The sequence below is a fragment of the Roseinatronobacter monicus genome (genome assembly GCF_006716865.1).
Taxonomy (GTDB): domain Bacteria; phylum Pseudomonadota; class Alphaproteobacteria; order Rhodobacterales; family Rhodobacteraceae; genus Roseinatronobacter; species Roseinatronobacter monicus.
In genome coordinates this window covers 135,344-366,029 of sequence record NZ_VFPT01000001.1, presented here as the reverse complement: position 1 = coordinate 366,029, position 230,686 = coordinate 135,344, and the positions used below count along the sequence as shown (strand labels likewise).

Sequence of the window (230,686 nt, the reverse complement as noted above, 5' to 3'; positions counted from 1 at the left end):
GCGATCTGGCCGCGCTCTTTGCACGGCCTCTGCGCCGCCATGCAGCCCTGAAACGGCAGCACCCGAACCGGCTGGAGGCAGCGGAATGACCCAAGCCCATTTTCTTGCCAAAAATACTCAACTCGCAACGGTGCATGTATGAAACTCGCTGTCTGGACATATGAAGGCCCGCCCCATGTTGGTGCCATGCGTGTTGCGACGGCCATGAACGGGCTGCACATGGTGCTGCATGCGCCGCAGGGCGACACCTATGCCGATCTTCTCTTCACCATGATCGAGCGGCGCAATCATCGCCCCCCTGTCAGCTACACCACGTTTCAGGCCCGCGATCTGGGTGCTGATACATCCGGTCTGTTCACATCGGCCTGTCACGACGCCTTTAACCGCTTTCAGCCGCAAGCGCTGATGGTCGCGGCATCGTGCACAGCAGAGCTCATTCAGGACGATCCCGGTGGTCTGGCCGAAACAATGGGCCTGTCTGTGCCGGTCATCGCGCTGGAACTGCCCAGCTATCAGCGCAAGGAAAATTTCGGCTGTGACGAGGCGTTCTTGCAACTGTGCCGCACATTGGCCAAACCCATGGCCCGCACAGAGCGCGTGACCTGCAATATTATCGGCCCCACCGCCCTTGGCTTTCGCCACCGCGATGATCTGGCCGAGATCACCGCCCTTTTGTCCGAAATGGGGATCGAGGTGAATGTCGCGGCCCCAATGGGCGCGTCACCGGCAGATATCACCCGCATGGGGGCCGCGCATTTCAATGTGCTGCTCTATCCTGAAACTGCCGAATCCGCTGCACGCTGGTGCGAGAAGGAACTCGGCCAGCCCTTTACAAAAACCATTCCCATCGGCGCCAATGCCACCCGCGCCTTTATCGCGGAAGTGCGCGCCCTGTCCGGCAGCACAATCCCTGTCGACGAGACCCGCATGCGCCAGCCCTGGTGGGCGGCATCCGTCGACAGCACCTATCTGACCGGCAAGCGCGTGTTCCTGTTCGGCGATGGCACGCATGTCATGGCCGCCGCCCGCGTGGCCCGCGACGAGATGGGCTTCGAGGTCTGCGGCATGGGGTGCTACAACCGCGAACAGGCCCGCCCCTTGCGCGCATTGGCAAAGGAATTCGGGCTAGAGGCGTTGATCACTGACGACTACCTCGAGGTTGAGGCCGCCATCGAAGAGGCCGCGCCCGAAATGATCCTTGGCACCCAGATGGAACGCCATATCGGCAAACGCCTTGGTATTCCCTGCGCCGTCATATCCGCCCCCGTCCATGTGCAGGACTTCCCCGCGCGCTATTCCCCCCAGATGGGGTTCGAGGGTGCGAATGTCCTGTTCGACACATGGGTGCATCCGCTGGTCATGGGGCTGGAAGAGCATCTTTTGCACATGTTCCGCGACGACTTTGAATTTCACGACGATGCAGGCCCTTCGCATCATGGTGGCCATGCGCCCCGCAATGATCCGGGTGCAGCCGCCGCGCATGCGGCCGCGGATGAAGGGGGCTCGATGCCCCCGCCATCCACCCCCCCTTCGCCCCTCGACGCACCCGCGCTGCCCGACAACATCATCTGGCTGACCTGTGCAGAACGCGAATTGAAGAAGATCCCCTTCTTCGTGCGCGGCAAGGCGCGGCGCAACACCGAGAAATTCGCCATTGAGAAGGGCATCTCTGAAATCACAGTCGACACTCTATACGAGGCGAAGGCACATTATGCTCGATAGTCGCGCCCTCCCGTCCGAACCCTACCGCTTTGTGGTGGTGACGCTCGACGCCCATGCCGCCGGACCGGCAGAGCGCGTGTTGCCCCGCCTGCGCGAGGACTTTCCGGGCCTTGAGGTTTCGATCCACGCCGCCGCCGAATGGGCCGAGAACCCCGCCGCACTGGCCGAAGCCAAGGCCGCGATCAACGCTGCCGATATCGTTGTCGCCAATCTTTTGTTCATCGAAGAACATGTCAGCGCCTGCCTGCCAGAGTTGCAGGCGGCCAGCGACCGCTGTGATGCCTTTGTCGGTGTGATTGCCGACCCGCAGATCGTGAAGCTGACAAAAATGGGCGATCTGGACATGTCCAAGCCCGCCACGGGCATCGCCAAGATCATGAAGAAGCTGCGCGGGGGGGGCGACAAGTCCAAGCCCGCCTCAGGTGAAAAGCAGATGAGCCTGCTGCGCCGCCTGCCAAAAATCCTGCGTTTCATTCCCGGCAAGGCGCAAGACCTGCGCGCATGGTTTCTGTCCATGCAATACTGGCTTGGCGGCTCGGATGACAATATCGAAGCGATGATGCGCTTTCTCATCTCGCGCTACGCCCAGCGCCCCGAATGGCGCGAGATCAAGGCCGCCGCGCCGATTGATTACCCCGATGTCGGCCTCTACCACCCCGATCTGGCCGACCGTATCACAACCGATCTGGCCGATCTGCCCCGCCCCGCGAATGCCAAGGGCACAATCGGCCTGTTGCTGATGCGGTCTTATATTCTGGCCTCTGACACGGCGCATTACGATGCTGTCATTCGTGCGCTCGAAGCGCAGGGACTGGCCGTGATCCCCGCTTTTGCCGGGGGCTTGGATGGTCGCCCTGCAATTTCCGCCTATCACACGGGCAAGATCGACACATTGCTGTCGCTGACCGGCTTCAGCCTTGTGGGCGGGCCCGCCTATAATGACAGCCCCGCTGCGGTCGAAGTTCTGAGCGCGCTGAATGTGCCTTATCTGGTCGCCCATCCACTTGAATTCCAGACTTTGGGCCAATGGGCAAAATCAGGCGGCGGGCTTGGTCCGGTAGAAACCACCATGCTGATCGCGTTGCCCGAAATTGACGGCGCCACCTGCCCGACAGCCTTTGCGGGCCGTCACGGGGTTGATGGCTGTCAGGGCTGCCCCGGTGGCTGTATGCCGATGGACGATGCCAATGCCAAGGCGATGGCGCCCTGCCCCGAGCGCATTCTGGCGCTGGCCGACAAATCCGCGCGCATGGTGCGCCTGCGCCGCGCCGATGTGGCCCAGCGCAAGGTCGCCATCGTGCTTTATGGCTTTCCGCCCAATGCCGGCGCGGTTGGCACAGCCGCCTATCTGTCCGTGTTTGAAAGCCTGTATAACACCCTGCACGCCATGGCCCGTGACGGCTATGCGCTGACCCCGCCCGAAAGCGTGGACAGCTTGCGCGCGATGGTGCTGGAAGGAAATGCCCGCACCTATGGCATGCCTGCCAATGTCGCTGCCCATGTCAGCGCCGACCGGATCGTGACCGGCACGCCGTGGCTGTCCGAGATCGAAGACGTCTGGGGTCCGGCACCGGGGCGCGCGCAATCTGACGGGCGCGGGGTTTTCGTGCTGGGCGCAGAATTCGGCAATGTCTTTGTCGGCATTCAGCCCACTTTCGGCTATGAAGGCGACCCGATGCGTCTATTGTTCGAGAAGGGCTTTGCGCCGACCCATGCCTTCACCACCTTCTACCGCTGGATGCGCGAAGAATTTGCCGCCGATGCTGTGCTGCATTTCGGCATGCATGGCGCGCTGGAATTCATGCCGGGCAAGCAGGCGGGCGTCAGCCGCACTTGCTGGCCAGACAGGCTGATCGGCAATCTGCCGAATATCTACCTTTATGCCGCGAATAACCCGTCCGAGGCGTCCTTGGCCAAGCGCCGCTCCAATGCGGTCACAATCACACACCTAACCCCGCCTGTGGCGCAAGCGGGCCTGTACCGGGGCCTGCAAGAGTTAAAAGACAGCCTGCAACGCTGGCGCAGGGTCGATGCCGCGACCGAAGATCAGGCGGATCTGGAAGCCCTGATCGCCGAACAGGCGGCAGCGCTTGATCTGTCGGGCGAACCCGCAGGGCTGTGGCTGAAACTGCTGGAAGTGGAAGATGCGCTGATCCCTGAAGGGCTGCACATCATGGGCAAGCCGATGGATGCGGCAGCCCGCAAGCATCTGCTGGCGCAGGTCGATGTCGATGATGTCACCCGCGCGCGGATGGACCGCGATCTTCAGGGCGACCATGAAATGCGCGGGCTGCTGCGCGCCCTTGGGGCCGAATATATCGCCCCTGTTCCGGGCGGCGATCTGATCCGTTCGCCCGAGATTGTGCCGACTGGCCGCAATATTCACGCCTTTGACCCGTTCCGCATGCCCACAGCCTTTGCGCTGCGCGAAGGCGCGGTGCAGGCGCAAAAACTGCTGGACGCGCACCCGACGCTGCCGCGCACAGTGGCGATGGTGCTGTGGGGGTCGGACAATATCAAATCCGATGGCGGACCTATGGCGCAGGCGCTGGCGCTGATGGGCGCAAAGCCCCGGTTTGATGCTTACGGACGTCTGTCCGGCGCGGACCTGATCCCGCTATCCGAACTGGGCCGCCCGCGTATTGATGTGGTGATGACGCTGTCAGGCATTTTCCGCGACCTGCTGCCGCTGCAAACCCGCCTGCTGGCCGAAGCCGCCCTGAAAGCCGCACTGGCGCAAGAGCCAGAGGCGCAGAATTTCATCCGCGCCCACGCACTTGCCGCAGCGCGCGATCTGGGTGTGTCGCTGGAAGTTGCCGCCCTGCGCGTCTTCTCGAATGCCGAAGGGGCTTATGGGTCCAATGTGAACCAGTTGGTCGACAGCTCCACCTTTGGCGACGAGGACGAGCTGGCCGATGCCTATCAGGCGCGCAAGGGATTTGCCTATGGTGTGAATGGCGCGCCCGTCGCGCAGCCGGACTTGCTGAAAGCGACCCTGAAAACGGTTGATCTGGCGTACCAGAACCTTGAATCGGTCGAGTTGGGTGTGACCACTGTAGACCATTACTTCGACACGCTGGGCGGCATTGCGCGGGCGGTGAAACGCGCGCGGGGCGGGGCGGATACCCCTGTCTATATCGGCGATCAGACACGCGGCAGCGGCAAGGTGCGCAGCCTGCGCGACCAGATCGCGCTGGAGACACGCTCGCGGGCGCTGAACCCGAAATTCTACGAAGCACTTCTGGTCCATAAGGGCGAAGGCGTGCGTCAGATCGAGGCCCATGTGACCAACACGATGGGCTGGTCGGCAACAACCGGCACGGTCGAGCCATGGGTCTATCAACGCCTGTCAGAAACATTCGTGCTGGACGAGGCCATGCGCCGCCGTCTGGCCGAATTGAACCCACAAGCCAGCGCAAGACTGGCCGGTCGCCTGATCGAGGCGTCCGAGCGGAACTACTGGCAGCCGGACGCTGCCACATTATCCGCCCTGCAGGATGCTGCAGACGAGATTGAAGACCGTGTTGAAGGGATTGCCGCCGAATGAGCACGCCCGCAGCGACCATGATGCTTCGGACCGGCGGGGGCCAGCCCCCCGCACCCCCCGGAGTATTTTTCGCAAGAAAATGAAGGGAATAAAGAGATGAGCCCAAGAGATGATATCCCCGAGCTGAAAGGCCGTGATGGCGAAGGATCGGTGCAGGTGCATCTGGACCCGGCCACCAAGATCGACAGCGCGATGGTGTTTTCGATCTATGGCAAGGGCGGGATTGGCAAATCGACCACCAGCTCTAACCTGTCGGCGGCCTTTGCAGCGATGGGCAAGCGGGTGTTGCAGATCGGCTGCGACCCCAAGCATGACAGCACATTCACCCTGACCGGCCAGTTACAGCCCACGGTGATCGACATTCTGAAGGAAGTTGATTTCCACGCGGAAGAGTTGCGGCCCGAAGATTATGTCACCGAAGGCTGGGGCGGCGTGAAATGTGTGGAGGCGGGCGGCCCACCTGCGGGCACGGGTTGCGGCGGCTATGTCGTGGGCCAGACTGTGAAACTGCTCAAGCAGCATCATATGCTGGATGACACGGATGTGGTGATTTTCGATGTGCTGGGCGATGTGGTCTGCGGTGGGTTCGCAGCCCCCTTGCAGCATGCCGACAAGGCCGTGATCGTGACGGCAAATGATTTTGACAGCATCTATGCTATGAACCGCATTATTGCCGCCGTGCAGGCGAAATCCGCCAATTACAAAGTGCGGCTGGCGGGTTGCATCGCCAACCGGTCGAAAGACACCGATGAGGTGGACCGCTTTTGCGACCGCGTGGGCTTCAAGCGTATTGGCCACATGCCCGATATCGACGCGATCCGGCGGTCGCGCCTGAAAAAAAAGACGCTGTTCGAAATGGATGCCGATGAAGACGTGCTCGAATGCCGCAAAATCTATATGCAACTGGCAGCATTGCTACATGGCAACCTGGAACCGATGAACCCAGAATCCCTGCCCGACCGCGATATATTCGAGTTTCTGGGGTTTGATTGATGCGCGATCTGTCTCCTTCCACCAGCTATGAGGGCACCCGCGCCCGTGTTGCCGGCTATTTCGATGGCACGGCGACGCGGGTCTGGGAGCGCCTGACCTCGGATGCGCCTGTCTCGCGCATTCGCCAGACGGTGCGTGCAGGGCGCGACACGATGCGCGCGCTGATGCTGGCGCAGTTGCCGCATGATCTGCGCGGGGTGCGCGTGCTGGATGCGGGCTGCGGGACAGGGGCCATGAGCGTGGAGCTGGCGGCACGCGGGGCGCATGTGGTGGCCATCGACATCTCGCCCAAGCTGGTCGAGATTGCGCGCGCGCGCTTGCCGCAAGGGCTGGCAGGACATGTGGAGTTTCGCGCAGGCGACATGCTGGCGCCGGGTCTGGGCCGGTTTGACCATGTCATCGCGATGGACAGCCTGATCTATTACACGCAACCCGATCTGGAAGCTGCCCTTGACGGGCTGGCTGCGCAGGCGGGCCAGATCGTCTTTACGGTTGCGCCGCGCACGGCGCTGCTGATGGGCATGTGGCACGCGGGCCGGGTTTTCCCGCGCGCGGACCGTTCGCCCACCATGATCCCCCATGATTACCGCCGCCTGAATGTGGCGGGGCTGTCGCGCGTCGGCCGGGTCTCGCGGGGTTTTTATATTTCTGAATGCCTGAAGGTGACGGGATGATCATTCCAAAAGCCATGTTCCAGAAAATCGGCACCAACTGGCTGCCTTTCGCGGACGCGGCCTCGGAAGGGTTGCCGCTGCGCCAGATCCTGCGCCTGAGCCTGTTTCAGGTCAGTGTCGGCATGGCGACTGTGCTGCTGTTGGGCACATTGAACCGCGTGATGATCGTGGAATTGTCGCTGGCCGCCAGCATCGTGGCCTTTATGATTGCGTTGCCGGTGCTGCTGGCCCCGTTCCGCGCGCTGCTGGGGTTCAAATCGGACAATCACCGCTCGGCCATTGGCTGGAAGCGGGTGCCATATCTGTGGTTCGGGTCGCTCTGGCAATTTGGCGGGCTGGCGATCATGCCGTTTGCGCTGCTGGTGCTGACTGGTGATGTTGTCCATGATGTACGCTTCGCAGGCGAGGTGATTGCAGCGATTGCCTTTCTGATGACCGGTTTCGGAATGCATATGACGCAGACGGCGGGCATTGCGCTGGCTGCGGACCGTGCCGATGACGCGACCCGCCCGCGTGTGGTGGCGCTGCTTTATGTCACCTTCCTTGCAGGCATGGCGATTTCCGCGCTGATCGTGGGCTATTTGTTGCGCGATTTCAGTGATCTGCGCCTGATCCAGGTGGTGCAGGGCTGCGCGGTGGTCACATTGGTGCTGAATATCATCGCGCTGTGGAAGCAGGAAAAAATCAAGCCCATGACCCGCGCCGAGCGCGAGGCCCCGCGCCCCGCCTTCCGCGATGCGTGGCGCGACTATATCAAGGGCGGGCAGGCCGGGCGGTTGCTGGCCGTTGTCTTTGTCGGCGGGCTGGCCTTCAATATGCAAGATGTGCTGCTGGAACCGTATGGCGGCGAAATCCTTGGCCTGTCCGTGGCGGCGACAACCACGCTGACAGCGGTCTGGGCTGTCGGCGCGCTGCTGGGGTTCTGGCTGGCGGCACGCTGGCTGGCGGGCGGGATGGACCAGTTCCGCATGGCGGCGCGGGGCATTCTGGTTGGCATATTCGCCTTCGCGGCGGTCATCTTCGCAGGCCCGCTTCAATCGACACCGCTGTTTTACGCAGGCGCATTTGGCATCGGGCTGGGCTTGGGGCTGTTTGCCGTCGCCACGCTGACCGCTGCAATGGAGATGCCCCGGCGCGGAATTGTCGGCGGCGGGCTGGCACTTGGGGCATGGGGTGCGGCGCAGGCGACTGCTGCCGGGCTGGCCGTGGCCCTTGGCGGCGGCATCCGCGATACAGTCCAGACGCTGGCCAATAACGGGCATCTCGGCGCTGGCCTGATGACCCCCGATATTGGCTATTCTGTCGTTTATCACCTTGAGATCGGGCTTTTGTTCCTGACCCTCATCATTCTGGGCCCATTGGTGCGGACCCGTATTCTTGACACATCCCAACCACGCAACCAACGCATCGGCCTTGCCGATTTCCCGACCTGACATCACGGAGGACTACACATGGATACCCCCTATGGATGGCTATTTTTCGGCAATTTCGATCTTGCCCTGATTTCGCTTTATCTTTTCTGGATCTTCTTCGCAGGGCTGATCTATTACATCCAGCGCGAGAATATGCGCGAAGGTTACCCGCTGGAAAACGATGACGGCACCCATGCCAATTCGTTGCTGTCTGTGCCAGAGCCAAAGACCTTCATCCTTCCGCATGGGCGCGGCGAGTTCAAAGCCCCTGATTTCGAGCGGGAAAAGCGGGAACTGGCGCTGGCCCCGACCGAAGGTGGCGGCGGCTTTCCGTTCGCGCCAACAGGTGATCCGATGAAAGACGGTGTTGGCCCTGCATCCTGGGCCGCGCGCCGTGACGAGCCGGAGCTGGATGGGCACGCCCACCCGAAATTGCAGCCTATGGCGAAAGTTGGCGATTTCGCGGTTGCTGCCGGGCGCGACCCGCGCGGTCTGCCGGTTGTTGGCAATGACCAGAAACCCGCAGGCAAGATCACCGATATGTGGGTCGATGTGCCCGAGCAACTGGTGCGCTATCTTGAGGCAACGCTGGAGGATGGCACCAAGCGTCTGGTGCCCATGACCATGGTGCGGATCAAATCCAACATGGTCTATGTCAACTCGATTGACTCGGCCTCATTTGTGGATGCGCCGGTCATCGCCTCGGACGGCCAGATCACCAAGCTGGAAGAAGACAAAGTGTCTGGCTTCTATGCAGGCGGCTATCTGTACCGCAGCGAAAACCGCGTCACTCCGATGAGCAAGTTGCGCATTCTGTCCGATATGCTTGGCAAACCTGCCTAAGCGACTTTCGACCCAAAAAAGATAAAGGAACCGGCCCATGTCGCATGATGATTTCGCCTTTGAACCTGTAAACGGGTTGCCCGAACGGCCCCCCGAGCATGAGCATATTCTGTGGCAGGGCCGGCCTGATACTTGGGCCTTGGCGCGCGAAGCCTATAAAATCAACTGGATCAGCGCGTATTTCGTGGTGATCGTCGGCTGGCGTGCCTCGGTCGGTGCGCTGGAAGCGGGCGCTGCGGGGGCGTTTGCCTTTGGCCTGCCTTACGCGCTGTTGTGGGGGGCTGCGGTCGCGGTCATCCTGTTGCTTGCCTATGCGCAGGCCCGCGCTACCGTCTACACCATCACAACTGCACGGGTGGCCATGCGCATTGGTGCCGCACTGAATGTCACGCTGAACCTGCCCTTCCGCCAGATCGCAAATGCGGAACTGGCGCTTGGCAAGAAGGGCACAGGCACGATTGCGCTGGAAACACTGGGCGAGACGAAATTCTCCTATCTCATCCTGTGGCCGCATTGCCGCCCCGGCCATGTGCGGATCACAAAGCCTGCGCTGCGCTGCATCCCGGATGCGGCCAACATTGCCGGGCTGCTTGCCGAAGCGGCGGAAACCCGCGTCGCGCAGCCTGTCCTTGAACGCAAAACACCAGCGCCCGCAGGCGATCTGGTCGCAGCCGAGTGAGGGAAGCCATGACCACCGACCCCAACCCCCAAAAGCCCTTCACGCCGAAATTCAAGCGCGAAGACGCCAATGACATGATCCCCATCGGGCTGGTGCGTGGCATGTTCGCGCTGGCGCTCGCCTCGCTGGGGCTGGCGGCCTATGCCAGCGTCACCGACCGCGAGAGGGCGGCAATTCCGGCCCCTGCCCCGGTTGTGCAAACATGGACCATCAGTCTGGTTGGCAATGATGCGCAGGCCGTGACGGTGCTGGATGCCAATGGCGAAATGCTGGCCGATATGGCGCATGGCGGCTTTGTCACAGTCATTCAGAATGGTTTGATGACCATGCGCCGCCGCCACGGGATTGACCCCGCCCTGCCGTTGCAGATTGTGCAGTTTGAAAACGGGCGGCTGGCCGCCATTGACCCGCTGACTGACTACCGCGTCGAGCTGACCCAGTTTGGCCGCGACAACCAGGCCGCATTCGAACGGCTGCTGAATATCCAATAAGACGACCATAAAAAACCAAGGGAAAAACCAATGTCACTCTTCTCAAGAAAGATCGAACACGTCCCCTGCACTGTCGAAGTCTCGCACCGTTTCGAGGCCCTTCATGCACATGTCAAATTCAACGACGGCTCTGTCATTCATCCCGGCGACGAGGTGCTTGTTCAAGGCCCGCCTGTGCTGGCCGCATGGGGCGAGTTGATTGTCGAGGACCGCATCGCCACCATCACCCGCGCCAATGCGCTGGAGCGGATGTGGACACGGCTGACAGGTGATTTCGAATTCATGGAACTCTGTGAATTCTCTTTCTCAGAGGAGATAAGCGTATGAATGTTCATGCCACAACCCATGACGAACTTGCCGCAGAAATGGGCGACCGTTTCGACACTGACGCCATGGCGCAGGAATCCACCCTGCTGAACCCGCGTTTCTACACCACCGATTTCGACGAGATGGACCGCATCGATGTGACGCCTGTGCGCGAAGAGTGGGACAAGCTGATCGGCCAGATGAAATCCGACCCCAACAAGGGCCATTTCAAGAAAACCGCCGATTGGGACAAGGTCGATTGGGACAATATGGAGCCCAAGCTGAAACGCGAGTTGATCGACTTTCTTGTCTCAAGCTGCACCGCAGAATTCTCGGGCTGCGTGCTGTATAAGGAAATGAAGCGTCGAGGCAACAATCCTGACATCTGCGAACTGTTCAACTACATGGCCCGCGATGAAGCGCGCCATGCCGGTTTCATCAATGACGCCCTGCGCGAGGCAGGTGTTGCGGTGAATCTGGGCTTTCTGACCAAGGCCAAGAAATACACCTATTTCCGGCCCAAATTCATCTATTACGCGACCTATCTGTCCGAGAAGATCGGCTATGCGCGCTACATCACCATCTACCGCCATCTGGAGGAGAACCCGGAGAAGCGCTTCCACCCCATTTTCAAGTGGTTCAAGGAATGGTGCAATGACGAGTTCAGCCATGGCGAGGCATTCGCACTGTTGATGCGCACGGACCCCAAGCTGACCAATGGCTTTGTCAACAAGCTGTGGATCAGGTTCTTTCTAACGGCTGTGTTTGCCACGATGTATGTGCGCGACCATGCACGCCCTGAATTTCACAAGGCGCTGGGGGTCGATATCGACTGGTACGATCAGGAAGTGTTCCGCAAGACCGGCGAGATTGCTAAACAGGTTTTCCCGATGGAGCTGGACATCGACCACCCCGCATGGATGCCGACGCTGAAGAAGATCGAGCGCGCGTTCCGCAAGATGGAAGTGGCTGAAAAGCAAGGCGGCATTGGGGGTAAACTGTCGAAATGGGCGGCGATGACCTCGGCAGGACTGGGCTTTGCGCGGCTGTATGTCATGCCCGTCAAGAAATCGACGCCACCCGCCAATGTGCGGCTGGAACCGGCCTATTAAGTAACTGCGGTGTCGGGCAAAGTCCGGCACCCATTAGCCATACGGAGATGCCATGTTTGAAACCCCCTGGATAGCTGCACTTGCTGCGCTGTTTCTGTGGTGGTTTGCCACGGGCATTCTGCTGTGGCGGGTTCATGCGGCAGACCGTGGCGGGCCGGGCCAGCATATCTGGTCGGTGCTGCTGTCGCTGCCACTGTTCGTGGCAGGGGCGCTGGGGGTGAATGCAACGCTGATGGATGCCAGCCCGCAAGGGGTCTGGTTTGCCTTTTTGTCGGCGCTGGCATTGTGGGGCTGGGTTGAACTTGCGTTTCTGTCTGGTGTCATTACGGGCCCTAATACCAAACCCTGCCCTGCCGGTCTGGACCCCGCCGCGCGCTTCTGGTCGGCATTCCGCACGGTGGCATGGCATGAATTTGTGCTGGCAGGCGTTGTCATCTTGCTGATCCTGTCAGCATGGGGGGCCGAGAATGCCTTTGCGCTGTGGACATTCCTTGTGCTGTTTGCCGCCCGGATTTCGGCCAAGCTGAACCTGTTTCTGGGTGTGCCGCGCATCAACACTGATTTTCTGCCCAAGCCGCTGGCGCATCTGTCCAGCTATTTTCGGCAAGGGCCGGTCAGCGGCTTCTTTCCGTTTTCGGTCACGCTGCTGGCCTTGGCAGTTGGCTGCTTTCTCGAACGCCTCTGGCGCGCGCATCACGTCGCCGATCAGGGCGCAATCATCGGCTTCACGCTTCTGTCTATGCTGACGGCGCTGGCGCTGCTGGAACATTGGTTCATGGTCTGGCGGGTGCGTGATGACAAACTCTGGCGCTGGATGATCCCAGCCCCCACAAACACCAAACGAAAAACATGACCGAGGGGACCCCCAATGGATTTTGACACCCATTTCACCGCCGCGCTGGACGCGCTGAAAACCGAAGGCAATTACCGGATTTTTGCCGAAGTTGAACGCCAATGCGGCAGTTTCCCCAAGGTCAAGCGCTTCAATGGCGAGGATGTTCAGGAAGTGACTGTCTGGTGCTCGAATGATTATCTGGGCATGGGCCATCACCCCCATGTCGTCAACAGCATGGTCGAGGCTGTTCAGGCTTGCGGGACGGGCGCGGGCGGCACGCGCAACATTTCGGGCAATAACCACCTGCACCGTTTGCTGGAAGATGAACTGGCTGATCTGCATGGCAAGGACGCGGCACTGCTGTTCACATCGGGCTATGTCTCGAACTGGGCGGCCTTGTCGACGCTGGGCGCAAAAATCCCCAATGCTGTGATCCTGTCGGATGAGAAAAACCATGCCAGCATGATCGAGGGCATCCGCCATTCGCGCGCCGACAAGGTTTTGTGGAAACACAACGACTGGCGCGATCTGGACCGCAAACTTAAGGCCGTGGGCGACAGGCCCAAGATCGTGGCCTTTGAAAGTGTATATTCTATGGATGGCGACATCGCCCCCATGCGCGAGATTGTCGAAGTGGCCGAGGCGCATGGCGCCATGACCTATCTGGACGAAGTGCATGCCGTGGGCATGTATGGCCCACGCGGCGGCGGCATTTCCGAAGAACGCGGGCTTGCCGACCGGATCACCTTGATCGAGGGCACATTGGGCAAGGCCTATGGCGTTGTTGGCGGCTATATTACCGGATCAACCGCGCTGTGCGATTTCATCCGCTCTTTCGCATCTGGCTTTATCTTCACAACTGCGCTGCCTCCGGCCGTGGCCGCGGCGGCAACTGCCTCGATCCAGCACCTCAAGACATCGCAGACCGAGCGGGCTGCGCAACGCGAACGCGTGGCACGGCTGCGCGCGCGGCTGGATGCGCAAGGTATCCCGCATATCGCCAATGACAGCCATATCATCCCTGTCATGATCGGCGATCCGGTCAAGTGCCGGATGCTGTCAGACATCCTGATGGATGACTGGGGAATTTACGTGCAACCGATCAATTACCCCACCGTTCCCAAGGGCACCGAGCGGTTGCGCATCACCCCCGGCCCGCTGCATTCGGACGCGGATATTGACCATCTTGTGATGGCGCTCACCTCGCTCTGGAAGCAATGCGCAATTGCGCATGCCGTGGCATAATGCCAGCTTGACACAATTGAAAATCACAACAGATGTACCGTTCTGGACATCAATGGGAGGCCAAAAAACATGAAACTCACAACCAGCGCCGCACTCAGCGCGCTTGCACTTTCCTTCACCGCGCTACCGGCATTTGCTGGCGATATTGACGCAGGCGAAAACGCGTTTCAAAGCCAGTGCCAGAACTGCCACAACGTCACCAATGAAGATGGCGATGTGCTGGCCGGGCGGCCAAATGTCCGCACTGGCCCGAACCTCTACGGGGTGATTGGGCGCGAGCCGGGCGCGGTGGATGGGTTCCGCTACGGCGCTTCGCTGGTTGAAGTTGGCGAAAGCGGCGTTGTCTGGGACGAAGAGGAGATGGTTGCCTATCTGCTCGATCCGACCAGCTATCTGCGCGAAGCACTGGATGATCGCCGCGCCCGCAGCCAGATGTCATTCCGCGTGCGTGACGAAGACACCGCGCGCGACATCATCGCGTTTCTGGCGCAATTCGGGGCTGTCGAAGAGGACGAAGAGGCCACCGAAGAAGAAAGCTGATCGAGAAGACCTAAACTTGCAGGGGGCGATGCAACATCCCCCCTGCACGCACCCAATCCGAACGCCCCATCCCGGTGCACCTTGCCGCGTTGGGGCGTTTTCACGTTTCGGCCCCTGACACTGTGCGCCAGTCCAGCCCGGTCACAGCCTGACAGCCCGGTTATGATACTTGCCCTCTCGGGGGCAAAATGTCACTGAGTGTTGCCTGCACAGCACGGAGTGACCGCCATGACACAACCCCCTGTCCGCTACAACCGCGACACAGACATCGCGCTGATCTGTATCGAGAACCCGCCCGTCAATGCCATCGGCCAAGCCGTGCGTGCAGGGCTGATGGACTGTCTGGACCGTTTCGCCGATGATGCGGCAGCGCGGATCGCTGTGATCTATTGCGCGGGTCGCACATTTGTCGCCGGGGCAGATATTAAGGAATTTGGAAAACCACCCAGCGCCCCGTTCCTGCCCGATGTGATCGGCAAAATTGAAGCGCTTGAAAAGCCCGTCCTCTGCGTGATGCATGGCACGGCACTTGGTGGCGGTCTGGAACTGGCACTGGGGGCGCATTACCGGCTTGGCCTGCCGGGGTTGCGGGTCGGGTTGCCGGAAACCAGCCTTGGCATTCTGCCCGGTGCCGGGGGCACACAACGCCTGCCCCGCCTCGTTGGGATGGACGCCGCGCTCGACATCATCACATCCGCCCGCCACCTGCCCGCGCAAGAAGCGCTGGATTTGGGCATTCTTGATGAACTCGCCCCGGTCGGCGCCGATCCCGCCGCAGCCGGGCGGGTCATGGCGCAAGCCTTGCTGGATCGCGGTGCAGGCCCGCGCAGGGTCTGTGACCCGCCTGCCCCCCGGATCGGGGCCGATCAACTGGCGGATATCCGCGCCAGAACACAGGCCCGGTATAAGGGCCAGATCGCACAGCTGACCGCGATTGACGCCGCGGTCGAAGGGGCGGCCATGCCGTTTCATGACGGCATGCGCCATGAACGCGCGCTGTTCACCAAGCTGATGCAATCGCCGCAACGCGCAGCGCTCATTCATGCGTTCCTTGCGGAACGCAAAGTGGTGCAACTGCCCGAACTGGCGGGTGTTCGGGCGCGCGACTTCGGGCAGATCGGCGTTGTTGGCGGCGGGCGCATGGGCAGCGGAATTGCGGTTGCAAGTTTGCTGGCGGGGCTGGATGTCACGATGATTGAGCGCGATGCGCAATCGGCCATGCTCGCGCGCGAGAATGTGGCGCAGACGCTGGGCGAAAGCGTGAAACGCGGCAAGCTGACGGACGAGGCCCGCACGCATATTCTGGCGCAACAGTTTCGTGCCGCTGAAAGCTATTCAGCGCTGGCATCATGTGATCTGATCATAGAGGCCGTGTTTGAAGACATGGATATCAAGCGCGACGTGTTCACCCAGCTTGACCGTCATTGCAAATCCGGGGCCATACTGGCAACGAATACCTCCTATCTGGACATCCCACAGATTGCCGCGATGACCGCGCGGCCCGCCGATGTGCTGGGTCTGCATTTCTTCTCGCCCGCCCATATCATGCGGCTTTTGGAAATTGTTGTGCCCGAGACGACCGCCCCTGACGTGGTGGCAACGGGCTTTGCCTTTGGCAAGAAACTGGGCAAGGTCAGTGTGCGCGCAGGGGTCTGTGACGGGTTTATCGGCAACCGCATCTTGCAGGTTTACCGCGCGGCCTCGGATCATATGGTTCTGGCCGGTGCCAGCCCTTACGAGGTTGACCGCGCTGTCACGGAATTCGGCTTTCCGATGGGCCCCTATGCAGTGCAAGATCTGGCAGGGTTGGATATCGGCTTCATGACCCGCCAGCGCAAAGCCGCCAGCCGCGACCCGCGCGAGTTTGTGGCGCGTTGGGCCGATGTGATGCATGCGCGCGGCTGGCATGGCCGCAAGACAGGCCAAGGCTATTACACCTATGACACAGACAGCCCCAAAGGCCGCCCCGCTGCCGATGTCGAAGCGATCATCGCCGCAGAGCGCCTTGAACACGGGATCACACCGCGTGCCTTCAGCGCGGATGAAATCATCGCGCGCTATATGGCAGCGATGGTAAACGAAGCGGCCCGTGTCGTGGGCGAGGGCATCGCCGCGCGGCCGCTGGATGTGGATGTCACCTTGCTGCACGGCTATGGCTTTCCGCGCTGGCGCGGCGGGGCGATGCATTGGGCGGATACGCAGGGCCTAAGGGAACTGCTGGCCCAGATCGAAACCTATGCGGGCGAAGCCCCCTACTTTTGGCAAGAGGCCCCATTGCTGCGGCAACTGGCGCAGGAGAACCGCAGCTTCGCAGACCTGAATACCTGAGCAGGCAGCCACAAAACGGCGCGCTATTCCGCCGCCACCCGCCGCGGCTTGAGCAACGGGGCCAGATAGCGCCCTGTATAGCTGGCCTCGACCTGTGCCACCTTTTCGGGCGTTCCGGTCGCCACGATCTTGCCACCACCATCGCCCCCCTCAGGGCCAATATCGATGATCCAGTCGGCAGTCTTCACCACATCAAGGTTATGCTCGATCACCACGACAGTATTGCCCTGTTCCACCAGTTCATGCAGCACTTCCAACAGCTTGCGCACATCCTCGAAATGCAAGCCCGTGGTCGGCTCGTCCAGAATATACAGCGTGCGGCCCGTCGAGCGGCGCGCCAGTTCCTTCGACAGTTTCACGCGCTGCGCCTCGCCCCCTGACAGGGTTGTCGCCTGCTGGCCCACCTTGATATAGCCCAAGCCCACGCGCACCAGCGCATCCATCTTCTCGCGGATGCTCGGCACCGCCTGAAAGAAGCTCTGCGCCTCCTCAACGGTCATATCCAGCACATCAGCGATGGACTTGCCCTTGAACAACACTTCCAGCGTTTCGCGGTTATAGCGCTTGCCCTTGCAGGTTTCACACGTGACATAAACGTCCGGAAGGAAGTTCATCTCGATCTTCAGCACCCCGTCGCCCTGACAGGCCTCGCAGCGCCCGCCCTTGACGTTGAAGGAAAACCGCCCCGGCTTGTAGCCGCGCGCCTTCGATTCCGGCAGCCCCGCGAACCAGTCGCGGATCGGCCCGAATGCGCCAGTATAGGTTGCGGGGTTGGAACGCGGCGTGCGCCCGATGGGGCGCTGGTCAATATCGATCACCTTGTCCAGATGCTCCAACCCTTTGATCGTCTCGCAGGGTGCCGGCGTCTGGCGCGCGCCGTTCAGGCGCATGCTGGCAGTCTTGAACAGGGTTTCAATCGTCAGGGTCGATTTGCCCCCACCCGAAACCCCCGTCACACAGACAAATTTGCCCAGCGGGAACTCTGCCGTCACATCGTGCAGGTTGTTGCCGCTGGCTTTTACCACGGTCAGTTTCTTGCCATTGCCCTTGCGCCGGGTTTTGGGCACCGCAATCTCGCGCGTGCCACTCAGATATTGGCCGGTCAGGCTGGCCGGGTCCGCCATAATCTCAGCGGGCGTGCCCTGCGCCACGATCTGCCCACCATGCACCCCTGCACCCGGTCCGATATCCAGCACAAAATCGGCGGTGCGGATCGCTTCCTCGTCATGCTCGACCACGATCACCGTGTTGCCCTGATCGCGCAAATTGCGCAGCGTGATCAACAACCGGTCATTGTCGCGCTGGTGCAGCCCGATGGACGGCTCATCCAGCACATACAGCACCCCGGTCAGACCGCTGCCGATCTGGCTGGCCAGCCGGATACGCTGGCTCTCGCCGCCCGACAATGTGCCCGCATGACGGCCCAATGTCAGGTAATCCAGCCCCACATTCACCAAAAACCCCACCCTTTCGCGGATTTCCTTCAAAATGGCGCGCGCAATCTCGTTCTTTTGCTTGGTCAGGCTCTCCGGTACACCCTCAACCCAGACCAAAGCCTCGCGGATCGACATTTCGGTCACTTGCCCGACATGCAGCCCGCCAATCTTGACCGCAAGCGCTTCTGGCCGCAGACGATGCCCTTCACAGACACCGCAATGTCGCTGGTTCTGATAGCGCTCGAACTCCTCACGAATCCAGGCGCTGTCGGTTTCGCGGTAGCGGCGTTCCATATTCGGGATCACCCCCTCGAACGCGCGCGTGACGTTGTAAACACGCCCCCCTTCGTCATAGCGGAACGGCAACTCTTCGCCATTCGACCCATAGAGCAAGACTTGTTGCACATGCGCAGGCAGGTCTTTCCAAGATGCCTTGGCGTCGAATTCATAATGCTTGGCCAGCGATTCGATTGTTTGCAGGAAATAGGGCGATTTGCCCTTGCGCCATGGCGCAATCGCGCCATCCGCCAGCCGCAGCGCATGGTCCGGCACAACCAGCCGCTCGTCAAAGAACAACTCGACCCCCAGCCCGTCGCAAGCCGGGCAGGCACCCGAAGGCGCGTTGAACGAAAACAGGCGCGGCTCGATCTCGGAGATGGTAAACCCCGAAACAGGACAGGCGAATTTCTCGCTAAATGTAAGGCGCGCGCCCTCGTCCTTTGCTTCCTCCAGCACCGCAATGCCATCGGCCAGATCCAGCGCTGTGCGCAGACTGTCCGCCAGCCGCGTCTCAATGCCTTCGCGCACCACAATCCGGTCCACCACCACATCAATGTCATGGCGGAATTTCTTGTCCAGTGTGGGCGGCTCGTCCAGCTCATAGAACTGCCCGTCCACCTTGACCCGCTGGAACCCCTGCTTGCGCAGTTCCAGAAATTCCTTGCGGTATTCGCCCTTGCGGTCGCGCACGATGGGGGCCAGCAGATAGGCGCGGCTCCCCTCTTCCATCGCCATGATCCGGTCGACCATATCCTGCACTTGCTGCGCCTCGATCGGCTGGCCAGTGGCTGGGCTATAGGGTGTGCCTGCGCGCGCAAACAGCAGGCGCATGTAATCGTAAATTTCCGTCACTGTGCCGACAGTGGATCGCGGGTTCTTGCTGGTCGTCTTCTGCTCAATCGAAATCGCAGGCGACAAGCCCGAGATATGGTCCATATCGGGCTTTTGCATCATATCCAGAAACTGGCGTGCATAGGCACTCAGCGATTCGACATAGCGCCGCTGCCCTTCGGCATAGATCGTATCGAACGCCAACGAAGATTTCCCCGACCCTGACAGCCCGGTGATGACCACCAGCTTGTCGCGCGGCAGCTTCACGTCGATATTCTTCAGGTTATGCTCGCGCGCGCCGCGCACTTCGATGTATTTCTGCTCAGCCATCCGGACCCCCAAGGCTTATCTGGCGCAACATAGACCTCCATACGCGAGTCTCCAAGCAAAATGAAGGAACATTTAACGAACAAAACGCTTTCGTCATTTTCTTGCCAAAAATACTCAAAATGCGGAACGCCCTGCCGACAGGCAGGGCGTGACACATAGACTTGCGGCGCAGCCGCCCAATTTGGTCAGACGTCAGAAATGGATCGCGCGGCCATATGCATCAAGCACCGATTCATGCATCATCTCGCTCAATGTCGGGTGCGGGAAAACGGTGTTCATCAGATCTTCTTCCGTTGTCTCCAACTGGCGCCCCACGACATAGCCCTGTATCAACTCGGTCACTTCCGCGCCCACCATATGCGCGCCCAGCATCTCGCCAGTTTTCGCGTCAAAGACGGTTTTGATCATGCCCTCCGGTTCGCCCAGCGCAATCGCCTTACCATTGCCGATGAACGGAAAACGCCCCACTTTCACGCTGTAACCTGCCTCTTTCGCCTTGGCTTCGGTCAACCCGACCGAGGCCACTTGCGGGTGGCAATAGGTGCAGCCGGCAATATTTGCCGGGTCCACCGCATGCGGGTGCCCGCCCGCGATCAACTCGGCCACCATCACGCCCTCATGGCTGGCTTTATGCGCGAGCCATGGGCCGTTGGTTGCGTCGCCGATAACGAACAGCCCGTCCACCCCCGTGCGGCAATACTCATCGGTCACAACGAAAGAGCGGTCAATTTTCGCGCCCAGTTCTTCCAGCCCAAGCCCTTCGGTATTGGCCACAATGCCGACAGCCGAAATAACAGTGTCGAAGTCATGCTGTTCAATTTTGCCGCCGCGCTCAATATGCGCGGTCACTTTGGGGGCGGCGCGGTCCAGCTTTTTGACCATGGATTTCTCCATGATCTTCATGCCCTGCTTTTCAAATTGCTTCTTGGCAAAGGCACTGATTTCCGCATCTTCCACGGGCAAAATCCGGTCCAGCACTTCCACCACGGTCACATCCGCGCCCAGCGTGTTGAAGAAACTGGCAAATTCAATGCCAATCGCGCCTGATCCGATGACCAGAAGTTTTTTCGGCATCCGCTTGGGTTGCAGCGCGTGGCGGTAGGTCCAGACCAGATCGCCATCCGCTTCCAGCCCCGGCAATTCGCGCGCCCGCGCGCCGGTGGCCAGAACGATATTGGCCGCGCTCAACTCTTCCGTGCCCTTATCCGTGGTGACTGTGACCTTGCCTTTGCCTGCAAGCTTGGCGCTGCCCATCACCACTGTGATCTTGTTTTTCTTCATCAGGTGGCCAATGCCACCCGAAAGCTGGCCTGCCACCTTGCGCGACCGCTTGACGACCGCGTCCAGGTCAAACCCGATCTTGTCGGCCGTCAGCCCGAATTCCTTGGCGCGGTGCATCAGATGGAACACTTCGGCCGAGCGCAGCAATGCCTTGGTCGGGATACAGCCCCAGTTCAGGCATATGCCGCCCAGATTCTCACGTTCAACAATCGCAACCGATTTGCCAAGCTGGGCTGCGCGGATGGCGGCGACATAGCCCCCCGGCCCTGCCCCGATTACAACAAGGTCAAACGTTTTGGCAGCCATGCGATATCCTCCCGTCGCGTCGTGCTGAAATATAGTTTGGTATTAAACTATTTCTCGCATCCCCGCAACGCAGAGTATGAAAGCCCGCCATGCAGAATTTGCATGGCGGAGAGCGGTCCCACTCAGGCCGCTTCCTGCAATTCCTGCAATGCTGTCATATATCCGCCGTCGTCGAGGAACGACTTTTCGGCAGCTGTTGTGTAGCGGCCAAGCGCATCATTACGATACGGAAACCGCCCAAACTTGCGGATCACAGCGCGATGTGCGCGCGCATGCAGCAAGTTATCCGAACCCGTCTTGGGCATGTGCAACAGGAACATGCGCACGGCGCGGTCCTGATCCATCTGGCTTTCGGAATGCATCAGCGGCAGATAGAAGAATTGGCGCTGCGGCTCTGGTGTCTGGCAATCAAAGCCCAGATGACACCCGCGCGCCGCCACCCGCCGCGCCAGATCGTCCGTGGCAAAAGCGCGTGCATCGCCGCGGAACATGTTGCGCGGGAACTGGTCTGTTACGATGATGAACGCCAATGCGCCCCGCGCGCAGGAGGTCCAGCGTTCCAGCCGCCCCTCGCGCGCCTTTTGCCACAACGGCTCAAACCGCTCGCGGATGCGCGCGTCAAGCGCATCATCCATGGCATACCACCCCTTTGGCCCAACCTCATCCACCCAGAACGAGATCACTTCATCGACCGTTGACATATCCTGCACCCGAAATTGTTTCATCTGGTAAAGCGTGCCAGTCTTTGGCGATACACACAAGTTTTTAGCGGTATCAGCGCTTTAAACGGGCGAATCCATGCCTAATTGCAACGGCTTCAGGTGGTTTCGGCCTGTTGTTCGGTCATTTCACTATAGACAACGTCAACTGTGGCGGCGGAAACGACGGGCGAGACGGCAGCATAGGGGCCACTTTCTTCTATTGATTTCGATGGTCGCTGTGTCATGCGCCAGACCGCATAAAGCGACAGCGCAAGAAGCAAAAGGACAATGAACAGAAAGAAACCCGACGGCCCGATCATGTTCATCAGCCAACCAATCGACAGCGGCCCGACGATCGCCCCCATGCCATTGACGAACAACAACCCGCCAGAGGCGGCGGCCATCTGGTCATGCTCCAGATAGTCATTGGTGTAAGCGACCAGCAGCGAATAAAGCGGGTTTGAAATACCACCGAGAACCAGGCCGACCCCCACCAGCCAGAAAAAGCTCAGATCAAACAGCACGGGCAGAATGCCCGCGACCACCCCCATTGAGGCGACTGTGATCAACAATTTGCGCCGATCCATCCGGTCTGACAGCCAACCAATGGGGTATTGGAAGAAAAGCCCCCCCACATAAATTGCGCCAGTGAAGATAGAGATTTCCAGAATGCTCAACCCCGCTTCTGATCCCCAGACTGCGGTCATGGCCAACATTGCCGCAAATACACCCCCCATCAGGAAAATGCCGACAACCCCCAAGGGCGACACATCGTAAAGTTCCTTGATCGACATTGATCTGGTGGTGCCAAAGGTCGGCGCCGGGCTGACCGACAACAGAATCGGCGCAAAGGCCAACGACACCAGAACCGACGGGATGATGAACAGCAAAAACCCTGCCGGGTCGGCAAAGTTAATCAGCGCCTGCGCCGCGATAATCCCGATCATCTGCACGATCATGTAAAGCGACAGGGCCTGGCCCCGGTTTTCATTGCTGGCGGTGTTGTTCAGCCAGCTTTCCGCCGTGACATAGACGCCCGAGAAACAGAATCCGATCAGCACACGCAGCAGCGCCCAGACGATCCAGTCCGGGATCGCGGCATACAAGATCAGCACAGCAGAAATCAGCGACCCGAGTGCTGCGAACACCCGCACATGCCCGACCCTGCGAATCATTTCCGGTGCCATACGCGACCCGAACAGGAAGCCCGCAAAATAGGCCGACATGACGACCGACATCTGCAAGGTCGAGAACCCCTCGATCGCGCCCCTGATCCCCAACAGCGTGCCCTGCACGCCATTGCCGACCATCAGGAACATCATGCCCAGCAACAACGCCCATGATGCAGTGAAAACCTTGAACATGTCGTGTCCTGTAAATGGAGAGGATGGGGTGCGCGCAGTCTAGCGCAGACTGGTTGCGAAGATATGACGAAAGCGACTCGTTTGCGTCGCGCTCAGGGTAAGAGCAGCGATGAATCGCCATAAGAGAAGAAGCGGTATCGTTCGGCGATGGCATGGGCGTAAATCGCCATGACCCGATCACGCCCCATAAGCGCCGAGACAAGCATCATCAAGGTGGATTTCGGCAAATGAAAATTCGTCATCAATCCGTCCGCAAGCTGAAAGGAAAAGCCGGGTGTGATGAAGATATCGGTCTTGCCGGCCCAAGCACCAATCTGGCCGGGGCCAGTGGCTGCCGTTTCAATCAGTCGCAACGCTGTGGTGCCAACAGGAATGATCCGGCCGCCCGCCTTGCGGGCGGCCATGATCTGATCTGCCGCTTTATCTGTCACCTGCCCCCATTCGGCATGCATCTTGTGATCGCGGACATCATCGACCTTGACCGGCAGAAAGGTGCCCGCGCCGACATGCAAGGTCACTTCGCAAAACCCCACACCCATGTTGCGCAGGTGCGCCATCAGCCCGGCATCGAAATGCAACGATGCCGTTGGCGCGGCAACAGCCCCCGGTATGCGCGCGAAAACGGTTTGGTAATCGTCGCGGTCCTGCGCATCGGCGGCGCGGCGTCCCGCGATATACGGGGGCAAGGGCATCTGTCCGGCACTGTCGAGCGCAGCATCGAAAGCGTCGCCTTCCAGATTGAAGCGCAGCACAACATCTTCGGGGTTGCGCGCGACCACTTCGGCGCGCAGCGTATCACTAAAGACAATCTCTTCGCCAAGGGCCAGTTTGCGCAAGGGTTTGGCCAAGGCGCGCCAGCTTCCATCGGGTTGCGGCTCTATCAAAGTGATCTCGATTCGGGCACTGACCGGGCCTTGCGCGCTGTCGCGGTGGCGCTGCCCGGTCAAGCGGGCCGGAATGACCTTGGTGGTGTTGATGACCAGCAGATCACCGGGGCGCAGGATTTCCGGCAGATCGGCGACATGCCGGTCCTCGATCATGTCCCCGCGCGCCAGCAACATACGCGCCGCCTGGCGCGGGCGCACAGGGCGCGTCGCAATCAGGTCTTCCGGCAGGTCAAAATCAAAATCCGACAGCTTCATCGGTGGCACCCTTCGTGCGAATCTCTGGCAGCCCCTTTAACTTGGCCGTCAACTCGCTACAACAGACGCAACGCACTCGTGACACGGAGATGACTATGGCACAGACCGGCGATATGGCCCCCGATTTCACCCTGCCGCGCGATGGCCGTGGCGAGGTGACTCTCTCAGCGCTCAAACCTTCCAAGGTGGTGCTGTATTTCTACCCGCGCGACGACACACCGGGGTGCACCACTGAAGCACTGGAATTCACCGCACTGATTGCCGAGTTCGAGGCGGCTGGCGCCAAGGTCATCGGCATTTCCAAGGATACCGTGGCCAAGCATGACAAGTTCATCACCAAGCATGATCTGGGCGTGATCCTTGCGTCGGATGCAGACAGCGATGTGTGCGAACGCTACGGCGTCTGGGTCGAGAAGAACATGTATGGCAAAACCTCGATGGGGATCGAGCGCGCAAGCTTTCTGATTGATGGCGAGGGGCGCGTGGCGCAGGTCTGGCGCAAGGTAAAAGCCGCCGGTCACGCCGCCGAAGTGCTGGACGCTGCGCGCGCGCTATGACCCAAAGCCTGCGCGACATGGCTGTCGCGGTGCTGAACACCGCAGACGGGCGCGAGAAAACAGCCCTGTCGCGCAGGTATGCGGCCACGTGGTTTGCCGCGCGCAAGGCCGGTGCCCCCCTGCCCATCGGGCGCGGCACCCCGCCAGACCGGCCCGCGCGCCCTGCGCGCCCCGAATTGCTGGACCCGCGCGATGTGCCCCGCCGCCGCCCCGGCAGCTCGCAAGGGCGCATCGCCATTTTGCACGCGATTGCACATATCGAACTTAACGCGGTGGATTTGCATTGGGATCTGATCGCACGCTTTCACGATGTCGATATGCCGCTGGGCTTCTTTGATGACTGGGTGAAAGCGGCGGATGAGGAATCTAAACACTTCAATCTGATCTGCGATTGTCTGGAAGCGATGGGCAGCCATTATGGCGACATGCCCGCACATGCCGGAATGTGGCGCGCGGCAGAAGATACGGCAGGTGATATTCTAGGCAGGCTGGCCGTCGTGCCGATGGTGCTGGAAGCACGCGGCCTTGATGTCACGCCCGGCATGATCAAGATTTTCCAACAAGCCCGCGAAGAGGCAACCGTTGCGGCGTTGGAAGTCATCTATGCCGAAGAAGTCGGCCATGTGGCCTATGGGTCCAAATGGTTCAATTTCCTATGTGGGCGGCAGGGGTTGGACCCGCAACCTGTGTTTCTAGATTTGGTCAGGCGTTATTTCCACAGCCCGCTGAAGCCCCCATTCAATGAAGAAAAGCGCGCGCAAGCGGGGTTGCCGCCAGATTTTTACTGGCCTCTGACAGAGCCAGCGTGACCCGAACTTGCCCCTGATGCGGCACAGCGCACAGGGTAAGGTGTTAAGAAATATGCATATGGTTCCCAAAACCACGTTAATTTCGCCTGCTATCGGCAAGAAATTGCTGATATTGCCCTTGATCCGCTGTGTAACACCGCAACAGTGAATTAACGGATTGCTCCGTTGGCCCCGGACACGTAACAGAACCTTGGGTGTTTGCGGTAATGCGTAGGCTTGTTCTGTGTGGTGTAAGTGTTGTATCGCCAGTCGCACCCCAAGACCAGAAACAGCGGATAACAGGACGATTGCTTTGAAACGACTACTCGTTCGCGTGAATCAGCGACTGGAGCGCCACTTTCCCGAACAGCGCCTCTTCTTGCGGTCAAACAACACCACACGGTTCGTGCGTCTGCGCCCGGCCTCTCAGGCGGTGGGGGTTGCGTCGGTCGCGGTCTTTTTCGCATGGGGCGTGATCGCAACATCAATCTTGTTGATGGATGTCATCGGATCGGGAACGCTGCGCGACCAAGCGTTGCGAGAGCAGGCCAATTACGAACAACGCCTGAACCAGCTTGCCACAGAGCGCGACGCCCGCGCCCGCGAGACTGAAACAGCCCAAGCAAGATTTTCCGAGGCAATGGAACGCATGTCAGAGATGCAGATGCAATTGCTGACCTCCGAAGAGCGCAGGCTGGAACTGGAAACCGGGATTGACGCAATCCACAGCACCATTGGCCGCGTCACCCGCGAACGCGACGAAGCCCGCGCCCGCCTGACCGAAGTGACCCGCACACTTGAAGAAGAAACCGGGTCAACCCGCACCGCCGCCGACCGCAGCCGCGACAATGAACAGATGCTCGACTACCTGCTGGCCGCGATGGACCGCGCATCACATACCACCCATGACCTGAATGTCAGCGCCGAACAGGCGCAGAATCAGGCCCGCCATCTGGCAATGGAGAATGAGTTGCTGAAAGATCGCAACCATATGATCTTCAGCCAACTGGAAGAAGCGCTGGACGCAGTGGTCGCGCCGCTGGAACGTGTGTTCAACAGTGCCGGTGTATCACCCGACCAGATTCGCAGATTGGTGCGCCAAGGCGCGTCATCGCAAACCGCATCCTTGCGCCCCATCGCAATTTCGACCTCTGGCACATTCGGGATCAACCAAGATGTGTCGCGCGCCAATGCGATTCTGGACCGCATGGCAGATGTGAATGCCTATCGTCAGGGCATCGACCGCTTGCCGGTTGCACGGCCGGTCAGTGCCGGATCAGTGCGCCAGACATCCGGCTTCGGGATGCGCCGCCACCCGCTGACAGGGCGCAACACAATGCATAACGGCCTTGATTGGGCAGGGTCGCGCAACACACCCATTCTGGCTTCGGCGGATGGTGTGGTCAAAACTGCGGAACGGCAGCGCGGTTATGGCAATCTGGTTATCATCCAGCATGATTTTGGTATTGAGACATATTACGCTCATTTGAACTCGATGGACGTTCGGGCCGGACAAAGGGTCTCGCGCGGGCAGCGTATTGGTGGTATGGGCACTACGGGTGCGTCGACCGGTGTGCACCTGCACTACGAGGTGCGCGTCAATGGTCGGCCAGTGAATCCGATTACCTACATAAGGGCTGGACAACATGTTTTCTAAGAGTCGTATCAATGAACCCGGCCCCAAGGCCGAAGCAGAGCAAGCGCCTGCAAGATCCCCCGAAGCAACGCCTTCGTTTCTGCGTCAGAACAGCGCAGAATCAGCGCCCAGCCATGTCACAAAATCCAAGCCTGCCGCATCGGTCATGGCGTCAGATCTGACGATTACCGGCAATCTGAAGACAACCGGCGATGTGGTCATTGAGGGTATCGTCGATGGCGATATTCGTGCGCATCTGCTGACCGTCGGCGAAACGGCAACGATTCGCGGCGAGATTGTGGCCGATGACATTGTCATCAACGGTCGCGTCATTGGCCGCGTGCGTGGGCTGAAAGTGCGCCTGACCTCTTCTGCGCAGGTCGAGGGCGACATCATCCACAAGACAATCGCCATCGAATCCGGCGCGCATTTTGAAGGTTCGGTTCAGCGTCAGGATGACCCGCTGCAAACCAGCCGCGCCGCATCTGCGCCCGCCGCAGCGCCCGCAGCACCTGCAAAGGAAGCCGAGGCGAAGCCCGCGCAAAACTATCAGCAGCAGCGCCCCGAGGCATCGGATGCCGTGCGCAAAGCCGCCGAAGCAAAGAAATCCGCACAATCCTGAGCGTTCTCAGTCACGACGCCGAAAGAGCCGCGCCTTAGGGTGCGGCTTTTTGCTTTCACACGGGCACGAAGCGCGAAAGCGCAAAAGACAACGCCCCGGCCAATTATGACCGGGGCGTATCGAAGGTGACTTATGCGAGGACTGTCAGCCGATTAGGGCGTTCAGGCTTGCTGAGGGGCGCATCACGGCGGCGGTTTTCTTTGCATCGCCGTGGTAATAGCCGCCCAGATCAACAGCAGCGCCGCGCCCTGCCATCAGTTCTTGTGTGATCGCAGCTTCGCCATCGGCCAGCGCCTTGGCAATCGGGGCAAAATGGGCGGCAAGCGACGCATCTGCGTCTTGAGCGGCCAACGCTTCGGCCCAGTAGCGCGCAAACCAGTAATGGCTGTCACGGTTGTCAGGCTGGCCTACCTTGCGACCGGGCGAGCGGTCGTGATCGAGAATGCCTTGCGTCGCCACCTCAACTGCATCGCCCAGAACGCGCGCTTTGTCATTGCCACGCGCATCGGCCAGAAACTTGAAGCTTTCGCCCAGCGCGCAGAATTCACCCAGACTGTCCCAGCGCAGATGGTTTTCTTCCATCAATTGCTGCACATGCTTGGGGGCAGACCCGCCCGCACCGGTTTCAAACAACCCGCCGCCCTGCATCAGCTTGACGATGGACAGCATCTTGGCGCTGGTCGCCAGTTCCAGAATCGGGAACAGGTCGGTCAGATAGTCGCGCAGCACATTGCCGGTGATGGCAATGGTGTTTTCGCCCTTGGTGATCGTCTCCAGGCTGGCGCGGGTGGCGTCGCGTGGGGACATGATCTCGAACTTGTCGGCCACGCCTTTGGCTTCCAGCAGGGGTTTCACATAAGCGATCAGCTCTGCGTCATGGGCGCGCGCGGCATCCAGCCAGAAAATAGAGCGATAGCCGGTTGCTTTCTGGCGCTCGATGGCAAGCGTGACCCAATCCTCGATCGGCGCTTTGCGCACGCTGGCCGCGCGCCAGATGTCGCCCGCCTCGACGCTATGTTCATGCAGCACTGTGCCATCATCCAGCACCATGCGCACTGTGCCCGAATGCGGGATTTCAAATGTGGTGGGGTGGCTGCCGTATTCTTCAGCCTTTTGCGCCATCAGGCCAAGGTTCTGCACTGTGCCAGCGGTTGCAGGGTCCAGCGCGCCATTGGCTTTGAAGAACTTGATCGTCTCGTCATAGACGGGCGCATAAGAGTTGTCAGGGATGACACAATTGGTGTCATGCTCTGCCCCATCCGGCCCCCAGCCCTTGCCACCGCCACGGATCAGCGCAGGCATAGAGGCGTCGATAATCACATCCGAGGGCACGTGCAGATTGGTGATGCCCTTGTCGGAATTGACCATATACATAGGTGGACGCTCGGCGGTGACGCGCGCAATTGCGGCCATGATCGCAGGGCTGTCTTTGACGCGGGCCAGCAAGTCGCCCATGCCGGAATTGGGGTTCACGCCAAGGGCGGCCATTTCTTCGCCAAACTCGTCGAATACGGGTTTTAGCCAGACCTTGACCGCATGGCCAAAGATGATCGGGTCCGAGACCTTCATCATCGTGGCTTTCAGATGCAGTGAAAACAGTGTGCCTTCATCCTTGGTCGCCTGAATTTCCTGCTCCAGAAATGCGCCCAGCGCTTTGGCCGACATAAAGGTTGCATCCACAACCGTGCCTGCCGGGTAAGAAACGCCAGTCTTCAACACGGATTCGGACCCGTCCGCGCCTTGCAACACGATCTTTGCTGTGGCCGCCTTGCCCAAAGTGGCCGATGTCTCGTTCGAGAAGAAATCCCCCCCCGACATGGCCGCGACGCGGGTTTTGCTGTCAGGGCCCCATTTGCCCATGCGGTGCGGGTTTGCCTGTGCATAGCGCTTGACCGGTGCCGCAGCGCGACGATCGGAATTGCCTTCGCGCAGAACCGGGTTCACGGCAGAGCCTTTGATCGCATCAAACCGCGCGCGAATGGATTTTTCTTCATCGCTTTGCGGGTTTTCGGGGTAGTCCGGCAGCGCGTAGCCTTGCGCCTGCAACTCCTTGAGCGCCGCGACCAGTTGCGGCATAGAAGCCGAAATATTGGGCAGCTTGATGACATTGGCTTGCGGTGTCTTCACCAGCTCGCCCAGTTCGGCCAGATCATCATTCTGGCGCTGATCTTCGCGCAGATATTCGGGAAAAGATGAAATGATCCGCCCCGCCAACGAGATATCGCGCGTGCCGACAGTAACGCCTGCCGCCGTGGCGAATTTCTGAATGATCGGCAGAAACGAGGCTGAGGCAAGCTCGGGGGCTTCGTCAACCTTGGTGTAAATGATATCCGGAATGGTTTTGTCTGTCATGAGAGATGCCCTTTTTCAGCTATGCGCAGCATAGGCATATTTTCGGCCAAGGTAAACAGTGCACAATGGTATACAATGAAAAAATCTGCTTTCGTGCAGCGGCGGGTTTGTGGACATTTCGTTTCTGGTGCAAAGCCGCGCAGCGTCGGGCCGCGGTGCGGCGATCCGCGATTGCAGCTAGAGCACTTTATGCCAGCCAAATCCGAGCAAGATCAGAGCGTTGTGCTGGTGGCAGCCAAATCGCCGTGCCAGTGGGCGGCCCGGCGATGCGCGGCGGGCGGACGCCCTTGATTCCGCGCTTGGGGACAGTCCGCAATGGGGCTCGAAACCGCTACGGCATATCCTGCGCGAAAGGATAAAGACGGTGGCGCGGCAGTGAGCATCATGTCTCAATGCCGCGCCGGGGGTGTTAGAGGCTGGCGTCCAGTGCTGCCAGAATCGCATCGCCCATCTCGCTGGTCGATACAGGTGTTCCGTCATCTGGCCCCATCAGGTCAGCCGTGCGCACGCCATCGGCAAGCACGCGCTCGATCGCGGCTTCCAGACGCGCCGCCTCTTGCCCGTGATCGAAGCTGTAGCGCAGCGCCATCGCAAAGCTGAGGATACAGGCAATCGGGTTCGCCTTGCCCTGCCCTGCAATATCGGGTGCAGAACCGTGCACGGGTTCATAAAGCGCTTTCGGGCGGCCATTGGCCATAGGCGCACCGAGGCTGGCAGAGGGCAGCATGCCAAGCGAGCCAGTCAGCATGGCGGCCAGATCGGACAGCAGATCGCCAAACAGGTTGTCAGTCACGATGACGTCAAACTGCTTGGGCCAGCGGGTCAGTTGCATGGCCCCTGCATCCGCATACATGTGGCTTAGCTCAACCTCGGGGTATTCGCGGCCAATCTCGGTCACAACCTCGCGCCATAGAATGCCCGATTCCATGACATTGGCTTTTTCCATCGAACACAGCTTCTTGCCGCGCCGCATCGCCAGTTCAAACGCCGATTTCGCCACGCGCGCAATTTCGGATTCGGTGTAGCGTTGGGTATTGATGCCCACGCGCTCGTTGCCTTCTTCGAAAATTCCGCGCGGCTCTCCGAAATAGACGCCAGAGGTCAACTCGCGCACGATCATGATATCAAGGCCCGCGACCACGTCCTTTTTCAACGACGAGAAATCGGCCAGCGCATCGAAACACTGCGCAGGGCGCAGGTTCGAGAACAGGTCCATTTCCTTGCGCAGGCGCAGCAATCCGCGCTCTGGCTTCACGCTGAAATCGAGCGCGTCGTATTTCGGGCCGCCGACCGCCCCCAGAAGAACCGCATCAGCGGCATGTGCGCGCGCCATTGTGTCATCATGCAAAGGGGTGCCATGGGCATCATAGGCCACGCCCCCCACCAGATCTTCGCTGACATCAAAGGCAAGGCCGCGCTTTGTGCCGAACCAGTCGATAATCTTGCGCACTTCGGCCATAACCTCGGGGCCGATACCGTCGCCGGGCAGAATGAGCAGGGAAGGGTTGGTCATCAGATATCCTCTCGATTGTCGCATCACTGGCTAGAGACAGATCACAGGGGCGTCAAGGGACCGCGCATTGGCTTTGGTGTCTGCGCACCGCTGTGATATAATGTTTGTCCGATAATCAGAGGAGATCACGATATGACCAGACATCTGATCGACACCGCGCGGACATCGCTGAACACGCGTCTGAAGCAGTTTATCCAGATTGCGCGCAACTCGGCACCGCATGGCAGCACAAAAACCCTGATCGCCAGAATGCGCGCACACCCGGATCAGCGGCTTAGCGCCTATACCCGCATTGCCAGAGGGCGCAAAGCCTGACGCCCCTGCCTGCTGCGCCCCCGTCTGCGGCCAAGCCCCTGCGTCAGTGGTGGGATTTGCACAAGCTGTCGATTGCTTTCAGCTGCTCAAGCACGCCCGCCATCTGATCCAGTGGCACCATATTCGGTCCATCGGACGGGGCGCGGTCCGGGTCTTCATGCGTTTCAATGAACAGCCCCGCACAGCCCACAGCCAATGCGGCGCGGGCAAGCGGGGCCACAAATTCGCGCTGCCCCCCCGAACTGGTGCCCTGCCCGCCGGGTTGCTGCACGGAATGGGTGGCGTCAAATATGACCGGATAGCCCGTCTGCGCCATAATCGGCAGACCGCGCATGTCTGACACAAGCGTATTATAGCCAAAGGACGTGCCGCGTTCGCACAGCATGATGCGATCATTGCCAGTCGAGGCCACTTTGGCCGCTACATGCACCATGTCCCAAGGGGCCAGAAACTGCCCCTTCTTGATATTGATGACCCGCCCTGTTGCACCTGCGGCCAGCAAAAGATCGGTCTGGCGGCACAGAAAGGCCGGGATTTGCAGCACATCACATATTTCAGCAGCGGGCGCGCAATGGGCGGGCTCATGCACATCTGTCAGCACGGGGCAGCCAAATTCGGCGCGGATCTGGCCCAGAACTTCCAGCCCTTTATCCATGCCAAGCCCGCGCTTGCCCGACAGGCTGGAGCGGTTGGCCTTGTCATAGCTGGCCTTGAAAATGAACGGGATGCCAAGGCGCGCGCATGTCTCGGCAAGGCTGCCTGCGATATGGCGCGCATGTTCCAGCGATTCCATCTGACACGGCCCTGATATCAGCGCAAAGGGCAGCGCATTGCCAATCTCGACCTGTCCGATGCGAAGTGTCATGCGATCCCCTCTCGCTTCAAAACCGCCTCGATCCGGGCGACATCTTCGGGGTTGTTCAACTCCCAGAACTCGCGCCCGTGCCCATCAACCTCGACACAGGTGACAGGCAGGCCATGATAGAGAAAGCGCAACTGCTCCAGCCCTTCGAGATTTTCCAGATCACAGGCACCGGCCTGCATATACGCGGCCAGCGCCTTGGGGGTATAGGCATAGACGCCGACATGGTGAAAGGCGGGCACCTGCTCTGCGCCCGAATAGATGCGCCCAGTATAGGGCAGCACCTCTTTCGAGAAATACATCGCGCGGCCCTGCGCTGTCATCACGGCAGTCGTACCGCCCACACGCCCCGCGTGGCGATCTTCCACAAACCGCGCATGTGTTTTCGCTGTCAGGCGCAGCACGGGGGTTGCCACATCAGCACCGGCTGCGATGGCGTCAATCAAGGCCGTTACAAACCAGTTTGGGGTCAGTGGCGCGTCGCCTTGCAGGTTCACCACCACTTGCGGCGCAAATCCCAGCCGCGACACCGCATCAGCACAGCGCTCAGTGCCATTGGCGCAGGCGCTGTCGGTCATGACCACATCCGCACCAAAATCGCAGGCCGCATCGGCAATGCGCTCATCATCGGTGGCCACATAAACCGCATCGCCCCCCTCGACGGCCTTGGCCGCATTCCAGCTTCGCGCGATCAGGCTGCGGATTTCACCTGTGGCCCCGCGCAATCCGACAAGCGGCTTGCCCGGATATCGGCTGGACGCATAGCGCGCCGGAATGATGATTATTCTCTCGGGGGTCATTCAGATCACTCCTGCCCGCAGGCAATCATGCAGCCGGATCATGCCCTGCACCCGCTGCGCCTCGTCAACCACGCAGAGCGCGGTGATCTTGTTGCCATCCATGATGCGCACCGCCTCGGACACAAGCGCGTCCGGGGCAATGGTTTTGGGGTTGCGCGTGGCCACATCGCCTGCGCGCCGCGCCATTAGCCCGTCCATGTTGCGCCGCAAATCGCCGTCGGTGATGATCCCGCTCAGGATGCGGTCGCGCGCAACAATGGCCACGCCGTAACCTGTGCCTGTCATGCGCATCAGCACCGAGGACATCGGCTCATCTTCGGTCACAAGGGGCAAGCCATCGCCCTTATACATCAACTCGCCAACCCGCTGGAATTGCGCGCCCAGCTTGCCGCCCGGATGAAACAGATGAAAGCTCTCTGGCTCGAACCCGCGTTGTTTCATCACGGCCACAGCCAGCGCATCGCCCAGCGCAAGGCTCAGCGTGGTCGAGGTGGTGGGTGCAAGACCTATGGCACAGACTTCGGGCACATCGGGCAGGATCAGCGCCACGTCGGATTTTTGCGCAAGCGTGCTGTCAGCGTTTCCAGTGATCGAGATCAACTGAATACCAAAGCGCCGTGTGTAGGAAATCAGGTCGCTCAGCTCTGTCGTCTCGCCGGATTTGGACAGCAGCAGGCAAGCGTCATCGCCCACGATCATGCCCATGTCGCCATGACTGGCCTCGGCGGCATGGACGAAATAAGACGGCGTTCCGGTAGAGGCGAAGGTCGCCGCGATCTTGCGCCCGACATGGCCGGATTTCCCGATCCCTGCCACCACAAGCCGCCCTTTGGTTTCAAGAATTGTCAGCACAGCATCCGCAAAACGCGTGTCCAACGCATCGGCCATCGTGCGCAATGCATCCGCTTCGGCGCAAAGCACCGTCTTGCCATCGGCAATAGTCTTGCCTTGCGTCGCGCTGGGTTTGGCTTGCGGTATCACGGTGAAAGGGTCCTTTCGCGACCAGTTCGCGTCAGTGCCAGCTACGGGAACACCATGCCGAAAGTCAACATTGCACGCATCGACGCGCGCAGGAAAAGGGCGGCAGCGGCTTGCGATCCCCTGAATATGCGATGGCCCTATTCCGCCGGAGTGAGCACCTTGAAGGGCCGGACTGGCCGGAACGTGCGGTTTTTGAAAACGCGCACGCCCCACACATAGCTGAGCACGAACAAGGCCCCGAACATCGCCCATGCCGCCAGCGCCAGATACGGCGCATCATACAGCATGACAGCGGCGACAACCGGCATGGCCGCGAATGGCAGGATGACAAGACCGGTCAGTGAATTCATCGCCCGTGCAGACAACCTGTTGCCCCCGAATTGTGACAGCAACCGATAGGTGAACTGATGAAAATGCATCCGGTCAGGCGCATCCACCGGTTTGCCCTGATACCACCGCCGATGCATCGCCAGCAATGTATCGGCAGCAGGCCAGAAGAACATCAGCGACAGCCCCATCATCGTTGCCTGTGGCACGTGCATGGCCAGCAAGATCGACAGCCACACAAGAATATGGCCAATCCCATACGCGCCAGCATCCCCAAGAAAGATGCGCCCCAAGGGCCAGTTGAACAGGATGAACCCCAAAAGCGCCGGGATCAGGGCGAAACTGAACAGCGCCAGCGTATCTTGCCCGTTTTCGCGCGCGATCCACCACAGGCCGGTTGCAATCACAATCCCCAAGCCCGCGGTCAGCCCGTTCACACCATCAATCAGATTGAAACCATGGCAGATGCCGGTGCACCACAGCATTGTCACCGGAATTGCCACCAGCGCCAGTCGCAAGACGTAATCCAACGCGGCAACGCCGGTCGCCGCCACCCAGACATTCAGCATGAAGATCATGAACAGGCACGAAGAAGCTGCGGCCAGAAGCCGTCCGCGCGGCGCAACACGGTAGCCCAGATCCTCGGCCAGTCCGGCCAAGACCACAGGCACAAGCGAGATGGCGAACATACCGAAGATCCGGCTTAGGGACTGCGGGATGATCAACATCGCCAGCGCTGCTGCCAGTATGATGCCCACACCCCCCAGCCGTGGCGTGATATCACAATGCAGCGCTTGTCGCGCGCCGATATCATCCCGCGATCTGAGCAAAGGCATATACAGGTTTCGCGCCACGACCAGAACGCCACAAATGCTAAAAGACACCAAAAATATAAGAATGAATTTGGTAAAATCTATCAAAGCTACACCTGCGTCAAAATGATACTAATCTAAAATGATCGCCCGATAAGCGGCGCAAAAATTAATATTAGTTAACAAAAGGTAAGGTTAAGTATATAATGTCTTGATTGTATCGCGCCCATTCTGACATAACTACATAAAAATAGTTTTTTATACCCGCCTTACGCGAAAACCCGAAAATTGTCGTGTGAGATGACACGGAAGTTGTCGGAGATGGTGTCGCGGAAGCTCCGCCATTCGTTGGGGAGGGTTTTTCGAAAAAATGCGAGTATCGCATCGGCAAATTGCTTTTGCGTGGGATAATACTGATTGTGTGTGACACAGCGGTGCATGACGGCCCACAATCGTTCAATCGGGTTGAGATGTGGGCAATATGGCGGCAATGGGATCAAGTGGATGCGGCAGTCCGGCCTTGCAAGGAAGTCTCGCACCTCTTGCCCTTTATGATACGCCGCGTTGTCCCAGATCACGTGGATGAGGCGCTTGTAAGGGTTGGATGCCTCGATTTTGGCCAAGAGCTGGACAGCGCTGATCCCGTCTACCGTAATCGGCTCGACAAACGACAAATCGAATGTTTCCAAGTTCAGTGCACCATGGATGTTCACACGCCCACGCCCTGCTGTGGTCTGCACGGCAGGATTTGTCCCGGCCTTCACCCAACCATAAGCCGGTTTCGTCTGATACTCCGGATGCACGGCATCTGCGAAATAGACAGCTTCATCAGCCCCCAACTCGTTCAGCAAGCGCTGATACATCTCGATGAAGGCGGCTTGTGCTGCGGCAGGCGCAACGCGCGGAAGTCCCTTCGGCTTGCGATACTCAAACCCCAGACGCGTCAGAAGCTTGATGCAGCCAGAATGGGAATACTCCAAGCCATACGTCGCGGAGATATGGGCCCGGACCTCGGTCGTCGAACGACAAAAACGATCCTCCAGCCACGCGCTGAGTTCGGCCTCCTGAGCCGAGGTCATCCGGGATTGACCGCCCTTCCATCCATCAGTGGATAGGAGGTCCCAGCCCCCTTCGCGGTAAGCCTTGTACCAAAGACGAACCGTATCATCGTCAAGGTAAAGAAATTCGGCGATCAGTTGGCAGGATTTGCCCTCATCCAGCAGCAAAATCGCATTGGCGCGACGCGCAACACCGTGATCCTCGCGATGGCGTCGCACACAGGACATCAGCTCAGCACGTTCTGAAGATGTCAGGAATTTCGGCTCAATACGCATGAACCCATCAGAATCCAATCAAACCGAACCGTCAAGCAAAACTCGGGTTCCACAGGACTCGGAGTATAGGAAAATTTTATGCATTTTATCGCAGGTTTGTTAAATGAATTGCCCGTCACGGCAGGCCCATGCCCTCACATCGCGCCTCCGCTTCGGGCATTTTTCACGTTAACATTTATTAATAAATTCAATCCGTCACGGATATGTCTGCCGGTTATATCCGATTTTCCGCGTCGTCAGCGCTCGGTAAGAACTTGCCTGTACTGACATAGAAACGGCACGCGCGCGCCTACGCACTCAGTTCGCTGCGCGCACAAACATAGGTTGATCTCTGGCATAGGTTTGCTGGCGCGCCCCGGCGCGTGGCGAAAGTATTAACAGAGTGAATCTGAATTTGTGCAGCAATATTGCGGTGCAATAGTTTGCAGTGGCAGAACCAGCGGATTATCGAAGCCGTTTGAACAGCAGCATATCCTCATAGAACCCTTCCATCCGGTCCAGCCTTTGACGGGTTTCTTCCCAGTTCTTTTCCTGAATGGCAGAGAGCAGCGCTTCAACCAAACCAACCAGCGGAACAATCGTGTCCCATGCCGAGGGCACTTCGACATGGCTGGTCAGGATATGCTGCGCCATCCCAGCACAGGGCGACACCCAACGGTCTGTCACCAGCACAATCTCGACCCCTTGGGCATGTGCCAGTTCGGCGAATTGCTGCATCATTGGCTCGTAGCGGCGAATATCAAACACCACAAGCACATCGCGCTCTGACATTTCCAGCAGGGCCGGGGGCCATGTGTTGGGCAAGCTGGACAGCAATGTCACATCACTGCGCATCACATGCAGCGCAGTTGCGAAATATTCGGCAACCGAACGGGTAAGACGTCCGCCCATCAGATGCACAGGGCGCGATTTATCGGCCAGTATTCCCGATACAGTATCGAACACATGCAAATCCTGCTGGCTGAGGGTCTGGCTGAGATTGTCTATCACGCTGGCCGCAAAGCGGTTCAGCGGGTGATCGCGCTGTGAGATATCGGCCCATTTCTCGTGCTTGGCGATCGGAGAGGCCAGACGCTCGCCCATTTCCTCGTGCAGTTTTGCGCGAAATTCCGGATAGCCCGAATACCCCAACTTGCGCACAAGGCGCACGACAGTCGGGCCGGAAACACCTGCGGCCTGCGCGATTTCAGACACGGACCCCAAAACAGTACGCGGAAAATTACTCAGCATATAGCTGGTCAGTTGCCGCTCGGCGCGGGTCATGGCTGACATGGCCGCGCGCAGGCGATCTTCCATTGTCTGGTATTGGATCACCGCACATCTCCTGCTGCTGATGCCTGAAAAATTATCATCCAGTTTGTAATGATTGTTTCAAAAAAGAAAGAGAAGAAACAAGCTTGACATAAAAACCAGACTCAGTGCAGCCTGTGACACGGCGCTTTCGGCGGACCAAGGGTGCAAACCATGACACGGCAGGACGAAACATCAAGTTGGGCAGGCATGGTCCTTGGCTGGGATGTGTCCGGCGCAATTGCGCAAGACACAGCAGCGCCCGGTTTAATCCTGATTTGTGAACATGCCTCTAACCGGGTTGTGCCCCCTTGGGACATTGCGGGCGTCGAGTTGATGAACTCGCATGCCGCCAGCGACCCCGGTGCGCTGGGGTTGGCGCTGGCGCTGGGGCCGCAACTGGCCCGCAGTTGTGGCGGGGCCGAGGTGATCCATGCCCCCCTCTCGCGCTTGATTTATGACCTGAACCGCAGCCCCGACCGGCCCGAAGCCTGTCCTGTGCAATCGGAAATCCATCACATAGCGATGAATGAAGGACTTAGCACCTCCGAGCGCCTTGCGCGGATGCAAGCCTTATACCTTCCCTTTCATGATCTGGTGCGTGCCCGTGTGGCGCGGGCGCTCGCACTTGGGCAACGGCCTGTGATCCTGACCATCCATTCCTTTTCGCCAAGCTGGCACGGTGTGCCGCGCAGGGTCGAATTTGGCGTCATCCATGACGATCTGCCCGCCCTTGCCTGCCAGATCGTGGTCGAGGCGGCGGGGCTTGGCCTGCGCACAGAGCTGAATGCGCCCTATTCTGCGGCGGATCATGTGACCCACACCTTGCGACTGCATGCCCTGCCCTACGGGCTGGAGAATGCGATGCTGGAATTGCGCAATGACCTGATCGCCACGCCAGAGGCGCAAAAGGCCATCGCGTCGCGGCTGGCCCCTGTTTTGTCACGCGCGATCGCGCGGGTCTCGGAGGTGACATGCCCCGCGCTTTGATCGCCTTTGTTCATCTGGTCGAGGCCCTGAATTACCGCATCGGGCGACTGGCCATGTGGGGGCTGTTCGTGCTGATGGGGGTGCTGGCTTGGGGTGCGGTGGCGCGCGCCGGTTTCAGCCCGCAAATCTGGACAGACGAGATGGCGCAATTTCTGCTGTTGGGCTATTTCATGTTGGGCGGGGCCTATGCGCTGCAAATGGGGTCTGCTGTGCGGATGGACCTGCTCTATTCGCGCTGGTCCGACCGCACCAAGGCGGCGGTTGATGCCATGACCATTTTCACGCTTCTGATCTATCTGGGCGTCCTGCTGTGGGGCGGGATTGAAAGCACGCAATACGCGCTGGAATACGGCGAGCGGCGGCGTGGCATGTGGCGGCCCTACATGGCCCCAATCAAAATTATCATGTGCATTGGCATCGTGCTGATGATCCTGCAATGCACGGCGTTTCTGATCCGCGACATAGCAAAATTGCGGGGCGTCGAGATCAAGGAGCGCCACGCCTGATGTCCTATGAAATGATCGCAGCGCTGATGTTCGGCTCGATGTTGATGGTCATGTTGACCGGCCAGCGCATGTTTGGCGTGATCGGCTTTGTCGCTGTGGTGGCGGCAATCGGACTGTGGGGGGATCGGGGCGGGCATGATCTGGCCTTCGCCCAGACGATCAAGCTGATGAACTGGTTTCCCCTGATGACGCTGCCGATGTTCATTTTCATGGGCTATGTGCTGTCGGAAAGCAAACTGGCGGATGATCTGTACCGCATGTTTCATGTCTGGTTCGGCCCGGTGCCCGGCGGGCTGGCGATTGGCACGATCCTGTTGATGGTGCTGATTTCGGCGATGAACGGACTGTCTGTTGCAGGCATGGCGATTGGGGCGACGATTGCACTGCCCGAATTGTTGAAACGCAATTACAACAAACTGATGGTGACGGGCGTCATTCAGGCGGGGTCGTCGCTTGGAATTTTGGTGCCGCCTTCGGTGGTGCTGGTGCTTTATGCCATGATCGCGCGCCAGCCGGTGACGCATTTATGGGCGGCAGGGCTGTTGCCGGGGCTAATGCTGGCGGGCTTGTTCATCCTCTATATCTGGCTGCGCTGCCGGATGAACCCCGACCTTGGCCCGGTGATTGACCCTGATGAGCTGGCGCAAGTGACCAAGCGCGAAAAGTACCTGCTGCTGCTGTCGGGCCTGATGCCCTTGGGGATTTTCGCGGTCATGATGGTGCCCTTCGTGCTGGGCTACACACGGCTGGTGGAAAGCTCGGTCGTGGGGGCGTTGGCCGCACTGGCGGTCAGCGTGTTGAAAGGCCGCATGACATGGGCGATTCTTGAGGTCTGCACCAAGAAAACATTGGCGATTTCGTGCATGTTCCTGTGGATCATTCTGGCCGCACTGGCCTTTGGGGCCGTTTTCGATGGCTTACGCGCCGTCGATTTCGTACGCGCGCTGTTCATGGACAACCTTGGACTGGGGCGCTGGGAAATCCTGATCCTGATGCAGATTTCCTTTATCCTGATGGGCATGTTTCTGGATGACACCGCGATGCTGGTGATCGTCGCACCGCTTTATGTGCCGATTGTGCGTATGCTGGAATTCGATCTGATCTGGTATGGTGTGCTTTATACAATCACGTGTCAGATCGCCTATATGACGCCGCCCTTCGGCTATAACCTGTTTCTTATGCGCGCCATGGCCCCGAATGAGGTGTCCTTGGGCGATATCTACCGCTCGATCATTCCCTTTGTCGGGGTGATGATACTGGGGTTAAGCCTGATTATGGTCTTTCCCCAGATCGCACTCTGGCTACCGGGCGTGCTGTTCCCCTGAACCAAAAATAGGCGCGAGCCAACGTGCCGCCTCTCACTCTCAACCCCAACCGGAAGGACAAGACCATGACCACGACAAGACGGAAGTTCCTGACCACTGGCGCGCTGGGTGGCGCGGCGGCCCTTGCCGCCCCCGCCGTCAAGGCACAATCGCCGATCCGCTGGCGGCTGCAAACCTATGCGGGTGCGGCCCTTGGCGCACAGGTGGCCAAACCTGCCATTGACATGTTCAACGCCATCGCAGGCGATGAAATGCAGATTGACCTGTATTATGCTGACCAGCTTGTCCCCACGGAAGAGCTGTTTCAGGCCATGCAGCGCGGCACCATCGACGCGGTGCAATCGGATGACGACTCCATGGCTTCGCCGACCGAAGTCACAGTATTTGGCGGCTATTTCCCCTTTGCCAGCCGCTACAGCCTTGATGTGCCCGCGTTGTTCAATGACTGGGGCCTGAATGAAATCTGGGCCGAGGAATATGAGAAAGTCGGGATCAAGCATATCTCGGCAGGGTCATGGGACCCGTGCCATTTCATCACATCCTCGCCCATCACCTCGCTGGCTGATCTTGAGGGCAAGCGGGTGTTCACCTTCCCGACCGCAGGCCGCTTCTTGTCGCAATTCGGGGTCGTGCCGGTGACTGTGCCGTGGGAAGACGTGGAAATCGCGCTGCAAACCCGCGAGATCGACGGGGTTGCATGGTGCGGGATCACCGAAGCCTATGAGGTGGGCTGGGCCGATATTTGCAGCCATTTCCTGACCAACAACATCTCGGGGGCGTGGATCGGGCATTTCTTTGCCAATATGGACCGCTGGAATGAGTTGCCCGAGCATCTGCAAAAGCTGCTGGCCACATGTTTCGAGCAATCACATTACTATCGCCAGCACTGGTATTGGGCGGGCGAGGCGCGCCTGCGCACCGAAGGTGACAAGCTGGAGCTGACCTCGATCCCGGATGCGGAATGGGGCACAGTTGAAGGGGCGGCACGCGAGTTCTGGGAAGAGATCGCCGCAGAATCCGAAACCAAGGCAAAGGTGGTGGATATCTTCCGCAACTATAACGCAGCGATGGATATGGCCGGACGGCCCTATCGGTACTCTTGACGCAAAAGGCCGGGGGGCTGTCTGCCCCCCGGACCCCCCGAGAGTATTTTTCGCAAGAAAATGAGCATGATGCGCGCGAGGCGTAGCGGAGGATGGCAATGCCGGGACAGATGAGTTTGGACGAGTTGCGCGTGGCGTTTGACGCAGGCGAGATTGATACGGTTCTGGTCGCTGCACCTGATATGCAGGGGCGGCTGATGGGCAAGCGGTTTCATGCCGCGCATTTCCTCGAGTCCGGGTATAACGAGACGCATTGCTGCAACTACCTGCTGGCCACAGATATGGAGATGCTGACGGTTGAAGGCTATGCCTCGACCAGTTGGGCCAAAGGGTATGGCGATTATACCATGAAGCCAGACCTTGCCACATTGCGCCGCGTGCCGTGGTTGCCGGGCACTGCGTTGGTTCTGTGCGATCTGCTGGATCATCACACGCATGAAGAGGTCGCAGTGTCCCCGCGTGCGATCCTGAAGCGTCAGGTCGCGCGGGCGCGCGAGATGGGCTATGCGGCGATGGCGGCGACAGAGTTGGAATTTTATATTTTCGAGCAAAGCTATGACGCGCTGCGCGATGGTGGCACCGATCATCTGACCCCGATTTCAAGCTATAATGAGGATTACCACCTGTTCCAGACCTCAAAAGAGGAGCCGTTGATGCGAAGCTTGCGCAACGGGCTATATGGCGCGGGGATTCCGGTTGAAAACTCCAAGGGGGAGGCAGAGGCCGGGCAGGCAGAGATCAACATTCGCTATGCCGAGATGCTGACCACTGCCGATTACCATGTGATGACCAAGCAGGCGACTAAGGAAATTGCGCATGGGTTGGGCAAATCCGTAACCTTTATGGCGAAATATGATCACAGGCGGGCGGGGTCGTCCAGCCATGTGCATCAGTCACTCTGGAGTCTGGACGGGGTGCCCGCCTTTCTGGACCGGGACGCGGAATATGGCATGTCGGCAGTGATGCGGCAGTATATGGCGGGGCAACTGGCCCATGCGGGCGAATTGACCGCGCTGCTGGCCCCCAATGTGAACAGCTACAAGCGGTTTTGCGTGGGCATGTTCGCGCCGACCAAGGCGGTCTGGTCGCTGGACAACCGCACAGCGGGGTTCCGGGTGTGCGGGGATGGCACAAAGGCCGTGCGGGTGGAGTGCCGAATCGGCGGGGCGGATCTAAACCCGTATCTGGCCTGCGCAGGCCTGCTGGCGGCAGGATTGGCGGGCCTTGAGCAGGGGCTGGAACTGGAGCCGGAGATGCGCGGCGACAGCTACCAGAACCGGGGCGCGCGGGAAATTCCGAAGACTTTGCGCCATGCCGCCGATTTGCTGGAAGGGTCTGCCATGTTGCGCGCGGCCTTTGGCGACGAGGTGGTGGAGCATTACACCCATGCTGCACGCTGGGAGATTGAGGAGCATGACCGCGTTGTGACCGATTGGGAACGCAAGCGGTTGCTGGAGCGGGGCTAGGGGGCGCTGCCCCCTCTTGGCCTATGGCCAATTCACCCCCGGAGTATTTGGCGCAAGAAAATGTCTATGACTGAGGAGACGAAATGTCGATGATCAAGCTGGTTTCACCGGTGGACGGGTCTGTCTATGCCGCACGTGACGCAATGCCCCTTGCGACGGCGACGGGTCTGGTTTCGCGCGCGCGGGCTGCACAAGGCGCATGGGCCGCACGCCCGCTGGAGGAGCGCATTGCGACCGTAATGGCAGGCATTGATGCGCTGGAGGCGATGGCGGATGAAATTGTGCCGGAGCTGGCCTGGCAGATGGGCCGCCCGGTGCGCTATGGCGGCGAATTCGGCGGGGTGCGCGAACGTGCAGCCTATATGGCCGGGATTGCACCGCAAGCGCTGGCAGATGAGGTGGTCGAGGAGAGCGCGGGCTTCACACGGCTGTTGGCGCGCGAGGCCCAAGGGTTGGTGTTTGTGATTGCACCGTGGAATTACCCGTTTCTGACGGCTGTGAACACCGTGGTTCCGGCGCTGATCGCGGGCAATGCGGTGGTGCTGAAACATGCAACCCAGACGCTGCTGGCCGGCGAGCGGTTGGCGCAGGCCTTTCACAAGGCGGGCGTGCCGGAAGAGGTGTTCCAGAATATCGTGCTGGATCATGCCACCACCGAGGCTCTGATCGCCGCGCGGTCGTTTGATTTCGTGAATTTCACCGGCTCGGTGGGTGGCGGGCGCGCGATTGAGCGTGCGGCGGCGGGCACATTCACAGGCACAGGGCTGGAACTGGGCGGCAAAGACCCCGGCTATCTGCGTGCAGATGGGGATCTGGATGCGGCGGTCGAGGGGCTGATGGATGGCGCGATGTTCAATTCGGGCCAGTGCTGCTGCGGGATTGAACGGATTTATGTGCATGAAAATCTGTATGACGCATTTGTAGACAAAGCCGTGGCATGGGTGCGCCGCCAGCGCCTTGGCAATCCGCTGGAGGAGGCGACGACCATGGGGCCGATGGCGCATGCGCGCTTTGCCGCTATTGTGCGCGGCCAAATCGCGGATGCTGTGGCCGCAGGGGCAAAGGCACTGATTGATGTGGCGGAGTTTCCGGCGGATGATGGCGGGGCCTATCTGGCGCCGCAAGTGCTGGTCGATGTGACCCATGACATGCGCGTCATGCGCGAAGAAAGCTTTGGCCCGGTGGTCGGGATCATGCCGGTCAAGGATGATGCCGAGGCCATCCGCCTGATGAATGACAGCGATTTTGGGCTGACTGCCTCGATCTGGACAGCGGATGCGCAGGCCGCACGCCGCATCGGGGCGCAGGTGCAGACCGGCACGATCCTGATGAACCGCTGCGATTATCTGGACCCGGCGCTGTGCTGGACAGGCTGCAAGGATACCGGGCGCGGAACGGCCCTGTCTGCCCTTGGCTATCATGCGCTGACGCGCGTCAAATCCTACCATCTGAAGAAGGCGTGATTCATGGGACTGACTGCGAATTGGAGTTATCCGACCACGATCAAGTTCGGGGCGGGGCGGATTTCGGAACTGGCCGCACAGTGCAAGGCGGTGGGTATATCCGCGCCTTTGCTGGTGACAGACCGCGCGCTGGCCAGCCTTCCGATCACGGCGCAAGCGCTGGATGTGCTGGAAGGCGCGGGCCTGGGGCGGGCGATCTTTTCAGGCGTGGATGCCAACCCGACTGAGGCCAATATGCATGCGGGGCTGGAGATGTACCGCGCAGGCGGGCATGACGGGGTGGTGGCTTTTGGCGGCGGCTCGGCGCTGGATCTGGGCAAGATGATCGCGCTGATGGTGGACCAGCCGGTCAGCGTCTGGGATCTGGAGGATGTGGGCGATTGGTGGACCCGCGCCAACCCCGACACGATTGCGCCGATCATCGCGGTGCCAACCACGGCTGGCACCGGCTCGGAAGTGGGGCGCGCGGGTGTGCTGACGGACAGTGCCACGCACCGCAAGAAGATCATCTTTCACCCCAAGCTGATGCCTGTGGTCACGATTTGTGACCCTGAGCTGACCATCGGCATGCCTGCCTTCATCACGGCGGGCACGGGCATGGATGCGCTGGCCCATTGTCTGGAGGCCTATTGCAGCCCGCATTACCACCCGATGAGTCACGGCATTGCGCTGGAAGGGATGCGGCTGGTGCTGGAGAATTTGCCGCGCGTCTATGACACGCCCGATGATCTGGAGGCGCGCGCCAATATGATGTCGGCCGCTGCGATGGGGGCCGTCGCGTTCCAGAAAGGGCTGGGCGCGATTCACGCATTGAGCCATCCGATTGGTGCGGTTTATAACACCCATCACGGCACAACCAATGCCGTCGTCATGCCAATGGTGCTGGAGTTCAACCGACCCGCGATCGAAGACCGGATGGCACGTGCTGCGGCCTATCTGGGGATCGCAGGCGGGTTTGACGGGTTCTATGCGCAGGTGATGGCATTGCGCGCGCGGTTTGCGGTCCCGGCCAATCTGACGTCCCTCGGGGTCGAGAGCGGGCAGTTGGACAGCCTGACCGAGATGGCATTGCTGGACCCGTCCTGCGGGGGCAACCCGGTGGCGCTGACGCGCGAGAACACGCGGGCCTTGTTTGAAGCCTGTATGTGAGGGGTTTTTCTCACATCCTCTGATCCCGCAGCAGACAGGCCTGAAACCAGATCGGTTTCAGGCCTGTCGTTATTTGTGGGCCGAACAGACGCAAGCCTCAGGAGCTTGTGATATCCGGTGGCCTGCCGACCTTGACGCCCGAAATATTCTCGGCCAGCAGCGCCTTGAGCAAGGCAAACAGCATCGCAAAGACAAGGATGAAGATTGGCAGTCCGACGACTGTAATCACCTGTTGCAAGGCCACCAGACCTGCCTCACCGGCCAGCACGATCAGCATGGCGGCAACCGCCCCTTCCGACACGCCCCAGAACACCCTTTGGCGCACGGGGCCGGGTTCTGTGTCGCCCGTGCACAGCATATCCACGACCAAAGACGCGGAATCCGATGATGTGGCAAAGAAGATCGCGACAATCACCACCGCCAGACCCTGTATCAGCTGGGTCGCTGGGTAATTCTCGAAAAACGCGAACATCGCGAATTCGGGGCCACGGCCCACCGCTTCGGCAATCTGGCCCGCATTCGCGCCCAAGGCGTCGCGCGCGGCAGTTCCGATGCCGTCAATTTCCATCGCGGACCAGCCGAAGATTGCGAACCAGACCAGCGTGAACAGGGACGGTGCCAGCAGCACGCCAAGGACGAATTCACGAATGGTGCGCCCCTTGGAAATGCGGGCTACGAAAATGCCGATGAAGGGTGACCACGTCACAGTCCATGCCCAGTAGAAGACCGTCCAGCCGCCCTGCCAGCCCCAGCCATCATCATTGGTATAGCTGGCCATCATGTCATTCCAGAACGCCATCGGAAAGATATTCGAGGCATAGATGCCCACTGTCTCGATGATCCCGCGCAGCAGGAAGACCGTTGACCCGGTGATAAGTACGAACAGCATCAGGCCGGTTGCCATGCCAATATTGATATTGGACAAAAATTTGACGCCCTTATCCAGCCCCACCACGATGGATGTGGTCGCAACTGCCGTCAGCACGATGATGATGATGACCTTGCTGGTGACGCTGTCAGGCACGCCCATCAACTCTGTCAGGCCTGCATTGATCTGGCTGGTGCCAAGCCCGATGGACACGGCCACACCAAACAGCGTGCCCAGAATTGCGGCAATGTCGATGGCCTTGCCTATGGGGCCGTGGATGCCTTCTTTCAGGAACGGGTAGAACACCGAACTGACCCGGACAGGAAGGTCATAGCGATAGATGAAATAGGCGAAGGCCAGACCGGGCAATGTGAAGATTGTCCAAGTGTGCAGCCCAAGGTGATAGAGCGAAAACCCCATCGCCTCGCGCGCGGCCTCAACGGAATGGGGCTCTGTTTCTGCATAGGGTGGGGATGAGAAATGCAGGATCGGTTCCGCCACACCCCAGAACATCAGAACCGTCCCGATGCCACCTGCAAACAGCATGGTGAACCATGACAGATTCGAATATTCAGGCGCGCTGTCAGCAGGGCCAAGGCGGATATTGCCAAAGCGGCTGAACGCCACCCAGATCAGAAAGATCAGCCATATATTGACACCAAGGATGAAAAACCAACCAAGATTGGTCACAACCCATGACCGTGCCCCTGCAAAGAAATCACCGATAGCGACAGGCGCGATCACAAGAGCCAGCAAGAACACGACCATCAGCCCAGCGGACCAGAAAAAGATCGTGACATTTGTGCGCAGCCCCAATTGCTCTGCGAGTTTTTCCATGAGGGTTCCTTTCTGATCCGCGGCCCACAGTCATGGGGCAAGGTGTCAAATTGGTCCGTCGCGATCCATGCGTTTGTCAGCGACCCTGATGCGCAGACTGTATTTCACCCGCACCGTTGTCACAGCGTTACAAATCTGACTTTAGGATGCAAGATTAAAGGTTTTCCGCCATATTCTTCCGAAAAGTGTCATGGACAGTGCAGAAATGCAGCCCGGCGCTGCATGTGCAGAGTATTCTCTTGGGCTTTGGGTATCTGTGTAAGCGTCCCTGCAGGTAGGAATGCGCGTATTTTTTGTGCGCATCGTCCGCTGAGCGGCAGGTTACGAACTGCAACCAGTCATGAAGGATGCTGAATAAGGCTGATCTATTGTGCTTGGGGATATTTGGGCGCGCATAGATTTTCAAAGAAATGCGTAAGGTGTGGCGCGGCATGCACGCGCCCGCAATTGCGTTGTGGCGGCAACAATACCGCCACAACATGCGCCATGTCAAAATACGGATGGCTGCGCGTCACGCCGCGCGCTTGTTGACTGTCTGCTCCGCAATCTCGGACAAGGTCTTGTCACCCGAATAGGCCGCATCCAGCATACCGCGCAGGGTTGCTGCATCGTCGTCAAACCCAAGTTGCTTGGCAAATGCAGCGGCGCAGCCATAGCCCGCAATCGCGTAATGGGCCATCCGCTGATACTGCGTGATAATGACCGCATCGCGTGCCGCATCCATGCCAAATTCTGCGTTCAGGGCATGTGCTTTTGCTTCGCGCACCAGACCTTCCATGCCTTTGCAATGCTCGGCATTGGGGTTTGCGTCCTTGGCACGGATAAGCTTCTCTAGGTTTTGCTCACCATCTTTGATCCCCGCAACCCCGCGTTCAAGCGCTGCGTGCAATGCGGTGCTGGTTGCGGCCTTGGCCAGTTCATCCACTACCCTAAGCGCTTGTCTGTTGGCGCTATACAGGTCTTGGAGTTGGTCGATATAGACGTCTTTCAGATTATCCATCGTTCGGCTCTCCTTTCCGTCACGTCGCAATTTTGCTTACAGAACCAAAACGCAGGCCTGAGCGGTTTAGTTCCAGACACAAGCCCCACTGGCGGCCTGCGTCAGCGGGACAGCCCGACCAGTACCGCCAGCACAAGCGCCACCCCCATCAGGGCCGATCCAGCGACAGGCCAGTGCAGCAGCCACCTTTCCCCATGTTTGACACGCAACAAAAGCCGCAAGAGGATGCGGTGGCGATTGCGCCTGCCGCGCCATGCCAACAGGGAGTGGCCGGGGGCGCGCAGCGCCCAGCCTTTGGTCAGCAACAGCAAATCACCGGGGGGATGCTCGGCCACTTTCGCGCGGCGGATAAGGACAAGCAGCGCCAGCCCGACCAGCACGGGCCACACCCCGTCCAGAAGATTTGCAGGCCGGAGCGGGTAGTCGGGCGGCAAGGCAACCACTCCCGACCAAAGCACCCAAGGCACGGTCAACGCGCTTGCGGCAAGCACAACAACACCTGCGAACAGGCTTTGCCAAGCGGGTGCGGCGCTTGTTTTCGTCCCAACCCCTGCAAGACAGATCAGAAACCACCCCAAGACAAGGGTCGTGGTCACACTGCTCATGGTGACGGCCAGTGCGAATATATCGCCGATCCCCTCCTTGGCGGCCAGCTTGGCCAGCGCGCCGCCCGTCAGCGGCAGGCCTGCGACCGACAGGCCCAGCACTGCGGCCAGACCCAGCACAACGCGTCGCTGATATGTGCTGGCAGACAGCACCATGACCCCCACGCACAGAAATAACGCTGCCTTGGCCAACCCGTGATGCAGTGCGAAATAGGCGACCCCCTCGGACCCCGCACCCAGAAGGGCCAGCAACAGCCCCATCTGGCTGACTGTCGAATAGGCCAGCACCGCCTTTGGGTTGCGCTGTGTCAGCCCCCAGAGCGCGGCACCAAACGCCCCCACTAGGCCCAGCACCATCAGCACAGTGCCCCAGGCTGTGCCCTCTGGCACGAACAGCACCATGCCGATCAGACCGGCCTTGACGATTGCGCCCGACAGCACCGCCGACCCCGCGACCGGTGCTGCCGGATGCGCAAGCGGCAACCACACATGCAGCGGCACCATCCCCGCCTTTATGCCAAAGCCTGCGATCAGCAATGCCACGCCCAACTGGCCCAGCGGGGCCTCTGCAAAAGCGTCGCGGACAGTGGCGATCTGCAAGTCACTTGCCTCTGCCGCGCCGATCATCAAGCCGCTCAGCAGTGCCGCCTCGCCCAGCACGGCCAGTACGATATAGACGCGCCCTGCCCTGAGGGCCGCGTCGGTGCGGTCATGCACAACCAAGAACCACGCCGCCAGCGACACCGCCGCGAAGGCCAGATAAAATGTGATAACATCAGCGGCCAGAAACACGCCCAGATTGCCAGCCAGCGTCAGGCACCAGAACCCTGCGAAAATACCGGCTTCGGTTCCGCGCGTCATGCTCAGCGCCGCATACCAGCCTGCAATCGTCCAGACCAAGGCGGTCATGCCCAGAAACAGGGCGGCATCGGGCACGCCTGCCAGTTCAACCCCCAGCATCAGATCCGGCAACACCACAGCCCCCGGAGCCCCTGCCAGCGCAAAGACCAATGCTGGCAAAGGGGCCAACGGCAGCAAGCGCAACGCATTTTGCCGCCAGCGCGGCACAATGGGGGCCAAGCCCACCAGCAAAGGCCAGAGCAGCACCGCAAATGGCACGAGAGAGCCGGAATACAGCGCGGTCATGGTCCATACCCCCGTGTAACGATCAGCGTGGCCCAGCCCAGCGGACTGATCGGGCTGGCGGCCAGCACCCCTACCCCCACAATCGCCGCTGCCGTAATGACAGCAGGCCCCACCAACCCCGGCGCGCGCTCATCCCCTGTCGCATTGGACGCGGCAGGCAGAAACCACAGCCGATACAGAAGCGGCAGGAAATAGGCCGCATTCAGCAAGGTTGACGCCAGCAGCACCACCAGAACCCACGGCGCGGCTGCCTCTAGCGCGCCCAATCCAAGATAGAACTTGCTGACAAACCCCGCCAGTGGCGGCAAGCCTATCATACCCATCGCCCCAATGCTGAAACAGACCGAGGTCAGCGGCATCCGCGCGCCCATACCGTTCAGCCCGTCAATGCGTTTGATACCCGCGCGTTCGTCATAAATTCCAGCGCAGAAAAACAGCGTGATCTTCATCAGGCCCTGATGGATCAGATGCACCAAGCCGCCAATCATTGCTAAGGGGCTGGCAAGGGCCGCCCCCAACACAACATAGCTGACCTGCGAGACGGTCGAGAATGCCAGCCGCTTCTTGATCTCATCTTGCTGCAAGGCGCGGACAGACCCCCAGACAATGGTAAAGGACGCGACAATCGCCAAAGGGGTGCCCACCCCCAGCGCGGTCATGTTCTCAGCCCCGAACACATCATAGACCACGCGCACCACTCCAAATGCCCCCGCTTTCACCACCGCCACCGCATGGAGCAGCGCCGAGACAGGCGCGGGCGCGGCCATCGCGGCGGGCAGCCAGCCATGCAGCGGCACCAGCGCCGCTTTCACCCCCACCCCAATAATAAACAGCGCGAAAATGGCGCGCAGGGCGGCAGGGTCCAGCCCGCTCAGGTCCGGCGGCTCTGTAAACAGGACAGGGCCGGTCGCACTTTCCAGCCAGATAATCGCCCAAAGCAGCGCCGCAGACCCCGGCAGCGCAAAGGCAAAATAAACCCGCGCCGCCGCGAGCGACGGCTTGTCCTGCTTATGCGCGACCAGTGGCCATGTACTCAGCGTCAGCAACTCGAAGAAAATGAAAAATGAAATCAACGAGCCCGACAGCGCAAGCCCCGTCGTGGCCGCCACGCACAGGCTGAAAAACCCGAAAAAGCGCGACAACTCTGCCTTGGTGCCGAAATAGGCAATCGCGTAGATGGTTGTCAGGAACCACAGTGTGGCCGAGAGCGAGATGAACAGCAGTGCCAAAGCATCGACACGCAACAGCACCACCAGACCGGGGGCAAGCGGAAACTCTGCCTCATAAGCCGCCCCGCCCGCCACAGCGAACAGCATCCAGACAATCAGGCCCAGCTTCAGCACCGCCCCGCCCAGTTGCAAAGTGTTGCGCAGGGTATGGCTGTCTTGTGCCAGAAAAAACGTGATCGCTGCGGGCACAAGCGAGGTCATCAGAACCAGCACAGGCAGGGCCGTGGTCATAACCCCTCCGCCGCTTGGTCGGGGCGTCCGATTTGCAGAAAATCAAACGGGACAGCCGACAGCAGGCCCAGTGCAATCGACAGCGCGGCCAGCACCAAAGGCACCGCTTGCCAGAGGCGTGAAATCGGGCGCGGCGTGCGTGCAACCTCGCGCGCGAACAGTGCGGCCAAGGGGCGGTAGAGATATGCCGCCGCCAGCAAACCGCCGCCAACCAGCACAAACGCCCAAGCCCATTGGCCCGATGCAAAGGCCGCAGTCATCAGCAGATATTTCGCCGTGAACCCGCCCGAAGGGGGCAGGCCCATCAGCGTGACCGCCGCAAGTGCAAAGGCAAAGCCTGTCATCGGCAAGGCCCGCGCCTGCCCGCGCAGATCGCCCAACCGGTCACTGCCCACCGCCGCCAGATAGATGCCAGCGGCCAGAAACATGGCCGCTTTGGCAAGCCCGTGGCTGAGCATCTGGAATATCCCGCCGGTCCATGCCCCCGCCGCCCAAGGCTGTGCGGCCCCGTCGCCCCCGGCCAGCGGCAAGACCAGAAACACATAGCCAAGCTGCGCGACTGTCGAATAGGCGACAATCAATTTCAGCCGCTTTTGCACCAGCGCCAGCACCCCGCCCCAGATCACCGCTATCGCCCCAAGGCTCGCCAGCACCAGCAGGGCACTGGGGGCGGCAAGATCGGGCATCGCCTCGAACCACAGCCGCAGCACGATCAGCAACGAGGCCTTGGGCACCAGCGCCGACAGCAGCGCCGAGGCAGGCGCGGGAGCGGCAGAATGCGCAGGCGGCAGCCAGACGTGAAACGGAAACAACGCCGTCTTGGCCAGCAATCCAGCCGTCATCAGCCCCAGTGCCAGCGCATCCCCTGGTGCAGGCGCGCGCGTCGCCAGAAGCGTGATATCCAACGTGCCATGCGCGGCATAGGTCAGGACCACCCCCGCCAGATACAGCAGCGACCCGGCCAGCGCGAATAACAAGTAGCGCAAGGCAGCGGCGATGGCCTGCGCCTTGCCCGAGATCGCCACCAGCGCCACGGCCGTCAGCGTAATCAACTCCAGCCCGACATACAGGTTGAACAGGTCGCGCGACACGAACACGGCGTTCAGCGCGCCCCATAACAGCAGCATCAGCGGCCAGAACCCGAAACTTGCGCGCGCGCCCGCAACGCTTGGCGCCAGCTCGACCCGCGCGGCCAATGCAACACCCACCATGACCAGCGCGGTCATCACGCCCAGCGCCGCACCCAGACCATCTGCCTGCAACGCAATGCCAATGGGGGGGGGCCATCCGCCCAGTAGCAGCGCAACCGGGCCATTGTGCCAGACTTCGACCGCCAGCCAAAGCGACGCGATCAGCGTCAGCGCCACGCCCAGCAGTGCCGCAGGCACCCGCGCGCGAAGCGGCAGCGCAATGCTTGCCAATGCGGCCAGAAGCGGCAGGGTCAGGCCTGCAATCAGCGCGATCACGCGCCGCCCTCATCGTCGGGCAGATAGGCTTTGCCAGTGCTGCGCGCAAGCGCCACCACCAGCCCCACAGCCAGCGCACTGGTAGACAAGGCGACGACAATGCCGGTGATAATCAACGCCTGCGGGATCGGGTCCACGTCTGTGCTGCGCGCCGCCGCCGCGCCAAAGAACAAAAACAGGCCAGAGCCGATCAGGTTGAACGCAATCACGCGGCGCAGCATATGCGCGCGCGCCAAAAGGCCGTACACCCCAAGCCCCACCAATGCGGCCCCTGTCAGGGCAAAGACGCTCAGGCTCATGCCACGTGCCCCCCGTCATCCGGCGGGCCAATTACCAGCAAAACCAGTGTGACGGCAATCGACACAGTTAGCGCCGCCTCGATTGTCACGATGGCGGGTTTTGCCAGATCGGGCGGCAGACCAAGAAACCCCTGCGCGAACAGCGCGCCCGCCAGCCCAGAGAGCAAGAACACCCCCGGCCCCAGGACCAATGCCGCGCGCCATGCCGGTTGCGCCACCCGCGGGGCGCGCAAGATACCCGCCATCATCGTGACAAGGCACACCGCCGCCAGCACAGTGCCGCCCTGAAACGCCCCGCCAGTGGTATCGGCACCCGCCCAGACCAGATAGACCCCGAAGATCAGGCCAATGGGCGGTAAAACGCGCCCGAAACTGGCTAGCACGCCCCCCGGACGCGCGTGATAGGGCAGGCCCAGCGGGGCCTCCCACGCATCATCGCGCGCCAGCATCCACACCCCGATCAGCGCGGCCAGCAGGATAATGCTTTCCAACAGCGTGTCCCATGCGCGGAAATTCAGCAGCACCGCCGTCACAGGATTGCCGACACCCGATTGCGGCAGCACCTCCGACAGATCGGGCGCGGTGGGCGCAGGCAAGGCGAACCATGCCCAGACAAGCCCGGCGGCAATGCCGGTAGCGACGACCGCGGCGGGCAGGTTCACAGCTATAGGCGGCTCTGCCCCTGCATTCAGGCGGCGCAGGCGGCCATAAGCGGCCAGAAGCAGCACCCCTGTCAGCCCTGCGCTGATCGCCGCCTCGGCCAAGGCCACGTCATAGGCCCCCAACCGCGCCCATGCGATGGCCAGCAGCAACCCGTAGGTGATAAAGAAAATCACCGCCCGAAAGACACCTTGGCCGGTCACACTCGCCCATCCCACTCCAAGGATCAGCGCGCACAGCGTGATGTCCAGCGCCACGCTCATGGGTCACGCGATGCGGTCAGGGCCGCGCGCGCGACAAGCTGCGCCACAGTCCCCGCCGCCAAAAGCGCCAGCACCCAGATCAGCGCCAGCATGGCCAGTTGCGCCCAAGTCTCGGTCTGGAAGGCGATCCCAAGGGCGATGAAGCCAAGGCCCAGATTATCGCCTTTGGTCAGCGCATGCAGGCGGCTGAAACTGTCGGGAAACCGGATCAGACCGACCGTGCCTGCGACAAAGAACACAAGCCCCAATCCCGTCAGCAGATAGGTTGCCAGATCAGCCATCCTGTGCCCTGTCATCGGGCGTATCGCGCCACCCATCGGGGGGGCGCGCTTCTTCCGGGTCGCCCGCGCCATCGGGGCTTTCCGCCTTGACGAACCCCACCGCTGCCAGCGCGGCCAAGAGCGACAGCGCCAAGGCCACGACCAGCACTGTCCAATCCTGTATCGCCGCCAGCACGATCAGCACAGCAACCCCGCTTGTGCCGATAAGTTGCGCCGCCATCATCCGGTCGGAATGCGACGGCCCAAGCCAGACCCGCCACAGCGCACCACCAAGGCTGGCCAGCAGCACAATGGCCACGATATGCAGCCAGACGGTCATGCCCGCCTTCCTTGCGTTTGCCCGATAATCGCGGCAATCTCGCTTTGCTCGCGCGGGATGGCGTCGTCAAAGCCCGCATCCGTATCCAGCAGATGCACCAACAAGTTGCCATCCTGACTGCCCGCCGACAGCGTTCCGGGCATCAGCGACAATTCTCCGCCCAAGGCTGCGCGCGCACCATCCGGCAGGTCGCTTTGCACCTCCAGCCAGCCGGGTGTCAGCGGCATACTGGGGGAAAAGGCGCGTCTGGCCACATCGACACCACCAATGACGGACCCCGCAACGAAACGCGGCAGATGGCGTGCCAGACGCCACAGAACCAGCGGGTTGGTTGCAGGCAGCAGATACAGGCTGAGCCATACCGCCACGCCGGTGACCACGACGCCAAGGGCGATTGCCTCAAGCGCCACCCCTGTCAAAACCAGCCAGACACCCCCCAGAAGGAGTGTACGGTGCAAAATAGCTGTCAGCAAAAATCGGGTCATACGTCTATGTTAGGGGGCGCTCTGCGTCGGCGCAACCACATGGGTTTGCATTTGCCCGCCAATCGGATGGCCGAGATGCAGCGTCATGGGGCCAGCCATTGCCCCGCCCAGTTGTTCGCGCGCGTGAACCTTGCGCGCCTGTGATCGGCGCCCAAATGCACGATATCCATTGCAAGAATGCGCAGACGCAGCACACAAAACGCAGCGGGATCGGTTTTTTTTGCATAGGACAGCCCGTCTGCAATCGGCTTTCCCGGCGCAGGGGTGCTGCCGTAGGCCAGCCGCGCAGGCGCGGGCACACGCGTCCAGATGTCAGCGACATCATCGCCGGACAGGATGGTCACGTCCCCTTCCAGCCGCATCTGCAAATGCGCGGCACTGTCCCAGACATGCAGCGCCGCGAAGGGGGTTGCGCGCAACTCTGTCACCTTGGCCGAATGGAGGTCAGTGTGAAAGTCCAGACTGCCTGCCCGCCGGTCAGCGGCACGCAACACAACCGTGCGGGCTTGGGGCAGGCCGTTGGGTGTGACCGTGGCAAGGGTGGGGTGGCGCGTGGGCGCGCGGCGGTCGCGGACCCCGCGCGTAAAACGCGTCCAGACCTGTGCATGCAGATCGGCCAGATCAACGGCCCAAGGGTGCGGGTCCGCACTCATTTATACACCTCGCGCCGTGTGCCGAAGTCACGCACCCGCTTGCGCCATGCGCGATAGCTGCCGGGTTTCAGGGTCTTGCGCATCAGGGTTTTCACCTCATCCGGCCCTAACCCATGCTGCGCGCGGATTTGCGCGAAGCTGACATGATCGCTGAGCGCCATCTCGATGATTTCGCTGATCGTTTCAGGGGTCTGCTCGGGTCTGGTCATGCGCTGCATCCTGTGCGTTCAGGCCGACAAACTGTCGCGCGGGCACCGAAAGTCAACGCTTGGTGCCCGCGCGTCAGGCGTGGGCTTGCAGATCCAGCTTTGCCGGGATCAAGCCGCGCAGGGCGTTGCCCATGAACACTTGTCTGGCAGCGTGCAGATCGCGCAGGCTCAGGCGGGCCTCGGCCCAACCATCGGCCAGCAAATGCGCGCGCAAGACCCCCGGCAAGACGCCACACGCGCGCGCTGGGGTCAGCTTGCGTCCATCGGGCATGACAAGGAACAGATTGGTAATCGTCCCCTCGGCCAATTCATCGCGGTCATTTAGAAACAACCATTCATCCACCCCCTCGGGCAGGGCGGCGCGCATCCGGTCATAGAGCGCGCGCTGGGTCGATTTGACCGCCAGCCACGGATCATCTGCATGGACACGGTCGCCAGCCACGCGCACGCGCCAGAACTGGGGCGACGGGGGCAAGGGTGCGGTCGTCACCTCCAGCGCGCCGGCGGCGTCCAGTGTCAGGCGGCACCGCAAGGGCGTCGGGCTGTGCTGCTGCATCCGCGCGCGCGCCCGTGTGCCGTCGAATGGAAAGCCCAGAATGCTGGCGCTGCGGGCCATGCGCGCCAGATGCAGGTCAGCATGGCGCAGCCCCGGATACCAGCCAAATGTTTCGATCAGGCGGGTTCCGTGTGGAACGCGGTTGCGTAACGTGCTTTCCACAATGCTTCCTCATATTCGGCGGCGGCGGTTGAATCCCAGACGATACCGCCGCCGACATTCAACACTGCACGGTCATCCTGCACCATCAAAGTGCGGATCGCCACGTTGAAATCTGCGCGCCCGTCCGGCGCGAACCAGCCAATCGCCCCGCAATAAGCGTCGCGCGGCCAAGGCTCCAACGCGCGAATAATCTCCATCGCGCGCAGCTTTGGCGCGCCGGTGATAGAGCCGCAGGGAAACAGCGCCTGAAACACATCGCCCACCTTGTGCCCCGCGTTCAACTGGCCGGTCACAAGCGAGGTCATCTGATGCACTGTGGCATAAGTCTCGATGGCGAATAACTCGGGCACTTTGACGCTGCCGATGCGGCATAAACGGCTGATGTCATTGCGCAGCAAATCCACGATCATCAGATTTTCGGCCTGTATTTTCGGATCACCCTCAAGCTGCGCGCGCAGCGCGGCATCTTCCTGTTCTGTTGCCCCGCGCGGCATGGTTCCCTTCATTGGGCGGGTGGTGATCTGCCCATCGCTTGTGACGCGAAAGAACAACTCGGGCGAGCGTGACAGAAGATCAGGCAAATCCTGCTGCAAGACAAGCGCGCCATGCCCGACTTTTTGCTGCGCTGTAAGTGCCGCATAGAGCGCTGTAGACGTGCCCGACACCTGTGCATCCATCGGAAAGGTCAGATTGGCCTGATAGATGTCACCAGACCCGATCCACGCATGCAGCCGCGCAAACACCTGCGCATAGGTCGCCGCATCCCAGCGCGGAACAAGCCCGTGCAGCGCTGCATGACCTGCCGCAAGCGGGGCGGCTGGGGCGGGCGCGTCATAGACCCCGAAACAGATCAGCGGCAGCGCGCGCCCCTCTGGCAAGGTGGCGTGCAGGCGCGGCTCTAACGCATAGCCTAGCTCGTAGCTTGCATAGCCTGCCAGCCAGTGACCATTGTCCAGCGCCTGTTGCATCTGCGCAAAGGCAGGCCCGACATCGGCAAGGGACCGGGCCACTATCTGATCACGCGCATCGTCAAACCAGACGGCAGCGTCATCAGGGCCTTTGTCAAACCGTATCTGCACGCGTGACCCCATCCTTGTTGCATGTGCACCACCCAGATAGGGCAAGTGTAGCACATGCAACAAGAGGTTCATTGTGTCGCAGGCAGCCTTGCACGCAGGGGCTGGCATGCGCCCTGATTTGTCCCAGACGTGAACAGCCAAATACTTGTCCCTTGCCGGGCAAGTGTTTATGCCTTTCGTGATGACGAAAATGACATTCAGAGGTAACCTATTCTGACCTGCACCACCTGCATCACAATTTTGCACCCCCCTGTCGTGCATGATCTGCAATCGGACCTTGTGCGCAGATGAGCCTTGCGTCGCAGACATCGCACCACGCCCGTATCTGGCTTCCAAAGCCAAGCCTTCCGGCATTGGCCTTGGGCACATTGTTTTTCATGGCCTCGCTGACCCCCAGCCTTGTGCCGCGTGAAACCCTTGTGCAGGCGGTTCTGAGCGGGGTTAGTCTGGCGGCGGGCTATGCGATTGGGCTGGTCCTGTCATCGCTGTGGAGCAGGCTGGAATTTCCCCATCTGCCGCCGCGCACGAAGCTGTATGTGCGCGCGGGCCTGCTGCTGGTGTGCTTTATCGCCTCGGCGGTGGCACTGTGGCAGGCGTCGGAATGGCAAAACGGGCTGCGCGCACTGATGGATATGCCGCCTGTGGACACTGTGCGCCCCATCACGATTGCGGGCGGGGCGGCGGCGGTGTTCTTGCTGATGATCTGGTTTGCACGGCTGTCCTTGCTGGCGGTGCGCAAGTTGTCCGGCGCATTGGCCCGCATTCTGCCCGGCCCGCAGGCCATTCTTGTGGCGATTACGGTCACGGCGCTGCTGTTTTGGAATATCGGCAATGGTGTGCTGGTGCGCGGTGCGTTCACCGCTGTGGACCGTGTTTATGCGGGATTGGACGGCGTGTTCGAGGAAACCAGCCCCCGCCCCAGTGATCCGCGCAAGACAGGCGCGCCGGGATCTTTGATTGATTGGGCCGATCTGGGCAGAACAGGGCGCGCCATGATCGCAGCCAGCCCGGATCAGGCGCAAATCGAAGCGGCGACCGGTGCCCCGGCCCAAGAACCGCTGCGCGTCTATGTCGGTCTGAATGCCGCCCTCGACCCGCAGGCCCGCGCAGAACTGGCGCTGGCCGAACTCAAACGTATTGACGCCTTTTCACGCGGCACGCTGGTGATTGCCACGCCAACAGGCACCGGAACGGTCAACGCATCCGGCCAGCAGGCGCTGGAATACATCCTGCATGGCGATGTGGCGACTGTGTCGGTGCAATATTCCTATGTGGCAAGCTGGCTGGCGCTGCTGTCTGATCCTGAATACGGGGTGGAAACCGCGCGCGAGGTGTTCGCCGCAGTCTATGGCCACTGGCGCACATTGCCGCCTGAAACGCGGCCTGCGCTGTATCTGAATGGGCTAAGCCTTGGGGCGTTAAATTCCGAGCTAAGCCATAATCTGCATGATGTGGTGGGCGATCCCTTCGATGGGGCATTGTGGGTCGGTCCACCCTTCAACAGTCCGACATGGACCGAAGTGACGCGCAATCGCAACTCCGGCACGCCTGCGTGGCTGCCCGCTTACGGCGATGGTAGTGCAGTGCGCTTCATGAACCAGACCGGCCTGATCTCGAATTCTACGGAACCTTGGGGCAGGTTTCGCATCCTCTATATGCAGCATGCCAGCGACGCTGTGACCTTCTTCGACCCGCGTTCGGCATGGCGCCGCCCCGACTGGATGGACGCGCCGCGCGGGCCTGATGTCTCGCCCGATTTTCCGTGGTTGCCAGTGGTGACGTTTCTGCAACTCGGGGTGGATATGATGACCGCCGTGAAGCCACCACGCGGCTATGGCCACAGATACAGCTTTGGCAGCTATGCGCGCGCATGGGCAATGCTGCTGGACCGGCAGGACTGGTCCGAAGAGGCGCTTGATGCGCTGATCGCGCATGTCGCTCCGGCAGAACAGCGGTAGACTTGGGGCTTGCTGACCGCTTTGGCAGAGGTCACAGCGGCGCGACATGCCGCGACTCAAAATGCCGTCATATGCGCGCGGAAAACCCGGAATTTGGCAGAAAAATGCCTATTCCGGTCAATTTCTGGTCCGAAACTGGAACTTTTCTGCGGGTTCGATAATTTAACGTGTTCATTGGAGATTCTGCTGCACCCCCTGCGGCGGGTTAAAATTAATGGTGGGTTTTGGGGTGGAGGACGGCAAGATGGCGAACTCGGAACACCAGCGAAATACCCGCATTGACGCGGTCCGCGCCGTTGCACTGGGTGTGGTCATCATCATGAACATGATGACGCTGTCTGGCCTTGCCTATCTTAGCCCCGATGTGCGCGCAGACATGCTTGGCCCGTTGGACATTGCCGCGTGGAACTTTCTGGCCGTATTCTTTGATGGCAAGGCGCTGGCGGCCTTTTCGTTCATGTTCGGGTTAAGTTTCAGCATCATTTTGCAGCGCATCCGGCCCGAGGGGGAAACCTCGATACTTCAACTTCTGCGCAGGTTTCTTGTTCTTGCAGCGCTTGGGGCCTTCAATGCGGTCTTTCTGTTCTGGGCCGATATTTTGATGACCTATGCCGCCTTGGGGCTGCTTTTGCCTTTTGCTGCGCGGCTGTCGCAACGGGTGACTGTCAGTCTGGGGACCGTGCTTATTCTGGCGGGGCCGGTGGCTTTAGCGCTAAGCAATGCAGGACCGCCTGTGCCCGTGCCTGAAGGGCGCTATGACAGTCTGGAAGCCTTTGCCTCGCCCAATTATGTGGATGCGGTCAGCCAGAACCTGAGCATGGTCACAGGTGCGACCGACGCGGCGACCGGGATGTTGTTGTTGCGGTTGTTCATGCTGTCGGGGCTGTTTTTGTTGGGGCTGGCCGTGGGCAGAAGTTCGCTGCCGTCACAGTTCTTTGCCTTGCGCGGGGTGATGGCACGCGCGGGCGCGCTGTGCCTTGCGGTTGGGCTTGTGGCCGGTCTTGCCTTGCGCTGGATCGAGGTGCCGCAAGGCATCTGGTTCGGGCTGTATCTGGAAACGCCGCTGATGGCGCTGGGATATCTGATGCTGTTGACGGCTGCACTGCATGGACCGACTGCTGGCTGGGTGCACCGCACACTCGCCCCGCTGGGCCGGATGAGCCTGACTGGTTATCTGACGTCTTCCGCTATCGGACAGGCTTTGTTCTATGGCTGGGGCCTGCAACTGATCGGCCAGACTGGCACACTTGCTGTCGTGGCGCTGGCGCTTGGGGTTGTTGCGGTTCTGGTGGCGTTTGCGCATCTGTGGTTCAGATATTTTGTCTATGGCCCTTGGGAATGGCTATGGCGCAGCCTGACACAACTGCGCTATCAACCCATGCAGGCGCGGGGCGTGGCAGGTTAAGGGCAGTCGTTCAGATCGTCTTGGTTCCGGCGGCGCTGGCCAGTTCACGCTCCAGATGGCGCTGGCCTTCGGCGCGCGGATTGCTGAAGCGCGCCAGCAACAGATACGCCACAGGCGTCAGGTACAAGGTTGCCAATGTGGCCAGACCCAAGCCCCCGACGACAACCCAGCCAAGTGCCTCGCGCGCCTCTGCCCCCGGCCCTGTGGACAGCACCAGTGGCACGCCGCCCAGCACGGTAGAGGTCATGGTCATCATCACAGGGCGCAACCGGATGGTCGAAGCGTTCAGGATCGCGTCGCGCAGATCCGCGCCTTCATCGCGCAACTGATTGGCAAATTCCACGATCAGAATCCCGTTCTTGGCCATAATCCCGACCAATAGAACCAGCCCGATCTGGGAATAGACATTCAGACTGACCCCCGTGAACAACATTGCAAAGGCCGCACATGCCAGCCCCAGCGGAACCGTCACCATCACCACAATAGCCGAGATGAAGCTTTCAAACTGCGCGGCAAGCACCAGAAACACGATCAGGATGGCAAAGCCGAAGACCAGCATTATACCGCCCGATGTCTCATCCAGCGTAGCGGCCTCAGATAGCGGAAGCAGGCGCTCATTCGCGGGCAGCACTTCGGCGGCCAGGCGCTCTGCTTCGGCAAGGGCGGTGCCCAATGGAAAGCCCGGCGCAAGACTTGCAGTCACCTGAACGGCGCGTTGCTGCGCCTCTCTGGTCAGTTGCGGGGCGGTGGCGCGTTCTTGCAGGCTGATAAAGCTGGAAATCGGCAGAATTTGCCCAGAGTCCGAGCGGATGAAACTCTGCTCCAGATCGCTTGGGTCGCGCACTGGTGTTCGGGTTGACAGCATTTGAATGTCAAAGCTGCGGTCATCAATGAACACGCTGCCCACACTGCTGCCGTCGAGCATGGCTTGCAACGCCTCGCCCAGACCATCAAGATTGACGCCCAGATCAGATGCGCGTTCGCGGTCCACCTCAATGGACAGTTGCGGCTGCGTCGTCTCGAAATCCAGCCGGACTTGCCCGAAGCGCGGGTCGTCATTCATGCGGTCGACAAGCGCTTGCGCGTTATCGGCCAGTTCATCGTAATTGCTGCCCAGAACCGCAAAGCGCAACCCCTGCCCGGCGCCGCGAATACGCAGAGAGTTAGGCTGAATGGCAAAGGCCCGCACGCCGATCACACCGCGCAGACCCGCGTTGATCTCGCCCACGATGTCTTGCTGGCTGCGCTCGCGTTCGTCCCAATCCGCCAAGGTCATGACCATGAAGGCGCGGTTATCGCCGCCGCCCAAGCCAATGATGGAAAACAGGTTCGTCACCTCGCCCGAGTCGCGCAGGGGGGCGATGATCTGTTCAATCTCGCGCACCTTGGCATCGGTGTATTCGATGGACACACCTTGCGGGGCGGACACACTCAGCAAGGCAACACCGCGATCTTCGGGCGGGGTCAGTTCCTGCGGGATGGATTGCGCGGCAAACCAGCCCGTCGCGGCAAACAGCAGCGCCGCCACAATCACCACGAAAGGCTGTGTCAGCGCGCGATTCAGGCTTTTGGCATACATCCCCGCCATCCATGTCCCAAACCGGGCAACCGGGCCTGTGTTGGTGCTGGCGTCGGTTTCGCGCAACAGGCGGCTGGCCAGAACCGGGCATAGCGTCAGCGCGACCACCGATGACAACAAAACCGCCATCGCCAGCGTAAAGCCAAATTCACGAAACAAGCCCCCCGCCTGCCCCGGCAGAAAGGACAGCGGCACCACCACCGCCGCCAACGTCGCGGTGGTGGTGACAACGGCGAAGAACACCTGCCGCGTGCCCAACACGGCTGCCGCCCGTGTGCCCATCCCCTGCCCGCGCCTGCGCACGATGTTTTCCAGCACCACAATCGCGTCATCCACCACCATGCCTGTGGCCAGAACAAGGGCAAGCAAGGTCAGGATATTGACGGAAAACCCCGCCAGATAAATCGCAGCAACCGTGCCGATCAGCGCAATGGGCAATGTCACGGCAGGCACGAATGTGGCGCGGGCGTCGCGCAGGAACACATAGATCGTGGCGATCACGATCAGCAGCGCAATGGACAGCGTTTTCATGACTTCGACAATCGCGCCCCCCACAAAGGTCGCCTCGTCCGAGGTGACGAAGATGCGCACATCGTCAGGCATGATGCCCTGCAATTCATCCACGATTGCGCGGACATTGCGCGAAATATCAAGCGTGTTGCTTTGGGCCTGCCGGATAATGCCCAGTCCGATGCCCGTCTCGCCATTGGCGCGCAGGATCGTCTCGCCCGGTGCGGGGCCAAGGGTAACGACCGCCACGTCCCCCAGACGCACATCTCCGCGCAGCACAAGCGATTCAAATGCCTGTGGGGTCTGGACATTGGCAGTGGTGCGCACCTGAATGCTTTGACGGTCATTGGACAACGACCCGGCCGGAACATCGAAGGACACATTGCGCAGCGCATTGCGCGCGCCGAAGACCTGCAAATCCGCCACACCGGGGGCAGAGATCAGGCGATCTTCGACCAGATCCTCAACAAGTTGCGTCAGATCCTGCACCGAGCGCGCATTGGAGGTGACGCTGATACGCATGACCGCATCGGAATCGGAATCCGCCTTGATGATGCGCGGCTCTGCCACACTGTCGGGCAAGGCATTTCGGATGCGGCCAATCGCGTCGCGTATGTCCGTGGCGGCGACGTCAATATCCGTGGCATCGCTAAATTCCGCAACCACTTGCGAGCGCCCGAAACGCGAACTGGACGAGATGTTCTGCACGCCCGCAACACGGCCCACGGCCCCCTCGATGCGGCTGGTCACTTCGCGGTCGATGCTTTCGGGGCCAGCACCGCTGAATTGTGTGGTCACGGTAATGACGGGCCGGTCCACATTGGGCAATTCGCGCACTTCAACCGCGAACAGCCCCGCCAGTCCTGCAATCACGATCAGCGCACTGAACACAAAGGCCAGAATCGGGCGGCGCACGAACAGCGCAATCCCCGAACGCGAGATCGCGCGCAACTCTGTCTCGGCGGCATCTTCCGTCTTGGGCGCGTTCTGGTCTGGGGGGGTCATGGCGTCACTCGCATCAGATATCCGGGGTCGTGTCAGGCATATCAGCGCTGCCGCTGGCTTGGAGCGACGCGTCATCGTCTGCGGGGGCTTGCGGCGCGGGCCGGGTTTCGCGCGGGGTCACATCTGCGCCGGGACGCAAGTTCTGCACCCCTTCGACAACGACGATCCTGCCAGATTGCAAATCGGCGCGCACCAGCACCGCATCATCGCGGCGCTGCACAATCTCGACCCGAACGCGCTGCGCCTTGCTGTCGTCATCCAGCGCCCAGACAAAGGCACCATCCCGGTCCCATTGTATGGCAAGCGGATCGACCAGCGGCAGGCTTTCGCCCGGCAACTCGACTGTTACGCGAAAGGCCATACCGGGGCGCAAGCGGTCATCCTCATTCTCGATTTCACCCTGAATGCGCAATGACCGGTTGCCCTGATCGACCCGCGCATCGGTCGCGCGCACGCGGCCCTGCAACACTTCGCCTGCGCGCGAAAGCGGATTGGCTTGCAGCGTATCGCCCACACCGATCAGCCCGACAAAGCGTTCGGGCACATCGAAATCAATCAACAAGCTGCTGCGGTCATCCAGCCGCGCCAATTCCGTGCTGATGCTGATCTGATTGCCTGGCTCCAGTGAAATTAGTCCGATCCAGCCAGAAATCGGCGCGGTGATCTGGCGGCGGCGCAACTCGAACTCGGCGTCGCGCAAATCCAGACGCGCGCGATTCAGCGCGAGTTCTGTCTCGTCGATCTGCACCTGTGTCGCCGAGCCGCTGCTGCGCAACTGCGCGACACGGTCCACGCGCGCCTGTGCATCTTGCAAGGCCAGTTCAGCGCGGGCAACTGCCAATTGCTGCGCCTCGTCGGTCAATTCGGCAATCAGACTGCCCGCTTCCACCCAGTCGCCCGAAGACACGGACACATTTTCCAGCGTGCCTGCCACTTCGGATGTCAGGGTGACGCTGCGCAAAGCGCGCGCGGTGCCAATTGCGACAAGGCGGGTATCGGAATCGGCCTGCGCGACTTCCTGCGCGATGACCTGAACCCCACCGCCGCCACCGCCGAACCTCGGACCGCCACCGCCGCCGTTGTCTTCAGTTTCGGGAATGGGCAAGCCCACGGCCCGCATGGGGCCAAGAAGCCCCGCGCGGTCCAGTATCGGGTGCGAGGCAGGCAGCAAGATTGCCCAGCCCGTCAGGCTTACAAGCAACAATCCAACGCATATTACGCCTAGCTTGATCCAGTATGACATATTCTGTCCCTGTGTGAATCTGCTGGTGTCCTCAAGCTAGCGCAAACGGTATAGATGAACAGGCAAGATTGTGCCGCCCACGCAAGTTTTACCGCGCGGCGGCGCGAAAATGTGCAGGGACGGTCAGCCGGATCAACTCAGGCTATTGGCGACATTCTTGACTGTGATCCAACTGATACGTGTATTGGACTCGACCGTCACACCCGCAATATGGGGGGTTGCGATCAGGTTTGGCGCATCGATAAGCGGGCCATTTGCGGCCAGTGGCTCGGATGCAAAAACATCCATTGCCGCCCCGCCCAGATGGCCGGATTTCAACGCGTCTGCCAAAGCGGCCTCGTCCACGATTTTGCCGCGCGCCGTATTGATCAGCAAAGCGCCCGGCTTCATCCGGGCCAGCGTCGCGGCGTTGAACATGCCCTTTGTCTCGGCGGTCAGGGGCACATGCAGGCTGAGTGCATCCGCAACAGGCAGCAATGTATCCAAGGTTTCATGACGCTCCACCCCATCCCATGCGGGGCTATCGGCAGGCAAGAACGGATCATACGCCGCGATCGTCATGCCAAGTGCCTTTACACGCATCGCGGTGGCCTGAGCGATGGCCCCAAAGCCGACCAGCCCCAAGGTTGCGCCATCCACTTCCAGCCCAATCATGCTCTGGCGCGGCCATTCACCGTTCAGAACCTGCGCACTGCCCATCCATGCGCGGCGGCGCAGCACCAAAATGGCGGTGATGACATATTCCGCGACCGACACCACATTGCCCCCTGTGGCCGGATGCACAGCAATGCCGCGCGCCTTGGCGGTGTCAGTGTCGATATTGTCCAGCCCGACGCCCAAACGCCCGATGGCCTTCAAGCCCTGTGCGGCATCCATCAACGCAGTGTCCACCTGTGTGCGGTTGCGCACGATCAGGCCCGCCGCATCTGCACATGCTGCGCGCAGACGGGTCGGGTCATCGACCAGCGTGGGGTCATAGGTCACGTCATGATGGGTGCGCAGCCAGTCAATGGCGGGTTCATCCATGAATTCGGAAATGACGACCAGAGGCATATAGGTTCTTCCTGTTTGGTTTTAGGGGGGTTACAAAAGCGGGGCGCGGAACGGGCGGACGCCCAGAACCTCGGTAAAGACCCAGAAAAAGCCGCCAACGACGACCACCGCAACCGCAAGCGCTACAAGCACGTCGCGCAACGAAAGCGGGCCTGCGCGGCGTTTCATCATCAACGCCAGCCCAGCGAACAAAGGCACCGACGTGGTTACAAACCCGACATAGCGAATGCCCAGCCACCACAACCCCATGATAACGACTGCGGCGATCACTGGCATGGCACTGCCAAGGTCCAGCGTTGTCGGCTCTCCCGCGATAAGGCCGCGAAGGATCAGGATGGCGGAAAGGCCCGCCAGCAAAACAAGCACCGTTTCGGGAAAGACCGCGCTTAGAAACCCGACATTCCCCTTGTTCAGCCAGAATACGACGGCAAGTGCCATCCCGAAAGCGCCGCTCATCAACTCGGTGTTTACGCGGATATACATTGTGCTTACTCCTTGCGCCTATGGGCACGCTTTGGCCATGCCGTCCAGCCGATCACCAGCACGATCAGCGCAATCAACACCTGACTGAGCGGGTTGGCGAACAGACGCATCTGCGGAATGTCCATTGCCATGCCGCCCAAAACAGTCTGGACATAGCCTTGCTCGGCAATGGTGCCCAAGATCAGGCCCAGCACGATGGGCGCGGCCCCCAGACCCAGCCCCCGGATGATGAAACCGATCACCCCAAGGCCCAGCATCAGCGCCACATCGACGATGTTGTTGCGCAGCGCATAGGTGCCCAAAATGGTGATGACCAGAATGGTCGGCACCAGAAAGTAATGCGGCGTGCGCCGAATGGTCTGATAGATCAGCCGCCCGCCCAGCAGGCCCACGGGAACCAGCATCAGTGCTGCCAGTCCCATTGACAGGATGAAGCCGTTGGCCAGAACACCGGTCTGCGTGAACAGATCAAGGCCGGGGCGCAATCCGTGCAGCAGCATGACGCCAAGGATCACGGCATCAGGGGGCGCGCCGGGAATGCCCAGCGTCAGCAATGGCACCATCGAGCCCGCAACCATGACATTGTTGCTGGATTCCGATGCGACCAGCCCCTCCGGGTTGCCCTTGCCAAACGTCTCTGGCGTCTTGGACCCGCGCTTGGCCTCGTTATACGCCACAAGCGAGGTGATTGATCCACCGGCACCGGGGATGACCGCGATGACCTGCCCGATCAGGCACGACCGGATCAGGTTGATGGGCTTGGAAAACACCGTGCGCATGGCAGAGCCGAACTTATAGCCCGCCTCGCCCAATCCGGTCGGCTGTTCAAGCGCTGCGCGTCCTTGCCGGATCATGCTTAGCAATTCGGGAATGACGAACAGCCCGATCAGCGCCACGATCAACGACACACCGGCCTGAAGCGGCGGCCACCCAAAGGTGAAGCGGCTTTCGCCCCCGATGGGTGAAATCCCGATTGTGCCGATCAAAAGCCCGATCGCCCCCCCAAGCAGCCCTTTCAGGACCGATCCGGTGGACAAAGTGCCAATCAGCGTCAGGCCCAGAATGGCGCCCCAGAACATCTCGGCCGGGCCAAACTTAAGCGCCAGTTGCGCCAGCGGCGGGGCGGCTACCAGCAAAAACGCCACACCGACCACCCCGCCAACAACCGAGGCGATTGTAGCAATGCTGATCGCTTCCAGCGCGCGGCCCTGCTTGGCCATTGGGTGCCCGTCGAATGTGGTGGCAATCGAAGATGGCGTACCGGGGGTGTTGATCAGAATGGCAGTGAATGCGCCGCCATAGATCGTGCCCATATAGACCGCCCCCAACGCGACCAACCCTTCAAGCGCCTCTAGGCTGAAGGTGAAGGGAAGCATCAGCGCCAGCGCCATTGTGGCGGTCAAACCCGGCAGCGCGCCAACAAACAGGCCAGCCGTCACGCCCAGCAGGATTATCAGCAACATATGTGGTTGAATGACCGCTAAGGCGGCGGCTGTCAGGATTTCCATGATCGGCCCCTGTGACTTTCAAAGTGTTGCACAACGCAAGACACCCGCCCGTCAGACATGCCGACAGGCGGGTAGGAAAGACGATCAGTTCAGAAAGTCGCCATACTGTTCGCGCAGGCGTGTCATCAGGTCAATCGCATCCTGACCACGGATATCCGTCATCTGGAACCCCATCGGGATCTGACGCTCGCCCAGCGTTTCGTTCATTTCGGTGAACAGGTCCGCAAGCATGTCCAGCCGCTCAGGCGGGGTGCCTTTGGGGGCTGCCACACCGCGATAGGTGCCACCGACAATGTCATAGCCAAGTTCTTGGAACGTGGGGGCATCTGGCAAAACCTCCAAGCGCTCTTCCGCGGCAACGGCCAGCACGCGGACATCATCACCCAACTGAACACCCAAAGTAGAGTTCGAGATGACCGCGCCGACATGACCGCCCAAAACCGCCGCAGGCAAAGGCCCGGTGCCTGTGAACGGAATATATGTCAGTTGAACATCCGCCACTTCCTGCAAGCGCAGCGCTTCAAGGTGGTTGCCGGTGAATGTACCACTGCCGCCCACTGTCAACGATTGCGGGTTCTCGCCTGCAAAGGCCAACAGGTCGTCCAAAGTCTCGTACGGGCTGTCAGCGCGCACCACCAGCACATGCGGGGTCATGTGGAACCATGTGATGATGTCAAAATCTTCGGTCGCGTACCCGGCGTCAGAACGCTGAATGGGCTGCGCCACGATATGCGGGATATTGATGCCGATGATTTCATGGCCATCAGGTTCGGCATTGCCCTGAAACTCGCTCCAGGCGACTGCGCCGCCACCGCCCGGTTGATGGCGCACATTCACGCCAACGCCAAGCGCCGCTTCCATCAGCGGCTCTTGCAAGCGCGCTGTGATGTCCGACTCGCCGCCCGGATCGAACGGAATGATGTATTCGATAGCGCGCGTCGGGAAATCCTGTGCCGCCGCAGGTGCGGCAATCGCCAACGCGCTGACTGCGCCCAAAACCACTGTCAGGCCTGAATATTTGCTGTCTGTCATAGTCCATCCTCCCTAAGAATAGAGCTACAGACTAGCAGCAGATACTAAACATGTATACTATAAGGTTAATCTTTTTTAGTGAGCAGTGCCCGACACCCAGAGGGCCGCGATGTATCGCGGATAGCTCGGACGGGTGTGATGGATACGCCTGCGCGTGCGCGGCTTGCGGTGCGGGCAAGTGACGAACAGTTTGAGACGCTGATGCGCGCGGGCGACAGCGCAGATTTCGGGATTACATGGTGACTAGCGCGCGAATCTCGGCCAACATAGGGTCCAGCGACAGGCCCTTGCTTTCAGCATTCAGCCGCAAAACCGGCTCGGTGTTGGAGGCACGCAGGTTGAACCGCCAATCCCCCATATCAAGGCTGATCCCGTCAGTTTCGTCCACGCCGCTGGCCAGCGGCTCGAACTGCGCGCGCACACGCGCTATCGCGGCCTGCGGGTCGGGCAGGGTAAAATTGATCTCGCCCGAGGATGGAAAGGCGCGGCGGCGCGCGGCAACAAGATCGGCAATCGCCCCGCGCTGACTGTTAAGTTCTGCCATGACCAACCACGGAATCATGCCGCTGTCACATTGCACAAAATCGCGGAAATAATGATGCGCCGACATCTCGCCGCCATAGACGGCACCTTCGTCGCGCATCGCCTGTTTGATAAAGGCATGGCCGGTGCGCGCCTGCACGGCCCGCCCGCCCACCTGCGCCACGACATCGCGTGTGTTCCAGATGACGCGCGGGTCATGGATGATGGTCGCGCCAGGTTCTTTTTGCAGGAACACTTCGGCCAGCAACCCGACCACATACTCGCCATCCACGAAATTGCCCTCATGGTCGAAGAAGAAGCAGCGGTCAAAATCGCCGTCCCATGCAACCCCCATATCCGCGCCGTGCAGGCGCACAGCATCGGCCGTCACGGGACGATTTTCAGGCAAGAGCGGGTTCGGAATGCCGTTGGGAAAGCTGCCATCGGGGTCGTGGTGCAGGCGGGTGAATGTCAGCGGCGCGCCGCGCGCTACCAGCGCAGCAGCAATGGCGTCAAAGGTCGGGCCAGCCGCACCATTGCCCGCGTTAACCACAATATGCAGCGGCCTAAGAGCTGCGCAATCGACAAATTCCAGCACACGGGCGACATAGGCTTCGCGTGCCTGCACGGCTATATCGCGCCGCAGCCCGCCGCTTCGCGCGGGTCCGAACGCATTGTCTTGTGCAAGCGTGCGGATGCGCGCCAGCCCTGTCGCACTGTCCAGCGGGGCAGAGCCCGCGCGTACCATTTTCAGCCCGTTCCAATCCATCGGGTTATGCGAAGCCGTCACGCATATCCCGCCATCCGCGCCAAAATGGGTGGTCGCAAAATACATCTCTTCTGTGCCAGACAGACCCAGATCAAGGACTTCGACACCTTCTGCGATCAGCGCTTCAGTGACCGCTTGCGCAAGCGCTTGCGAGGACGCCCGGCAATCACGCCCCAGCACAACGCGCCGCGCATCAAGTGCGCGCGCAAATCCGCGCCCGATGCGAAAGGCGATGGCGTCATCAAGATCAATGCCCAGACGGCCACGGACATCATAGGTCTTGAAGCAGGTCAATTCAGGCATGGAATCCTCGGTCTCGGTGGGTGGCAGCGCTGGTGTCGTTGCGATGTTGGCAGGGCAGCGCTTAGGTCTTTGGGGTGCGCTCGCGCGCATAGACATCATCATAGCGGATAATATCGTCTTCGCTCAGATATGCACCGGTCTGCACCTCGATCAGGGTCAGGGGCAGCTTGCCCGGGTTTTCCATACGGTGCACGGCACCAAGCGGAATATAGACAGACTGATTTTCAGTAATCAGCTGAACATGATCGTCAATCGTCACTTTTGCCGTACCTGCAACCACGACCCAATGCTCGGCGCGGTGATGGTGGCTTTGCAGTGACAATGCGGCCCCCGGACGCACGACAATGCGCTTCACCTGAAAGCGCGGGCCAACAACAAGGCTTTCATACCAGCCCCAAGGGCGATAATCGCGTGGCAAGGTTTCGGCCTGCGCCACGCCAGCGTCCTTAAGGTGCTGGACTGCCAGCCTCACATCTTGTGCACGGTCCTTATGCGCCACCAACACCGCATCCGGCATCGCAATGGCGATGATATCCTCGAGCCCGATCCCCACAAGCTGCTGATCCGCGCTTTCTGCGCGCAGCAGCGTATTGGTGCAATCAATCGCTGTGGTCGGGCCATGCGTGACGATCCCGTCTGCATCCGGGCCACCATGTCGCCAGACCGCTTCCCAGCCCCCAAGATCAGACCAGCCGCCACTATATGGCACAACACTGATCTGCTCGGCCTTTTCCATTACCGCGTAGTCGATGGAAATATCTTCGAGCTGCCCCCATGCGGCAGGGTCAAGGCGGGTAAAGCCCAGATCACGCGTCGCCGTACTCACCGCATTGCGGGTGGTGGCCAGCATTTCGGGCTGGTGCTGCGCGAAAGCCGCAATCAGCGCTTCGGTTGAAAACAGGAATATGCCTGCATTCCACAGGTGCCGCCCGCCGTCCAGCATGGCTTGTGCCGTGGTGGCGTCCGGTTTCTCAACAAAGCGCTTGAGCGGCTGCGGAACCGGCGCATCGCCAGCGCCCAGCGCGGCTGTCAGTTCCAGCCAGCCATAGCCTGTCTCAGCGCGGTCGGGGCGAATGCCGAAGGTGATCAGGTCGCCAGATCGCGCTGCGGGAATTGCCGCCTGAACGGTCGCGCGGAACGCGTTCGTATCGGAAATCACATGGTCCGATGGGGCAGCCAGCATCAGTGCGCCGGGGTGCTGTTCCTGCAATATCAACGCGGCCGCGAGTATGGCCGGCGCAGTGTTGCGCCCCTCCGGCTCGATCAGAACGGCGGCGGGTGCGATTTCACAGGCGGCAAGCTGTTCAGTGACAATAAAACGAAAATCTGCACCGGTTGCGATCATTGGCGGGGCAAACTCAACGCCCGACAGGCGCAGCGCCGAAGCCTGAAACAGGCTTTGCGCCCCTGTGATACGCGCAAACTGCTTGGGGTAGGATTTGCGCGACAAGGGCCAAAGCCGCGTGCCAGAGCCACCGCACAGAATAAGGGGATGGATAATATCCGTCATGATATTTGAAACCTTGTGGTCACTTCCGGGTCACACTACAAGTCATTTAAGGCGATTTTCCGCATGATCTGCATAATTTGTATGGCACGACTTAAACCCTTGAAACAAAATAACGACAAGCACTGCGATCTGACATCTTTGGTAACGATGTGACACCATGCGCGCAACCGCTAGGCGTGACGCTTAGTGTGGCTGGGGTGCATACTCCTGAAGGCTTTGTTTGAAATACTCCAGAAACTCCAGCGCGATCATTGAGGTTTGTTTGTGGATTGGGCGAACAAGGGACAGCCTGTGCGGCACTGTCGGGGCAAAGGGGCGGAACTCTACACCGCGTCCTTTATATTGTGCCGCGTCCAACTCGCTGATGACGGCAACCCCGACCCCTCTGCACACAAACTCACAGGCGGTGGTGAACTGGCGTGCCTCGATGAATGTGGTCAGGGTTTGGCCGTCGGCCAGAAACGCCTCGCTCAGCAGGCGATAGAATACACTTTCGCGCCGTGTGTTGATGATTTTCTGATCGACCAGATCGCGCGGACGAATGACCTCCAGCCGTGCCAGCGGGCTGCCTTGTGGAAAAATGCAGACGGTTCTGACGTTGATCGCTTCGCTTTCTACTGCCGGGTGCCCTTCAAACCCGTCGGTAATGCCGATATCGAACTGCTCGCCAATCATCCATTCCAGAATCCTTTCGGGACGGTCCGGCTCTATCGTCACTTTGACGCCTGCGCGTTGGGCCAGAAATTCGGTCAGAACACCGGGCAAGTGGCTGACCGCAAACCCCGGCAGGCAGGCGATTCGCAACTCGCCCGCCGTGCGCTGGGTAATGTTGCGCCCCGTATCCGAAATTCGGCTGAGCAATTCCAGCGAACGCTTGATATCCGGCATCAGGAATCGCGCTTCCTGCGTGGGCACAAGCCGCCCCTCGCGGCGGTCCAGCAGGTCAAACCCAAGTGCGTCGGTCAAATCAGCAATCAGGCGGCTGACAGCGGGCTGCGAAATCTCCAACGCCCGAGAGGCGCGTGTCATTGTGCCATGCTCGATCACAGCAAGCAGAGCTTCCAGTTGTCGCGGGCTAAGCTGGCTGTGCATTCGGGTATTTTTTTCATGAACATTCATACACGCGCTATAACACGATGCTATGGAAACGAAAGAAAAAATTGTCTTGCCTTATGGCTGTTACAATGCCACGCTACCAGAGATAGCAAGCGGATTGCCAAAACGCGCCGCGGTCAACCTACCAGTGAAATTGCTATCTCCAAAGGGAGGAATATCATGAAGAAACATGTAGTCGGTGCATGCCTTGCAGCAACCACCGCGCTGACGCCAGTCTGGGCGCATGCGCAAACTGAAATCAACTGGTGGCACGCCATGGGCGGCGAGCTGGGCGAATTGCTTGAAGGCGTCGCAGAAAACTTTAACGAAAGTCAGGACGAGTATCGTGTCGTGCCAAGCTATCGCGGCACCTATACCGAAGCGATGACCGGCGCTATCGCGGCATTCCGCGCGAACCAGCAACCGCATATCCTTCAGGTTTTCGAAGTTGGCACAGGCACAATGATGGCCGCCGAAGGTGCGATCTATCCGATCTACCAACTGATGGCAGATTTCGACGTGCCGTTCGACCAAGACGCATATCTGGACACAGTGGTCAGCTATTATGCCGATCCCGAAGGCAACATGCTGTCCTTCCCGTTCAATTCATCCACGCCAATCATGTATTACAACAAGGACGTGTTTGAAGCAGCAGGTCTGGACCCTGAAACACCGCCCGCAACATGGGCCGAAGCTGAAGAAGCTGCGCGCGCCATCGTCGAATCAGGTGCGGCACCTTGTGGGTTCACCACGTCATGGCCAAGCTGGGTCATGCTGGAAAACTTCTCTGCATGGCACAACATTCCACTGGGCACACAGGCCAACGGCTTCGAGGGCTTTGACACAGAGTTCGTTTTCAACAACGAGCATGTAGCGCGCCTTTGGGACAGCCTTGCGTCTTGGCAGGATGACAGCGTGTTCCGTTGGGGTGGCCCCGGACCCGGTCCAGATGCCTTCCCGGCATTCTATGCGGCTGAATGTGGCTTCGTATTCGGGTCGTCTGCCAGCCGCGCAGGCGTGCTTGCCAATTCCGATTTCAACGTGGGCTTCGGCTTCCAGCCTTACTACGATGATATCGAGGGCGCACCACAGAACACGATCATCGGTGGCGCAACTCTCTGGGTTCTGACCGGCCACACAGACGAGGAATATGAGGGCACCGCGCGCTTCTTTGAATTCCTGTCCCAGCCAGAAGTGCAGGCGCAGTGGCATCAGGACACCGGCTATCTGCCGATCACTCAGGCGTCCTACGACCTGACCGAGGAGCAGGGGTATTACGACGAGAACCCCGGTGCCGACACCTCGATCCGGCAAATGACGCTGAACCCGCCGACCGAGAATTCAAGCGGTCTGCGTTTCGGCAACTTCGTGCAGATCCGCGATATCATCTCGGAAGAGATGGAAGCGGTGATGTCGGGCAACAAGACCGGGCAAGAAGCTGCGGATGACGCGGTACGTCGCGGAAACGCGCTGCTGCGCGAATTCGAAGCCTCGATGAACTGAAACTGACATGGCGGCCCGCCCCTGTTCCGGGGGCGGGCCACATCTTTTTTTGTCGGACCGGATGCGATGCAAACAAAACGCATGACCTTCTCCAGCAAGTGGTTGCCTTATGCGCTTCTGGCGCCGCAGGTAATCATCACGCTGATCTTCTTTATCTGGCCATCGTTTCAGGCACTTCGCCAGTCGGTCTACCGGCAGGGGGACGCGTTTGGAATCCGGCCACCGACCTTTGTCTGGTTTGAGAATTTTCAGGCATTGTTCCGCGATGACCTGTATCTGAACTCGCTCAAGACCACGTTCATCTTCTCGGTCGGGACCACGGTTCTGTCGATGGGCATTGCCCTGTTGTTCGCGGTCATGGTCAATCGCATGATCCGCTCGCGTGACAGCTACACCACATTCCTTGTCTGGCCCTATGCGATTGCACCGGCAATCGCGGGCGTGCTGTGGTGGTTCATCTTCAACCCCACGCTGGGGATCTTGCCCTATATACTCGACATGGTGGGTTATGACTGGAACCACCGGCGCAACGGCAATGACGCGATGATCATGGTCATCATTGCATCCGCCTGGCGGCAGATCAGCTATAACTTTCTGTTCTTCCTCGCCGGTCTGCAATCCATCCCGCAATCGCTGATCGAGGCCGCCGCGATAGATGGTGCCAACCGCATGAAGCGCTTCTGGACCATTGTGTTTCCGCTGCTGTCACCAATCACCTTCTTCCTGATGGTGGTGAATATCGTCTATGCGATGTTCGACACTTTCGGCGTCATCCACGCCACGACCGAAGGCGGGCCAAGTCAGGCCACGACGATCCTTGTCTACAAGGTGTATCGTGACGGCTTCGTCAATCTGAACTTCGGGTCTTCGGCGGCGCAATCGGTCATTCTGATGGGGATTGTCATCGTACTGACCGTGATCCAGTTCCGCTATATCGAGCGGCGCGTGAACTACTAAGGGGCCCCAAATGGTCGACAATAACCGCTGGGGCAACTTCTTTGCCCATCTCGTGCTGATCGTCGGCGTCGCCATCGTCGTCTTTCCGGTCTATGTGGCGATCATCGCCTCGACCCATCCGCCGGGAACCTTCGTGCGCGGCGTGATGCCGCTTTTGCCCGGCCCGAACGCATGGGAGAATTACCGCACCGTCATCACCGAAGGGCGTTCACGTGCAGGCACGCCGCCAATCGGCGGGATGATGTGGAACAGCTTTATCATGGCGATGGCGATCACCATCGGCAAGCTGTCGATCTCGATCATCTCGGCCTTTGCGATTGTCTATTTCCGCTTTCCGGGACGCATCTTCTTCTTCTGGATCATCTTCCTGACGCTGATGCTGCCGGTCGAAGTGCGGATCGTGCCGACCTTTCAGGTGGTGGCAGATTTCGGGATGCTCAACTCTTTCGCGGGTCTGTCAATCCCGCTGATCGCTTCGGCGACAGCGACCTTCCTGTTCCGGCAATTCTTTATGACTGTGCCAGAGGAGTTGATGGAGGCGGCGCGCGTTGATGGCGCAGGGCCGATGAAGTTCTTCAAGGACATCCTGCTGCCCCTGTCGATCACCAATATCGCGGCGCTGTTCGTGATTATGTTTATCTATGGCTGGAACCAATATCTCTGGCCCCTGCTAATCACCACTGATCCCGAATATTACACCATCGTCATGGGCATTCAGCGCATGGTGACCGGGGGCGATAGTGAACCTTTGTGGCATCTGGTCATGGCAACTGTCGTGCTGGCCGCGTTGCCGCCTGTTCTTGTCATCCTGTTCATGCAGCGGCTGTTTGTCAAAGGCCTGACCGAGACGGAGAAATAACACATGGCCTCAATTACCATGGATAACATTGGCAAAATCTATGCGGGCGATGTGCGCGCTGTGACAGATGTCAATATCGACATTGCCGATGGGGAAATGATCGTGCTGGTTGGCCCGTCCGGCTGTGGCAAATCCACGCTTCTGCGCATGGTCGCAGGCTTGGAGACGATCACCGAAGGGACGCTCAAGATTGGCGACCGCGTCGTCAACCAGTTGGAACCCGCCGAGCGTGACATCGCAATGGTGTTTCAGAATTACGCGCTCTATCCGCATATGACGGTGTTCAATAACCTTGCCTATGGGCTGAAAAACCGTGGCTTCAATAAGGCCGATATCGACCAGCGCGTAAAACAAGCCGCCGAGATGCTGGAAATCGGCCAGTTTCTCGACCGCAAACCGCGCCAGTTATCCGGCGGGCAACGCCAGCGTGTGGCGATGGGGCGCGCGCTGGTGCGCGAGCCTGCGGCGTTTTTGTTTGACGAACCGCTGTCGAACCTTGACGCCAAATTGCGGGTGCAGATGCGTGTCGAAATCCGGCAGTTGCAAAAGCGTCTGGCCACCACGTCGCTATATGTCACCCATGACCAGTTGGAAGCGCTGACAATGGCTGACCGGCTGGTCGTGTTGAATGGCGGCCGGATCGAGCAGATCGGCACCCCGATGGAAGTGTATTCCCGCCCCGCGACAACCTTTGTCGCAGGCTTCATCGGCTCGCCCGCGATGAACATGCTGCCCGCCGAGTATATGCGCGGGCTGGTTTCGGCAGACTCGCTTGCGCATCTGCCAACCAAGGCCGATCTGATCGGCATCCGCCCCGAAGACCTGTCGCTTGCCCCCGCTCAAGAAGACGAGATGTCCCTAAGTGGCAAGCTGATGCTGCTGGAGCCTGCTGGCGCAGAAAGCCATCTTCACCTGACCTTTGACGGGATAAAGGAGACGATGGTCGTGCGCTTGCCCCATGTGCCTGATGTGACAGAAGGAACGACTTTGAAGTTCAGCATCAAGCGCGAAAAACTGCACCCGTTTGATGTTGCCAGCGGCAAACGCGTGACATAAAGGCACGCCCATGACCAACCCATATCTGCGCCCCAACGGCGCGCCGCATGTTTATGGCCACCGCGGCGCGCGTGGCGTTTTGCCAGAGAATACGATGGCAGGGTTCGACTATTTGCGCGCAATCGGGGTGCGTGGCGTCGAGGTCGATGTCCAGAATACCGCTGATGGCGTGCCTGTCGTTATCCATGATCCGCATGTGCCCATGCAGCTTGCGCGCGACCCGGATGGCAACTGGCTGCCTGCGCCGGGGCCAAAGATTGTTGATCTCAGCGTGGACGAATTGCTTGCCTATGATATCGGACGGCTGCACCCCGATCACGCATATGGCGCGCGCTATCCTGACCAGCGCCCTATTGATGGGGTGCGGGTTCCCTTGTTGTCGGAGTTTTTGGACTGGGCAGCGCAAGACCCTGCATTGCTTATCAATATCGAGGTGAAATCCTTTGCCCATCGTGACGATCTGGGTGATCCGCCAGATGTGCTGGCCAAGACTGTCTTGACGGCGATCAGGCAACATGGGGTGGACGCAAGATGTCTGATCTCGTCCTTCGACTGGCGGGTTCTTTCATCCTTGCGCGATCTGGCCCCGAATATCGCGCGCGGCTATCTGAGTCATGAACAGCCCGGCGATGACTGCATGGTGTTTGACGGCTCGCCCTATATGGATGGGTTGCGCCTGTCGGACCATGCCGACAGCCTGCCCCGCCTGCTGGCCGCGCAGGGGGCATTGTGCTGGTGTGTGCATTTCCGCGACCTGACACCCGAACGGCTGCGCGAGGCGCATGATCTGGGGCTTGCTGTCAACGTCTGGACGGTCAACGAAAGTGCGGACATGCAGGCCATGGCCGATATGGGGGTGGATGGTGTGATAACGGATTACCCCGAACGGATGCTTCAGGTGAATGGCCAACGCATCGCGGCAAAAACCAGTTCCTAAAATGCACATGATAAGCGGCGCGTCATGCGCTTGACTTATCCGATTGTTTTTGTCAGAAAAGAGAAAATCACCTAGCCAGTCGCAAGGTCAGCCCGGTGTGTCATATCTAATCTTTCAGGGTTTCCCTGATGTTTTGGGGCGATGATGCACAAGTTGCGGGCAGGAATACATGTGATCGGGGTATGGTGCGGTTTTGCACATTCGGACAGGGAACTTCCGAATGACGGATGAGCGCCCTGAAAACATGCAAGTGCCAAGCCCCAATCGCCCCTGCCCGACCGAGAGCATTCCGGTGCATTCCGCCGAAGGCCTGACCGAAGGCGGCGCAACGGCCCATATTCGGCTGGATGGACAAGTCTATACCTTGCGCATAACCCGAACGAACAAGCTGATCTTGACCAAATAACCCAGCCGCCCACCATCGGGCCTGTCAGGAAACACCATGAGCAAGATACCCTCACCCTGCATTGATGTGTGCAAGTTCAAGCGCGAAGGTCACTGTATCGGGTGTTCAATGACCAAAGCGCAGAAATCCATGTTCAAGAAGCTGAAAAAGGAAACGCACCAAAAGGCCTTTCTGGACCTCTTGGTGCATCAACAAAATGATATGGGCAAGTATCGCCATTGGGCCGAGGCATACCGCAAGCGCTGCGACAAGAAAGGGATCAAAGCCCCGATCTAGTCAGCGTCTGATCCGCCTTAGCCCAGATGGGCGCGCAACAGCCATGCGAATTTCTCATGCGTCTGGCCGCGTGCAATGGCCAAATCCTGCGTCAGCAGATCACCATGTTCTTCGGCGATGGCTGCTGTTCCGGCCAGCGTTGCAGCAATCGTTTCCTGCGCCTTGGCCAGTGTCAGAACCATTTGCTCTGCCGTGCCGTTGCCATCATGCTCGGCCACTTTTGAGCGCTTGAGCATTCCGGCCAACTGCCCTTCGGCATGGCCGCCCAATGCTTTCACGCGCTCGGCCAGATCATCTTGTGCTGTGAAATGGTCTTCGTAGATTGTCTGGAACAACGCGTGCAGCGGCCCAAAGGCCATTCCGGTTACATTCCAGTGGAAATTCTGGGCAAGCATCGTGGTGACTGCCGTTTCTGCGACAGACTGGTTCAAGGCTTCGCAAATTGCGTCCTTGGCAGAAACTGTCAATTGTTGTGCTGTCTGGGTCATGAACCCCTCCTGTTTCGTGTTGAAAAGCAGACTATGTCAACACGGGACTGGCTGGCGACAAGCTGGCTACCCGCTTGCACCATAGATAGGCCATTCCCCTGCTGCCTTCAAGAAGTTTTTAGAAAGATTCTAAACTTGATGGAATTTGTCGGGCACGGAGTCCATACGATTGAGCAGTTCCGTCGCCAACCAGCCGACAGGTCTGCGCATATGCAAAGGCAGGCGCGTGCGCAGCAAAAACGCGACGCTGCTCTGATCCTTGCGTTGGATTGCGGCAAATAGCGCAAGCAACCACTTCTCATCGAACGAACGTTCCTGCGCCGTTATCGCGTGAATAACTGGCCCCGTGGGCAGACCTGAAACCAAAACACGCAACAGCGCATCGGCATAATCTTGCGCACCTTCCTTGGGCGCGTGCAGCAAAAGCGCACATGTTTCAAACACCTCGACCCGCGCTTTCGCACGGCATTTCCGCATCAGCACACGAAGTAAAACCAGCTCCCGCTCCAACGGTGCCGGGACGGCCTGTGGTGATTCCAAAGCGTTCAAAGGTGACTGCTGCATCATGCCCTCATTGTTCCCTAGTAAAATAGTATGTCTTATCGCCGATTGCCAGATAAATCTTGATAGGAACACTAGGGAAAGGCGGATTGGCGCCTTTGCAGTGTTGGCGCTCACCACAGCAGGCGTCAAATGTGCTACAATTCAGCGCGCCGAACTTGGCTTGACGGCCTTGCACATTTGGCTAGATGCGACAGGGCAATGCAGACGGAGTGGCTTCATGACAATCACAATTCTTGACGGCGGGATGGGGCAGGAATTGGTCCGGCGTGCCGGACGGGCCACACCGCTCTGGTCGACACAAGCGCTTCTGGACGCGCCAGAGCTTGTGCGCCAGATCCATCAGGATTTTTTCACCGCCGGGGCAGAGGTGGCGACCGCCAACACATATGCACTGCTGCCCGACAGGCTTGTGAAATTCGGGTTGGGCGACCGGCTGGACGAGTTGACGCAAACCGCCTGCCGGATTGCGGCAGATGCACGGGACGCCGCGGGCCACGGTCTGGTTGCGGGATCGCTGGGGCCACTTGGGTTTTCTTACAGACCAGACCTTGCCCCCCCGCCCGAGCAGGCGGCGGAAATCTATGCGGCCATCGCCGCTGTGCAAGCGCGCATTGTGGATGTCCTGTTGATAGAGACGATGTCTTCGGTCGATCAGGCGCGGGGCGGGCTGATGGGCGCACAGACAACAGGCAAGCCGGTCAGGCTTGCACTCAGCGTCATGGATGAGGATGGCACGCGCCTGCGCTCGGGCGAGGCGTTGTCAGACATCGAAGCGCTGCTGGCAGAGTTCCGGCCTGACCGCGTCTTGCTGAATTGTGCGCGCCCCGAAGCAGTGTCCCAAGGTCTGCCGATCCTTGCGCAATTCAACACGTCATTCGGGGCCTATGCAAACGGGTTCACCCAGATTGACCCGCGTTTCAACACCATTGGCGCGACTACAGATCTGCTGACAACACGTACCGACATTGGCCCCGACAGCTATGCGGATTTCGCAGAAAACTGGGCAGATGCAGGGGCGACCCTCATCGGTGGCTGCTGCGAAATCGGGCCAGAGCATATTGCCGCCCTGACCCGCAGATTGAAACCGGACGCGCCAAGGCCCGTCGCCGCGCCACTTGACGCTTAAGCGCAAGCTATGATGCGGCGACACAGGGCGGCTTCATTCGCCCAAGGCAATGCCTTCGCGCCGTGGGTCAGCGCCGCCCAGCAGCCTGTCGCCAATCGAAATCGCGTGCAGACCTGATGTCAGCGCCGTCACGTTTGTCTGGAACCCCAGATCAGACAGCGGCGTGTCCAGATCCTCGGCCCATGTTTCCGCCTCGATCTGATATGTGCCAAAACTGTTGACCAGATGCGGCATCGAGACCGCTTGCTGCACATCCATGCCCCAATCCAGATGCGCGATGATCGCCTGCGCGGTGAAGCCGATAATCGTGGCACCGCCCGGACTGCCGATGCTTAAGATCGGCGCACCCTCGCGCCGCACAATTGTGGGGGACATGGACGATCTTGGCCGCTTGCCCGGCTCTACACGGTTCGCAATAGGCCAGCCATCCGCATGACTGCGGAAGGAAAAATCCGTCAACTCGTTATTCAGCAAAAACCCACGCACGAATATCCGCGATCCGAAACCGCTTTCGATCGTTGTGGTCATCGACAGGACATTGCCGTCAGCATCAACGATGGAGATATGCGACGTGGCGGGGCGTTCCTCGCGCGTGTCGTCGCCCCAAAGCTGCGCGTGGTCCCATTCCGGCTGCCCCGCTGACACTTCGGGCAAGGCATCGTCACCGCGCAACAACTCGGCGCGCGCCGCCAGATAATCGCGGTCGATCAATCCTTGCACTGGCACAGGAACGAAATCGCTATCCGCCAGATAGCGGCCCCGATCGGCAAAGGCCAGCCGGGTTGCATCGTCCATCAACCGCCGCGTTTCCACATCTTGCGGGTCCATGTCGCCCAGATCAAAATTCTCCAGCATCCCAAGGATCTGCGATATGGCCACAGCACCCGAGGAAGGCGGGCCCATGCCGCACACCTCATTGCCGCGATAGTCATAGCAAATCGCAGGCCGCTCGATCACCTGATAGCGCGCAAGGTCGGTCATCGACAACAAGCCCGGATGATCCTCTGTTCGGGTTGCTGCTACGATATCCGCCGCAATTTCGCCTGTATAAAAGGCCGCCGCCCCTTGCGTTGCGATCTGGCGCAGCGTGTCGGCATAGGCGGGGTTGACCAATCTATCCCCCGCAGAAATCGGTGCGCCGTCAGGCAGGAAATACTCTGCCGTGGCGGGGAAGCTCGACAAGGTTTCGGCAGCACCCGCCACCGACTCGGCCATCCGGCTGGAGACAGTGAATCCGGCTTCGGCATGTTCAATCGCTTCATCAAACAGGCCAGCCCAGTTCGCGCGGCCCCAGCGCCGATGCGCTTCTTCCAGCAGCCGTGGCGTGCCCGGTGTGCCGACCGAACGACCGCTGACAACAGCGGTCATGAAATCCAGCGGCGCGCCATTCTCGTCCTGAAAATGACGCGGATTGGCGGCAAGTGGGGCCGTTTCGCGCGCATCCAGCGTGGTAATCTCGCCTGTTTCAGCGTCATGCCAAACAAGAAAGGCACCCCCGCCAAGGCCCGAGGATTGCGGCTCTACCAGACCCAGCACCACTTGCACGGCCACCATCGCGTCAGCAGCACTCCCACCTTCGCGCAGCACTCTTGCGCCCGCGTCCACGGCCAGCGGATGCGCGGCAGAAACCATCCAATTCTCGGCCTCGACGGGATTGCCTGCGCGTTTGGCCTCCAGCGCCGCTATGGCGGCGTCTGAGATTCCGGGGAAATCTTGTGTGGTCTGCGTCTGCGGTTCAGGAACGACGATATCCGAGCTTTGCTGCCCCAAAGCCGGGCCAGCCGCAGCGAGAACAAAAATAGCGGTGGATGCGAGTTTATACATATGCGCCTTCTCCGGTTTACGTCACGGGCGGGCCAGCAGAGGCCCGGTGATCTTGCCGCCCCCCCCGTCGCCCGGAAATTTGGGCGAGTCGGCAGCCAAGCCTTCAGCCTTAGGTGGAATTTTTACCATCAATTCACGGCTCCGTCATCCGTCATGTCGTGCCAGCAGGCGTTGTCTTGCTCCATTCTGACAACGCGCAAGGGATATTCCCGCCGGAAAATATCGCTTGCCAGATGCACGGGCTTGCTGCGATATGTTTTCTCAAACATATCATTGCGGAGTGTCTTGTGCCCTCGCCCCTTCACCGCTGCCCCTTTGTCGAAACCGTTGCCGCACTGGCCTTTTTTGTGGCCCCTTTTGGTGCTGCCGCCGATCAGGTGACGGTTTTTGCGACGGCGAGCCTGACCAATGCGGCCGAGGCCGTGTCAGCGGCATGGTCAGACACGACGGGCCACACAGCTGTCTTGTCTTTCGCCGGCTCTTCCGCACTGGCGCGGCAGATCCAGCAAGGCGCGCCCGCAGATATTTTCATCTCTGCACATGCCGACTGGATGGACGCTGTCGCCGCGTCGGGTGATTTGCGCGCAGATACGCGGCGCGATATTCTGGACAACACGCTTGTCCTGATCGCGCACGGTCAGAATGCCGCCCCGGTGCGTATGGATGAAACCCTTGATCTGGCCGGTATGCTGGGGGATGAGCGCCTTGCAATGGCGATGGTCGATGCTGTGCCCGCTGGCATGTACGCAAAAGCCGCACTGACGACGCTGGGATTGTGGGACAGCGTGGCGCAACGCGTCGCGCAAACTGACAATGTGCGCGCGGCCCTTGCCTTCGTGGTGCAGAATGAAGCGCCCTTTGGCATCGTCTATGCAACCGATGCACGCGCGACCGACAGCGTCACAGTTATCGGCACCTTCCCGCAGGGCAGCCATGACCCGATCAGATACCCCGCGGCGATCACCGCACAATCGACCAGCCCTGTGGCGCAGGCGTATCTGGAATTTCTGACCTCGGACACTGCGCGCGCGATCTGGGCGGCGCATGGCTTTGGTGTGATCGACTGATGGGGTTTGACTGGGCAAACTGGCTTGGGCCTGCCGAATGGCAAGCGGTGCGCTTGTCGATCCGCGTGTCGTTCTGGGCCACACTGGTCAGCCTGCCGCTGGGCATATTTGTGGCCTATGCGCTTGCGCGGTGGGACTTCTGGGGCAAGCAGGTGCTGAACGGGCTTGTGCATCTGCCGCTGATCCTGCCGCCCGTCGTGACCGGGTATCTGCTGCTTGTCACCTTTGGGCGGCGCGGCAGCGTGGGGCAGTTTCTGGACGAATGGTTCGGGATTGTGCTGTCCTTTCGCTGGACAGGCGCGGCGGTAGCCGCTGCGGTGATGGCGTTTCCGCTGATGGTCCGCGCAATCCGCATGGCCGTTGAAGCAGTTGACCCGAAATTGGAAGCGGCGGCCAGCACGCTGGGTGCATCACGCCCTTGGGTGTTCCTGACCGTCACCTTGCCGCTGATCCTGCCCGGCGTCATTGCAGGCGCAATTCTTGCCTTCGCCAAGGCAATGGGCGAGTTTGGCGCGACAATCACCTTTGTGTCGAACATCCCCGGCCAGACCCAGACCATCCCTTCGGCCATCTATGCCTTTCTACAGGTGCCGGGCGGCGAAGAGGCGGCAAGCCGCCTTGTCATTGTTGCCATCGTCATCGCAATGGCGGCGCTGCTGGTGTCCGAATTTGTGGCGCGCCGCGTGGCAAGGGTGGTGGCCGGGACATGACATTGCAGGTTTCACTCCGGCACAGCTTCAAGGGGTTCACGCTTGACGTGGCCTTTAGCGCGCCGGCCGGTGTGACCGTGCTGTTTGGCCCCTCAGGTTCTGGCAAGACCACGCTGATCAACGCAGTGGCAGGTCTGCTTCGCCCCGATCAAGGCAGGGTGGTCGCGCATGACTGGGTGCTGCTTGATACACAGGCGCGCCGCAACCTGCCCCCGCATAAGCGCCGCTTGGGCTATATCTTTCAGGAAGGCCGCCTGTTCCCGCATCTGACTGTGCGCCAGAACCTGCTATACGGGCGCTGGTTCGCACCGCGCGACGCACGCACCGAAGGCCTGACGCGCGTGGTCGAGATGCTGGGCATCGGCGCGCTTCTGGACCGTCGCCCCGGTGCGCTGTCAGGCGGAGAGAAACAACGCGTCGCCATTGGGCGTGCGCTGCTGGCCGCGCCCAAGCTCATTTTGGCAGATGAACCCCTTGCCGCGCTGGACGAGGCCCGCAAGGCGGAAATCCTGCCCTATTTTGAACGACTGCGCGACGAAGTGTCCGTGCCGATCCTGTATGTCAGCCATTCCTCGGCTGAAGTGGCGCGGCTTGCGACGACTGTTGTGGCGCTAAAGGCGGGGCGCGTTGCGGCATGTGGCACTGCTGCGCAAGTGCTCGGCGATGTGGCGGCAGTCGGGGCACGGGCCGCGGCCTCGGTGCTAAGCGCGCGGGTGGTGGCGCATCACAGCGACGGGTTGAGCGAGCTGACAACCGCTGCGGGGTCGTTGTGGTTGCCGCGCATCAGCGACCAGCCCGGCACGACATTGCGCGTACGCATTGCGGCGCAAGAGGTGATCTTGTCGCGCGACGCGCCGCAAGGGTTGTCCGCGCTGAATATCCTGTCCGGCCTCATCACCGACATTCGGCTGGGCAATGGCCCCGGCGCATTGGTCACGCTGGCCATTGGCGACGAGCGGCTGAGCGCGCGCATCACGCGCCGCTCGGTTCAGGCGATGGGGCTGGAACGCGGCCAGCGCTGCCATGCCATACTCAAATCTGTCGCCGTTGCCCCCGAAGACGTTGGAACAGGCCGTCAATACAAGGTCGCAGAATGACCCGCCCGGCGCGCCCTGCGCTGTCCTTCGGGATTGGTGCCGCTGTCGGCACCGCTGGCGGGCTGATCGGGCTTGGCGGGGCTGAATTTCGTCTGCCTGCGCTTGTGGGCGTCTTGCGGTTTTCCCCGCGTGAGGCGGTGGCCGTGAACCTTGTGGCCAGCCTTGCTGTGCTGGCCGCGGCCTTTCCGTTCCGCGCCGCTGCGGTGCCAATGGCCGAGATCACGCCTTATCTGCCTGCAATCCTTGGCATGCTGGCGGGGTCCATGTCAGCGGCGTGGGTTGGGGCGGGCTGGTTGCGACAGGTATCCGACAAGCTGCTTGGCCGCCTGATCCTGATCCTACTTGTGGCGCTTGGGTTTGTGCTGATCGCCGAAGGGCTGTTCGTTACGGCCCCCGCGCGACTGGTGGGGGACGATCTGGTCACAACCGTGATGGTTGCCGCACTGTGCGGTGTGGGGATCGGGCTTGTCTCGTCGCTGCTGGGGGTGGCAGGGGGCGAGTTAATCAACCCGGTGTTCATTCTGCTGTTTGGTGCGGATGTGAAGCTTGCCGGGTCCATGTCTATTCTGGTCAGTCTGCCCACCATCGCAGTCGGTCTGTCGCGGCATTTGGGGGCAGGTTCTGTGCTGCGCGCGCCCGCCCTTTGGCGGACCACGCTGCTGCCGCTGTGCGCAGGTTCGGTGCTCGGTGCAATTCTTGGGGCCTTGGCGCTTGAGAGTGTGCCTGCGCAGGCCCTCAAGGTCGGGCTTGGTGTTATCCTGATCTTTTCGGCATGGGGGGTGTTTCGACACCTGCCCACACCGGCCCCTGCGGACAAGCGGTAGCGGCTGCGCACCTGTCAGGCGACATCTACCTTCACTTCTACGTCCATCGTCACGCTCACGCCTGCCGCCCCGTGAAAGCTGCCGACAACAGGGGCAACCTGTGTGATATGGCGCGCGGCGGCCACAGGAATAAGATTGCCTGACCCCATGGACCGGTTTGTCGGGTCAAAGGAAATCCAGCCAGCCCCCGGCACAAACACATCCACCCACGCATGGGTGGAGCCAGCACCAGCAGAACCGATAAGCCCGCTTGTCGGATCAAACATATACCCCGACACAATCCGCGCCCCGAAACCCAATGTCCGCACGGCCTCGGCGAACAAAACCGCCAGATCGCGGCAAGACCCCCACGCGCGGTCCAGCGTTTCCAACGGGCCTTGGGTGCCCTCAACCTCGCGGCTTTGATAGCTGATCTGGCTGGAAACACCGTTGCTGACATCTTGCAGCAGCGACAATGTATCGGTGGGGCGCTGCATCACGAACCCTTCGACCCAATTTGAAAGCCGCCCCGCCACATCCAGATATTGCGGCCTTGCCAATGCGCCAAGATCGATCCAGTCTTCGTCCGAATACAGAAAAGGATAATTCTGCGCGTGGGCCGCAATGTCGAAAATGGGCCATGCAGGCGCTGTCAGGTCAACCGTCATGCGGCTTTCAACGCTCAGCGCATCTGTCAGCCCACTGAAATTGGCGGTAGCGATGGTGTTGCCTCTGACATCATGCGCCCAATTTATCGTCGCTTCGGGTTGCACGGACAGATCAAAGGACAGCAGGCGCAATTCGGGCGTTTCACGCGGGCGCAGCATCATGCGATGCGGCCCAAGCGAGATTGCCTCGGAATAACGGTAATCCGTCTTGTGAGTGATCGTCAGAACTGTCACGAGCCGGACCCGGACGATTTTGCTTTGCTGCCCCGACCACTGCCGCCAGATGCCGATGCGGGGTTTTTCCAAGTGCTGCTGCCCTTGCACCGCTTGCAAATCCGCTCCCCAAAGCCTTCGCTGTGAAACACCGCCTTGCACCGCAAGCACGCCCGTTCGCGGGGAACATCGCCATGCGCAATCTGCTGTTGGGGAAGGTCGGAAATGTGGTCTTTCATACTGGCAATTCCTTTATCATATGTACTGCGGACAATGCCTTGCACCACTTATGGCGCGGATCAGTGCGGCACACGCATTCACACTGCGCACATTGCGCGCAGCATCCATTACAGGTTTAGATGGGTATTCGAGGGGCTGATTAACACCCCCGGCGGCCACAGGGCGGTCGACGGCACCTTCAAGCCTTGCTAAGTCTTGCCCAACTGATCAAGGAGTTTCAGCAATGCGGATTTTGTTTACCGGCGGCGCGGGCAAAGCCGGACGTCATGCCGTGGCGTATCTGCGCGATCAGGGGCACCGTGTCCTGAATGTGGACCTTGTCGCGCTGGAGCTTGAGGGCGTGGACAACCGCCGCGCAGATATCACCGATGCCGGGCAGATGTTTGATGTCATGTCCAGCTATGCCGGGCTGGATGAGTTGGAAGCTGGCACCGGCGTGCCCCGGTTCGATGCCGTCGTGCATTTCGCCGCCGTGCCGCGAATATTGCTGAAAAGCGACAATGAATGCTTCCGCGTCAACACGCTTGGCACCTATAACGTCATAGATGCGGCGCTGAAATTTGGCGTACGCAAGATCATTTTCGCCTCATCCGAGACGACATATGGTGTTTGCTTTGCCGATGGCACGCGCAAACCTGACTATTTGCCGCTGGATGAAAACCACTCCACAGTGCCCGAAGACAGCTATGCCATGTCCAAGGTTGTCAATGAGGCCACGGCGCAGTGTTTTCAGCGGCGCAGCGGTGCCGATATCTATGGCTTGCGGATCAACAATGTGATGGAGCCGCAGGATTACGCAGCGCTTTTCCCTGCATTCATGCAAGACCCTGCCCTGCGGCTGCGAAATATCTTTGCGTATATTGATGCCCGCGACCTTGGGCACATGGTCGAGCGCTGCCTTCAGGTGGATGGGCTGGGCTTTGAGATATTCAACGCCGCCAACGACACGCATTCGGTTGACCTGACCACAGCAGAGTTGATCGACAGATTTTACCCCGATGTGCCGCTGACCCGCGATATGGGCGCGGATGAGACATTCTATTCCAACGCCAAAGCAAAGCAGATGCTGGGTTTCGCGCCGCAATATGACTGGCGTGCAATTCTGGGGAAATGACGGGATAGACGCAGACGGGGCGATCAAACCTAAGCAGGCCACGGGGCCAGACCCACCGCCACCTTGTCAGAACGCTCGGCCAGAAACCGCGACAGGTTTCTGGCCGACCATAGCTTTGACGTTTAGTCGGCCATAACCTCTTCGGTTGCGGCACGGATGCGACGGATATTCTCTTCCATCTCATCCTGAGGGATATAGACCACCGGGAAGAAGGTGTTGCCTTCGGTGATGTCCTTGAACGACTGGCTTTCGCTGGCAAATTCTGCCGCAGACATCAGACGGTCCTTCACCTCTTGCGGCACGCCGGTCGGGACGATGAGCGTGCGATAATCCTCGATCGAGTAATCATAGCCCAATTCCATCAGCGTTGGCACATCGGGGTAGAACGGGCTGCGCTCTGCCGACATGAAGGCCGCGACGACCATTTCACCCGTGGGGGTATATTGCGCATGTGTGCCGCCCGAATAGGCGAAATCAACTTCTTGGCCCAGCACCAGCGGTGCCATACCACCACCGCCGCCCGTGGGGACGATGGCCAGATCAAGCCCTTCTTCTTCGGCAATGGCACCGATGATCGCCTCGTCCAGCGGGGTTTGCTGGGCATAGGTCATCTGGTTTTCTTTGCCATAAGCAATGATTTCGTCAAACGTGCTGAAGGGTTGCTCGGCGGATGTGACGATAGCGTTCTGACCCAGCGCCACAGCGGCAAGATACTCGAAATCGTCGATCTCGTATTCCACCTCTGTGATGATCGGTGTGAAGGTCAACGCCGTGGTCCCACCGAACAGGAAGGTATAGCCGTCGGGTTCGACATTGGTCAGCCGCGTAAAGGCCACGGCAGAACCGCCGCCGGGCTGGTTGACCACATTGACCGGCTGGCCAAGGTATTCTTCCATGACATTGGCCAGAACGCGGCCCTGAATGTCAGTCGATCCACCGGGTGCGAAACCGATCACCATCGTCAGCGGGCGCGTGGGCCAGTCATCGGCCATCGCCATCGGCGCGGTCAGCATGGTTGCGCCCAGAATGGCTGTGAATGTCTTTTTCATCTTGGTGTACTCCTGTTGAACTGTCTTCAATCGGCCATCAGCGCTTCATTCGCGGCGCGAATTTCACGTATGGTGGCTTCGGTTTCCGCTGCATCCATGAAGACGATGGGGTGCAGCGTGTTGTCGACCGTTACATCGACGAATGGATCATGCTCGACCGCGAAGCGGGCGGCATCTTCAAACGCCTGAACGATCTCATCCGGGGTGCCGCCCGGCAGGAAGAACGACCGGAAGTCGTCCATGGCATAGGGGTAGCCCAACTCGACCAGAGTGGGCACATCCGGGTAGAAGGGTGAGCGTTCGCGCGTCAGAAACGCCAGAACATTCATTTCACCCGTGGGCGTGTATTGCGCATGTGTGCCGCCTGAAAAGGCGAAATCGACCTCGCCACCCAGCAAAAGCGGAGCCATACCGCCACCGCCGCCAGTTGGCACAATGGCCAGATCAATGCCTTCCTGATCTGCAATCAACTCCATGATCGCCTGATCCATCGGCAATTGCTGGGCATAGGTCATCGGGTTCTCTTGCCCGTAGGCCACAAGCTCCTCGAAGCTTTGATAAGGGGCATCGCCTCGCGCGACGACACCAAACTGCCCGCCAACCATCGTGCCCGCATAGCGGAAATCATCGATGTCATATTCGGTTTCCGTCACAATCGGCGAGAAGGTCAGGCCAAGCTGCACCCCGAACATAAAGGTATGGCCATCGGGTTCCACATTCATAAACCGCGTCAGCGCCACCGCCCCGCCCCCACCGGGTTGGTTGACCACGTTTACAGGCTGGCCAAAATATTCCTCAAGCGTGCGGGCAAGGACGCGGCCCTGAATATCCGTGGACCCACCCGGCGCGAAGCCAATCACCATCGTCATCGGTCGCTCGGGCTGCCAACTGTCGGCCAGCGCAAGCGGCGCGGCCAACATGGCCCCCAGCGCGGTGCCTGCCGCCAATATGGAACGTCTGTTCATGGTATCCTCCTCCGTGGGTAATTTCAGTCGACAGCGGGTGCGCCAGCAGGGGGCTTGCCCTTGCGGAACGTGCGCACAATCAGCGTCACCAGCGCGACCAGCGTACAGGCGATAAAGATCATCGCAATCGGGCGGTTCAGCAGAATTTCCCAGTTTCCGCGCGATAGGATGATGCTCTGACGCAGGTTCAACTCCAGCATGGGCGTGATGATAAAGGCCACAAGGAAGGTGACAAAACTGTAGTCATATTTCTTCATCAGGTACCCCAGCAGGGCAAACCCCATCAGAATAACCAGCCCGAACGTGCCGTAGCCTTGCAGCATCATCCCGGCCAAGCAGAAGAAGATCACGATCGGAATGACGACATGCGGCGGCACGCGGGTGATCTGTGCAAACACCATCAAGCCATACCAGCCCAGCACCAGCATGATGACAGAGGCCAAGATCATCCCTGCAAAGATCGAGTACAGCAATTCAGGGTTGTCGCGCAGCAAAAGCGGGCCAACGGTGATGCCGTGGATCGCAAACGCCCCGATCAACAGCGCAGCCGAGACATTGCCCGGAATACCCAACCCGAAAAGCGGGATCAGGGCAGCGGGAATAACAGCGTTATCTGCGGATTCTGCTGCCGCGATGCCCTTCGGCTCGCCCTTGCCAAACAACTCTGGCTCTTTCGCGGCTTTCTGTGCCATCCCGTATGACATGAAAGAGCCGACCGACGGGCCAAGCCCCGGCAATGCACCAACAAAAGTGCCGACACCGGTGCCGCGCAGAATGGTGGGCAGAATGCGCCGGAAAATCGGCCATGTGATGCGGTCGCTGTCATCCTTTTTCAACTGGACAGACATTGTGCCACGCTCGTAGCGCAGCTTCTCGGACTGGATAAACATCTCGGACAAGGCCAGCGTGCCGATAGCCACCGCGATCAGCGGCATGCCGTCCATCAATTCGGCATAGCCGAATGTCAGGCGCGGTAGGCCTGTCTGGTTGTCCAACCCGACTGTGCCAAGAATGATGCCCAATCCGCCCGCAGCCAGCCCTTTGAAGATATTGCCGCCCGACAGACCCGCGATGAACACCAGCGCAAAGGCCAGAATGGCCGCCATTTCATAGGGACCGAACAGCAGCGCCACACGGGCAAACGGAATGGCCACAAAAATAAGAATGATCGTTGCCAGAATATCCCCCATAACCGAGGCAATCAGGCCGATCTGCAAGGCGGTCTTGGGCTTGCCCTGTTTCGCCATCGGATAACCGTCCAGCGCTGTCGCCGCAGACGACGCTTCGCCCGGCGCATTCAGCAAAATAGCAGACACCGCACTGCCCGCCGCCGTGCCCTTGGACAGGCCAATCAGGAACGAAATGGCAATATAGGGCGACATGTAAAAGGTCATGGGGATAGCGATAGAAATCGCCACCGACCGCGACAGACCGGGAATGACCCCGACAACATAGCCCAGAAGCACCCCGCCCCCGATGCCGATAAAAGAAGCAAGGGTCAGGGCTTCGGCGGCGGCGGTTCCAATAACTGCAAAATCCATATTCAGACCACCCCGACACGCATCAGATACACAGACAAGACATACAGCAGCGCCACCGGCACCACCGAACACCCAAGGATCATGTACCAGCGCCGTTCCCCCAGCAGGATCAGCATGCCTGCGATCAGAAAGGCACCGAACCATGTGATCTTGATGAAGGACATGAACCAGATGGCGACGGCGACATACAGAAATGGCCACGCCGCCCATGCGACAGCATCCCAATGCAGATCAGCGCTCAGGGGGACGATGCGTGCCTTTAGCATCTGCACCAGCCCCTTGACGGCAATAACACTGCCGCAGATCAGCATCAGCCACGCCCCTATGCTGGGCACCAATCCGGGGGGCATGCGCGCGAATGGATTCGAGCCCGCATAATTTGGTATCACCCAGAGCAAAGCCAGAAGCCCAAGCGCGGCTACGACCAGCCCGGACCAGAAATCTGATCTTGGCATTTAATCTTTCCCTGTCATTTGCGACTTGTTGATGTCGCTTAAGGCGAAGCGTTGCACAAATGAAATATGGCTTGCAACCCATTTCGCACTCAACGCGCACTGCAAACCTTATGCGCTACATTTTTTACCGCGTGTGCAGCAGGGTTTGATGGGCAACATGGAACCGATGCCAAAACCGGGCATTTATTTTGAATGGTTATGGAGAAAAAGGAGTCCGCTTATGGAAACCCTGCCCCTTATTGCGGTGTTATCGCTCTTTACGCTGGCCTGCGTTATCGTGTTTGCGTGGGTCAGCAAGCGCAAGGTCGAACAGCGCCGGCATGACGACCAGATACCGAAATCTTCGTTGGCAACGGACAGTCGCGGCAAGGGCGCTGTCGAAGCGCTGGACGACAAATGACCGTGCCTGAATGCGCGTGACGATCTGGCCCAAATTCAACCCGGCGCTAGGTGGGTGCGCGTGATCGGCTTGCATCTGCCTCGGTCACACACACGTTTGTCCCCCAGCTTTGGCACGCGGCCTCCAAAGGGGGCGTAAGGCGCTGATCTGTGTAGAAGCTGTCCAGTTGCGAAATAGAACCGATGCGCGCCGGTGCGCGGCGGCGAAACTTGGAATGATCCGCCACCAGAAAGCTGCGCCGCGCCTGTTTCAGAATTGTCTGGCTGACGCCCACTTCCTGAATGTCGAAATCCAGCATATCGCCATCCTCGTCGAGGGCGGAGCAACTGATGACCGCCAGATCAAACTTGAACTGCTGGATCGCTTGGGTGGTGACCGTGCCCACCAGCCCGCCATCGGCCCGCCGCAACAGCCCGCCCACCACGATGATCTCGCAAGACGGATTATCGACAAGGATATTCGCAACATTCAGATTGTTGGTCAGCACCATGATATCACGGTGCGCCTGAAGCGCGCGCGCCACAGCTTCCGTCGTCGTGCCAATATTCAGAAAGAGCGAGCACCCGTTCGGGATGTCTTGCGCGCAGCGTCGCGCGATTGTGGCCTTCGCTGCTTCGTTCAGATCCTGACGGTCTTCATACCCGATATTGGCCACAGTCGAAGGCAAAAGCCCGCCGCCATGAATACGCTGCAATTTCCCCTGATCTGCCAATTGGTTCAGATCGCGTCGGACCGTTTGCAAGGTGACGCCAAAATACGCAGCCAACCCCTCGACCGAAACACGACCATCGCGCCGCGCAAGCATCAGTATCTCACGAAATCGCACGGCTTGGGACATTGGCGGCGGCGCTCCTTTCGGCTGTTTGATTCGTAGTCAGGGCGCGCTTGATCCTGCCCCGCACCCTCGCATATTCGTTTTAGCATAACGGACAGCAAGGCGATCACACCAGACAGAATTTATCATGAACAAAGCGCTTTGAATTGTTCGGATTGCGAAAAACGAACAAAACCAAGCAGAACCAAAAAAAATCTTGCTCCGTCACGGCCATAGGGCATAGGACTTGGCGTAACACGGAATTCCCCAGCGGTGCAGGAGGGCGCATGTCGCAACCCACCAAGAAAAACGGCGCACAAGATGCGCCTCTCGACCTGTTGATTATTGGCGGGGGCATCAACGGGTGCGGGATTGCGCGCGATGCCGCCGGGCGCGGGCTGTCGGTGCTTCTTGCGGAGAAGGGCGATCTGGCGGGGGCCACCTCCTCTGCGTCGACCAAGCTGCTCCATGGCGGTCTGCGCTATCTGGAGTTTTTCGAGTTTCGCCTTGTGCGCGAAGCCCTGATGGAACGTGAAACCCTGCTGCGCGCCATGCCTCATATCAGCTGGCCCATGCGGTTTGTCCTGCCCTATCACAAGGATATGCGGTTCGAGAGTGACACGCCCACCTCGAAGCTGCTGGGCCTGTTCATGCCGTGGATGAAGGGGCGCAGGCCCGCATGGCTTATCCGGCTGGGCCTGTTTCTTTATGACAATCTGGGGGGCCGCAAGATCCTGCCGGGCACATCTACGTTGTCCCTGAGCGGAACCAGCGAGGGCGCGCCATTGGAGGACCGCTTTGCCAAAGCCTATGAATATTCGGATTGCTGGGTCGAGGATTCGCGGCTTGTCACCCTGAATGCCCGCGACGCCGATGCGCGCGGCGCAGATATCCTGACCCGGTCAGAAGTCACTTCGGCGCAGGTCGAGAATGGCATCTGGGCCGTGACAATCAAAACCGAAGGTGAAACGAAAACCGTTCACGCCAAGATGCTGGTCAATGCAGCAGGGCCGTGGGTGGGCGATGTGATCCACGGCAAATTGCGCCTGAACAGCCGCGAGGATGTGCGTCTGGTGCGCGGCAGCCATATCGTGACGCGCAAGCTCTATGACCATGACAAATGCTATTTCTTTCAGGGCACTGACGGGCGGATCATCTTTGCAATCCCCTATGAGCAGGATTTCACCCTGATTGGCACCACCGATGCCGAGCATTCGGACCCTGCCACACCCCCCGTCTGCACAGATGAGGAGCGCGACTATCTGTGCAACTTCGCCAGCCAGTATTTCAAGCGCCCTGTCACAGCGCAAGACGTGGTCTGGACCTATTCCGGTGTGCGCCCACTCTATGACGACGGCGCGTCATCCGCGACAGCGGCCACACGCGATTACACGCTCAAGATCGACCAATCCGCAGGCGCGCCCGTGCTGAATATCTTTGGCGGCAAGATCACCACCTACCGGCGGCTGGCCGAAGCGGCGCTGGACAAAATCGCCACGGTTTTGCCGGTGTCCAAGGGAAAATGGACCGCAGGTGTGGCGCTTCCGGGGGGCGATTTCGCGCCGGACGGAGTGGACAGGCTGGTGCGCGATTTGCAGCAGGACTATCCGTTCGTGACCGAATTCTGGGCGCGCCGCCTTGTGCGCGCCTACGGGACCGAAGCGCGCGACATATTGGGCACCGCGACACAGGCCAGTGATCTGGGCCAGGATTTCGGCGCCACCCTGACCGCAGCAGAGGTGACTTGGTTGATGACCCGCGAATATGCGCGCGACGCAAACGACGTGCTTTGGCGGCGCTCGAAACTGGGGCTGCGGCTGGATAAGACACAGGCACAAGCCCTACAGGACTGGATGGTAAACGCACAGATCACGGCCTGAGCGGTTGCAGCAAACGCCGGAACGCGCCAGACTGACACCACTTTACGGGAGGACGCGATGAGTCACATTCTTGCACTGGATCAGGGCACAACCTCCAGCAGGGGGATCGTGTTTGACCCTGCGATGCGGATTGCCGCAATCGCTCAGGAAGAATTCACACAGCATTACCCGCAATCGGGCTGGGTGGAGCATGACCCGTCGGACCTCTGGGCCACCAGTGCCGCCACCGCCCGTGCAGCGATTGAAAAGGCGGGGCTGAAAACCGCCGATATTGCCGCCATCGGCATCACCAACCAGCGCGAAACCACATTGGTCTGGGACCGCAAGACCGGCAAACCCATCCATAACGCTATTGTCTGGCAAGACCGGCGCACCGCCGACTTCTGCGCGAAGCTGCGCGAGGCGGGGCACGAGCCGATGATCACCGCGCGCACCGGATTGCTGGCAGACCCCTATTTCTCTGGCACCAAGCTGAAATACATCCTCGACAAGGTCGACGGCGCGCGAGAGCGCGCGCGCAAGGGCGAGTTGGTGTTCGGCACGGTCGATACATGGCTGATCTGGAACCTGACCGGCGGCAAGGTTCACGCCACGGACGCGACCAATGCTGCGCGCACCATGCTCTATGACATTCACAAGGGGCGCTGGAGTCAGACCATCTGCGACCTGCTCGACATTCCGCGCGACATGCTGCCCGAAGTGCGCGATTGCGCCGCCGATTTCGGGGTAACGCGCGCGGACCTGTTCGGGCGCGAAATACCCATCCTTGGCGTGGCGGGCGATCAGCAAGCCGCGACCATTGGGCAGGCCTGTTTCACCCCCGGAATGCTGAAATCCACCTATGGCACGGGCTGTTTTGCGGTGCTGAACACAGGCGAGACGCCCGTTGCCTCGACCAACAAGCTGTTGACGACCATTGCATATCAGTTGGACGGCAAGCCCACTTATGCGCTGGAAGGCTCGATCTTCATTGCGGGCGCGGTGGTGCAATGGCTGCGCGACGGGCTGAAGATCATCCGCGCCGCCCCCGAGACGCAAGGGCTGGCTGAAACGGCTGATCCCTCGCAAGACCTGATCCTTGTGCCTGCCTTCGTGGGCCTTGGTGCGCCCTATTGGAAGCCGGAAGCGCGTGGCGCGGTTTTTGGGCTGACCCGCAATTCTGGCCCGGCTGAATTTGCGCGGGCGGCGCTGGAATCTGTGGGCTACCAGACCCGCGATCTGCTGGAAGCGATGCAGGCCGATTGGGTGCGCGAGGGCGCGCAGCCCACCTTGCGCGTCGATGGCGGAATGGCGGCGAATGATTACGCCATGCAGTTCCTGTCCGACATCATCGGCGCACCTGTGGATCGGCCCCAAGTGCTTGAAACCACGGCACTTGGCGCGGCATGGCTGGCGGGAATGCGCGCGGGCGTCTGGCCGGGGATGGAGGATTTTGCCAAGGGCTGGGCGGTCGAGCGTCAGTTCACCGCCCAGATGGATGACACGCAACGGCTGGAGCGCACCGCCCGCTGGCGGCGGGCCATCAATGCGGTGCTGGAGGTCTGAGCGGCCATTCGCTGCGACAGCGGCACAGATGTCGCATAAACTTTTGGAATATGGCTGCCGCGCACATATCGCAAGGCCGCGCGGACAGGCGTCGCGCGGTCCTGCCATGCTGAATTTGCCGTTGTGATTTGCCGCGTTACCTCCGCTGCATCGCAGGGCGTAACAGTTGGGTGGCGTTACAGAAATGAAATTGGATTTCAGAAATGACCAATCATGCACAAGATACCGCCGATCTGGCATTGGCCATGCGCGCCGCGCAAACCGCAGGTGCAGGACTGATGCGCCACTGGACAAGGCGGGGCGATCTGACCATCTCGACCAAACGCGCGGGGGATTTTGTGTCACAGGCCGATCTGGAGGCTGAAACCTGCCTGCGCAACCTGCTTCTGGGGGCGTGCCCCGGTGATGGCTGGCTGGGCGAAGAAACTGCACAGGTCGTGGCACCGCGCCGCCGCTGGATCGTTGATCCGCTGGATGGCACCACCAATTTTCTGCGTGGCATTCCCCATTGGGCTGTGTCCGTCGCGCTAGAGGTGGATGGCGCACGCCGCATCGGCGTGATCCATGACCCGGTCAAAGGCGAGACATTCTCGGCCCGGCTTGGCGGCGGTGCGTTTCTGAATGACCAGCCGCTACAACTGGCAACACCCTCTACACTTTCGGCGGCCCTGTTCGGAACCGGCATTCCTTTTGGCGGCATGGACCATATCGACGATCATGCCGCCGACATCGCGCGCCTGATGCCGCATTGCGCAGGTGTGCGGCGCATGGGGGCGGCTGCGCTGGATCTGGCCTATGTCGCGGCGGGGCGGCTTGACGGTTTCTGGGAACGCCGCTTGCAACAATGGGACATAGCGGCAGGGTTGGTCATCCTGCGCGAGGCGGGCGCCACCATCGCCGCGCTGGAACCTGCGGATCGCCCTGAATTATCTGGCACCGTCCTGACCGCAGCGCCCGCTCTGTTCGAGGAATTTGCCCGTGTGCTGCGGGGTCAGTCCGGCAGTCGTGCGTAAAGATCGCCCGAAACGGCATCGCTGGGCAGGCTGCGAAGCCAGTTTTTTGTGCTGGCAGCGTCGCGCCAGTCGTCCCACAAAAACGCACCAGATTCGCCGCGCACCGGATTGAACCGGTATGGTCCCAGCTCCAGCAAGCGCTCGATCACCGAGAATGTCAGGTCCGGCAGACCGGGAAGGTACTCGACCGAAAGCATCTCAACCGGCTGGCTGAGGCCGGACAACACCTCCAACTCGAACCCTTCAACGTCGATCTTGATGTAGCGGGGCAGCCCTTCTTCCGCGATCAGTTTGTCCAGTGTCGTAACCTGCACCTGTTGCACACTGTCCCAGCGGACATGCTCGAAACCGGGCGCGGCACCTGCCGTTTCCGAAAACCCTGATTTCAGCGATGAAACAGTCGGGTGACGGGATGATACGGCCATCTGCGCCAAGGCTTCGGCAGCTCCCGCAGCCGCTTCGACCAGCCGGATATCTTGCGGCAGCGTCAGGCGCAGAAAGCCAGAGAAGGGCGCTTGCGGTTCCAGCGCCACAACACGCGCCCCAGCGGCCCGCATGGCCCTTGCCCGCGTTCCGACATGCGCGCCAATATCAAAGGCAAGGTCACCCGGACGCAGCAGATCACGGTAGAAACGGCGCAGCGGCGCACGTGTCACCGGATTGTGATAGATCACCAAGGACCGCAAAAGGCCCATCCATACTGTCAGGCCCACAGCCACTCTCCTCTCGTCATATCGCAAAATAACGCAAGTCTGACTACTTAGAGCGTCTGAACCAAGGTCGAGTCCCAAGCGGCGAAACTTCGCGTGAGGCGCGCCACCTGTCTGAAAACACCAAGGCCGGACTTGCCTGTCGTGATGTAACGCTATGTCACACCCGATGTTTGAAGACTTGGTAATCTCATGAATGCAGTGACACCCGGCCGCGTGGCCGAAGCCCCTGCGATCTCTGCTTTTGCGCCGCATGTGATTGAACGTGTGATGCGGGTCAAAGGTGATCTGCGCCTTGGCGTGCCGGTCGTGCTGACCAGTGGCCCCGACGCCGCAATGGTGATCGCAGTCGAAATGCTGACCCCCGAAAGATACGCCGCCGTCACTACGTCAGAGCGCAAACCGCAAATCGCGCTGACACGGCACCGCATGGCGATGCTGGGGCTGGAGGGTCTGCCAAAGGCGAAGGTCCTGGGCATGACCCTGCCCGCCGACGCCAATCTGGCTGCGATCAGCGCGATGGCAGATCCCGCCCTGAGTGCCGCGCAGGTTGCGCCGGATGGCAGGGGCGCGCACAGTGCCAAGGCGTTTGAGGGGGGTGCAATCCACCGCGCCGCCATTGCGCTGGCCAAATCGGCGCAGCTGTTGCCCGCAGCCCTTATTTTGCCACTGAAAGACGGGCTGGCAGAAGCGGTGCAGCATGGCCTGTGCGTGATTGATGCCGCCGAAGTCTTGTCGGAACTGGCCGCCGCGCGGTTTCAACGCCCCGTCTCGACCGCAGCACTTCCGATGGCTGCGCATCAGGCCGGGCGTGTGCATGTGTTTCGCCCCAATGATGGCAGTATCGAGCATTACGCCATCGAGATTGGCACCCCGGACCCGTCGCGCCCGGTGCTTGTCCGCCTGCATTCGGCCTGCTTTACCGGCGATGTGCTTGGAAGTCTGAAATGCGATTGCGGCCCGCAACTTCAATCTGCCTGCACCGCAATGGCCAAGGCTGGCGGCGGGGTGCTGCTGTACCTCAATCAGGAGGGGCGCGGCATCGGCATGGCCAACAAGATGCGCGCCTATGCCCTACAGGATCACGGCTTTGACACGGTCGAGGCCAATCACCATCTGGGATTTGACGATGATGAGCGCGATTTCCGCAACGGCTCGGCGCTGCTCAAGCAGTTGGGGATAACCTCGGTGCGGTTGCTGACGAACAATCCGGCCAAGGTGGCGATCTTGCGCGATCAGGGAATCACAGTGGTGGAGCGGGTGCCGCTTGTGGTTGGCCAGACCGCCCAGAACGCCCATTATCTGGCAACCAAGGTCGCAAAATCGGGACATGTGTTGAAATGACTGCCTTGGCCCTTTGGTGTGTGGCCCCTGACAGGGCCGAGATCCGCCCCGCAGACACGGGAACAGGGGTCGCGGTCAAGGCGCTGTATTCCGGCATCAGCCGTGGGACTGAACGGCTGGTCTGCAAGGGGCAAGTGCCGGTATCGGAACATGACCGAATGCGTGCGCCCGCCATGGAAGGGGCGTTTCCGTTTCCTGTGAAATACGGCTATTGCAGCGTGGGCGAAGTTACAGAAGGGGTACTGGCTGGGCGGCACGTCTTCGCCCTCTTCCCGCATCAGACCCATTACCGATTGCCACAGGACACACTGACCCTGTTGCCCGAGGCGTTGCCACCGCAACGCGCGGTTCTGGCTGCGAATATGGAAACGGCGCTGAATGTGGTGTGGGACAGCGGCGCAAGTGCTGGCGACCGGATCGCCGTGATCGGCGCGGGCGTGGTCGGGGCACTTGTCGCGTTCCTTTTGGCCCGAATGCCGGGCGCTGATGTCACGCTGGTCGACATCAATCCCGCCCGCGCCACGTTGGCGCGCGCTTTGGACCTGCGCTTTGCAATGCCCGAAGATGCGCCGCAGGATTGCGATGTGGTGATCCATACCAGTGCGTCGGAAGCGGGGCTGGATCTGGCCCTGTCCAACGCCGGGATGAATGCCACGGTGGTTGAGGCAAGCTGGCATGGCGACAGGTCGGTATCCGTGCCGCTTGGGGGTGCATTTCACAGCCGCCGCCTGCGGCTTATCAGCTCTCAAGTCGGAAATCTGCCCGCCCACCGCCTGCCGCGCTGGGGCTATGCCCGCCGGATGTCCAAGGCCTTGGCGTTGCTATGTGACCCCCGCTTCGATGCGCTGATTTCCGGCGAGACGGATTTTGCCGCGCTGCCAGATGTCTACGCCGAAATCCTCGCAGCACCAGAAACCTTGTGTCACCGCATCCGTTACCCGTAGCGCAGAACCTCACAACAGGAGTTACCATGTACGCCGTCGAAGTCCGTGACCATATCATGATCGCCCACTCGTTCCCCTCGCCGCTTTTCGGCCCTGCGCAAGGTATGCATGGCGCGACCTTCACGGTTGATGCGGCCTTTTTCGCCGATGACATCGACGAACACGGGTTGGTCGTGGATATTGGTTTGGCGACCGAAGCCTTGGCGCAGGTGCTAGAGCCGCTGCGCTACAAGAATCTGGATGAGGTCGCGCAGTTCAAGGGCGTTTTCACCACCACAGAGTTTTTGTCCGGCCACATCTTTCGTGAAATGGCGGACAGGGTCCGTGCGGGCGATCTGAAGGATTCCGGTCGCGTGAAGCGGCTGCGCATCACGCTGCATGAAAGCCATCTGGCCCGCGGCTGGTTTGAGGCAGAGATCTGAACGCATGGGATTTTCAGCGACATGGCTGGCCTTGCGCGAACCCGCCGATCACGCGGCACGTGACAGCGCGCTTTTATTGGCGGCAGCGCAGGCCGCTGGTCCAGAGCCGGTGATTGTCGATCTGGGGTGCGGCACCGGATCAACGATCCGAGCATTTGACGCCCCCCTCAAACAGGTGGCCAGATGGCGGCTGGTCGACAATGATGCCTCTCTGCTGGAACAGGCGGCGGCAGGAGCCAAAACCGGTGTGACGACCCATCAGCTTGATCTGCGTGATCTGCACAAACTGCCGCTGGACGGGGCCAGTCTGGTGACGGCCTCGGCGCTGCTTGATCTGTGCGCGCGCGACTGGGTCACGTCCCTTGCCGATCATCTGGCCCGCCATGCGCTGCCGTTTTATGCGGCCTTGAACTATGACGGGACGATGCGTTGGTCACCGGTTGATCCGGCAGACGCCGACGTGACGCTTGCGTTCAACCAACACCAGCGCGGGGATAAAGGGTTCGGTCCGGCCCTTGGCCCCGATGCGGCAGAGGCCATTGCCGAGATATTTGCCGCTGCCGGTTTTCGCGTCTTGCAGGCGGACAGTCCTTGGCAGCTTGGCCCGAGTGCGGCCGCGCTTCAGCGTGAATTGCTGGCGGGCATAGCCGGTGCCGCAACCGAGGCCGGAGAAGCAAAAGCCGCAAGCTGGCAGGGGCGAAGGATCGCACAGCTCGCACAGGCACAGTGCCGCATCGGGCATCGTGACCTGCTTGCCCTGCCACCCGACATTGAACTGCGCACAGCGTGACCGACAGGAAAGGACAACAGAAATGCACAGCGTAACTGTTACCCGCCAAGTCTGGGATCGGGTTCTGGCGGTCAGGTCGGGGCACGCATGCGCGTGTTGTGGCGTGTGGTCCGAGGGGGAAAAGGGGGCACTGGCGCTTTATGGTCCCTTGGCGCGGCGCGATCTGACACCGATGGTCGTGGCCCAGATCGGGCAGTCGCTGGACGGGCGCGTTGCCACTGTGTCAGGCGATGCGCGCGATGTGTCGGGGCCGGACGGCCTGGCCCATCTGCACCGGTTGCGCGCGCTGGTCGATGGTGTGGTGATTGGTGTGGGAACAGCCCTGCATGACAATTCGCGCCTGACTGTACGCTTGTGCAGCGGCCCCAACCCGGCGCGGATCGTGATCGACCCCAAGGGCCGGTTGCCCGATGATGCCCCTGCCCTGCGCGCGGATGGTGCGCGGCGTCTGGTGGTTCAGGCTGTCGAACGCCCCCGCATCGCTGGGGTCGAAGTCATAAGACTGCCGCTTGTCGATGGCATATTCCGGCCGCGCGATATTCTGTCAGCCTTGCAAAAGTCCGGATTGTCCAGCCTGCTGATCGAAGGCGGGGGCATTACCATTGCGGGGTTTCTGGAAGCGGGGTTGCTGACGCGGCTGCAAGTTGCTGTAGCGCCGCTTCTGATCGGGGCTGGCCCTGCGTCGTTGACCACAAAAATTCCGCACCTGAAACTTGCCGATTGTATCCGGCCAGACACACGGGTTTTCGGGTTGGGATCGGATGTTCTGTTCGATTGCGGCCTGTCCCCAGACGCCAGCGCGGCAACCCTTCCGATCCACGCACCTGCGCCGACACACGCCCATCGCTCTGCATCATCCCTGTCCTGAACATCTGGCGAGTGACGCCACGGCTTGCCGGCATATGCCGCGACAAGAGAGATGCGACATGGCCCTATCATCCATATAGGGATGACCGCTAAGGCGCGTATTTCAGGGAATTTATTTTAGTTAGATAAATAAAGAAAAATTTCGTTAGATTGTGTCGCGCGCACGCGCCCACCCGAAACAATCGTGCTTATATTTTAAAAACGTGGCATGCGGTGTCAATCAGCTTACATCTATGATAGTTGTATATGCGAAGCATTTCAACTTGCGACACAGCAAGCTGGGACTGTAACGCTTTGAGTTAATTCTGAAGGGGAAATGATGCAGACGAAAGATCCGAACAAAGGCTACATCGCAATTCTTGGCTGGAGCCTTCGGTGTATAGATGCGCTGGAGAAATTTGATCGCCGCTATGTCATCGTTGCGCCAAAATGGGCAGAGGAGTATGCCACCCAACACGGCATTCCCTATGTCAGTTGGGATTTCGAGCGCTTGAATGACCGCTCTCACGAGCTTGCGACCACTCTCAATGATATGGGCGTTGACGTCGCCATACCGCTGTTCGAGGAAACTGTGGAATGGGCCGGGGCGGTCAATTCTGTCTTGCTGAAAAATCCGCGCCTGCTGGGCCAGGCTATGCTGTTCCGCGACAAGTCGCTGATGAAGCGGCGCGCGCAGCTTGGTGGCATTCGTGTCGGCATTTTTGAGGAAGCGATGGATCAGACCGATGTGATCCGGTTCCTGAAGCGCGTGAACCAGACACTTCTCAAGCTGGATGGCGACCCGAATGACCCGATCCACTTCAAGGCGTTTGACAAGGCCGGTTGCCTTGGGCACCGCGTGATCCGCTCGCCCGATGATGTGGCTGCGATTGCCGATGACGAGTTTCCCGCGTTGCTGGAATCGCATCTGGACGGTTGGGAATTCGCGGTCGAGGCGTGGATCAAGGATCGCAAGATCCAGTTTCTGAACATTTCGGAATATGTGACGCTGGGCTATTCGGTCTTTGTGCCTGCCACGCCAGAGCTGGAAAAGTACCGCGCCAAGATCACCGAGCAGATCGAAAAGCTGATTGACGTGTTCGATATCGAGTTCGGTTTCATCCACCCCGAATATTTCGTGACAAATGATGGTACGATGTATTTCGGTGAAGTGGCCTATCGCCCGCCCGGCTTTAACGCGTTCGAGTTGATGGAGCGTGCCTACGGCTTTAACGCCTATCAGGCCTTGGTGCTGTCTTTCGACCCGAAGGCCACGCAAGAAGAGCTGGACGCTTTCTTTCCCACCCCCGTCAAGGATGCGCTGGGCCATGCAGGCTGTTTTGGTGTCTATCCCCGCAGGCGGGTGGTCAGCGAATTGCAGATTCCACCAGAGACAGAGAACCACCCCTATTTCGAATTCCACGAACTGGCGGCACCTGTGGAATCGACAGTTACCAAGCGAACGGCCTTTGGCACGCATTGGGGGCTGGTCTATTTCTTCGGCGAAGACCCGCACCAATTGCGGGATTTGCTGAAGGCGCAGGAAGAGCTGGACTACTACATCTGATGAAGTCTTTGGCGCGGCACGCAGAATATGGCATGTTTTGCCACCTGCCTGCCGCGTTGGCTTGCATTCTTGTGACGAAGCGACGACATCTGTAATAGTAACACGGCGCGCACGATAGCGTCACAGGATTAGCAGCGATGACAATGACCTCCGAAGGCACTCCGATCAAACAGATCGCGCGCAGCTTCGATCACATGCTGGGACAGCTTGCCGGGGCAACGCCTGCTGCGAAATTCACCTATCAGGGTCGCGTGCTGGATGCCGCCAAGCGCTTGCTCAAGCAGCCCGGCGGGCTGGCAGAGTTGGAAGCGCGCGCTGTCGCGCTGGACGCGGCGGGTATTTTTGACGGAACGGATTGGGCTGCCCCCTCTGGCCTTGTGCCCGGTATGGTGGGCAATGCGCTGAAATCCCCTGACATGCGGCTTGTGGTTCTGGAATGCATCAGCCTGTTGCGCTTCCTTGCTGTGGCGCGCGGCGAGCATTCGCAACCGGGCCTGCCGATGGAACATGCGCATCATTTCCTGACGCAAGTTCTGGCGCTGAACCTTGACCGGATACTGGGCGCGCACCACGAGGCTTCGCGCCTGTCAGAACATGAACTGACCCCAATCGTTGACCAGTTGCTTCAGCACCTGCTGGAAGTTGTGGGCACCGAAGGGATTTTGGGCAGGCTGGTTGATGAAGTCTGGCGCATCCTGCGTCAAAGGCCGATTCAGGTAGGTCATGTCAAATCCATGATCTTGCAGATTGCGCTGGCGCTGGGTCAGCAAAGTCAGGGCTTCAACGCCAGCGACAACCGGCTGGGCGCTGACCGTCTGATAAGCGCGCTGTTTGGCCCGACGGAACTCTGCCGTGAAGACCCCGGCCTAGATGTGTATCGCAGCCGCCTTGCCGCTGCCGATACGGGCACATTGCAGACCGAAGCTTCGGGCATGGCACGCGCGATGCACGACACCGGGCTGGTGTCGGACTATCACGCGACCTATCTGCGGTTCATTCTTGACAGTGGACAGGGGCATTTTCTGCCGGATTCATTGGGCCTGAGCAGCACAGGGCTGGATTGCCTTCGGTGTTATCAGCCCCTTGTTCAACAGTTGATTGATGTTGCCGTGCATCCGGGCACGGCGCAGTCAATTCTGGGCATTTCCCTGATGCTGGAGCGTGGCATCTTGTATTCGCCGCCCATTGCCCCCTCGCTGTGGCGGCTTTTGGGGGCGACGATGTCACCCGAATGTGAAGCGGGCCTAAGCGCGGCGCTTGGCGATGCTGTCACACCTCATAGTCAATTGGTGGCTGGGTTAATGACGCTGTTGGGCCAGCCTTTGGGCATCGGTCAAGGGAACAATCCAACCTGCCAAGCCGCGCGGGCCTTGTCGATCTGGGCGCTGAATGACCCCGACTATCTGCTTTGGATGCTGGCGCAAGTTACGGCAAATGACCGTGTTGTCATGCATTTCGAGGGTGAGGCGCTGGATTCCGCAGTGCTGCCTGCTGGCCTTGCACTGCACACACCCTTGGATGCAGACGCGGTGTCGGTCTTGCTGGTGCCCCATATCGACCGCATCTATGCCGAGATGGGGCGGCGCGTCGCCACAAGGGGCGAAGACCCGCACCGCTGGATCAATCCAGAGCTGCACGGCTGGTGGGTCGGGCGAGAGTTCCATATCGCAGTCGATATCATGACGGGCAAACTGCATGACTACGATAAGTTCATCGCCGATTTTCATCTGGCCTATCATCCGCTGCACAACGGCAATGAACCTGTCGTTCATCCGCAACCTGCGGGCATAGCCGTCACTGACAGTCAGGGCGCTTTTGTCGGTTGGCATGCCATCACGATCATTCGCGTCGCATTGGATCAGGCAGGCGAGATGCGCGTCTATTTCTTCAACCCGAACAATGACAGCGGGCAGGATTGGGGCTTGGGCATTGTGGTGTCCACGCATGGAAATGGCGAACGTCTGGGCGAGGCGTCGTTGCCCTTCGACCAGTTTACCTCTCGGTTGTATATTTTCCACGATGACGGGCTGAAAACACCCCTGTTCGTGCCTGTGGAAGAAGACAAGATTTCAGCGATCCGCGATATGGCCCATCAAAGCTGGGCGCGCGCGCGCATCTGATTTTTCTGGGTTATGACGAGTGCCGTGGGCGTGGGCGACACTTCCCCCGCAGGGTCGCAGCCATGCGCATAAATTAGCCTTGCTTGCGCTCAGTGCCCCCAGCGGGCAATGGGCGGGTCAGGCCGTAGGGCCCAGCGCCCGGACCCTGCGACAGCCAGCGCAAGGCACCCGCCCGCGATGGACCAGTTCTTGACAAAGATCGACATTTGCCATGGGTCATCGGGGATCAGGTGGAAAAAGCTGGTGGCCCCGCAATACGCCGCCAACACCAACGCAACGGGCCGGACCCAAAGCCCCAGCGCCAACATCAGGCCCGTTATCATGTTGAAAATCAGCGCAGGCCAGATCAGCGCCACAGGCAACCCCTGCATCACCAGCAACGCCTGTGCATCTGCCGGTGAGAGGATTTTCTGAACAGCCCCGCCCACAAACAGCACCGCAATCAATAGCCGCCCCGCCAGCAGGGCCATTTCCGGCCATGTCTCTGTACGCATTGCGCTGCTCCGTGTTGTGTCGGACTGGTCCCAAGCGCCCGCGCGGCTGGCATCGGGTCGTCATCGGGGGCGCAGTGCGTCAAACTGGCCTGATGGCACAAGCGCCAGCGCAGTTACCGCAGACCCAAGAGTCCCATGACGAACAGCACAATGACAACAAGGCCGACGATATAAATTATTCGGTTCATAGAACCCCTGCTTGTTTAAGTGACCAGCGCATGGCCAACTATTTCCATCAGATTGGCCCGCTTACGGCTGGACCGCCGCAAGTAGACTCTTGCATCACCCGGCGACCTTGCGCAGGGCAATCGGACCTGCGCCAGCCATACCGCGAAGGCTGACACCATGCAATAAAACTTCCCATCCCTGATTTGGGCATGTGGGCGGATATCGGCTCAACCGCGCTGTCGCTTGCGCGTATGCACACCCCAAATGCAGATGTTGCGCGCGCGATTTCCGGTGAAGCCCCTGTTCTATATGCGCAAGAGCATGTGATCGATGCGCGCACGGCCCCCAAGGTCAGGGCGCGGATTTTTGCGCATAGTGCCGAAACTGCACCGAAAACCCAAGCAGAAGCGCGTATCGGCACCATAAACACGGGTGGGTAACGAAGAAAATAGTTCAATCGCGGCTAGCAAAGTGCAATTAGTTGAATGCTTGACTCAGTTGACAAATAGGAATCACACAGATGAAGAAGTTATCAGTTATGGCCCTGTTCGCGGCATCACTTGCCGTTGTGACAGGCTGCACGAACGATCCGCAGATCAATGCGGCGACAGGCGCACTTACTGGTGCCGCCGTGGGCACTCAGATCGGATCAGGCTCTGGCCGGACAGCCGCCATTCTTGGTGGTGCTGCTGTGGGCACAGTGGTGGGCGCTAACGCTCCAACCTACTGACAATGTAGGTATTTGGCCTGTGGGCCAACTGCAAAAATGCGTCGCTGCAAACATGTCTGTGTTGCGGCGACCGCTTTTCTTTCTCATGATTTTAACAACCCGTGTTTGAACAGAAATTCCCGCCAACCTGACCCACATTCAAAGGGCAGACCGCGTCCCCTGCCGGTCTTTGTCTGGATTTAATGCAGAATTGTCTGTACTTATAAATCCCGTTGCATCCAGCATGTGCAGCAAGGTCAAAACCTGTACGGCAAGGAGTGCGCATGTCGGCCACATACCGCGACATCAAGGCGCATCTTCTGGGCAAGATCACCCAAGGCGACTGGCCCCCCGGCAGCCTGTTGCCCAACGAGGTCGAGATTGCGCAGCAATTCGGCTGCGCGCGCGCAACCGTGAACCGGGCGATGCGGGAACTGGCCGATGATGGCCTGATCGAGCGGCGGCGCAAAACAGGCAGCCGCGTGCGCATGGCACCGGTGCGCGAGGCCAGATTTTCCATTCCCATCGTGCGACATGAAATCGAAAACCAAGGCTCGGAATACCGCTACAGCTTGGTTTCCAGCGCCGTCACCACAGCGCCCGACTGGTTGCGCGCCCGTTTGCAGTTGCAAAATAATGCACAGGTTCTGCATCTGGTCTGTATGCATTATGCAAATGGCCTGCCCTTCCAGCACGAGGATCGCTGGATCAACCTTGCCGTCACCCCTGACGCCCAACAGGCCACTTTCACAGAAATCGGCCCCAATGAATGGCTGATCGCGGCGGTGCCCTATTCAACGGCTGAAATCAGCTTTCAGGCCGCGCAAGCCGACCCCGCGCTGGCCGCGTATCTGGACTGCCAGCAGGGGGACGCGTTGTTTCAGGTCGAACGCTCGACTTGGTGGGAAGGGCGGGCAGTAACTTTTGTCAGGATGACCCATCATCGCGGGTATCGTATGACCACGCGGTATTGACCCCTCTGCCCAATCCCGACCTGCCCCGCATCGGTCACAGAATACCGGGCAGCCTTAGCCCATGTTCGCGCGCGCAGTCACGGGCGGTATCATACCCCGCATCCGCATGGCGCATCACACCTGTGGCCGGGTCGTTCCACAGCACACGCGCAATCCGCGCATCGGCCTCATGCGAGCCATCGCAGCAAATCACCATGCCGGAATGCTGTGAAAACCCCATGCCCACGCCGCCGCCATGATGCAGGCTGACCCATGTTGCCCCAGAGGCCGTGTTCAGCAGCGCATTCAACAACGGCCAGTCGCTGACCGCATCTGATCCGTCCAGCATGGCCTCTGTCTCGCGGTTGGGACTGGCGACAGAGCCGCTGTCCAGATGGTCGCGCCCGATCACGATGGGGGCGGCAAGCTCGCCGTTGCGCACCATCTCGTTAAAGGCAAGGCCCAGCTTGTCACGCACGCCCAGCCCCACCCAGCAGATCCGCGCGGGCAACCCCTGAAACGCGATACGATCCCGCGCCATGTCCAGCCATGTGTGCAGATAGGTGTCATCGGGCAGCAGTTCCTTGACCTTGGCATCCGTCTTGTAAATATCCTCCGGGTCGCCTGACAGGGCCGCCCAGCGAAACGGGCCAATACCACGGCAAAACAGCGGGCGGATATAGGCAGGCACGAACCCCGGAAAGGCAAAGGCATCTTTCAACCCTTCGTCAAGCGCGACTTGCCGGATGTTATTGCCGTAATCCAGCGTTGGCACGCCTGCATTCCAGAAATCGACCATTGCTGCAACATGGGTTTTCATCGAGGCCCGCGCGGCCTTTTCCACAGCTTTGGGGTCAGTTTCGCGCTTGGCGCGCCATTCGGCCATGCTCCAGCCTTGGGGCAGATACCCGTTCACCGGATCATGCGCCGAGGTCTGGTCGGTCACGATGTCGGGGCGCACACCGCGGCGCACCAATTCGGGGAACACATCTGCCGCATTGCCCAGCAGGGCAACCGACTTGGCCTTGCCGGCTGCGGTCCAGCGCCGGATCATCTCAAGCGCGTCATCGAGTGTGTCGGCCTGTTCGTCAACATAGCGCGTGCGCAGTCGAAACGCGATGCTGTCAGGATTGCATTCCACAGCCAGACAGCAGGCACCGGCCATGACCGCCGCAAGTGGCTGCGCCCCGCCCATGCCGCCCAACCCGCCTGTCAGAATCCATTTGCCTGTCAGATCGCCCTGATAATGCTGGCGCCCCGCCTCGACAAAGGTTTCATAGGTGCCCTGCACGATCCCCTGAGAGCCGATATATATCCATGACCCCGCCGTCATCTGGCCATACATCGCCAGCCCCTTGCGGTCGAGTTCATTGAAATGATCCCATGTCGCCCAATGCGGCACGAGGTTTGAATTGGCAATCAACACGCGCGGCGCATCCTTGTGGGTGCGAAATATGCCCACGGGTTTGCCCGATTGCACCAGCAAGGTCTGGTCCTCGTCCAGATCACGCAGGCTGGCCACGATAGTGTCAAAATCCTGCCAAGTGCGCGCGGCCCGCCCGATGCCGCCATAAACTACCAATTCATGCGGGTTCTCGGCCACATCAGGATGCAGGTTGTTCATCAGCATCCGCAAGGGCGCTTCGGTCATCCAGCTTTTGGTGGTCAATTCGGGGCCGGTGGGTGGAAAGATGTCACGGGTATTCTTGCGCGGATCACTCATGTCATGCCTTTCAGTTGCGGGGCCAGTTCGGTCAATCTGTCGAGCAGGGTTTTCAGGTGGGCGCGCAGCTTTTCGGCTTTTTGCGTGTCGTAGTGCCAGGGCGGGGCCTGCGTTGTCAGATAGCTGCTTTGGGCCAGTTCCATCTGCACCGCGTGCAGCCCTTGGGCGGGCTGGCCGTAATGGCGGGTTGTCCAGCCGCCCTTGAACCGCCCGTTAACGACACTGCTATAGCCTGCGGCAGTTGCACAGATATGCGCGACTGCGGATGTGATCCGCGCATCGCAACTGGTGGCGTCATTGGTGACGATGTTGAAATCCGGCAAAACCCCCGCGAACAGGAACGGAATCTGCGACCGGATCGAATGGCAATCATACAGCAGGGCCACGCCGTGGCGGTGGTGAACACGCTCCAACTCGGCCCTGAGTGCCTTGTGATATGGCGCATGAAATCTGTCCACCCGCTCTGCTATAGCGCCCGCGTCAGGCGGGGCCTGCCAAATATCGCCGCCGTCAAAATCGGTCAGCGGGATCAGGCCGGTCGTGTTCTGACCGGGATAGAGCACGCCCCCCGCTGGGTCACGATTGGCGTCGATCACATAGCGGTGGAAGGTCGCACGCACGGTCGTCACATCTGCCCGCAACCCGGCATAAAGCTTGTCGATATGCCAATCCGTATCCGCCAGCATCCGCCCCCGCGCATTCAGCGCGGCGTGGACCGCATCAGGCACGAATGTGCCGGTATGCGGAAACGCCAGCACGACAGGGCCGTCACCGCGCGCAACCTCGACCGCGTTCATGCGTGCAACTCTGGCAAGGGGACGCCCGCGCACAGCGCGAACTGCGCGCTGCCGACAAGATGGGCCGCCTGTTCCAGATCCGGGGCCATATAGCGGTCTTCACGCAGACTGGGGATGCTTGCACGCAGATCATGCAACACTGCGGCCAAGGCCGGGCTGGTGCGCAATGGTGCGCGAAACTCAATACCCTGCGCGGCGCAAAGCAGCTCGACCCCAAAGATATACTCCAGATTGCGAACCATCTGGCCCAGCCGCACCGCCCCATGCGCCGCCATGCTGACGTGATCTTCCTGATTGGCACTTGTGGGGGTGCTGTCGGTCACGCAGGGGTTGGCCAGATGCTTGTTCTCGGACATCAGCGCAGCGGTTGTCACCTCGGCAATCATCAACCCAGAGTTCAGGCCCGGATGCGGCGTCAGAAAGGCGGGCAGATCATGGCTGAGGACCGGATCGACAATCAGCGCCACGCGCCGCTGTGCGATGGCACCGATTTCTGCAACCGCCAATGCGATCATATCCGCAGCAAACCCCACCGGTTCGGCATGAAAATTCCCCCCTGAAACGATCAGCCCTGTTTCCGCCAGAACCAACGGGTTGTCTGTTGCGGCATTCGCTTCGATCTGAAGGGTGCGCGCGGCCATGCGCAGCAAATCGAGGGCGGCACCCGTGACCTGCGGCTGACACCGGATGCAATAGGGGTCTTGGACCCGCGCGTCATCATCGCGGTGGCTTTCGCGGATTTCACTGCCCTCCAGCAGCGCGCGCAGGCTGGTGGCAACTTCGATCTGGCCGGGCTGGCCGCGCAAGGCGTGAATTTCGGGCTGCAACGGCGCAGTTGATCCCATGATCGCATCCGTGGACAAGGCCGAGATGACCAACCCGCTTTGCATCGCGCGCCATGCCCCGAACAGGCCGGACAGCGCAAAGGCTGTGGAAAACTGCGTGCCGTTGATCAGCGCCAGCCCTTCCTTGGCCACCAGTTCCAGCGGGGACAGACCCGCGCGGCGCAGCGCCTGCCCGCCGTCATAGCGCTGCCCCTCAAACAAGGCCGCGCCATGGCCCATCATGACAGCCGCCATATGGGCCAGCGGCGCAAGATCCCCCGACGCGCCGACAGACCCTTTGACCGGAATGACGGGGGTCACGCCACGGGCAAGCATCTGCTCAAGCAGTTCAATCACCGCCATCCGCACGCCCGACACGCCGCGCCCCAGCGACAACAGCTTCAACGCCATCATCAATCGCGCCTGCGCCACAGGAATGGGCGCACCCACGCCACAGCAATGCGACAGGATCAGGTTGCGCTGTAGCGCAGCCGTATCCTGCGCCGCGATCTTGACCGAAGCGAGTTTGCCAAAGCCGGTGTTGATCCCATAAACGGGCTGATCGCCCGCCACAGCGGCCACAACCTGCGCACGCGCCCCCGCAATGCCAGCATGGCTGGCAGGGTCAAGCTGTATGGCCCGACCGTTCCAGAACACGTCGGCCAGATCGGCGAGGGTCGCTTGACCGGGCGTCAGGGTCAGCGGGGTCATGACAGCCCTCCAAACAGGCGGGTATGCAGCGGGTTATACCCGATGCGGTAGCACAGCTCTGCCGGGTGGGTGACATCCCAGACCGCCAGATCCGCGCGCATACCGGCGGCAATCTGGCCGCAATCGCGCAGGCCCAGCGCACGCGCGGCATGGCATGTGACCCCGCGCAACGCCTCTTCCGGGGTCATGCGAAACAGCGTGCAGCCCATGTTCATCGCCAGCAGCAATGAATTCATCGGCGACGAGCCGGGATTCAGGTCGGTGGCCAGCGCCATTGGCACGCCATGCTGACGCAACAGCGCGATGGGCGGCGCATGTTCTTCGCGCAGCGTGTAAAACGCACCCGGCAGAATAACCGCAACCGTCCCGGCCTGAGCCATAGCACGCACGCCACCCTCATCCAGATATTCCAGATGATCGGCCGACATTGCGCGGCGCTCCGCTGCAAGGCGCGCGCCGCCAAGGTTTGAGAGTTGTTCTGCATGTAGTTTGACCGGCAAGCCAAGGCGCTGCGCCTCATCAAAGACCCGCGCAATCTGCGCAGGCGAGAAGGCGATCCCTTCGCAGAACCCATCGACAGCATCAACCAACCCTTCGGCATGGGCCGCACGCAAGGCGGGCAGACACACGTCATCCAGATACGCCTCCGCTTGCCCAGCATAGTCAGCCGGTATGGCATGTGCGCCCAGAAAGCTGGTTTTCACGCGAATTGGCCGCTGCAAGGCGATATCCCTCGCGACCCGCAACATCCGCAATTCGGTGTCCACATCCAGACCATAGCCGGACTTGATTTCGACTGTCGTGATCCCTTCGCGTATGAAGGCATCGACGCGTGGCAACGCGTCCTGCAACAAGTCCGAATGCGACGCCGCGCGCGTCGCGCTGACGGTCGAGACGATGCCGCCCCCTGCCCGCGCGATATCTTCGTAGCTGGCGCCGTTCAGTCGCATCTCAAACTCGACCGCACGGTTGCCGCCATGCACCAGATGTGTGTGGCAATCTATCAGACCGGGGGTAACAAGACGCCCTTGCAGGCTGTGGCGCGGCCAAGCGTGATATGTGTGCGGCAGGTCTTGCGCCGCGCCGACCCATGCAATCTGACTGCCCTGCACCACGATGGCTGCGCCTTCAATCCAGCCATACGCGCTTGCCCCGTCGCACAGGGTCGCCGCGTTCAGATCGGTGAATATCTGGGTGTCGTGCAAATTGTGCCTCCGCTCCGCTGTCATGGCCGAAAGTAATTCTGCTTTTCATGTACATTTTATTATTATATATGTCTATACAAATATACAGGGTGTTCAGATGATATATGCAAAGCTTGCCTTGCTGGCATCGGGTTGGGCGGAGAATGTGCGCATTGAAATCGAGCATGGGGTCATTCAGGCACTCCAGCCCGGTGCCAAGCCAATGCCGCAGGATTGCAGGGTCGATGTGTTGTTGCCCGCACTGTCCAACCTGCACAGTCACAGCTTTCAACGCGCCATGGCAGGCATGACGGAGACGCGGCACGCGGGGCGGGACAGTTTCTGGACATGGCGCAAGTTGATGTATCGCTTCATGGACAATCTGACGCCCGACCAACTGGAAGCCATTGCAGCCCTTGCCTTCATGGAAATGCAGGAAGCAGGCTTTGCGAGTGTGGCCGAGTTTCACTATGTCCATCATCAAGCTGGCGGCGCGCCCTATGACGATATTTCGGAATTGTCACAGCGCATCTTTGCCGCCGCGTTGGACACGGGAATCGGCCTGACCCATCTGCCGGTGCTTTACAGCTACGGCGGTGCCGGACGCCAAGCGCTGAACGCCGGACAGTTGCGTTTCGGAAACGATGTGACGCGGTTTCAAACGCTAATGCAACGGGTGGGCGCGGGGTTGCACGCCCTGCCGGATGATATGCGCCTTGGCATCGCGCCGCATTCGCTGCGCGCGACCAGCCCGGACGACCTGTCAGCGCTGCTTGGCAGCCATACAGAAGGGCCAGTGCATATTCATGCCGCAGAACAACAAAAAGAGGTGGCGGATATAACCGATTGGCTGGGACAACGCCCTGTTGAGTGGTTGTTATCCACCCAGCCCGTCGGCCCGGACTGGTGCGTTATTCATGCGACCCATATGACAGAGGGTGAAACCATCGGGCTGGCACGCAGCGGCGCGGTCGCCGGTCTGTGTCCGGTTACCGAGGCCAATCTTGGCGATGGTATCTTTAACGGCCCCGCGTATCTGAAGGCAGGCGGCACATATGGAGTTGGAACGGATTCCAACATCGCAATCTCTGGGGTTCAGGAATTACGCATGTTGGAGTATTCGCAAAGGTTGCAAAATCAGGCGCGCAATCTGATGGTCCCCGCCGAAGGGTCCGTCGGACAGGCGCTGTATACCGGCGCCGCGCGCGGTGGCGCGCAGGCCTTGGGGCGCGACTGTGGCGAAATTGCAGTGGGGCGGCTGGCCGATCTTGTCGGGATTGACGGGACTGACCCCACGCTTTGTGCGCTGGCACCCTCGCACCTGCTAGATGGCCTTGTTTTTGCGTCCCACACGTCCGTCATCACCGACCTTTGGTCGGCGGGGCGGCATTGCGTCCTGCAAGGGCGGCACCGCGCGCGCGACCAGATTGTCGCGCGCTATCGCAAGGCGATCTCGCACCTTCTGGAAAGTTAGACGCGCGCGTGTCCATTTGCCGCCCATGCGCTGAACGCTTTGACCCTTGGGGCGATGTCGGGCGTTACTGCCCCTCGGACCGAATAATCATCCCGAACAAATCGCGCGGGTCGTCGGGGTCTGCGATCATGTCGAGTTCAAGGAAAAACTCTGTGCCTTCCAGACGTTTGAGGATATGGCGCAGCGCGCTGAAATCCTCGATTGCGAAGCCGAAACTGTCAAACAGCGTGACCTGCCCTGCATCTGTGCGGCCCGGTGCCTCGCCTGCGATCACCTGCCACAACTCGGTCACCGGATGGTCGGGGTCCAGCGCTTGAATTTCGCCCTCGATCCGCGTTTGGGGCGGATATTCGACAAAGATGCCTGCACGCAGCAGGATGTCGCGGTGCAATTCTGTCTTGCCCGGACAATCGCCGCCAACTGCGTTAATATGAACCCCGCCACCCACCAGATTGTCGGTCAGGATTGTGGCATATTGCTTGTCGGCGGTGCAGGTCGTTATGATCTGTGCGCCCAGCACCGCCTGCTCGGCCGTGTCGCAAGACACCACACGCAAGCCCCGCCCCGCCAGATTGGCCGCGCATTTTCGGGTGGCGGCGGGGTCGATATCATACAGGCGCACTTCCTCAATGCCGCAGACCGTTTTCATCGCCAGCGCCTGAAACTCGGCCTGCGCACCATTTCCGATCATCGCCATCACGCGCGCGTCGCGGGGGGCCAGCCACTTTGCGGCCATCGCACTGGTCGCCGCTGTGCGCAAAGCGGTCAGAATGGTCATTTCCGACAGCAGCAGCGGGTAGCCTGTCGCCACATCGGCCAGAACCCCAAAGGCCGTTACCGCCTGCAAGCCCTGCCGCATGTTTCCCGGATGGCCGTTCACATATTTGAACCCGTAATGCTGCCCATCCGATGTGGGCATCAATTCGATCACACCGATATCGGAATGGCTGGCAACGCGCGGCGTCTTGTCAAAGGCGGGCCAGCGGCGGAAATCAGCTTCGATGGCGTGCGTCAATTCGACCATCATCTGCTCGATCCCGACATGCAGGACAAGGCGCATCATATTCTCGACGCTGACAAAAGGCACAAGGGCCTGTCGTGAGGGCAGTGTCATTCAGTGGCTCCTTCAGGAAAAGCTGCGGGTGGGTCGGTCAAACACCTTGCGGCCCATCAGACTGCCGACCAGATCGACCATCAGCCGCGCCGTGCGGCCACGCTCGTCAAGGTATGGGTTCAACTCGACCAGATCGAGCGAGGTCATCAAGCCCGTCTCATGGATCATCTCGCAGACCAGATGCGCCTCTCGAAAGGTGGCACCGCCGGGAACGGTCGTGCCAACGGCGGGCGCGATTCCGGGGTCCAGAAAATCGACATCAAGGCTGACATGCAGCATCCCGCCCGCCAGCCGTACCTTGTCGAGGAAGCGGCGCAAGGGCGCGGATATGCCCTGTTCATCCAGAACGCGCATGTCATTTACAGCAATCTCGCATGCTTCGAGCGCGCGATGCTCGGCGGGGTCCACGCTTCTGATCCCAAACAGGCAGATATGGTCGGCAGGAACGGGGGCGGGAAACGGGGGGAACGGGGCAAAGCCCGCGCGCCCTGCGGCATAGGCAACCGGTGTGCCATGCAGATTGCCCGAACTGGTGCTTTGCACTGTGTGGAAATCACTATGCGCATCCAGCCACAGCAGGAATAACGGGCGCCCCACCCGCGCCGCATGCGCCGCTGCCCCGGCGACAGAGCCAAGCGCCAAGGCATGATCGCCCCCCAGCACAATGGGCAAGCGGTCGGCGGCCAACTCGGCCTCAACCGCCGTGCGGATGAGGTCGGTCCAGGCCAGTGTCGCGGGCAACTGGTCCACTGCCGGATTGTGCGGGGTGCACGCGGGCAAGGCGGCGGGCAGGGCCAGATCGCCCCTGTCCAAGGCTGGTGTTCCAAGCACGTCCAGCACCTCGGCCAAACCTGCGACGCGGTAGGCCGCAGGCCCCATCAGGCACCCCGCTGTGCGTTGGCCGCTATCGACCGGAGCACCGATTAAAGTGGGTCGGGTCATTGTTATCTCCTGTTTTGGGCACAATGGTTCGCATATCGGGAAGATCGCAACTGGACTTTTTGCTATTTTGGGGGCTTAACTGACCACTATGGCACCTATGGGTTTCAGTATGGACGATCTGGATCAGAATCTGATCGCAGAGTTGCGCCGTGACGGGCGTGCCTCGGTCATGGCATTGGCGGAAAAACTTGGGGTCAGCCGTGCAACCGTGCGTGTCCGGCTTGCGCGTCTGCACCAACAGGGCGAAATTCTGGGCTTCACGGCGATTACACGAGGCGATATCGCCGATGCACCCGTCCGCGCGATGATGCTGATCGGAATCGAAGGCCGTGGCGGCGAGCGGATTATGGCGCGCCTGTCGGGCATGGCCTTGGTCACGGCCGTGCATTCAACCAATGGCCGCTGGGATCTGATTGTGGAGTTATCCGCCAATTCCCTTGCGGAACTGGATGCAATCCTCAGCCATATCCGCAACCTTGATGGCGTCATGTCATCAGAGACAAACCTGCTGCTGTCCACACGCCGCGCGAAATCACACTGGCGCTGATGTCATGTGGCTTCTGCGCCGCTCACCATTCAAACCGGCTGCGCAAAACCTCGATCACGACGTCAGGCGATACAAAGGCCTTGTTGATACCGTCTTCGCTATAGGCAGACTCGCCCCGCAACGGACCACTCACCAGTGGAAGCGCGGCCCAGACAGAAGCCAGACAATTGCCCAGTTGCAGTACGGGCGTGTCGCGCGCGTAAAATCCGCACTGATGCATCAGGAACCGCGCCAGATAGGTCTGAACTTCGGCGTCAAATACCAAGGCGTCCGAGATATCATGCGTTTCGACCAGATCGCGCAGGGTCAGATAGATGAACTGATAGCGCCCGACCGCTGACGAGATGGTGCCCATCGACCTAATCTCGCGCTGATAGACCAGCACCTCGGCCAAAGTCATCTCGGTCAGCGGGCGCGCAGGCAAGGCAGGTGCAAAATCGGTTACGGTTCCAAAGCCGCGCGGGCCTTCGAGATTGCCCATGAGGTTGAGAAACTCCACATCATTGGCCGCAAAGCTGGTCGCAGGCTCGGCGGCGGCCATTTGCCGCCCGACTGTCGACATAACGAAAAGCGCCAGAAAAGTGCTGTAGACTACACATAGTAGCTGTGTGCATCGCGCCACAGAAATACTCCAGTTCAGGGTCGCAGTTGCTTTGCCCTTAGCTCAACTGTGAAATATCACAATAGGTGCATATCGCAGACTCCGGCAATGCAGCTTTACTACTGCACCTCCGCGCTGCTTCCTGCAATATCTTAGGGGTTTAATAAAACTTCTGAGCAACAATAGTACGCGCAAACCTGCCTTTTGGCGGGTGATTTCCCGTACGGAGGTTTAGAGATGCGACCCAATTCAGGCACGTGCAGTCACGTCTGGCTGCGTGCGTGCATTCTTGCGCTTGTTCTGACCCCCACTTATGTGGCCGCCCAGACCGACATACCCGCCGAAGACCGGCCAACAAGCGTTCAGATCACACTTGCCGGCTATACGCTGGAGTTGGAACTGACCGATACCGGCGAGCCGGTTCTGGATGAGGACGGCGAACCTGTCATCTTGCGTGTCCCGCTGGACGAAAGTGTCGTCACCCCCGGCGATCAGGTGCTTTACGTCATCACACTGGACAACCCCACCGAAGACGCCGCCATGAACCTGCAACTTGGCGCGCAGGTAGCAGCCGAGTTGGTGCTTGACCCGTTCAGCTTTGCCGCCCCCGAGGGGCTGGCGATTGAATGGGCCGATGAAGAGTCGCCCGATCTGTTCCGCCCGATATTTGAAGAGATTGATGACGAACAGGTCATGACCGCCGATCTGGATGCGCTGCGCGCCTTGCGGCTGACCCTGCCCGAATTACCGCCATCAGAGCAGATGAGCATCGAATACACCGTGACCCTGCGCTGACCCCCGCGCATTCGAGTAAACTAGGAGTACCCCCTCATGATCCCCAATCCCTTCAAAACCCTCGCCCTGAGCACGGCGCTCGCCGTCGTGTTTGCAGGCGGCGCGATGGCGCAGGTTGAACCTGATCCCTCAGAGCAGACCGCGCCTGGTGTGTCTGTACAAAATACGATTGCGCTGAGTTATGATGGCGCCGATGGCGTGAGAATTGATCTTCCTGAGGATGATCTGCCAACTGCAACCTTCACTGTTGCCCGCAAGATCGACCTTTCGGTAACTGCGCAGGCAAGCGAGGGTGAGATAACGGTAGCCCCCGGCGAGACATCTGTGAACCTCGACTTTGTCGTTAGAAACCTTGGAAACGGCACACAGGGCTTCAATATCAATGTTACAAACACGGGCGGGCAACTTCCCGGAAGCAGTGACGAACTTGGAGGCACGTTCGAGGGGTTGACCTACAGCGCTAGTGTAACGTCTGATCTTGGCACCTACTACGTGTTGGTGAACGGAGAAATTTATGACGTATCAGATGGGGCCAATGCGGGGGATCTCGATTCGGGCGCGGAATACACCGTCAGGATCGTTGCCAATATCCCCAGCATCGCCACAGATGGTCTTGCCGATCTTTTTGAGGTGACAGCAATTGCACTTGTTGCGGGTTCTAACACAGAAGTTGAAGAAATTCGCACCAATGCTCTGGATAGTGAAACCCCGAACGTGGTGTTTGCGGATGCAGCAACGCTTTGGAGCTTCGGTAGCGAGCCTGATGATACGGGTGATGCGCAGACTAACGGTCAAGATGCGGACCGCACCAACCTGCGCGTGACTGCACCGGTCATCACAGCAACGAAGACAGCCGCAGTTGTTGATGAGACTCTACCGGGCAGCACCTTTAACTGCGGGACGGGATCAGGGACAGCTACTCCTGCGACTCCTGTTGCAGCGATACCAGGCGCATGTGTTGAATACGCAATCACTGTGACCAATAATTCGCCAAGTGAGACCGCGGCCACGAACATCGTGATCAATGACTTAATCCCGGAAAACACCTCTTTTGCTGGCGTGACTCCGACTGACTTTGAACCGGTTGTTTACGCCGTAGGTACCAACACGGTGACCGCGACGCTCGCGACCCTTGAGCATGGCACAAGTGCTAGCTTCACCATCCGCGTCACCATCGACTAACACCCCCCCCCCCTCAAGCGCGCGGCGTATTCCGGGCCGCGCGCCTCTCTGTTCCTGTATTCTGTAGCGGACTCCCTTTTTCATGGTCTCGCCCATTCCCTGTGCCCTCCGCCGACTAGGCGCGGCGGGTTTGGCCCTTGTGGTGGGGCTGGCGTCTGCATCGGCAGTGGCGCAGGGCACACCATTGGGTACCGAGCTCGTCAATATTGCCCATGTCACATGGCAGGCGGGCGGAATAGATCAGGGCGAAGGACTGTCGCCCGAGGCCCGCTTCACTGTCGCGCGGGGGCAATCGAATGGTATCCTTACCGCGTGGGAATTGGACAAGGGCCTGACCGATGGCCCGTTCGAGAACATCTATTTTCCTGACGCGGAATACCGGCAGAACCCTTGGCTGCCATTGCCCGAACAAGTCGACACCTCGACCCTGACCAGCAACCCCACCCCGATTGACCGCAGCGCCCCCTTGCGTGTGTTTCGCACCGACCGCATCCGTCTGGGTGTGCCGATCTTCTTCACGCTGGAAGATGCCGGGTTGAACCGTGACCCGACACGGATTGAAACGGTCGAGGTCACGCTGAGCGATGCGGCAACGGGTGACAGTGAAACCCTGCGCTTTTACGAGAACGGTCCTGATACAGGCGTGTTCACAGCATGGATCAACACAACAGATACAATGTCACCCAATGGCGACGGGCAGCTTGCGACGCAGGCCTATTCGGTCATTACCGCGCAATATGTCGAGGCCACGAATATCATCAACAATCTTGAGGTGGATGTCGATGTTGGTGCCGGGCAGTTCGACCCGTCGGGGCTGCTCTTTGACAGCGGGTCCGGCGCGCCGCTCAACGGAATTGAACTGACCCTGATCGACATGGCCACAGGTGCGCCTGCCCAAGTGTTTGGCGATGATCTGGTCGCGCAATATCCGGCCACGCTGGTGACCGGCGGGCAGGTGACGGACAGCGCGGGGCGCGTCTATGACCTACAACCCGGCGCATACCGCTTTCCCTATGTCGCGCCGGGTCAATACCGGATCGAGATTGGCGAGACAGGCCTTGCCACACATGCCGCCCCCAGCCAGCGCGCCGATGCCGCGCTGCAAGCGCTGCCGGGCGCACCTTTTGCGCTGGTAAACGGCTCTCGGCTGGACCCGTTCGATGTGGTCCCCGGCCAGCCCTTGCGCGTCGATATACCAATGGATGCCTTGGCCATCGCCCAGATTACGCGCACTGCGTCGCATGATGACTCCACTATCGGCGCGTTTCTTGAATATACAGTGACTGTCACAGCATCGGATTCCGGTGTGATGACGATTACCGACACCTTGCCAGACGGGGTAGTCTTTGTGCCGGACACGATGCTGGTCAATGACCGGCCCGTCACGCCGCAAGTGGCGGCAGGGGGGAATCGGCTGACCTATGTTCTGCCTGCTGTGGTCGCAGGTCAGAATATCACCATCATTTACGGCGCACAGGTGGTGCCGCCTGCACGCGCGGGTCAGGTTTTGACCTCTGTCAGTGAAGTGCGCGCAACAGGCACGCGCAGGCTGCGCGCCAATCACACCTTGCGCGTGAGTGATGCGCTGGGGATGGATCAGGTGGCAATCCTTGGCCAGATCAGCGCGGGCGGCTGCGGCGGGGCCAATCCGGGCTATGATCTGTCGGGCATCCGCGTGCTGTTGGAAAACGGCGAATTTGCTATCACAGACAGTGACGGGCGCTTCACCTTTCGTGACATCTACCGTCGCCCGCGCGTGGTGCAGATGGATATGACCACCCTGCCGCCCGGTGCGCGGCCCGTGTTGTGCTATGCCTCGACCCGAAGTGCAGGCAGCGCAATTTCACAATTCGTGGAGTTGCGGCCGGGCATGATGGGGCGGGTCGAGTTCTATCTCGAATTTGACGCGGAAGATGAGAGCGCCTTTGCACCTGCCCCGTCCCCTGCCCTGACCGAGGCAGACCGCGCGCCCTTGGTGCGGTTTGACAAGGACTGGCTTGATCGCCACGGCGCGCGTCACGGCGCAGGTTTTCTGGCCCCCAAAGACGGGTATCTGCCACGGTCCGAGGCGATTGACGTGGTCTATCTGCGGCCTGTTGGCGCAAAGTCAGAATTGCTGGTCAATGATGCCGCTGTGCCCGGCATCCGGCGAGAACCGACAATCCGGTCCTCTGACGGACGGTGGGAGATGATCCGCTACCGCGCCGTGCGGATTGGCGAAGGGCGCAATGCACTGGCGCTGGTTATCACCGGCAGCAATGCACAGGTGTTGCACCGCCAAACGCATGATGTCCTGTATGGTTTGCGGCCCGCGCAACTTGAACTGGTGCGCGCGGCAAGCACGCTGGAAAGCGACGGACGCAGCCAGCCGCAGATTACCTTGCGCCTGACGGACCGCGCGGGCATTCCCATTCGTCCCGGCACACAAGTGACCGTGATGATCGAGGCTCCGTTCGGTTTTGTGCCCACAGCACCCGTGCGCCGCTCATCGCCCGCCTCTGAACGCGCGGCCCGCAGCCGTATAACGGCGACAGTGCAGGACGATGGCATCATCCCGCTGACACTTGCGCCGGTTCTGGAAGGGGGCACAGCACGGCTGAGCATTGCGACCACGGGCCGCGACTTGAGTGTGCGGGTGCCAATCTCGGCTGCTGCGCGCCCTTGGGTGCTGGTGGGGCTGGCCGAAGGCACGCTGGCGCATAAGCATGTGCGCGACCACATGCGCCGCGAGGGCGAAATCGGCAATGCGCTGTCAGGCCGCGTGGCCCTGTTTGCCGAGGGCGTGATCACGGGCGAATGGCTTTTGACGCTGCGCTATGACAGTGCGCAGGATCGGGACAGTTTCTACGGGATCGACCCTGACGCCGAATATATCGTCTATGGCGACCGCTCAACGCAGGGCAATGCTGCGCAAAGCCGCTTTCCGCTGTATCTGCGGCTGCGCCGCGAAGGTGCGGAATTCCTGATTGCTGATTTCAACACCAATCTGAACGCGGGCGGTATCTCCATCAATCAGGAGGTCACTGGCGCACGCGCAGTGTTCGAGGATGAAGACTGGCGCGTGATGGCCTTTGCCGCACAAATCTCGAACGCGCTGGTCGAGGATCGCATCCCGCTGAATGGCACAGTCGGCCCCTACCCCCTCAGCCGCACAGACATCATCCCCCATTCGCAGACAGTGCGTCTTGTCACGATGTCGCGGCGTGATGCCTCTGAGGAGTTGCAAAGCCGCACACTCGCGCCGGGGCTGGATTATGTTCTCAGCTACACAACCGGCCAGTTGTTTCTGCGCCGCCCCATACCTGCCTTCACACCAGAGTTGCACCGCAATATTCTGGTGGTCGATTACGAAGCAGATGAGGATTTGCGCAATGGCCTGATTGCGGGCATCCGCGCCGAGGCCGAACTCAGCCCCCGCCTGCGCGCAGCCGTAAGCGCCGTGCATGCCCGCCGTGTGGAAGGGCAAGCTCTTTCGATCACGCTGTCGGGGTTTGACCTAAGCTACCGCGCCACGGACGCGCTGACACTCAGCGCCGAAGTGCTGCATGCGCGGCGCAGTTTCGCCACCCATAGCGATACCGGTCTGCGCAGCGAAGTGCGCGCCGAATTTGAACGCGGTGGCACGCAGGTCGCCGCCTATCTGCGCCGCCAACGGGGTCATGTTGCGCTGACCGCTTCTGACGCCGATATTGACACCATCCTCTCTGGCCTGACCCTGCGCCACCAGCTTTGGGCAAACCCCGAAACTCCGTCCGAGCGCTGGCTTCTGGACGGGCAGCTTCTGGCCGAGAATGACCGCGCCAATGATCTGCGCAGGCGCGACGGCGAGGTTTTGCTGACCCGCGAACGCGAACGCAAAACCCAATCGCTGGGCTTCAGGGGCATTTACACCAACGACACCACGGGCCAGACCCGCGACTTGCGCCTTGTGTATCGGGGCACCGGCACATCGGAAGATGGCCGCCTGACGCAGGCTTTGGGCATCGAAGTCACGTTGCGGCCAGATGCCCCGCGCGCAGGCGACAAGCTGGACCTGAGCTTTGGCTACCTTCTGACCGAAAGCTGGACCGTCTTTGGCACATTCGAGGTGGAAAGCCAGCGCCAGACCAGCATTGAAGCACGGCGCTTCACCTTTGGCGCTGAATTCACCCCCGAGGAAGGGCGCGCCTACCGCACGGCCCTGTCATGGGCGGGCAATGGGCAAAACCAGGGGCAGGCGCTGTTTCTGGGCGCAGATCACGGATACACCCTGCGCGACGGGCTGACGGCCTATCTGGGCGGGGATGTGCAATGGGATCTGGGGGCTGCGGGCGTGCCGATGGGCCAGTCCATCGGCAACCCCTATATCGCCGAAAGCTTCATCGCCCTGCGCGCGGGCCTGCGCCATGAGGCCGAAAGCTGGGGCGCGGGGGCTGATACCGAATGGCGGCGCACGCGCGACACAGACACCGGCAACCTGCGCCTGCGCATGGATGGCGAGCTGTCCGAGACATGGAGTGCGGGCGCAGAAGCCCTGCTGGGGCTGACCCGCACATCCGGCGCGGACTGGCGGCATGATCTGAAGCTACAGGCCAGTGCTGCCCACCGCGCAGGCCCGCGCGACCCGATCACGCTGCTGCAAGGCGAATTGCGCCAGCGCGATCAGGGCGGGATCGAGAGCGTGAGCGCGATTGCCTCGGTCTACCGCTCGCAATACCTGTCGGACACGGAATTTCTGAACCTGCGCTACGGGGTGAAATATGACCGCGCGCGGTTGCGCACCGGCACGGTGGATGATGTGCTGAACCTTGTCGGTGCCGAATACCGCCGCGACGTGACCGAGCAGGTCGACATCGGCCTGCATGGCAGCATGATGCATGCCGCGCGCACAGGCCGGATGTCCAACAGCCTTGGGCTGTCGATGGGGCTGACGCCGTTCGACAATGGCTGGCTGTCGCTGGGCTATAACTTCACCGGCTTTCACGACCCCGATTTCTCGGCCCTTGGCCATACCGATACAGGCCCCTTCGTGCAGTTCCGCATGAAATTCGATGCCGACAGCCTGCGGGGGATGTTCAAATGAGGGGGGGCATATGGCAAACCCTCGGCGCGGCAGTCATGGCAGCGATCTTGTCCACAGGTGCAGCGATTGCTGATGAACGCTGCGCCGCAGTCGCAACCGGCGGCGCGGTCAGCCTTGTACAGGATGGCGGGCAGAGTTTCTGCGTCCACCGATTTACCACTTCGGGAAACTTCAACCTGCTGCGCGACCGTGAGATCCATTATCTGGTCATTGGCGGCGGCGGGGGTGGGGCAAACAATGATGGCGGGGGCGGCGCAGGTGGTTTCTTGACGAACTTTACAACTAGCCCGACTTTTGTAGGCGCGCAGAACAACATTCCTATTGTTGTCGGTGCCGGAGGAGCGGCTGGTGGCAGCGGAACCCGCGGTGGCGCAGGCGGGACAAGTTCCTTCTTTGGCGTAAATGCAGGTGGCGGTGGCGGTGGTGGAAGTTCAACAACTTTTGGTGGCGGTATCAATGATGGCGGTCCCGGTGTATCCCCTGGCGGCAGCGGTGGCGGTGCGGCCGCGACATCGTCTGCAGCGTCTGGTGGACTTGGAAGCTCCCCTGGCGGAAATGGCGCAGACAGGTCTTTTTCAATTCTGCTAACCCCACGTGGCGGCGGTGGTGGTGGCGCTTTCGCGGACGCATCAAATAGGAATGGGGGCGCCGGACGGTCAAGCACGATCACGGGCACAACAGTCACATATGCCGGTGGGGGCAGAGCATCGGGTGGTAGCGCTGGCGCAGGTCAGGCCAATGCAGGGGGTGGCGGAAACGAATCGCAACAGGGCCGAGATGGGATCGTGATCCTGCGTTATGTCGCAAATTTTGCGCCGACAGCGAATGCAGGTCAGCCCCAAAACGTGCCGGCTTTCACCACCGTCACTCTGGACGGCAGCGGATCGACCGACCCAGAGGACAATATTACCGGATACAACTGGACGCAATTTGCAGGCACCAGCGTCGTCCTGAGCGGAGCGAACACACCAACCCCCAGCTTCACCGCACCCCAGCCCACTGGCAGCAGCGAGACGCTGAGTTTTCGCCTGACTGTCACTGACGCGTTTGGGTTAACCAACACCTCTGATGTCACGATCACCGTCACTGCCCTGCCGGGCCAGCCTGCGCCCGGCACCGGGGGCACAGTGAACGAATTTGCCGACCCGGATGGTGCGCGTATTTGGCGTGCGCACACTTTTTTCGGGGTTGGCGCCCTGACCTTGCCGAATCCGACCGATGTCGAATACCTGATTGTCGGCGGCGGCGGCGGCGGCGGCGGCATAACCAATGTCAACGCGGCTGGCGCTGGCGGTGGCGGTGGCGGCGGGTTGCGAGAGGGCACACGCTCGGTCGCGGCGGGAACGCTCACGATCAGAGTCGGCACGGGTGGCGTGGGCGCAAGTTGTGGGACGGCATGTTCTGCTGGGGCAAATGGCGGCAATTCTGAGTTTGACGGAGTAATCGCAGTTGGTGGCGGTCGCGGGGGGTATCTGGGGAATAGTAGCGGTGCTGCCGGTGGTTCAGGGGGGGGCGGTCGATTGAACGCTCAAGGCATTGGTGGTGCCGGGACATCTGGACAAGGCAATGCAGGCGGAAGCGGGTCTGGGGACGACAGTTTCAATCTTGCCGGTGCAGGGGGCGGTGGGGCTGGCACTGCGGGCCAATCTGTCACTTCAAATACCGGTGGCGATGGCGGGGCTGGTCGGTCCAGCGGAATTGACAATACAACTCGATTCTATTCCGGTGGCGGTGCCGGTGGGGGGTACGGCACTGCAGGTGGGTCTGGTGGAATTGGCGGTGGGGGCGGTTCCCCTGCAGCACGGGGACCGGGACAACCTGCGCAAGCCAACACTGGCGGCGGCGGCGGCGGCGCAACGGGCTCAATCGAAGGCGGAGCATTTAACGGTGGGAATGGTGGCAGCGGCATCGTGGTGGTCCGCTATGTCATCAACACCGGCCCTACGGCTGATGCGGGCGACAGTGCGACGGCCTTTGCCGGACAGCCGTTCGAGCGGCTGGGCATTGTCACAGACCCTGACAACAATGTTGATGAAAACAGTATAAGCTGGGTACAGACCAGCGGCACCTCCGTGGACCTTGAGAGCAATGCTGATCCGCATGTGCTCCGCTTTACGTCCACCCAGCCCGCCAATGGTGCCGCCAGTGAAACGCTGACCTTCCAGCTCACCGCGACTGATGCCTTCGGCCTGAGCTCGACCGACACGGTCACGATCACCCTTCAAGCCATCGCAGAGTTAACAGCCACCAAGACGGCCAAGGTCTTTTCAGAAGACGGCAGCGATTGTGCGGACCTTAGCGCGTCCGCCCCGACCGAGCCGCAAAATCCCGCCGCGATCCCCGGTGCCTGCATTGCGTATCTGGTCAGCGTCGAGAATACTGGCCCCGTTGCAGCACAAGGTATCAACCTGATAGATGCCTTGCCCGCAAGCCTGACGCTGCGAGGCGCGGCACTAACATCAGGCTGGGGCACGGAAACAACGCTGGATTTCACACCGGACTGTACCGGCGCAGACTGCACGGTTGAGATCACGAGCGGCGTCATCAACGCGGATACGACAGCAACACTCACCATCCGCGCGACGATCAACTGACGCGCGCCATCGGCACCACGTGCAGGCTGTTGGTTTCTAACCCTTGCCACGCTCGCAGGACAGCCGAAAACTCGGCTGATGCTTTTGCACAAGATTAAACATCTTGGCGCTTGCCATTCCCCTGCGGTTGCGACGGCGCATGGCGTGCTCTGAGACAGCCAAAACGCTTGCGGGGGGAAAGGACGGCGCCCAAGCAACCTGCACGGTCATGTCCGCCAGAATCGCTCATATTGCGTCGCTACGCCCTTGGCAACGATCGGGCGCATGGTGTTTGCAGGCAACAGGATCGCTGACATTGACGCGCCCAGCGCCGCTGCGAGGGTTATGATGACGGCACTCTCAGACCGGGCATTCAGGTGGTCAGTCCCGCGCGCGGCCATACGGGTCACAGGTCAGGACAACGCGCATTGCTCGCGCGGAAGTGATCGGCGCGGCGCGCTACTCAAGTGACATTGCTGCCCCGCCTCGTCAATCATGGGGCGTTCCCCCTTGGTCGGAGGCGTGATGCGGTCTGCTGCGGTTCAGGTTCTGAAACTTATCCTGCCTTTGCTGGTGCTGGCCTGCGCCGGACCAGAGCGCGGGGACCATGCCGCCCCTTTCGCGGCCAACCGGGCCGAGGCCGCCGTTGCCGCCACGCGGTCGGTCGCGGTGAGATTCCCCGCATTTGGCGATTCCAACCCTCATACATGGGACGGGCGCGCACCGACGGCCTATGCGGTCCACGGCATTGACGTGTCGCGCTGGCAAGGCGCAATCGACTGGCCTGCCGTGCGGGCTGGCGGCGTCGGGTTCGCCTATATCAAGGCAACCGAAGGGGGCGATCACGCCGACCCCTTATTCTCTGACAACTGGCAAGGGGCCGCCCGCGCTGGGCTGCCGCGCGGTGCGTATCATTTCTATTATTTCTGTCGCCCCGCCGAAGAGCAGGCGCGCTGGTTCATCCGCAATGTGCCGCGCGACCCCGCCGCCCTGCCCCCGGTGCTGGACCTTGAATGGAACCACCGCTCGCCCACCTGTACCCACCGCCCCGACCCCGCAACCGTCCGCGCCGAGGCGGGGCGATTTCTCGATATCCTGACTGCGCATTATGGCCAGCGGCCGGTTGTCTATACCACGGTCGATTTCTACCGTGACACCGGGATCGGTGCGCTGCGGGGCACTGAATTCTGGCTGCGCTCGGTCGCGGGGCACCCCTCGACCGTCTATCCCGGTCAGCGCTGGACCTTCTGGCAATACACCGGCACCGGACGCGTTCCCGGTATCCGTGGGCCAGTCGACATTAACGTCTTTGCCGGATCAGTTGGCGACTGGACCCGCTGGCGCAGATGAGCGCGCTGCCTGCCCTTGTGGCGCTGCCCGGCGCATAGGTGGAAGATGGCAGGTGTAGAAGGCAAAAGTCGGGAGGCGTCTTGGCATGGCTGAAACCGGAGTGTCATTCAGATTGCAGCCCAACCTCTCTATTCTTGCCAAGACCAGAATTTTGCGTCACATGACTATGGCTGGCCGTCAAAGTGGCGACCAAACCAAGGTGAAGGTCTCATCATGCGTCACATCGTTTTGCCTGCTTTGCTCATCGTCCTGTTTGTCGCCGGGTGTGCCGGGGGCGGCATAAGTGACCGCGCAGTGGTTAAGGGTGCGGGAGCAGAGTTGCTGAAACTGCGCGCAGGTCCGGGGCTGGGCTATAACATCATTCTTGGCTTGCCAGATGGGACCGTCGTTTCACGGCGCAACTGCGTGACCGAAGTGGGGCAACGCTGGTGCCGCGTCGCACTCCAAGCCGCGCCGAGTGTTACCGGCTACGTTTCTGCGGACTACCTCTCACAACCCTGAAGCCACCGCGCCGTATAGGCAGGTGCAGTGAAGCGCGGCGGTCTAGTGTTGATCCGCGGTAGTGTTCTGGCGTGGCAGGTTCATGCCGTTGCGCCAGTGCTTGCCACGGAGAGAATCGAGGCGGCACCCCAGGGGATTGCCAAGCGGCGAAGGGATCGCGCGGCGCGTTGCAGGGCAGCGCGGGGTTTCCAAATAAGATATCAGATCACTCATACGCCGCGCCCAATCAAACGGCCGGGCTTCAGCACAGCAATAATGCAACCTAACTGCTCTGGCAGAGTTATTTTGTAGGGGAACTTGCAGCGAGGTGTCGCTGGCACCCGCACCAAGACTGATGCCGGAGGAGGTTGATTGATGAAACTACGCCTTGTGATAGCTTGCGCCTGTGTGGTTGCGCCACCAGCAGTGGCCGAAAATCGCGCCTTAATCATGGGAACACAAACCTATGGCGAAGATGTCGAACTGACGGCCGAAGGAGATGTTTCGGCCGCCGTTGAAGCGCTAGAGGCGGCGGGCTTCGATGTCATTTCCGGTGTCGATCTGGAAATTGAGGCGCTGCGCGAGAATATGGGCAGCCTGCTGACAGACGAAGCGCCCGAGCGCAGTGTCATCCTTTTGTCAGGGCGCTTTGCCCATTCCGGCTATGAAAGCTGGTATCTGCCCGGCGCTGCGGACGCCCCGTCTTTGGCCACAGTCGATGGCGCGGCACTCTCCTTGAGCACAGTGATGGAAATTGTGGGCCGATCCCAAGGGGGCGCGGTGGTGCTGCTGGGATCGCCAATGGCAGAGCTTGAAGACCTGAACGCCGAGGCGGGCGTCGTGTCTGATGCCAGTGCGGAAGATGCACCCGACGATCTGCCCTTTGCGCTTGGCTTTGGCCTTATGCCCGGACTGGGCACAATCAATCCGCCGCAAGGCGTTACAGTGATTGCGGGTGACATTCCCGATATCCTGAGTTTTGCGGAGGACACGCTGGTCATGCCGGGCCAAAGCCTGCCGGAGATGCTGGCGGACACTGAGGGGCTAGAAGCATATGGGTTCTTGTCCCCCTTGCTGAGTTTTCTGCCTGCGGATGACGCAACGCCCGAGGCTGAACCCGTCGAGGAGCAGAACACCGAACGCGAGGCCGAAGCAGAGGGCGCTGTCTGGCAGGCCGCGCAGGACACGGACACAATCGTCGCATATGAAGCGTATCTTGCCCAATATCCCGAAGGCGCATTCGCCGCTGACGCGCGCGCCGCGATTGATGCGCTGGCGGCCGATCCAGAGCGGATTGAAGCCGCGCTAGAGCTTGGCGCATCCGCGCGCCAGCAGATCCAGCAGCAACTGAACGTGCTGGGCTATGATACGCGGGGGGTCGATGGTATCTTCGGTCCCGGCACCCGCAACGCGATCAGCAACTGGCAGCAGGACAGCGGGCTGGAAGCCACCAGTTTTCTAACTGCCGAGCAGATCGACGTGCTGAATGATATGGCCACAACCCGCGAAGCAGAACTGGAAGAGGAAGCGCGCGAACAAGAATTGGAACGCGAGCGCGCGGATCGGGCCTATTGGGAAGACACGGGTCGCGGTCAAGACGAAGCCGGACTGCGAGCCTATCTGGAGCGCTTCCCCGACGGTCTGTTCTCTGATGTTGCAGGCGCGCGACTGGCCGAGATCGAGACTGCGCGCGACCGCGAGGCATGGGAAACTGCGCTGGCCGAAGACACCGAAGCCGCCTATCGCCGCTATCTGGATGCACATGAAGACGGTGCCTTTGCAGACAGTGCGCGCGCACGGCTGGCCGAAATGGGCGAGGACAACGCGCTGGCCGCCGACGAGGCCGCGTGGAGCGAAGCACAGCAGATCGACACCGCTGATGCCTATGCACGCTATCTCGAAGATTTCCCCGAAGGCGCGTTTTCCGAACCCGCAACCCAGCGCCTTGATGAGTTGACCGAAGATGCCCCCGAACAGGAAGAGATCACGCAGGAACAGGCACGCGAGGCAGAAGCCGCGCTGGGTCTGAACACAATCACCCGCGGGTTGGTCGAAGTGCTGCTCACAGCGCAGGGTTTCAACCCCGGACGCACCGATGGTCAATTCGACAGCGACACCAGAGCGGCGCTGCGCGCGTATCAGGAAGCGCGTGGCTTGCCAGTGAGCGGTTATGTCGACAGCGAAACACAAAGTCAGATGATCTCTGACGGGCTGCCTCTGTCACGCTGATCGGGGGATCAGCCGCGCATGTGGCACACCCCGGCGCTGGATCATGCGCCGGGGGGAAGACGCAGGAATTCAGGTAGGACTGGTCCTTGTTGATTGTCACGGAGACGTCCCGGTCAAAATTTTGGGACACGATCCGATATTCGTGCCCGCGCGTACATCCGTTGCCCCATAACACATTATGGATGGAGCTGCGCCAAGAACCTGATACAGGTCCATATATGTTTCGCTTGTTTGACATGTTGGGCCGCTCCAGCGCGGTAAGAGCGCTTGATGATGCGCTTCGGGCCTCAGGTGTGCATCCGCTTATGGTGCCGGAACCCGTCAAGCTGACGGTGATCCAGCTTAACAAGAAATGGGGCAATGACAGGGGTCAGGACGCGGCATTCGCTGAAGCCGCAGCACTGCTTGCCTATTGCATGCTCGGGCATGCGCAATTCGCGGAAAATAACAGCGCAGAGGAAGCGGAACGCGCCGACACGCGAATAGAAATCGCACTGGATGACGGCGATACGCTCGATGCCAAGCTGATCCTGCTGGCGCTGCACTCTGGCCTGATCTCGCCCGAGATCGCCGACCGGATTGATCTGGACGACCTGTAAAACAGCTCATGACCCCGACTGGCAGGTATCGTCCCTGCAATATGCCTTTTGCGCAATCGCCCCTGCAACGTAGGTCTTTGACGCCCTCGACAATGGGCCCGCATTTGGCTTGTGGCACGACCGCGATGATCGACGGTCAAAGCTCGGCTTTTTTCCAGTCGTCCAAGGTCATGTAAACGATGCTGTCATCGACACTGACCATTACCTCACCATCCTGGATATTGACCTGCATTCTCATCGAGCGGCTGGCCAGCTTCGCCAGTTCACTGGTCTCCTGCTGTGAAAAATTCACGACCTGAAGGTTGTCAAAACGCGTGATGCTGTTTTTGATCTTCTCCCACCACAGTTCAGCCGTCCTACCGCCATACGTGTAGACAACAACCTTCTTTGCTTTGCCACAGGATTGGCGCAAGAACTTCTCGCTAGGAAGCCCCAACGCCACCCACACCTCCATCACATCACTCAGGCTTTTCTGCCAAATATCTGGCTCGCTATCCGTGGACAGGCCCTTCGTCAGCTCCAACCGCTCATGGGCATTCAGCGCAAACGCAAGAACACGCACCATCAAGCGTTCATCCGTTTCCGACGGATGTTTTGCAACAGTCAGTTTATGGGTCTCATAATAGTGACGATCCATGTCGGAAACGGAAAGTTCAACTTTATAGATGGTGGCATTTTGCGCCATGATTTTTCCTGAATGTGCGACGTAAGGCTTGCCTAGTACGTTTGGTGGTTTTGTGAAAGCAGATAGACTCTGTCGATGGGATGGATACCGCCCAGCGCTGTCTGGGGTGCGGTGGTCCGTCCTTTGCTTGCCAAATTAAGTGAGAGCCGCCTTGGAGCGGTTGTGCGGGCTGCTGCCCGTCTTCGTCTGCCCGACAATGATCCGGATGTGCAACGCCAAGCGTATATGTCTGAGTAGTTTGTTATGGTTATTCATTTCTACAGATCGATATGAAGACCAAGGTCACCAACGCCGGGATTGATGATTGGGAATAATTGATGGGCATCAGCAGCGCGATCCTTGCGCCAGCCCCGCGGTCGCGCCAATGAAGCATTGCCGCTTCAGCGCAGCGCAATTGAAGACACTTACCGTTGCGACACAAGGACCACGAGGGCGACCTGTTCAGGACATGCTGGTTCGGATGCGCGGGGCGATCACTGGCCCGACGGTGACGGTCGAAACGATTCTGCGATCCATGGACCCTGCGGCACAGGCGGTTCTTTTGCTGTTGCCGGCGCTGATCCTTGTCACACCCCTTAGTGGCATTCCGGGCCTGTCGTCTTTGGGCGGACTGACAATTGCGCTTGTTGCCTGTCAGATTCTGCTGGGACGCCCAATGATTTGGTTGCCTGCCTTTGTCCTGCGCCGCACTCTGCCCACCGACCGGCTGCACCGTGCGCTGAACCGGCTTGATCGTCCGGCGAAATTTATCGATTGCAGATCGGTGGCGCGGGCGGAATGGTTCTTTGCATTTCCGGGCCAGCAAATTGCGCTGATCACGTGCATCGCCTGCGGGTTGGCCATGCCGTTTCTGGAACTTGTCCCATTTTCCGCGACAACGCTGGCTGTGGTTGTCAGCATTCTTGCTTCGGCGCTTCTGGTGCGTGATGGGGTTTTGGTGGCACTCGGCCTGAGTGGTTTCGGGCTGGCCATTTTCGTTGTGGCGAAGCTGGCTTCAAGCTGATGCGGTTTGTGGCACAGCTTATATCAACGCGCGCGCCCAGCAATGTGCGCTGCCACAAGCCTCCATGCCGCCATGTTTCGCGCGCCACTTTTGGAACGATACATCATTCACGGCACAGCTGCGTCACCGGAATGCTGCCTTCGACCTGGCGCAACATCGCAATGATCTGCGTTTCGGTATATCTGCTTGTCTTTATTCGAATTTTTCTGATGCGACATGGCGCCAGATAAGGCACGAAAGGCAGGTTTCAGCCCCTATTTCGCCTTGGCCATGAGTGTCTCTACCTCGGCTATAACCTTGTCCGCCGCTGCATGCCGAACAGGACCATAACCCCGTATCTCTTGTGCGGCGGTAAGCAAAGCCAGTGAGGGGGGCTGATTGTCAGGGTCAAACGTCGTCTCGACATGGCACAACACGCTTTCGAACCAGTCCAGAAGCTTGCGATCCAACTTTCTGTCGGCACTGTGCGCGAAGATATCAAATGTTGTACCCCGCACCCCCTTCATTCGGGCCAAAAGCTTCAGCGCGGGGCGAATCCAGGCACCGAAGGCACGCTTGCGCGGCCGCCCGCGCGCGTCCCGCCCAAAGGTCAGAATCGGTGGGGCAAGATGGTGCCTGATTTTGAAATCCCCTTCAAAGCCCGCGGCCAGCTCAGCCTCGAAACGACCATCCGTATGCAGGCGGGCGACTTCATATTCATCCTTGTAGGCCATGAACCTGAACAACCCCTCGGCTGCGGCACGCAACACGGCATCGTCTGCCTGCGGCAAGGCCGCACGGAAGCGTGCCATGCGGGCGGTGTAGCGGCTTGAATAAGCGGCATTCTGATAACCTGTCAGAAACTGCGCCCGGTGAGTGATCAGCGCCTCAATATCTTTAGGCTGCTGCAAGGGCTTTGGCATCCACGGGTCCAGCGCGTCTGGTTGGGCCGCCATGATCCGCCCGATGTCAAAGGCCATACGGTTCTTCTCGACAGCGACGCCGTTTAGCACAACGGCTTGTTGGAGCGCAGCCTCGCCCACAGGAACCAACCCCTGTTGCCATGCGGCCCCTAGCATGATCATGTTGGCAAAGACCGTATCGCCCATCAGCTGCTCTGCTACAGTGTTGGCATCAAAAGCCAGAACCTGACCCGCACCAACACATCTGCGGATCAGTGCCTCGCGCGCATCTATGCGCAGATTGGCGTCGCGTTGCAGGACCAGATCGCCGGTCGGCATTTCCGCTTGGTTCAGCACGATCCCAGTGCCAGCCCGGTAGTGGGCCGACGCCTTGGGCGACGAACAAACAACCGCATCACAGCCGATCACCGCATCGGCGGCCCCTTCCTCGATCCTGACTTGGCAGATGCTATCAGGCGCGGAGGCGATGCGCACATAGCCCAGAACCGTGCCGAATTTCTGCGCAAATCCCGTAAAATCCAGAACGCTGGAGCCCTTACCTTCCAGATGCGCTGCCATGGTGATCAGCGCGCCAATGGTCACGACACCGGTGCCGCCCACGCCCGCCACCAGCAGGTTAAATGGCCGGTCCAGCGCGGGCAGCTGCGGCGCGGGTAGGCCCGCAAGTGCGGCGGCAAGGTCCAGCCCTTCGGGTTGGGGCTTGCGCCGCTGGCCACCTTCGATGGTCACAAAACTGGGGCAAAAGCCGCCAAGACAGCTAAAATCCTTGTTGCAACTTGATTGGTTGATCTGGCGCTTGCGGCCCAGTTCGGTCTGGCGCGGCTCCACGCTAAGGCAATTGGATTCGACCGAGCAATCGCCGCAGCCTTCGCAAACTGTCGGGTTGATCACCACATGGCGCGCCGGGTCCGCCATCTGCCCGCGCTTGCGGCGTCGGCGCTTTTCAGTGGCGCAGGTCTGGGCATAAATCAGGATTGAGACGCCCGCCACTTCGCGCAGTTCACGCTGCACGCGGTCAAGTTCGGCCCTGCCATGAAAACTGGTGCGGGGCGGAAAATCTGCGGCATGGAAATCCTCAGGCGTATCTGAGACGAGCGCGATCCGCTCCACCCCTTCGGCGCGGCAACTTTGGGCAATAGCGGCAGGGCTGATCGGGCCATCAACCGGCTGGCCACCGGTCATCGCAACGGCATCATTATAGAGGATCTTGTAAGTAATATTGGCCCCCGCCGCGACTGCCTGCCGGATCGCGAGCGAGCCAGAGTGATACCATGTCCCCTCGCCCAGATTCTGGAAGATATGCCCCCGCCCCGAAAAGCGCGACGATGCGGCCCACGGCACCCCCTCCCCCCCCATCTGCGCGAACCCCATCGTGTTGCGGTCCATCCAGCCCGCCATCACATGGCATCCGATGCCGCTGGCAGCCTGACTGCCTTCGGGCAGGCGGGTCGAGGTGTTGTGCGGGCAGCCAGAACAGAAATACGGCCTGCGTGTCGCCCCCGGAACGGACAGCACCGGCGCGGGCGTGGCAGTCAGGGCGGCAGCGCGCGCGGCAAGACCTTCATCCGGAAAGAAGCGTGACAGCCGTTCGGCAAGGATCGGGACCAGCCCCAGCGGTGACAACTCGCCCGTCCAGGGGATCAACGGATCACCGGCCGCGCGATGCTTGCCCACCATGCGCTGCGGCTTGTCGCCGGGCCAGTCGTAGAAATATTCCTTGAACTGGCTTTCGATGATGCCGCGTTTTTCCTCGACAACCAGAACCTCCTGCTTGCCCTTCACAAAGGCCAAGGCAGAGCGGCGCGCCAAAGGCCAGACCATGCCGACCTTATAGATGTCGATCCCCAGCCGCCGACAAGCGTTTTCGTCCAGCCCCAGCAAGCGCAACGCCTCCATCAGGTCAAGATGCGCCTTGCCTGTGGTGACGATCCCGAAACGTGCCTGTGCAATGTCATAGATGCGCCGGTCGATCGGGTTGGCCTCGACAAAGGCTTCGACGGCGGCCAGTTTGGCGCCGATCCGGGTTTCGATTTCGGGACTGGGCAGGTCAGCGCGGCGCACATGCAACCCACCAGGGGGCGCTGTGAAATCGGGCTGCACGAAAACACGTTCAGGTGGCAGATTGATGGATTGCGCCGCCTCGACCGTTTCCGAGATCGCCTTAAACCCGACCCAGGTGCCGCTGAACCGCGATAGCGCGAAGCCATAGGCACCGAACTCCAGATATTCGGCGATGCTGGCAGGGTTTAGTGTCGGCATGAACCAGGCCATGAAGGCGACATCAGACTGATGCGGCATCGAAGACGAAACGCAGCCATGATCATCGCCCGCCACGACCAACACCCCGCCAAGTGCCGAGGTGCCATAGGCGTTCCCATGTTTGAGCGCATCACCCGAGCGGTCTACGCCCGGCCCCTTGCCGTACCACATTGAAAATACGCCTTCGACTTCACAGTCGTGGTCAAGGGCTGCTTGCTGCGCGCCCAGAACAGCCGTTGCGCCAAGGTCTTCGTTGACGGCGGGCAGAAATTCGACCCGCGCCTGCTCCAGCCGAGTGCGCTGTCGCCACAACTCCATGTCCAGCCCGCCCAACGGTGAACCACGATAGCCCGACACGAAACCTGCCGTGTGATGCCCCGACGCTTCGTCACGCCGCGCCTGATCCAGCATGATCCGCACAAGTGCCTGTGTGCCGGTCATGAAAACACGCCCTTCGCCCTGCTCGTAGCGATCGTCCAGGCGATAATCTTTAACGTGGCTGCACTCGATGTTCATGCGGTCCTCCTCTACTTGTTGCAAGGATCGCACGAATTGGGTGGAATTTCTGGCCAAATATTATGGCATATAGGCATATTTGCGGATAGTGTATCCAGAATTGACATAGAATCCGGATACACATGCCAGACCTCGACAAAACCGATCAGCAGATCCTTGATCTGATGAAACGCGACAGCCGCATACCCAATTCCGAGCTGGCCGAACAGGTTGGCCTTTCGCCTTCGACCTGCTGGCGCCGCGTCAAGGCGTTGGAGAATGCTGGCGTGATCCGTCACTATACGGTGGCGCTGGATGACGCGCGGCAAGGCCTTGGTTTTGGCGCCATCGTCCATGTGCGTCTGACACGCCATGATCCCGACCAACTGGCCGCCTTTCTGCGCGTGGTGCAGAACCGGCAAGAGATCCGGGCCTGCCATGCCACGACGGGACAGGCCGATTACCATTTGCATGTCGTCTGCGCTGATATCGAGGCCTATAACGTCTTTCTCGACCAAGTGCTGTTTCGAATCCCAGCCGTCGCCAGCGCCCAGACAAACGTTATACTCCGCACGATCAAAGTCTGAGGCAGCCCAACACTGCCCGGACGATCACCGGCTGGCGCGTTTCGACCTCGATTGCCACTGGTTTCGTCCTTTATGCCCTGACCCAAGCCATCTGCCAAAGGGCAACGCAAAGAACTTGCTGCATGTTTTCCTCTCGGCTTGATGCATGAAGGACATGAGACTTTCAAAGAAGGTATTTTCAGCAATCGGCGACATGCTGGTTCACACGACGAGGTTCACCCCCCCCAACAGGGTGCCGATGCCTGTGATCGCGTTGCGTCTTACACACAAGCGCCTTAGAGATGGCAACATGAGCAATTACGATCTTATCATCATCGGTTCCGGGCCCGCTGGTCGCGCAGCGGCCATTCAGGCAGGCAAGCTGAAGCGCAAGGTTCTGGTCATTGACCGCAAAGACCGGCTTGGCGGGGTTTCCGTGCATACGGGCACAATCCCATCCAAGACCCTGCGCGAAACCGTACTGAACTTGTCGGGTTGGCGCGAACGCAGCTTCTATGGCCGCTCTTACCGGGTGAAGGACAAGATCGGGGCCGAAGACCTCAAGGCGCGGCTTCATATGACGCTGGGCCACGAAGTGGATGTGTTGGAGCATCAGTTCAATCGCAACCATGTTGATACGCTTTATGGTCTGGCGCGGTTTGTGGATGAGCACACGGTCGAAGTGGATACCGAAGCAGGCGACGTCACACGGCTTACGGCAAAGCGGTTTCTGATCTCCACCGGGACGAAGACATTTCGGCCGGATACTGTGCCCTTCAATGGCACCACTATTGTGGACAGCGACGAGTTTCTGGAACTGGCGCGCATTCCGCGCAGCCTGATCGTGGTTGGCGCGGGTGTGATCGGGGTGGAATATGCGACGATGTTCTCGGCGCTGGATGTGCGGGTAACGTTAATCGAGCCGCGCGACACGTTTCTGGATTTTATCGACAAGACCCTGATACAGGATTTCACCCATCAGATCCGCGAGAACGGGGTCGATCTGCGGCTTGGCTCTGCAATCGAGAAGATCGAAGATGCGGGCGATTACGTTGAAGTCAGCCTTGCCAACGGGCGACATGTACGCGCCGAAATGCTTTTGTTTGCTGCGGGACGCCTTGGCGCAACATCCAAGCTGAACCTCGCAGCTGCCGGGCTTGAAACCGACCATCGCGGTCGGCTTGATGTTGATCGCAAGAGCTATCAGACGCGAAAACCTCATATCTATGCGGCGGGCGATGTGATCGGGCATCCCAGCCTTGCCTCGACTTCCGTTCAGCAGGGTCGCGTTGCGGCCTGTCATGCGCTGGAAACCCCAACTCTGGCAGAAAGCCCTTGGTTTCCATACGGGATTTATTCGGTCCCAGAGATTTCTACTTGCGGTATGTCCGAAGAAGAGATGCAGGAGCGCGGCATTCCTTATGAGGTGGGCGTTGCGCGGTTTCGGGAAACCAGCCGGGGTCATATCATGGGGTTGGAACACGGGATGCTGAAAATGCTGTTCAGCCTGAAAACACGCCGTGTTCTTGGCGTCCAGATCGTGGGCGAAGGTGCGACAGAACTGATCCATATCGCGCAGGCTGTGCTGAACCTGAAGGGCACAGTCGATTACTTTGTCCAGAACACGTTCAATTACCCGACCCTGGCCGAAGCCTACAAGATCGCCGGTCTGGATGCCTTTAATCGCATGCCGATCCCGGAAGAATATAAGATCAAGCGTGAAGCTCCGCCTGCCACATCGAGAGGTCGCATCTGATATTCGGTCCGACACCGGATATGGCCGTGTACTGCTGCGCAAGCATATTCCTGCAAGTGTTTCATATTGGGCTCCATCGTGTCGCTGCAAGCGCTGGTGCACCCGGACCAGCTGTCTGTCATCGAGCAGGTTGATAACCAGAAATCCGCGCGCCGCAATCTGCTCTGCTTCATCGGATGCCAGACCTATGCCGCGCAGGATCGGTAATCCCCCCCGAATTTAAGGGGCTGCAAAAGTAGAATTTTCTCGGCAAGATGCATGAGGAGAATTCGAATGAAGACAAGCAGATACACTGAAGCTCAGATCATCGCGATCCTGCGCCAAGCCGAAGGCGGTGTGCCGGTGGCGCAGTTGTGCCGTGAGCATGGCATGAGCGATGCGTCGTTTTACAAATGGCGGGCCAAGTATGGCGGGATGGATGCGTCCATGGTCAGCCAGATGAAGGCGATCGAGGACGAGAACCGCCGCCTCAAGCGGATGTATGCTGATCTGAGCATGCAGAATGACTTGCTGAAGGAAGCCCTTGGAAAAAAGTAGGTGGGCCATCTCAGCGTCGTGAGATGGCCGAAACGGCGGTGGAACGACGGGGCGTCAGCATCGCGCTGGCCTGCCGTGCCTTCGGGGTCAGCGAGACCTGCTATCGCTACAGCCCGAAGCTCAAGGACGAGAATGAAGAGATTGCGGATCTGCTCACGGGGCTGACCGATGCCCGCAAAACTTGGGGATTTGGCCTGTGTTTTCTGCATCTGCGCAACGTGAAGGGGCATCCCTGGAACCACAAGCGCGTCTACCGGATATACTGCCAGCTGGAGCTGAACCTGCGGATCAAGCCCCGCAAGAGGCTGAAACGGGAGAAGCCTGATGTTCTGGCCGTGCCGGACGCGCCGAATGTGACCTGGTCTATGGACTTCATGGCCGATCGCCTCGGCGACGGGCGGGCTTTTCGGCTTTTGAACGTGATGGACGACTTCAACCGCGAAGGACTGGGGATCGAGGTCGATTTCTCGCTCCCCGCAGAACGGGTTATCCGCAGCCTTGATCGCATCATCGAATGGCGGGGAAAGCCGGGCACGATCAGGGTCGACAATGGCCCTGAATACATCAGCGAAACGCTGAGAAAATGGGCTGAGAAACATGATGTTACGATCCAGCACATCCAACCCGGCCAGCCCCAGCAGAACGCTTACGTCGAGCGCTACAATCGGACGGTTCGTCACGAGTGGCTGGATCAATACATCATCGAACGCATCGAGGAGGCACAGGATCAGGCTGCGTATTCCGGCGCATCCGCCCACCCATTCCGACAACATGCGCCCACCTGTTCCGGGGTATTCGCCCACCTGTGACGCGTTGCCGTGAGGCAGCGTGTTTTGGTTATCAGTCCTGAGGGGTTTCGTCACCCATTTTGGTGATGGTCTTGCGCATGGATTGGCCCTCGAGTTCGAGACGGTAGGCGTTGTGAACGATGCGATCGAGGATGGCATCGGCGAATGTGGGTTCGCCGATGACGTCATGCCAGGCTTTGATGGGTAATTGGCTGGTGATCATCGTTGAGCCGCGCCCGTAACGCTCTTCGACGATCTCCATGAGATCGCGGCGTTGCGGTGATGTCAGCCTGTCTGGGCCCCAGTCGTCCAAGATCAGCAATTGCGCCTTCGTGATGCTGCGGAACAAGCGGGGGAAGCGTCCGTCACCATGGGACAGCTCCAATTCCTCGAAGAGGCGCGGCATCCGTTTGTAGACCACAGTCACGCCGTCACGACAGGCTGCCTGGGCCAGTGCGCAGCCAAGCCAGGTCTTGCCGACGCCACAGGGGCCAGTGATGATCAGATTACGCTTGTCGGTGATCCATCTGCCTGTGAGCAGGCTTTGGAACAGCGCTTTGTCGAGGCCACGGCGTGCGCGGTAATCAACATCTTCCGGGCTGGCGCCAACATGGCGCAGCCTGGCAGTCCGCATGCGAGCCTCAAACCTCTTTGTTTCTCGGCTTGCGACCTCACGGTCAACGAGCAAGCCAAGCCATTCAGCATGGCCGAGATCGGCAGTTGCATCTTGCATCTGCAGTTCGGCAAAGGCTTCGGCCATGCCGTCCAGCCTGAGGGCTTTAAGGTGATGAAGGGTTGGATGGTCGAGCATTGTGTTCCTTTCAATGGAAGTAATCGGCGCCACGGATATTGGGGTGGGTGATGGCAGGCTCGTCCGTGGCGCGGGTGCGGGGCCTGCTCTCAAGCCCATTCTTGAGAATGGACAGGAGTGACGAATAGGATCTGGCGTTGATTTCGAGCGCACGGCGACAGGCCGCATCAAGTCGGTCGCGGCCAAACTTGTCGGCCAGCCGGATCACCCCAAGGCAGGTGCGATAGCCCTGTTCCGGGTGCTTGCGCTCGCGCATCACGACCTCAACGAAGATGGCCACGTTTGGCCCAACGCGAGCCGCACGTGCTTTGATACGCTCTGGCGTCCAGTCATCGCGGAATTGGTGGTGCGCTGGCATGTGATCGCGCAGCGTAGAGTGCTTCCCGTTGCTGGACGTCCTGACATGAGAGGCGACACGCTGCCCGAGATGGAAGACTTCGATGGTGCGGCCTGTGATCCGCGCCCACAGCTCTTTCTTCAGCAGCTGATAGGGCACGGAGTAATAATGCTTGTCGATCGCGACGTGGTAATCGAACCCGGCGCGGCACTTCTTCCATTCAGCATAAACATACGATGCTACCGGCAGCGACTTCAGGGCGGGTTTGTCCAGCTGTTCAAAAAGCTGTCTGCGGCTGGCCCCGAGGTGACGCGAGACCTTGTCGTTGAGCCTGTCAAGCAACGGCTTGATGGCCGCGTTCAACTCAGCAAGGCTGAAGAACTGGCGGTTGCGCAGCCGTGCCAGTATCCAGCGTTCAGCCAGCAATACCCCACCCTCTGCCTTCGCCTTATCTTTGGGCTTATATGGCCTCGCCGGGACAACGGCCGTGTCGTAATGCGCGGCCATATCTGCGTAAGTCCGGTTGATTACGGGGTCGTAAAAGCACGCCTTGGTGACCCCTGCCTTCAAATTGTCCGAGACGATCTGGGCGGTCACACCACCGAAGAAATCCAAAGCGCGGACATGGCTTGCGATCCAATCCGGTAGGGATTGCGTCCAGGTCGCCTCGACAAATGTATAGTTCGATGCCCCCAGAACAGCGACAAACACCTGTGCCGTGCGCACCTCCCCGGTCTCGGGGTCAATCACATCGATCGTATGGCCGGCATAATCGACGAACAGGCGCTCACCTGCAGGATGACGCTGTCGCATCACCGGCGACAGCTTGCCTTCCCATCGCGTGTAAAGTTCGCAAAACCGAGAGTATCCATACCCATCAGGATGATCAGCGCGATATTCTTCCCACAGCAGCGATAACGTCACGCCCTTGCGGCGCAACTCGCGGTGAATGTAGGGCCAATTTGGTTGCGCCGCGATCCGCTGGGTATTCTGATAAGGACGGTGGAACAGGCAGCGCTCAAGGTCAGTGTCGGACATCTCAATCGGTAGTGGCCAGGCCAGACCCAACTCCCTGGCGCGATCGAGGTAACCCCGCAGGGTTGTTCGACCAACCCCAAGGCTTGCAGCGATCTGACGGGTCGAAAGCCCCTCGGCTGATAGCCGCAAAACATCTCGTATCTTCCGCATCGGCAATCTCTTCATCGGGCTTCCTTCGTACCAAAAAAGGCGGAAGGTAGCCGGTTACAGATTGCCTCGCAGCAGCATGTCACAGGGGTGGGCGGATACCCCGGAATCCCTGGGCGGATAAAATCGGAACGGGTGGGCGCATCAAATCGGAATCGCTGGGCGCATCACCCCGGAATACGCAATCAGGCCACGCAATGGCTATGGACTTACAACAACGACCGCCCCAACATGGGCATCGGCGGCATAACACCCGCCATGAAACTGCTCCTGAAAGGGGCGCAAAGCGACAAAATGGCTGCGTGAATTCTACGGATGCACCCCGTTAAAAAGGGGGAGATTACCCAAGCAACGCCAACTGATTCAAACAAGTTGAGCGTCAACCAATCGCTCAAACGCCGCCGCCACTTGCTGTCTGGTCTGTTGAAATGCGGGCTGTGTGGAGCGAATATGACCATCGCTGGCGGAGCCGAGAAGCGGTATTATTGCTCTACGGCCAAGGAACTTGGCAAGTCGCAGTGTTCTGTATGCGCCGTTTCTGTCCCATTGGTTTTTTCGAGGCGCGCGGGTTGACAGGGTTTGGGTTGGCGCGTTTTTGAGCTCGTCAGGGAGTCCCGGACGAGCTCGTTTGTGAGGCATAGGCCCATGGCATCAAAGCATCGATATCTTTTTCGAGATGCCCATTAGCCAGCTTTGTGTATAGGTCATGTAGATACGCGTATGGCTCGACGTCATTCATGCGACAAGTTCCGATCAAGCTCGCGAAGCGCGCCCAAGAACGGGCGCCGTCATCGTGACCTGCAAAAAGCGTGTTGCGCCTTGTCATTGCGGGGGTTCTGATCGCGTTTTCGACCAGGTTGGAATCCATGTCCACATGACCGTCCTCGAGAAAGAGGCAAAAGCCATCCTGTCGGCTGAGCATATAGGCCAGAGCCTTGCCCAGTTCGGACTTGCGCGACACCCGGCCGGCTTGGGCATGGAGCCAGGCAAAGAATTTATCGACCAGTGGACGGGATTGATCCTGCCGGACGGCCCTACGTTGCTCGGGTGGCAAACCTCGGATTTCGGCCTCGATCTTATAGAGGGCTGCAATTCGCACCAGAGCCTCGTCAACGATTGGCGATCCCGCTTTCGGCTGGGCTTTGATCAAGGCTCTTCGTCCATGCGACCAGCAATAGGCCAGCTTCAAGGGCTTGCCACCCACCCGCTTGGGCGTCGCCAATGCGCTATACCCGCCATAGGCATCAACCTGGATTGTGCCGTTGAAGCCGTTGAGGATTTCTGCCGCGTATTCTCCTTTGCGTCCGGGTCGATAGTGGAACACGACACCAGGTGGGGATGATCCGCTCCAACCACGATCATCTCGCAGCACGGCCCAGAAATATCCCGTCTTGGTTTGGCCGCGACCGGGATCAAGTACTGGCGCTGTTGTTTCATCGACGTAAAGCCGCGTGCTGCCTTTGAGCAGCACCATTGCCATGTGATCCACCACAGGAGCAATCAGTGCGCCTGTGCGTCCCATCCAGTCTGATAGGACTGCACGATCAATTGGGGCACCATTACGGGCCATGGCCACCGATTGCCGGTTCAAAGGGTTGAAGTCGCAGAATTTGGCCACAGTGATATGGGCCAGCAAGGCTTCGGTCGGCCAGCTGTTTTCCAATAGATGCGCAGGAGCTTTGGCTTGGGTCACGCCCGTGCGGCCTTTCGGGCAGGCATACTTTGGACGCACGGTGACGATGACTTGGTATTGGGCGGGAATGATATCCAGTCGCTCCGAGCGATCCTCTCCGATCTTGACCATATCGCCGCAGCCACATGGGCAAGCGATACTGTCGGGTTCAATCACGCGCTCGACCCGGGGTAACCCCTCTGGAAGGGCGCGAGGCTTGCGTGGTTTGCGCGGGGCCTTGCTCTTGTTTTGGGGCTTTTTCTCGAGCGCGGCCTGAACGTTCTCGATTTCCGCCTTCGTCTCGGCAATCGCTGTCTCTTGATCTTCGAGTGCCAGCTCCAGCTGATCAGGGGTCAGCTTTTCGGATTTGGGTCCGAATTTTGTGCGCCGGTAGTCGGCTACCTGACTTTCCAGCTTTTCGACCAGCGCGGTCAACGTGATCACGAGCGCGCCTTTTTCTTCTGCATCAGCCTGATGATGCAGGCGCGCCGCACGTTCAACGCTGACCTCGAACTGGGCTTTTTCGAGCGCCGCTTGCTGCGTCTCGAGGGCCTTTATGACCTCGGGCGGCAAGTCAGGAAATCGGCGAAGATCGAGTGGTTTTGACATGACCATTCCTACCACAAAGTGGCAGAAATAGCCAATAAAATAACACCAAAATCAGTGTATTATACCCGCCTTACGCGAAAACCCGAAAATTGTCGTGTGAGATGACACGGAAGTTGTCGGAGATGGTGTCGCGGAAGCTCCGCCATTCGTTGGGGAGGGTTTTTCGAAAAAATGCGAGTATCGCATCGGCAAATTGCTTTTGCGTGGGATAATACTGATTGTGTGTGACACAGCGGTGCATGACGGCCCACAATCGTTCAATCGGGTTGAGATGTGGGCAATATGGCGGCAATGGGATCAAGTGGATGCGGCAGTCCGGCCTTGCAAGGAAGTCTCGCACCTCTTGCCCTTTATGATACGCCGCGTTGTCCCAGATCACGTGGATGAGGCGCTTGTAAGGGTTGGATGCCTCGATTTTGGCCAAGAGCTGGACAGCGCTGATCCCGTCTACCGTAATCGGCTCGACAAACGACAAATCGAATGTTTCCAAGTTCAGTGCACCATGGATGTTCACACGCCCACGCCCTGCTGTGGTCTGCACGGCAGGATTTGTCCCGGCCTTCACCCAACCATAAGCCGGTTTCGTCTGATACTCCGGATGCACGGCATCTGCGAAATAGACAGCTTCATCAGCCCCCAACTCGTTCAGCAAGCGCTGATACATCTCGATGAAGGCGGCTTGTGCTGCGGCAGGCGCAACGCGCGGAAGTCCCTTCGGCTTGCGATACTCAAACCCCAGACGCGTCAGAAGCTTGATGCAGCCAGAATGGGAATACTCCAAGCCATACGTCGCGGAGATATGGGCCCGGACCTCGGTCGTCGAACGACAAAAACGATCCTCCAGCCACGCGCTGAGTTCGGCCTCCTGAGCCGAGGTCATCCGGGATTGACCGCCCTTCCATCCATCAGTGGATAGGAGGTCCCAGCCCCCTTCGCGGTAAGCCTTGTACCAAAGACGAACCGTATCATCGTCAAGGTAAAGAAATTCGGCGATCAGTTGGCAGGATTTGCCCTCATCCAGCAGCAAAATCGCATTGGCGCGACGCGCAACACCGTGATCCTCGCGATGGCGTCGCACACAGGACATCAGCTCAGCACGTTCTGAAGATGTCAGGAATTTCGGCTCAATACGCATGAACCCATCAGAATCCAATCAAACCGAACCGTCAAGCAAAACTCGGGTTCCACAGGACTCGGAGTATAGTCACCCTGCCGCAGTCGGCGGAGTAACCTGTTTTGACACCATCTGCAGCCAGTCCAAACCCTCAAACAGGGCCTCATACTGGGCGCGAGAAAGCTGCATGACGCCGTCCTGGATCTTGGGCCAGACGAAGTTGGAAACCTCCAACCGTTTGTAGATCAGCACAAGACCCGTCCCATCCCAGAGCAAAATCTTCAACCTGTCCCCCCGCTTGGATCGGAACACCACAGTCAGACCAGAATGAGGATCCAACCCCAGTTCGTTTTGCACTGTCGCGGCCAGCCCGTCATGTCCCCGACGGAAGTCCACAGGTTTTGTCGCAATCACAATCGGCAGTCGCTGTCCTGCAACAATCACGACACCCCCCGCAACGCCCGGATCAACTCAGCAGCGCGCGCCACATTGGCATGCGTTGGAACGTGGACCACGATATCTGATCCAATCGCGATCGTTATCTCGTCAATCTCAGCCTGCTGTAATGCGCGATCAGTGCCTTGCGATGTCAAAGCAATCTGCAACGGAACAAAAGCTGGCTCCGACTGCTTGGTGGGCGTAGCTGCATTGCGGGGTGATTTCACAACATCCGCAGGCAGAACCAATTTGCCCTCGCGCGCCATGCGCCGCCAATCTGACAACTGATGCGGAACAATGTCATGGCGTTTCGCAACGTCCACAACGCGCGCACCAGGTTGAAAACTCTCCGCTACAATCCGCGCTTTCACATCATCTGGCCAACGCCGGTTGCCCCGAACCGGCTCAACAAGCTCCAGCCGACCGTCAAATCCACTTCCATCCGCCATAGCGTCCTCCATCACTAACAATGGAGAATTAATCAGTCCGATCAGGAATTTGCGAAAGACCTCAAATCAATGGGACACAGACGGCGCATACAGTGTTCTGGCTTTCCTGGATTGAGTGCTTACCGTGCCGCTGACAAGGTCTTGTCCGTCATGCAGAATGATTTGATGGCAGAGACCGCATTTCACCAGTTTCAATCAACCTACATCAAGCAACTGGAAGATGGTCGGCAAGATCAGCGTGCCGCCGAAAAAACTCGAATGAAGGCAATCAAGCGGCTCGAAAAGGAGAAGGACAACCTTTTGACCGCTGTGCGGTCAGGAAAAGCCCACGACATCTTGCTAGAAGACCTCGAAAGGGTTGCCGCTGAACTCGACCGCAAGAAGGCCGAGCATGAGGCAAAGCAAATCGGTCCGCCCGAACTGCCCCGCGATTTGCGCAAAAAGTATGAGGAAATGATACAAAGGATCGTGGACACGCTCCAAGATGAGGGAGTCGCTGGCCGTGCTGCGGAAGTTCTTCAAGAAATGATTGAGCGCATTGATGTGACCTACGAAAAAAATCGCAAAGGCCACACGCTGCACATTCAGGGTAGATTAGTGAAGATGTTGGCGAACGCCGACCCTGCCAATGCAGAGGGCTACGAAAGGGAAAAAGTTCGATTGAGTTGGTTGCGGGGACAGGATTTGAACCTGTGACCTTCAGGTTATGAGCCTGACGAGCTACCTGGCTGCTCCACCCCGCGTTGGTTTTTTGTGTGTGTCGTTTTGAGAGGTTTTGTGTTTCTTGTCAGGTTTGGCGGTGAGCTACTCTCCCACGTCTTGAGACGCAGTACCATTGCCGCTGCGGCACTTAACTTCCGAGATCGGGACGGGATCGGGTGTTTTGCTCGCGCTATTGCCACCAAACCTGAGAAGAAACACATATCAGTGAGGTGGGTTTGTTTTTCCACCTGGCTATTTAGTCAATGCTTTTGGTTGCTTTGATTGTTGGTCAGTTTGGTTGTTACTGGATCAAATCAAGCCTATCGAGCCATTAGTACCGGTCAACTGAACGCATTGCTGCGCTTACATCTCCGGCCTATCGACGTGGTGGTCTACCACGGCTCTCAAGGGAGACCTTGTTTTGAGGGGGGCTTCCCGCTTAGATGCTTTCAGCGGTTATCCTGTCCGATCATAGCTACCCTGCACTGCGGCTGGCGCCACAACAGGTCCACCAGTGGATCGTTCACCCCGGTCCTCTCGTACTAGGGGCAACTCCTCTCAAGTCTCCAACACCCACGGCAGATAGGGACCGAACTGTCTCACGACGTTCTAAACCCAGCTCACGTACCTCTTTAAATGGCGAACAGCCATACCCTTGGGACCTACTCCAGCCCCAGGATGAGATGAGCCGACATCGAGGTGCCAAACGATGCCGTCGATATGGACTCTTGGGCATCATCAGCCTGTTATCCCCGGCGTACCTTTTATCCGTTGAGCGATGGCCCTTCCACTCGGGACCACCGGATCACTATGGCCGACTTTCGTCTCTGCTCGACTTGTCAGTCTTGCAGTCAGGCTGGCTTCTGCCATTGCACTCAACGAGCGATTTCCGACCGCTCTGAGCCAACCTTCGCACGCCTCCGTTACTGTTTAGGAGGCGACCGCCCCAGTCAAACTACCCGCCACACAGGGTCCCGGATCCGGATAACGGACCGCGGTTAGACATCAAGAGTGCGAAGGGTGGTATCTCAAGGATGGCTCCATGGGAACTGGCGTTCCCACTTCAAAGCCTACCACCTATCCTGCACATCGCAATCCTGATGCCAGTGTGAAGCTGTAGTAAAGGTGCACGGGGTCTTTCCGTCTAACCGCGGGAAGCCTGCATCTTGACAGGCAATTCAATTTCGCTGAGTCCATGTTTGAGACAGCGGGGAAGTCGTTACGCCATTCGTGCAGGTCGGAACTTACCCGACAAGGAATTTCGCTACCTTAGGACCGTTATAGTTACGGCCGCCGTTTACCGGGGCTTCAGTTCGGAGCTTGCACTCCTCCCTTTAACCTTCCGGCACCGGGCAGGCGTCAGACCCTATACGTCGTCTTGCGACTTCGCAGAGCCCTGTGTTTTTAATAAACAGTCGCCACCCCCTGGTCTGTGCCCCCCGCCAAGACTTGCGTCCTGACGGGGCCTCCTTCTCGCGAACTTACGGAGGTATTTTGCCGAGTTCCTTAAACATGGTTCTCTCAAGCGCCTTGGTATTCTCTACCAGTCCACCTGTGTCGGTTTCGGGTACGGTCTGATGTGGGGCTATTTCCGGGAACCTCTAAACGGCCCGCCCAATCCGATAAGGGCGAACAATCTTCGAGATCCGTCACTTCCCACTGGCCCTGGAATATTAACCAGGTTCCCATCGACTACGCCTTTCGGCCTCGCCTTAGGGGCCGGCTTACCCTGCTCAGATTAGCTTTAAGCAGGAACCCTTGGACTTTCGGCGACAGGGTCTCTCACCCTGTTTGTCGCTACTCATGTCAACATTCTCACTTCTGAACGCTCCACCGGTCCCTCACGGGCCGGCTTCACAGCAGACTTCTGATGCGTCCGTCACGCCCCAAAGGGCGTGCAAGACGCAAGAAGTACAGAACAGAACGCTCCGCTACCATGCGATTGCTCGCATCCTAAGCTTCGGCTCATGGCTTGAGCCCCGTTACATCTTCGCCGCAGGACAACTTATTTAGACCAGTGAGCTGTTACGCTATCTTTAAAGGATGGCTGCTTCTAAGCCAACCTCCTGGTTGTTTTGGTCGTCCCACCTGCTTTCCCACTTAGCCATGAATTAGGGGCCTTAGCTGTAGGTCAGGGTTGTTTCCCTTTCCACGACGGACGTTAGCACCCGCCGTGTGTCTGCCATCTAGTACTCCCGGGTATTCGGAGTTTGGTTAGGATCAGTAAGCCTGTGGGGCCCCATTACCCATCCAGTGCTCTACCCCCCGGGGTATTCGGATGACGCTCTACCTAAATAGATTTCGCGGAGAACCAGCTATCTCCGAGTTTGATTGGCCTTTCACCCCTAGGCACAGTTCATCCCGATCCTTTTCAACGGATGTGGGTTCGGCCCTCCAGTTAGTGTTACCTAACCTTCAGCCTGACCATGCCTAGATCACTCGGTTTCGGGTCTGATCCATCTAACTCATGCGCCCATTTAAGACTCGCTTTCGCTGCGCCTACACCTATCGGCTTAAGCTTGCTAGATAGACCAAGTCGTTGACCCATTATACAAAAGGTACGCTGTCAGGGGTCATGCCCCCTCCAACTGCTTGTAGGCGTCCGGTTTCAGGTCTGTTTCACTCCCCTCGTCGGGGTGCTTTTCACCTTTCCCTCACGGTACTGGTTCACTATCGGTCAGTAAGGAGTACTTAGCCTTCGGGGGTGGTCCCCCGATCTTCAGACAGAATTTCACGTGTTCCGCCCTACTTGATACGTCCTATCATGCTTCCTGTACGGGGCTGTCACCCACTATGGCCTGCCTTTCCAGACAGTTCCAGTCACACTCAAGGCTCGGCTGGTCCGCGTTCGCTCGCCACTACTAACGGAGTCTCTATTGATTTCCTTTCCTCCGGGTACTTAGATGTTTCAGTTCCCCGGGTTTGCTCTTTTAAGCCTATGTATTCAGCCTAAAAGTACTTGGTTAGACTTTCGGATAGCCACGTCGCTTTGCGCCCCCCCAAACCGAGCAAGGCTCGGCACGGAGTGTGCATTGCGAAGCAATAACCAAAAATCTTCAAGTGGGTTGCCCCATTCGGAAATCCTGGGATCAAAGGTTATTCTCACCTCCCCCAGGCTTATCGCAGAGTATCACGTCCTTCATCGCCTCTTACTGCCAAGGCATTCACCAAACGCCCTTATCGCGCTTGATTTGATCCAGAAAGAGCCAAACTGCGCTATGCCCGCAAGCGGACACACCATCGTCTGACGTGCAGGGCCTTTTGCGTCCCCTGCACACAATCTGAACCAAAAGCTTGTATACTTTTCCCGCTCTGAACCCGTGCGGATTCAGAACTATTGGTTAGTGTACTTGACTTGATAGTCTCATGCTTCGTGGCCTTGCGACCACCGACCTCCCCCCACTCGGGGATGTCAGCATGACACTGATATGTTTCTCTCTAAACGATGTAAAATGAGGGCCAAAACCCTCAATGCGTCCAACAGGACGATCAAACATATGTCTTTTTGTGCTCCCGCCCAGAACGGGCGACTTGCGCACGAGATATGCTTGATGATCTTGTTGGGTCTGTCTTTGGTAATGGTGGAGCCTAGGAGGATCGAACTCCTGACCTCCTGAATGCAAATCAGGCGCTCTCCCAGCTGAGCTAAGGCCCCGTAAGGTCTACGCCGCTCTGCCCGAGATACCCGGCCTGGTTGATGGTGGGTCGAGGAGGACTTGAACCTCCGACCTCACGCTTATCAGGCGTGCGCTCTAACCACCTGAGCTACCGACCCAAAGTTCAGACCGGTAGGCCTGCGTAGTTTCATCTTGAAGAGATATGAGGACGGTCCGGCTCAAATATGTGACTACGAATAGTCACTGCTAAGTGCTTCGGTGAAGGTCTGTGCAAGCACAGCCCTTACATGAAGCATCCTTAGAAAGGAGGTGATCCAGCCGCAGGTTCCCCTACGGCTACCTTGTTACGACTTCACCCCAGTCGCTGAGCCTACCGTGGTTGGCTGCCTCCATTGCTGGTTAGCGCACCACCTTCGGGTAGACCCAACTCCCATGGTGTGACGGGCGGTGTGTACAAGGCCCGGGAACGTATTCACCGCGGCATGCTGTTCCGCGATTACTAGCGATTCCGACTTCATGGGGTCGAGTTGCAGACCCCAATCCGAACTGAGATAGCTTTTTGGGATTATCCCACTGTCACTACCATTGTAGCACGTGTGTAGCCCAACCCGTAAGGGCCATGAGGACTTGACGTCATCCACACCTTCCTCCGACTTATCATCGGCAGTTTCCTTAGAGTGCCCAGCTTAACCTGCTGGCAACTAAGGACGTGGGTTGCGCTCGTTGCCGGACTTAACCGAACATCTCACGACACGAGCTGACGACAGCCATGCAGCACCTGTGTGATATCCAGCCGAACTGAAAGAACCATCTCTGGTCCCGCGATATCCATGTCAAGGGTTGGTAAGGTTCTGCGCGTTGCTTCGAATTAAACCACATGCTCCACCGCTTGTGCGGGCCCCCGTCAATTCCTTTGAGTTTTAATCTTGCGACCGTACTCCCCAGGCGGAATGCTTAATCCGTTAGGTGTGACACCGACAAGCATGCTTGCCGACGTCTGGCATTCATCGTTTACGGTGTGGACTACCAGGGTATCTAATCCTGTTTGCTCCCCACACTTTCGCACCTCAGCGTCAGTATCGAGCCAGTGAGCCGCCTTCGCCACTGGTGTTCCTGCGAATATCTACGAATTTCACCTCTACACTCGCAATTCCACTCACCTCTCTCGAACTCCAGACTGATAGTTTTGGAGGCAGTTCCGGGGTTGAGCCCCGGGATTTCACCCCCAACTTTCCAATCCGCCTACGCGCGCTTTACGCCCAGTAATTCCGAACAACGCTAGCCCCCTCCGTATTACCGCGGCTGCTGGCACGGAGTTAGCCGGGGCTTCTTTACTGGGTACCGTCATTATCTTCCCCAGCGAAAGAGCTTTACAACCCTAAGGCCTTCATCGCTCACGCGGCATGGCTAGATCAGGGTTTCCCCCATTGTCTAAGATTCCCCACTGCTGCCTCCCGTAGGAGTCTGGGCCGTGTCTCAGTCCCAGTGTGGCTGATCATCCTCTCAAACCAGCTATGGATCGCGGGCTTGGTAGGCCATTACCCCACCAACTACCTAATCCAACGCGGGCCGATCCTTTGCCGATAAATCTTTCCTCCGGAGAGAATATACGGTATTAAACCCCGTTTCCAGGGACTATTCCGTAGCAAAGGGCACGTTCCCACGCGTTACTCACCCGTCCGCCACTAGATCCGAAGATCTCGTTCGACTTGCATGTGTTAAGCCTGCCGCCAGCGTTCGTTCTGAGCCAGGATCAAACTCTCAAGTTGAAATGGACCGAAATCCATATCCTTGACGTCAAACCCAAGCACATATCACACGCTCAGAGATCTCTCCCCAAACGCGTCTTTTTCCGTTTTGTGCTCTCGTCCTCCAAAGAAAACAAAAGCCGCAAAACAGTGAAGCTGACACCCGCATCATCGAACAACTATAAAGCCATCCTAGCGAGCCGATATGTGAAGGGCCGATCCATCGAATGAACCAAACCGCCCGCATATCTCTTCAAGTTCCAAATCTGTCAAACAACACAAGACAAAAACATACACAGCGCGGCACCACTCTCGGCGCAACCCCATGCAACCCTGTCTCGAAATCTCTAAACCAAAAACCCGAAAGCTTCCGATCATCCAAGCTGCGTTCCCGCCGCCGGTGAAGCGCTATCTAGGCAATACAAACAAACACCGCAAGAGAGAAATTCGCAAAACTGTCGCTTTTCACATATCGCCCTGCATTTAGGCAGGCTTGCGCATTTTTCCTGCGTCGGCGCGGCCCTGGCTTTCGGAAAAGAACCCGGCTCGGCCGCCCCACTTGCTGCGCGATTCGAGAATCGGCAGATTATTTGGCCTTGTTTTCCGGCTCGCATCGATTCTGCTGCTCCGCGCAGGGAATCAGCCCGACTCAGCCGCTGGAGATTCTGCGCAGGCCGCGCATATCGCGCTGGACCTTCGCCCGGCGGCGCGGCACTCTCGCGCCAGTGTCCCGGAGCCTCCCCCATGCGCTTGCTGATCTCCTTTGCCGCTCTGTTTCTGTCGGTTGTGTTATTACAGCTTGGTCTGGGCGGGGTCGTGCCGCTGGACGCGCTGTCAGGCGTAGAGCTGGGCTTTACCGCAGGTGAAATCGGGCTGCTGGGTTCAGCGCATTTCGTGGGCTTTTTCATCGGCTGTTGGTGGGCGCCGCGTCTGATGGGACAGGTCGGCCATTCGCGTGCCTTCGCAGCACTGACCGCAGCGGGCACGATCGGGATATTGGCGCATATGCTGGTGATCCATCCGCTGGCTTGGGCCGTGCTGCGCATGGCTTCGGGGTTGGCGGTGGCAGGGTGTTACACGATCATCGAGGCGTGGTTGCAGGCCAAGCTGACCAATGAGACCCGCGGCCGCGCGATGGGTGTGTACCGTGTGGTCGATATTGTCGGCAGCCTTGGGGCGCAGTTGCTGATCGCGGTGCTGACGCCTGCCTCCTATGTCTCGTATAACCTGCTCGCACTTCTGTGCTGTGCCGCGCTGTTCCCGCTGGTGCTGACACGGGCCGAAGCCCCGCCTGTCGCCGGTGCGCCAAGGCTGCGGCCGGGCTTTGCGTGGAACCGCTCGCCTTTGGCCGCTGTGGGGGTCGTGGTGTCGGGCATCACGGGGGCCGCGTTCCGAATGGTGGGGCCGCTTTATGCGCTGTCTGTGGGGCTAAAGGCCGAAGTGATCGCGCTGTTTCTGGCGGCCTATGTGCTGGGGGGCGCTGTGGTGCAGATACCGGTGGGGTGGCTGGCCGACAAATATGACCGGCGCGTGGTGCTGATCTGGCTGTCGGTCGCCTCGGTGCTGGCTTGTGTGGCGACAGTGGCGAGCGCCGACCGGGGTGTGGTGGCGATTTTTCTGGCCGCAAGCTTTTTCGGGATGACGACCTTTCCGATCTATTCCATTTCCGCCGCCCATGCCCATGACTTTACCGACCCGTCAGAGGCGGTGGAGTTGTCCGCCGCACTGATGTTCCTCTATGCCGTGGGCGCAATCGCCAGCCCGCTGATTGCGTCCTTGCTGATCGATCTGAAAGGGCCTGCGGCGATGTTCGTGTTCATCTCTCTCGCGCATATCGTGCTGGTGGTGTTCGGGCTGGCACGGATGCGCGCGCGCGCCACACCGAGTGCGCGCACACGCTATGAATATGTGCCGCGCACGTCTTTCCTGATCGGGCGGTTGCTGCGCCGGGGCCGAAAGCGGGATTAGGTGCAGTATATGGTAGGGTTATAAATCAGGCACCAACGCACGGCCCCAAGGGCGTCAGCCCGTCACGTGACCGTTATGTCCGAAAAGCCCCGATATCAGACCGGTGTCACAAAAACCGACAGCAGCACACGAAGCTTCTGTCAGCTGGTGGACATTAACCTGCCAGCACATCCGGCACGATCAGCCGCGTGCTATATTCGATCAGGGGCGCAATCGCGTGCAAATTCTGTAGGGACAGCCCGATGCACCCCGCCGTCGGGGCCCCCGGTCTGCGCCATTGATGAATGAAAATCGCCGACCCGCGCCCGCGTTCCGCCCGTGGCCAGTTCCAGCCCGTCAGAATAATCAGATCATACATCGGGTCTGCGCGACACAGCCGCTCGTGGCTGTGGCGATAGGGTGCACGCACCATCAGATTGTAATCCTCATGGCGCGGATCATCCGACCACAGATCGCGCGGGCCAATCGGCAACGCCCAATCGGCAGGCCGCGCCAGACGGTCGGGCCGATACAGCATCCCTACCAGCCGATGCACCCCCACAGGGGTTGCGCCATCCCCTTCGCGCTTGTCGCGGCTCACGCCCCCGCGCCCGATTGTGCAGGGATAGATCCGCCCCTTAAACCGCACCCCCTGCCGCGTCAGCACCATATCCGCTGGCGTCATAGGAAATGTCCCGATTTCGCCGCCTTGGTGGCAAGATAGGCGCGGTTTTCTTCCGTCTCGCCCACGCGCAGGGCCACACGCTCGACCACGCTCAGGCCATGTGTGTTCAGCATGTCGACCTTGCGCGGGTTATTCGTCAGCAGCCGCACCTGCCCAAAGCCCATTGTGCGCAACAGCCCCGCCCCGATGCGGAAATCGCGCTCGTCATCCTCAAAGCCCAGCCGGTGATTGGCCTCGACTGTGTCAAAGCCCTGATCCTGCAAAGAATAGGCGCGCATCTTGTTGGCAAGCCCGATCCCGCGCCCTTCCTGATTAAGATACAGCAGTACCCCTGCCCCCTCTTGCCCCATCTGTGCAAGGGCGGCTTGCAGTTGCGGGCCGCAATCGCATTTCAACGACCCCAGCACATCGCCGGTGAAACAGGCCGAATGCAGCCGCGCCAGAACCGGCTGGGTTCGATCAGGCTGGCCGATCTCGATGGCATAATGCTCCACCCCGCCATCGCGCGGGCGGAAAATGTGCACCCGCCCCGCCTGCGCCGCCGCCATCGGCAAGCGCGCGCTGATAACCGGCGAGAGGACAGTTTCGCGCTGCAATTCATGGCTCAGATGCTGCGCATCCAGCGCGGTCAGGCCAAATGCGCCCGCGGCATCGGCATCGGCCAGCGGCAAGACCAGCACGGCAGGCAGCAATTGCGCGGATTTCACCAGCCCCAAGGCCACGCGGTGCAGATCAGCCTGCCCGTCGCGCATGCTCATCAACGGGCCTTTCATCGGGTGGCGCAGATCGTCGGCAGGGTCGGCCAGCGCGCGCAGCCAATCGCAACCCATATCGTCCGGGACAATCACCCGCGCCAGATCGCCGTCATAGGCGCGCGCTTTCAATGTCTCGGCGCGGTGACGCGTCAGCGCCAACACCAGCCCCGGCCCCAAAGCGCGCAGACCTTCCAGCCGCGCAGGTGTCACCACCTCGGCCGCAAGGACCAATGCCTGCGCGCCAGCGCCCTGCAACATGACCGGCACCCCCAGCCGCATGTCGGCGCGCGCGCGGTTGATCTTCTCGACAGGGGTCAGGCCAAGGGCCATGTGCAGCACCAGATTAGGAAAAGTGACAGGCCAGATGTAGCGCGCCTTTGTCAGAATTGAAACAATCAGGCCCGCCCCGACACGACCGCGTGAGAGTTTTGTAGCAAATCTTGTTTCGCGTGCAACTGCTCCGCATGTGTTCACAATAGAACAAACAAAGGTGACACCATGGCAAAGCTGAATAAAATCTTGCTGGTAGATGATGATGACGATCTGCGCGAAGCATTGTCTGAACAACTGGTCATGACCGATGAATTCGATGTGTTCGAGGCCGCCAATGGCGCCGAGGCTATGGAACAGGTGCGCGCAGGCCAGTTTGATATGGCAATTCTGGATGTGGGCCTACCCGATACCGACGGGCGCGAATTGTGCAAACGGATGCGCAAGGCCGGGTTCAAATCGCCTGTCATCATGCTGACCGGGCACGATTCGGATGCAGACACCATTCTGGGGCTGGATTCGGGTGCGAATGACTACATTACCAAACCGTTCAAACTGCCGGTCTTGCTGGCGCGGTTGCGCGCACAGTTGCGCCAGCATGAACAGTCGGAAAATGCTGTCTTCCAGCTTGGCCCATATCTGTTCAAGCCAGCGCAGAAAATGCTGCTCGACGAGAATGAGCGCAAGATCAGGCTGACCGAGAAAGAGACGAACATTCTGAAATTCCTGTACCGCGCACCAGATGGCGTGGTTCAGCGCGACGTCTTGCTGCACGAGGTGTGGGGCTACAATGCAGGCGTCACCACCCACACGCTAGAGACGCATATCTACCGCCTGCGCCAGAAGATCGAGCCTGACCCCTCGAATGTAACCCTGTTGGTAACGGAATCGGGCGGCTATCGGCTTGCCTCATAATTGCCTTTGGCGCGCCGTATCGTTGCCAGACTGATACATAATATTAGGTTTCAGAAGCGATTGTGTTTCTATTCCTCCTCCCTCCCCATTGCGCCGGGGTATGGCGCAAACTCCTCCCTGTTGGACTGGACCGGGCCTTTGGCCCGGTCTTTTTTCTGTATGCTTTCGGGTTGTCGCGCGCGCCTTGTCCGTGCATCTAGGGGGCATAGTTAACGGAGGCGCGACATGACCTTTACCCTTGCGACATGGAACATCAATTCGATCCGGCTTCGAGCGCAACTTGTGCTGAAACTGCTGACCGAAGACGCGCCCGACATTCTGTGCCTTCAGGAGTGCAAAAGCCCCGTTGATAAAATTCCCTTCGATCTGTTTGCGCAGGCGGGCTATGGGCATTGGGTCGCACGCGGGCAAAAGGGGTATAACGGCGTCGCCATCCTGTCGCGCCTGCCCTTGGAAGATGCGGGTCACATCGACTGGTGCGGCAAGGGCGATGCGCGCCATGTCGCCGCAAAGCTGGAAAATGGCGTGACCATCCACAACTGCTATATCCCCGCAGGTGGTGATGTCGCTGACCGCTCTGTGAACGAGAAATTCGGCCACAAGCTAGATACTCTGACCGAAATGCGCGACCATTTCCGCGACACGCGCCCCGAGAAGTCCATTCTTGTGGGCGATCTGAACATCGCGCCGCGCGAAGATGATGTCTGGTCACACAAGCAATTGCTGAAAGTTGTGTCCCACACCCCGATTGAAGTGGAACATCTGGCCGACATGCAAGATGCCGGTGCTTGGGTGGACATCACACGCCAGGATATTCCCGAAGGGCAGCTGTATTCATGGTGGTCCTACCGGGCGCGCGACTGGGACGCCGCCGACAAGGGGCGCAGGCTCGACCATATCTGGGCCAGCGCCGACATTGCGGCATCCGCACACGGTTCTCGTATCCGGCGGGACGCGCGCGGATGGACGCAACCGTCAGATCATGCGCCTGTCTTTGCCAGCTTTGAGGTCTGACCCCTTTCCCTTTGCACTTGCACGGCCCATATAGGCTGCAAATCTTTAACCGAAATGAGGGCAAAAATGTTGGAATTAGGCACAGGCAACGCCGCCGACGATGCAAATCTGATCATGGACGGATCAGAGCAAGATTTCATGGTCAAAGTAATCGAAGCCAGCCAGACAGTGCCGGTTATAGTCGATTTCTGGGCACCGTGGTGCGGACCGTGCAAGACACTTGGCCCGGCACTGGAAGCGGAAGTGCGCGCAGCCAAAGGCAAGGTGCGCATGGTCAAGATCAATGTCGATGAAAATCAGGGCATTGCGGCGCAGTTGCGCGTGCAGTCCATCCCGACAGTCTATGCCTTCTTTCAGGGCCAGCCGGTGGATGCCTTTCAGGGCGCACAACCTGCCTCCGCACTTAAGGAGTTTGTGAGCAAGCTTGCCGCGATGGCCGGTGATGACGGGCTTGGCGCGGCACTCGACGAAGCCGAAGAGATGCTGGAGCAAGGCGCAGTTGTTGACGCAGCAGAGGTGTTTGCCGCCGTGCTGGGGCAGGAAGAAACCAATGCCCGCGCCTTCGGCGGGCTCGTGCGCGCACAGATCGCGGCTGGCAGTCTGGATCAGGCCGAAGCGCTGCTGGCCAATGGCCACCCCGATATTGCCAACAGCCCCGAAGCCGATGCCGCGCGCGCCGTGCTTGCACTGGCGCGTCAGGCCGAGCAGGCAGGGCCAGTCGATGAGTTGCGCGCAGCGTTAGAGGCCGACCCAGATAATCATCAGGCCCGTTTCGAACTGGCGCAGGCACTATATGCCACGGGCGAGGTTGAAGACGCGATTGAGCATTTGCTGGAACTGTTTCGCCGCGACCGCGAGTGGAACGAGGGTGCCGCCAAAACCCAGCTTTTCACGATTTTTGAGGCGCTGAAACCCAGTGATCCACTGGCTGCCAAGGGGCGTCGCAGGTTAAGCTCAATGATATTTGCCTGATCGCCCTAACGGATTAGGTTGCCGATAATGACACGCATAAAAGACCTGCCAGATGTGATCCCGATTTTTCCGCTTCCAGGCGCGCTGCTTTTGCCGCGCGCCCGGTTGCCGCTGCACATATTCGAGCCGCGCTATCTGGCGATGATCGAGGATTGCATGAAAACGCCGCAGCGGCTGCTGGGCATGATCCAGTCACGCGATCTGCCGGGCAGCGAGGAGAAGACGCTGCACAGCATTGGATGCGCAGGCAGGTTGACAGCGTTTTCCGAAACCGAGGACGGGCGCTACCTTATCACGCTGACGGGTATCTCGCGGTTTCGGGTCCGCAAGGAGATTACGGGCTTCGCGCCCTATCGCCGGACAGAGGCAGACTGGGCCGATTTCACGCGCGATCAGGGGCACGAAGAAAAAGACCCCGGCCTTGACCGCGACCGCTTCTTTGACCTTCTGCAACGGTTTTTCACCATGCACCAGCTTTCTACTGATTGGAGCAGCCTGAAAGATGCAGAAGATGAGTTGCTGATCAACTCTCTGTCCATGCTCTGCCCGTTCGAGCCTGATGACAAACAGGCGCTGCTGGAAGCACCCTCTCTCGAAACACGGCGCGAAACACTTGTGATGTTGATGGAATTTGGCTTGCACGGTGGCGATGACGAGATGGTGCAATGACCCAAGAGCTGCCCGTCAAGGGGCTGACAAACCGCCATATGCTTGAAGCGTTGGTATGCCCTGTGTCGAATGGTCGGCTGAATTACGATGTGCAGCGCCAAGAATTAATCTCAAAAGCCGCGCATCTGGCGTTCCCGATCCGCAATGGTATTCCCATCATGCTGATAGATGAAGCGCGCGACATCGACTGACCCGTATGTACCGATGCCACAACGCGAAACGCCCTGATCTGGAAATCAGGGCGTTCTGAGTAGAAACCACGCGGCGGTGTTCAGGCGACGCGCTTGGAGATCGGACGACCCGTCAGAACCTTCTGACCTGCCCGAATAACAATGTGACCATTCGCAAGATCGCTGAGAAACACGCCCTGAGTAGTAACATACTTACCTATCCAGATTGCGCAGATTATCTTGCTTTCCCGCTTTGCCTGAAATGAGTATGGCCAAAAAAAGCGGGTCAGCAATATGGCTGGTCGGTTTTCATCTCATTTTAACCATGATTTCAGGCGGCACCAAAGCGGGTGCCTCCCTAGCAAGCACAATAAGGCGCAAGTGCCAAAATTGTTTCCAAAACTGAAATTTCACACGGGAGTGGCCTTACAGCCAATCGCGCAGAATGGGAATCAGTGGCAGATCAGCCGCGGGCATCGGATAGTTGCGCAAATCGGCAGGGCGCACCCATTTCAGCGCCTGCCCTTCCTGACTGGACACCTGCCCCTCCCATTTGCGGCAGATGAACAGCGGCATGAGCAGGTGGAAGTCATCATAGGAATGGCTGGCGAAAGTCAGCGGTGCCAGGCAACTGGCCCATGTGTCGATGCCCAGTTCTTCTTGCAATTCGCGTATCAGGGCAACTTCCGGTGTCTCTCCCGACTCGATTTTGCCACCGGGAAATTCCCACAGCCCGGCCATCGCCTTGCCTTCGGGCCGTTGCGCCAACAAAATGCGCCCGTCGGCATCGACCAGCGCAACGGCTGCGACAAGAACTGTTTTCACGACCGGTAATCCGCGTTGATCTCGATATAGCGGTTGGTCAGATCACAGGTCCAGACCGTCGCGGCCCCTTCCCCAAGGCGCAGATCAACCCCGATCACCAATTCCTGCCCTTTCATATAGCTGGCCCCGATGTCCTCGGCATAGCTTGGGGCGACCTGACCATTCGTCGCCACCAGATGTGGCCCAAACCGAATGGACAGCCGGTCGCGGTCAGCCTCGGCCCCGGATTTCCCCACCGCCATGACGATCCGCCCCCAATTGGGGTCTTCGCCCGCAACGGCGGTTTTCACCAGCGGCGAATTGGCAATCGCAAACGCCACCTTGCGCGCATCCGCATCGGACCGCGCGCCCGTAACGGCCACCTCGATAAACTTGGTCGCCCCTTCGCCATCGCGCACAACCTGATGGGCAAGGTCGCGCATGACCGCCCCCAGCCCATCGGCAAAAGCTTTGCCCGCATCGCTGTCGATCTCAGTGATTTCGGGCGCGTCAGCCTGCCCTGTCGCTGCAACCAACAGCATGTCCGAGGTTGACGTATCGCTGTCTACAGTAATGCAATTGAAACTGCGATCCGTCAGGCCAGTGACCAGCGCATGCAAAACGGGGCGCGCGATCTTTGCATCGGTAAAGATATAGACAAGCATGGTCGCCATGTCCGGCGCGATCATGCCAGAGCCTTTGGCGATGCCCGCAATCTGGACCGGCTTGCCGTCAATCTCTACTGTCTTGGCAGTGCCTTTGGGGAAGGTGTCGGTGGTCATGATGGCGCGGGCCGCACCGGGCAGACCGTCCTGATCCAGCGCAGTGGTCAGATCCCCCAGCGCAGCAATAATGCGGTCATGCGGCAATGCCTCGCCAATCACACCTGTAGACGCTGTGAAAACACGCTCTGTCGGCAGGCCTAGTTTTTCCGCCACAGCAGCGCAAATGGCTGCGACCGACTCCTGCCCTTGTGCGCCTGTAAAGGCATTGGCATTGCCGGAATTGACCAGAATGGCCGCACCTTTGGCACTGTCGCCCACAATTTTCGCCTGCGCATCCAACACCGACGCCGCACGCGTGGCAGAGCGCGTAAACGTGCCTGCAACAACTGTGCCGGGGTCAAGTTGTGCCAGCACCACGTCGGTGCGGCCCTTGTAGCGCACACCGGCGGCAACGCTGGCAAAGCGTGCGCCCTTGATGACCGGCAGGTCAGGAAAGGCGGCAGGGGCCAAGGGCGACACCAGCGCCACCTTGGCCGCTGGCGCGTGCTGCACCCGCAATGCGGATTTCAGCGATTTGATCTTGCGTTTGAGCTTTTTCTTCGCGCCCATGCCGGTGCTCCTTAACAAATCCGGCCCGATACTCGGGCCGGTATCTGCCTTGTCCTACACCCCAGCGGATCAGTCGTCCAGAAGCTCGGTGCGTGACATGATCGCGGCGTCGATATCTTCATAGTTGCGCTCGATCGCGGCAGCTTCGGTCGCACGGTTCAGGGCCGCTTGCGCCGCTTCACGCTGAAGGTTCTCTTCCAGTGCTTCGCGCACGTCTTCCAGTTCCGGAGCCTGCGACATGCGCGTGTCGTTCAACAGCACCAGATGCCAGCCGAAACTGGTTTCAAGCGGGCCCATATATTCGCCTACTTCCAATTCCTGCACTGCTTCTTCAAATTCCGGGATCATGGCGCCAAGGCCAAACCAGCCCAGCGACCCACCGCCAGCGGCAGCCCCATCCATCGAATGCTCGCGCGCCAGTTCCGCGAAATCCGCGCCTTCATCCAGCTCGCCGCGCAGCGCCTGCGCTTCTTCTTCCGTCTCGACGATGATATGCGAGGCGTTGAATTCCGGTGTTGGCTCGCGCCCGTCAAATTCGGTGACAAAAGCGGTATACGCCTCGTTCACATTTTCTTCGCTCAGCGCTTCGCTGGCCACGCGGGTCAGTGCTGCATTGGCGATAAAGGCGCGCTGCTCATTCTCAAACGCAATCTGTTCGCGCACGGAAAGCGTGCCTTCAGCTTCTTGCATAATCGCGGTTTGCTCGATCAATTGCTCCACCAGCGGCTGAAACAGGGCCTCGCCGGGCATTTCCTGAAACTGCTCTGGCAAGGTCTCGCGCGCAGCCAGCAGGTGGCCCACGGTAATCTCGGTGCCGTTTACAGTTGCCAGTACAGTGTCGCGTGTCGGCTCGGTTTCTGACAGCGCGGGGGCGCTGACAGCCATCATTGTGGCGACAGCTACGCTGAATCGAGAAAATCTGACCATATTTCTATCTCCTTGCAGGGCGCGGCGGGCGCGCATCGTTGACACTTTTGGGGCCGCCCATTACATCGCTGACAAGGTCTGCCTGCTTGGGGGCCGTGCGGTTCACTTGCCCTTCTATGGAAGCCTGCGCGTGCCGACAACCCCGGCACTGGTGACGGACCATGACGAATTGGTTAGCGGCAGAGCATCTGTCCGCTTTTGGAAATTAAGAGGCAGGAAGCGCATGCTGGGTCTTGGATCGATCACGAAGAAGGTTTTTGGCACGTCGAATGACCGCAAGGTCAAGACCGTGCGCCCGCTGGTCGCACAGATCAACGCGCTGGAGCCGGATTTTCAAGCCATGTCGGATGCGGAGCTGATCGCAAAAACCGACGACTTGAAAAAACGAGTGGCCGAGGGCGAAAGCCTGGATGCCGTGCTGCCCGAAGCCTTTGCCAATTGCCGCGAGGGTGCGCGCCGTGCACTGGGTCTGCGCGCATTCGATGTGCAGCTGATCGGCGGGATTTTCCTGCACCGGGGCAATATTGCCGAAATGAAAACAGGCGAAGGTAAAACCCTTGTTGCCACCCTGCCTGCCTATCTGAACGCACTGACAGGCGAAGGCGTGCATATTGTCACCGTCAACGACTATCTGGCCAAGCGCGACTCGGAATGGATGGGCAAAGTCTTTAGCAGGCTGGGGATGCGCTGCGGCGTTGTCTATTCGCAGCAACCCGATGCCGAAAAGAAAGAGGCCTATGCCGCAGATGTGACCTATGCCACCAATAACGAGCTGGGCTTTGACTATCTGCGCGACAACATGCGCCTGCGCCGCGAAGAGATGAACCAACGCGGGCATTTCTTCGCCATCGTAGACGAAGTCGACTCGATCCTGATTGATGAGGCGCGCACGCCGCTGATTATTTCCGGCCCCGCCGAAGACAGGTCTGACCTGTATGTCAAAGTGAACGGCCTGATCCCCTCGCTTCAGCCCGAGCATTACACGATTGACGAAAAAATCCGCAACGCCACCCTGACCGATGAAGGCAATGAATTCATCGAGGCGAAACTGCACGAAGAAGGCTTTCTGCCCGAAGAGCAATCGCTCTATGACCCGGAATCCACATCGCTTGTGCATCACGTGAATCAGGGTCTGCGCGCACATAAACTGTTCCACAAGGACCAGAACTATATTGTCCGCGACGGGCAAGTTGTGCTGATTGACGAATTCACTGGCCGAATGATGGTCGGGCGTCGCCTGTCCGAGGGTCTGCATCAGGCCATCGAGGCAAAGGAAGGCGCGGCCATCCAGCCCGAAAACGTGACCTATGCTTCGGTTACATTTCAGAATTACTTTCGCCTGTATAAGAAACTGGGCGGCATGACAGGTACGGCGTCGACCGAAGCCGACGAATTCCGCGAGATTTACAATCTGGGCGTGGTCGAAATTCCGACAAACCTGCCGATCGCGCGTCTGGACGAACACGATCAGGTCTACCGCACCGCACAGGAAAAACTGGACGGGGTGCTGGCCGAGATTCGCGAAGCACATGCCAAGGGTCAACCGATCCTCGTCGGCACCACCTCGATCGAGAAATCCGAGGAACTGGCGGCGATGCTGAAGAAAGCAGAGATCACGCATAACGTGCTCAATGCCCGTCAGCACGAACAGGAAGCGCAGATCGTGGCCGATGCCGGCCGTCTGGGCGCTGTGACGATTGCCACCAACATGGCCGGTCGCGGCACCGATATTCAACTGGGCGGCAATGTCGAAATGCGGGTGCTGCAAGCTTTGGCCGAAGACCCCGACGCCGACCCGACAGAAGTGCGCGCCCGCATAGACGCAGAAGTTGCGGACGAGAAGCAAAAGGTTCTGGCCGCTGGTGGTTTGTTCGTTCTGGCGACCGAACGCCATGAAAGCCGCCGGATCGACAACCAGTTGCGTGGCCGCTCTGGCCGTCAGGGCGACCCCGGACGCTCGGTCTTCTTTCTGTCGCTGGAAGATGACCTGATGCGCATTTTCGGCTCTGAGCGGCTGGAAAAGGTGCTGTCTACGCTGGGCATGAAGGAAGGCGAAGCGATTGTGCACCCTTGGGTGAACAAGTCGCTGGAAAAGGCACAGGGCAAGGTCGAGGCACGCAATTTCGATATTCGCAAGGAATTGCTGAAATACGACAACGTCATGAATGACCAACGCCGCGTGATCTTCGAGCAGCGTCTTGAAATCATGGAATCCGATGATCTGTCAGAGATTGTGGACGACATGCGCCATCAGGTGATTGATGACTTGATTGACGAACATATGCCTGCAAAATCATATGCCGAACAATGGGATATGGAAGGCCTGCGCACGCAGACACGCGAAAAGCTTGGGCTGGATGTGCCCGCAGAAGACTGGGGCGAGGAAGACGGCGTCGATCAGGAGGTCGTGCGCGAACGAATGGTCGAAGCGTCAGACGCCCTTATGGTGCAAAAGCAAGAGCAGTTCGGCGAAGAGACGCTGCGCAATCTGGAAAAGCAGGTCTTGCTGGAAACGATTGACAAGAAATGGCGCGAACACCTGCTGACACTGGACCATCTGCGCTCGGCAGTGCGGTTCCGCGGCTATGCTCAGAAAGACCCGCTGAACGAGTACAAGGCCGAAGGGTTCCTGCTGTTCGAGAAAATGCTCAATTCCTTGCGCGAAGATGTTGCACGCTACCTGTCGCGCATCCGCCCGCTGAGCGAAGAAGAACAAAAGGCCATGATGCAGCAACTTGCCCTGCAACAGCAAAGCGTGAATGTCGCGCAGGAAAATGATGGTCAGCCGCCCACCCCGTTGATCGAAGGCTTTGATGAGACGGACCCCAGCACGTGGGGCAATCCGGGCCGGAACGACCTGTGCCCCTGCGGGTCGGGCAAGAAGTTCAAACATTGTCACGGCAGCGTCTTGTAATCCTTCCGACGCAGAAAGTTTGTTTCGCTTTTTAGAAAGCCGACAAATTTGTGCCCCATTGCCGCCCGAATCGCCACCTATCCCCAGCATAGGGTTAGAAATTGGGTGTCGTGATGGAAAAGAAGATGATTATCCGCGGTGTTGCGATTCTTTGCGCGGGCATCTCCGCGTCGGTTTTCGCAACCAACCACCTTTCGGGCAATGCCGCGAAGGCTGGCGGTTCCAATCCGTCTGAGCGACACGCCCAGTCAGCGCAAGTTATGGGCGCAGGCCTTGTTGGCAACGGCGCAAAGCTTCAGTTTGGCACCGAACCCACAGCGGACATACCCGCGCAGTCCGAAAGCGGCATTGCTGACACGGAATTTGCCGCACTTGATGACAGTGGCGCGAACACTGCGCAGCTTGATATTGCACCGCTGGTTCTGAACGCCGTGGAATTTGCGTCTAATCTCGAACTGGAAGAGGGTCAGAGCGCGCCGGACGCTGCCGCATGCAGCCCAAGCCTGACATCCGCGCCAATGGTCGATGGCCTGATCGAATTGATGCTGGACGCGCCATGTCACCCAGATACGCGCCTTGTCATCAGCCATAACGATCTGGCATTCAGCGCATATACATCTGACGACGGCAGCTTCTCAGCCTTTTTGCCTGCCCTGTCTGTGGATGCGAAAGTGGATGTGTTTTTGTCTGATGACATCTTCCTGCAAACAAAACTGACAATCCCCGATGCTGACGACCACCTGAGGATTGCCTTGCAGTGGAACGGCGAAGCGCGGTTTTCGCTGCACGCCTATCATGATGGGGCGCAGCACGGCGATACAGGCCATGTCCACGCGCTAAAGCCTTTTGACTCTGATCTTGACGAGGCTTTTCTGATCTCGCTGGGCGAAGTTCGCGGGCCAGAGCCTATGATCGCGGAAATCTACTCTATTCCGGTTGGTTTGTCGGGCAAAAGCCGCGTTGAAGTGGAGTTGCAGTTTACCGAAGAGCAATGCGCGCAGGATGTTTCTGCATTCATCTCGGACAATGGTGACACCGCCAATACGCATCTGAAAGAGATCGTTTTTGCAGTTCCCGAATGCCCGGCACAGCCCGGCATGGCCGTGATGGGTGTAGAATTTGCCCCGCAACATGCGGCCCTGTCGCAGTAAATCGCTTATGACTGGGCGCGCCCTCACAACAGCCCTTCGCTGCGAAAGCTCAACTCGCAAGATTTGCCGATAACGATATGGTCATGCAGCACGATCGACAGCGCCTCGGCCGCTGTGCGAATTGAAGCGGTCATGACAATGTCAGCTTCGGAAGGTGTGGGGTCGCCAGACGGGTGGTTGTGCACAAGTATAAGCGCCGAGGCATTCAGTTCCAACGCGCGACGCATGACTTCGCGGGGATAGACAGGCACATGGTCAACAGTACCCTCTGCCTGCGCCTCATCCGCAACAAGAACATTTTTGCGATCCAGAAACAGAATGCGAAACTGCTCGGTTTCCCGGTGTGACATTGCCGTGTGGCAATAGTCCAACAAGGCCGCCCAACTCGACAGAACCGGGCGGTTCATAACTTTTGCACGCGCCATACGCTGCGCACAGGCCTCGATCAGCTTGAGTTCCGTGATAACTGCCGCGCCAACGCCGGATACGGCGCGCAAACGCGCAGGCGACGCGGCCAGAACCCCACTCAGATCACCAAAAGTGTCAATCAGGCTGCGCGCCAATGGCTTCACATCTTGCCGTATGAGCACCCTGAAGAGCACCATTTCCAGCAGCTCATAGTCAGGCATCGCGCCAGCCCCACCGGAATCGAAGCGTTCGCGCAACCGCTGGCGATGGTCGCGCATATACGAAGGCACCTTGGAACTGACCGGCGCAGCCATTTTTTCCGGTGCGGAATCGCGCCTGTCGAACAATGGCAAGCGGTTGTCAGGGGATGAAGCGCAGGATCTGGTCATCCCGATACTATGTGCGAAATTTTCCTAACAATTGATTAACTATCAATTTTATCTGCTCAGGCGTGTTGCCAGAACAAAAATCTGGTGCTAGCATTTTCACAAGTGTGGCATAATCTTGTGAACAAGCAAGTTTCCGCGCACTTATCAGGGGCATTTGAGCAGTCAGAAACTTGAAAAATAACTTTCACTTGGAGGACTACAATGAAGAGAATCGCACTCCCGGCACTTGCTCTGGCATTGGCGCCGTTTTTAGCGACACCGGCGGCAGCTTGGAAAGGACACGTTGTTGAGTGTTTTGACAAGGTCTATGTGGCACCTGAATACAGGACCACAAAGCACATGGTCAAAGCGGCGAAAACAACCCTTGAGTACCGCAATGGCAAAGGTGTTGAGCAAGTATATCGCATGCACTACCCCGCGATCTACGAAGAAAAGAAGCACCTTGTGCGCCCCGGCCATTACGTAATGCGCCCCGCACCGTGCCGTAAGGGCAGCTAATCTGGAGCTATGACAGCAAGACCACGAGTCCAAGCGGGTAACTTGGGCCATGTGGGGATGCTGATTTTTCCAGTCAAAGCATAACAGTTTCCGACGCGTTTTCAGCGCGTCGGAATATCCAGAGGGCGCAGAGAAATTCACGTCTGGCGCAAGCGCTACAGCACTCTGGAACGAAGAGCACACATCCTTGAACAAGAAGGAACGGGGTGGGCCATGCGGGTAATTTTGATTATTCTATCAACCATACTGTTGTCTGGATGCGCGGAATTTTTCCATCGCGCAAGTTCCGATCAGGATTGCCAACAGGCCAGCCACGCCCTGCGCGTGCATGATTCGAAAATTGACGCGGCAAGAATGTCGGGGTCATTCGGATTCACGGCATCGCTCGCATCGCGCGGATACAATACATATCATTGCTTTACCGTTTCGGGCGACCAGATTGCCTGCTCGACAGTATTGCCCTCTGCGCGGGCGGCGGACTCAGCCCGCATGAACAGGCTGATGCGTGAACGCAACACGATTGAGGCCCGCGCCGCGCGCGCGTGCCAGATCTGATCAGTTTTTCATTCCGTCCCAGAACCCTTTGACCTTGTCAAAGAAGCCACTGGTTTCAGGGTTGTTTTCTGCACTCAGCTTCTCGAACTCGGCCAAAAGCTCTCTCTGGCGTTGCGTCAGGTTCACCGGGGTTTCAACCGCCAACTCGATCAGCATATCGCCATGACCGCCCCCCCGCAACGCAGGCATACCCTTGCCGCGCAGGCGCATCTGACGCCCGGACTGGCTGCCGACAGGCACTTTCACGCGTGAGCGCCCACCATCTATGGTTGGCACTTCCACTTCCCCGCCCAAGGCCGCACGGGCCATGCTGACAGGCACCCGGCAATATAGCGTGACATCATCGCGCTTGAAAATCTGATGCTCTGCCACATTCACGAAAATATACAAATCGCCCGCGTTGCCGCCGCGCAGACCTGCCTCCCCTTCGCCCGACAGACGAATGCGGGTTCCTGTTTCAACGCCTGCGGGAATATTCACGGACAGGCTGGCTTCTTTCTCGACACGGCCCGCGCCGGCACAGACCTTGCACGGGTTCTTTACGATCTGACCAGAACCGCCGCAGGTCGGACAACTGCGCTCGACCGTGAAAAAGCCCTGCTGGGCGCGAACCTTGCCCATGCCAGAGCATGTCGGGCATGTCACCGGTTCTGCCCCGCCTTCGGCGCCTGTGCCGCTGCAAGCTTCACAGGCCGAAAGGCGCGGAACGCGGATTGTCTTCTTGGTGCCGGAATACGCTTCTTCCAGAGTAATGCGCATGTTGTAGCGCAGGTCTGAACCGCGGCTTGCCCGTGACCGTGGGCCACCGCGCCCGCCGCCGACAAAATCGCCGAACAGGTCTTCAAAAACATCCGAAAAAGCGCTCGCAAAATCTGCATTGCCGCCAAAGCCGCCACCGGGACGCGCACCGCCGCCGCTCATGCCGCCGTCGAATGCCGCATGTCCAAACCGGTCATATGCCGCCTTGCGATCCGCGTCTTTCAGCGCATCATAGGCTTCATTCACTTCCTTGAACTGTGCTTCGGCATTGGGGTTGTCGGCGTTGCGGTCCGGGTGCAGTTCTTTCGCTTTCTTACGATAAGCTTTTTTCAACTCTTCAGCAGAAGCAGAGCGGCTGACCCCCAGCACGTCATAGAAGTCGCGTTTGGCCATGATGTTCTTTCCCAAAAAGGGCCAACCGGCCAGAAACGATCAGACCGGTTGCCAATTGCAGCATCGAGGGCTTATTTGCGCTTGTCGTCGCCGATATCTTCAAAATCGGCGTCCACAATATCGTCATCCACACTCCGAGGCTCGTCATCGCCGCCTGCGTCGCCCGGATCAGCGGCTTCAGCCTGCGCCTTGTAGATCGCCTCGCCCAGCTTCATCGACGCTTCGGTGACGTTCTGTATGCCAGACTTGATCTTGCCTGCGTCCTCGCCTTCCAGTGTGTCTTTCAGCGCAGCCACGGACAACTCGATCGCTTCGACAGTGGTCGGGTCGACCTTGTCCTTGTGCTCTTCCACGGCCTTTTCGGTAGAATGGATCAGGCTTTCTGCCTGATTGCGCGCCTCGACCAGCTCGCGGCGGGCCTTGTCCGCTTCGGCATTTGACTCGGCGTCCTGAACCATTTTCTCGATATCTTCGTCCGACAAGCCACCCGAGGCCTGAATGGTGATCTTCTGTTCCTTGTTCGTGCCCTTGTCGCGCGCAGAGACATTCACGATACCGTTGGCGTCGATGTCAAAGGTGACTTCGATCTGCGGCATGCCGCGTGGCGCGGGCGGGATGTCTTCAAGGTTGAACTGGCCCAGCATCTTGTTGTCTGCGGCCATTTCACGCTCGCCTTGGAACACGCGGATGGTCACGGCGTTTTGATGGTCTTCGGCAGTGCTGAACACCTGACTTTTCTTCGTCGGGATGGTCGTGTTGCGGTCGATCAGGCGGGTGAACACACCGCCCAGCGTTTCAATCCCGAGCGACAGAGGCGTGACATCCAGCAGAACCACATCCTTGACGTCGCCTTGCAAGACACCTGCCTGAATGGCAGCGCCCATAGCCACGACTTCGTCAGGGTTCACACCCTTGTGGGGTTCCTTGCCAAAGAAGCTGGTCACTTCTTCGATCACCTTGGGCATGCGGGTCATACCGCCGACAAGGATCACTTCGTCAATATCGCCTTTCGACAGGCCCGCATCTTTCAATGCAGCCGCACACGGCTTGAGCGAGTTCTTGATCAGATCGCCCACCAGCGATTCCAGCTTGGCGCGGGTCAGCTTCATGACAAGGTGCAGGGGCTGGCCTGTATTCTTGTCCATGCTGATGAACGGCTGGTTAATCTCGGTCTGGCTGGAAGAGGACAGTTCGATCTTTGCCTTTTCCGCAGCTTCTTTCAGGCGCTGAAGCGCCATCTTGTCGCTGGTCAGGTCAACGCCATTCTCTTTTTTGAACTCGTTGGCCAGATAGTTGACGATCCGCATGTCGAAATCTTCGCCACCAAGGAACGTGTCGCCATTGGTCGACTTCACTTCGAACAGGCCGTCGTCGATTTCCAGAATGGTAATATCGAATGTACCACCACCAAGGTCATAGACCGCAATCGTGCGGCTTTCTTTCTTGTCCAGACCGTAAGCCAGCGCCGCTGCTGTCGGCTCGTTAATAATGCGCAGCACTTCAAGGCCGGCAATCTTGCCTGCGTCCTTGGTCGCCTGACGCTGGGCGTCGTTGAAATAAGCGGGCACGGTGATCACGGCCTGCGTGACCTTTTCGCCCAGATAGCTTTCGGCGGTTTCCTTCATCTTTTGCAAGATGACGGCCGAAACCTGGCTGGGGCTGTATTTTTCGCCACGGGTTTCAACCCATGCATCGCCATTACCACCATCGATGATGTTATAGGGGACAAGGTTCTTGTCCTTTTCAACTTCGGCATCAGTCAGGCGGCGGCCAATCAGGCGCTTGACGGCATAGACCGTATTGGTCGGGTTGGTGACGGCCTGACGTTTGGCGGGTTGGCCAACAAGGCGCTCGTTTTCCGTGAACGCCACGATAGACGGCGTTGTGCGCGCGCCTTCTGCGTTCTCGATCACGCGTGGCTGACTGCCATCCATGATGGCAACACAAGAGTTTGTGGTCCCAAGGTCGATACCAATGACTTTACCCATTTTCGTGCATCCTCTCTCTCAAGCGATGTGGCAGCGGGCTGGTCCTGTCAGGCCCCGGCCCATCTGGTCTGTAGCTTTCTCCGAACGGAGTGTCTTGGGCGCTATATAGGAAGGGGTTTTGAGGGCTGCAACCGTAACAGAGCTGTGAATTTCATCCCCGGTACGAATTTTCTGCATTGAGGGGGCTTACAGACGGTCCGACTTGCGACGCTGCGCAGATCATGACATGGGAATGCAGGTTTTTTTAACAGGAGTAGCGTGACCATGCTATATGTCGACATTCCAACCCAACCCGAAATTAGCCAGCTTGTCGCAACACGCGGCGAAGCCCTGATCAGCCTTTATCTGAAAACCACACCCGAGACGCAGCATATTGACGCGGCCCGCACGCGCTTGAAGCAGTTGACCAGCGATGCTGTGGCCCAGCTTGAAGAAGTTGGCGTGGCAAAACGCACGATCTGGCCCATCGAGGAACAACTGCATGACCTGATGGATGATGATGATTTCTGGCGCACACAGGCCAACTCGTTGGCCATTTTCGTGACCCCGGACAGCCTGCGCAGCTTTCGCCTGCCCAACCACCTGACCGAGACGGTGCAAGTTGCGGATCGCTTTCACCTAAAGCCCCTGTTGCGCGCCGTTTCCATGCCGCAACACGCGTTTGTGTTGGCTTTGGCGGAAAATGAGCTGCGCGTCATCGAATTGCTGGGCGACCAGCCAGCGCAGGAATTGCGCGTCCCCAATCTGCCCAAGGATGCTGCCTCGGTTGCGGGCACTGCGAATGTCAATTCGCGCAGCTATTCGGGACGTCAGGGCGGTGGCGAGGGCCAGAAGCACCATCTGCGCCAGTATTGCCGCCAGATCGACGCGGCGTTGCGCGGGTTGCTGTCAGGTCGGCATGAACCCCTGATCATCGCAGCAACAGAGCCGCTCTTGTCCATGTACCGCTCGATCAACAGCTACCCGCATCTGGCCGAGGCAGCGATCACCACCAGCCCGGTTCGGATTCCGGCGCATGATCTGGGCACACAGGCGCGCACGATTGTCGATGGCATCAACGCCGAAGCAGTTGCCGAGTTTGCGACACTCTACTCAGCACGCGAAAATGAGGGCCGCGCCACAACGCAGATCGCACGCATTGCGCGGGCCGCGACCTTTGGCGCAGTCGATACCTTGCTGGTCGATATGGACAGCGTTGTTCCCGGTCTGGTCGATGAAGAAACCGGCGAGATCACGATGGACAAGGCCGAAAGCGCCGTAAGCTACGGTGTTATCGACGAAATCGCAGGTCGTGTCATTGCCAATGGCGGCAAGGTCATTGCCGTGCGCCGTGCCGACATTCCGCAAGAGGCGGATCTGGCCGCGGTGCTGCGCTACACGATCTAAGCGCTATTGATATAGTGCCAAGCAATGGGCCGGGGTTCTTCCCCGGCCCTTTTTCTCAGGCCGCCAACCCGCGACCTTTCAGTAGCGCCTCGACCCCCGGCATCCGCCCGCGAAATGCGGTATACAGGTTCTCGGCCTCATCGCTGCCGCCCGCGGACAGAATAAATCTCTCCAACTTGCCTGCGATCTGCGGATCAAACGCATCGCCCGCTTCACGAAACGCCTCGAAGGCGTCGGCGTCCATGACTTCGGACCACATGTAGCTGTAATAGCCGCTGGAATACCCATCCCCCGAAAACACATGCGCGAAATGGGGCGTGGCGTGGCGCATCCGAATGGCACGCGGCAGGCCCAGCGCATCCAGCACCTGCGCCTGTTTCTGCATCGGGTCACTGGGGGGCGGGCCATCGTGAAATTCCAGATCGACCAGCGCCGAGGCAATATATTCGACTGTCGCAAACCCCTGATCGAAGTTTTGCGCGGCCAGCAGACGGTCCAGCATATCTTGTGGCATCGCCTCGCCCGTCTCGACATGGCGGGCATGTTTGGCCAGTACTTCGGACTCTTCAAGCCAATGTTCATAAAGCTGGCTGGGAAGCTCCACAAAATCACGCGCGACCGAGGTGCCGGAAATCAGCCCATAGGTCACATCTGACAACATCTGATGCAGCGCATGGCCGAATTCATGAAACAGCGTGCGCGCGTCATCATAGGACAGCAACGCCGGATCCCCCTTGGCGAAATTGCAGATATTTACAACGATGGGCCGCACCTCGCCGCCCAGTTTACGCTGGCTGCGCATGGTCGAGCACCACGCCCCCGACCGCTTGGACGACCGCGCGAAATAGTCGCCGATGAACACCGCCATATGGCGACCATCGCGGGTGACTTCCCATGCACGGGCATCCGGGTGGTAGAGGGGCGCATCCAGCGCGCGGAATTCCAGCCCGAACAGACGGTGCGCACAGTCAAACGCGGCTGCGATCATCGCCTCTAGCGACAAGTAGGGCTTCAGCGCGGCCTCATCCAGATCATGTTCCGCACGGCGCAGTTTGTCTGCATAGAAACGCCAGTCCCACGGCTCTAGCGGGCCTGTGTGCCCGTCTGCGTGTAGCATCGCCTCCAGCTTTGCCGCATCCGCGACGGCCTTGGCGCGTGCGGGCTCCCAAACCTGCTTCAGCAAATCGCGCACCGCTTCGGGGCTGCCTGCCATTTCGGTTTCCAGCTTGTAGCGCGCGAAACTCTCATATCCCAACAGGCTGGCGCGCTCTGACCGCAAGGCCAGCACTTCCGCCGCAATCGCGCGGTTGTCGGTCGTGCCACCGTTTGCGCCGCGTGCCGTCCACGCCTCATAGGCTTTTTCGCGCAAATCCCGCCGCGTTGAGAACTGCAAGAACGGCACAATCAGCGAGCGGTTCAGCGTCACGACATGCCCGTCGCGCCCACGCTCAACAGCCGCCGCTTTGGCGCTGGCAATCACGAAATCCGGCAAGCCCGCCAGATCGCCCAGCGGCATCATCCACTCACGCTCATCCGCCAGCAGGTTTTGCGTAAATTGCGTGCCCAGCGTGGCAAGCCGGGATTTTACTTCGGTCAGCCGCGCGGCATCACCCCCCTTCAGCGCCGCACCTGCGCGCACAAACATGCGCCGATACAGCATCAGCACGCGCGCTTGCTCGTCCGTCAGATCAAGGCTGTCGTGCGCGGACCACAGCGCCTCGATCCGGTCAAACAGCGCGCGATTGTTCACGATCTCGGACGAATAAGCCGAGAGTTGCGGCGACAAGTCACGCTGCAATGCTTCGCGCGCGGGGTTTGAATCGCTGCCCGACAGGTTGAAAAACACCCCCGCCACACGGTCCAGCAGATGATCCGCCTGCTCCATAGCCTCGATCGTGTTGGCGAATGTGGGGCGCGCGGGATTGCCTGCAATCGCGGCATAGGCCGCACGGCCCGCCTGCATCGCCGCCTCGAATGCAGGCGCGAAATCCGCGTCATTGATCTGGGCAAAGGGCGGAAGGTTGAAGTCAGCTTGCCATTCGGCAAGAAGCGGATTGGTCATGATGCGCGCCTTCTATGGGACAGGCGCTTAAACTAGGCGCGATCCGCTACAGGTTCAATCGGGGAGTGACCAGCGCCACCTTCAGAACCAGCGCCCGATTGCGACAAGATCTATCATACACGCCGCCGTGCCGGTGCTGCCTGACATACGTGACGCCTGCACCGCCGCAACCGCGCTTAATGTTGCTGCACCGGTCGAGACGATCATGCGCCGGTCGCCCGCATCGGCACTGTCGACCGTGGGATGTGCCGTAATGGCCGGACGCTCGGCGAATGGTGCCGGGTATGTCCAGTCTGTGCTGCCCGTCCGGTACGGGTCGGCGAAACTGCCTGCCCCTTGGGCTGTCGGATCACCCGCATTGAGCGTATGGGTACAGATCTGAGTTCCATCCGCAAAGCGCACATATACGCCATTCGCAGTGCTGCCCCGCTCGATCACGGCCCCGGTGGGCACTCCGCCGGATTGCGACACAGCGCCCAGAATATTGGCCCGACGATAGGCCTGATCTGGCCCCGCGCCGGTCGTCAGCAGCCGCCCCGCAGTTGTATCGACATCGGACTGCACCACAGCCGTGCCCGTCAGCGCGGTGTCCAGTTGCGCGCCATTTGGCAAACTGACCACCCCGCTTGCGCCGTCAATGCGCAACCCGTCGCGCCATGCACTGCCATCTGCACTGACCTTGATGGCAAAATTATCATTACCCGCAATGCCCATTTCGGCGCGCCCTGACCACGCGGTCTGGAACAACAAGCTTGCGGTATCAGGGGCCGCATTTTTGTTGATCTTCAACTGATGACCCGCACCGCTATGGGTCAGCAGCGTGGACAGCCCCGCCACAGCCAGCGGGTTGGTCGCATCAAAGCTTGTCCCGATGCCCACCCCGTCAATGTTTTGCAGCGCGCCCGTGTCAGGCAGAACCCAAGCGCCCCCGTCAAAAATGCGCAGCGCCGTGCCTTGTGTCGCATACCACCCCGGCGCAGGCGTCACAAAGACCCATGCCCCGCCGACGCGCGCAGCAAGCTTGTCGCCCTGCCCGGCCCATTCACCGCCCGGCGCAGGCCCCAAGGCCCAGACCTGCCCGTCTTGCGCTGCGACAGGCGGGGTGGTCGCATTGAACCCCTCAACACTCAGTTGCACCAGAAGGTCGAGCACTTCTAGCGCCTCGTTATGGGTGACGTGTTTTTGGGCCTGAGCTGGTTGCAGGAAAGGTAATGACAACCTCGCAGAGAGTTCGGACATGGGCTACCTCGGCATGATCTTGCAGGAATGCGTGAGCCAGAACACTAGGCAAAACCCATTGAGGTGCCCTAAACCCACCGACCGCGCCCTTCACCTTCGCGGGCTTGCCTGCGTTCATGGAAAGGTCAGGTCCACCCCGGCGCGCAGACCGGCGGTCTTGCGCCCATAGACCCGCCCCTCGACAAAGCCGCGCGCGGGCAGATGCGCCAGACGGTAGCGGGCCTGCACTGCGCCGTAGGGTTGACGCGCCCGGTGGTGGCTGTCGATTTTAATCGGGAACAGTGTTTCAGTCTGCACCTGCAACCGGCTGTCAGTCAGCCGCACCCCGCCACCTGCGCCAAGTTCCAACTGCCCCGGCAGGCGCTGGGCAACGCGGCGAAAGGCCAGCGCTTCGCCCTCGATAAAGCGCGTGCGCGCGCGCAAGGTGACCGGCTCGTCAATGATGACAGCGAATGCCCCGAAGGGCACGCGCAGGCTGCCTGCGGGTAAGACATAGTCCACCCGTCCCTGCCCCAGCCGCAACGCGCCATCCACATGCCAGCCTTCGCTGACAGGGTGCTGCACGCCGACCATCAGCGCCAGTTCCCGCCCCTTGATCGTCCGATAGTCGATATCGGCGCGCGCCTTGGTATCGCGGCCTGCACTGCTGGTATCATTGCCACCAAACACCCCGCCAGAGTTCGCGCCACCCGCGCGCTTGGGCCCAATGAAACCCGCCACCGCGTGATCCAGCGCGCCTTGCCCATAGGCCAGATCTGCCTGCGCGAAACGCACGCCGATCATTGGGTCAGGGCTGGCAGCACACCCCGCCAATGCGCAGATAAGCAGGGCAGCAAGACGATTGCGACCCCGCATCGGTATCGCCAAAAATAACATCAAACGCGGGGAACTTTTCGATTCACCTTGATCTGCGCCAATATCTTGCGTCATAAATAACCAAAGAAACTAAATTCAATTTCCCCCAGATAATTTTCGCTACGGGGTCACTTTTCAATAGAGGATCATCTGGCTTATGACCACAATAACTTTGAACGAGAATTTTGAAGAGCTGTTGAGCGGGTTGAGCGACACCCGCCTGCCGGATTTCACACTGGACTATATGGCCCTGTTCGACAATTTCTCTCTGCGGAGTGACCTTATCGTCGAAGACCCGACGCTCAGTTCTTCAAGTCTAACAGTGGTCCTGCGCAGCCTCGATGACACAGACCCGTTCAACTACACATTCCGTGTCTCAGGCAGCGGCGCTGCATTCTCCGGCACGCTGGACGATTTGGAAGCCGCCATTGAAGAAGGCACCGCGAATGGCACCCTGACCCAGATCAGCGTCGATTACGGGGCCCTGAGGATTGCCGATTTCGACATTGCGCCGGAAAGTCTGACCTTCACCAGCGGTGCGCAGAGTCTGGAACTGACCGGCGGCTTTCCCGTCACACTGTCGCAACTCATCACTCTGGCGGATATCATTGGTGGTGATGCCGAAGGGTCGCTGGATGAATACGGCTTTACCGGCTTTACGCTGCGCGACGGGGATGATGTGTTGGTCTCGCTACAGACCGGCGACAACCTGACGCTCAATATCGACGGCTACACACTGACGCTGACAGGCGCCGATATCAGTGTTGAACAACTGTTCGAGTTCTTCAACCCGCCCCGTGAACAGATCGTACCGGTGCTGCGTCTGTTTGACAGTAACGGGGACGAGGTTGCGGGGCTGCCTTATTCCTTTAGCGATGATGAACCGAACATGGTTCGGGTCGCCTTCCAGAACCTTCCATCCGGAACATATTATGCAGCCATCAGCGCTGATTCGACCCAGTTCGCGGATTGGCAGACCCAGACCGGAGTTTACCAGCTTACAAGCAATTATTTCGGGGAAGTCGGTGATGTTAATCAGTGGACATTCGAAAACGCGGGCGATGCGCCAGCCAACACGACAACGCCCTATATCCTGAACTCCGGTGCCAGTTTCTTCGGCGCGGTTGACACGGTTGGCGATGTTGACTGGATCAGGATCGAATTTCCAGAATGGAACTCCACCTACACGCAGAACAATGCTGACTTTTCCGAGGTAGTCACTTTCAGCAACCCACTTGTCCTGCAAGCCTTTGGCACAGGCCAGGGCGAACCGATGCTAAGCGATCTGGCCGGATTTTCATTCGAAACCCTTGTGATCACGGCACCGGGGGGCGAGGAAATCCTGCGGGCTGATGGTGTGGAAAGCTTTGAGGATTTCCTGCGCGAACTGGACCTGTTGCTCACCCCGTTTGAATTCCCGTCGCTGGCAGATCTGGAACTCGCCTTTGCCACTGGCGATCCGCATTTGCTGACGCATGACGGACTGGGCTATGATTTCCACGCAGCAGGTGAATATGTGCTGGTGCGCGCGACGGATGGCAGTGATTTCGAAGTGCAGGCGCGCATGTCGCCCGCAGGCGAAAACGTGACTGCCAATATCGCGGCTGCGGTGCAACTGGACGGCGGCAAGGTGATGATCAACGCGCACGGCACTGTTGCGGTTAGGGTCAATGGCGCTGCGCAGGAAGTTGCCGACCAGAGTATGGTATTCGTGGGCCATGACCGCATTTACCGCGATGGCGACACTTATATTCTGGTCCATACACGCGATGGCAGCATGGATACCGGCTATTCGGCGGTCGTTGTCACACTGGTGGGCACGCGGGTTGATATCGGCGTGGCGCTCAATAGGTTCTGGGAGGAGAAGGTTGAAGGGTTGCTCGGCAATTTCGATGGCAACCCGGACAATGATCTGGTGCTGGCCGATGGCACACCTCTGACCCGCGAGCCGGGACTGGTCTTTGGCGATGATCCAGAGAATGACATCTGGGGCGTTTATGGCCAGTTCCGCGAGGACTGGCGCGTCACCGAAGAGACAACACTGTTCAGCTATGCCGCTGGCGAGGGACCAGGCAGCTTCTACCTGCCCGATTACCCGACACGGATGATCACGCTGGATGATTTCGATGAAGTTGACCGCAGCGCCGCCGAACAGCAAGCAGCGGATGCCGGCCTGACCCAGGGGACATTCGCCTTCAACAATGCCGTGCTGGACCTGCTTCTGACCGGCGACGAGAGCTATCTGGAAAGCGCAAAAATCGTCAATACCGCCATAGAGGAACGCATAAGCAATGACCCCAATGCTAACGTGTCCGTACCCGAAGTGACGGGCGGCGCGTTGCAAGACCTGCTGACTGTTGCGGGCCAGTTGCAATCGAGCAACGGCGAGGAACTGACTGGGGCCACAGTCACTTTCCGGCCTGCGGGCAGCGCTGTCAATCTGACCAGACTGACCCATGGCGGCAACGCATTCGAATTTGAAATGGGCCAGAATGCGTCGGGCCATCTTGACGCGAGCCGCGCTTACGACAAGGCGATCGACCCAAGGATTACAGCAATGGACGCGCTGGATGTGCTGCGCATAGCTGTTGGCCTTGCACCATCCTTCGGAGAGGCGACGGCCCAGAACTTCATTGCGGCAGATATCAACGGCGACGGCAGGGTCACAGCGCAGGACGCCTTGGAAGTGCTGCGCGCGGCAGTCGGGCTCAACTCGGAATTTGCGCCGCGCTGGGTGTTCTTTGACGCCGATACCAATTTTGATGACCTTGGACTGTCGCGGAGCAACACCACAGTCGAAACCGGCGTCAGCCTTGCAAACCTGACCGAGAACACGTCTGGCGTCGATATGCAGGGCATCTTGTTGGGGAACATGGAGGCGGTTATCTGATCGCCCCGTAGCCACAGGCAGAGTCCTTCAGGACACAGCCTTCGGCAAAATGGGAATGGCACGCTATCAGGTCTTTTACAGCCGCGTGCTCTGTGCCAGTATCAACCCTAGATAGTTTTCACGATTTTAAAAAAACATATAGATATGAGGGTTCACATGAATGAACACAGCCCGGTTTTGACCACCAGTTTGCGCGCAGATATGGACCCTGCCACACGGCGGGCCTATGTCCAGAAATGGATTGCCAGAAATCAGCGCCGCGTGTCCGCCGGGCTGGGTGCCACAGTCCTGACATTGCCGCTTCTGGCACAGGCCCAAAGCGCCGAAGGGCTGGTCAATGTTCTGGATATCGCAGGTGTCCGCTCGGTTGCACTGAATGCTGATGGCAGCGCGCAGCTTACGCTTGGAAATGGCCAGCAGGTGCAGGTCGCTGCGTCCTCTGTGCAACTGGCTGCGGATGGGTCGGTGATGATCAGCGCGGCGGCAGCGGAACTTGTGGCCGAAGTGGTTGCCGGAACTGCGGTATCCGGTGCGGCTGGTGCCGGTGGCGGAATCGGCGGCGCGGGCATCGCAGCGGCGGTTGGGGGGCTTGGCCTTGCAGCCGCAGCCGCAGGGGGCGGCGGCGGCTCTTCCGCCAATGACAGCGCGCCCGCGATTCCAGTGCTGAATGCAAGCGCGATAACCCCGACAAGCCTGCAAAATGTCACGGCAGTCTTTGGATCGTTGCCGGAACTGGGGCCAGAGGACAGTCTTTTCCTCAAGATTGGTGACGGTGATGAGGTTAAAGTCACCATCGGCGAGGATGGGTCGCTCAACTTCCCAAGCGCAATTGACCTTGCCCAGTTTCAAGGCCAGCAGACGCTCAGCTACCGGGTGGAGCGCACCAGCACAGTCGAGGGCGAAGATGACGAGGGCAATCCGACATCCGATACCGTGACCGAAGATGTCGCCTCGGGCAGCGCAGTGGTCTTTATTGACACAATCGCCCCCGAAATCACGATCACCACCCCAATCGCTGGTGACGACGTCATCAATGCTGCCGAAAAAGGCGAAGGCATTGTGATCGAGGGCACCGCCGAAGGGGCAGAGAATGGCCAGATTGTCACGCTGACCCTGAACGGCACCGAATTCACCGCCACTGTGACGGACGCGGCTTGGTCCGTGCCCATCACTGCGGCTGACCTCACTGCGCTGGGGCTGGTTAGCGGCGTTCCCGTTGAGATTACAGCAAATGTTGCGGATGCCGCGGGCAATCCGGCAAAGCAAGACGAAGCTACAGTGGGGACGGATTTCATCGCTGAGATTCGCATCGACCCTGTCGTGATTGAAACGCTGAACACATTTATCGGCGTCACAGTGAAAGGTGACACCACAGGTGTTGAAGCCGACCGACCCATCACGGTCACCTTCAACGGGCAGAACATTCCCGGTGTTGTCGTCCAAGCGGACGGAAGCTGGTCCGCCAATGTGCCCGCATCTGTAATCAAAGCGCTTGACGACGGGGCCGACATTACAATCAGCGCCAGTGTTTCGGACCGAGCAAACAACTCTGATACCAGCGCCACCACAGTCACCACCGATTTCTCGACACCGCCAGTAGCGATTACCAGCCCTGCAACGGGGGGCTTCATCAATGAAGAAGCGGCGGGCCAGCAGCTGGTGGTTGAGGGCGTGTCCCTGCCGGGTGCGGATGTAACCGTCACGCTGACAGGTGGCGCCACAAGGGACATTCAGGCGGATGATGAAGGCCGTTGGGAAACCAGCTTTGACCCCGAAGACCTGCCTGAAAATGAGGGTGATTTCATCATCAGCGCGACCAGCTTGATCGACGGGGTTCCGGTTCCTGTCCCGGCACAGGACGTGACGCTGACCAAGGACACCATAGCCCCGGATGCGCCTGACCTTGAGCTGGCGCAAGACACGGGCACGGTGGCCGGTGAAACCAGCAATGGTCAGGTCAATATCACCAATCTGGAAGATGGTGCCTCGGCAGAATACTCTGTTGACGGGGGTGCAAACTGGACACCGGTTGAAGGGGCCAGCTTCACGCTGACGGGTGATGGCGTAAAATCTGTTACTGTGCGCCAGACCGACCTTGCGAATAACCAATCCGACCCTTCCGCCGCGCTGGAATTCAAGCTCGATACCGCCCCGCCCGAAGTCACCGTGACCAGCCTTGCAGGCATCGCGCCAGATGGCACCCTGACAGCCAATGAATTGTACGATGACAGCGGCGAACCTCTGGCCACAGTCGTATTGACCGGCACGGCCACAGGCGCAGTTGATGGCGCGCCTGTAACTGTGCTTATCGATGGTACAGCGCTTGTACTTAATCCGGCCCCGACAGTGACGGACGAGGTGTGGAGTGTTGATATTCCTGTAACGGAGCTGGCAGGTCTGGAAACAATCGAGGTGCGCACAGTCGATGGCGCTGGAAACGAAGGCACGGGCGCGGCAGGCTTCATCAACGCTGTCGTCATACCTTCAATAACGATCACAAACCCTACCAAAGGGTTCGTGATCGGGCTGGATGAATTCGAGAATGGATTTACCATTTCCGGTACAACAACTGATGTGCCTGATGGTCAAAATGTCACAATCACCTTCGTGGACAAAAATGATGCCGAAAATAGGTTCACAGACAGTGCCCAAGTCGAGAATGGGGTGTGGTCACTTAATATCGAGCCAAGTGATGTTCAGAGGGCGTCTGACCAGACAGACTGGGAATTAACCGTAAGTGTCAGCGATGGCAGCTTTCCAGTTCCGGCGACAGCCGAAATTTCCGTCAGCTCAAATTTCCCACCCGAGATCACGTTTAATCCTCTAGGCGAAGATGGCGCGCTGATTCTCGCGGATATCGCAGAGAGTGGCGAGATCACCCTGTCGGGCACGACTCGTGGGGTTCAGAAAAATCAGGAAGTCACATTGTTTGTCGGGAATGGTGATGACATAAAGAACCAGCTTTTTGGCAACCCCGAGCAAAACCCAACCGTAGACGAAAACGGTGACTGGACGGTGACATTCACACCGAACATAAGTGGGTTCGTCGCTGGCCAAGAAATCGTGTTCAGCGCAGAAGTTACCAACGCATCTGACCGCAAGGCAGAAGTCAGCGAAACTGTGGTGACGTATCAAGCGTCAAATCTTACTGTGTTCAATACAGGCCAGACTGGAAATACTCTAGACTTCGCAGTTGATGTCAATCTGGACGAAATCGGCGGAAGAATTTTCCAAGCGTCTTTTGATGTTTTTGTTGATCCTTCATTAGGCTCCATTGTGTCCGTGCCGATAGAAGACATTGAAATCGCCGGCGCTTTGAACCCTTTTCGCAACGCCGGCTCGCATCCAGATTTCGTCATTGGAGACAGGGTGGAAAACAACATTGAAGCAGGTCTTATAAACGTGCTTTTGTTTAACCTCTCGACACTGACTGATCTTCGAGAGATTCCACTGTACACGTTTCAGTTTGAGATCAATGATGGCGCGAATGGTGTTGTCGAAGTGCGAATCCCGAACACCGTACCCGCAGGCGCAACATTCGATGCGAGCGCGCTAGCCGAGAGAATGGTGATTAATGCAGACAGCGCGGAATTTGAGCGCGAAATCGGTCCATTGGTCAGCTACACAGGTACGAATGGTAACGACGAGATTGTTGCTGCCAATGTTGACACGGTGATCCGTGGGCGCGATGGCGATGATCAGATCGACGTTTCTGCACCCGGTGTGAACACGATCATCTTTGAGGGCGGGTCCGTTGCGAACGGGTTTGACACGATCACCGGCTTTACCCTTGAGGGGGCCTTGGCGGACCGGTTTGCGTTTGCCTTCGACATGTTTGATCAAGACCTTCTACGTGGCGATGGCACCGATTTCCAAGTTTCGAATAGCGATGGCGAGGCACTGGGGGATAATGTCGGGCTTTTGGTCTTTACCACAGCGGTCACGAACCTTGACGATAACAGCGAAATCGCGGCCATAGTGCAGAATGCCTTGAGCGGATGGGAAAACAATGATGCGTTGTACTTGTTGATCGGAGATGGTGAGAATGCACGCCTGACAAGCATCGGCTTTGATGGCAGCGATGTAAGTGTGACTGCAGAAAATTCGGCAAAGACTTATGCCGAATTTAAAGGTATCGGCGATCTGTCCGGCTTCTCGTCCGCCAATATCATTGGCTTCGAGCAGTATAACACTTGATAGCCGTGCGTTTCATATCACCCGGCTCGGCGCGATGAGCGCCGGGCCGAACCTGATCCCCGTCAGCCCCGAGCGCCACGGCACCCGGCGCTGGCGGCGGTTTTCTACTTATGCCTTCGTGCAGGCGCATCCCGTCGTGCCCATTGTGCTGGGCGAGCATGAACAGATTGCCGCCTGCCTGCCGCTTCTGTTCACCGCCAGCGCCACCGGCCCCTTGCCGGTTGCGCTGACCCGGCTGGGCAAGCAGACAGCGCTGGTGGCGCAGAATGGTGTTTGGCGCGGGTCTTATGTGCCCTCGATCCTGCGGGTGCATCCGTTCCATGCCCGTGCCACCCAAGGCGAGCAGTTTGCGTTTATGGTGGATGAAGACAGCGGCCTTGTCACCGATGACCCGCAGGATGTGGCGTTCTTCACGCCGGATGGGGCGCTTAGCCCTGAACTGGCGCATGTGGTCGATTTCTTTCGCAACCGTGTCCATGCTGAAGCGCAAACGCGCAGCGCTATGGCGGCCATCACCCGCGCGGGCTTGCTGACCCCGTTTGCACCGCCCGAAGGTATGGAGGTTCCCAGCACCGCGCTGATGCAGGTGGACGCCGGTGCTTTGGCCGATCTGGGGCGCGTTGCACTGGCGGATCTGCACCGCGCGGGGGCCTTGGCGCTGGTCTATTCGGCACTGGTGGCGCAGCACCATCTGAGCTTTCTCGCCCATGCCGAAGCCCTGCCCCTGCGCGCGCCCCCCAAAGCCGCAGCATCGCCGACCGCAGATTCTGAACTTTCGGGCTTTTTCGACGCGCTGGCCAGCGCACATGCGCAAGAACCTGCACTGGCAGACTGGGTCACCCCCGCACCGCGTAAACCGTCTGACACCAATCACTAAGCGGACCAGCGCCAATTGGGCAAGCGCGCTCAGGTCGGCAGGCTCATATATCCTAGCAAAACGCCAGTCATGGCCAAATCGCCGCCCTCCCATGCCGGATCAAGGGCCAGCCCTTGGGGCAGCACTGTGTTGCTGGTGCTTAGTGCCAAGCTGTTCCATTCCGTATCCGCATCGAAAAATACCCAGCGCGGCGGATGGTCTGTCCGAAGCCCGACTGCCGCGCGCAAGACGTCGAGCGCATCAAGTGCCGTAACCCTCCCGTCACCGTTGATATCGGCGGCAATGAAATTCTGAGCCGTCGCGGGACCAAATGACGGGTTCAGCCCAACGGCCAGTCGTAGCACATCCAACGCGTCGCGCGCTGTGGCATTCGGGTCACCTGTGGCGGGTGCCCAAGGGCGGGTGGCATCAAGTCGGGCAAGGGGAAGATCAGGCAGTCCCGCCACCCCTGCGCCATTTGCCAAAATTTGCAACCTCTCCCCCGTTTCCAGCGTGAAGGTGACCAGCGCATCGGCCAAGGGCCGCCCGGACATATCGCGCAAGGCCACGCGTCCATCGCCGGTCGGAATTGGATCTGGCGGCGTGGGGTCGGGTTCGGGGTCAGCGGGCGGCGGCTGTGGTGCCGGGGCGGGGTCGGGATCGGGCTGTGGTTCAGGGTCGGGCGCAGGTTCGGGGGCGGCGGCGTATAATTCGGAATGGCTTAGAACCATGACCCGGTCAGGCCCTTCCAGCCCATGTGGAAAGATGTCGTCTGCACCCAGCGCCTGACCTGATTTTGAGAACAGATGCACTTCATGGCCGCGATACGCGATCCGCGTCCCGCCAGTTCCGGGCGTGATTTCCAGTTGGCTGACATGGCGCAGCATTGGCCACACGGACAAGTCCAGCCGGTCCAGTCCGGGGGTGAAATCGGTGATGGTGATTGCATCGGGTTGCGACCGGATAACAAACAGATTGCGCCCACCGCCCCCGGTGAGGGTCGTCACGCCGGGGCGCGCGATGATAATGTCATCCTCAGCGCCCCCCTGCCCGTCATTGACCAGCCCGCCCAAGCCCGTCACTGACAGGGTCAACAGGCTGATGCCCGGATCGCGCCCTGATGTGGCGGCGACAATCAGGCGGTCGCCGTGCACAACCGTTTGCAACGTGGCGACATTGTGCAATCCCGTGAGGGCTGTGTCGAAATAGGTGTCCATCCAGATCAGCCACCCTTCGGGCGTCAGTGCAAACAGCGACACGCCATGATCGGCCCCGCCCACAAGCACCAGATCAAGCGGGCCGCGCTGTGCCTGCACTTGCACCCCGCTGATGGCCTGCACCCGATAGAAGGCCGTACTGGCCGTGTCGGTGACATGCTCGACCGGTACGAAGCCCTGCGCGCCCGCGCGCAGCACCGACAGCGAAGACCCCCCTGCACCTGCGACGACCGCGCGCGCGCCATAGCCCGCATCTGCAAATGCCACCAATCCGGTGGGTGCCGCCATCCCCATGCTGCCGCCTGCCTGTTGCACCCCGCCTGCACCTGGCAACACATGCAGCGCATTCTCGAAACTGCTGACCAGCAGCAACGCCCCGTCTTCTGTTCTGGCCACGCCGCGCGTCCCGGTCCAGACGGTGCTGTTGGCAAAGCCGTCTGGCACTGTGTCCTGCATCAGCGCCCAGAGGTGCACGAACCCGTCATGGCCCGCTGCAATTTCCTGTTTCACGCGCTCGAACCCGACCTGCCTGCGCACACCAAATGTGCCATCAGGGTTGATCACATGCCCCCAGAATGCCGTGCCGCCCACCCCGAAGAAGGCAATCATCTCGCCTTGTAACTCGGCCAGCACCAGATGATCCCGCGCGGCATTCAGCCCGTTTGCGTCAAACCCGACTGTATCTTGCAAGATCAGCGTGCCCGCCGCAGACACGCGCCACGCGCTCATGCCACCATGACGCCCGGAGCTGGCCAACAGCAACGGCCCGCCGGGCGCATCTTGCCAGATCGTCATCGCACCCAAAGAGGTATCGAACGTGTCGATACCCGTCTGGACACGGCCCTGCCCATGCAGCCGCATTCCACCCCACCTTTATAGTCACCCAAGACCAAGGCTGAGGGGATGGCGCGGCGCGGGGCAGGACAGGAATGCGGCGAAACAGCGTCCTTTGTCGCGGATTTTCGCTAAATCCGGCGGATCGGGCGCATGTCAGACAGGGCGGTCAACGGGCTTAGGCGACGCTCTCCATATAGCCCAGCAAGATACCCGTCATGACAAGCGGTTGATCTGAAGTCAGGGTTGAAATGTCGATCCCCGGATCGACATGCACAGAACTGCGGTTCAGCGCCATAGCTTCAAAATCTGTCTCGGCATCGAAGAAGACCCATCTTGGCGCGTTCTCTGTCTGCAATCCGACAGCGGCGCGCAGCACGTCCAGTGCGTCCTGTGCTGTGACCCTGCCATCGCCGTTGATATCTGCCGCGATGAAGTTCTGGGCCTTGGCCGTGCCAAAAGACGGCTGCAACCCGACAGCCATCCGCAACACATCCAGCGCATCCAGTGCGGTGATCCTCGGGTCGGTTCCGGGTTGGTGGTCGCGCGTGACATACAGCGCCCCATTTGCATCTTCGGGCAGGGCAAAGCTGACAGAACCGGTTGCATCGACCCCTTCAGGGCCAATCGCATCCCCTTGAGAGCCGAGGGAGATGCGGGCCATTGTGCCTGCCAGCAGCGGATTGCCCTCGATATCATGCAAGGTCAGGTCAAGCTGGTTGGGGGCCGGGTCCGGCGCTGGCGCGGGGTCTGGTGCTGTGAAATCCGTCTCGAAACTTGCGCCAGCGCTGGCGGTGTTGCCAGAGACGGTCACAGCGGCGTTCAGCGTTAGGGTGGCCCCATCGGGTAGCGCAGCCAGATCCTCTGACGCAATGGTCACTTGCCAGTGTCCGTTACTGACAAGGCCGGAATAGGACTGACCATTCAGCGAAACCGTGACCACAACATCGTCGGGTACATTCTGCGCACTGCCCGACAGGACAAGCCCTGCGTCGCGGATTTCAGGCACCAACGCCCCGTCGAAGGGCAGATCAAATGCCAAATGGGGGGCGGTAAAATTCAACTGGGCACCAAACGGCGCGAAGCTGCCCTCGACCCGGTTGCCTGCCTGATCCGTGATCGCAAGCCCCAGAACATAGTCCTGCCCATGGATCAGGGTTGCCAGAGTGCTGCCCGGAAAGCTGACAGTCCAACTGCCATCGGACTGGATCGCGCCATCATGCCGGACCCCGTTCAGGGTAAAGCTGATCGTGCCGCCTGTGGCAGTCGTCGTCCCTGTCGCAACCAGCCCGGCCATCAGATCATCCGTGCCGATCACCCCGCCAAACGGATAAGAGGTGAAACTTCCAAACTCCGGAGAGGTGAACAGCGTGCGAAACCCAAAATCCGCCGCGATGGGGCCAGCGGCGGTCTGGGCTGTGGCGGTGATCTGATAGTCAGTGTTATTGGCGAGTGCATCCAGATCACCGGGGGTATAGCCGCTTTCGGTCTGTCGGCCCGACCGTATGGTGACAGACCACTGCCCCGACTCAGATCGCGCCTCGTAGCTTTTGCCATTCAGGGTGACGATCACCGGTGTGCCATTCGGCAGGTCTTGGGTGCTGCCCGCCACCACAAGATCGCGCCGTTGGTCCTGCGCCCCCATAAATGCCCCGATCGCAGGGTCATCCAATGTGATCTGCCCATTTGCGACGGCACCCAGCAGGCTGCCATCGCTGGCAAACAGCCCATCGGCAAACAGTAGCCGCTGAATATTGCTGAGTGTGTTGACCCCGTCGCCAAGCGCGCTGCCGCGCAGGTCGGAGACTGTGATCGTGCCTGCATCAACCGTTATGGTATAATCGCCAAATGCGCCGGTAAATTGCGCCGTATTCACCCCGCCTGCCCCGTCGAGCGCGTTATCGCCGCGCCCGACCAGCAGCAGGTTATCAAGACTATTGCCCGTCAATGCCAGATTGCCAGCACCCAACAAGCCACCCTCGGCCACGCCCTCCAGCAAGGTCAGGTTGCCAGAGGCCAGAATGCGGCTGCCGCCCAAGATGTCGAGTTTCACATTGCTGGCACTCAGGTCCACCGCTGCGCGCAAGGTCTGTCCCTGCCAGCCAATCACCACCTCGACCGGATCATTCTGCACGCCCAAATTCAGCGCATATCCCCCCGCCTGCGCACTGGTTGCGCTCATGCCCAGTGCTGTAATCGTCACATCGCCCCGGCCCTCGCCCAGCGAATAGAACCCGTCACCGTCGTCATCTGCATAGGCCACCCCTGTCAGAAAACGGTCGGACAGGTCTTCGCGGCCAAATTTATTGGTGATGACCGAGGCATTGAACACCACCCCGCCAGAGGTGTAGTCATCCGCCACCACCTGCGCGATCCCCGCTTGCATATAGTCGCCATTCAGCAGGTTTGGCCTGTGCGTGATGGAATAGAACAACCCCTGATGATGCCCGATGCCCGACGGCCCCCATAACACAGCCTGATCAGCCGAAAACGCCGCTGTGGTTGCCCCAAAAGACAGGTTTTCCCCCACAAACCGCGTGCCATAGCCCGCATCTTCGGCACGATCCGCGGGGGTGGTGCCGTCCAGCCAGTGATGGCCCGCATTTGGCCCGCTCATTTGGACAAGGCCGTCAAGATACGCCTGAGAATGCACGCCCGCGGCCGCTGAAAGGGCGTCATTTGCGGCCAACGGCTGACGCACCCCACCGGCAAGCGTCTGCGCGGGGGACTGGCCGGTGGTTTGGGTCGGGTCAGGGTCGTTCAGCCCGATGCCAAAACGCTCAGCCTCGCCCAACGGGTTCAGACGGGCACGGTTCAGTTGTTCCAGAAAGAACTGCTCTTGGGCGCTCAGCATGGGTAAATCACTTTCGTTCAAACAGTTTCGACCATAAATGCCACAACCTTAACGTATCTGGCGGGCGCGAGACAACACTGATGGCACTGCGGCCATGCCTTGCCGGTTTGCGATGACGATGGAGCAGGGCAGATCGTGGCCAGAACCGCGTGCCCAGCTATAGCGCACGCGCCACCTAATTCTTGACAAAAACAATCATCTTTGTCAGAGGAAGCAGCAGCACCGCCAGCCGCGCGCCAGCAAGCCTTACCCTTTGAAACAGGAGCTTGCCCATGCGCAAATCAACCGCCCTCATCACCGCCATCGGTCTTTCGGTATTTGGCCTGTCTGCCACGGCGGACACGCTGGAAGACTGGCAATTATCGCATGGCGGGTTCGTCACCGCTTCGGATGTGCGCCCGCATAACGGCCTACCGCAAGACCGCGCCGATATCTTGTCCGCCCTGTCGACAGACAGCCCTGACTGGGCGCGCGCACTGACAGTTTATACGTGGGGCGCGAATTTCCCTTGGCGCGACATGACCCATTCTCTGGGCCGGTTCGCCGACAATTACAACGGGGCCATGCCTGCTGTGCTGCCCCATTCTGTCGCCCATTGGGACGACGCGTCCTTTGCGGTCGGGCCTGTCTATTCGGCACTTGCAGGCACTGGCGCATTCTACCAGCTTCCCGCTGCCGCACGCATTGCCTTTGTCGACGGGGCAACGCTGGCCACGATTGTGAACTGGACACGGTTCGAGTTGGCAATGTCGGAACGCAAAGCCCTTGCCGCAGAGCCGAACTGGGCATTGACCAATGGCAGCCCCAAGAACTGGAACGAGATATTCGCCTTCCATTGGGGGCCAGAGGGGCAGCATTCGGTCTATCAAGCACTGGAAGCGGTATCCGGCGGCGCGGAGGTGAATGCCGCCCTCTATACGGCGCTTGCCGAAGGTCAGCCGCATTTGCTGGAAGAACGCTGGGCCGAGGATGACGCCGCGCGCGTAGACGCCCTGCTGCATGAAGGTGCGTTGCGCCTGTTCCACGCAGCCCTGGCCGCGGCAGAGGGTGCGAATGACGATGACGCCCGCACCCGCGCCGTGCTGCACGCGCGCGGATTGTGGCTTGCGGCGGCAGCGGCCATGCTGGCCCTCGCCCCATCCGAGGTGGACACGGTTGAGACAGCCCTTGACGGCAGCGGCGACCCTGCCCTGCTGCCCTTTGCGTCGGAAGCCGTAGCAGAGGCCTTGGCGCAGCTGGGCAGCTAACACCCGCAACCTGCCGGTGCTGGTCGCTTGCATTTCCTCCTGCGCGATATCGCTGTCGTCGCGCAGGGGGCGTGTTGGTTATGGCCTCTTGCAAACCGTGCGCATGCGCGGAGTCAAGGGCGTCAGCCCGCCGCGCATCGCCGGGCCGCATCCACGGCACGGCGATTTGGCTGCCACGCGCGCAAAGCTATAATCGCATGCGGATTTGGCCAGAATAAACCACTTAGCAGAACGCAAGGATCGCCATACCGCGGCCCGACGCTACACGGCATTGCGCATAAATTCGCATGCCGGACTTCAAGCCCGCTTATCCTCAGTTCAGTTGGTCGCATCCCCAAAGGCCATGCCACCGGTTGCGACCTGTCCCGCAGGGCTGTCGGGATTGCGGGCGTGGGGCGGGGTCAGGGCGATGAAATCCTGCCACAGCGCGCCTGCACGCAGATCATTGCGCGCCCGCAACCCCCGCCATTCGGCATACACCGCCCCCGCGCGCGGCAGATCGCGCTGCGCGTCATCCAACTGGGCCAGATGTGGGTCATCTTGCGGTGGCAGGGACGCAAACAGATCGGCATAAAGCTGGTCCCGCGCCTGCCCTGTCAGCCAGTTTGCGCGCCCGGCAATCACCGCGCGATGGGTGCGCGGGGCAAGGTATTCGATCAGCGGCCAGTCATCGGTGTTTATCGGCGCGTCGGCAAACAACCCCGATGCCGCATTGCCCGCATAGAATTTCAGCGCGCGGTCGATCAGCACCGCGTCAGGCGCGTCACTGCCGGTCATCGCGCGCCACTGCGCGGCCAGTGTGGCAGGGTCCAGCGGTGCCGCTTCGTTCCGTCCCACCAGCGCCAGAATGGACCGTTCCGGGTAAAGGTCGCCGCGCCACAGCGTCACTTCGGGAAAAGCCTGTGCCATTGTGTTGGCGATGATCTCGAACTCGCGCCGCGACACCTGATACAGCGGCATCCATTGCACATAGGCCCCGCCGGGGTTCAGGCGGCTGGCCGCAAGTGCATAATGCTCGACCGTATAGACATTGCCCACGCCTGCGCGCCACGGCGTGAACAGATCGGCAATGATCATGTCATAAGTTGCCGTCGCGCGGGCAAGGCATTGGCGGCCATCTTCAGGGTGAATGGTCACGCGCGGGTCCGTGAACAGCCCGTTCACATAGGGGCCGAACCAGTCGCGCGCGAAATCAATCACATCGGGCAGCAATTCACACACGGTGACGCGGTCGGGGTTGGCGAACAGCCCGGCACCTGCGGAAATGCCCGTGCCCATGCCCAGAAAAAACACCTCGCGCGGATCGGGATGGGTCAGCAGCGGGATCATGGTCTGGTTGCGTTCGGGCACCAACGCGCCCGATCCGCCCAACGTGTAGAAATTATTGACGCGGATGAATTTTGCCTCGCCCCGCTCCACCACGGCGACATGGGCCGATGGCCCCTCTCGAAAGGCCAGAAATTCCTCGCCCGCGTTCAGCCGCGTGGCTTGCAGGCCGGGCTGGCCTGCAAGCAGGATCACCGCACCCGCCAATGCTGCAAACCGTGTGAGCCGCGCGCCCCAGCCGTCACTGGGCTGCCACAGCACCAGCACCAGCACCGCGTAAATCGCCCCCATCAGCCACAGCCCCTTCCACGCGCCGACCAGTGGCAGGACCCCGAAACCGCCCGCCAGCGCGCCCAGAATAGCCCCTGTGGTGTTGACCGCGATCAGCCGCCCCAGCACCGCCCCCGGCGCTGTGTCACCTTCCATCAGGCGCAGCAGATAAGGCAGCACCGCGCCCAGAATCGTGCCGGGGATCAGCATGGTCAGGACGGCGACACGCCCCACCTCCCAGACATAGCCTGCGAAATCGGCCCGCCCGCCCAAATAGCCCAGCCCACCGGTCAGGTGGTGAAACAGATGCGGCGTGGCGGCAATCACTGCGCAAGAGGCCAGCAAAAGGCCGGTCAGCACCACTTCGGGCCGCAGCGCCATGCGACCCAGCACATTCGCCAACGCAGCCCCCAGTGACAACGCGGCAAGAAATACCGTCAGCACCAGCGCATAAGTATAGACCGAGTTTTGCAGCACTTGCGCAAAGGCGCGGGTCCAGATCACCTCGACCGCCAAGGTCGCAAAGCCAGAGGCAAAGGCGATCACCCAAAGCCGCGCGGGGATGGGCGCGCGGGCGGATTTCTCTGCCGAAACCATCGGCAGCGCACGGCGCGCGATCATCACCGCCGCCAGCCCCACAAACAGATCAAACCCTACGGCCAGCAGATAGGCCCCCGAAAACCCCAGCCACATGGGCAGGAAAAACCCCGCTGCCAGCGCCCCCATCGCCCCGCCTGCCGTGTTGAGCGCATAGAGCGCCGATCCCATACGCCCCAAACTGTCGCGTGCACGGATCACATGCTGGCCCATCAGGGGCAGCGTCCCGCCCATCAGAATGGCCGAGGGCAACAGGATCGTCGCCGCCACGCTTGCTTTCAGCGCCGTTTCCAGCAGCGGCACCCCGCCCACCATGGCGTACAGCGCGGGGTAGAGGGTGAAATACGTGTCCGACACCAGAAAATGCCCCAGTGCCGTAGCAGCCACCCCGATTTCCACCAGACCGAAGACGCGCAAGGGCCGTGCCAGCCGCCCCGCAACCCGCCCGAACAGCCAGCCGCCCAACGCGATGCCGGTAAAGAAAATCGCAATCGTCAGCGCCGCTGCCTGCGCGGTAGAGCCGAACAGCAACCCCAATTCGCGCACCCAAAGCACCTGATAAATCAGCGCCGCCGCCCCTGACAGGGTGAACAGCGCGCCAAGCGTGGCAATGTGACGAGTGGAATGGAATTGGGTCATGATGCGTTCGCTATAATATCAGTTTCACGGCGACAAGATGATCTGGCCGCGACTGCGGCGCTTGGCGGGACGGCCATTCGGGCAACACCCCCGCGACCATGCGCCCCCAGACCATGCGCAGTCACGGCGGGGTTAAAACGGCTCTGACATTGTGTGAAGGGTGATGCCTTGCGCGGCATGGTCTTGCTCGGGGCGCATACGCAGCATCGACAGGCTGTCGACAAGGTCTTGCTGTGGAATATCGCGCGCGATGATGACCACGCGGCTGGTGCGGTCCCCCTCGCGCCAATTCTCCAGCGGCACGGGTGGTGCGAAAATATGCTGCACGCCGTGAAACACGAAGGGGTGGGGCATATCTTGCAGATGCACAATCCCCTTGATGCGCAGAATATCAGGGCCTTTCAGGGCAATCAGCGTATCCAGCCAGAAATCGAACACGCTTGCTGCAATCAGCTCTGTCACCTCGATGGAGGCGGTTGTGATCCGGTCATCGGATGCGTGATGCGACGGTGTGGCAAGGGGGGTGTTTGGCGCTGCCTTGGCAGTGCTCAGGCCCGACAGCCCTGACAGCGCGCTGGGTTCTGGCTTGGGGGCCGCCAGCCATGCCAGCACTTGCGCGGGCGCTGCGTGTTTTTGCTGAACCCCCAAACCCCAAAGTGCCCCCACAGGCACCGCGCCCTTGTCCGCCCATATCCGGCCTGCATGTGGGTTCAGCTTGTCCAGTCGCGCTTCCAAAGCGCGGCAGGCCTGCGCGTCGGTCAGGTCGCGCTTGCTCAGCACGATCCGGTCGGCCATGGCCACTTGCGCCTGCGCATCGGCGTGGCGGTCCAGCGTGCGCGCGCCCAGCGCCGCATCCACCACAGTCACCGTGCCGTCCAGCACATAATTTGGCGACAACACCGGATCGACCATAAGGGTGTGATGCACAGGGCCGGGGTCGGCCAGCCCCGTCGTCTCGATCACCACCCGGTCAAAGGGCAGTTCCCCGCGCACCCGCCGCGCCAGAAGCGAGAGAAGCGTTCTCGACAGATCACCCCGGATCGAGCAGCAGATACACCCTGCCGGCATCAGCACGACATCTTCGGCAGCTTCCTCGATCAGGTCATGATCCAGCCCCGCCTCGCCAAATTCATTGACGATGACGGCCACGCGTCCCGCTTGCGGGTCATGCAGCAGGCGGTTGAGAAGGGTTGTCTTTCCAGACCCAAGAAAACCGGTAAGCAAGGTAACAGGTATGGGAGCATGCATGACAAGGGGCGCTTTCGGCTTGCGACGTCAGATTTGGTATGTTTGTTATAGTATAACAAATCTATGCACAAGGTCATCTCATGCCCCACCCCGAATTCCACCCCCGCCGCAGTGTCGAAGAGGTCGAGGAAGGCACGGTTCTTGCACCGAAATTCGGACCTGACGGTCTGTTGCCTTGCATCACGACCGATGCCGCCACCGGCAATGTGCTGATGCTGGGCTGGATGAACGACGCTGCCCTGCGCCTGACCCTGCAAACGGGTGAGGCGCATTATTTCAGCCGCGCGCGCCTGACGCTGTGGCACAAAGGGGCGACATCAGGGCTGGTGCAGCAGGTGATTGAGGCACGCATTGACGACGATCAGGATGCGATCTGGCTGCGGGTCGCGGTGGCGGGCAGCGGTGCATCCTGCCATGTCGGGTATCGGTCCTGCTTTTACCGCGCGGTCCCGACGGGGGCAGATGCAGGCGGGCCACTGCGCTTCAGGGAAGACGCCAAAAGCTTTGATCCGACCCTTGTCTATGCCGACGCGCCGAACCCCACCCAGTTATGAGCTTTGCCGCCGAGATTCGGGACAAGGCCACCACCTTGTGGCACATTCAGCGCGTGAAAGGACTGGTGCGCGACCATACGCAGATCGGCCCCCACGCCCTTGTCACTGTCACCGAGTTTCACTGCACTGACCCCGCCTGCCCCGGACTGGCCACACGCATCACGATCTTTGGCATCGACCTGATGCGCAGAGAGGTGATTTTGCATCGGCCGGTCGCGCAGATCACAGCCCATCATCTGCGCAATGTATCTGCACCGCGCGCGCGCAGATAGATCACCGCTGCCGCCAGCGTGTCGGCGTGTTCTCCTGCCAGCCTGCGCGGTGCAACAGCGGGGTGTCATCGTCAAATTCGGGATGACCAAGGCACAGCCACGCGGTGAACTCCCACGTTTTTGGCACATCCAGCAGCCGCGCAACCTCCTCCGGCTCCAGAATCGAGACCATGCCAAGCCCCAGATTTTCGACCCGTGCAGCGAGCCACAGCGTGTGAATGGCCATCGCCGTAGATTGGCGCAATGTCTCGGGCATGGTCTGGCGGCCAAGCCCATGCCCCTCAATCGGTCCAGTCTCGGTAAAGACGGCAAGTTGCACGGGCGCGCGGTCCAGCCCTGCGAGTTTGAGTTTGTGATACTCCTGCGCCTGTGTGCCCGAATATTGCGCGGCGGCGCGGGCATTGGCGGCGGTGAAATTCGCGCGCACAGCGGCGCGCAAGTCGGGCGCATCGACACGCAACACGCGCCAAGGCCGCGCATTGCCCACCGATGGGGCCAAGTCCATCACGGCTTGCAAGCGCGCGAGCGCCGCCTCATCCACCGGATCAGTGCGGAAATGGCGGATGTCACGGCGCCATGTCAGCACATCCAGAAGTGTGGCGCGTTGCTCTGAGCAGAACTTCACGGGTTTGCCCCTTGTCCAAGGATCATCCGCGCGCGCGGCGGCGCAGAAGCCAGATAAAGAACATACCCCCGACCAGACCCGTCACAATGCCAATGGGCAGGTCTTCGGGGCGCATGATGGTGCGCGCCGCGATATCGGCCCAGACCAGAAAAATTGCGCCCAGCAGCATGGCCGCCGGTAGCACCCGCGCATTGTCGCCGCCCACAACCAGACGCACAATATGCGGGATCATCAGGCCAACAAAGCCGATGACGCCCGAAAAGGCAACCATCACGCCTGTGACCATGGCCGCCACCACAAAACAGACCAGCCGGAACCGCGCCACCGGTATGCCCAGCGTCGAGGCCGTCTCATCGCCAATAGTCATGGCATTGAGCGATCCTGCAACCGCGCGAAACCAGATCGCCGCGCCCGCAAGGATCAGCGCGGGCCAGATCAGATGCGCCCATTGCGCCAGCCCAAGGCCGCCCAGCATCCAGAAAATAACCGTATGCGCGGCGCGCGGATCGCCCAGAAATATCAGCACATTCGCCAGCGCCATGACGATAAACGACACCGCCACCCCGGTCAGGACCAGACGGTCCGCACTTGTCGCCTGCGCGAAACTGGCGACAGACAGCACCAGAAGCGTTGATCCAAGTGCGCCGATAAAGGCCAGAAGCGGGACAGTCGCAAGGCCCAGAAACATGCCGGTGTGCAACAGCGCCAGAATGGCCCCAAAGGCCGCACCTGATGAAATGCCTAGCAAATGCGGGTCGGCCAGCGGGTTGCGCGTCACTGCTTGCAGCACGGCCCCCACAAGCGCCAGCCCCGCGCCCACCAATGCGGCCAGAAGCGCGCGCGGCAGGCGAATTTCCCACACAATCGCCGCGCGCCCTGCCGACCAGTCGGGCGTAACCAGCCCCGGCGCGATCTTATCCGCGATCACCCCCCAGACCGTGCCCAATGGAACGGGCACGGCCCCGATACTGACCGCCGCCGATATCGACAGCACAAGTAACACCACCCCCAACCCCCACAGCCCCTGCCGCACAGGGCGCGCCAGCACGGGAATGCGGGGTTTGGCGGCCAGAACAGGGACGGCAGTCTCAGGCGTGGGGGTGGTGCGCATGTCAGATCACTCGGGCCAGAAAGCGCTGGCCAAGGCACGGATCGCGCGGATATTGCGCGGCCCCGGTGTGGCCTCGACATATTCCAGAACGACGAAACGGTCATTCACAACCGCATCCATATCGGCGAAGGCGGGATTGGATTTCATAAACTCGATCTTCTGCTCGGCGGTGACTTCGCCGTAATTGACGATGATGATGACTTCGGGGTCGCGCTCGACCACCGGCTCCCATGCGACGCGGGTCCACGAACTGTCGACATCATCCATGATGTTGCGCCCGCCCGCCGCCTCGATCATCGCAGTGGGCATGGCGTAGCGGCCCGCTGTGAAGGGCGTATCTTCGCCACTGTCATAGACAAATACGCGCAAAGGCTCGGCTTCGGGAATGGTGGCAGCAATCTCGGCCAGTTCTTCCTGCCAACCGCTGATAAGGTCATCCGCGCGATCCTCGACCCCGAAGATCACGCCCAGATTGCGGATGTCGTTATACATGTCATCAATCGCCACCCCCTCGCGCGACATGATGTGAATGCAGCTTTCCGTCAGTTCATACACCAAAATACCAAAGGGTTCGAGCGTGTCAGGCGTCACCTCGCCGCCCACACGCATGCCGTAATTCCAACCTGCGAACCAGAAATCGACATCAGCGCCGATCAGCACTTCCCGCGTGGGGTAGCGTTCGGACAGTTCCGGCAACTCGCCAATATCGGCGCGGATTTCCTCGTCCAGCTTGTTCCAGCCGGAAATGCCGGTATAGCCCACCATCCGGTCATTCAGGCCAAGAACCAGCATCATCTCGGTCAGGTTCACATCATTGGACGCAGCACGTTCGGGCACTGTGTCAAAGCTGACCTCGCGGTCGCAGCTTTGGACAGTGACAGGGTGGGCAAGGGCTGGCCCTGCAAAGCTTGCCGCCAAAAGGGCTAAGGGTAGGGATTTCATGCGCGTCTCTCCTGTTGCATGTCGTCGAAAAGGGAAAAATCGAACTGGGCCGGGCCGCGCGGGTGTGCATGCACGCCAAAGGCGCGGGCGATCAACTCAGGCGTCAGCACCTGCGCCACCGGACCAAAGGCCAGCGGCTGGCCATCTTTCAACACCAGCAGATCATCGGCAAAGCCCTGCACCAGATTAAGGTCATGCAGAGAGGCGACGACCGTTGCCCCCAGCCCGCGCGCAAGGCGCAAAACTTCCAACTGGTGGCGGATGTCCAGATGATTGGTCGGTTCGTCCAGCACAATCAGACCCGGTTCCTGCGCCAAGGCGCGGGCCACCATCACGCGCTGCCGCTCGCCACCCGACAGCGTGCCAAAGGGGCGCGCGGCGAAGGCATGCAGGCTTAGCCGCTCCAAGGCGTGATCGACGATATGGGCATCTTGTGCGGACGGGCCTGCCAATGCGCGGCGATGCGGCGCGCGGCCCAGCGCCACAATCTCGGCCACGGTCAGGGCAAAATCGGTGGGTTGCTCCTGCAACACTGCCGCCACGCGCTGTGCGACGGCACGCGCAGGCATGGCGTGAATATCCTGCCCATCCAGCAACACGCGCCCCGATTGCGGTTTGTGAAAGCGGTAGATCAGGCGCAGCAGCGTGGACTTGCCCGCGCCATTTGCACCCAGAACCCCCAGCACGCGACCAGGGGCCAGCGTCAGGGTGACCGGCGCCAGAATGCCGGAGCCCCATGAAACCTGTTCAAGTGTCAGCGCGGCGGGTATTGGGGCGGGGCAACTCATGCTGCGCCCTGCATGGCCATGCGCCCGCGCAGCAACATATGATCCGCGCGGCGCAGTTCCAGCACACCGGCTTCGGCGCGCCAATGCAGCGTGCAGGTCTTGCAGGCGGGACAATCGGCAAACGTCACCTGTCCGTCAATATCCGGCAGAGTGCCGGTTATCCGCCCGGCCTGCCCCAACGGATAGGACAGCCTTTCCAGAAAATTCATTGCATTGCGGCAAGGGCGCGCTGTTTTCGGACAGGGCGCACAGCGTGTTATCTCAAGGAAATCGCAGTTCATTTCGGCCCCTGCTGGTTACAGCAGGGAAAGAGGCTTGGCCTCTGCGCCTTACGCAGGGGTGCGCAATCGTCATATGCCCTCCTCCGGACGCCCCGCCCGAGTTGGTGTTTCGGTTATGATGGCAGGTCTCCTGGCTTGCGGTTGGTTGTATCTTCCCGCCTTCCCGGACCATCTGGCCCAGTGGCATGCAGGGGGATACACCGCTTACAGTTGCGGGGGCAGCACCGGAATAAGAGAGCGTCTCTGCACCGGTTTCCCTATTCTCCCGAAAGATGTCGGGCACCATCACCTGATCGCGTAGCGCAAGGATGTGCGGTATTCAACATTTTTCTGTCGGCATCGGCAAAGATTGCCAGCCCGCCCCGCCGACGCAGGCACGTGGCGCGCTGTCAGTCATGGGTGTGGGTCAATTCGGGCACATCATGCGCCCCTGCCGAACCACGCCCCGAAAGGGACGGGTTTTCCATGAAAAACCGGTGACAATTGAATAAACGCCGCTCATCCCCTTCGGCAGGCAGGGTGCGCAGGGCAGGGCCTTCGGGCTGGATGATCCAGCTTTGGGCCTCATCGGCAAGATTGGCCGCCATGATCTGGCCCACGATCTGGGCCTTGACGGTCGGGTTCAGGATTTCAATCAGCGTTTCCACCCGCCGCACCAGATTTCGGCCCATCCAGTCGGCGGAACTGATGAACACCCGTTCCTGATCCGACGGCAGCGCCGCGCCATTGCCGAAACACACGATGCGCGAATGCTCCAGAAACCGGCCCACCACGGATTTGATGCGGATATTTTCGGACAGGCCACGAATGCCGGGCCGGATGCCACAGATGCCACGCACAACAAGGCTGATCTTCACCCCCGCTTGCGACGCCGCATAGAGTGCGTCAATCACATCGGGGTCGATGATCGAATTCATCTTGGCCCAGATTTCCGCAGGTCGGCCATTGCGGGCATTCTCTGCCTCGTGGCCGATCATCTCCAACAGCCGCGTTTTCAGCGATAGGGGCGAGATGGCAAGGTTCTCTAGGCGGTCCGGCTCTGCATAGCCGGACACGTAGTTGAACACCCGCGTCGCATCGCGCCCAAGGGCGGCATCGCAGGTGAACAGCGACAGGTCCGTATAGATGCGCGCGGTGATGGGGTGGTAGTTGCCTGTGCCCCAATGCGTATAGGTCACCAGCCGGTCACCTTCGCGGCGCACAACCGTGCTGATCTTGGCATGGGTCTTGTAGTTCACAAAACCGTAAACCACATGCGCGCCTGCACGTTCCAAACGGCGCGACTGGCGGATATTGGCGGCCTCGTCAAAGCGGGCCTTCAACTCGACCAGTGCGGTGACGGATTTGCCGGCCTCTGCCGCCTCGCACAGGGCCGCCACGATCGGGCTGTCGCGCGAGGTGCGATAGAGTGTCTGGCGAATGGCCAGCACATCAGGGTCACGCGCGGCCTGTTCGAGAAAGCGCACCACCATGTCAAACGTCTCATAGGGGTGGTGCAGCAGCATATCTTTCTGGCGGATCGCGGCGAACATATCGCCGTCATGGTCCTGCACGCGTTCGGGCACGCGCGGTGTGAAACTGGGCCAAAGCAAGTCCGCGCGCTCATCCAGCACCAGTTCCTTTAGGGTCGAGATCCCCATGATCCCGTCCACCTCGATCACATCGGCTTCGGGCACGCGCAATTCTTCCATCACCACTTCGCGCAGGTCTGGCGGTGCCCCGGCCGACACTTTCATGCGCACCACTTCACCGCGCCTGCGCCGCTTCAGCGCGACTTCAAATTCGCGCACAAGGTCTTCGGCCTCTTCCTCGACTTCCAGATCACTGTCGCGCAACACCGAAAACGCGCAAGAGCCCAACAGCTTATAGCCGGGAAACAGGCTGCCCATTTCGGCCAGAATAAGCTCTTCCATCGGCAACAGGCGGATAGGGTTGGAGCTGACGCGTATGAAGCGGTCGATCTGGCTGGGAATGGGCACCAGCGCATCCAGTTTGCGCCCGCGCTTGTCCTGCAATTCCAGCGCCAGCGAAAACCCCGCATTCGGGATAAAGGGAAAGGGATGCGCTGGATCAATCGCCAGCGGTGACAGCACAGGAAACACATTTTGCATAAAATGGTCGTTCAGAAACGCCCGGTCGTCATCGGTCAGGTCCAGATGCGACAGGATGACTATACCCGCCTCGGCCAGCATGGGGCGCAGGACTGACCAGATTTCCTGCTGGTAATCCATCAGCCGCCGCGCATCTTCATGGATCAGGACCAGTTGTTCCGCCGGGCTGCGCCCGTCATCCGAAGGCGAGACACTGCCCGCACGCGCCAATTCACGCAGACCTGCCACGCGCACTGTGTAAAATTCATCCAGATTGGTGGCCGAAATCGACAAAAAGCGCACCCGCTCCAACAATGGCACGCGCGGGTTCATGGCTTCTTCCAGCACGCGCCAGTTAAACGCCAGCCACGACAACTCGCGGTTAAAAAACCGCTCGGACCCATTGGGATCAAAACCCGGCAGGTCAAGCGCCTCGGGGAATGGGGCATTCAGGAAATCTGCCGACCGCGTGCTGCCCGCGTTCAGGACACCGGGCGCATCAGATTGTGCAATCATTGGCTGGTCTGGCATGGCGGGGCTTACTACCGGAGTTTGTTTTTCAGAATAAGGTGAACAAAGGTTTAATCTGGCAAGGGATATACGACCCCGTCATCGCCGCGCCCGCAAAACAGGCGATCCGGCGGCATAGAGGGTGAGGCGCCCCCCCTCTGCATCAAGGACAAATTGGTCGACCTTCGGCAAGACCTCGTTAAAGTGCCGCTCTTGTTCGCCAACACCATCAGAACAGGCCATCATCGTGGTTGCGAGCCTGCCAAATGACAAGATGCCCCCGTGACGGCGATAGCCCCCGATCAACCGGTTGCACCCGACCGATGCGCTCATCCGGCCATCGGGGTAGAAGACTAACTCAGTGCGCGACGGAAACAGCGTGGCGCGCCCTTCGATCCCACTGATATTCCAGACCCCTTGGGTAATGTCGTCTTCCGGGCGGATCAGGCTGCATTCGGACAGTTCTGATCCATCAATGCGCAGCAGCGCAGATGTGCCCTTCATCTGGATCGAGGTCGCAGCATTTTCAGCATCCACATACAACGCACCCGACGCCGAGACATCCGGTTGCAGCGTGATAACCTGTTCATTCAACCGGATACGCACGGATTCCGGCATGAAGCCGATCTCGACAAGCTGATTGCCGCAAGACAGAACTGCGGCAAAACCCATCGAGGGAATGCGCGCCGCGCGCAACGGCCCCAGATCAAGCGGGTCCGTCCCCGCCTCGATGCTGACAGGCTCGCTCAGCCAGATAACATCGTCCATCGCGCGCAGACCGACGCGCAGCACCAGCGGCGTACCTACCGGCGCTTCAAGGGCGAATGGAAACGGGGTTTGGCCCCCATCCGTCAATTCCCGCGACTGTACGAGAGTTTCGTCCTGTGCATTGCCAATATCCAGCAGCAACACTGTATCATCGGGCAGGGCCATACGTTCCAGCACCGTGATCTGCCCGGAAATAACGCGCGTTTCGGATGCTGCCACCGACAGGGCAAGCACAGACAGGGCAAAACAGAACAGTGCTGAAATCCAACGCGACAAGGCAACCTCCGATACCGAAAAGGGATTGTCACAGCTTAAGAGCGCGCCTGTCACGACACAAGCCGGAATCCCCGCAAATCATTTAATCGAGATCGAATGACGATTGCATGACATCGGCTGCAAGATTGCGTGAAATGGGCTTTTTCCGCGCCAGCGCTTCGGCATCCAACAGCCCGACAATCGCCTGCGCGCCTGCAAGCGACCGCTCCATCCGGGGCAGCAGGAAGGGGATCAGATTGTCTGGAATCCGCACCTGACGATCCGCGAACAGCTTGGTCAACACAGCGGCCAGCAGCGTGTCATCCGGCGGGGCCAAGCTGACATGTGTGCTGGCCTGCAACCGCGAGGCCAGATCAGGCAGCCGCACACCCCAATCGCGCACCGGCATCCGCGCGGCCAGCAGCAATCGCCCCCCCTGCTCGGCCAGCAGGTTATGCAGGTGAAACAGCTCCGTTTGCGCATCTGCACTGTCTGCCACGCGCGCTGCATCATCAATCGCAACGGCACCACTGCGCGCCAGCGCGGACACGTCGGCGCGCGCCAGCATGTCACCCTGCATCAACTCTGCGCCCGCCTCATCGGCCCAGATTTGCAGCAGATGGGTCTTGCCCGACCCTTCCGGCCCGCTCAGAACCAGCTTGCCCGCTGGCCATTCGGGCAGGTCCAGCATCGCCAGCGCGCGCGCATTGCACGGGGCCGCGACGAAGCTGTCGCGCGAATGGCGCGCGGGCAGATCAAGCGGCATATGTATCTGTGTCGGACGGGGCATCAGGGGTGCATGTCGTTATGTGGCGGTGGGTCAGCTTGCGGCGCGCGATACAGGCTGCTGGCCTGATACTGCGCCAGACCAAAGCGCACCAGCACCCCGACCGAGGCCGCCAGCGGCACAGCAATCAGCATTCCAGTGAATCCGAACAGCATCCCGAACGAGGAGATTGCGAACAGCAACCAGACCGGATGCAGGCGCACCGAATGCCCGACAATGCGCGGCACCAGAATGTTGCCTTCCAAGATTTGCCCGATCACAAAGATCACCACAACAATCGCGATGCTGCTGGGCGTGTCCCAGAACTGCCACAGCGCAACCCCAATGGCCAGCACCCCGCCAAGGATCGCGCCGATATAGGGCACAAAGGAAATCAGCCCCGCAGTCACCCCAATCGCCAGCCCGAATTGCAGCCCCACAAGCCCCAGCGCTGTCGCATAATAGACCGCAAGGATCAGGCAGACCGTCACCTGCCCGCGCACAAACCCCGCAATCGAGCGGTCGATCTGGCCTGCCAGATCACGGATCACAGGCGCATGTTGGCGCGGCAGCAAATCATCCGCCCCCTTCAGCACGCGCGGCCAGTCCAGCAGCAGGTAAAAGGCCACGACAGGCGTGATGACCAGAAAAATCAGCGCGCTGACCAACCCCGAGACCGAGCGCCACACCCCCTGCGCCAGCTCTGCGCCACGGTCACGGATCGCCTCGCCCATCGTGGCAAGCGAGGTTTGCAGCGTGTCTTCCAGACCGCTCAGATTGGGAAACCGCGCGCTGAGAAATTCCTGAAGGCGCGCCAGCAGGTCCGGCACCGTCGCGCTGAACTGGACCGCCTGCGAAATGACCACCGGAATAACCAGCAACCCCGCCAACACGATCAGGCCAATGGCTGTCAGCATCAGAATGGCAACCGCCAGCGCCCGCGGTGCGCCGACGCGGGTCAGTTTCGTGACCAGCGGGTTCAGGAAATAGGCAATCGCAGCGCCCGTCACAAAGGGCAAAAGCATATCGCCCAGCACCCAAAGCACTGCGGCAAACGCCAGCGCGGCCGCACCCCAATACCTTAATTGCAGATCAGACGACATCGCCATGATACGACCTTGTTGCCTTTTATCCTGCTATCGCGCGTCAAAGCCGGGCTGGCAAGGCTGATCTGCACCCGAAAATCAAAGCTGCATATGCCGCGCGCGCGCGCCGCGCTCGATTGCGGCGGCGTGCAGCCGGTCAATTCCCAGCTCAAACCGGATCTCTTCCAGCAGGCGCAATTCCGTCTGTGCCATCTTGCCATCCGCCGCCGCCACATCGCAGGCCAGTGCATAGGCGGTTTCAAACAGCTTTTCTGGCAGGCTTTCACGAACCAGCCCGAACAGTGCATCCAGCCCGTCATCTTCCTCGAACAGATCAAACACGGTCTGCGCCACAGTCTTGATGCGGTCGGCATCATATTCCGCAAAAATCGGCAAATGATTGACCAGCGCCTGAATTGCGACCAGTTCTGCCGTGTGAATATGCAGATCAGCCGCTGAAACCGCTATCATCACGGCAACTAGACTATCCTGAGGGGAAAGCGGGTGCGGCACGGGGGGCATGTTCTGTCCTTTAATGGCTAAAAGAAGCATAGATTATTGACGGGCAGGCATAGGGGCAATAGGAAGCGGGGCTGATATCCGCCCCCCACAGAGAAGTGACTACGCCATGTCCCTGATGCGCGACGCTGCTAATACATCGAAAGCCTGGCCATTTGAAGAGGCCCGTAAACTGGTTGCGCGCTACAAGGGCAAAACCCCCGAAAAGGGCTATGTGCTGTTTGAAACCGGCTATGGCCCCTCCGGCTTGCCGCATATCGGCACCTTTGGCGAGGTGGCGCGTACGACCATGATCCGCCGCGCGTTTGAAGCGATCAGCGACATCCCGACGCGGCTGATCTGTTTCTCGGATGATGTGGACGGTATGCGCAAAGTGCCCGAAAATGTCCCCGACCCCGTTGCGCTGCGCGAGCATCTGCAAAAGCCGCTGACTTCGGTGCCCGACCCGTATGGCACGCATGAAAGCTACGGCCACCACAACAATGCCATGCTGCGCCGGTTTCTGGACACGTTCGGGTTCGAGTATGAATTCATCAGCGCGACCGAGTTCTATAAGTCCGGCCAGTTTGACGAGGTGCTGCTGCGCGCGGCTGCGCGTTATGACGAGGTGATGGCCGTCATGCTGAAAAGCCTGCGCGAAGAGCGTCAGCAAACCTATTCGATATTTCTGCCGATTCACCCGGAAACGGGCCGCGTGCTCTATGTGCCGATGAAGCATGTCGACGGCGAAAAGGGCGAGATCACCTTTGACGACGAGGACGGGCGCGAATGGACGCTGCCTGTCACCGGCGGCAACGTAAAACTGCAATGGAAGCCCGATTTCGGCGCACGCTGGGCCGCACTCGATGTCGATTTTGAGATGTATGGCAAGGATCATTCCACCAACACCCCGATCTATGATCGGATTTGCGAGATTCTGGGCGGGCGCAAGCCCGAGCATTACGTCTATGAGTTGTTCCTTGACGAGTCGGGCGAGAAGATCAGCAAGTCCAAGGGCAATGGCCTGACGATTGACGCATGGCTGACCTATGCCAGCACGGAATCGCTGTCCTATTACATGTTCCTCAAGCCGCGCACCGCCAAGCGCCTGTCATGGGATGTGATCCCGAAAGCGGTGGATGAATACCACCAGCAATTGCGCGCCTATCCCGACCAGACGGTCGAGCAACAACTCGCCAACCCCGTCTGGCACATACACGGCGGCCAGCCGCCCGCATCCGGCATGGTGGTCAGCTTTTCGCTGTTGCTGAACCTCGCCTCGGTCGCGCGGGCACAGGACAAGGCCGCCCTTTGGGGCTTCATCCGTCAATATGCGCCAGAAGCCGCCCCGGAAACGCACCCTGACCTAGATCAGGCGGCGGGGTTTGCCGTGCGTTATTTCCACGATTTCGTGGCCCCCAGCCTGTCCTTCCGCGCGCCAACAGACGCAGAGCGCACAGCGATTAAAGTACTGGCCACCGACCTGCGCGCGATTGCGGCATCGGGGCAGGTGCCGCCAGCCTATGCCGACCAGTTCGACAGCCTGAACGAGGAATTGTTCATGTCGGTTGTGCGCGACACTGGCAAGGCGCATGGGTTCGATTCGCTGCGCGACTGGTTCAAGGTGCTGTATGAAGTGCTGCTCGGCTCCTCCCAAGGGCCGCGCTGGGGCAGTTTCATAGCGCTTTATGGCGTCGCGGAAACTGTGGCGTTGATCGACAAGGCACTGGCGGGAGAGTTGGGGCGCTGACCCCTGCCCGCTTCGCCCATAGCACCCTGCGCGGCTGAGTGATCTGGTTTGCGGTTTTGCGCGTAATGTCACAAAAGGAGTTGTGACAATGCGCCAAACCCTTCTTGCCCTGATCCTGTCCCTATGTGTCGGCAGTGTCGGCAGTGCCGCCCATGCGCAGGACAACCCGGTCGAAGATATCATTAACGATCAGATCACAGCCTTTATGGCCGATGATTTCGACGCCGCTTTCAGCTATGCCAGCCCCACTATCAAGCGCCTGTTCGGGTCGCCCGAGCGGTTCGGGCAAATGGTGATCGACGGCTATCCAATGGTCCACCGCCCCGCAGAAGTGACAATGCTGGGCCAGCAAGCCATGGGCGCGGGCGTGGTGCAGCGCGTGATGATCCGCGATCAGGGCGGGCGGCTGCATATGCTGGGCTATCAGATGATCGAAACCGACGACGGCTGGCAGATCAATGGCGTGCAACTGCTGCGCGCGCCTGAGGTTGGTGCATAAGCGCAGCGCACGCTCAGCTTATCGGGGTTTAACGGCTCTTTTGTAAATCTTGTCTGATCCGGCTGACCCGCAGCTCAGGCCGCAACGCGCGGCGCTGTGGGGTCATCCGCTTTGCTTGGATCGAATGACAAGAGGATTTCCTTCATGAACATGGCCGTGACTCAGGGTGTGGCGCTGATGCCGCCACCTTTTTCCGCCGGACTTGATGTCTGGTCGCAGACAACAGGGCGTCCGGGCACCAACACCTATGACACCGCCGCATTCGCGGCCTTCGTGCCGAGCGACCCCGATTTCGGCGGCTGTCTGGAAATCCAGAAACTCTTTGCCACGACCCGCCTGCGCTGGATGGGGGAAGTGCCGATCATGCCGGGCAGTTATCTGCGCATCCGTGCCCGCGTCAAAGCGCTGAGCGGCGTTTTGCCCGACATCTCGGTTGCGGCATGGGCGGGCACTGCCGCAGGCACGCAGGTTGGTGGCCTGACGACCAACGGGCCGGTTACCACCCTGACGCAATATGGCGATATCGTCGAGATTTCGGCCATTGTCGGCACCGGTGCGCGGCCCGGCGTCGATATGGTCTGGCCTGTATCTGTCGCATTCGCTCATTTCGGTCTTGATCTGACAGGGCCAACGGGCGGCGTTGTGCGCATAGACGACATCATTATCGAGGATGTCACCAGCCTCTATACAACCGACATTCTGGGCGTTGTCGATGTGCGCGATTTCGGGGCGGTCGGCAATGGCACACATGATGACCGCCTCGCTTTTGCCGCCGCGATTGCGGCAGCAGGCGCGCGGTCGCTGCTGGTCCCCGAAGGGGCCTATGCTATTGGCGCGGACCTGACGATCCCGATCCCGGTTGAATTTCGCGGCACGCTGACCATGCCCGACACGGCGGTTCTGATCCTACACCGGAATTTCGACTTCCCCAGCTATGCGGCGGCCTTTGGCAATGACGAAGCGGGCTTTCGCAAGGGAGTGCAGGCGCTGTTTCATACCAACCAGCATGTGACATTCGATCTGATGGGGCGACGCATTCTGCTGTCAGCGCCGGTCGATGTCTTTGCGCTGGCCGGATATGACAACACCTCGTCCCGCCGCATTATTGCAAACGGCCAGCTTGATGCCGCAGAAAGCGCGCAATGGGACACCCAGACCGTTACCCGCACGGCCAGTTACAACATCTCGAACGCGACGCGGCTGAGTGATATCAGCAATGTCGCCGGTGTGCCGGTGGGCGCGCGGGTGAGTGGGGTTGGTGTGGGCCGCGAAGTCTATGTGCGCGCGCGCAGCATCGGCGGCAGCCGCGTCACCCTCAGCCAGCCGTTGCATGGCGGCTCTGGCACGCAGCAATTCACGTTCGAGCGGTACCAGTATATGCTGGATTTCTCTGGCTTTTCCGGTTTGCGCAATTTCGAGATGCACAATCTTGAGATGCGCTGTCGGGGGCGCTGCTCGGCGGTGATGCTGCCCGAAGACGGGCGTATTATGCGGTTTATGAATTGCGATTTCGACCGCCCCCGCGATCGGGCCATCACCTCGATCGGGCTGGGCTGTCAGGGCATGTGGATCGACCATTGCCAGTTTCGCAGCTCGCAACAGCCGCTGGATGCGCAGGACCGCACGGTGATCGCCTTCAACGTCAACGGCAATGACAACAAGATCCGCAATAACAGGGTCGTGCTCTGGGCGCATTTCGGGGTGCTGAACGGGTCTGGCCACATCATCACGGGCAATCATTTCTTTGCAGGCGACACCCAGTCGCAGGGCATCCGGCAAGCGGGGCTTGTGCTGACGAACAAGAACGCGAAAACCACCTTTTCGGGCAATTACATCGACAATTGCTTTCTGGAACTGACGAACGAGCATGACGCAGAGCCAGAGCACACATCAGGGTTTTCCTTTGGCGGGCTGACGGTCGAGGGCAATATCTTCTACGCCATTGATGTCGCCCCGTGGTTCAGCTTCATCGTCATGAAACCCTATGGGCCAGGGCATTTCCTGCAAGGGTTGATGGTGTCGGGCAATGTCTTTCGCACCACAGGCGCGCGCATAGACCGCGCCGACAAGGTCGATACGACCTATGCTTCGCTCAATTTCGGCCGTTTCCGCAATGTGGTCTTTCAGAACAACGCCTATAACGGCATTGATTATCCGACCGAAAGCCCGACTATCATTCTGCATGACCAGAACACGGACGCGAACAGTTGGACTATAAGCACCGGCGACAAGCTGCCGTTTGGGGGCTGGGCGCGCACGGTATCATCGGTCGTCATGGAAACCCCGCCGCGCGACAGCAGCAACGCCATTCGCTATGACATGCCCTATGTGAACGTGCAGGAAGGCGTGAACAATAACGAGGTGCGCCTCAGATGGCCGCAGGCAACGCGGGGGCGCGCGCTTGTCACTGTGCGTGTGGACCGCCCGCTGTAACGCGGTCTAGCGCCAGAATTGCAGACGCGCCAAGATGCCCGCTTGCTGGCGGGGGCGCGTCTGTTGCTTGTGACGCGCGCGCAGTGACGCCTCGATCTGGTGCATGATCCGGTCGCGCTCGGCGTCGAACCGGGCAGAGTCCAGATCGAAATAGGGCAGACCCTGCGCCGCGCAATATCGCTTTATCTCGGTGCTGCGCCGGATCAGGCGGCGGGCAAAGCGCAGCATCTCGTCATCTGATTTGCTGTTCTTCGTCCAGCAGGTTTGTGCCGCGCGATATGCCAGCAAATCGCGGTGCTTGGCCTCTGGCGTGTCAAAGGAATAGCCGATGGCAAAAAACGCGATCCCGCGCGCATCTGCCCATTTCGGCAATTCGCACGGCGCGTCCATGATCCCTGTCCCCTCGATCAGCACGCCCTTGGGAAACTGCAACAGGATGCGATGATAGACATATTTCGCAATGCGGCGTTTCTCATTCTCGGAACAGTTCAGATAGGTCCGGTTGCGAATCTGGTCGGTCTTGAGGTGGTGAAACCCCGCCCGAAGCGCCACGCGCCGCGCGACCTTTGTCTTGCCACAGCGCACGGCCCCGCTGATCAGCACCGATGGCAGGTCCGGCAGGGGGGCTGCGTCGATCTGGGAAAACAGCTCGGTCAGGTAGCGATCAACCGCCGCCTTTCGGGTGCCAGAGCCAGCATTTCCACCCTGTTCAGGCGGCACACTGTGCTGTGTTTCTAATGGCATACGCTGCGCACCCTCACATATTTTTCTGACGCCAAGTGTGCGCCCTCTGCCTGCCGGATTCAAGTCCGCAGCGCGCCGCCGTTGCGGTCTTGCACCCGCTTCGGGGCAAGAACCCGAGCAACCGCCCCTACACCCCCATGCCCCAAGGTCAGCTTACGGCGCAAACAGGGCGCCGCGCGGCCATCTGTCAATTTGAATTGTACAGTTGACGAAACCATGCGAATCAGTTTCTGTCGCTTAGGGGGGGCCATACTTTGCAAATATTTCGTGAGCTGTTTGCGCTGACACATAAAGCTGTCAGTGCCGCGCAGGTCCAGTTTCAAGTCAAATTCATTTCAGCACACGATCTGCAAACCCCCTGTTTTTACACGCGCTCTGCAGTGCAGCGAAAACAAGTTGACTAAATTTACCGGCCACCTGTGAAGTAATTTACAAAAAAACTGTTAGATTAAAAAAAGTTACACATTTCTTGACGAATGCGTTATAGGTGGCGCGGGGAAATATGACGCAGCGTCACTTTTGCGTCACAAATTCATCGGGGCGGGGGCAAACGGGCCTTTCACCCCGTAACGGAGGAGCACACATGCCCGATATCTACCCGGCATCCGAAGATTTCATTGCCAAAGCGCATGTCGACAGCGACATGTACGAAAAAATGTACGCCGCCTCGATTTCCGATCCGGAAGCGTTCTGGGCCGAGCATGGCAAGCGCATCGACTGGATCAAGCCATTTACCAAGGTGAAGAACACCACCTTCGAGCTTGGCAAGGTAGATATTAAGTGGTTCGAGGATGGCACGCTGAACGTGGCCGCGAATTGCATTGACCGCCATATTGCCACGCGCGGCGATCAGACCGCGATCATCTGGGAAGCGGATGATCCAAAGACACCATCGCAGCACATCACCTACCGCGAGCTTCTGGACCAGACCAGCCGCATGGCCAATGTGCTGAAAGCGCAGGGCGTGGGCAAAGGCGACCGGGTTGTGCTGTATCTGCCAATGATCCCCGAAGCCGCCTATGCTATGCTGGCCTGTGCGCGGATCGGGGCCATTCATTCCATCGTTTTCGCGGGCTTCTCGCCCGACGCATTGGCCGACCGGATCAATGGCAGTGGCGCGAAAGCTGTCATCACCGCCGACAGCGCGCCGCGCGGTGGCCGCCGCACACCACTGAAGACCAACACCGACAAGGCGTTGCAGCATTGCTCGGACAAAGTGAAATGCCTTGTGGTCAAGCATACGGGCGATCAGACCACTTGGGTGGACGGGCGCGATATTGACGTGCGCGCCGAAATGGCCGCCGCCAGCGCCGATTGCCCACCGGCCGAAGTCGGTGCCGAAGACCCGCTGTTCATCCTCTACACCTCTGGTTCCACCGGCAAGCCTAAGGGCGTTGTGCATACATCGGGCGGGTATCTGGTTTATGCGTCCATGACACAGCAGATGACCTTTGATTACCATGATGGCGATGTCTTCTGGTGCACCGCCGATGTGGGCTGGGTCACAGGTCACAGCTATATCGTCTATGGCCCGTTGGCCAATGGCGCGACGACGGTCATGTTCGAAGGCGTGCCAACCTACCCCGATGCGGGCCGCTTCTGGGAAGTGTGCGCCAAGCACAAGGTCAACCAGTTCTACACCGCCCCCACCGCCATTCGTGCGCTGATGGGTCAGGGCACAGAATGGGTTGAAAAGCACGACCTTTCCTCGCTCAAGCTGCTTGGCTCGGTCGGCGAGCCGATCAACCCAGAGGCTTGGAACTGGTATAACACCCATGTCGGCAAGGGCCGTTGCCCGATTGTCGATACATTCTGGCAGACGGAAACCGGCGGGCATATGATCACATCGCTGCCGGGCGCTATCCCGAACAAGCCCGGCTCGGCCACCAAGCCGTTCTTTGGCGTGCTGCCCGAGATTCTGGATGCCGCCACCGCCGAAGTGCAGACCGGCACAGTTGCCGAAGGGGTGCTGTGCATCAAGGACAGCTGGCCGGGGCAGATGCGCACCCTCTGGGACGATCATGCCCGCTTTGAAGAGGCGTATTTCAGCCAGTACAAAGGCTATTACTTCACCGGCGATGGCTGTCGACGTGATGAAGATGGCTATTACTGGATCACAGGCCGCGTGGATGACGTCATCAACGTATCCGGCCACCGCATGGGCACCGCCGAGGTGGAATCCGCGCTGGTCGCACATGAATCCGTGGCCGAAGCCGCAGTCGTCGGCTACCCGCATGATATCAAGGGTCAGGGCATTTACGCCTATGTCACATTGATGAACGGGGTCGAGCCGACCGAGGAGTTGCGCAAGGAACTGGTGAAATGGGTGCGTCAGGAAATTGGCCCGATTGCCAGCCCTGACCTGATCCAATGGTCGCCAGGCCTGCCGAAAACCCGTTCGGGCAAAATCATGCGCCGTATTCTGCGCAAGATTGCCGAGAATGATTATGGCGCATTGGGCGACATCTCGACCTTGGCAGAACCCGCTGTGGTGGACGATCTGATCGAGCACCGGATGAACCGCGCATGACAAGGACGGGCGAGACAATGACACAAACCGCCGTTCTGATCCTGCTTGGCCCTCCGGGGGCAGGCAAGGGCACACAAGCGCGCATGCTCGAAGATAAATTCGGGCTGGTGCAACTGTCCACCGGCGATCTGCTGCGTGCAGCAGTCGCTGCGGGCACAGAGGCGGGCCAGCAGGCGCAAGCGGTCATGGCCGCTGGCGGGCTGGTCAGCGACGAGATCGTTCTGGCCATCCTGAAAGACCGGATGGCCGAACCAGACACCCAGAAGGGCGCAATCCTTGACGGGTTCCCGCGCACCGCCAAACAGGCGGCCGCACTGGACATGCTGCTGGAAGAGCAAGGCATGCGTCTGGGTGCGGCCATCTCGCTCGAGGTGGATGATACAGCAATGGTCGAGCGGGTTTCAGGCCGCTACACCTGCGGGGGCTGTGGCGAAGGCTATCACGACAGCTTCAAGCAACCCGCTGTGGCGGGTATCTGTGACAAATGCGGCAGCACCGAGTTCAAGCGCCGCGCAGATGACAACGCCGAAACTGTTGGCGCGCGGCTTGCCGCCTACCACGAGCAAACAGCACCGCTGATCACGTATTACGAGGGAAAAGGCGCGCTGAAACGCGTCGATGCGATGGGCGAGATTGACCGCATTGCGGGCGATCTGTCGGCCATCGTCGAGGACGTGACAGCGTAAGAATCCGGGCAACCGGTTAGCACCAGCTGGTGCATGAATGCAGGCGCGTCAAAGACCGGCGCGTATGCAAACACTGAATATGTGCCTTCAGGCACGGGGACAGTGAAGAAGAGAGGAAGCTTGCCCCACAATGGGGCGGCACAGGAGGAAACTGGGAGACGTCACAATGTCAGATAAATCGACAGACGCCTACTGGAAGGCCAATGTGCGCATCATCACCATCTGCATGGTGATCTGGGCGCTTGTATCCTTCGGGTTCGGCATCGTTCTACGTCCGCTTCTTGCGGGCATCCCGATCGGGGGCACCGATCTGGGCTTTTGGTTCGCACAGCAAGGGTCCATGCTGACCTTCATCGCGCTGGTCTTTTATTATCGCTGGTACATGAACAAACTCGATCTCGAGTTTGGCGTGGAAGAGTAAGGGGCGGCTGAGTTATGGATCAATTTGTAATCAACCTTATCTTCGTCGGCAGCTCTTTCGCACTTTATATCGGGATTGCGATCTGGGCGCGCGCTGGCTCGACATCTGACTTCTATGCCGCTGGCCGGGGCGTGAACCCGATCGTCAACGGTGCGGCGACTGCGGCTGACTGGATGTCGGCGGCTTCCTTCATCTCGATGGCGGGTCTTATTGCCGCTGTCGGTTACGGCAACTCGACCTTCCTGATGGGCTGGACCGGCGGCTATGTCATTTTGGCTTTGCTGCTTGCGCCTTACTTGCGCAAGTTCGGCCGCTTCACAGTGCCTGACTTCATCGGTGACCGTTTCTACAGCCAGACCGCGCGTCTGGTGGCTGTCATCTCGCTGCTGGTCATGTCGATCACCTATGTTATCGGTCAGATGACCGGTGCTGCGGTGGCATTTTCGCGCTTTCTGGAAGTCGACAGCACCACAGGTCTGTTCATCGCATCGGCAGTTGTGTTTGCCTATGCGGTTCTGGGCGGCATGAAGGGCATCACCTACACGCAGCTTGCGCAATATGTCGTGCTGATCATCGCCTACACCATTCCGGCGGTCTTCATCTCGCTGCAACTGACAGGCAACCCGCTTCCACAGCTTGGCCTGTTCTCGACCCACACTGAAACCGGCCAGCCCTTGTTGCAAACACTGAACGAAGTGTTGATGGAGCTGGGCTTCAATGACTATACCGGCAACCACGGATCAACCTTCAACATGGTGCTGTTCACCCTGTCGCTGATGATCGGTACCGCCGGTCTGCCCCACGTCATCATCCGCTTCTTCACGGTTCCGAAAGTGGCTGATGCACGGACATCTGCTGGTTGGGCGCTGGTCTTCATCGCGCTGCTGTACACCGTCGCTCCGGCTGTTGGTGCAATGGCGCGTCTGAACATCATCACCACGCTGTATCCCGAGGGGGTGCAGGGCGAGCCGCTTGCCTTTGACAACAAGCCCGACTGGATGCTGAACTGGGAAAACACCGGTCTGCTGCGGTTTGAAGACAAAAACGGCGACGGCCTGATCCAGTACTACAATGAGGCGAACCCACCTCAGCGTGCGATTGACGAAGGCTGGGAAGGCAATGAAATGGTGTTGTTCAACAACGACATCCTTGTTCTGGCCAACCCTGAAATTGCCAATCTTCCAGGTTGGGTGATCGGCCTTATCGCGGCGGGTGGTCTGGCTGCGGCGCTGTCTACAGCGGCAGGTCTGCTGCTGGCAATCTCGTCTGCGGTAAGCCACGACTTGATCAAGTCTATGATCAATCCGGGCATCTCGGAAAAGGGCGAACTCTTGGCCGCCCGAATATCGATGGCGTTTGCGATTGCGTTGGCAACTTGGTTGGCTCTCAACCCGCCGGGCTTTGCTGCGCAGACGGTGGCACTGGCCTTCGGTTTGGCGGCGTCCTCGCTCTTCCCGGCCATCATGATGGGTATCTTCTCGAAGAAGATGAACTCGACTGGTGCGATTACAGGCATGATCGTCGGCCTCGGCTCGACAGTTCTGTATATCTTCACCTATCTAGGCTGGTTCTTCATCCCCGGCACCAACATGCTGCCCAACACGCCTGAAAACTGGCTGTTCGGCATCTCGCCGCTGAGCTTCGGCGCAGTGGGTGCGGCTCTGAACTTCATCGCGGCCTTTATCGTGATGAAAATTTCGGCGCCGGTACCTGTAGAGATCGAGGAACTGGTAGAATCGATCCGCGTCCCGAAAGGTGCTGGCGACGCTGTCGCTCACTGATCTGACGCAAAGACATTGGCCTGTCCCCATGCTACGGGGGCAGGCCGCCCAAAACCCGGATGGTGCAATCAGGACAGCATGACATGACCGCTGCGACCCAAAAGGTTCTGGAATTTCTGCAAAGCGTACATCCGTATGACTCACTGCCGCAGGACGAGCTGGCGCGTGTCGCCAGTTGCTTCGACCGCAGTGAAGTGCCTTCTGGCACTGTCATCTATTCCGAGGGCGAGCCGGTCAGCGGTGTCTGGCTGGTCAAATCCGGCACTGTCGAAGTGACCGATGGCAATGGCGCGCTGGTCTCGATCCTAAGTCCGCGCAACTCTTTCGGGGAACGGGGGCTGTTGCGTGAGGGCCGCGCGGTCACAACGGCAACAGCCACCACCAATTCGGTTTTGCTCTGCCTGCCCGGTGGCGAGTTGCGCCACCTGATCGCAAACTTCCCCGCATTCGAGCGGTTTTTCAGCCGCGGTGCCCCCAGTGGCAAGCTGGGGCGGCAGAATGATCTGGCAACGCTGAAAGTTGCCGACCTTATGGCGCGCAAACCCTTCAGCGCCACACCCCAGACCAGTGCACAGGACGCCGCAAAAATGATGCGCGAGCATCGCATTTCCTGCGTGCCCGTGGTCGAGGGGGACAAGCTGGTGGGCATTGTCACCACCCGCGACCTGTCAGGCCGCGTGCTGGCCGAGGGCCGCGCCATTGACACCCCCCTGTCAGAGGTGATGACCCCTGACCCGCTGTCGCTGTCGCCGCAATCGCTGGGGTCCGATATTCTGCATATGATGCTGGAACACCGCATCGGGCATTTGCCCGTGGTGCGCGAGGGCAAGCTGCTGGGCATGATCACCCAGACCGATCTGACCCGCTTTCAGGCCATCAGCTCTGGCCAGTTGGTGCGCGATGCCGCTGTGGCCGAAAGCTATGCCGATCTGGCCCATGTGACCCAACGCATCCCGCAACTGCTGGTGCAACTGGTCGGCGCGCATAATGCGCATGATGTCGTGACCCGCCTGATTACCGACATTGCCGACACCGTCACGCGGCGGCTGCTGAAACTGGCCGAGGAAAAACTTGGTCCCGCGCCTGTGCCCTATCTTTGGGCGGCCTGCGGGTCGCAAGGGCGGCAGGAACAGACAGGCGTCAGCGATCAGGACAATTGCATGATCATTGATGACAGCGTTACGCCTGATGACATGCCCTATTATGCCGAACTGGCGCGCTTTGTTTCAGATGGACTGAATGCGGCGGGGTATTACTACTGCCCCGGCGACATGATGGCGAGCAATCCGCGCTGGTGCCAGCCGGTCAAGACGTGGCGGCGCTATTTTCAGGGCTGGATCAACACCCCCTCGCCAGAGGCGCAAATGCTGGCCTCGGTCATGTTCGACCTGCGGCCCATCGGCGGGCAAGTCAGCCTGTTTCGGGATTTACAGGACGAGACATTGGCCGCCGCCGCCAAAAACTCGATCTTTGTGGCGCATATGATCTCGAACTCGGTCAAACATGCGCCGCCCCTTGGCCTGTTGCGCGGCTTTGCGACAATCCGCTCTGGCGAATATAAGAACCATGTCGATATGAAACTGGGTGGCGTGGTGCCTGTGACCGACCTTGCCCGCGTCTATGCCCTGCGCGGGCGCATCGCCGCTGCGAATACCCGCACACGTCTGCTGACCGCAGAGGAGTTGGGCATTATCTCTGTTTCGGGCGCGCGCGATCTGATCGAGGCGTATGACCTGATCGCCGATTTGCGCCTTGAAAATCAGGCCAGTCTTGTGCGCATGGGCCGCAAGCCCGACAATTTCCTTGCGCCCTCGGACCTGTCCGATTTCGAGCGCTCTCATCTGCGCGACGCGTTTGTCGTTGTGCGCACCATGCAATCCGCCGCCGGTCAGTTGGCCGGTACTCTTGGCTGAAAGGATATAACAGCCCATGCTAATGGAATTTCTGGCCGTAATCGTGGCAGGGTTTGGCGGCGGAGGAACCGCCATGATCCTGCGTCGATTGAGCCGGTCGCGCCTGCCCGAATGGCTGACGCCGATGGGCGTCGCGGCTGGTATGCTCGCTATGGTCATCTATCTGGAATACTCATGGGCCGACCGCTACGAGGCAGGCTTGCCCGATGATGTCGTCGTCGTAAGCAAGAACCAGAATAAATCCTGGTTGCGCCCCTGGACATATGCAGCGCCGCTGACGAACCGGTTGATTATCGTCGATAATCGCATTAGCCAACGCAACAGCAAGAACCCCGATCTGGTTCTGACCGGTGTGATTTTACAGGAACGCTGGGCGCTGACCATGGGTTTTCAGTCTATGTTCGACTGCGCCAATGCCCTGCGGGCAGATCTGACCGAAGGCACGCAACTGGACGAGCACGGCGTGCCGCGCGATGCGGACTGGTATCAACTCAGCCAGCAAGACCCGTTTTTAAGAGTTGCCTGTGAAGGAGGAGCACATGGAGGACAAGGCGAGGAAGGCTGAAATACTCGTCGTGGAGGATGAGGACAATATTGCCATTGCCCTCAACTATCTGCTGACGCGCGAAGGCTATAACCAGACCCGACTTGCGACCGGTGCCGGCGCAATAGAGCTGATCCGCGAGCGCAAGCCAGATCTGGTGCTGCTGGATGTCATGCTGCCCGAGGTTTCGGGCTATGAAATCTGCCAGTCTGTGCGCGCGGACCCCGACTGTAGCGAAGTGCGCATCCTGATGATGACCGCGCGCGGATCAGCGATGGAGCGGCGCAAGGGGTTGGCTATGGGGGCGGACGGGTTCATCTCGAAACCGTTTGAGCTGAAGGAGTTGCGCGAACAGGTGCGCAAAATCCTTGCCGGAGAGCTTGATCAAGTGCGACAGGCAGGCATTGCAGATGCTTGAACGCCTGAGCCTGCGCATACGCATCTTGCTGTTTTTCGTGCTTCTGGCCTTTGGGGCAGTGAGCGCGATGATGGCAGGCGGCTGGCTTGTCCTGTCGCGGTCCGACATACCGGATCTGGCAGGGCCGATGTTGCAGGCCGGTATCTTCGGCGGTTTTTTGATCGTGTTTCTGGTCACGGGCATCTGGTATCTGTTCGATACCCATGTTGCGCGCGCAATCGACAGCCTTGCCAATGCGATCCGCACCCGCGCCCATAGCGATGTCAATGACGACATCGGCACAGAAAAAGACCGCGCGAAATATCTGGGCGATCTGGCCCCCGCCGCGTCCGAGATAACGCGCTCACTGGCGCAGACACGCTCGGCGCTGGCGGAATCGGTGGCGCGCGAAACCTCGCGCCTGTCCGCCGAAAAGGCACGGCTGGAAAAGCTGCTGGCCGATGTGCCGGTCGCCGTTTTGCTGTGCACCGCAGATTACCAGTTGGTGTTCTATAACGGTCAGGCCGTCACTATCCTGGAAGCGGGCGGTGCCCCCGGACTGGACCGCAACCTGTTGGATTATCTGCGCGAAGGGCCCGTGCGTCACGCCTATGAACGCCTGAGCAAACTCAACGACCCCGATGCGGCATCCGACCTGATCTGCGCCACCACCGGAACAGGCCGCCTGCTGTCAGGGCGGATGCGCGTGCTGCGCCGGACCGACAATATCCAGCGCCCCGGCTTTGTTCTGACGCTGCGCGACGTGACCGCAGACCTTGCCACCCACGCTGCGCGCGAGGCATTGCTGGACGAGGTGTTTGACAGTGTCCGCCGCCCCGCCGCCAATCTGCAAACGGTGATCGGCGTCATCTCGGAAGATGCCGATATGGCGCAGGCCGAAGACCTGATGGCCGCGTTGTTGTCAGAGGTGCATACCCTGACCGCCGCAATTACCGATCTGGGCAAACGCTATGACGAAGGGCGCAGCGACTGGCGGCCCATGGGCCAGACCCGCGCCCAAGACCTGATGGACGGTGTCAGCGCACAATTCAGCGTGCTGGGGCTGGAGATTGAAACCGTAGGGCCTGACCTGATGCTGACCTGTGACGGGTTCGAGTTGGCGCTGTTCTTCCGCTGGCTGGGCGAGAAACTGTCCAAAACCGGCCATGGCCGCACTTTCCGCCTGTCACTGGCCGAAGAAGACGGGCCGGGCGCAGTTATCGACATGATGTGGCGCGGCGATGCGCTGCCCGTCGGAGAGTTGGACGCATGGCTGTCAGAGCCGCTGGATGCCGACCTGCCCGACCTGACCCCGCGCGCCGTACTCAATGCCCATGCGACTGAAGCGTGGACCGAAACCCGCGCGGATGGCTGGTCCGCCGTGCGCATCCCCATCCCCAATGCCCGCCGCGCAACCCGCAGACCCGCCCCGATTGACCGCGAAGTGGTCTATGATTTCGACCTGCTGTCCAAGGAACGCAACGCCGAAGTGCTGGAAAGCCGGCTCGAAGATCTGACCTATGTGGTGTTCGACACCGAAACCACGGGCCTGACCCCCTCCAGCGATGAGATCGTGCAGATTGCGGCTGTGCGGCTGGTCAATGGCAGGCGCGTGCGGCGCGAAGTGTTCGACACGCTGGTCGACCCGAAGCGCACGATCCCACAAAGCTCGACCGAGGTGCACGGCATTACCGAAGACATGGTCAAGGGCGCGCCCACAATGGCCGAGGCTGGCAAGCGCTTTCATGATTTCGCCCGCGGCGCGGTTCTGATTGCCCATAATGCGCCCTTCGACATGGAATTTCTGCGCCGCCATGAAACGGATATCGGCGCAAGTTTCGATCATCCGGTGCTGGATACTGTGCTGCTGTCTGCGGTGGTCTATGGCCAGCTGGAACAGCACTCTCTGGATGCGCTGACCGCGCGGCTGGGCATTACCATCCCCGAAGAAGCGCGCCACACGGCGATCGGCGACACTGTCGCCACGGCGGATGCGTTCCTGAAACTGATCCCCATGCTGAAATCACGCGGGCTGCACACATTCGGCGATGTCCTGACCGAAGTGCGCCGCCACGGACGCCTGCTGAAAGACATGAATTCCGCGCAATGAGCGCGGAATTTCGGCAATTCCCTTGTGGAATGACGGTGCCCTTAACCGAAGCTTAAGGAATATTCCCTATCCTGAACTGGCCGTATCAGGTCCAGCCAGGGGGTCAAGAATGACGCAGGCCGCAATATTGGGTATCATCATCACCTTGACGGCGACGCTGGTTGTGCTGGTGTAGCGCGTCAACCACCTTGTCCGGTGCCGACAACCACCTTGGCCGGTTATAGCGGCCGCCGGGGTTGTGTTTTTTACTGTCTTTAGGTCAGGTTTTTTCCTTCTTCTTGGTTGTCGTTTTTGGTTGTCGCTGAGGCTTCGTTTTGCATTTTCATGTTGGCCGCAGCGCTTCTTTGGCGAAAGCTTTGCGCATTCATCTCAAGAATGCTGGCATGGTGGACAAGTCGGTCGATGGCCGCGACGGTCATGGCTTTGTCGGGAAAGATTTGATCCCATCCACTGAACGGCTGATTGGCCGCGATGGCGATGCTGCGATATTCGTATCGCCGGGCAATCAGTTCGAAGAGCACCCCGGTTTCGGCCTGATCCTTGTGGGCATAGGTAATGTCATCAAGGATGATCAGGTCAAATTTGTCGAGCTTGGCCAAAGCTGCTTCGAGCACCAGATCCCGACGTGCGGCTTGCAGTCTTTGGACAAGATCGCTGGTCCGGGTATAGAAGACCCTATGGCCTGCTTCGATCAGGGCATGGCCAATGGCACAGAGAATGTGGGTCTTGCCCGTGCCGGAGTTGCCAATGGCGATCAGGTTTGCGCCGCCGTCCAACCAATCTCCCGCAGCCAGAGCTTCGACCCGGGCGCGTGGTAAGGTAGGCAGAGCTTTGAAATCGAAGGTTGCCAAAGTCTTTCCAGCTGGGAGCTGGGATTCATTCAGATGACGGCGCATGCGGCGCATGTCCCGCTCGGCGAGTTCGTATTCGGCCAGCACGGCCAGGAAGCGCGCAGCCGGCCAGCCTTCGGTATCGGCTCGTGTGGCGATTTCCTGCCATAGCTTGTGGAAGCTGGGTAAGCGCAGGGCGCTCAGCATGCTGGGCAGCGTGTGGATGTCGATCTCCCGGGAGGTCATGCGCGTACCTCCAGCAGCGCATCGAAGCTGTCCAGCGACGGATGAGAAACCACAACATCCTTTGGCAGCGTGTTTAGGGGTGAGCTGTGTCGCGAGCGTCTTTGGGTCCGGTATCAAACCAGAGCCGAGATCGTCAGCAAGAAGACGTGCCAATTCCGCTTCGCAGGCTTGATCGTGGGCAATAAAGAGCAGAGCGACCATGCGGCGGCAGGCGTCGCGTCGCGGCAGGCTGTGCTGTAGCACTTCCCAGGCCTGCGCGTATTCGGTGCGGGGGAAGAGGCTATCGCGGTAGATCGAGCTCCAAAGAGCCTGTGGTTTGCGCTTCAAGGCATGGATAACGTGGTGGTAATTGATGACATGGACACGATGGCCATCGTTACGGCCTCGGCCACGGGGATGCGTTGCGACAAGGGTGCTGCCCAAGAATGCGTCGAGGCGGTCATCATATAGATGGATGCGCAAACGCTGCCCGATGAGCTGTGACGGCGCGCTGTAAAAGATGCTTTTGACCCTGAAGCCGCCCATTCTTGTGACCGGCACGATAACTTCCGTATAGTCTGTGGTGCGCCGCGGCGGCAAAGGTTTAAGATGCAGCTGTTCTACCTCAACCGCTTCCATACGCTGTCGATTGCGCCGCGCCACCAGCATATCAATGAAACGACGATACTCGGCCACAGATGCAAAATCACGGCTGCCGCGCAGGATCAGTGCCTGTGCGATGGCCTTCTTCAAGTGACGGTTCTGCGATTCCACGGCGCCATTCTCATGGGCTTCACCACGGTTGTTGCGACTGGCATCCATACCATAATGACCGACGAACGCTTCATAGCGCTTGGTAATATCCTCACACTCGTCACGCGTCAGATTTCGAAATGCGGCTGAAAGACTATCCGTACGATGGTTTTGTGGAACACCCCCCAAGGCCCACAACGCCTGCTGGAGGTTCTCGGCCAAGGCCGTAAAACTCTCCCCGCCCAAGACAACACCAACATGTTCCCAGCGGCTATAGACCATTGCGAAATGATAAAGCAGGTGCGGGAATGGTGCGCCTGCAATGGTCACTTCCAGCTCGGCTGCATGGGTGAAGTCGGACTGTGCCATATAGCCTGGCTCTGGTGTCTGGCGAAAAATGATGTCGCGCTCCGGGCCTTTAAGCGCGCGCCACTGCCGGACCCTTCGCTCCAGGGTTCGGCGGATGCGATCATCTGGAAAAGCCAAAGGATGTAGACCCTGGAGGTGACGCAACAACGTCACGGCCTGCAGGGCATTGTCGTTCTCCAGAACAGGAAGGATGTCATTCTCCCAATACCCTTCAAGAGGATCGGATACTGTACGCCCGTGAACAATCTTGCGCTGTGAAGGGGGCGTTGGATCTGCATCAAATCGCCGAGCGGTTCTTTCGCTGAACCCGGCACGGGCGGCTGATGTGCATTGGCTGTGATTTTTGAGGTCGGTCATGTATAATCTCAATTGCTGGTCGGTGATGGATTGATAGGCCAACCGGGGTCCTCCGTTGGAACGTAGAGGCTTCCGGCTTATCAACCCGCAGCGACCAGCACCTAACCCAAAATCATCTTGGCCGGTGGCGCTGACCTCCAGGCGGGCAAGCCCGCCCTCCGATCAGCGCCACCGGCCAAGATGGTTGTCGCTACCGGCCAAGGTGGTTGTCGCTCAACAGCTGGGGTCGCTGGCAATCTTTGCAGGGCTATCGCGTCCACGGCGCATGCCGGATATGGGTTTTGGCCCTACGGATCAGGATGTGGTGTTTATCTTTCGTGATCACGATCTGATTGATTGCTCCGACCCTGCCCGCGCCTTGCTGAAATCCCTCACCGCGCCCGACAAGGCCAAGAATGCGCACAGCGATTATGCCGTGTTGCTGCAATATTTGGCACAGCGCTTTCCCGATGTGCAGACCAGATTGGCAGGCCTTGCGCAATCCGGACCTTGGGAAATTTCCTCTCATACGGGCGACGGGTTGGTTCTGGGCGCGCAGTTTCACAAAGGGCTTCCATATTGGGGCGGGTGTTATCAAGAGATATTTTCACAAAAAGTCTCGCCCCCGGCTGAGCTGTTGGCTTCCATATTGGGGCGGGTGTTATCAAGAGATATTTTCACAAAAAGTCTCGCCCCCGGCTGAGCTGTTGGCTGCGAGGGTGTCATCGATTGGCCGATCCTGCGGATCGGGATCATTGCAGGAGAACCACGGCGAGGGGCGTTCAGCGCGAAGACATCCATCTATCGCAGCGGTGAACGCCCCGGGGATAGGAGCCGCGGCGCCCCTGTAGTTTGAAGAAGCTGTGTGTTTGGCCGTGTTTTGCGCGCATCAGCATCACCGAAATATCCCGCACCGGAATGTGCTTCCATCCGTAGTCAGCGCTGTGGCTGCCACATTATACCCAGTCCAAGAACGGTTCCCGCGTGCCTATCTCAATGGCGCACTCAGATGGTTATCTGGTGACTAGCCCACAGTCGGCATCATCGGGAACCGCGTCCCGGCTTGGGGACCTCGGTGAGCCATCGCCGTCAGGCGCGGCCTATCTCTCCTTTTGCTTCAGAACTCTGATGTGAATGGGGGTGCGGTTTTTCACAGCCTATGCTGTGGTGGCCGCCAC

Annotated in this window: 192 protein-coding genes, 3 tRNA genes, 3 rRNA genes, 2 pseudogenes and 1 riboswitch (2 of these 201 cut by a window edge); of the genes and pseudogenes, 102 read left to right on the top strand and 98 right to left on the bottom strand. The window is 59.8% G+C overall.

What is annotated here, in order from left to right:
- The 15 genes from BD293_RS01520 to BD293_RS01450 form a co-directional block, all read left to right on the top strand.
- A protein-coding gene (locus BD293_RS01520; RefSeq protein ID WP_142079533.1) for a ferredoxin:protochlorophyllide reductase (ATP-dependent) subunit N crosses the window boundary here: on the top strand, positions 1–89 show its end. Its footprint begins 1,192 nt before the window's first position; only the last 89 of its 1,281 coding nucleotides appear in the window; its start codon lies off the left edge, out of view; its stop codon occupies positions 87–89.
- Between the two features lie 49 nt (positions 90–138).
- On the top strand, positions 139–1,722 hold the full coding sequence (gene bchB, locus BD293_RS01515) for a ferredoxin:protochlorophyllide reductase (ATP-dependent) subunit B (protein ID WP_142079531.1): 1,584 nt from the start codon (positions 139–141) through the stop codon (positions 1,720–1,722).
- Positions 1,712–5,269, top strand: a complete 3,558-nt coding sequence (locus tag BD293_RS01510) for a magnesium chelatase subunit H (RefSeq protein ID WP_142079530.1) — start codon at positions 1,712–1,714, stop codon at positions 5,267–5,269. The genes bchB and BD293_RS01510 overlap by 11 nt, the downstream gene beginning before the upstream one ends.
- Positions 5,270–5,365: 96 nt before the next feature.
- Entirely contained in the window at positions 5,366–6,262 is an 897-nt protein-coding gene (bchL, locus tag BD293_RS01505; RefSeq protein WP_142079529.1) for a ferredoxin:protochlorophyllide reductase (ATP-dependent) iron-sulfur ATP-binding protein, read from the top strand.
- Positions 6,262–6,936: a magnesium protoporphyrin IX methyltransferase gene (gene bchM, locus BD293_RS01500; protein WP_142079527.1), complete on the top strand. Its 675-nt coding sequence runs from the start codon at positions 6,262–6,264 to the stop codon at positions 6,934–6,936. The genes bchL and bchM overlap by 1 nt, the downstream gene beginning before the upstream one ends.
- Positions 6,933–8,369 (top strand): PucC family protein, encoded by a 1,437-nt coding sequence (locus BD293_RS01495; RefSeq protein WP_142079525.1) that lies wholly within the window; start codon positions 6,933–6,935, stop codon positions 8,367–8,369. The genes bchM and BD293_RS01495 overlap by 4 nt, the downstream gene beginning before the upstream one ends.
- 18 nt (positions 8,370–8,387) lie before the next feature.
- Positions 8,388–9,191 (top strand): photosynthetic reaction center subunit H, encoded by an 804-nt coding sequence (gene puhA / locus BD293_RS01490; RefSeq protein ID WP_142079524.1) that lies wholly within the window; start codon positions 8,388–8,390, stop codon positions 9,189–9,191.
- A 37-nt stretch (positions 9,192–9,228) separates the two neighbouring features.
- Positions 9,229–9,870 (top strand): photosynthetic complex putative assembly protein PuhB, encoded by a 642-nt coding sequence (gene puhB, locus BD293_RS01485; RefSeq protein ID WP_142079522.1) that lies wholly within the window; start codon positions 9,229–9,231, stop codon positions 9,868–9,870.
- 8 nt (positions 9,871–9,878) lie between these two features.
- Complete coding sequence (gene puhC / locus BD293_RS01480) at positions 9,879–10,361, top strand: photosynthetic complex assembly protein PuhC (protein WP_142079520.1); 483 nt, start codon at positions 9,879–9,881, stop codon at positions 10,359–10,361.
- A 30-nt stretch (positions 10,362–10,391) separates the two neighbouring features.
- Positions 10,392–10,688 (top strand): hypothetical protein, encoded by a 297-nt coding sequence (locus BD293_RS01475; protein ID WP_142079518.1) that lies wholly within the window; start codon positions 10,392–10,394, stop codon positions 10,686–10,688.
- Positions 10,685–11,779, top strand: a complete 1,095-nt coding sequence (acsF, locus tag BD293_RS01470; protein WP_170207027.1) for a magnesium-protoporphyrin IX monomethyl ester (oxidative) cyclase — start codon at positions 10,685–10,687, stop codon at positions 11,777–11,779. Before BD293_RS01475 ends, acsF begins: the two co-directional genes overlap by 4 nt.
- A gap of 52 nt (positions 11,780–11,831) precedes the next feature.
- Positions 11,832–12,632 (top strand): putative photosynthetic complex assembly protein PuhE, encoded by an 801-nt coding sequence (puhE, locus tag BD293_RS01465; protein WP_142079516.1) that lies wholly within the window; start codon positions 11,832–11,834, stop codon positions 12,630–12,632.
- Between the two features lie 15 nt (positions 12,633–12,647).
- The gene (hemA, locus tag BD293_RS01460; protein WP_142079514.1) at positions 12,648–13,859 is read left to right on the top strand and encodes a 5-aminolevulinate synthase; all 1,212 of its coding nucleotides are present in this window, start codon (positions 12,648–12,650) and stop codon (positions 13,857–13,859) included.
- 69 nt (positions 13,860–13,928) lie between these two features.
- Positions 13,929–14,399 (top strand): c-type cytochrome, encoded by a 471-nt coding sequence (locus tag BD293_RS01455; RefSeq protein WP_142079511.1) that lies wholly within the window; start codon positions 13,929–13,931, stop codon positions 14,397–14,399.
- A 228-nt stretch (positions 14,400–14,627) separates the two neighbouring features.
- A complete protein-coding gene (locus tag BD293_RS01450; RefSeq protein WP_142079509.1) occupies positions 14,628–16,727 on the top strand; it encodes a 3-hydroxyacyl-CoA dehydrogenase NAD-binding domain-containing protein in 2,100 nt (699 codons plus the stop codon).
- Positions 16,728–16,750: 23 nt separating this feature from the next.
- Here BD293_RS01450 and uvrA read toward each other — a convergent pair whose 3' ends face one another.
- The 5 genes from uvrA to queA form a co-directional block, all read right to left on the bottom strand.
- Positions 16,751–19,603, bottom strand: coding sequence for an excinuclease ABC subunit UvrA (gene uvrA, locus BD293_RS01445; protein ID WP_142079508.1), 2,853 nt, complete (start codon positions 19,601–19,603; stop codon positions 16,751–16,753).
- 192 nt (positions 19,604–19,795) lie between these two features.
- Positions 19,796–21,190 (bottom strand): dihydrolipoyl dehydrogenase, encoded by a 1,395-nt coding sequence (lpdA, locus tag BD293_RS01440; protein ID WP_142079506.1) that lies wholly within the window; start codon positions 21,188–21,190, stop codon positions 19,796–19,798.
- 122 nt (positions 21,191–21,312) lie between these two features.
- Positions 21,313–21,891 carry a DUF924 family protein gene (locus tag BD293_RS01435; RefSeq protein ID WP_142084205.1) on the bottom strand — a complete coding sequence of 193 codons (579 nt, stop codon included), beginning with the start codon at positions 21,889–21,891 and terminating at the stop codon, positions 21,313–21,315.
- A gap of 116 nt (positions 21,892–22,007) precedes the next feature.
- Complete coding sequence (locus BD293_RS01430; RefSeq protein WP_142079504.1) at positions 22,008–23,255, bottom strand: MFS transporter; 1,248 nt, start codon at positions 23,253–23,255, stop codon at positions 22,008–22,010.
- Between the two features lie 92 nt (positions 23,256–23,347).
- Positions 23,348–24,397, bottom strand: a complete 1,050-nt coding sequence (gene queA / locus BD293_RS01425) for a tRNA preQ1(34) S-adenosylmethionine ribosyltransferase-isomerase QueA (protein WP_142079502.1) — start codon at positions 24,395–24,397, stop codon at positions 23,348–23,350.
- A 95-nt stretch (positions 24,398–24,492) separates the two neighbouring features.
- Here queA and BD293_RS01420 point away from each other — a divergent pair, with 95 nt between their 5' ends.
- The 4 genes from BD293_RS01420 to BD293_RS01405 all read left to right on the top strand — a co-directional run bounded on the left by BD293_RS01420 (position 24,493) and on the right by BD293_RS01405 (position 28,000).
- Positions 24,493–24,954 (top strand): peroxiredoxin, encoded by a 462-nt coding sequence (locus tag BD293_RS01420; RefSeq protein WP_142079500.1) that lies wholly within the window; start codon positions 24,493–24,495, stop codon positions 24,952–24,954.
- Positions 24,951–25,763, top strand: coding sequence for a ferritin-like domain-containing protein (locus BD293_RS01415; protein ID WP_246086175.1), 813 nt, complete (start codon positions 24,951–24,953; stop codon positions 25,761–25,763). Before BD293_RS01420 ends, BD293_RS01415 begins: the two co-directional genes overlap by 4 nt.
- 292 nt (positions 25,764–26,055) lie before the next feature.
- The gene (locus BD293_RS01410) at positions 26,056–27,399 is read left to right on the top strand and encodes a DUF5930 domain-containing protein (RefSeq protein WP_142079498.1); all 1,344 of its coding nucleotides are present in this window, start codon (positions 26,056–26,058) and stop codon (positions 27,397–27,399) included.
- The gene (locus BD293_RS01405) at positions 27,389–28,000 is read left to right on the top strand and encodes a bactofilin family protein (RefSeq protein WP_142079497.1); all 612 of its coding nucleotides are present in this window, start codon (positions 27,389–27,391) and stop codon (positions 27,998–28,000) included. Before BD293_RS01410 ends, BD293_RS01405 begins: the two co-directional genes overlap by 11 nt.
- A 144-nt stretch (positions 28,001–28,144) precedes the next feature.
- Here the strand turns inward: BD293_RS01405 and BD293_RS01400 are convergent, their stop codons facing one another.
- The gene (locus tag BD293_RS01400) at positions 28,145–30,352 is read right to left on the bottom strand and encodes an NADP-dependent isocitrate dehydrogenase (RefSeq protein WP_142079495.1); all 2,208 of its coding nucleotides are present in this window, start codon (positions 30,350–30,352) and stop codon (positions 28,145–28,147) included.
- Between the two features lie 409 nt (positions 30,353–30,761).
- Positions 30,762–31,865, bottom strand: a complete 1,104-nt coding sequence (gene leuB, locus BD293_RS01395; protein WP_142079493.1) for a 3-isopropylmalate dehydrogenase — start codon at positions 31,863–31,865, stop codon at positions 30,762–30,764.
- 132 nt (positions 31,866–31,997) lie between these two features.
- Between leuB and BD293_RS01390 the strand changes: the two genes are divergently transcribed.
- Positions 31,998–32,180: a hypothetical protein gene (locus tag BD293_RS01390; protein ID WP_142079491.1), complete on the top strand. Its 183-nt coding sequence runs from the start codon at positions 31,998–32,000 to the stop codon at positions 32,178–32,180.
- A gap of 43 nt (positions 32,181–32,223) precedes the next feature.
- Here BD293_RS01390 and kdsA read toward each other — a convergent pair whose 3' ends face one another.
- The 6 genes from kdsA to BD293_RS01360 form a co-directional block, all read right to left on the bottom strand.
- Positions 32,224–33,045 (bottom strand): 3-deoxy-8-phosphooctulonate synthase, encoded by an 822-nt coding sequence (gene kdsA, locus BD293_RS01385; RefSeq protein WP_142079490.1) that lies wholly within the window; start codon positions 33,043–33,045, stop codon positions 32,224–32,226.
- Positions 33,042–33,842: a 3-deoxy-manno-octulosonate cytidylyltransferase family protein gene (locus BD293_RS01380; RefSeq protein ID WP_142079488.1), complete on the bottom strand. Its 801-nt coding sequence runs from the start codon at positions 33,840–33,842 to the stop codon at positions 33,042–33,044. Before BD293_RS01380 ends, kdsA begins: the two co-directional genes overlap by 4 nt.
- Positions 33,843–34,823, bottom strand: a complete 981-nt coding sequence (locus BD293_RS01375; RefSeq protein WP_246086174.1) for a KpsF/GutQ family sugar-phosphate isomerase — start codon at positions 34,821–34,823, stop codon at positions 33,843–33,845.
- 137 nt (positions 34,824–34,960) lie between these two features.
- Positions 34,961–35,986 (bottom strand): MraY family glycosyltransferase, encoded by a 1,026-nt coding sequence (locus tag BD293_RS01370; RefSeq protein ID WP_142079485.1) that lies wholly within the window; start codon positions 35,984–35,986, stop codon positions 34,961–34,963.
- A 245-nt stretch (positions 35,987–36,231) separates the two neighbouring features.
- Entirely contained in the window at positions 36,232–37,296 is a 1,065-nt protein-coding gene (locus BD293_RS01365) for an IS630 family transposase (protein WP_142079384.1), read from the bottom strand.
- A gap of 444 nt (positions 37,297–37,740) precedes the next feature.
- Entirely contained in the window at positions 37,741–38,610 is an 870-nt protein-coding gene (locus BD293_RS01360) for a MurR/RpiR family transcriptional regulator (RefSeq protein ID WP_142079483.1), read from the bottom strand.
- 150 nt (positions 38,611–38,760) lie between these two features.
- On the opposite strand from BD293_RS01360, the gene BD293_RS01355 reads away from it, so the two are divergent.
- From BD293_RS01355 to BD293_RS01325, 7 genes are all read left to right on the top strand, one after another.
- Positions 38,761–39,576, top strand: coding sequence for an N-formylglutamate amidohydrolase (locus BD293_RS01355; protein WP_142079482.1), 816 nt, complete (start codon positions 38,761–38,763; stop codon positions 39,574–39,576).
- Positions 39,561–40,082, top strand: coding sequence for a TRAP transporter small permease subunit (locus BD293_RS01350; RefSeq protein ID WP_142079481.1), 522 nt, complete (start codon positions 39,561–39,563; stop codon positions 40,080–40,082). Before BD293_RS01355 ends, BD293_RS01350 begins: the two co-directional genes overlap by 16 nt.
- Positions 40,082–41,407 (top strand): TRAP transporter large permease, encoded by a 1,326-nt coding sequence (locus BD293_RS01345; protein WP_142079480.1) that lies wholly within the window; start codon positions 40,082–40,084, stop codon positions 41,405–41,407. Before BD293_RS01350 ends, BD293_RS01345 begins: the two co-directional genes overlap by 1 nt.
- A 65-nt stretch (positions 41,408–41,472) precedes the next feature.
- Positions 41,473–42,510: a TRAP transporter substrate-binding protein gene (locus BD293_RS01340; RefSeq protein WP_142079478.1), complete on the top strand. Its 1,038-nt coding sequence runs from the start codon at positions 41,473–41,475 to the stop codon at positions 42,508–42,510.
- A 98-nt stretch (positions 42,511–42,608) separates the two neighbouring features.
- Positions 42,609–43,976 (top strand): glutamine synthetase family protein, encoded by a 1,368-nt coding sequence (locus BD293_RS01335; protein ID WP_142079477.1) that lies wholly within the window; start codon positions 42,609–42,611, stop codon positions 43,974–43,976.
- An 83-nt stretch (positions 43,977–44,059) separates the two neighbouring features.
- A complete protein-coding gene (locus BD293_RS01330) occupies positions 44,060–45,439 on the top strand; it encodes an aldehyde dehydrogenase family protein (protein ID WP_142079475.1) in 1,380 nt (459 codons plus the stop codon).
- A gap of 3 nt (positions 45,440–45,442) precedes the next feature.
- Positions 45,443–46,588: an iron-containing alcohol dehydrogenase gene (locus tag BD293_RS01325; protein WP_142079474.1), complete on the top strand. Its 1,146-nt coding sequence runs from the start codon at positions 45,443–45,445 to the stop codon at positions 46,586–46,588.
- Between the two features lie 97 nt (positions 46,589–46,685).
- On the opposite strand, the gene BD293_RS01320 is transcribed toward BD293_RS01325, so the two are convergent.
- The 14 genes from BD293_RS01320 to BD293_RS01255 form a co-directional block, all read right to left on the bottom strand.
- Entirely contained in the window at positions 46,686–48,293 is a 1,608-nt protein-coding gene (locus BD293_RS01320) for a BCCT family transporter (protein WP_142079472.1), read from the bottom strand.
- Between the two features lie 511 nt (positions 48,294–48,804).
- Entirely contained in the window at positions 48,805–49,293 is a 489-nt protein-coding gene (locus tag BD293_RS01315) for a DUF892 family protein (protein WP_142079470.1), read from the bottom strand.
- Positions 49,294–49,394: 101 nt separating this feature from the next.
- On the bottom strand, positions 49,395–51,044 hold the full coding sequence (locus tag BD293_RS01310; RefSeq protein ID WP_142079469.1) for a complex I subunit 5 family protein: 1,650 nt from the start codon (positions 51,042–51,044) through the stop codon (positions 49,395–49,397).
- Entirely contained in the window at positions 51,041–52,504 is a 1,464-nt protein-coding gene (locus BD293_RS01305; RefSeq protein ID WP_142079468.1) for a complex I subunit 5 family protein, read from the bottom strand. Before BD293_RS01305 ends, BD293_RS01310 begins: the two co-directional genes overlap by 4 nt.
- A complete protein-coding gene (locus BD293_RS01300; protein WP_211840972.1) occupies positions 52,501–53,970 on the bottom strand; it encodes a complex I subunit 5 family protein in 1,470 nt (489 codons plus the stop codon). The genes BD293_RS01305 and BD293_RS01300 overlap by 4 nt, the downstream gene beginning before the upstream one ends.
- Entirely contained in the window at positions 53,967–54,269 is a 303-nt protein-coding gene (locus BD293_RS01295) for an NADH-quinone oxidoreductase subunit K (RefSeq protein ID WP_142079466.1), read from the bottom strand. Before BD293_RS01295 ends, BD293_RS01300 begins: the two co-directional genes overlap by 4 nt.
- Positions 54,266–55,192, bottom strand: a complete 927-nt coding sequence (locus BD293_RS01290; RefSeq protein ID WP_142079464.1) for a hydrogenase subunit MbhD domain-containing protein — start codon at positions 55,190–55,192, stop codon at positions 54,266–54,268. The genes BD293_RS01295 and BD293_RS01290 overlap by 4 nt, the downstream gene beginning before the upstream one ends.
- A complete protein-coding gene (locus BD293_RS01285; RefSeq protein ID WP_142079463.1) occupies positions 55,189–55,473 on the bottom strand; it encodes a cation:proton antiporter in 285 nt (94 codons plus the stop codon). Before BD293_RS01285 ends, BD293_RS01290 begins: the two co-directional genes overlap by 4 nt.
- Positions 55,466–55,792 (bottom strand): MrpF/PhaF family protein, encoded by a 327-nt coding sequence (locus BD293_RS01280; protein ID WP_142079461.1) that lies wholly within the window; start codon positions 55,790–55,792, stop codon positions 55,466–55,468. Before BD293_RS01280 ends, BD293_RS01285 begins: the two co-directional genes overlap by 8 nt.
- The gene (locus tag BD293_RS01275) at positions 55,789–56,277 is read right to left on the bottom strand and encodes a Na+/H+ antiporter subunit E (protein ID WP_142079460.1); all 489 of its coding nucleotides are present in this window, start codon (positions 56,275–56,277) and stop codon (positions 55,789–55,791) included. The genes BD293_RS01280 and BD293_RS01275 overlap by 4 nt, the downstream gene beginning before the upstream one ends.
- 83 nt (positions 56,278–56,360) lie before the next feature.
- Positions 56,361–56,930: a pyridoxamine 5'-phosphate oxidase family protein gene (locus tag BD293_RS01270; protein WP_142079459.1), complete on the bottom strand. Its 570-nt coding sequence runs from the start codon at positions 56,928–56,930 to the stop codon at positions 56,361–56,363.
- A complete protein-coding gene (locus BD293_RS01265; protein WP_142079458.1) occupies positions 56,927–57,139 on the bottom strand; it encodes a DUF2805 domain-containing protein in 213 nt (70 codons plus the stop codon). The genes BD293_RS01270 and BD293_RS01265 overlap by 4 nt, the downstream gene beginning before the upstream one ends.
- A gap of 73 nt (positions 57,140–57,212) precedes the next feature.
- Positions 57,213–57,857, bottom strand: coding sequence for an aminotransferase class IV family protein (locus BD293_RS01260; protein WP_246086173.1), 645 nt, complete (start codon positions 57,855–57,857; stop codon positions 57,213–57,215).
- Positions 57,812–58,936 carry an aminodeoxychorismate synthase component I gene (locus BD293_RS01255; protein ID WP_425467940.1) on the bottom strand — a complete coding sequence of 375 codons (1,125 nt, stop codon included), beginning with the start codon at positions 58,934–58,936 and terminating at the stop codon, positions 57,812–57,814. Before BD293_RS01255 ends, BD293_RS01260 begins: the two co-directional genes overlap by 46 nt.
- A 287-nt stretch (positions 58,937–59,223) precedes the next feature.
- On the opposite strand from BD293_RS01255, the gene BD293_RS01250 reads away from it, so the two are divergent.
- Together BD293_RS01250 and BD293_RS01245 are read left to right on the top strand one after the other, a co-directional pair.
- A complete protein-coding gene (locus BD293_RS01250; protein ID WP_211840971.1) occupies positions 59,224–60,894 on the top strand; it encodes an alpha/beta hydrolase in 1,671 nt (556 codons plus the stop codon).
- A 244-nt stretch (positions 60,895–61,138) separates the two neighbouring features.
- On the top strand, positions 61,139–62,299 hold the full coding sequence (locus tag BD293_RS01245; protein ID WP_170207026.1) for a DUF418 domain-containing protein: 1,161 nt from the start codon (positions 61,139–61,141) through the stop codon (positions 62,297–62,299).
- Between the two features lie 10 nt (positions 62,300–62,309).
- Here the strand turns inward: BD293_RS01245 and BD293_RS01240 are convergent, their stop codons facing one another.
- From BD293_RS01240 to BD293_RS01200, 9 genes are all read right to left on the bottom strand, one after another.
- Entirely contained in the window at positions 62,310–65,393 is a 3,084-nt protein-coding gene (locus tag BD293_RS01240; protein ID WP_142079455.1) for an efflux RND transporter permease subunit, read from the bottom strand.
- A 13-nt stretch (positions 65,394–65,406) separates the two neighbouring features.
- Positions 65,407–66,636 carry an efflux RND transporter periplasmic adaptor subunit gene (locus tag BD293_RS01235; RefSeq protein ID WP_142079454.1) on the bottom strand — a complete coding sequence of 410 codons (1,230 nt, stop codon included), beginning with the start codon at positions 66,634–66,636 and terminating at the stop codon, positions 65,407–65,409.
- 132 nt (positions 66,637–66,768) lie between these two features.
- Positions 66,769–67,689: a hydroxyacid dehydrogenase gene (locus BD293_RS01230; protein ID WP_142079452.1), complete on the bottom strand. Its 921-nt coding sequence runs from the start codon at positions 67,687–67,689 to the stop codon at positions 66,769–66,771.
- Between the two features lie 30 nt (positions 67,690–67,719).
- Positions 67,720–68,172 (bottom strand): tripartite tricarboxylate transporter TctB family protein, encoded by a 453-nt coding sequence (locus BD293_RS01225; protein WP_142079451.1) that lies wholly within the window; start codon positions 68,170–68,172, stop codon positions 67,720–67,722.
- Positions 68,173–68,177: 5 nt separating this feature from the next.
- Positions 68,178–69,680 carry a tripartite tricarboxylate transporter permease gene (locus BD293_RS01220; RefSeq protein ID WP_142079449.1) on the bottom strand — a complete coding sequence of 501 codons (1,503 nt, stop codon included), beginning with the start codon at positions 69,678–69,680 and terminating at the stop codon, positions 68,178–68,180.
- A gap of 84 nt (positions 69,681–69,764) precedes the next feature.
- On the bottom strand, positions 69,765–70,712 hold the full coding sequence (locus BD293_RS01215; protein ID WP_142079447.1) for a tripartite tricarboxylate transporter substrate binding protein: 948 nt from the start codon (positions 70,710–70,712) through the stop codon (positions 69,765–69,767).
- A gap of 232 nt (positions 70,713–70,944) precedes the next feature.
- Positions 70,945–72,306, bottom strand: coding sequence for a phosphohexomutase domain-containing protein (locus BD293_RS01210; protein ID WP_142079445.1), 1,362 nt, complete (start codon positions 72,304–72,306; stop codon positions 70,945–70,947).
- A 61-nt stretch (positions 72,307–72,367) separates the two neighbouring features.
- Complete coding sequence (locus BD293_RS01205) at positions 72,368–73,816, bottom strand: mannose-1-phosphate guanylyltransferase/mannose-6-phosphate isomerase (RefSeq protein WP_142079443.1); 1,449 nt, start codon at positions 73,814–73,816, stop codon at positions 72,368–72,370.
- 183 nt (positions 73,817–73,999) lie between these two features.
- Complete coding sequence (locus tag BD293_RS01200) at positions 74,000–74,908, bottom strand: LysR substrate-binding domain-containing protein (protein ID WP_142079442.1); 909 nt, start codon at positions 74,906–74,908, stop codon at positions 74,000–74,002.
- Positions 74,909–75,091: 183 nt separating this feature from the next.
- Here BD293_RS01200 and ugpB point away from each other — a divergent pair, with 183 nt between their 5' ends.
- The 7 genes from ugpB (at position 75,092) to BD293_RS01165 (ending at position 80,905) form a co-directional block, all read left to right on the top strand.
- Positions 75,092–76,414 (top strand): sn-glycerol-3-phosphate ABC transporter substrate-binding protein UgpB, encoded by a 1,323-nt coding sequence (ugpB, locus tag BD293_RS01195; protein ID WP_142079441.1) that lies wholly within the window; start codon positions 75,092–75,094, stop codon positions 76,412–76,414.
- A gap of 66 nt (positions 76,415–76,480) precedes the next feature.
- On the top strand, positions 76,481–77,371 hold the full coding sequence (gene ugpA, locus BD293_RS01190) for a sn-glycerol-3-phosphate ABC transporter permease UgpA (protein ID WP_142079440.1): 891 nt from the start codon (positions 76,481–76,483) through the stop codon (positions 77,369–77,371).
- A 10-nt stretch (positions 77,372–77,381) separates the two neighbouring features.
- Positions 77,382–78,230: a sn-glycerol-3-phosphate ABC transporter permease UgpE gene (ugpE, locus tag BD293_RS01185; RefSeq protein ID WP_142079439.1), complete on the top strand. Its 849-nt coding sequence runs from the start codon at positions 77,382–77,384 to the stop codon at positions 78,228–78,230.
- A gap of 3 nt (positions 78,231–78,233) precedes the next feature.
- The gene (ugpC, locus tag BD293_RS01180; RefSeq protein WP_142079438.1) at positions 78,234–79,286 is read left to right on the top strand and encodes a sn-glycerol-3-phosphate ABC transporter ATP-binding protein UgpC; all 1,053 of its coding nucleotides are present in this window, start codon (positions 78,234–78,236) and stop codon (positions 79,284–79,286) included.
- A gap of 10 nt (positions 79,287–79,296) precedes the next feature.
- Positions 79,297–80,223: a glycerophosphodiester phosphodiesterase family protein gene (locus BD293_RS01175; protein ID WP_142079437.1), complete on the top strand. Its 927-nt coding sequence runs from the start codon at positions 79,297–79,299 to the stop codon at positions 80,221–80,223.
- A 244-nt stretch (positions 80,224–80,467) separates the two neighbouring features.
- The gene (hemP, locus tag BD293_RS01170; protein ID WP_142084191.1) at positions 80,468–80,629 is read left to right on the top strand and encodes a hemin uptake protein HemP; all 162 of its coding nucleotides are present in this window, start codon (positions 80,468–80,470) and stop codon (positions 80,627–80,629) included.
- A gap of 36 nt (positions 80,630–80,665) precedes the next feature.
- Positions 80,666–80,905: a DUF1289 domain-containing protein gene (locus BD293_RS01165; protein ID WP_142079436.1), complete on the top strand. Its 240-nt coding sequence runs from the start codon at positions 80,666–80,668 to the stop codon at positions 80,903–80,905.
- 17 nt (positions 80,906–80,922) lie between these two features.
- Here BD293_RS01165 and BD293_RS01160 read toward each other — a convergent pair whose 3' ends face one another.
- Together BD293_RS01160 and BD293_RS01155 are read right to left on the bottom strand one after the other, a co-directional pair.
- Entirely contained in the window at positions 80,923–81,393 is a 471-nt protein-coding gene (locus tag BD293_RS01160) for a Dps family protein (protein WP_142079435.1), read from the bottom strand.
- A 129-nt stretch (positions 81,394–81,522) separates the two neighbouring features.
- Complete coding sequence (locus tag BD293_RS01155; RefSeq protein WP_142079434.1) at positions 81,523–82,071, bottom strand: hypothetical protein; 549 nt, start codon at positions 82,069–82,071, stop codon at positions 81,523–81,525.
- Positions 82,072–82,174: 103 nt separating this feature from the next.
- Between BD293_RS01155 and BD293_RS01150 the strand changes: the two genes are divergently transcribed.
- Positions 82,175–83,083 carry a homocysteine S-methyltransferase family protein gene (locus BD293_RS01150; RefSeq protein WP_142079433.1) on the top strand — a complete coding sequence of 303 codons (909 nt, stop codon included), beginning with the start codon at positions 82,175–82,177 and terminating at the stop codon, positions 83,081–83,083.
- Between the two features lie 33 nt (positions 83,084–83,116).
- On the opposite strand, the gene ggt is transcribed toward BD293_RS01150, so the two are convergent.
- Positions 83,117–84,907, bottom strand: coding sequence for a gamma-glutamyltransferase (gene ggt / locus BD293_RS01145; RefSeq protein ID WP_142079432.1), 1,791 nt, complete (start codon positions 84,905–84,907; stop codon positions 83,117–83,119).
- Positions 84,908–85,194: 287 nt separating this feature from the next.
- On the opposite strand from ggt, the gene modA reads away from it, so the two are divergent.
- Genes modA through BD293_RS01125 form a run of 4 tightly spaced genes read left to right on the top strand, consistent with a single transcriptional unit; the run spans position 85,195 to position 88,605 of the window.
- Positions 85,195–85,974, top strand: coding sequence for a molybdate ABC transporter substrate-binding protein (modA, locus tag BD293_RS01140; protein ID WP_246086172.1), 780 nt, complete (start codon positions 85,195–85,197; stop codon positions 85,972–85,974).
- Positions 85,974–86,684: a molybdate ABC transporter permease subunit gene (modB, locus tag BD293_RS01135; RefSeq protein WP_142079431.1), complete on the top strand. Its 711-nt coding sequence runs from the start codon at positions 85,974–85,976 to the stop codon at positions 86,682–86,684. The genes modA and modB overlap by 1 nt, the downstream gene beginning before the upstream one ends.
- Positions 86,681–87,781 (top strand): molybdenum ABC transporter ATP-binding protein, encoded by a 1,101-nt coding sequence (gene modC / locus BD293_RS01130; RefSeq protein WP_142079430.1) that lies wholly within the window; start codon positions 86,681–86,683, stop codon positions 87,779–87,781. Before modB ends, modC begins: the two co-directional genes overlap by 4 nt.
- Positions 87,778–88,605, top strand: a complete 828-nt coding sequence (locus BD293_RS01125; RefSeq protein WP_142079429.1) for a sulfite exporter TauE/SafE family protein — start codon at positions 87,778–87,780, stop codon at positions 88,603–88,605. The genes modC and BD293_RS01125 overlap by 4 nt, the downstream gene beginning before the upstream one ends.
- A gap of 14 nt (positions 88,606–88,619) precedes the next feature.
- On the opposite strand, the gene BD293_RS01120 is transcribed toward BD293_RS01125, so the two are convergent.
- Positions 88,620–89,558, bottom strand: coding sequence for a transglutaminase family protein (locus tag BD293_RS01120; protein WP_246086171.1), 939 nt, complete (start codon positions 89,556–89,558; stop codon positions 88,620–88,622).
- A gap of 370 nt (positions 89,559–89,928) precedes the next feature.
- On the opposite strand from BD293_RS01120, the gene BD293_RS01115 reads away from it, so the two are divergent.
- Entirely contained in the window at positions 89,929–90,819 is an 891-nt protein-coding gene (locus BD293_RS01115) for an NAD-dependent epimerase/dehydratase family protein (protein ID WP_142079428.1), read from the top strand.
- Between the two features lie 122 nt (positions 90,820–90,941).
- Here the strand turns inward: BD293_RS01115 and BD293_RS01110 are convergent, their stop codons facing one another.
- From BD293_RS01110 to BD293_RS01095, 4 genes are read right to left on the bottom strand one after another with little or no spacing between them, the layout of a single operon-like run.
- A complete protein-coding gene (locus BD293_RS01110) occupies positions 90,942–91,868 on the bottom strand; it encodes a Bug family tripartite tricarboxylate transporter substrate binding protein (RefSeq protein WP_142079427.1) in 927 nt (308 codons plus the stop codon).
- 26 nt (positions 91,869–91,894) lie between these two features.
- Positions 91,895–92,833: a tripartite tricarboxylate transporter substrate binding protein gene (locus BD293_RS01105; RefSeq protein ID WP_142079426.1), complete on the bottom strand. Its 939-nt coding sequence runs from the start codon at positions 92,831–92,833 to the stop codon at positions 91,895–91,897.
- Between the two features lie 23 nt (positions 92,834–92,856).
- Positions 92,857–94,374: a tripartite tricarboxylate transporter permease gene (locus BD293_RS01100; protein WP_142079425.1), complete on the bottom strand. Its 1,518-nt coding sequence runs from the start codon at positions 94,372–94,374 to the stop codon at positions 92,857–92,859.
- Positions 94,375–94,376: 2 nt separating this feature from the next.
- Entirely contained in the window at positions 94,377–94,829 is a 453-nt protein-coding gene (locus BD293_RS01095) for a hypothetical protein (RefSeq protein ID WP_142079424.1), read from the bottom strand.
- 148 nt (positions 94,830–94,977) lie between these two features.
- On the opposite strand from BD293_RS01095, the gene BD293_RS01090 reads away from it, so the two are divergent.
- Positions 94,978–95,229, top strand: a complete 252-nt coding sequence (locus BD293_RS01090; protein WP_142079423.1) for a hypothetical protein — start codon at positions 94,978–94,980, stop codon at positions 95,227–95,229.
- Between the two features lie 46 nt (positions 95,230–95,275).
- On the opposite strand, the gene BD293_RS01085 is transcribed toward BD293_RS01090, so the two are convergent.
- A complete protein-coding gene (locus tag BD293_RS01085) occupies positions 95,276–96,067 on the bottom strand; it encodes a DeoR/GlpR family DNA-binding transcription regulator (RefSeq protein WP_142079422.1) in 792 nt (263 codons plus the stop codon).
- Positions 96,068–96,330: 263 nt separating this feature from the next.
- On the opposite strand from BD293_RS01085, the gene glpD reads away from it, so the two are divergent.
- The 3 genes from glpD (at position 96,331) to BD293_RS01070 (ending at position 100,481) form a co-directional block, all read left to right on the top strand.
- Positions 96,331–97,923 (top strand): glycerol-3-phosphate dehydrogenase, encoded by a 1,593-nt coding sequence (glpD, locus tag BD293_RS01080; protein ID WP_142079421.1) that lies wholly within the window; start codon positions 96,331–96,333, stop codon positions 97,921–97,923.
- Between the two features lie 57 nt (positions 97,924–97,980).
- Positions 97,981–99,468 carry a glycerol kinase GlpK gene (glpK, locus tag BD293_RS01075; protein WP_142079420.1) on the top strand — a complete coding sequence of 496 codons (1,488 nt, stop codon included), beginning with the start codon at positions 97,981–97,983 and terminating at the stop codon, positions 99,466–99,468.
- Positions 99,469–99,671: 203 nt separating this feature from the next.
- Positions 99,672–100,481, top strand: a complete 810-nt coding sequence (locus BD293_RS01070; RefSeq protein WP_142079419.1) for an inositol monophosphatase family protein — start codon at positions 99,672–99,674, stop codon at positions 100,479–100,481.
- Here BD293_RS01070 and BD293_RS01065 read toward each other — a convergent pair.
- Positions 100,460–101,194 (bottom strand): FkbM family methyltransferase, encoded by a 735-nt coding sequence (locus tag BD293_RS01065; protein WP_246086170.1) that lies wholly within the window; start codon positions 101,192–101,194, stop codon positions 100,460–100,462. The two genes, BD293_RS01070 and BD293_RS01065, sit on opposite strands and share 22 nt — an antisense overlap.
- Positions 101,195–101,383: 189 nt before the next feature.
- On the opposite strand from BD293_RS01065, the gene ribA (BD293_RS01060) reads away from it, so the two are divergent.
- The 7 genes from ribA (BD293_RS01060) to BD293_RS01030 all read left to right on the top strand — a co-directional run bounded on the left by ribA (BD293_RS01060) (position 101,384) and on the right by BD293_RS01030 (position 109,224).
- Positions 101,384–102,535, top strand: coding sequence for a GTP cyclohydrolase II (ribA, locus tag BD293_RS01060; RefSeq protein ID WP_142079418.1), 1,152 nt, complete (start codon positions 101,384–101,386; stop codon positions 102,533–102,535).
- The gene (locus BD293_RS01055; protein ID WP_142079417.1) at positions 102,532–103,479 is read left to right on the top strand and encodes a zinc-dependent alcohol dehydrogenase; all 948 of its coding nucleotides are present in this window, start codon (positions 102,532–102,534) and stop codon (positions 103,477–103,479) included. Before ribA (BD293_RS01060) ends, BD293_RS01055 begins: the two co-directional genes overlap by 4 nt.
- Positions 103,480–103,505: 26 nt before the next feature.
- Complete coding sequence (locus tag BD293_RS01050; protein WP_142079416.1) at positions 103,506–103,901, top strand: 6-pyruvoyl trahydropterin synthase family protein; 396 nt, start codon at positions 103,506–103,508, stop codon at positions 103,899–103,901.
- A gap of 4 nt (positions 103,902–103,905) precedes the next feature.
- Complete coding sequence (locus BD293_RS01045; RefSeq protein ID WP_142079415.1) at positions 103,906–104,691, top strand: methyltransferase domain-containing protein; 786 nt, start codon at positions 103,906–103,908, stop codon at positions 104,689–104,691.
- A gap of 22 nt (positions 104,692–104,713) precedes the next feature.
- Positions 104,714–105,559, top strand: a complete 846-nt coding sequence (locus tag BD293_RS01040; RefSeq protein ID WP_142079414.1) for a RibD family protein — start codon at positions 104,714–104,716, stop codon at positions 105,557–105,559.
- 318 nt (positions 105,560–105,877) lie between these two features.
- Positions 105,878–107,104 (top strand): ATP-grasp domain-containing protein, encoded by a 1,227-nt coding sequence (locus tag BD293_RS01035; RefSeq protein WP_142084183.1) that lies wholly within the window; start codon positions 105,878–105,880, stop codon positions 107,102–107,104.
- A 137-nt stretch (positions 107,105–107,241) separates the two neighbouring features.
- Positions 107,242–109,224, top strand: coding sequence for a hypothetical protein (locus BD293_RS01030; protein WP_142079413.1), 1,983 nt, complete (start codon positions 107,242–107,244; stop codon positions 109,222–109,224).
- Positions 109,225–109,313: 89 nt separating this feature from the next.
- On the opposite strand, the gene BD293_RS01025 is transcribed toward BD293_RS01030, so the two are convergent.
- Positions 109,314–109,718 (bottom strand): DoxX family protein, encoded by a 405-nt coding sequence (locus BD293_RS01025; protein WP_142079412.1) that lies wholly within the window; start codon positions 109,716–109,718, stop codon positions 109,314–109,316.
- A 377-nt stretch (positions 109,719–110,095) separates the two neighbouring features.
- On the opposite strand from BD293_RS01025, the gene BD293_RS01020 reads away from it, so the two are divergent.
- The 3 genes from BD293_RS01020 (at position 110,096) to BD293_RS01010 (ending at position 111,569) form a co-directional block, all read left to right on the top strand.
- Positions 110,096–110,326, top strand: coding sequence for a hypothetical protein (locus BD293_RS01020; protein WP_142079411.1), 231 nt, complete (start codon positions 110,096–110,098; stop codon positions 110,324–110,326).
- Between the two features lie 80 nt (positions 110,327–110,406).
- The gene (locus BD293_RS01015; protein ID WP_142079410.1) at positions 110,407–110,616 is read left to right on the top strand and encodes a glycine zipper 2TM domain-containing protein; all 210 of its coding nucleotides are present in this window, start codon (positions 110,407–110,409) and stop codon (positions 110,614–110,616) included.
- Between the two features lie 263 nt (positions 110,617–110,879).
- Entirely contained in the window at positions 110,880–111,569 is a 690-nt protein-coding gene (locus BD293_RS01010; protein ID WP_142079409.1) for a histidine utilization transcriptional repressor HutC, read from the top strand.
- 34 nt (positions 111,570–111,603) lie between these two features.
- Here BD293_RS01010 and hutU read toward each other — a convergent pair whose 3' ends face one another.
- The 4 genes from hutU to hutI are packed head-to-tail and all read right to left on the bottom strand — an operon-like array spanning position 111,604 to position 116,832.
- The gene (hutU, locus tag BD293_RS01005) at positions 111,604–113,271 is read right to left on the bottom strand and encodes a urocanate hydratase (RefSeq protein ID WP_142079408.1); all 1,668 of its coding nucleotides are present in this window, start codon (positions 113,269–113,271) and stop codon (positions 111,604–111,606) included.
- Complete coding sequence (gene hutG, locus BD293_RS01000) at positions 113,268–114,068, bottom strand: N-formylglutamate deformylase (protein WP_142079407.1); 801 nt, start codon at positions 114,066–114,068, stop codon at positions 113,268–113,270. The genes hutU and hutG overlap by 4 nt, the downstream gene beginning before the upstream one ends.
- Positions 114,065–115,603, bottom strand: coding sequence for a histidine ammonia-lyase (hutH, locus tag BD293_RS00995; RefSeq protein ID WP_142079406.1), 1,539 nt, complete (start codon positions 115,601–115,603; stop codon positions 114,065–114,067). Before hutH ends, hutG begins: the two co-directional genes overlap by 4 nt.
- On the bottom strand, positions 115,600–116,832 hold the full coding sequence (gene hutI, locus BD293_RS00990; protein WP_142079405.1) for an imidazolonepropionase: 1,233 nt from the start codon (positions 116,830–116,832) through the stop codon (positions 115,600–115,602). Before hutI ends, hutH begins: the two co-directional genes overlap by 4 nt.
- A gap of 73 nt (positions 116,833–116,905) precedes the next feature.
- On the opposite strand from hutI, the gene BD293_RS00985 reads away from it, so the two are divergent.
- Complete coding sequence (locus BD293_RS00985; RefSeq protein WP_142079404.1) at positions 116,906–118,261, top strand: formimidoylglutamate deiminase; 1,356 nt, start codon at positions 116,906–116,908, stop codon at positions 118,259–118,261.
- A 64-nt stretch (positions 118,262–118,325) separates the two neighbouring features.
- Here BD293_RS00985 and BD293_RS00980 read toward each other — a convergent pair whose 3' ends face one another.
- Both BD293_RS00980 and rocF read right to left on the bottom strand, forming a co-directional pair.
- The gene (locus tag BD293_RS00980; RefSeq protein ID WP_142079403.1) at positions 118,326–119,375 is read right to left on the bottom strand and encodes an ornithine cyclodeaminase; all 1,050 of its coding nucleotides are present in this window, start codon (positions 119,373–119,375) and stop codon (positions 118,326–118,328) included.
- A gap of 12 nt (positions 119,376–119,387) precedes the next feature.
- Positions 119,388–120,317 (bottom strand): arginase, encoded by a 930-nt coding sequence (rocF, locus tag BD293_RS00975; RefSeq protein WP_142079402.1) that lies wholly within the window; start codon positions 120,315–120,317, stop codon positions 119,388–119,390.
- 109 nt (positions 120,318–120,426) lie between these two features.
- On the opposite strand from rocF, the gene BD293_RS00970 reads away from it, so the two are divergent.
- The gene (locus tag BD293_RS00970) at positions 120,427–120,864 is read left to right on the top strand and encodes an Lrp/AsnC family transcriptional regulator (RefSeq protein ID WP_142079401.1); all 438 of its coding nucleotides are present in this window, start codon (positions 120,427–120,429) and stop codon (positions 120,862–120,864) included.
- 22 nt (positions 120,865–120,886) lie between these two features.
- Here BD293_RS00970 and BD293_RS00965 read toward each other — a convergent pair whose 3' ends face one another.
- Positions 120,887–121,426, bottom strand: a complete 540-nt coding sequence (locus tag BD293_RS00965) for a hypothetical protein (RefSeq protein WP_142079400.1) — start codon at positions 121,424–121,426, stop codon at positions 120,887–120,889.
- Positions 121,427–121,702: 276 nt separating this feature from the next.
- Between BD293_RS00965 and BD293_RS00960 the strand changes: the two genes are divergently transcribed.
- From BD293_RS00960 to BD293_RS00920, 8 genes are all read left to right on the top strand, one after another.
- Entirely contained in the window at positions 121,703–122,260 is a 558-nt protein-coding gene (locus BD293_RS00960; protein WP_142079399.1) for a hypothetical protein, read from the top strand.
- 36 nt (positions 122,261–122,296) lie between these two features.
- Positions 122,297–123,442 carry a DUF11 domain-containing protein gene (locus BD293_RS00955; RefSeq protein ID WP_142079398.1) on the top strand — a complete coding sequence of 382 codons (1,146 nt, stop codon included), beginning with the start codon at positions 122,297–122,299 and terminating at the stop codon, positions 123,440–123,442.
- Positions 123,443–123,626: 184 nt separating this feature from the next.
- Positions 123,627–128,504, top strand: a complete 4,878-nt coding sequence (locus tag BD293_RS00950; protein WP_142079397.1) for an isopeptide-forming domain-containing fimbrial protein — start codon at positions 123,627–123,629, stop codon at positions 128,502–128,504.
- Positions 128,501–131,098 (top strand): glycine-rich domain-containing protein, encoded by a 2,598-nt coding sequence (locus BD293_RS22595; protein ID WP_484335626.1) that lies wholly within the window; start codon positions 128,501–128,503, stop codon positions 131,096–131,098. The genes BD293_RS00950 and BD293_RS22595 overlap by 4 nt, the downstream gene beginning before the upstream one ends.
- Before the next feature lie 504 nt (positions 131,099–131,602).
- The gene (locus BD293_RS00935; protein WP_142079396.1) at positions 131,603–132,427 is read left to right on the top strand and encodes a glycoside hydrolase family 25 protein; all 825 of its coding nucleotides are present in this window, start codon (positions 131,603–131,605) and stop codon (positions 132,425–132,427) included.
- Between the two features lie 213 nt (positions 132,428–132,640).
- A complete protein-coding gene (locus BD293_RS00930; protein WP_142079395.1) occupies positions 132,641–132,928 on the top strand; it encodes an SH3 domain-containing protein in 288 nt (95 codons plus the stop codon).
- Positions 132,929–133,282: 354 nt separating this feature from the next.
- Positions 133,283–135,136, top strand: coding sequence for a peptidoglycan-binding domain-containing protein (locus BD293_RS00925; protein WP_142079394.1), 1,854 nt, complete (start codon positions 133,283–133,285; stop codon positions 135,134–135,136).
- Positions 135,137–135,354: 218 nt separating this feature from the next.
- Positions 135,355–135,735 carry a hypothetical protein gene (locus BD293_RS00920; RefSeq protein ID WP_142079393.1) on the top strand — a complete coding sequence of 127 codons (381 nt, stop codon included), beginning with the start codon at positions 135,355–135,357 and terminating at the stop codon, positions 135,733–135,735.
- 136 nt (positions 135,736–135,871) lie between these two features.
- Here the strand turns inward: BD293_RS00920 and BD293_RS00915 are convergent, their stop codons facing one another.
- The gene (locus BD293_RS00915; RefSeq protein WP_142079392.1) at positions 135,872–136,420 is read right to left on the bottom strand and encodes a YaeQ family protein; all 549 of its coding nucleotides are present in this window, start codon (positions 136,418–136,420) and stop codon (positions 135,872–135,874) included.
- Between the two features lie 394 nt (positions 136,421–136,814).
- Between BD293_RS00915 and BD293_RS00910 the strand changes: the two genes are divergently transcribed.
- The gene (locus tag BD293_RS00910; RefSeq protein WP_170207024.1) at positions 136,815–137,423 is read left to right on the top strand and encodes an exopolysaccharide biosynthesis protein; all 609 of its coding nucleotides are present in this window, start codon (positions 136,815–136,817) and stop codon (positions 137,421–137,423) included.
- A 57-nt stretch (positions 137,424–137,480) separates the two neighbouring features.
- On the opposite strand, the pseudogene BD293_RS23030 reads toward BD293_RS00910, so the two are convergent.
- Both BD293_RS23030 and BD293_RS00905 read right to left on the bottom strand, forming a co-directional pair.
- Positions 137,481–137,619, bottom strand: a pseudogene (locus BD293_RS23030) (transposase); the annotation flags it as partial.
- Positions 137,620–137,677: 58 nt separating this feature from the next.
- On the bottom strand, positions 137,678–141,100 hold the full coding sequence (locus tag BD293_RS00905) for an indolepyruvate ferredoxin oxidoreductase family protein (protein WP_142079390.1): 3,423 nt from the start codon (positions 141,098–141,100) through the stop codon (positions 137,678–137,680).
- Positions 141,101–141,222: 122 nt separating this feature from the next.
- Between BD293_RS00905 and BD293_RS00900 the strand changes: the two genes are divergently transcribed.
- The 4 genes from BD293_RS00900 to BD293_RS00890 all read left to right on the top strand — a co-directional run bounded on the left by BD293_RS00900 (position 141,223) and on the right by BD293_RS00890 (position 144,747).
- Positions 141,223–141,666, top strand: a complete 444-nt coding sequence (locus tag BD293_RS00900; protein ID WP_142079389.1) for an Lrp/AsnC family transcriptional regulator — start codon at positions 141,223–141,225, stop codon at positions 141,664–141,666.
- Positions 141,667–141,955: 289 nt separating this feature from the next.
- On the top strand, positions 141,956–143,401 hold the full coding sequence (gene sthA, locus BD293_RS00895) for a Si-specific NAD(P)(+) transhydrogenase (RefSeq protein WP_142079388.1): 1,446 nt from the start codon (positions 141,956–141,958) through the stop codon (positions 143,399–143,401).
- 66 nt (positions 143,402–143,467) lie between these two features.
- The gene (locus BD293_RS22590; protein ID WP_170207023.1) at positions 143,468–143,608 is read left to right on the top strand and encodes a hypothetical protein; all 141 of its coding nucleotides are present in this window, start codon (positions 143,468–143,470) and stop codon (positions 143,606–143,608) included.
- A 66-nt stretch (positions 143,609–143,674) separates the two neighbouring features.
- Positions 143,675–144,747 (top strand): IS3 family transposase gene (locus tag BD293_RS00890; protein WP_425467914.1). Its coding sequence is split into 2 segments (ribosomal slippage): positions 143,675–143,936 and positions 143,936–144,747, totalling 1,074 coding nucleotides; the frame shifts between segments, so codons are not numbered across the junction.
- A 31-nt stretch (positions 144,748–144,778) separates the two neighbouring features.
- Here the strand turns inward: BD293_RS00890 and istB (BD293_RS00885) are convergent.
- Complete coding sequence (istB, locus tag BD293_RS00885) at positions 144,779–145,537, bottom strand: IS21-like element helper ATPase IstB (RefSeq protein WP_142079313.1); 759 nt, start codon at positions 145,535–145,537, stop codon at positions 144,779–144,781.
- A 10-nt stretch (positions 145,538–145,547) separates the two neighbouring features.
- Entirely contained in the window at positions 145,548–147,077 is a 1,530-nt protein-coding gene (gene istA / locus BD293_RS00880; RefSeq protein ID WP_142079387.1) for an IS21 family transposase, read from the bottom strand.
- Between the two features lie 297 nt (positions 147,078–147,374).
- On the opposite strand from istA (BD293_RS00880), the gene BD293_RS23325 reads away from it, so the two are divergent.
- Positions 147,375–147,632, top strand: a complete 258-nt coding sequence (locus tag BD293_RS23325) for a recombinase zinc beta ribbon domain-containing protein (RefSeq protein WP_142079386.1) — start codon at positions 147,375–147,377, stop codon at positions 147,630–147,632.
- Positions 147,633–147,663: 31 nt separating this feature from the next.
- Here BD293_RS23325 and tnpC read toward each other — a convergent pair whose 3' ends face one another.
- The 4 genes from tnpC to tnpA all read right to left on the bottom strand — a co-directional run bounded on the left by tnpC (position 147,664) and on the right by tnpA (position 151,341).
- Entirely contained in the window at positions 147,664–149,340 is a 1,677-nt protein-coding gene (tnpC, locus tag BD293_RS00865; protein ID WP_142079385.1) for an IS66 family transposase, read from the bottom strand.
- Positions 149,341–149,410: 70 nt separating this feature from the next.
- Positions 149,411–150,475, bottom strand: coding sequence for an IS630 family transposase (locus BD293_RS00860; protein WP_142079384.1), 1,065 nt, complete (start codon positions 150,473–150,475; stop codon positions 149,411–149,413).
- Between the two features lie 69 nt (positions 150,476–150,544).
- Positions 150,545–150,898 carry an IS66 family insertion sequence element accessory protein TnpB gene (gene tnpB / locus BD293_RS00855; protein WP_142079383.1) on the bottom strand — a complete coding sequence of 118 codons (354 nt, stop codon included), beginning with the start codon at positions 150,896–150,898 and terminating at the stop codon, positions 150,545–150,547.
- Positions 150,895–151,341 (bottom strand): IS66-like element accessory protein TnpA, encoded by a 447-nt coding sequence (gene tnpA, locus BD293_RS00850; protein ID WP_142079382.1) that lies wholly within the window; start codon positions 151,339–151,341, stop codon positions 150,895–150,897. The genes tnpB and tnpA overlap by 4 nt, the downstream gene beginning before the upstream one ends.
- 165 nt (positions 151,342–151,506) lie before the next feature.
- Here tnpA and BD293_RS00845 point away from each other — a divergent pair, with 165 nt between their 5' ends.
- The gene (locus tag BD293_RS00845; protein ID WP_142079381.1) at positions 151,507–152,037 is read left to right on the top strand and encodes a hypothetical protein; all 531 of its coding nucleotides are present in this window, start codon (positions 151,507–151,509) and stop codon (positions 152,035–152,037) included.
- Here BD293_RS00845 and BD293_RS00840 read toward each other — a convergent pair.
- The 6 genes from BD293_RS00840 to BD293_RS00815 form a co-directional block, all read right to left on the bottom strand.
- Positions 152,008–152,084: transfer RNA gene (locus tag BD293_RS00840), tRNA-Met, on the bottom strand. The genes BD293_RS00845 and BD293_RS00840 overlap by 30 nt on opposite strands.
- 48 nt (positions 152,085–152,132) lie before the next feature.
- A 5S ribosomal RNA gene (gene rrf / locus BD293_RS00835) occupies positions 152,133–152,247 on the bottom strand.
- A gap of 106 nt (positions 152,248–152,353) precedes the next feature.
- Positions 152,354–155,235 (bottom strand): 23S ribosomal RNA (locus tag BD293_RS00830).
- A 387-nt stretch (positions 155,236–155,622) separates the two neighbouring features.
- Positions 155,623–155,698: transfer RNA gene (locus BD293_RS00825), tRNA-Ala, on the bottom strand.
- 43 nt (positions 155,699–155,741) lie between these two features.
- A tRNA-Ile gene (locus BD293_RS00820) sits at positions 155,742–155,818 on the bottom strand.
- Between the two features lie 144 nt (positions 155,819–155,962).
- Positions 155,963–157,429, bottom strand: a 16S ribosomal RNA gene (locus tag BD293_RS00815).
- The 16S, 23S and 5S rRNA genes sit together here with 3 tRNA genes alongside, the layout of an rRNA operon.
- A 723-nt stretch (positions 157,430–158,152) precedes the next feature.
- Here BD293_RS00815 and BD293_RS00810 point away from each other — a divergent pair.
- Positions 158,153–159,376, top strand: coding sequence for an MFS transporter (locus BD293_RS00810; protein ID WP_142079380.1), 1,224 nt, complete (start codon positions 158,153–158,155; stop codon positions 159,374–159,376).
- A 154-nt stretch (positions 159,377–159,530) separates the two neighbouring features.
- On the opposite strand, the gene BD293_RS00805 is transcribed toward BD293_RS00810, so the two are convergent.
- Complete coding sequence (locus BD293_RS00805) at positions 159,531–160,040, bottom strand: L,D-transpeptidase family protein (protein ID WP_142079379.1); 510 nt, start codon at positions 160,038–160,040, stop codon at positions 159,531–159,533.
- A complete protein-coding gene (gene ribA / locus BD293_RS00800; RefSeq protein ID WP_142079378.1) occupies positions 160,037–161,125 on the bottom strand; it encodes a GTP cyclohydrolase II in 1,089 nt (362 codons plus the stop codon). Before ribA (BD293_RS00800) ends, BD293_RS00805 begins: the two co-directional genes overlap by 4 nt.
- A 168-nt stretch (positions 161,126–161,293) precedes the next feature.
- Here ribA (BD293_RS00800) and BD293_RS00795 point away from each other — a divergent pair, with 168 nt between their 5' ends.
- The 5 genes from BD293_RS00795 (at position 161,294) to BD293_RS00775 (ending at position 164,826) form a co-directional block, all read left to right on the top strand.
- Positions 161,294–161,980 (top strand): response regulator transcription factor, encoded by a 687-nt coding sequence (locus BD293_RS00795; RefSeq protein ID WP_142079377.1) that lies wholly within the window; start codon positions 161,294–161,296, stop codon positions 161,978–161,980.
- A gap of 225 nt (positions 161,981–162,205) precedes the next feature.
- Positions 162,206–162,994, top strand: a complete 789-nt coding sequence (locus BD293_RS00790; RefSeq protein ID WP_142079376.1) for an exodeoxyribonuclease III — start codon at positions 162,206–162,208, stop codon at positions 162,992–162,994.
- A gap of 66 nt (positions 162,995–163,060) precedes the next feature.
- On the top strand, positions 163,061–163,966 hold the full coding sequence (gene trxA, locus BD293_RS00785) for a thioredoxin (protein ID WP_142079375.1): 906 nt from the start codon (positions 163,061–163,063) through the stop codon (positions 163,964–163,966).
- A gap of 27 nt (positions 163,967–163,993) precedes the next feature.
- On the top strand, positions 163,994–164,635 hold the full coding sequence (locus tag BD293_RS00780) for an LON peptidase substrate-binding domain-containing protein (RefSeq protein WP_142079374.1): 642 nt from the start codon (positions 163,994–163,996) through the stop codon (positions 164,633–164,635).
- Positions 164,632–164,826, top strand: coding sequence for a Trm112 family protein (locus tag BD293_RS00775; protein WP_142079373.1), 195 nt, complete (start codon positions 164,632–164,634; stop codon positions 164,824–164,826). Before BD293_RS00780 ends, BD293_RS00775 begins: the two co-directional genes overlap by 4 nt.
- Before the next feature lie 405 nt (positions 164,827–165,231).
- On the opposite strand, the gene mutT is transcribed toward BD293_RS00775, so the two are convergent.
- From mutT to BD293_RS00760, 3 genes are all read right to left on the bottom strand, one after another.
- Entirely contained in the window at positions 165,232–165,630 is a 399-nt protein-coding gene (gene mutT, locus BD293_RS00770) for an 8-oxo-dGTP diphosphatase MutT (RefSeq protein ID WP_142079372.1), read from the bottom strand.
- Positions 165,627–166,943: a bifunctional glutamate N-acetyltransferase/amino-acid acetyltransferase ArgJ gene (gene argJ, locus BD293_RS00765; protein ID WP_142079371.1), complete on the bottom strand. Its 1,317-nt coding sequence runs from the start codon at positions 166,941–166,943 to the stop codon at positions 165,627–165,629. The genes mutT and argJ overlap by 4 nt, the downstream gene beginning before the upstream one ends.
- Before the next feature lie 69 nt (positions 166,944–167,012).
- On the bottom strand, positions 167,013–167,870 hold the full coding sequence (locus BD293_RS00760) for a peptidylprolyl isomerase (protein WP_170207022.1): 858 nt from the start codon (positions 167,868–167,870) through the stop codon (positions 167,013–167,015).
- A gap of 223 nt (positions 167,871–168,093) precedes the next feature.
- Here BD293_RS00760 and secA point away from each other — a divergent pair, with 223 nt between their 5' ends.
- Positions 168,094–170,784: a preprotein translocase subunit SecA gene (secA, locus tag BD293_RS00755; protein WP_142079369.1), complete on the top strand. Its 2,691-nt coding sequence runs from the start codon at positions 168,094–168,096 to the stop codon at positions 170,782–170,784.
- A 113-nt stretch (positions 170,785–170,897) separates the two neighbouring features.
- A complete protein-coding gene (locus BD293_RS00750) occupies positions 170,898–171,935 on the top strand; it encodes a hypothetical protein (protein ID WP_142079368.1) in 1,038 nt (345 codons plus the stop codon).
- 23 nt (positions 171,936–171,958) lie between these two features.
- Here the strand turns inward: BD293_RS00750 and radC are convergent, their stop codons facing one another.
- A complete protein-coding gene (gene radC, locus BD293_RS00745) occupies positions 171,959–172,732 on the bottom strand; it encodes a RadC family protein (protein WP_142079367.1) in 774 nt (257 codons plus the stop codon).
- A gap of 201 nt (positions 172,733–172,933) precedes the next feature.
- Between radC and BD293_RS00740 the strand changes: the two genes are divergently transcribed.
- Positions 172,934–173,230, top strand: a complete 297-nt coding sequence (locus BD293_RS00740; protein WP_142079366.1) for a hypothetical protein — start codon at positions 172,934–172,936, stop codon at positions 173,228–173,230.
- 354 nt (positions 173,231–173,584) lie between these two features.
- Positions 173,585–173,785: a hypothetical protein gene (locus BD293_RS00735; RefSeq protein ID WP_142079365.1), complete on the top strand. Its 201-nt coding sequence runs from the start codon at positions 173,585–173,587 to the stop codon at positions 173,783–173,785.
- Here the strand turns inward: BD293_RS00735 and dnaJ are convergent, their stop codons facing one another.
- Positions 173,786–174,937, bottom strand: a complete 1,152-nt coding sequence (gene dnaJ / locus BD293_RS00730; RefSeq protein ID WP_142079364.1) for a molecular chaperone DnaJ — start codon at positions 174,935–174,937, stop codon at positions 173,786–173,788.
- 71 nt (positions 174,938–175,008) lie between these two features.
- Complete coding sequence (gene dnaK / locus BD293_RS00725) at positions 175,009–176,925, bottom strand: molecular chaperone DnaK (protein WP_142079363.1); 1,917 nt, start codon at positions 176,923–176,925, stop codon at positions 175,009–175,011.
- A gap of 264 nt (positions 176,926–177,189) precedes the next feature.
- On the opposite strand from dnaK, the gene BD293_RS00720 reads away from it, so the two are divergent.
- A complete protein-coding gene (locus BD293_RS00720) occupies positions 177,190–178,311 on the top strand; it encodes a baeRF11 domain-containing protein (RefSeq protein ID WP_142079362.1) in 1,122 nt (373 codons plus the stop codon).
- A gap of 55 nt (positions 178,312–178,366) precedes the next feature.
- Here the strand turns inward: BD293_RS00720 and BD293_RS00715 are convergent, their stop codons facing one another.
- The 3 genes from BD293_RS00715 to BD293_RS00705 all read right to left on the bottom strand — a co-directional run bounded on the left by BD293_RS00715 (position 178,367) and on the right by BD293_RS00705 (position 182,467).
- Positions 178,367–180,373, bottom strand: coding sequence for a M3 family metallopeptidase (locus tag BD293_RS00715; protein WP_142079361.1), 2,007 nt, complete (start codon positions 180,371–180,373; stop codon positions 178,367–178,369).
- An 81-nt stretch (positions 180,374–180,454) separates the two neighbouring features.
- Positions 180,455–181,612: a DUF2793 domain-containing protein gene (locus BD293_RS00710; protein WP_142079360.1), complete on the bottom strand. Its 1,158-nt coding sequence runs from the start codon at positions 181,610–181,612 to the stop codon at positions 180,455–180,457.
- A gap of 114 nt (positions 181,613–181,726) precedes the next feature.
- Entirely contained in the window at positions 181,727–182,467 is a 741-nt protein-coding gene (locus BD293_RS00705) for a hypothetical protein (protein ID WP_142079359.1), read from the bottom strand.
- Positions 182,468–182,624: 157 nt separating this feature from the next.
- On the opposite strand from BD293_RS00705, the gene BD293_RS00700 reads away from it, so the two are divergent.
- From BD293_RS00700 to BD293_RS00690, 3 genes are all read left to right on the top strand, one after another.
- Positions 182,625–185,357: a VWD domain-containing protein gene (locus BD293_RS00700; protein WP_142079358.1), complete on the top strand. Its 2,733-nt coding sequence runs from the start codon at positions 182,625–182,627 to the stop codon at positions 185,355–185,357.
- A gap of 156 nt (positions 185,358–185,513) precedes the next feature.
- A complete protein-coding gene (locus BD293_RS00695; RefSeq protein WP_142079357.1) occupies positions 185,514–189,554 on the top strand; it encodes an Ig-like domain-containing protein in 4,041 nt (1,346 codons plus the stop codon).
- A 34-nt stretch (positions 189,555–189,588) separates the two neighbouring features.
- A complete protein-coding gene (locus tag BD293_RS00690; RefSeq protein WP_170207021.1) occupies positions 189,589–190,431 on the top strand; it encodes a SapC family protein in 843 nt (280 codons plus the stop codon).
- 29 nt (positions 190,432–190,460) lie between these two features.
- Here the strand turns inward: BD293_RS00690 and BD293_RS22585 are convergent, their stop codons facing one another.
- Both BD293_RS22585 and BD293_RS00680 read right to left on the bottom strand, forming a co-directional pair.
- Positions 190,461–192,488 carry a dockerin type I domain-containing protein gene (locus BD293_RS22585; RefSeq protein WP_170207020.1) on the bottom strand — a complete coding sequence of 676 codons (2,028 nt, stop codon included), beginning with the start codon at positions 192,486–192,488 and terminating at the stop codon, positions 190,461–190,463.
- A 151-nt stretch (positions 192,489–192,639) separates the two neighbouring features.
- The gene (locus BD293_RS00680) at positions 192,640–195,315 is read right to left on the bottom strand and encodes a dockerin type I domain-containing protein (protein WP_142079355.1); all 2,676 of its coding nucleotides are present in this window, start codon (positions 195,313–195,315) and stop codon (positions 192,640–192,642) included.
- Between the two features lie 272 nt (positions 195,316–195,587).
- On the opposite strand from BD293_RS00680, the gene BD293_RS00675 reads away from it, so the two are divergent.
- Positions 195,588–196,562, top strand: coding sequence for a hypothetical protein (locus BD293_RS00675; RefSeq protein ID WP_142079354.1), 975 nt, complete (start codon positions 195,588–195,590; stop codon positions 196,560–196,562).
- Between the two features lie 318 nt (positions 196,563–196,880).
- On the opposite strand, the gene BD293_RS00670 is transcribed toward BD293_RS00675, so the two are convergent.
- Positions 196,881–199,394 carry a spermidine synthase gene (locus BD293_RS00670; protein WP_142079353.1) on the bottom strand — a complete coding sequence of 838 codons (2,514 nt, stop codon included), beginning with the start codon at positions 199,392–199,394 and terminating at the stop codon, positions 196,881–196,883.
- 132 nt (positions 199,395–199,526) lie between these two features.
- The gene (locus tag BD293_RS00665; protein ID WP_142079352.1) at positions 199,527–200,642 is read right to left on the bottom strand and encodes a CobW family GTP-binding protein; all 1,116 of its coding nucleotides are present in this window, start codon (positions 200,640–200,642) and stop codon (positions 199,527–199,529) included.
- 80 nt (positions 200,643–200,722) lie between these two features.
- Here BD293_RS00665 and hisI point away from each other — a divergent pair, with 80 nt between their 5' ends.
- Both hisI and BD293_RS00655 read left to right on the top strand, forming a co-directional pair.
- Positions 200,723–201,196 (top strand): phosphoribosyl-AMP cyclohydrolase, encoded by a 474-nt coding sequence (hisI, locus tag BD293_RS00660; RefSeq protein WP_142079351.1) that lies wholly within the window; start codon positions 200,723–200,725, stop codon positions 201,194–201,196.
- Positions 201,193–201,468, top strand: coding sequence for a hypothetical protein (locus BD293_RS00655; RefSeq protein WP_142079350.1), 276 nt, complete (start codon positions 201,193–201,195; stop codon positions 201,466–201,468). Before hisI ends, BD293_RS00655 begins: the two co-directional genes overlap by 4 nt.
- 1 nt (position 201,469) lies before the next feature.
- Here the strand turns inward: BD293_RS00655 and bluB are convergent, their stop codons facing one another.
- From bluB to BD293_RS00605, 10 genes are all read right to left on the bottom strand, one after another.
- Positions 201,470–202,093, bottom strand: coding sequence for a 5,6-dimethylbenzimidazole synthase (gene bluB, locus BD293_RS00650; protein ID WP_142079349.1), 624 nt, complete (start codon positions 202,091–202,093; stop codon positions 201,470–201,472).
- A 22-nt stretch (positions 202,094–202,115) separates the two neighbouring features.
- The gene (locus BD293_RS00645) at positions 202,116–203,204 is read right to left on the bottom strand and encodes a FecCD family ABC transporter permease (protein WP_142079348.1); all 1,089 of its coding nucleotides are present in this window, start codon (positions 203,202–203,204) and stop codon (positions 202,116–202,118) included.
- A 6-nt stretch (positions 203,205–203,210) separates the two neighbouring features.
- Positions 203,211–204,146, bottom strand: coding sequence for an ABC transporter substrate-binding protein (locus tag BD293_RS00640; RefSeq protein ID WP_142079347.1), 936 nt, complete (start codon positions 204,144–204,146; stop codon positions 203,211–203,213).
- Positions 204,143–204,934 carry an ABC transporter ATP-binding protein gene (locus tag BD293_RS00635; protein ID WP_142079346.1) on the bottom strand — a complete coding sequence of 264 codons (792 nt, stop codon included), beginning with the start codon at positions 204,932–204,934 and terminating at the stop codon, positions 204,143–204,145. Before BD293_RS00635 ends, BD293_RS00640 begins: the two co-directional genes overlap by 4 nt.
- The gene (locus BD293_RS00630) at positions 204,931–205,143 is read right to left on the bottom strand and encodes a hypothetical protein (RefSeq protein ID WP_142079345.1); all 213 of its coding nucleotides are present in this window, start codon (positions 205,141–205,143) and stop codon (positions 204,931–204,933) included. The genes BD293_RS00635 and BD293_RS00630 overlap by 4 nt, the downstream gene beginning before the upstream one ends.
- Positions 205,144–205,318: 175 nt before the next feature.
- Positions 205,319–205,517, bottom strand: a riboswitch (cobalamin riboswitch).
- 87 nt (positions 205,518–205,604) lie between these two features.
- The gene (locus BD293_RS00625) at positions 205,605–207,821 is read right to left on the bottom strand and encodes an RNA degradosome polyphosphate kinase (RefSeq protein WP_142084179.1); all 2,217 of its coding nucleotides are present in this window, start codon (positions 207,819–207,821) and stop codon (positions 205,605–205,607) included.
- Positions 207,822–207,914: 93 nt separating this feature from the next.
- Positions 207,915–208,859, bottom strand: a complete 945-nt coding sequence (locus BD293_RS00620) for an META domain-containing protein (RefSeq protein ID WP_142079344.1) — start codon at positions 208,857–208,859, stop codon at positions 207,915–207,917.
- Between the two features lie 82 nt (positions 208,860–208,941).
- Positions 208,942–209,628 carry a P-loop NTPase family protein gene (locus tag BD293_RS00615; RefSeq protein ID WP_246086167.1) on the bottom strand — a complete coding sequence of 229 codons (687 nt, stop codon included), beginning with the start codon at positions 209,626–209,628 and terminating at the stop codon, positions 208,942–208,944.
- On the bottom strand, positions 209,628–210,713 hold the full coding sequence (locus tag BD293_RS00610; protein WP_142079343.1) for an AI-2E family transporter: 1,086 nt from the start codon (positions 210,711–210,713) through the stop codon (positions 209,628–209,630). Before BD293_RS00610 ends, BD293_RS00615 begins: the two co-directional genes overlap by 1 nt.
- Positions 210,714–210,788: 75 nt before the next feature.
- Positions 210,789–211,211, bottom strand: coding sequence for a tellurite resistance TerB family protein (locus tag BD293_RS00605; RefSeq protein WP_142079342.1), 423 nt, complete (start codon positions 211,209–211,211; stop codon positions 210,789–210,791).
- 106 nt (positions 211,212–211,317) lie between these two features.
- On the opposite strand from BD293_RS00605, the gene BD293_RS00600 reads away from it, so the two are divergent.
- The 3 genes from BD293_RS00600 to BD293_RS00590 all read left to right on the top strand — a co-directional run bounded on the left by BD293_RS00600 (position 211,318) and on the right by BD293_RS00590 (position 215,869).
- Positions 211,318–212,937 (top strand): lysine--tRNA ligase, encoded by a 1,620-nt coding sequence (locus BD293_RS00600; RefSeq protein ID WP_142079341.1) that lies wholly within the window; start codon positions 211,318–211,320, stop codon positions 212,935–212,937.
- Positions 212,938–213,025: 88 nt separating this feature from the next.
- Entirely contained in the window at positions 213,026–213,436 is a 411-nt protein-coding gene (locus BD293_RS00595) for a DUF4864 domain-containing protein (protein ID WP_142079340.1), read from the top strand.
- A gap of 144 nt (positions 213,437–213,580) precedes the next feature.
- Entirely contained in the window at positions 213,581–215,869 is a 2,289-nt protein-coding gene (locus BD293_RS00590; RefSeq protein ID WP_142079339.1) for a glycosyl hydrolase family 28-related protein, read from the top strand.
- Positions 215,870–215,875: 6 nt separating this feature from the next.
- On the opposite strand, the gene BD293_RS00585 is transcribed toward BD293_RS00590, so the two are convergent.
- Entirely contained in the window at positions 215,876–216,613 is a 738-nt protein-coding gene (locus BD293_RS00585; protein ID WP_142079338.1) for a hypothetical protein, read from the bottom strand.
- Between the two features lie 583 nt (positions 216,614–217,196).
- On the opposite strand from BD293_RS00585, the gene acs reads away from it, so the two are divergent.
- From acs to BD293_RS00545, 8 genes are all read left to right on the top strand, one after another.
- The gene (gene acs / locus BD293_RS00580) at positions 217,197–219,143 is read left to right on the top strand and encodes an acetate--CoA ligase (protein WP_142079337.1); all 1,947 of its coding nucleotides are present in this window, start codon (positions 217,197–217,199) and stop codon (positions 219,141–219,143) included.
- Positions 219,144–219,160: 17 nt separating this feature from the next.
- Positions 219,161–219,829, top strand: coding sequence for an adenylate kinase (locus tag BD293_RS00575; protein WP_142079336.1), 669 nt, complete (start codon positions 219,161–219,163; stop codon positions 219,827–219,829).
- A 166-nt stretch (positions 219,830–219,995) separates the two neighbouring features.
- The gene (locus BD293_RS00570) at positions 219,996–220,250 is read left to right on the top strand and encodes a DUF4212 domain-containing protein (RefSeq protein ID WP_142079335.1); all 255 of its coding nucleotides are present in this window, start codon (positions 219,996–219,998) and stop codon (positions 220,248–220,250) included.
- A 14-nt stretch (positions 220,251–220,264) separates the two neighbouring features.
- Positions 220,265–222,031 carry a sodium:solute symporter family protein gene (locus BD293_RS00565; protein WP_142079334.1) on the top strand — a complete coding sequence of 589 codons (1,767 nt, stop codon included), beginning with the start codon at positions 220,265–220,267 and terminating at the stop codon, positions 222,029–222,031.
- An 83-nt stretch (positions 222,032–222,114) separates the two neighbouring features.
- A complete protein-coding gene (locus BD293_RS00560; RefSeq protein ID WP_142079333.1) occupies positions 222,115–223,944 on the top strand; it encodes a DUF294 nucleotidyltransferase-like domain-containing protein in 1,830 nt (609 codons plus the stop codon).
- Positions 223,945–223,960: 16 nt separating this feature from the next.
- On the top strand, positions 223,961–224,509 hold the full coding sequence (locus BD293_RS00555; protein WP_142079332.1) for a hypothetical protein: 549 nt from the start codon (positions 223,961–223,963) through the stop codon (positions 224,507–224,509).
- A complete protein-coding gene (locus BD293_RS00550; protein WP_142079331.1) occupies positions 224,484–224,906 on the top strand; it encodes a response regulator transcription factor in 423 nt (140 codons plus the stop codon). Before BD293_RS00555 ends, BD293_RS00550 begins: the two co-directional genes overlap by 26 nt.
- Complete coding sequence (locus tag BD293_RS00545; RefSeq protein ID WP_142079330.1) at positions 224,899–226,995, top strand: 3'-5' exonuclease; 2,097 nt, start codon at positions 224,899–224,901, stop codon at positions 226,993–226,995. The genes BD293_RS00550 and BD293_RS00545 overlap by 8 nt, the downstream gene beginning before the upstream one ends.
- 254 nt (positions 226,996–227,249) lie before the next feature.
- Here BD293_RS00545 and istB (BD293_RS23520) read toward each other — a convergent pair whose 3' ends face one another.
- Entirely contained in the window at positions 227,250–228,032 is a 783-nt protein-coding gene (gene istB / locus BD293_RS23520) for an IS21-like element helper ATPase IstB (RefSeq protein WP_246086342.1), read from the bottom strand.
- Between the two features lie 474 nt (positions 228,033–228,506).
- Positions 228,507–229,529 (bottom strand): annotated as a pseudogene (gene istA / locus BD293_RS23515) (IS21 family transposase); the annotation flags it as partial.
- A 274-nt stretch (positions 229,530–229,803) separates the two neighbouring features.
- Here istA (BD293_RS23515) and BD293_RS00530 point away from each other — a divergent pair.
- Positions 229,804–230,211, top strand: a complete 408-nt coding sequence (locus BD293_RS00530) for a hypothetical protein (protein ID WP_142079329.1) — start codon at positions 229,804–229,806, stop codon at positions 230,209–230,211.
- A gap of 454 nt (positions 230,212–230,665) precedes the next feature.
- Here the strand turns inward: BD293_RS00530 and BD293_RS00525 are convergent, their stop codons facing one another.
- Positions 230,666–230,686, bottom strand: the final stretch of a protein-coding gene (locus tag BD293_RS00525) for an IS110 family RNA-guided transposase (protein WP_142079327.1). Its footprint extends 1,020 nt past the window's final position; only the last 21 of its 1,041 coding nucleotides appear in the window; its start codon lies beyond the right edge, outside the window; its stop codon occupies positions 230,666–230,668.

Excerpts from the sequence above, each read along its gene's own strand:
- bchB (WP_142079531.1), top strand. The coding sequence starts at position 139 with ATGAAACTCGCTGTCTGGACATATGAAGGCCCGCCCCATGTTGGTGCC.
- BD293_RS01510 (WP_142079530.1), top strand. The coding sequence starts at position 1,712 with ATGCTCGATAGTCGCGCCCTCCCGTCCGAACCCTACCGCTTTGTGGTG.
- bchL (WP_142079529.1), top strand. The coding sequence starts at position 5,366 with ATGAGCCCAAGAGATGATATCCCCGAGCTGAAAGGCCGTGATGGCGAA.
- bchM (WP_142079527.1), top strand. The coding sequence starts at position 6,262 with ATGCGCGATCTGTCTCCTTCCACCAGCTATGAGGGCACCCGCGCCCGT.
- BD293_RS01495 (WP_142079525.1), top strand. The coding sequence starts at position 6,933 with ATGATCATTCCAAAAGCCATGTTCCAGAAAATCGGCACCAACTGGCTG.
- puhA (WP_142079524.1), top strand. The coding sequence starts at position 8,388 with ATGGATACCCCCTATGGATGGCTATTTTTCGGCAATTTCGATCTTGCC.
- puhB (WP_142079522.1), top strand. The coding sequence starts at position 9,229 with ATGTCGCATGATGATTTCGCCTTTGAACCTGTAAACGGGTTGCCCGAA.
- puhC (WP_142079520.1), top strand. The coding sequence starts at position 9,879 with ATGACCACCGACCCCAACCCCCAAAAGCCCTTCACGCCGAAATTCAAG.
- BD293_RS01475 (WP_142079518.1), top strand. The coding sequence starts at position 10,392 with ATGTCACTCTTCTCAAGAAAGATCGAACACGTCCCCTGCACTGTCGAA.
- acsF (WP_170207027.1), top strand. The coding sequence starts at position 10,685 with ATGAATGTTCATGCCACAACCCATGACGAACTTGCCGCAGAAATGGGC.
- puhE (WP_142079516.1), top strand. The coding sequence starts at position 11,832 with ATGTTTGAAACCCCCTGGATAGCTGCACTTGCTGCGCTGTTTCTGTGG.
- hemA (WP_142079514.1), top strand. The coding sequence starts at position 12,648 with ATGGATTTTGACACCCATTTCACCGCCGCGCTGGACGCGCTGAAAACC.
- BD293_RS01455 (WP_142079511.1), top strand. The coding sequence starts at position 13,929 with ATGAAACTCACAACCAGCGCCGCACTCAGCGCGCTTGCACTTTCCTTC.
- BD293_RS01450 (WP_142079509.1), top strand. The coding sequence starts at position 14,628 with ATGACACAACCCCCTGTCCGCTACAACCGCGACACAGACATCGCGCTG.
- uvrA (WP_142079508.1), bottom strand. The coding sequence starts at position 19,603 with ATGGCTGAGCAGAAATACATCGAAGTGCGCGGCGCGCGCGAGCATAAC.
- lpdA (WP_142079506.1), bottom strand. The coding sequence starts at position 21,190 with ATGGCTGCCAAAACGTTTGACCTTGTTGTAATCGGGGCAGGGCCGGGG.
- BD293_RS01435 (WP_142084205.1), bottom strand. The coding sequence starts at position 21,891 with ATGTCAACGGTCGATGAAGTGATCTCGTTCTGGGTGGATGAGGTTGGG.
- BD293_RS01430 (WP_142079504.1), bottom strand. The coding sequence starts at position 23,255 with ATGTTCAAGGTTTTCACTGCATCATGGGCGTTGTTGCTGGGCATGATG.
- queA (WP_142079502.1), bottom strand. The coding sequence starts at position 24,397 with ATGAAGCTGTCGGATTTTGATTTTGACCTGCCGGAAGACCTGATTGCG.
- BD293_RS01420 (WP_142079500.1), top strand. The coding sequence starts at position 24,493 with ATGGCACAGACCGGCGATATGGCCCCCGATTTCACCCTGCCGCGCGAT.
- BD293_RS01415 (WP_246086175.1), top strand. The coding sequence starts at position 24,951 with ATGACCCAAAGCCTGCGCGACATGGCTGTCGCGGTGCTGAACACCGCA.
- BD293_RS01405 (WP_142079497.1), top strand. The coding sequence starts at position 27,389 with ATGTTTTCTAAGAGTCGTATCAATGAACCCGGCCCCAAGGCCGAAGCA.
- BD293_RS01400 (WP_142079495.1), bottom strand. The coding sequence starts at position 30,352 with ATGACAGACAAAACCATTCCGGATATCATTTACACCAAGGTTGACGAA.
- leuB (WP_142079493.1), bottom strand. The coding sequence starts at position 31,865 with ATGACCAACCCTTCCCTGCTCATTCTGCCCGGCGACGGTATCGGCCCC.
- BD293_RS01390 (WP_142079491.1), top strand. The coding sequence starts at position 31,998 with ATGACCAGACATCTGATCGACACCGCGCGGACATCGCTGAACACGCGT.
- kdsA (WP_142079490.1), bottom strand. The coding sequence starts at position 33,045 with ATGACACTTCGCATCGGACAGGTCGAGATTGGCAATGCGCTGCCCTTT.
- BD293_RS01380 (WP_142079488.1), bottom strand. The coding sequence starts at position 33,842 with ATGACCCCCGAGAGAATAATCATCATTCCGGCGCGCTATGCGTCCAGC.
- BD293_RS01370 (WP_142079485.1), bottom strand. The coding sequence starts at position 35,986 with ATGCCTTTGCTCAGATCGCGGGATGATATCGGCGCGCGACAAGCGCTG.
- BD293_RS01365 (WP_142079384.1), bottom strand. The coding sequence starts at position 37,296 with ATGCGTATTGAGCCGAAATTCCTGACATCTTCAGAACGTGCTGAGCTG.
- BD293_RS01355 (WP_142079482.1), top strand. The coding sequence starts at position 38,761 with ATGACACGGCAGGACGAAACATCAAGTTGGGCAGGCATGGTCCTTGGC.
- BD293_RS01350 (WP_142079481.1), top strand. The coding sequence starts at position 39,561 with ATGCCCCGCGCTTTGATCGCCTTTGTTCATCTGGTCGAGGCCCTGAAT.
- BD293_RS01345 (WP_142079480.1), top strand. The coding sequence starts at position 40,082 with ATGTCCTATGAAATGATCGCAGCGCTGATGTTCGGCTCGATGTTGATG.
- BD293_RS01340 (WP_142079478.1), top strand. The coding sequence starts at position 41,473 with ATGACCACGACAAGACGGAAGTTCCTGACCACTGGCGCGCTGGGTGGC.
- BD293_RS01335 (WP_142079477.1), top strand. The coding sequence starts at position 42,609 with ATGCCGGGACAGATGAGTTTGGACGAGTTGCGCGTGGCGTTTGACGCA.
- BD293_RS01330 (WP_142079475.1), top strand. The coding sequence starts at position 44,060 with ATGTCGATGATCAAGCTGGTTTCACCGGTGGACGGGTCTGTCTATGCC.
- BD293_RS01325 (WP_142079474.1), top strand. The coding sequence starts at position 45,443 with ATGGGACTGACTGCGAATTGGAGTTATCCGACCACGATCAAGTTCGGG.
- BD293_RS01320 (WP_142079472.1), bottom strand. The coding sequence starts at position 48,293 with ATGGAAAAACTCGCAGAGCAATTGGGGCTGCGCACAAATGTCACGATC.
- BD293_RS01315 (WP_142079470.1), bottom strand. The coding sequence starts at position 49,293 with ATGGATAATCTGAAAGACGTCTATATCGACCAACTCCAAGACCTGTAT.
- BD293_RS01310 (WP_142079469.1), bottom strand. The coding sequence starts at position 51,044 with ATGACCGCGCTGTATTCCGGCTCTCTCGTGCCATTTGCGGTGCTGCTC.
- BD293_RS01305 (WP_142079468.1), bottom strand. The coding sequence starts at position 52,504 with ATGACCACGGCCCTGCCTGTGCTGGTTCTGATGACCTCGCTTGTGCCC.
- BD293_RS01295 (WP_142079466.1), bottom strand. The coding sequence starts at position 54,269 with ATGAGCCTGAGCGTCTTTGCCCTGACAGGGGCCGCATTGGTGGGGCTT.
- BD293_RS01290 (WP_142079464.1), bottom strand. The coding sequence starts at position 55,192 with ATGAGCGTGGCGCTGGACATCACGCTGTGCGCGCTGATCCTTGGAGTG.
- BD293_RS01285 (WP_142079463.1), bottom strand. The coding sequence starts at position 55,473 with ATGGCTGATCTGGCAACCTATCTGCTGACGGGATTGGGGCTTGTGTTC.
- BD293_RS01280 (WP_142079461.1), bottom strand. The coding sequence starts at position 55,792 with ATGACCGTCTGGCTGCATATCGTGGCCATTGTGCTGCTGGCCAGCCTT.
- BD293_RS01275 (WP_142079460.1), bottom strand. The coding sequence starts at position 56,277 with ATGACCCGATTTTTGCTGACAGCTATTTTGCACCGTACACTCCTTCTG.
- BD293_RS01270 (WP_142079459.1), bottom strand. The coding sequence starts at position 56,930 with ATGAGTGCGGACCCGCACCCTTGGGCCGTTGATCTGGCCGATCTGCAT.
- BD293_RS01265 (WP_142079458.1), bottom strand. The coding sequence starts at position 57,139 with ATGACCAGACCCGAGCAGACCCCTGAAACGATCAGCGAAATCATCGAG.
- BD293_RS01250 (WP_211840971.1), top strand. The coding sequence starts at position 59,224 with ATGAGCCTTGCGTCGCAGACATCGCACCACGCCCGTATCTGGCTTCCA.
- BD293_RS01245 (WP_170207026.1), top strand. The coding sequence starts at position 61,139 with ATGGCGAACTCGGAACACCAGCGAAATACCCGCATTGACGCGGTCCGC.
- BD293_RS01240 (WP_142079455.1), bottom strand. The coding sequence starts at position 65,393 with ATGACCCCCCCAGACCAGAACGCGCCCAAGACGGAAGATGCCGCCGAG.
- BD293_RS01235 (WP_142079454.1), bottom strand. The coding sequence starts at position 66,636 with ATGTCATACTGGATCAAGCTAGGCGTAATATGCGTTGGATTGTTGCTT.
- BD293_RS01230 (WP_142079452.1), bottom strand. The coding sequence starts at position 67,689 with ATGCCTCTGGTCGTCATTTCCGAATTCATGGATGAACCCGCCATTGAC.
- BD293_RS01225 (WP_142079451.1), bottom strand. The coding sequence starts at position 68,172 with ATGTATATCCGCGTAAACACCGAGTTGATGAGCGGCGCTTTCGGGATG.
- BD293_RS01220 (WP_142079449.1), bottom strand. The coding sequence starts at position 69,680 with ATGGAAATCCTGACAGCCGCCGCCTTAGCGGTCATTCAACCACATATG.
- BD293_RS01215 (WP_142079447.1), bottom strand. The coding sequence starts at position 70,712 with ATGACAGACAGCAAATATTCAGGCCTGACAGTGGTTTTGGGCGCAGTC.
- BD293_RS01210 (WP_142079445.1), bottom strand. The coding sequence starts at position 72,306 with ATGCCTGAATTGACCTGCTTCAAGACCTATGATGTCCGTGGCCGTCTG.
- BD293_RS01205 (WP_142079443.1), bottom strand. The coding sequence starts at position 73,816 with ATGACGGATATTATCCATCCCCTTATTCTGTGCGGTGGCTCTGGCACG.
- BD293_RS01200 (WP_142079442.1), bottom strand. The coding sequence starts at position 74,908 with ATGCACAGCCAGCTTAGCCCGCGACAACTGGAAGCTCTGCTTGCTGTG.
- ugpB (WP_142079441.1), top strand. The coding sequence starts at position 75,092 with ATGAAGAAACATGTAGTCGGTGCATGCCTTGCAGCAACCACCGCGCTG.
- ugpA (WP_142079440.1), top strand. The coding sequence starts at position 76,481 with ATGCAAACAAAACGCATGACCTTCTCCAGCAAGTGGTTGCCTTATGCG.
- ugpE (WP_142079439.1), top strand. The coding sequence starts at position 77,382 with ATGGTCGACAATAACCGCTGGGGCAACTTCTTTGCCCATCTCGTGCTG.
- ugpC (WP_142079438.1), top strand. The coding sequence starts at position 78,234 with ATGGCCTCAATTACCATGGATAACATTGGCAAAATCTATGCGGGCGAT.
- BD293_RS01175 (WP_142079437.1), top strand. The coding sequence starts at position 79,297 with ATGACCAACCCATATCTGCGCCCCAACGGCGCGCCGCATGTTTATGGC.
- hemP (WP_142084191.1), top strand. The coding sequence starts at position 80,468 with ATGCAAGTGCCAAGCCCCAATCGCCCCTGCCCGACCGAGAGCATTCCG.
- BD293_RS01165 (WP_142079436.1), top strand. The coding sequence starts at position 80,666 with ATGAGCAAGATACCCTCACCCTGCATTGATGTGTGCAAGTTCAAGCGC.
- BD293_RS01160 (WP_142079435.1), bottom strand. The coding sequence starts at position 81,393 with ATGACCCAGACAGCACAACAATTGACAGTTTCTGCCAAGGACGCAATT.
- BD293_RS01150 (WP_142079433.1), top strand. The coding sequence starts at position 82,175 with ATGACAATCACAATTCTTGACGGCGGGATGGGGCAGGAATTGGTCCGG.
- ggt (WP_142079432.1), bottom strand. The coding sequence starts at position 84,907 with ATGTATAAACTCGCATCCACCGCTATTTTTGTTCTCGCTGCGGCTGGC.
- modB (WP_142079431.1), top strand. The coding sequence starts at position 85,974 with ATGGGGTTTGACTGGGCAAACTGGCTTGGGCCTGCCGAATGGCAAGCG.
- modC (WP_142079430.1), top strand. The coding sequence starts at position 86,681 with ATGACATTGCAGGTTTCACTCCGGCACAGCTTCAAGGGGTTCACGCTT.
- BD293_RS01125 (WP_142079429.1), top strand. The coding sequence starts at position 87,778 with ATGACCCGCCCGGCGCGCCCTGCGCTGTCCTTCGGGATTGGTGCCGCT.
- BD293_RS01115 (WP_142079428.1), top strand. The coding sequence starts at position 89,929 with ATGCGGATTTTGTTTACCGGCGGCGCGGGCAAAGCCGGACGTCATGCC.
- BD293_RS01110 (WP_142079427.1), bottom strand. The coding sequence starts at position 91,868 with ATGAAAAAGACATTCACAGCCATTCTGGGCGCAACCATGCTGACCGCG.
- BD293_RS01105 (WP_142079426.1), bottom strand. The coding sequence starts at position 92,833 with ATGAACAGACGTTCCATATTGGCGGCAGGCACCGCGCTGGGGGCCATG.
- BD293_RS01100 (WP_142079425.1), bottom strand. The coding sequence starts at position 94,374 with ATGGATTTTGCAGTTATTGGAACCGCCGCCGCCGAAGCCCTGACCCTT.
- BD293_RS01095 (WP_142079424.1), bottom strand. The coding sequence starts at position 94,829 with ATGCCAAGATCAGATTTCTGGTCCGGGCTGGTCGTAGCCGCGCTTGGG.
- BD293_RS01090 (WP_142079423.1), top strand. The coding sequence starts at position 94,978 with ATGGGCAACATGGAACCGATGCCAAAACCGGGCATTTATTTTGAATGG.
- BD293_RS01085 (WP_142079422.1), bottom strand. The coding sequence starts at position 96,067 with ATGTCCCAAGCCGTGCGATTTCGTGAGATACTGATGCTTGCGCGGCGC.
- glpD (WP_142079421.1), top strand. The coding sequence starts at position 96,331 with ATGTCGCAACCCACCAAGAAAAACGGCGCACAAGATGCGCCTCTCGAC.
- glpK (WP_142079420.1), top strand. The coding sequence starts at position 97,981 with ATGAGTCACATTCTTGCACTGGATCAGGGCACAACCTCCAGCAGGGGG.
- BD293_RS01070 (WP_142079419.1), top strand. The coding sequence starts at position 99,672 with ATGACCAATCATGCACAAGATACCGCCGATCTGGCATTGGCCATGCGC.
- ribA (WP_142079418.1), top strand. The coding sequence starts at position 101,384 with ATGAATGCAGTGACACCCGGCCGCGTGGCCGAAGCCCCTGCGATCTCT.
- BD293_RS01055 (WP_142079417.1), top strand. The coding sequence starts at position 102,532 with ATGACTGCCTTGGCCCTTTGGTGTGTGGCCCCTGACAGGGCCGAGATC.
- BD293_RS01050 (WP_142079416.1), top strand. The coding sequence starts at position 103,506 with ATGTACGCCGTCGAAGTCCGTGACCATATCATGATCGCCCACTCGTTC.
- BD293_RS01045 (WP_142079415.1), top strand. The coding sequence starts at position 103,906 with ATGGGATTTTCAGCGACATGGCTGGCCTTGCGCGAACCCGCCGATCAC.
- BD293_RS01040 (WP_142079414.1), top strand. The coding sequence starts at position 104,714 with ATGCACAGCGTAACTGTTACCCGCCAAGTCTGGGATCGGGTTCTGGCG.
- BD293_RS01035 (WP_142084183.1), top strand. The coding sequence starts at position 105,878 with ATGCAGACGAAAGATCCGAACAAAGGCTACATCGCAATTCTTGGCTGG.
- BD293_RS01030 (WP_142079413.1), top strand. The coding sequence starts at position 107,242 with ATGACAATGACCTCCGAAGGCACTCCGATCAAACAGATCGCGCGCAGC.
- BD293_RS01025 (WP_142079412.1), bottom strand. The coding sequence starts at position 109,718 with ATGCGTACAGAGACATGGCCGGAAATGGCCCTGCTGGCGGGGCGGCTA.
- BD293_RS01020 (WP_142079411.1), top strand. The coding sequence starts at position 110,096 with ATGTGGGCGGATATCGGCTCAACCGCGCTGTCGCTTGCGCGTATGCAC.
- BD293_RS01015 (WP_142079410.1), top strand. The coding sequence starts at position 110,407 with ATGAAGAAGTTATCAGTTATGGCCCTGTTCGCGGCATCACTTGCCGTT.
- BD293_RS01010 (WP_142079409.1), top strand. The coding sequence starts at position 110,880 with ATGTCGGCCACATACCGCGACATCAAGGCGCATCTTCTGGGCAAGATC.
- hutU (WP_142079408.1), bottom strand. The coding sequence starts at position 113,271 with ATGAGTGATCCGCGCAAGAATACCCGTGACATCTTTCCACCCACCGGC.
- hutG (WP_142079407.1), bottom strand. The coding sequence starts at position 114,068 with ATGAACGCGGTCGAGGTTGCGCGCGGTGACGGCCCTGTCGTGCTGGCG.
- hutH (WP_142079406.1), bottom strand. The coding sequence starts at position 115,603 with ATGACCCCGCTGACCCTGACGCCCGGTCAAGCGACCCTCGCCGATCTG.
- hutI (WP_142079405.1), bottom strand. The coding sequence starts at position 116,832 with ATGACAGCGGAGCGGAGGCACAATTTGCACGACACCCAGATATTCACC.
- BD293_RS00985 (WP_142079404.1), top strand. The coding sequence starts at position 116,906 with ATGATATATGCAAAGCTTGCCTTGCTGGCATCGGGTTGGGCGGAGAAT.
- BD293_RS00980 (WP_142079403.1), bottom strand. The coding sequence starts at position 119,375 with ATGACACTGCCCTCACGACAGGCCCTTGTGCCTTTTGTCAGCGTCGAG.
- rocF (WP_142079402.1), bottom strand. The coding sequence starts at position 120,317 with ATGACCCGACCCACTTTAATCGGTGCTCCGGTCGATAGCGGCCAACGC.
- BD293_RS00970 (WP_142079401.1), top strand. The coding sequence starts at position 120,427 with ATGGACGATCTGGATCAGAATCTGATCGCAGAGTTGCGCCGTGACGGG.
- BD293_RS00965 (WP_142079400.1), bottom strand. The coding sequence starts at position 121,426 with ATGTCGACAGTCGGGCGGCAAATGGCCGCCGCCGAGCCTGCGACCAGC.
- BD293_RS00960 (WP_142079399.1), top strand. The coding sequence starts at position 121,703 with ATGCGACCCAATTCAGGCACGTGCAGTCACGTCTGGCTGCGTGCGTGC.
- BD293_RS00955 (WP_142079398.1), top strand. The coding sequence starts at position 122,297 with ATGATCCCCAATCCCTTCAAAACCCTCGCCCTGAGCACGGCGCTCGCC.
- BD293_RS22595 (WP_484335626.1), top strand. The coding sequence starts at position 128,501 with ATGAGGGGGGGCATATGGCAAACCCTCGGCGCGGCAGTCATGGCAGCG.
- BD293_RS00935 (WP_142079396.1), top strand. The coding sequence starts at position 131,603 with ATGCGGTCTGCTGCGGTTCAGGTTCTGAAACTTATCCTGCCTTTGCTG.
- BD293_RS00930 (WP_142079395.1), top strand. The coding sequence starts at position 132,641 with ATGCGTCACATCGTTTTGCCTGCTTTGCTCATCGTCCTGTTTGTCGCC.
- BD293_RS00925 (WP_142079394.1), top strand. The coding sequence starts at position 133,283 with ATGAAACTACGCCTTGTGATAGCTTGCGCCTGTGTGGTTGCGCCACCA.
- BD293_RS00920 (WP_142079393.1), top strand. The coding sequence starts at position 135,355 with ATGTTTCGCTTGTTTGACATGTTGGGCCGCTCCAGCGCGGTAAGAGCG.
- BD293_RS00915 (WP_142079392.1), bottom strand. The coding sequence starts at position 136,420 with ATGGCGCAAAATGCCACCATCTATAAAGTTGAACTTTCCGTTTCCGAC.
- BD293_RS00905 (WP_142079390.1), bottom strand. The coding sequence starts at position 141,100 with ATGAACATCGAGTGCAGCCACGTTAAAGATTATCGCCTGGACGATCGC.
- BD293_RS00900 (WP_142079389.1), top strand. The coding sequence starts at position 141,223 with ATGCCAGACCTCGACAAAACCGATCAGCAGATCCTTGATCTGATGAAA.
- sthA (WP_142079388.1), top strand. The coding sequence starts at position 141,956 with ATGAGCAATTACGATCTTATCATCATCGGTTCCGGGCCCGCTGGTCGC.
- istB (WP_142079313.1), bottom strand. The coding sequence starts at position 145,537 with ATGCTCGACCATCCAACCCTTCATCACCTTAAAGCCCTCAGGCTGGAC.
- istA (WP_142079387.1), bottom strand. The coding sequence starts at position 147,077 with ATGAAGAGATTGCCGATGCGGAAGATACGAGATGTTTTGCGGCTATCA.
- BD293_RS23325 (WP_142079386.1), top strand. The coding sequence starts at position 147,375 with ATGCACCCCGTTAAAAAGGGGGAGATTACCCAAGCAACGCCAACTGAT.
- tnpC (WP_142079385.1), bottom strand. The coding sequence starts at position 149,340 with ATGTCAAAACCACTCGATCTTCGCCGATTTCCTGACTTGCCGCCCGAG.
- BD293_RS00860 (WP_142079384.1), bottom strand. The coding sequence starts at position 150,475 with ATGCGTATTGAGCCGAAATTCCTGACATCTTCAGAACGTGCTGAGCTG.
- tnpA (WP_142079382.1), bottom strand. The coding sequence starts at position 151,341 with ATGGCGGATGGAAGTGGATTTGACGGTCGGCTGGAGCTTGTTGAGCCG.
- BD293_RS00845 (WP_142079381.1), top strand. The coding sequence starts at position 151,507 with ATGGCAGAGACCGCATTTCACCAGTTTCAATCAACCTACATCAAGCAA.
- BD293_RS00810 (WP_142079380.1), top strand. The coding sequence starts at position 158,153 with ATGCGCTTGCTGATCTCCTTTGCCGCTCTGTTTCTGTCGGTTGTGTTA.
- BD293_RS00805 (WP_142079379.1), bottom strand. The coding sequence starts at position 160,040 with ATGACGCCAGCGGATATGGTGCTGACGCGGCAGGGGGTGCGGTTTAAG.
- ribA (WP_142079378.1), bottom strand. The coding sequence starts at position 161,125 with ATGGCCCTTGGCCTGACCCCTGTCGAGAAGATCAACCGCGCGCGCGCC.
- BD293_RS00795 (WP_142079377.1), top strand. The coding sequence starts at position 161,294 with ATGGCAAAGCTGAATAAAATCTTGCTGGTAGATGATGATGACGATCTG.
- BD293_RS00790 (WP_142079376.1), top strand. The coding sequence starts at position 162,206 with ATGACCTTTACCCTTGCGACATGGAACATCAATTCGATCCGGCTTCGA.
- trxA (WP_142079375.1), top strand. The coding sequence starts at position 163,061 with ATGTTGGAATTAGGCACAGGCAACGCCGCCGACGATGCAAATCTGATC.
- BD293_RS00780 (WP_142079374.1), top strand. The coding sequence starts at position 163,994 with ATGACACGCATAAAAGACCTGCCAGATGTGATCCCGATTTTTCCGCTT.
- BD293_RS00775 (WP_142079373.1), top strand. The coding sequence starts at position 164,632 with ATGACCCAAGAGCTGCCCGTCAAGGGGCTGACAAACCGCCATATGCTT.
- argJ (WP_142079371.1), bottom strand. The coding sequence starts at position 166,943 with ATGGGCGCGAAGAAAAAGCTCAAACGCAAGATCAAATCGCTGAAATCC.
- BD293_RS00760 (WP_170207022.1), bottom strand. The coding sequence starts at position 167,870 with ATGGTCAGATTTTCTCGATTCAGCGTAGCTGTCGCCACAATGATGGCT.
- secA (WP_142079369.1), top strand. The coding sequence starts at position 168,094 with ATGCTGGGTCTTGGATCGATCACGAAGAAGGTTTTTGGCACGTCGAAT.
- BD293_RS00750 (WP_142079368.1), top strand. The coding sequence starts at position 170,898 with ATGGAAAAGAAGATGATTATCCGCGGTGTTGCGATTCTTTGCGCGGGC.
- radC (WP_142079367.1), bottom strand. The coding sequence starts at position 172,732 with ATGACCAGATCCTGCGCTTCATCCCCTGACAACCGCTTGCCATTGTTC.
- BD293_RS00740 (WP_142079366.1), top strand. The coding sequence starts at position 172,934 with ATGAAGAGAATCGCACTCCCGGCACTTGCTCTGGCATTGGCGCCGTTT.
- BD293_RS00735 (WP_142079365.1), top strand. The coding sequence starts at position 173,585 with ATGTCGGGGTCATTCGGATTCACGGCATCGCTCGCATCGCGCGGATAC.
- dnaJ (WP_142079364.1), bottom strand. The coding sequence starts at position 174,937 with ATGGCCAAACGCGACTTCTATGACGTGCTGGGGGTCAGCCGCTCTGCT.
- dnaK (WP_142079363.1), bottom strand. The coding sequence starts at position 176,925 with ATGGGTAAAGTCATTGGTATCGACCTTGGGACCACAAACTCTTGTGTT.
- BD293_RS00720 (WP_142079362.1), top strand. The coding sequence starts at position 177,190 with ATGCTATATGTCGACATTCCAACCCAACCCGAAATTAGCCAGCTTGTC.
- BD293_RS00715 (WP_142079361.1), bottom strand. The coding sequence starts at position 180,373 with ATGACCAATCCGCTTCTTGCCGAATGGCAAGCTGACTTCAACCTTCCG.
- BD293_RS00710 (WP_142079360.1), bottom strand. The coding sequence starts at position 181,612 with ATGTCCGAACTCTCTGCGAGGTTGTCATTACCTTTCCTGCAACCAGCT.
- BD293_RS00705 (WP_142079359.1), bottom strand. The coding sequence starts at position 182,467 with ATGCGGGGTCGCAATCGTCTTGCTGCCCTGCTTATCTGCGCATTGGCG.
- BD293_RS00700 (WP_142079358.1), top strand. The coding sequence starts at position 182,625 with ATGACCACAATAACTTTGAACGAGAATTTTGAAGAGCTGTTGAGCGGG.
- BD293_RS00695 (WP_142079357.1), top strand. The coding sequence starts at position 185,514 with ATGAATGAACACAGCCCGGTTTTGACCACCAGTTTGCGCGCAGATATG.
- BD293_RS00690 (WP_170207021.1), top strand. The coding sequence starts at position 189,589 with ATGAGCGCCGGGCCGAACCTGATCCCCGTCAGCCCCGAGCGCCACGGC.
- BD293_RS22585 (WP_170207020.1), bottom strand. The coding sequence starts at position 192,488 with ATGCGGCTGCATGGGCAGGGCCGTGTCCAGACGGGTATCGACACGTTC.
- BD293_RS00680 (WP_142079355.1), bottom strand. The coding sequence starts at position 195,315 with ATGCTGAGCGCCCAAGAGCAGTTCTTTCTGGAACAACTGAACCGTGCC.
- BD293_RS00675 (WP_142079354.1), top strand. The coding sequence starts at position 195,588 with ATGCGCAAATCAACCGCCCTCATCACCGCCATCGGTCTTTCGGTATTT.
- BD293_RS00670 (WP_142079353.1), bottom strand. The coding sequence starts at position 199,394 with ATGACCCAATTCCATTCCACTCGTCACATTGCCACGCTTGGCGCGCTG.
- BD293_RS00665 (WP_142079352.1), bottom strand. The coding sequence starts at position 200,642 with ATGCATGCTCCCATACCTGTTACCTTGCTTACCGGTTTTCTTGGGTCT.
- hisI (WP_142079351.1), top strand. The coding sequence starts at position 200,723 with ATGCCCCACCCCGAATTCCACCCCCGCCGCAGTGTCGAAGAGGTCGAG.
- BD293_RS00655 (WP_142079350.1), top strand. The coding sequence starts at position 201,193 with ATGAGCTTTGCCGCCGAGATTCGGGACAAGGCCACCACCTTGTGGCAC.
- BD293_RS00645 (WP_142079348.1), bottom strand. The coding sequence starts at position 203,204 with ATGCGCACCACCCCCACGCCTGAGACTGCCGTCCCTGTTCTGGCCGCC.
- BD293_RS00640 (WP_142079347.1), bottom strand. The coding sequence starts at position 204,146 with ATGAAATCCCTACCCTTAGCCCTTTTGGCGGCAAGCTTTGCAGGGCCA.
- BD293_RS00635 (WP_142079346.1), bottom strand. The coding sequence starts at position 204,934 with ATGAGTTGCCCCGCCCCAATACCCGCCGCGCTGACACTTGAACAGGTT.
- BD293_RS00630 (WP_142079345.1), bottom strand. The coding sequence starts at position 205,143 with ATGAATTTTCTGGAAAGGCTGTCCTATCCGTTGGGGCAGGCCGGGCGG.
- BD293_RS00625 (WP_142084179.1), bottom strand. The coding sequence starts at position 207,821 with ATGATTGCACAATCTGATGCGCCCGGTGTCCTGAACGCGGGCAGCACG.
- BD293_RS00615 (WP_246086167.1), bottom strand. The coding sequence starts at position 209,628 with ATGCCCCGTCCGACACAGATACATATGCCGCTTGATCTGCCCGCGCGC.
- BD293_RS00610 (WP_142079343.1), bottom strand. The coding sequence starts at position 210,713 with ATGGCGATGTCGTCTGATCTGCAATTAAGGTATTGGGGTGCGGCCGCG.
- BD293_RS00605 (WP_142079342.1), bottom strand. The coding sequence starts at position 211,211 with ATGCCCCCCGTGCCGCACCCGCTTTCCCCTCAGGATAGTCTAGTTGCC.
- BD293_RS00600 (WP_142079341.1), top strand. The coding sequence starts at position 211,318 with ATGTCCCTGATGCGCGACGCTGCTAATACATCGAAAGCCTGGCCATTT.
- BD293_RS00595 (WP_142079340.1), top strand. The coding sequence starts at position 213,026 with ATGCGCCAAACCCTTCTTGCCCTGATCCTGTCCCTATGTGTCGGCAGT.
- BD293_RS00590 (WP_142079339.1), top strand. The coding sequence starts at position 213,581 with ATGAACATGGCCGTGACTCAGGGTGTGGCGCTGATGCCGCCACCTTTT.
- BD293_RS00585 (WP_142079338.1), bottom strand. The coding sequence starts at position 216,613 with ATGCCATTAGAAACACAGCACAGTGTGCCGCCTGAACAGGGTGGAAAT.
- acs (WP_142079337.1), top strand. The coding sequence starts at position 217,197 with ATGCCCGATATCTACCCGGCATCCGAAGATTTCATTGCCAAAGCGCAT.
- BD293_RS00575 (WP_142079336.1), top strand. The coding sequence starts at position 219,161 with ATGACACAAACCGCCGTTCTGATCCTGCTTGGCCCTCCGGGGGCAGGC.
- BD293_RS00570 (WP_142079335.1), top strand. The coding sequence starts at position 219,996 with ATGTCAGATAAATCGACAGACGCCTACTGGAAGGCCAATGTGCGCATC.
- BD293_RS00565 (WP_142079334.1), top strand. The coding sequence starts at position 220,265 with ATGGATCAATTTGTAATCAACCTTATCTTCGTCGGCAGCTCTTTCGCA.
- BD293_RS00560 (WP_142079333.1), top strand. The coding sequence starts at position 222,115 with ATGACCGCTGCGACCCAAAAGGTTCTGGAATTTCTGCAAAGCGTACAT.
- BD293_RS00555 (WP_142079332.1), top strand. The coding sequence starts at position 223,961 with ATGCTAATGGAATTTCTGGCCGTAATCGTGGCAGGGTTTGGCGGCGGA.
- BD293_RS00550 (WP_142079331.1), top strand. The coding sequence starts at position 224,484 with ATGGAGGACAAGGCGAGGAAGGCTGAAATACTCGTCGTGGAGGATGAG.
- BD293_RS00545 (WP_142079330.1), top strand. The coding sequence starts at position 224,899 with ATGCTTGAACGCCTGAGCCTGCGCATACGCATCTTGCTGTTTTTCGTG.
- istB (WP_246086342.1), bottom strand. The coding sequence starts at position 228,032 with ATGCTGAGCGCCCTGCGCTTACCCAGCTTCCACAAGCTATGGCAGGAA.
- BD293_RS00530 (WP_142079329.1), top strand. The coding sequence starts at position 229,804 with ATGGGTTTTGGCCCTACGGATCAGGATGTGGTGTTTATCTTTCGTGAT.